Origin of the sequence: Cupriavidus numazuensis (assembly GCF_905397435.1) — a bacterium.
Lineage (GTDB): Bacteria > Pseudomonadota > Gammaproteobacteria > Burkholderiales > Burkholderiaceae > Cupriavidus > Cupriavidus numazuensis.
The window spans coordinates 1-161,508 of sequence record NZ_CAJPVI010000014.1; the positions used below are offsets into that span (position 1 = coordinate 1).

The window sequence follows — 161,508 nt, forward strand, 5'->3', positions numbered from 1 at the left end:
GTTGCAGCCAAAGCGCTTGCCGGTGGCGCGCACCACCGGCGTCTGCCCCATCGGGGCAAAGCTCTTGCCGCTCACATGGTCACTGCGCAAGCCCATCTCGTCGCCCCAATGAATCGTTGCCTTTTCTTGCTTCGCTTCCTTCATGAGCCTTGGGTAGTCCTCGTTCAGCCACCGGGCGATGGCCACATCGTTTCGTTCATAGGCACGGCGCACCGGTTTCTGGGCACTCATGCCCCAGGCCTTGAGATAGCGCCCGGCCGTCGTCGACGAAACCGTGACACCATATTCCCGCTCAATCAGGCTCGCGACGGACTCGCGCGTCCAGAGGTAGAACGGCATTGCCAGTTGGTCCGGCATCCGACTCACGATCAGCCCACGAATCCGCGCGGCCTGCTGTGCGTTCAGCCGACCGCCGCCAGGACGGCGGCCCCGTTTGCCAAGCTTCAACGCCCGCGCGCCGCCTTCTCTGGACAGCTTCATCCATTTGCTGACCGCTCGCAGGCTTACGCCATACGTCGAGGCCGCGCCGGTTTGTGTCATCCCGCCACGCACCGCCTCCACCACCAGCTTTCTCAGGTGGGCTTGCGTGGCTCCATCCAACTTTCGGGCATCAGTTTTTGTCTTCATGCCCATATAACGCAATACGCACTATTTGGTGCACACGTCAGTAACCAATTCCCGAATTGCCTCCCATGGAAAACCCTAGATTCGAACTCCGGATCTCAGAGGGGCATTTGCAGCACGCGTTGCGCACATGCTCGATGTTCGGCGAGTGGCCAGAGGAGTGCCTGACGGAGCTGTCGCAATCGGCGCGGATTCACGGCTATAGACGCGGCGCACAACTCGCAGCCCGCGAAGATCAGCGGCGGGACATTCTTCTGGTGGTGTCGGGATCGATCGAAGTCGCTGCAGCGAATGCCGCCGGAGACAAGTACATCCAGTCGGTCTTGCACCCTGGGCAACTCACGAGGCTGATGCAGGTGCTGGATGATGTGCAGCCGCGCTTCACCTATCATGCGCGCGAGAGTTCAGAGATCATACATATCCCGGGCGAGGCCTTGAACCGGATACTGGACGCCAGGCCCGAACTCTGGAAAGGCGTCGCTCAATTCGTGCTGCGGAGGTTCTACCTGAGCGTCGAACTGCTTCACAACCATGCGCTTGGATCCGTTCGACAGCGGATGGCAACCATGTTGGCGAATCTGGGGAATCGTTATGGTGAAGAGGTTCCCGGTTCTTCTATGACAGAGTTGCGTGTCTCGCAATCGGACCTGGCCGACATGCTCGGCGTTTCGCGGCAGACAATCGGCAAGGAACTGGCGCGGCTGAGGGACGAAGGAATACTTGGCTTTAGCGCCGGATATCGCCGAATCACATTGCACGACATTCCCAAGTTGTTAAGCGTTGCAGCAGACGGCTAACGTGCAATGCGGAAGCAAGCGTGCGGCTTTGCGAGGCAATCGCCCGATGCGCCAACCAACGCCGCATTTTGCTGAGTGGCCTGGTCCATCTGCGTCACGGCATCGCCCACCTGGGCCACTCCCGCACTCTGCTCTGGTGGCGGAGCCGATTTCGGCCATGATCGCCGTGACACGCTGAATGCCGCGGACCACTTCGCTCATCGTCTCACCGGCCTTGTTCACCAGCTGCGAACCTTGTTCCACGCGCTCGACGCTATCGGTGATCAGCTTCTTGATCTCCTTGGCTGCATCGCCGCTGCGTCCGGCCGGCAAGCCCACTTCGCCGGCCACCACGGCAAAGCCTCGGCCCTGTTCGCCGGCACGCGTCGCATTGGACCGACCACTCTCGTACCATCCTTGCCAGAAGCGTCGGGCATAGCCGGGACGGCGATATGTCCAAAGCGTCTTGAGGTCGCCCTTGAGCACGTTGACGGTCATCAGCGCTTGATTGGCAGCCAGGGTTTCATCAAGCCGGATCTCCACCACATGCCGCGTGGCAAGTGTCCGTATCGCTCATATTTCGGACACCATCGGGCACGAGTGACGATGTGTATAGTTTCAATCTCATTTGACACTGCCCTTCGGACAAGCGACTGGATTTTGTTTCGAGGCGTAGTCGTACTTCCGAGAAGCCCCTATGAAATGCCCCCCCTTCTTGGCCACCGATGCGGAACGCTTAGAGGCACTGTCAAGATACTCACTCGCGGGAGTTGGACCGTTGGCTAGTCTCGCCCCAGTGGTCAAGATTGCCAGCCGGATTCTTCGGATGCCCATATCGGCGGTCAATATGATCGGCAGTGATCATGTCTTCCTGGCTGCCAGCACCGGAATTGACGAAGCGCAGGTAAATCTTGGCCGTGACGTTTCATTCTGCGCGCACACCATCACGCAGCCGGGCGTCATGGTGGTGCGTGACACGGCTAACGACGAGCGTTTTTCCGACAATCCTTTAGTAACTGGACAAGCGGGCGTCCGCTTCTATGCAGGCGTGCCGCTCGTGTCGCCGGAGGGGCATGCAGTGGGTGCCTTCTGCGTGATGGATCGGCACCCTCATCCTGAGTTTTCCGCCGAGGATTGTGAGCAACTCCGTGAACTCGCAAGAATGGCTGCGGACCGATTGGAGCTTCGACGTATCGAAGTGGCGGCCCAAGGCAAGGTTGATCGACTCACTGAAGCGGTAGAGAGCGAACCGCAGAGTCGCGTGCCGAGTCAGGCTTCGCCGATCGGATCGCCATGGGTGCAAACATCGGATGCTACTGTCGGACGTACGTGCTGCCTTCGCCGCGAGGCGTTCTATCAGCGTGCCGAAGAGACGCTCTCCCGCGGCGGGCCAGCAGCCATTCTGATGCTCGACATCGATGGATTCAAGGACATCAATGCAACGCTTGGAACTGGCATAGGTGATGCCGTTCTCCACGAGGTGGCACGTCGGCTATGTGACATCACCACAGAGGCCGATACGATCGGTTGGATTAGCGGAGACCAGTTCGCCGTACTGATACCAGTAAGCGACAGCGAACATGATGCCAAGGCCTGTGCGGAGTTGCTGGTTACCAGGATCACCGAGAAGCTCTTCGTCGACGACAAAGAGATTCCGCTTTCCATAAGTTCCGGCGTTGCGATCGCCCCTACCCACGGGCAGGATGCACTGAAGCTCATTAGCAACGCAGACCTTGCCTTAACGCGCGCCAAGGCGACCTGCAGAGGACGAGCGTACGTTTTCTCCAACACGCTACTGAAGGAAGCGGTTTCTCGAAGACTTTACGCGCTAGAGTTGCATCGAGCCGTTACGGCGGGACAGTTCGAGCTCTTCTATCAGCCGCAGTTTTGCTTGCACGACGGTTCCCTCCGCGGTGCCGAGGCACTGATACGCTGGCGCCATCCTAAGTATGGCCTTCTGCTACCCGCCGCGTTCGTGAGCGCGTTGGACTCAGGATCATTGGCTCTAAGTGCAGGGGCGTGGATCTTGGATGAGGCTTGCGCGCAAGCCGCTCAGTGGAGAAGAAACGGCGCCGGGGATTTCCGGATCGGCGTCAACCTATTTACCGCACAGCTGCAGACGGGAGACCTTGTCACGCAAGTCATCTCAACGTTGAACCGGCACGGACTCCCACCGCAGGCGCTCGAGCTCGAGGTTACGGAGAATGTCGTGCTAGATGGGGAGGACCAGGTCTTGGAACTTCTTAAGCAACTGCGGCATGCGGGCGTTTCGCTCGCTCTCGACGATTTCGGGACCGGCTATGCGTCGCTGAGCACGCTCAGGCGGGTCCCAGTGAACCGCATTAAGATTGACCGCTCGTTTGTGCAACATATGGCGGAATCAGCTAAGGATGCGTCCGTTGTGCGAGCGCTCGTCGCAATGGCAGACAGCTTTGGACTGCAGACTACTGCTGAAGGTATCGAATCGGAGGCGCAACGGCACATGCTGCATCAACTTGGGTGTCAGGAGGCCCAAGGTCACTTGTTCGGGCGAGCAGTCCCGGCAATTCAGTTTGCCCAGGCATTCGGATTGCACTCAGAATTACTCCCTGCGGGCCACTCGATCTGAAGGCCGATGCACACGCGTCTGGAGGGAAGACACAAATCCTCTGCAGCGGTCCACGATACCAGCCGCGCGCGTCCAGACGGCTCGCCTGCAACTCGCCAACGGACAAGAGCAGTCAGTCGAATCTAGCGCCTCCACATCGCTGCGGTGGGCAATACAGTACCAACCGCAAACCGAACCAGGAACAGGTACGCATCGACCACGCTGAAAGCTTTGCCTTCGCGCTTGCACTTGCACGCGGTCGTCAATGGTGACGTCGAAGACTGCGCCGCCAAGAAGGCTAGCGCCCGTGCAGATATTCCTGAAGTCGCCAGAGTTCGACGGCGACGTCGTGCGGAAACCCCTGACGCCCGCCGCGCTTGTCAATCACCAGGTCGTCGAGATAAGTGCGAACCGAGCAGTGGCCCCACAGGGCGGCGAGCCGGTTGCCGATTCGCGGATAGCGACGACACAACTCCATTGGCCGCGCTTCGGCCGGAAGCGAGGCAAGCCAGCGCAATGCATCCGACGTCAGCCCCTGGGCTTCGCGAGGTTCGCGCCCACGAAGCCGAGTCCAGTCTCGCTGTGCGGGCGCTGTGCCATCACCGTCCAGCACCTGCTTAGCTTCCTCGACCGAAACAAGCTCAAACGGGAGAATGTCCATCCCGGTCACCAGTGTAAAGAATGCTGTTTGCAGATTCCAATGCGCAGCAAGCTTCTTCCCGTCCTTGCAGACAATCACAGCATGTGAGCCAGTTGTCGCTGTGCCGATGCGGCTCCAATTGCACTATTCGACTTTGCAATTCTCCAATATGGTCTTCAAGCGCTTCCTCTCTCTGCTGAATCACGTACCCCGTCAGATGAAAGATAAGTAACGGAATTGCCGTAGCCAGTAAGGTGAGTCCACCTTTGGCGATCCACTCGATGTCAAACGGGGAGAAACCATCGTTCCGCATCTGGTTGGCCAGCCACATCGCGGGAAGATACAAGCAGACCGCCACATAGACACAGGCCGGTCTAACCAGCCATTCTTTCCAGGCGTTGCGTGGGTCGGAGTCATTCATTGTGCGCAGCTCTTCGCAAAGAAGAAAGCGACCATGCTGCAAGGTCGCTTCCGCGCCAATTCCGTCAGCGCAAGTGTTGCAATACAGGATCGGGACGACCGAGGGAGCGGACGTCACCCGTGCGAGCCATGATCGAAAACCCGCGCTTTCATTCTGGATGGAAATCGTCGCAGGCATCTACCCCCGCTTAAGTCGGGAAATGCCGCGCACATGTGACCGGCTGATCTTGTCTCAATACAAGATACTTTAGACCCGGTACGATTCGGCGGCGGGGCCACGGAGGTTGTCCGCAAAGTGGAAGAGCCGGACGTGCCCGTCAATCCCGATTTAAGTCGGGATTGGTGCTTACGGAAACGTCAGTGAGAATCGACATTCCCGCGGCTATGAGGTCTCTTTGGCCAGACTGAGATGTCTTCCTTGCTTCCAATCTCAACCCAGAAGCGTCGAATCGCCGAACTGGCTGTGCGCACTTCTCACGCAGTCTTCCTTCCCTGGCTTCACTTTTTTCTGGCCGGTCGTCCGGCCTCTGGCGTGTCATGCGCGGTGCTTCAGTGCACACTGGTTGGCTGGATTCCTGCAACCATCTGGTCGTCGCGCGCTGCTCAACGTCACCGCATCGAGCAGCGGTTCCAGGCAGCGATGAATGCGAGGGCAATGAGGCATCGTACACGACCGCTCTCCCGTCCATAGAACAGCACTGGAGTACCAATCAATCCCTTCGCTTGTGGGGCTGGGATAGTGGGAAAGGGCCTAGTAGCGTGGACTCTGCCTGGCGAACTCCCATCGCCATGCTCTCGTCTCATGGAGGCTTGGGGCCGCTCATTGCGGCCCTCTTTTTTCTGCCGATTCGCGACCGAGGAAGCCGTTGCGCTCTACCAGCGCACGAGCATCGCTGTCCTGCACCGGCTTTGCGTCCTCGACGGAAACAACCTCAAATGGAAGCGGACCCATGCCAGACGCCGGCGAGCATTGGGACGATCCTCAAGCTCAAGGGCTTCGCCACGATCAAGCACTCAAGCGGGGCACTGCAGAGCGCAGTTTATCGAGCGCCTTCTCGAAATCAAACTCGTCGATCGCACGCTCCAGCGCGGCAGCCTGAACCCCAAGTGCGGCTCGCAAACCATCACGGTGCTTGGCGAAGTAGTCGCCGGCCTTGCTGTCATCATCGGCCAGATAGTCTCGCAATTGCCGCAAGGTTTCATCGGATGCCGCCTCCTGTCGCTGTGGAGCGGATCGCTGTGCATACGGTTGGCTCTCCGTTCCGCGCCAACGCGCAAGCGTAGTGTAGAGAATGTCCGATTCGATCGGCTTGGCAATATGGGCATCGATTCCTGCGGCCAGGCACCGTTTGCGCTCTTCCTCAGTAGCGTGCGCGGTCATCGCGACAATGGGAAGGCTTTCGGCACCCTGCAGTGCCCGGATGGCAGAGGTAGCGGCAACACCATCCATGTCCGGCATCCGAATATCCATGAGCACAAGATCATGGATTCCTTCGCTGCGCACCCTATCAATCGCAGCCTGGCCACTTTCCGCAACATCGACAACCGCACCGACGCGCTCCAGCAACTCCACTGCGACCTGCTGATCGGTCGTATTGTCTTCGACAAGCAACACGCGCAAGCCGTCTAGGCGAGGTTCCCTCTTCCGCGCAACCTGCTGGACGCTTGCCCCGCTGCTGCCTTTCAGTTCCTGCAGTGCATCCAGCAGGACAGAAGCATGAACCGGCTTTGAGAGATAGCCATCCAGCGGGATTTCCTCGGCTTCGCTGCGTATGTCGTCACGCCCAAACGCAATAGCCATGACTACGGCTGGAGAGCTGGCATCTGCCTTGATCGCGCGCGCCGTTTCGATACAGTCCATTCCAGGCATGAGCCAGTCGATCAATACCAACCGGTAGGGCTGCCCGTTCTGAGATGCGAGTTCCACCGCTGCCAGTGCCTCATGCCCGGACCCCGCTTCATGAGCCCGCAATCCCAAACGGGTGCAGAGGGTAACAAGCGTAGCGCGCGCCGCCGGATTGTCGTCCGCGACCAGCACTCGCCAGTCCCGCATCTCCCCTGGCAGGATGCGTTGCCCGGTATCACTGCCAACACCTAGGCGCACCGAGAAGCGGAACATACTCCCGACGCCAGCGGTACTTTCCGCAGAGATCGCACCACCCATCAGCTCGACAAGCTTCTTTGAGATCGACAGGCCCAGCCCCGTACCACCGTACTTGCGCGTGGTGGATCCGTCGGCCTGGGTAAACGGCTGAAACAGGCGCCCGCACTGCTCCGGTGTCATGCCGATGCCAGTGTCCCTCACCGAGAACTCGAGCGTAAGTTGCTCCCCGAGGCGCTCGACGCATGCCACATGTACCAGAATCAGGCCTTGCGTCGTGAACTTCACCGCGTTGCCAATGAGGTTCGTCAGGACCTGGCCCAGGCGCAACGGATCACCGACCAACGTCTCCGGCACGTCGTCGCGAACGTCGAAGACCAGCTCCAGTTCCTTGTCCGCGACGCGATGGCCAATCAGGGTAGTTACCCGATCGAAGACGCTGTCGAGCGAGAACTCCGCACGTTCGATGCTGAGCTTTCCGGCCTCGATCTTTGAGGAGTCAAGGATATCGTTGATGATGCCAAGCAGTGAAGTTCCGGCGTCATGAATTCTGCTGAGATAATCCGCCTGTTTGCGGTTCAACTCCGTCTTGAGGGCCAGTTGCGAAAAGCCGATGATCGCGTTCATGGGCGTTCGGATCTCATGGCTCATGTTGGCAAGGAACAGAGATTTTGCGCGCGTTGCCTCCTCTGCCGTTCGCTTGGCGTACTCGAGGGCACTCATCGTCTCCTCCCGCTCACGGTGCATGATGCTGATGTGGGTCACGTCGGATATGCTCACGCAAACAGACACCACCTCGCCACCATTCATCAAGGGCATGAAGGTACAGTCCTGCCTCATGAAATCGACCCCACCGGTGAGAGGCCGATCATGCTCGAATCTGAACAGATAGGGACGCTGTTGCCAGGAACTGAACGCAAAGGATCCCAACTGAAATACACTCTCGACTTTACGCGTCAGCCATCCCCGCGGCAGTTCCGGAAAGCTCTTGAAGATCGGACTGCCTATTACCTCCTCAGCCGACCGTCCGCTGTGGTCCTGCATAAAGCGGTTCCAGAGCTGCACGTTCATCCGCCTGTCGAGGACGAATACGCCAAAGCCGACACGGTCGATGACGAGGTCTGTCAGCGAATATCCATTAGGGCTCATAGTGCGGCTAGCATTGCATCCAGTGCAGTGCACATGTGGGAAACAGAACTTTCGGTAAGAAGCGTCACCAGGTGAACACGGAAGCTATGGCCTTCGAGCGCGAGATTGACCTCTAGCAGAAGCGCAATCTCCCAACTTTGCACGGAAGGTCGGAAGACATCATCCAGTGAGACAGCGGCACCTACGAGACTTGGTGCCGAGTAAACCGGCGTGTGACCCAGCTGATCAAGTATGCTGGATACGCAAGCACCGGTGAGAATATTGGCGATATCAAATACCAGCTCCTCTTTGGTTACGGGTTCTTCTTCCTCGCCGGAATGCGCTTCCTTGACCACGTGACACAGTTCTTCGATGCTGCCGCCGGGACAGATCACCAGGGCCTCGCCTTTAATGTCCGAGCGAAAGCCTTGCCTGACAATACTGGCACCGTCGTGGATACCCGTCATATCACGAAAGACTTGCGCAGTCTCACGCGCTGACACCGTTCGCATGCGCGGTACCGAAAGTTCGACAAACCTGTCCAGCAGCCGTGCCAGCCGAGTTGCCGCTTGCCCTATGGCGAGATTTGCAATCTCTTGCAATGCGTCTCGCTGATCCTCATTCAGAACTCGATCAGGCATACAACCCGTACTCCTTGAGAATGCTCATGATCACCTCCGATGTGACTGGCTTGGCAATGAATGCCGCAGCGCCGAGAGCCTTCACACGTTCCTGTGCCATCGGCTGTATATCCGCCGATACCACAATCACGAACGTGTTAAGGTCCTCGCGCTGAAGGATCTCAAGCACCTGAAAGCCAGTCATTTCCGGCATCGTCAAGTCCAGAAACATCACCGATGCCTTTCCCGCCCTGTACAGGGCGACGGCCTCGATGCCGTTCTCGGCATAAGCAATGTCAACGTTCCAATCCGGTGGCAACGCCTTAGTCAGAAGCTTGCGGGCGAGGAGTGAATCGTCGGCAATCACAATTGGCAGGGACATGGCCGCGGGTATCGAATTGTTTGAATCAATCATCATGTGACTCTCGTTACCGAACAGGGCTGACAGCGCGCTCGCCGGGCCGGACGGTCTAACTTCGCCGAGGCAGTTAAGGAGGGCCTTGCCACATATGCTCAGGCGGCCCTCAGGCTTACAGTCAAGCAGGTGGAAGTATCATCGCCCGACAACTCGATGCCGCCGCCCTGAACTTCAGCCATCAGCCTGGCGGAGTAGGTTCCCAGGCCAGTTCCACTCACTTTTCCATGGGTGATGTACTTCTCGAAGAATTGTTCGCGTATCGCGGCTGGCACACCGCCCCGATTCACAATTCTTACGATGCAGCGACCCGGCACGGTCTCTCCCGACATAACGATCGTGCTTGCTGCCGGGGCTGCTTCCGCAGCATTCTTAATCAAATTCCCAAATAGCGAGTAGCACAACAGATACTCGGCAGTGGCGATCAGCTCGACATCGGGCAGCACATACTTGTGTTGCGCGCCGGTAAACTGGGCACCAACTTCGGCCGCAATCCGAGCAAGGACATCGTTGAGCCGTACGGCCGTTAGTTTCGGCCTGTACTCGCCTCTTTCCATCCGGTACATGTCGAGAGAGAGATTGACCATCTTCAACGCGTCGCGCGCTGCGGATTCCATGAGTTGGAGGGATTCGCGCAGCTCCGGCGACCGTTCGTCAGCTAACAGCAACTGACTCGTCTGGAGGATCGCACCAATTGGGTTCTTCAAATCGTGCCGGGTGATTCGCTCGACATCCTCTCGGAGCCTGGCACTATCATGCACGACACAGTTTTGCTCCTTGAGGTCTGTCATTATCAAGGCCGAACGCAGATGGGCACGCAGACGGGCCTTAAGGACTGCTGGCTCTACCGGCTTGGTGACGTAGTCGACCGCACCCATCTCCAAGCCGCAGACAATATCGTCTGATTCATCCTTGGCCGAGAGGAAGATGACAGGAATGGACGCGGTGGCGGGATTAGCTTTGAGTCGGCGGCAGACCTCGAAGCCATCCATCTCCGGCATCATGATGTCGAGCAGAATGATGTCGGGTGCCGCGGCCACGGCGATCTCCAAAGCCTTCTTTCCGGAAAGCGCCACTTTGATGGTGTGGCCATCCTCTTCAAGAACGCCGACAATGACCTTGATATTCGACGGGACATCGTCAACCACCAGCACTGTCGCATCCGTAATGCGCGCATCGATTGACGTGTCGGGAGCAACAACCCGCGTGGGGGCGCGTGAGATGTCCGGCGATAGGGGCGGCCGTTCTGCAAGGCCGACCATCGCCTGGAATTTCTCGGCAAATGCGTGGAGCGTGAAAGGCTTGAGCAAGTATTCCGAAATACCTGCGCTGATCGCCGCCCGGATGTTCTCTCGGGTTGCCTCGGCGGTCAACAACATGAAAGGCAGACTTGCGAACCTCTGCTCGCAGCGCACCCATTCAAGCAACTCTAGGCCGGTCATGCCAGGCATGTTCCAATCGGAGATTACCGCCGAGATGGGCATCTCCTTCAGATGCCGCATCGCTTCGGCGCCGCTGCTGGCTAGGTGAACCTTGCCCACGCCCAGTTCTATCAGTATGTTTCTGATAGCCTTTTGCATTGGCTCGTAGTCATCGACGACGAGCACGGACAGAGATTTGTCGGAGCTGTTCACGGGGAAAATGGAAGGGCGGCGCATTGCCGCAGTCTCAGGACAGTCGTCCTGCGAACATCAACGTATCGAACGGTGCTCACCGCCCGGGCTGGGCGGCGACCTCGAAGCAATGAAGACGTGGCGCCTTGCTTGCCGCCGGTGGGCCGTCCGAGCACGCAGTCATGTAGCGCCAGCAACGCGATGACCTGAATGGTCGGTAGTACATAGCGCTGCGCAGTTTAGCGAGTCTTCCGCAGCAGCGAGTGAGTACCTTTACTCAAAGTCGGCATCGTATGCCGGCGCCGGGGGAGGCCAGGCGCGTCGGCATTTCCCGTACGGCGCTCGCTGTTGTTGAGGCCGGCGACACGAGGCACCTATCTGCGGGCCATGTCCGTCCTGGGCAGCTCCGGTGACCTCGCGCTGCCAGTGCAAGTCGTTGCGATGTCTGCCGCATCGCTGTTGAAGTCGCTCAGCCGGCGCAAGCATCAGATCAATCCCTTCGTTGGTAGGGCTGGATTGCTGTCTTTGCCAAATCTAGTGTTTGCACATCTGTCCAGCGGACGATCGGACTGACGCGGGACCACTGTCGGTCTGAATCAACTTAGCGGCGATGACGATCAAAGTTACCAAGAGTGGAGAGCAGCCTGGCGATTTTCCAGCGAGCGTACGCGCGACGCTGGATCTGCTGCCGCACCTGGCCTGGCTGATACAAGCCGACCTGCGACACGGGTACTCCAATCGCTCGTGGCACGCCTATACCGGAGCGGATGCAGAACAACTGCATAGGGAAGGCTGGCTGGGCTGGATCCACCCCGACGACCGCGCAGACGCTTTGGCGTGTTGGGCCAACGTAATGAACAAGAATGCTCCCTTTGAAGAGGAATGGCGCATTCGCCATCGGTCCGGCGCTTACCGGTGGTTCCGTGTGACGGCGCGCTCGCATGACGACGCACGGTCGACTCTTTGGCTGGTCTGCTGCTTCGACATCCACGATGCCATTCTGCGCGAGGCCACGCTATCGGAGAGACTGAGGATGCAGGACAGCATGCTGGACGCCAGCGTAGACTGCATCAAGATCGTGGATACCAGCGGGGCGCTGCGGCGGATCAACCGATCCGGTCGGGTTGCACTCGGCGTGCCCCACGATGACGCCGATCTCGGCATGAGATGGCTCGGCTTGCTCCCGCCCGAAGTGCAGGCGCGTGGCAAGCGAGCGCTGAACCAGGCCAGGAGAGGTAGAGCCGCAAGGTTCTCAGGTCTCAGCGTCATCCCCGGCTGCAAACCACAGCACTGGGACAACATTCTGACACCCACAAGAAGCGGGGACGGTAAGGTCACCGGCGTTTTGTGTGTGTCCCGTGAAGTGACCTTGCAGCGGGAGGCTGAGAAACGCCTGCGCATTGCCAGCGAAATTGATGCGCTGACCGGGCTGCTCAATCGGCGGTCCTTCAAGACTCGATTGAACCGGACTGTGAGCAAGGCAAGAAGGCTGGGCCGTTCCTTCGCGTTGATGCTGCTCGATGTAGACCACTTCAAGCAAGTCAATGACACGCTTGGTCACGCGGCTGGGGACTTTCTCCTGCGGAGATTGTCGATGCGATTAAGGGCTAGCGTTTCCGACACGGATTTCGTGGCCCGTCTCGGCGGTGATGAATTCGCCATTGTGATCGGCGGCGTCGATCTCGAACATGACTTGGTTCAAGCCATCGAAAAACTGATTCAAAAGGCAAAGAGCCCAATGACCTACTCGGGACGCGCGGTCAACTTTGGGGTCAGCGTGGGCTGCGCCATCTACCCGAGAGATGCGGCAGACAGCCACGAACTCATGAAATGTGCGGATCGGGCACTGAACAGTCTGAAGGCGAGCGGCCGTGGCGGATTACGAATCTATGATGGCGACATGATGGCCGCAGTTCAGCGCGCTGCCGACCAGCGCCACCAGGCTCGCAGGATCGTGGACGATGATCTGATCGAGCCGCGATACCAGCCAAGGGCAAGACTGCGGGACGGAGCCATTGTGGGGCTTGGAGCCATACTCAGTTGGCGCTGCCCGCAGAATGGTCCGCAGCAGCCCAACACCGTCGCCGAAGGCTTCAAGGAATATGAACTGGCTGCCGAGATAGGTGCGCTGATGCAGGCCAAGATACTTGCCGACATCGCAGAGTGGCGCAGGCAAGGGCTGAAGGTGGTACCGGTCTCCATCAAGGCCTCACCGGTTGAGTTCCTCTACGATAATTTCGCCGAAGGATTGCTTGAGCGAATCGAGCGCACGGGCGTGCCGCCATCGCTGCTTGGTATTGAGGTAACGGAAAGGGCGCTTGCCGACCGGGGCTCCGACTATGTCATCCGCGCGCTCCGAGTGCTCAAGGCCGCCGGCATCGGTGTGACGCTCGACGATTTCGGATCCGGCTATTCGGCGCTGACATGCCTCACGCACTATCCGGTCGATTCCTTGAAGATCGACCGCTCGATCGTCGCTCGAGTGAATGAGCCTGGAACGCTTGCTGTTGTCCAGGCGATCGGCAGGCTCGGTGCCGGCCTTGCCCTGGAGGTCGTCGCGGAAGGAATCAACACCGAGAGCCAGCGAACGATCCTCGAACAGGCGGGATGCGGCATCGGCATGGGTCAGCTCTTTGAAGGGACGATCACTGCGCACCAGTTCGCGTCATCGCTGCAGGCCACAGTCATGCCAGCGTCGTAATGGCTGCCCAAAGTAGATTGCAAGCCGCTCCTTAATGGTATACCCCCGCTTTATGCCAACTCCTCGCGCATGCGATCATGACAACCGATTTAAGCTGTTGACTTATTGACGGGCCATGGAGAAGTTGGGTGTACACGCCGGACGCTGGCGCGTACCCCCCTGCCCTCATGACAAGAAACTACGAAGCTGAAGCTCTTGAGCATTGCAGGCGCCGGTACGCAAGATGGCTGAAACTGTCTGGGCCGTTCGAGACGGGTACGTTTATGTGGCGCGAAGCGCGCTATGTCTATGTCTCGGGCCTGAGCCCGACCCGGGCACGCTTGCTTGTCGAAGTGTTCAGGATCGACCATACCGGCGAACTGCATGCCGTCCTGGCATACCAGTATCCACCGCCTATCCGCACGCTTTTTCCTGACGACTACGCCTTGCTGCATGGTGACACGCTGGCGGCCTGGGACAGCTAGCGGGCACTGTGTCCGGTGCGCTTCCGATCGTCTTACAGGCGTCGTCCACTACCCTGAACGCTTGGCAGCTGAGACGACGTTTCCCGCCATATTCGTTCAGCATCGCGCCGGATACCTTGCGTAGCCGCCGCCTGAGATTTTCTCCCGACGTCCTGCATACGGGAACGCGTACCATGTCCATCCCATCCGGTGTTTCCTCCACGCGTGCCTCCAGGCCATGGTTGCCCCTTGGCGCAGGCAAGTCACTGGCAGCCGATGGCCTCAAGACGATCATCATGACGGTGGTCGCCATTGCACTCCTGCTGCTGCTGAGCGCTCAGGTCCTGCGTTCCCTGCATGCGCAGGAACGGAGCCGTGCCGAGTCAGAGCGGCGATCCGTTCTGCATGCGCTCACACGGTTGACGGGCTTGCTCAAGGAAGACGGTGTCTCGCGGCTGCGCACAATCGTCGAGAATTCCTATCAGCAGGACCTGGCGCGCCAGCTTGCCAGGACCCCGCAAAGCCAGCAGTTGCGCGCACTGTACGACACGTGGATTACACCGATCTATCGAAGCCGCGGATTCGACGGTTACAGCCTGATCGCGCCCGATCGCACGATCATCGCGGCGACCAGCCCGTCCTATGTCGGCAAGCAGGTCTCGACCAGCGTGGTTCTCGCAGCCCTGGCGCTGGCGGACACCGAGGGTGTTGCCGCAACGCGCCCGAACCAGGCCGGGCTGCCGATTCTTTCGCGCGAACGCGAGTTGCCGCCAGGAACGCTGTTCCAGCAGATCTGCGGGCGCGTTGGCGAACCAGGAAAGACGATCGCTTTCCTGTGCCTTCGCACGGACCCGCGGGACCGTCTGTTCGAGATCCTGCGGCATGGCTGGACGGGACGCTCCGGCAAGGCCTATGCCATCGACGCAACCGGACGGGTCTTGTCGCCCGTGCCAGCAGACGCCCGGAGTGCTGCCGCCGGCAACCACGCTACGGCCGCGCCCACGGCGTTATGGGCCAGGGTCCCATCCCCCTCGCAACGTGCCCGTCCCCAGAGGCATGCCAGCAGTCATCCGCCCGGCTTCACGGAAATTGCGCAACAACTGATACGCGAGCAGAACGGAGAAACGAAGGTCATTGACGGCTATTCCGACTACCGCGGCCACACCGTGATCGGGGTCGGGCATTGGTTCGCGGATACCGGCATGGGGATCATTGTCGAACTGGATCAAGACGAAGCGTACCGCTCGTATCATCTTGCCCGGCAGGCAATCATTGCGCTGACGTGCCTTGCCATCCTGCTCATTCTGGCCATAACAGTGCTGCAATGGCGCAGCCGCAATGAAATGCGGCGCACCGAGAGGCTCTGGACGGCCTTCCGCAAGAACGTGCCAGCGGGACTCGCCTACAACAGCCCGGACGGTACAGTCGAAATGGCAAACCATGCGTACTGCAACGCGATTGGGGCATCGTTAAAGGGCTTCGTCGGAGAAGTGGCGTGGGAACAGATCACCGACCATCGCACGGCCGACCTCGTCCAGCGTTTGCATGAGGAAGTCATGGCGTCCGGGGACACACAGGTCGCCGTACATACCGTGCGCGGCCCGGAGCATGAGCAGATGACGTTCCGGATGTCGATGTTTCCGGTTTGCAGCCCCGGCGATCAAACGATCATCGGCGTCGGCGCTGTCGCGACCGATGTCACGGAACAGTACCGGACGCGCGAAGCACTGCAGAGCCTGGCTGCTACGCTCGAGCTCAATATGGAGCTGCAGCGGGCGCGCGAAGCTGCCGAATTGGCGGCGCGCGCGAAGGAGCAGTTTCTTGCCAATATGAGCCACGAGATCAGGACACCGCTGAATGGCATTGTCGGCATGACCCAGCTGGCACTTGACGAAGAGGACACCATCAAGCTGAACCATTATCTGGCGAGGATCGAAGTTTCTTGCAGGCACCTCCAGCGTATCGTCGACGATATCCTGGATTTTTCGAAGATCCAGGCAGACAAGTTTCCCATTGATTGTTCCGACTTCTCGCTGGAGCAGATCCTTGATCACATCCAGTGGATGTTCCGCAAGCAAGCCAGCGACAAGGGGCTGGATATGCGGCTTCAAGTGGATCCCCGACTGCCCGCGAAGCTCCTGGGCGACGCCAACCGGATCAAACAGATTCTGATCAATCTCGTCGGCAATGCCATCAAGTTCACGGATTCCGGTCGCATCGAACTCAACGTACAGGCACTTCGCCCGGCAACGGAAGGGATCTTGGTACAGTTTGAAGTACGGGATACGGGGATCGGGATTCCAGAAGCGGCCTTGGCAGAGTTGTTCAACCCGTTCTTTCAGGCCGATACCTCGGTGGCTAGGCGCTTCGGCGGAACGGGGCTCGGCCTGTCGATCAGCAAGCGGCTAGCCGAGCTGATGGGAGGCCAGATCTCGGTCAGTAGTTCGGTTGGAGTGGGCAGCGTGTTCTCGTTCCGCCTCGCGCTAGGCATGGCCGACAGCAATCCCGCGCACGGCGCTTGCCAACGGTCTGCGGCCACTGCCGTCGATCGGCGGCTGCGGGAAGGGCATCCGCATGCGCCGGATGGCTCACCACTGCAAGTCTTGCGCGGAAGGCATGTCTTGCTCGTGGAAGACAACCCCATCAACCAGGAAGTGGGGGAAGCGCTGCTCAGGCGGGTGGGGATGCACGTCACGCTCGCCACCGACGGACGGCAAGCGCTTGCACGCATGCATGAAGGCACGTTCGACGTTGTACTGATGGACATCCAGATGTCGACCCTGGATGGGTTGGAAACCACGGCGGTGATCCGTCGTGAACCGAGATACTCTTCGCTTCCCGTAATCGCCCTGACGGCCAGCGCCCGTGAAGAGGACAAGCAGCGTTGCCGCATGGCGGGAATGGACGGCTACATCTCCAAGCCCATCGATGCAGGAAGCCTTTACCACACCATCGCGCGCTGCCTAGAAACAACTGTGTCGACGCGTTCCCTGCCGACTGCCGGCGAGCGAGACTCGGATCTCGCGGCGGTAGAGCGCCTGCGCAACGTGCCAGGCCTTGAGGTCACAACCGCAGTCGAGCGCCTTTGCGGTCAACCCGGCATCTATGTAAGGCTCGTGCGACGCATGCTTGAGGAAAGAGCCGACGTTCCACACGTGATATGCGTGGCCATTGCCGAGCAACGATTCACCGATGCGGCAAGGCTGGCACACAGCATGATCGCCCTGCTCGCGTCTATCGGTGCCGGAACGCACGCCGAACGCCTTCGCGCCGTCGAGGGGCAGCTTCGCACGGGCGCGGCGGACAATACGCTGCTGGCCGAGTTCAAGCTTGCCTATACGAACCTCTTCGCCGCATTGGCTTCGGCGCTAGATGGGCAGGGCTTCGCATAACCGGCCTCGTCTTGCCCGCTGCTACCGTTGAGGTCGAACTGGTCGTTGGTAAGCGTGAAGCGGTCATGCACGTCCTCTGCCGCAGGCAGGCAAAAAAACGCGGCGCTCCACAGGAGACGCCGCGTCGAACAGATGCGAATGGTTGGGTCTCGCAGGCGAAATTCTGGTCCTTCGCCATGCCGCACTCAACCCCGACTTTTCTGGGGATTGACCAGCCGCGGTATGACTCGAAGCAACCGATAGAAATGCACGCCGATGTCAAGCAGCCTTCGAGTGACATGCCGGCGCGCACCCCGCAAACATCCCCGCCATTTACCCCCGAAGAGGTCGGGAGCATTTGGACGGAGACATCCGGCTCGCAAGCACTGTGTCCCCACCCGCAGCCAGGGCATTCAATGCACGCGACCAGCGTCCCCCCTCCAATGTAGGGCTCCATCTTCGCGCGCCTGCTCCGTCAGTGGCATTCGAGAGCATGAGCGCGCGCAACAAGCTCGGTGTCAGCGCTGCGGCAGCGTCAGGCTCGACCATGGCATTCGTACCGGTCGACAGAGATCGGTCGCCCCAGCACTGAATCACGGAGATAGTCATGAGAAACTTCACAGTAAGTGCCAGCCTTAGCGTGGTCCTTGTCTCGTTCGTGGCATTCATGAGCCTGAGTAATATCGTGTCCTGGAGGGGCCTTCGCGATACGGCAAGTTCCGTCGAGAGATTAAGTACGCTGACCGACGAGGTCCAGGCCATAAACGGGGCCTTTGCGGCAACTCAACGCGCGCGGGTGTCGATTGCCGGGGCACAAAGCGCTGCACGCTCGGGAGAGGGCGAAGTGGCGCGCGACCTATTGAAGACAGCCACCACGCGTCTGCTACAAGGTCAGCAACTGATCGAGAGATTCGCGGCAATGCCGAGGTCATCCGTCGGGGACCGCGAACTGGCAAAGAAGCTGGTCACTTCCTATTCCGCACTCAACGCCACCGTACGCGCGGCGCAGGAAGCAATGGATTCCGGCGATACAGCGACGTACGATCGAATCAGCGCTGTTGATAGTATCCAGGCCTCTCGCACGTTCAACGTGGCTCTGGACGAGTTCTCCAAGCATGCTGAAGCGCGCGGCAAGGAGGACGAAGCTGCGGCTCGTACGACCTTCCACGGGTTGCAGACCGTCATTGCCGTGGCGTCGGCACTCGCACTGCTCGTTGCTGTCGCCGCCCGCGTGGCGCTTTCCCGCATTGTGCAGCGACCACTGAAGGAAGTCGGAGAGCAACTCGCCCGCGTGGCAGCCGGTGATCTGACCGTTCGTGTCGAGCGACGTTCTCGCAACGAGATTTACGTTCTCTCTGCGGTTGCGACACGGATGCAAGACGGTCTCTCGAAAGTAGTGGCGTCCGTCCGCGCATCGAGCGAGGCAATGAGCGCAGCAACCCGCGAGATCGCGGCTGGCAATATGGACCTTTCTGCACGCACGGAACAGCAAGCCGCCTCGCTGGAGCAGACGGCCGCCAGCATGACACAGATGTCCGAAGCCGTGACCCAGAACGCAGAGAATACCCGGCATGCCAACTCCTTGGCGAAGGAAGCCAAGGCGACTACCGAAGCAGGCCGCAAAGAGGTCGAGGCCATGGTACGGACTATCGGCGAGGTCAGTGCCGCGTCAGACAGGATCACCGAGATCACCGGCCTGATCGACGGAATCGCGTTCCAAACCAACATTCTCGCGCTAAATGCGGCCGTCGAGGCCGCACGCGCTGGCGAACATGGGCGTGGTTTTGCCGTAGTGGCTGGCGAAGTCCGTTCGCTCGCTCAGCGTGCCTCTGCTTCCGCACGGGAAATCAAGCAGCTGATCGAGGAATCGACCGGCAAAGCGCGCCATGGGGCCGAGCAGGCTACCAGTGTAAATCTTACGATGGCACGCGTTAGCCACGTCATTGCGCAGGTCACCGACATCATTGGAGAGATTTCAGTCGCCTCGGAAGAGCAAAGCCGGAACCTGGATCAGGTCCATCAGGCCATCTGCCAGATTGACCAGGTGACACAGCAGAATGCTGCCCTCGTGGAGCAGTCTGCCGCCGCCGCGGGCTCACTGCAGGAGCGGGCTGAAAGCATGAACCGGGAGGTCATGTTCTTCACGCTAGCCGACTCCTCGGGGCGACTGCCCACCCACGACCAGATCCAGCCCCGGGCCTGACGTTGTCTGGGGCGCGTCCATCACGCCCCTCCAGATGAGCAATTTGTTCTGCAACGGCTACAGACGCTTGGATGCCCTTCGGCTAGGCCGTCCCCCTACCATGGGCATCGACGCCGACCGCTCCCGAGCGGTCCAACATTCCTTAGAGCATCGCAAATGCGGGCAATCAAATGGCTTTGTCGGTACAGGGCGCAGCTTCGGATGGTGGCATTCTGGCTTGCGCTTGCTTTGGCAATCCTGTCGCTCTACTTCATTCCGGCATGGATCGACGACTTCCAGTAGGTGGAGTCACCTCCGGTGTGCCTTCGCCGGAAGCGCCAAATGCAAGCCCTACGTTTGGAGGTGTGGCAATCAACAGCGAAGGCCCTTACCGTTGATCGGGCCGATGGGGCCTTCCTGCCATGGGCTCTTTCCCCACCCCCAGGCTTGGAACCCGCGCGCGTCTCTGACCCGTCCCGTTCTCGAAGCGCAACGCTTTCGCGGCGGATGCTTGATCCCTGTTGCTTCAGATCCCTCTGCCTCAGGATAGGGCTTCGACGATTCGCTTGGGGGAAGGGCTAGCCAACGCAAACTGTCGACGGCAAGACTGACAACAAAATCCTGGCCTTGAACCACTGGACTATCCGAACCCGCATCATGGGAAGCTTTGCCTTCATCCTCCTGCTCATGGGATCGATGGGGCTTGTGGCCTATACCCGCCTGTCGGCCATCGAACAGGAAACGAGCCTGATGCTCAAGGACGCCTTGCCCGGCCTTAGGTACAGCACCGGCATACGCAGCGCCTGGGGCGAAATCTATGTGCTGGCCTGGGAAACGGTCAAAGCCGGCAATGACAGCCAGCGCCGTGGCTACCAGCAACAGGTTGCCGACGTGCGGCAACGGCTCGACCGACTTGAGCAGCAGTATGAGGCAACCATTACGCGTGATGATGACCGGGTCATCTTCAATCAGTACAAGGCACTGCGCGCCCGGTACGATCAGTCCGCCGTATCGCTGGAACACCCCGCAAGCTGGAAAGGACGCGAGGCGGCTGAGGAACTGCTCCGAGGTGAGGCGCATCTGCTCTGGAGCGACGTGCGCAAGGGTGCCCTGACCGTGATGGACGACAATAGCACCGTCAACGAACAAGCCGCGCATAGCATCAATTCAGCGGTTTCCTCGGCTAAGATGGGCATCGGGCTGGCCTTGCTCGTAGCGGTCGCCATGGCGGCGATTTGCGGCTACCTGCTGTTGCGCGCGATTACCGTGCCGATGCGCTCCATCGTCGACTTGCTGGCCAGCATCCGCGGCGGCGACCTGCGCCTGCGCATGGCCCTGAGCCGCCGTGATGAATTCCATAAGGTTGAGCAAGGCTTCAACCAGATGACAGGCGAACTGGGATCGCTGGTCGGCCAGGCGCAGCGGTCTGCCGTTCATGTCACCACCTCGGTCAACGAGATTGCCGCGACCGCTCGCCAGCAGCAAGCGACCGCAGCGGAAACGGCTGCCACGACGACTCAGATCGGTGCCACATCGCGCGAGATCTCCGCCACCGCGCGCGACCTTGTGCGCACCATCAACGAAGTCTCCTCCGCTGCCGAACAGACGGCCGGGCTCGCGGGGTCCGGCCAGATCGGTCTATCGCGCATGGAATCGACCATGCAGCAGGTCATGGACGCATCGGGCTTGGTCAATGCGCGGCTTGCCACGCTCAATGAAAAGGCGGGAAATATTAACCAGGTTATCACCACCATCTCCAGGGTGGCCGACCAGACCAACCTGCTGTCGCTCAACGCAGCCATCGAAGCCGAGAAGGCCGGCGAGTACGGGCGCGGCTTCTCCGTGGTCGCAACCGAGATTCGCCGCCTGGCCGATCAGACGGCCGTCGCGACCTACGACATCGAACAGATGGTGCGAGAGATCCAGTCCGCCGTCGCCGCGGGCGTGATGGGCATGGACAAGTTCTCTGAAGAGGTGCGCCGCGGCATGTCCGACGTGAACCATGTCGGCGACCAGCTTTCGCAGATCATCGAGCAGGTACAGTCGCTGGCGCCACGCGTGTTGATGGTCAATGAAGGCATGCAGGCTCAGGCCGGCGGTGCTGAGCAGATCAACCAGGCGCTTATGCAGCTCTCCGACGCCGCTCAGCAGACGGTTGAGTCGCTGCGCCAATCGGGCCTTTCCATCGACGGGCTAATTCTGGTGGCAAACGAGCTGCGCAGTGGCGTATCTCGCTTTAAGGTCTAGTACCCATGAACATCGACATGCCGTCTAGCCAGGGCATAAGGCTTCCGACGATTATCCACCGCAGATCGTCGGATTCCCGGAGCCGCCCGGAACCCCGCGTGAACTGCCACCTGTCCGCAGACGATGTCCGCCACCGTGTAGCGATCGATACGGCGCATGACACGGTCAGCGAGGCCAGCAGGTGAAGGTCGGCATCGTCAATGATTCCGCCCTGGCCTTCGCCGCGCTGCGCCGCGCGATCGCACTGGATCCCGCGTTCGAGATTGCGTGGGTCGCCGGAGACGGGGAGCAAGCGGTACAACTGGCAGCGTCGCATACGCCCGACCTGATCCTCATGGACCTGCTGATGCCGGTCATGGACGGCGTCGAAGCTACGCGCCGCATCATGTCGGCAACGCCGTGCCCCATTGTCGTGGTCACGACGGATCTTGACCGCAACGCCACACAGGTGTTCCATGCCATGGGACATGGCGCGGTGGACGCCGTCGATACGCCCACGCTGACCGAGTCCGATGCAAGGTTGATTGCCGGCCCCCTGCTGCGCAAGATGCGCCGTATCGGACATCTTGCAGACGAACGCCCCTCCACGCACCTTGTTGCGCGGAGTTCGCCAGGCACCCCGGCGACACCGCACTTGGTGGCAATCGGCGCCTCGGCCGGCGGTCCGGCGGCACTGGCCCACCTGCTCGGTGCCCTGCCCGCCGACTTCGGTGCCGCCGTAGTGGCTGTCCAGCACGTCGACGAGGCGTTCGCGCCCGGCATGGCCAACTGGCTCAATGGCAAATGCGCACTACCCGTGCGCGTAGTCATTCCCGGCGAAGCGCCCCAGGCTGGCTCAGTGCTGATCGCTTGTACGAACGATCACCTGCGTCTGTCCGCGGCAAACCACCTTGCCTACACCGAGCAGCCCCGCGACTACCCGTATCGGCCCTCCATCGATGTCTTCTTCGAAAGCGTAGTCGAGCACTGGCGCGGAAGAGCCATCGGCGTGCTGCTGACAGGCATGGGCCGTGACGGCGCCAGGGGGCTGAAGGCTATGCGTGAACATGGTGCACTGACCATCGCACAGGATCAGGCCAGCAGCGCCGTATATGGCATGCCGAAGGCAGCGGCGACCATGGGCGCCGCTGGCGAGATCCTGCCACTCTCCGACATTGCACCGCGCCTCACGCAGGCCTGCTACGGCGCACGTCCTGCACTGGGATGAGGACCTACGGAAGAAACCTCGCGATCAAAGCAACGACGCCGTTTGCCGATGCTCGACCAAGACACTTGATGACTTGCCGCCCAGGAACCCAGCATGCGACAACCCGAGAACATCGTCACCCCAGATGCTGTCCCCGTAGTCAGCTATCCCGTCGTGGTCCTGCTTGTGGACGACCAGGCGATGGTGGGTGAAGCCGTCCGCCGTGCCATCAGCTCAGAACCAGGCGTCGACTTCCATTACTGTTCGATGCCCAATGAGGCGGTTACCATTGCGGAGCGCACGCGTCCCACGGTCATACTGCAAGACCTCCTGATGCCGGGCATAGATGGCCTGACATTGGTGCAACGCTACCGCAACCATCCGGCGACGCGTGACATCCCGATCGTCGTACTATCCACCAAGGAAGAAGCCGTCATGAAAAGGGCGGCATTCGCAGCCGGCGCCAACGACTACCTGGTGAAGCTTCCGGACCGCGTCGAGCTGATCGCACGCCTTCGCTATCACTCGCGTTCGTACCTTAGCCTGCTGCAACGCGACGAGGCCTTCCGCGCGCTGCGTCAAAGCCAGCAACAGCTTCTGGAGTCCAATTTCGAACTGCAGCGGCTTACCAACTCTGACGGACTTACCGGCCTGGCCAACCGCCGCCATTTCGACGAGTACCTGGACGCGGAGTGGAGGCGTGCCCGGCGCGAACGTAGTCAGCTCGCGCTGCTGATGATCGACGTGGACGCATTCAAGGCCTACAACGACACATACGGGCATGTGGCCGGCGATCAGGCCCTGCGGCGGCTAGCGGCCGTGCTGCAGGACAATTGCGCGCGTTCGGGTGATCTGCCCGCCCGCTTTGGCGGTGAAGAGTTCGCGATGATTCTTCCCTCCACGTCGTCAGAGGGTGCGCGTCTGATTGCGGAGAAAGTCAGGCGATCGGTCGAAGCGCTGGACATTGCTCACACCGGCGCTGCAATTGGCAACTGCCTGACTGTAAGCATCGGGGCAGCCGTACTCTGGCCCAAAGAAGGCCAACCGAGCGCCCGGTTGGTGGAGGTCGCGGATGCGGGACTGTACGAAGCCAAGCGATATGGAAGAAACCGGGTCGCGATGGGCTAAGGGGCCACGATGTCTGCAAGCCGTCCCAAGTCGGCAGAACACTAACTCACAATGACCGTGGTGCCAGAGACCGTCATCGTAGTCAGGTCCTTGAAGATACCGTTGCTGATCAGGCCATTGACTGCAACCTTGCTGCACTGGGCCAACGGCTGTTCGAGAACTTCGCACAGCCCGCGGAGATGGATAGTCTCACGCTGCGTTGGCCTTTCGGCCAACGCTCCGGATCAGCTGCGTCACTCGTCCCTGGTACTGGTCGAAATATTTGTTCGCCTGCTGCTGCGATTCGATCCGCTGCACGACCGTGCGCCCCTCGGCTTCGAGTTTCGCCCGCACCTCAGGCTTGGTTAGCGCCTCGCCGATGGCCTTGCGTAGCACAGCTACGCGCTCGGCCGGCGTGCCCTGCCTGACGAAGTAGCCACCGCTGATCATGTACTCGAAGTCCGGTACAACGTGACTCTGCGAGATCAGCGGAAGGTGCTTGAGCGGGGCGGGCAACGCCTTCGAAAAACTGCTCAGCAACTTTAGCCGGCCTTGCTGCTGCATGGCTTCAAAACTTGACTGGTAGGGCAGGATGGCAAAGTCCACCTCGCCGCCGGCCAGGCCCTGAAGCGCGGGCGCGGCGCCTTTGTAGGGCACGTGCAGGAAGGTAAGGCCGAGGCGCGCGCCCAGCGCATCGCCCATGAGGTGGTAGATCGAATCGATGCCGACCGTGGCGTAAGTCAGTGGCTTGGCCTTGTTCTGCTTCGCATAGTCAATGAACTTGTCGAGCGTGTCGGCGGGAATGCCATTGCGGATCATCATAGCTCTGCGTGAGGTGTGCCCAGAACGCTGCACCGACAGAGAGCGCCTTGTCGTTGAAGTCGTACATCGGGTTGTGGACCATACAACCTCCGTCCTCGCCAAGGTCATTGCCAAGACGCACGTACGCGCCGGGCCGCCGTTCGAGCATGTACGCGAAGTCCTCGCTACCCATCACCTGCGGCTGTTTCACAACGTTCTCCGCGCCGACGAGGCGAATTGCAGCTTCTCGCGCGCGTTCGGTCTGCGCGGCATGGTTGACGAGCACCGGATACATGCATTCGCGGAGTTGGAATGAGCCTCAGAGTTTCCGAGCTTCGATGCGGGCCAGTCGGAAGCGCAGGCGGAGTCTGGTCTTTGATTGCGCCGCTATTGAATTGGCAGCTCAGTTGCGAAGTCGAGACCTTTCAGACGCTGGCGAAGATGTTCTACATGACGAACAACCCGCACTCGGTTCGATCAATGGTGCACAGTGTCCCGACCGCATCTACTTGCGAACGGAGTGGGCACGTCCGTGCTGCGCGAGGGCCAGCGGTCACGTCGTCTCTGCGATTGCGCGTGCGGCCATTGAGCAGCTCGCAGCATTGTGGGCGCACACCAAGCTCGTTCGACGCGCAAATGGCGAATGACCTTTACCGCCGTTAAGCGTCGTTTGCTGCTGTCGCCACCTGAGGCATTTTCCCAAGGCAACGTAACGTGAAGATATTCTTCAACGCGGAATCGCCGATTTGATCCGACCGAAAACGAACTGTCCCAAGTACCAGGACAAGTCCGGAGTATTGAAGATAACGTCTTCCGTGACGGCTGCGGGCTCCAGCTTCATGCGCCTGAGCACGAGCTTGCCCTCTTTCGACGTAAGCCATGAGCGGACATGTTCCTTGCGAGACTTGTCGTCAGCGGCCTGATAGTGCTCGCGACCTTGTCGAGACTCTTCATTCATGCGAACGCGAGTCTCTTCATCTCGCGAAGCAACACTACGTTCGACCGTAGACTTCGCTGCTACCTTTTCAGCCTCCTTTTCGGCTTCATCGGTGAGCAGCTTTGTCTGGACTTGAACCATGGTTCGTTCGGCTTCGGACATGCGCCAGTTGTCACGCAAGGCTTTCATCAAATAGCCGGACGGGCTCTTCTTCACCTGTCCGCGATTGAGTTTGAACCGCGTGTACTCGATCGCTTGCAGAATGCGATCGTCATTCCAAGTCTCTCGATTCTCGGAAATCTCGGTGAATTGACGCGTGGATAGGTTGAACTCATCCTTCAATATCTTGTAAATCTGGCTCGCGTCCGAAAGGCTTGCCATCACTGCATCTGCGGTGTCCTTACGGCCAAGCAGGAATCGGATGCGGTCGACCTTCTTCGACGAGGTCGATTCGGTCCGGGTTTCGTAGGACAGTTCAATGTCAGATATCTCATTGATTTCTCGAACCGCCGGCTCAAGCCAGTCGCGCTTGAAATACTTGAAGATGCTTGCGTTCGCGCCCATTTTTCCGGGCCAAGTTCGCATCTCGTCCAGTTTGATCCAGTCGGTACGCCCTGTCGGCACGCTAGGCAACACCTTGTCATAGATGGCGCGCGCCAGGCTTCGAGTGAATGCCGTCGAAATCCGCAGGCTTAGCCAGTGGGACTTGCGCGGGTCTCGAATGTGTGGGATCAGGCTGTGATGGACGTCGAACCGGATGCGGCCCCGGTGCATCGCGACCATACCAATCAATTGGACTTGCACCCAAATGTCGTCTTCGGCCGGATCACGGTCCGACGGTGTATTCGTGACGCGAATCTTCGCGTTCTGCGCCTCATCTGCGATGGTGCGCAAGTGCTTCAGGTTGCGGCTGTCATACCGCATCAACCATTTGAAGTAATTCAGTTCAACGTCGTACTGATCAATAACCTCGGGTTCCTGAGCAACGATGAAGTAGGCAGCATCGAGGAACCGGCGCGCCGCCAGGCCCATGTTCACGATTTCCGTGAAGAAATTGTTGCGCTGGTAGCCGATTTCGCGGTTCGCCTCGTTGATCGAGGTACCGAGGTCAAACATGTCTTCGAACAGGGCAAGCGCCATTTGCCGAGGCGTGGTCCTCGCTTTGGTCTCCACCGGGGTCTCGGCCGCCATACTGTTCTTCCCGTCTCTATTGGCTGGCGTGACTCTAGCACGTGATGGTGAGGTGCTCAACACAATGAACCTCACCATGGAAGACACGTTTCATGGGTCGGAGCGCGCGCGCACAACCAACCTCACCTTTCGCACAACCGACCTCACCATTGCGGCAGCGTTTGACCGCTGCCGTGCTGTCAGACCTAGGCTCGATAGGGATATCCACAGGTCCAGCACAACAGACCTCACCTTTGTGGAGTTGGCACAAGGACTCGCACCTTGCGGAACAATGACTATCACCTTGCCTGCACAACAAACCACACAGTGCCTACACAACCCACCTCACCTTTGGCACATTGAACCTCACCTTCGTGGTACCAAGCCATTGATCAAAAAGGGTTTTGGATTTTCCTGTTTGTTTGTCGGTTGGTTTACCTCAAAAAAAAACAAGCAAACAGGGGCCGGGGACTAGCCTGACTCCCAGTACACATGGCCTGCAAGAAAATGATCGCTTCGCGACGGCGTGGTCGCAGTCCAGTGGGCAGGCCCCAGGTCGGTGGATGACTGGAAAGGATATTGTTCGTCGTTTGAGGCACCTTGCCACTTAGTCTCGCCTTGTGTCCGACCCGGTGGCCGCGATGGCTGAGGGTTTCTGTGCCACAAAGCATGGTGAGGTTAATTGTGCATAACGCTGGAGGGGCTGCGATTCACTGCATGGTGAGGTTGATTGTGCTGACTTCCGTGAGAGTTGCACAATGAACCTCACCTTCTGCGGTGAAGTAGACGGGGGGACTTCCAGGGGTCCCAAAAATGGGTACGCGTTGAGCAGTAATGGTTGTTATCTGCCCACTGGAATCTCTGGCTTTTGATGGAATGCTTCGAGCAAGGTGAGGTCGATTGTGCGCGGTCACAGAAGTGCCCTCCTTTGCTCGCGCGACTGACCGCCTTCTGCCCGCTACGGGACTTTGATGGTGAGGTCATTTGTGCAGATTTACTATTCTGTGCCTGCGCCAGGAAGCTACATTCCGGTGGTGTCAGAGGTTTCGTGCGGTGTTAGGCAGTCAAATGTTGCCTAAAATTTAATCAAAGGTGTGGCATTTTCGGAAAGTTGACTTCAAAAACAGTAGTTTATGAAGCATTGCTCAAGCGTTTCCTGTATTCTGAGCTTTCCAGAATTTTGCGGAAAAACCTCAGAATGGTGAGAACAAGTCAACTTCCGGCAGTCGATCGAACTGTCCCACTTGAGCAGATATCCCAGTTCGCGGAGAAGGTCACGATTTTTACGGACGAGCTTCGCGAGACCATCCTTGCTCCGCGGCCGCGAAAGACGGCTCCCGTATTCAAGACCGGCGAAATCGCGGAGATGTGCAGCATCTCGCATTCTCAAGTGCAATACCTCGCGACCAAAGGCGACGGGGAGTTGCCTGCGGGTACTGCAGCCGGAACAGGTCGCACCCGAACCTTTACGCTTGAGGAGGCGCGCATCTGGGTGCAGAAGGTTTCGGACATCTATCAGACCCCGATCGTCACGGGCACGCGGGAGCCGGAAGGGAAAATCATCATCACGGCCCAACTGAAGGGTGGCTCTGCCAAGACTACGACAACGATGTGTTTGGCTCAAGGTCTGACGCTGCGGGGCCGAAAGGTTCTGGTAGTGGACTTGGACCCTCAGGCTTCGCTCTCGGAGTTGTGCGGCCTGTACGCGGAGAAGGATGTCTCGCCGGACGACACCGTTCTGCCATATATCTACGATCAGCAGATCGAGGGCGGGCTGCTGGCCCAGGCGCAGTCGACATATTGGGATGGCCTCGATCTTATTCCGGCACACACCGAGCTAATCGGGGCTGAATTTCATTTGCCGGCCATGCAGAAGGTCAAGCCGGGCTTTCGGTTCTGGACCGTTCTGAGGGAGGGGCTGGAGCCGTTGCGGAAGCACTACGACTACATTCTGATGGACACGTCGCCATCGCTCTCTTACCTGAACTTGAATGCCTTGCTGGCGGCCGACGCGATGGTCATGCCGATGGTGCCGGAAAATCTGGATTTCATCAGCTCGCTGTCGTTCTGGCGCCTGTTCTCGGACGTCTCCAAAAGCTTTATCAAGTACGAAGCAGACAAGAAGTACGACTTCGTTTCGCTGCTGCTATCGAAGGTGGACTATGGACGCACATCTTCCGCGCCGATTGTTCGGGCATGGGCGCAAAGCGCTTATGAGAGCTGGCTGCATTCGATCGAAGTCCCGGCCAGTTCCGTGATGAGCACTGGGGCCCTGGCATTCTCGACAGTATTCGATGTGAGCAGTACCCATAGTGCGGCGAAGTCGCTACAGCGGGTACGCCAGCCGATCGTGGACTATTGCCGATGGCTGGATGAAATCTACGCAGAAAAATGGAGGAGCGCGCAATGAGCAATATGCGAGAACAGCTGTTGGCGAAGACGGCTGGCATACGGAAGACGTCGGCCATTCAGAAGGACGAGATCAAGCGCAACGATCGGACCCAGACTGCACCTGGGTTGGCTGGTGCTCTGGCTGTGGCCCAGATGCGCGTGCAGGAACTTGAAGCAGCGGGTGTCGCGTCGCAGCTCGCTGTCGCGGATATTGTGCCGAACCCTTGGCAACCGCGGCGTGTCTTCAATGATTCCAAGCTTTCGGACCTAGCCGAGTCCATCCGTGAAGTCGGGCTCATGCAGCCTATCGTAGTGCGCCGTTCGGAATCGGGGTACCAGATCGTGGCAGGTGAGCGCCGGTGGCGCGCGCACAAGATGCTGGGTGCCGATACGATCAAGGCGGTGGTCGCCGAGCCCTCCGACGCCGATATGGCGGTACTAGCCTTGGTGGAGAACGTCAGTCGGGATGATCTCTCGGACTACGAGGTTGCGCTTTCCATTCGTCAGACGGAGAAGGAGTTTCCGTCGCGTGCACGGCTGGCTGAAGCCCTCGGGCTGTCTCGCAGTGGTCTTTACCGATTCCTTAGCTTTGGGCAGCTCCCGGAATATGTGATCCGGGACTTGGACTTGCAACCGACTCTGCTTGGTGGGACGGCGGCCGAAGCCATTGTGGCGACTATCCGGAAGTACGGTGAGGCCGGGGATGCAGCAGCGCAGGAGATCTGGCCGCTCGTTGCATCGGGCAGCATGGAGCAAGGCAAGGCAGCGGGCGCGATCAAGGCATTGGCCACCCGTCGAGCGGAAGCTGCCAGTTCAGCAAGCGAGCGGAGCATTGATAAGTTCTTTTCCGGTAAAGAGCATGCGGGTTCCATTACCAAGGATGTCAATGGATTCACTGTGAAGATCAAGGCGGGCGTACTAAGCGAAGCTCTCGAGACTCAGATTCGCCAACTGATCAGCGAGACGTTTCATCACCAGCCGAAGTAAGCTGTCTTTACGTTCAAGAAGAGGCCCGTCATCTAGACGGGCTTTTTTGTTTGGCTAGGATGGGGGCCAACTAGCTGCGATGCTATGGTGGCTCATTCAATCACCGCATCCAGCGGCACTGTCCCGAGTTGGGACGCTGGTTACTCAAGGTCGCAAGGGAGCCGCGGTAGAGGTCTTTCGGATCGGAAACAGGATCGCTAACAGCTCCGTGTGCCACAGATGCATTAGAGCTGTCCCAAGTTGGGACACTCTGCGAAGTTGTCCCCTTCGACGCGCGGCGGCGCTAAGCGTCGCGGGCTGACAGTGCAACCCTCGGCCTGAAACTACAGGCTGTCGCAAGATGGGCGTGGACCAATTCGGGATGCGAGGTCTTGCAGCATCGCCACCAGGTGACGAAGAGGATCGGGCTGTGGCGACCTCCCGTTTGGCGCGTAGCGGAGTGTGGCGGGCCCTGCCAACTGTGCCCCACGGGACACCTCAATTCACGCCTCTCGCGGGCTATCGTGCAAAAGGAGCTCGCAGGCGCAGGCATCCTGACGTGGAATCAAACGTCACCGTCGATTAGGAAGGCGCGACGAGCTCAACTCGGTAGATCGAGCAGGCCCGCTGAATGGTGTTGAGCTGCGCGGGGGACGCGCGCGGAGCGCTTTGCACCGGTGTCGGAGTGTCGCACTGACGGAGATCGAGACGCCCTGTCCCAACTCGGGACAGGGGAGTCATGGAGGCAGCGAATCCTTTGGCTCGTGGCGGGCTTCCGTCTTCGTAGGGTCGCGTGGCTAATAGCTATGGCTCCCCCCGGGACCGAAACCGACTTCATCCGGCACCCCCAGCAGTTTTTCCGTTTGCCAGGCCCAGGACTGTCCCGACTTGGGACACGTCAGCCGGAGCCATTCGAACAGGCCGTCTGGTCGTGAACGCGAGGCTGTCCCAAGTCGGGATGCTCATTGGCATGCAGACGTGGAAGGCCGTGCCTCCGCCGAACTGACTCAGCATGGGTGGCGGTCATGCGATGTTATGACTCTTTGCCCGCACGTGGGCCAGTCTCTCCGAGGCGACGAACTCGACGGCCCCCCTCGGGGGCGTCGCCGCAGACCATCGAGACGAGCCGCATTTGACTGTCCCAACTTGGGAAGGCTGACCTACCGATTCCGTACTCACTCGGCTGGAACGACCGACATTGCTGGGCGAGCACGGGGATAGAAGGGGTGCGCCAGTAACTGAGTGTCCCAAGTCGGAACACTCTGCTGTGGGTTTTGCTTGTTCAAATCTTGCGGACAGGCAAGCCTCCGCGGAGGTCCAGCGGAGCTGGCGTGAAACAGCCGCGATCAAGGGCTGTAGTCGTCATTCTTCCGCAGTCCCACGACGATCGGCAAAAGGCCGCGCTTATGCTTGCGCGTCCATGGGCCTAAGGCTCAGGGCCCGGCTCATGGACGCAATGCAGTTGCCATCTGAACAGGAGCCCAGTCAGGCATCAGGCCCAAGAGCCGTGCTCGGCCGGACAAACTAAGTGCGTCGCCCTGTACCGTGGCAGAGTGCCCCGAGTTGGGACACTCCAGCGCGGATCCGCGTCGAATCGACGCGCCTCTGGACTCACGGCCAAAGCGACCGTTCTGACTAGGAACGGCGGGCCCTATCGGCCATGGTCTGGCGCGCCGGTGCCGAACTCGAACTGTTCGAACAGCTAACTCGCCCCCACTGCCCCGCTTGCAAAGGCTGAGGTCTTCCGGTATCGAGCCATCCGGCGGATGGCCCATCCCCGGTTGGCGGCCACACGACGGCATGAAGAGCGGATCACCAAACTTCTAATCCTGGTCGAGAAGGCGCCCGCCGTGAAGGCAGTCGGCGCAAGCGTGCCCCCGTGCGAGATGGGGCAATGCAATCGAGCAATTGCCATTGGCTTGGCTTGGCAAAAGGATCGAAACAGGTCATGTCGATGACCTGTCGCGTAGGAAGCGCCCCACGCACTCTTGTGATGTCTTTGCTCAGCTCAACGCCGCCAGTAGTCCGAAGGCGTTCGGGTCCCAACCTTGGGGCCTGCGTTAGCGGCCGCCGACTGGCGCTTTAACCGTGCTACTGCCACAGTCCCGTGTCCTCATGTGTCCCAGGTCGGAACGCTTCGGCGATAGGCGTCTGCCACCGGAACCACCCGTACCGCTGCCATCTCCGTTCGTATTCGATAAGTCCCCCGACTAAAGCCGGGACACCCCAGAGTCCCGGGGCCACGTGGGACACGCTGGTGCGGCTCTATGCGTCGGCAACTTCCCTGCCGATGGCGGCTTGCGACGCGACTAACGGGATTGCGATGAGTGTTGAGTGTCCCAAGTCGGGACACCTTGGGCCCGGTCAGCTACCCATGGCACCGCACCTTTCTCCCCCGGCGTAGAAACCGGACTTGGACCAAGACGCAGACGACTGTCCCAAGTTGGGACAGCCGCCCCCCAAGCTAGGGGAGAGCCCCGCTCCAGAGTGATGGTGTCGGTCGTACGACCCATCGGCACATTGCTCACAAAAGGGAGTCAGCTGCGTGGCCGCGGCGCGCGAAAATGCCAGGCCGGACTGGCAGCTTGCTAGGTGGCGTAGAGCTTTGAGACGGCGGTCAGCCCACGCGCGCGTTCCGCGCGGACATACAGAGAGGTCGTCTGCAACGAAGCGTGTCCCAATAGCCGTTGGAGAACGTCTGTTGGCATCTCGTTGGCCACTGCGTGCGTAGCAAAGGTATGCCGCAGCGCGTGGGGCGAGGCCTGGCGCAGCCGCTCCCGCTCGAACGCTCCCAATGGGAGCGTGGTGTCGTCGGCGATACGCAGCAGCGCCGTCGTCAACAGCTGATACAGCCCATCGGGTGAAAATCCGGTGCCAGTCAGGACGGGCGTCCCGTGCTCGCGACGGACGTGCTTGGCTTGGGCAGCGCGGGTGGACGGCACCACCACTGGTGAGAGCAATGCCAGCACTTGATCCGCCTCCTCGAAATCGTGGCCACGGTCCGCCCAATGCGCACGCAACGCCGCGATGACGCGCGGGGGCAGGAACACGGTGCGCCATTTACTGCGCTTGCCAAGTAGGGCCAATTCCCACAGGCCCGCGGGGATGCCAGCCTGCTCCGGGACCGGCCTCAGGTGACAACGCATTGCGCGGGCCGCCTCCTCGCGACGCGCGCCACTGCACCCCAATAGCAGGACAGCGGCGCGTGCTAGCCGGTACTGTGCCCCTTGCGCGTCGGCGTCATTCGCGGCCAGCGGCACGCCCGACGGCCTCGAATCAACCTTGGCACAGAGCTGATCAAGGAGACCGTCTGGCTGCAGGAGATGCTCCCATAGCGGACCCGGCAACGCCTTCTCGATCGCGACCGGCAGTTCTCGGCGCACCGTGAGCGGATCCTGAACGAGCAACCACGGATTGCCGCCCAGATAACGCACGCCTACCAGCCAGGCAAAAAAACCTCGCAGCACCAACACCGCATAGCGCTGCGATTCCGGCTTGAGCGCCCCGACAAAGGGCCGCCAGCGAGCCGACGTGCGTGGCGTTTTCGCGCCAATCCAGGACGGATCGGGCTGCGCGAGGAAATCCTTGTAGCGCTCACAATCGCTGGCGTCCACGCTAGACAATGCGGTGCGGCGCACGGTGACACACCAGAGCAGGAAGCGCTCGAGTTCCTTCTGGTAGGCCCGGGCGGTCTTGTCCCGATCCCGAAAACGGGACAGATACGCGCGGATGGCGTCCAGGTCATGGCGTGCGGCAATGAGACAAAATCCGGGTGCACGATTGCGGCCGTCATGGCCGTCCAGGGACGACACGACTCGCGCGATCTGCTCAAGCGGCACCAACCTGCATGCGAGTTCTGCGCCCAAATCCACCGACGCCGTTTGCGGCGTCTCGTCGGGGAGTGTGAGGGGGCCTAACGTTGTCGAATGGGCTTGCAGCCAGCGCTCGAGGGCGCGCGCCTTGCCGGCACCGAGCCGCGGCACGGGCAGATACCAACGCCGGCCGCGCAGCGCGATATAGCCCTGCAGTTGCGCTAGCGTCTGGATGCCCTCCTGGCGTAGCGGCCGGAACACGACGGGCCGCAGCCAGGCCGAGACCGGATCCTCTGGCTGCGGCTGGGAAACATCCTTGTCTGCAGCCCGCACCAGATAGTCGATGGCACTCTTGGGCCAACGATTGAAGCGGCGCGCATCTGCCAGGCTCGCCGACAGATAGGGATTGCTCAGGCACACACGTTCGACCAGATGGTCACGCATGGCATCAAGTCGGGCTTCCAGTTGAGTCGGGGTCTCGATCCCGATGGCCTCCAGCGCGTCTTCATCGTACACACGCGCAAGAATGTCCGATGTCGGAATGCGGTTGAGCCGGAAACGCAGCGCGGTGAAGTCGGCCCGGGTATAGCGTGGGATCGTGGCAGCGACGTGATTGTGTTGGGCCATAAGAATTCGTTGGGGACGGGCGTCAGTTTCTTACCTGATAACATTAATTCTGACCCTGTGTCGGGATGGCGTGCCTAGTCCAAGAGGCAAACCATGAAGACCCTACCGCACTGGCAACGGGGCACTTTTCTGGCTAAACTTGCCTGCATCGCGGCGCTGAGATCACGCACGTGCGCGACCCAGCGGTCTCTTCTTCAGCCGTTAGCGCCGTTCCCGGCACCTTCCTTAACGGTCTCCCACCCTAAGTGCAGTCAGCGAAACCCCGTATAGTACGCAAAAATTCAAACCTGATAATAGCAGTTATCAGGTAAGTGATCGACGGACGCCTTGGCGCCCTATGTGGATGTCGGGAAGGCGCGAGTGCAGCCGCGGCGGACGTGTCGTTCTCGGCCGAGTTCGCTCACGCGAGTCTTTGCCCCGCGCCTTGACGCATCCATGAAACGCAGGCGGCGTCGGCGGTGGCCACTTGACGCGGTCTGGCCGGCCGCCGGACAAGGCAAGTGCCCGCCTTCCAGCGTGTCGCGGACGCTGCTGCGCGCTGCCAACGCCTAAAGCTGAAGCGGGGTGCCCGCAGCACCATGGATGCGGGGGCGCCGTTGAATCCGCGCCCGCTGCCTCTAAGACATCTATATTTTTTGTAGATACACGAGCGGAGGGGAAGATGGAATTCGCCAAGGTGCTCCGACATGGAGGTTTGCAGGCCGTGGGGCTGCCCGAAGACCATCGCTTTGACAGTGCCGAAGCGCGCATTCGTCGACACGGCGCCGCGGTGATTCTCGAACCCGTGTCGCAGGACTGGGCTTGGCTGGTGCCATTGGTGAGGCCAGTCGACGCCGATTTCGAGTCGGCCGCAGTCGCCCGGCCTGAGGCTCAATAGCGCGACTGACGGGGCAAGGGGACAAGATGCGCTGCACCCATTGCCAGGCGGAGAACCCCGCGGGCACCCGGTTTTGCGAGACCTGTGGGCAACGGCTCGCGCAGCGCTGCGCGCACTGCGGTTATGCGTCAAGCCCCGACGCGACGTTCTGCGGGGCCTGCGGCGTACGGCTGGCGAGCCCGTCTGGCACCTCGCCGCCGCCCGTTGCGCCCTCGGTGCCAGCCCCCATTCTCTACACGCCCCCGCACTTGGCCGAGCGCATCCGTGCCGAGCGGGCCGCCATGGAAGCCAAGGGCGTCGACGCCGGCGGCGAGCGCAAAACCATCACCGCGTTGTTTGCGGACATGGCCGGCTCAACGGCATTGATTCAGGACCTGGATCCGGAGGAGGCGCGCAGCCTGATCGACCCCGTGGTCGCGCTGATGATGGAAGCCGTGCACCACTACGAAGGCTACGTGGCCAAGTCCCTCGGCGACGGCATCCTGGCGCTGTTCGGCGCGCCGATCGCCCACGAGGACCATGCGCTGCGCGCGCTGTTCGCAGCCCTGCGGATGCAGCAGGCCATGCGCGCGCATAGCGACAAGGTGCGCCTGGAACAGGGCATTCCGCTGCAGATCCGCGTCGGCGTGCATACCGGCGAAGTGGTGGTGCGTTCGATCCGCAAGGACGACTTGCGAACCGACTATGATCCGGTCGGCCACACCATCCACATCGCCGCGCGCATGGAAGGCGTCGCGACGCCGTCCTCCATCCTCGTCAGCGAATCGACCCACCGGCTGGCCGAGGGGTACTTCGCGTTCAAGGCCTTGGGCCGGACTCAGATCAAGGGGCTGCGCGAACCGCTCGCGGTGTACGAGGTGCTCGGCCTGGGTGCGCTGCGCACGCGCCTGCAGGTTGGGGCGCACCGGGGCCTGGCCCGATTTGTCGGGCGCGAGGCCGAACTCGAGCGCCTCGGTGAGGCATTGGCCCTGGCCAACGCCGGGCGGGGGCAGATCGTCGGCGTGGTGGGCGAAGCGGGCGTGGGTAAATCGCGCCTTTTCCACGAGTTCAAGGCCCGCGCGCCGTCCGGTTGCATGGTGCTGGAAACCTTCTCGGTGTCGCATGGCAAGGCGTTCCCGTACTTGCCACTGATCGACTTGCTGCGGAATTATTTCCAGATCACGGCGCAGGACGACGAACGCCGCTATCGCGAGAAGGCGACCGGCCGGCTGCTGATCCTGGATCGCACCCTCGAGGGGCATCTGCCTTACCTGCTCTACCTGCTCGGCTTCCTTGAGCCCGGTTCGGCGCTGCCCACGATGGATCCGGCCATCCGTCGGGCACGCACATTTGAGGCGATCACTCGGCTGCTGGTGCGCGAGAGCCAGAATCAGACCCTGATGGTGCTGTTCGAAGACCTGCAATGGCTTGACAGTGAAACTGAAGCGTTCCTCAATGTCCTGATCGAAGCGGTGTCGAGCGCCCGCATCCTGCTGCTCGTCAACTATCGGCCCGAGTACCGGCATGACTGGGGCCGCCTGTCCTGCTATACCCAACTGCGGTTGGAACCGCTGGGGCAGGCTGAAGCCGAAGGCCTGCTCTCGGCCCTGCTAGGCGACGATGCTTCCCTGGTGCCGCTCAAGCAATTGATCCTGTCCAAGACCGAAGGGAACCCATTTTTCATGGAGGAAGTGGTCCAGACCCTGGCCGAGGAAAACGCCTTGCTCGGCCAGCCGGGCAGCTACCGGATCGAGAAGCCGCCGCTCGCGCTGCATATGCCCACGACCGTGCAGGGGGTGCTCGCGGCCCGCATCGACCGCTTGCCGGTGCCACAGAAGGAACTGTTGCAGACTCTGGCGGTGATCGGCACGGACTTCCCGGCGAGCCTGGTCCGCCATGTCACAGGGCAGCCTGACGACACGCTGCAGCCGCTGCTGGCGGACCTCCAGGCCGGCGACTTCATCTATGAGCGGCCTGCCTTCCCCGAGGTAGAGTACGCGTTCAAACATGCCCTGACGCAGGAGGTGGCCGGCAACTCGCTGCTCTCCGGGCAGCGTAGCCGCTTGCACGAGCGCACGGCGCGGGCCATCGAAACCCTGTTCCCGGACCGGCTCAATGAGTACTGCAGCGAGCTCGCGCACCACTACAGCCAAAGCGGCAATGTCCCGAAGGCCGTCGAATACCTGCAGCTGGCGGGCAAGCAGGCCATGCAGCGCTCCGCGCAACTGGAAGCGATCGGCCATTTGCGCGCGGCCCTTGAACTGGTGAGGACGCTGCCAGAGACCCCCGAGCGCCAGCGCGAGGAACTCGCGCTGCTACTGAGCCTGGGTCCGGCGTGGATGGCTGCGCGAGGCTATGGGGCGCCGGAGGTCGAGGCGACCTACACGCGGGCCCTCGCCTTGAGCGAACAAGGTGGGAACACGCCGCAATTCTATTCGGCACAACTCGGGCTGTGGTCCTTTTACCTGCTGCGTGCCCAGCTCAATACGGCCCAAGCGTTGGGCGAGCGGTTGCTCGGCCTCGCGCAGGAGGCACAAGACCCGGAACAGCTTGCCGAGGCACATCGCGTGCTGGGGGCGACCGTGTTCCGTCTGGGCCAGATCGGCCAGGCCCGTACGCATATGGAGCAGGCACTGGCCTTGCACCGCCCAGACCGCCCGTCGTATGGGCATTTCTTGCGCTATGCGCGAAACCCGGCGGTCCACATGCGCAGCACGCTGAGCTGGATCCTTTGGTACCTCGGCTGGCCGGACCAGGCCCGGGTCCGCTGCGAGGAGGCGCTGGCGCTGGCCAGGCAGGCTTCGGATCCCTTTGCCCTGGCGCTAAGCCTGATCTTCGCGGCCGAACTGCATCAGCGGCTCGGTGAGCGGGACGCGACACTGGAGTATGCCAATGCCGCGCTCTCCCTGTCGCGCGAGCAAGGGTTCCCGCACTACCTCGCGTGGGCCACGATCCTGCGCGGCTGGGCGCTCGCCCGGCAGGGAAGCGCCCAAGCGGGCATCGCCCTGATCCACCAGGGGCTGCGCGACCACCAGGCCACCGGGGCCGCGCTTGGGCGGCCGTCCCTCCTCGGACTGCTCGCCGATGCCTATCTCGCAGCCGGGCAGCCGGAATCCGGGCTGCGCGTGCTGGACGACGCGCTGGCGCTGGTGCACGACACCGGCGAGTGCTTCGATGCTGCGACGCTGTATCGCCTGCAGGGCGAGTTGAGGTTGGCGTGGCCAGGGGAGCCAGCCCATTCGTCCCCCATGGAGCAAGCTGCGCAGGCTTGCTTCGAGAAAGCCATTGACCTCCCCCGTGAGCAAGCGGCCCTTTCGCTTGCCTTGCAAAGCGCCCTCTGCCTCGCCCGGCTTTGGCACCGCCAAGGCCAGGACGGCGCGGCCAGGGACATGCTGGGCGAGATCGCGGGCGCGATTTCGGAAGGGGCTGACACTGCAGACTTGCGTCACGCCAAAGCGCTGCTGGACGACCTGGCGTAGCGGATGGGCCCATGCGAAATGGCCGCATCGTGTGCGCGCCGCCGCCAGGCCTCCCACGGCGTGATGGACTGAGATGGGTCAGCAATTGTGATGCACAGCCGGGTCCAGTTGCTTGGGTCCACAGCGGTACTTGCGCGCAAGCTTTTGTTGAGATGCGCGACGATCGCATCGATGTCGTCTTTCCCTTTGTGCCGGGCCCGTGCTTCTCGGATATCGAAGAACACAGTTTCCCACCGCCATCGGGGGTGTTCTGCAAGCGCACGTCGAGGGTGTAGACGAAGGATGGGTAACGAAGGTGCAGTCCTTACTTGTTCCAAAGTACGAAAAGATCTCCGCCACCGAGTTGAGGGTAGCGGCGCCCATTCCTATGATCAGAACGCAATGCAGGAGCGTGTGGAAGCAGGGTGGCGAACCCAATATCATACAAAAATCAATCGTTGATAAATCACTGAAATACGGATAGGATTGAGTCGTTCCTTCTGACGCAGCAACCGTAGCGCTCTGGGGTCACTCGGCCTTGGATGCCATTGAGCGCACATTGCATTCCCTCGGCGCAGCGAAGTCGTGAAACTGACCTTTGAGGGGAGGCAGCTCGCCGATCGGCCGGAGACGGTCGCATTTGCGCTGCGTATGGAACTGCTCGCCTAACAGCAGTGAACCAGGAGCAAGGAAGGCTGTGCGTCCGGCGAGCGGGACGGTGGGTAAGCAGGAAGCGAAGGATGGACACAACGGCGAAGGGACTGCGGGACATTGAACAGGACCGGATGCGCATGACCGTGTTCGCCTGGGCGCTGGCGCTTGCCACCGGGCTGGATTATTTCGACAACGCGATGTTCGGCTTCTTCACGCGGCACATCGCGGGCGGCATCAATGCGTCGCCCGATGAACTGGTGTGGGCATCGACGGCCTATGCACTGACGTCTGTGCTCGGCATCCTTCAACAGCAGTGGTGGGTCGAGCGCGTCGGATACCGCCGCTACCTGGGCGCCAGCCTTCTGCTGTTTGCCGTCGGCTCGGTGGGGGCCGCACTCTCCGAATCATCGATGGAACTGGCGATGGCAAGAGGCATGCAAGGCTTCTTCATCGGCCCGGTGATGAGCGCTTGCCGTATCCAGCTGCAGGCTGGCTTCACGCCGCAGGAACGTCCGGCAGCCACGCGGGCGTTCCTGCTCATGATTCTGCTGGCGAGCGCGCTGGCGCCACTGTCTGGTGGCTACCTGATTGCGCAATTCGGCTGGCGTGCGTTGTTCGCCGGCACGGCGGTCGCTGGCCTTGCACTGGCGGTGTTTGCCTGGCTTGCGGTGCCGCAATCCGGCCAGATGCCTGACGCCGACCGTGGTGACGTGCATTTTTGGCCCTACGTTTTGTTCGCTGCCGGCCTGGGAGCGTTGATGATCGTGATGCAGCAGGTGCGCTTCGAATTATTCAGTGCATCACCTGCACTCATGTTTCTGACCCTTGGCGGCCTGCTCGCGCTGGCGTGGTTCGTGTGGCACCAATGGCACCACCCACGGCCGCTGGTGCGCCTGCATGCGCTGCGCGAGAAGACCTTCCAGATGGGGATCGCGTTATACGTGCTCTTCTACTACCTGAGCCATTCGCTTGGCTACCTCGTTTCTCGCTTCCTGGAGGGCGGGCTAGGGTATCCGGTCGAGAATGCGGGACAGCTGGTGGGCTTTACGGCGTTGGCGTCGATGATCGGTGCACTTGCGTATTTCCGGTATGCATCGCTCGTCCAGCGAAAGAAGTGGCTGATCGTTCCGGGCTTCCTGCTTGCCGCGCTGGCCGGCAGCTGGATGCGGCACATGCCATTCGGTGTCAGCAGCTCCTGGCTGGTGCCGCCACTGGTGTTGCGCGGTCTGTTGCTGTTGTTCGTGGCGCTGCCGGTGGCGAACATCACGTTCCGGACTTTTGCAGTCGAGGAATTCAGCCATGGCTATCGCTTCAAGAACATTGTCAAGCAACTGACGTACTCCTTTGCGACGGCGACCATGATTATCCTGGACCAGCACCGATACGCCGTGCACGAGGCTCGCCTTGCCGAGTTCGTGACCCCGTCGAACCCCGCCTACCAGGCTACGCTCGAACGGATGATGCATGCCTTTGAGAGCGTCGGGCAGACAAGCAATGAGGCTGCCAGCTTGGCGCTGCATGAAATCAGTCGGATGGTCGCGCAGCAGTCGAGCTTCCTTAGCACGCTGGACGGCTTTCAGTTTGTCACCTGGATCGCTGTTTGCGGCGCGATGCTTGCAATGTGGCAACGACGTATTGAATAAGGTCCATCAGACTTCGCATGGCCAAAGTTGCTGCAATTAGTGATGAGCGCGTTGTGTTGGGGGATAATCCGGTACGCCGCTTGGGATGGATGTGATGCGCTTTGACCTGGTAGACCTGAAACTATTCACACATATCGCTGAAGCCCAGAGCCTGACCGGCGGTGCCCAACGGTCACACCTGTCGCTGGCCGCTGCCAGTACCCGGATCAAGAACCTGGAGGAGCACGTCGGCGTCAAGCTGCTGAGCCGAAGTAGCCAGGGGGTGAAGGTGACGGGAGCGGGGGAGACGCTGCTGGCTCACGCCCGCCGGGTTATCCGCCAGCTGGAGCAGTTGAGCGGTGATCTGCAAGAATACGCGTCGGGCGTAAGGGGCCATGTGCGCGTCTTCGCCAACACGACGGCGATGAGCGAGTTCCTGCCTGCGGTACTGCGCACTTATCTCGTCAACCATCCTGACGTGACCATCGACATGCAGGAACGACTGAGCCCGGACATCGTGCGCGCGGTGCAGGAGGGCATGGTAGACATCGGGATCATTGCCGGGAATGTGCGTACCGAAGGGCTGGAAGTCATGCCATACCGGAGCGACCGCCTCGTGCTGGCCACCGCGCTGAGCCATCCTCTTGCCGAGCGAAGAAGCATCGATTTCATCGATACGCTGGACTATGAGTTCATCGGCCTGCCGGAGGCGAGCGCGCTCCACACCTTCCTCAACCGCGCCGCTACGGACTTGCAACGGGAGCTGCGTTGGCGTGTCCAGGTCAGCAACTTCGAGACGGCCTGCCGCATGATCGAGGCCAATGTCGGCGTTGGCGTGCTGCCGGAAAGTACCGCGGCACGCCATGCGGGCACGATGGCGCTGCGGATCGTCCAGCTCAACGACGAATGGGCCGAGCGCAAGCTGCAGATATGCGTCGCCGACCCCGAGGCCTTGCCGCTGTTTGCGCGCAAGCTGGTCGATCTTTTGGTCGAGGACGGGCTCGGTCGCCAGGACTGATTCAGCCCCCGGCCGTTCCTGCTATGTCTTGTCCGCGACCATCTGCTTGAGCTGGTGCTTGAGCAGCTTGCCGCTGGCTGTGGTGGGGATCGTGCTCACGCGCAGGATCTTCTCCGGGCGCTTGTAGGGTGACAGCCGGTCGACCAGGTATTCCTGCAACGCGGCCGCATCGAACTTTTCGCCGTCCTTGATTTCGACGAAGGCGATCACCTCCTCGTTGCCGTCCGCGGCAGGCTGTCCGACCACGGCCGAGAGACGCACCGACGGATGGGTATTGATCACGGATTCGACCTCGATCGGGTAGACGTTGAAACCCGAGCGGATGATGAGGTCCTTGGTGCGGCCCACGATGAACAGTGCCCCATCGGGCCCGAGCCGGCCGATGTCGCCGGTATTGAGCCAGCCGTCGGGGCGCAGGGCTTCGGCGGTCAGCTCCGGCGCACGGTAGTAGCCGCGCATGACACCCGGCCCTCTGACCCACAGCTCGCCCGGTTCGCCTTCCGGCACCGGTTTGCTGTCGGGTCCCACTACCTGCAGTTCGGCGCCTTCGACGATCTCACCCGCCGAGCAGTCGCTGCGCGGGCGTTCCATGCGGGTCACGAACAGGGAGCCCGTATATTCAGTCATGCCGTAGCCATGGTGCAGCGGTTGGCCGAACATCGCCTCGACCTCCTGTTTGAGCGTCGGGTCGAGCGGGCCGCCGCCCGTATAGAGATAGCGCAGCCGAGGCGACGGTGCCAGCGGCGTGCCGCTGGCCCGCACGTGCGAGAGGATGCGGCTGAACATGGTCGGCACGCCCTGCAGCAGGGTAATCGTCCCCTGGCGGATCGCTGCGGCGATGTCGGCGGCGTTGAAGCGGGCGCTCAGGTACAGGGTGGCCCCGGCCTGCAAGGTCGACAACAACAGCGTGCCCAGGCCGAACACATGCGACATCGGCATGACCGCGTAGGCGCAGTCCTCGGCGTGCATGCGGCGGGATTCCACGGTGACACGTGCGAAATGCAGTAAGCCGCGGTGCGTGACCATCACGCCCTTGGGATGCCCTGTGGTGCCCGACGTATAGATCAACGCGGCTACCTCGTGTGCCAGCGCTTCGGGCTCGCGCTCGCTGGTCTCGTCGATGGCGCTCGCCATGAGCGGACCCAGGCCGGCCGGAGCGACCTCTCGGGCTCGGTAGCGAATGCCGTGCCGCAGCGCATCTGGCGAGGCGGCATGGGTGAACAGCATCAGCCGCGGGTGGCAGTGACCCCGAATCTCCTCGATCTCGCGTGCCGACAGGCGGGCGTTGACCACCACCGGCCAGGCGCCCAGTTCCGACAATGCGAAGACGAGCGTGATCACCGCCAGGCAGTTTTCCGCGGCGATCAGCACGCGGTCGCCGGGCCCGACGCCCTGTGCCTGCAGGTAGCCCTCTGCGGCCTCGATGCGCTCCCACAGCTGTGCAAAAGTGACCGTGCGGCCATCCTCGAAGACGGCAATGTGCCCAGGGGTCTGGGCGGCCCAGTGGCGTGGGATGTCGCTAATCCGTTGTGTCGTATCTCGGTCCGGGGCCATCTCGTCGGGATTCCTGGTACTGGGTAAAAAGGCCGTCAGAAGCCGTTCTGCAGGGCGAACGATGCCAGTGTATGTGGGCCGCCAGTGCGCTGCAATCGCGAATCGGCAAAGGTGGATTTCCTTGTTTCCGAATGCGCTTGGGCCACCCTGGTGCCGCGATCAGGCCAGTTGCCGCTCCGGCCAATGTGGCACGAATGTCGCGGTGCGCGGGGTGGCAATGGCCGCGCGCCCCGTGCCGAGCCGGCCGACTGCGTGCAGCGACAGGCCGAACCAGTCGTAGAAGGCCGCTTCCAGGTCGTTGCGTGGCGACCAGCCGGTGCGCCGTCTCAGCTCTGCGGATCCGGCAGCGTCGGCAAGGACCTCGAACAGTGCCCGCATCAAGCGCTGGGTGCGGCATAGCTCGGTCAGCGCGGCGCCTTCCGAGAACAGTGTCCGTCGCACCTGCGCCGGCGAGCCGCGCAGCAAGTCAGCGATGAACGCCGCGCTCCAGGCATGCTGCGGCTGTACGAACACACGACGCGAGATGCGGTGGTGAAGCGACATGCCAGCCGTACTGCCGGATTGCAGCTGGAGTTCCAGGCTGCAGCACGCCGGCTGGATCGCACCGCCATCCAGGCACATGTCGATGGCCTCAAACGGTGCAATCACCAGGGGGTGCCCGGGAACGACCACGCGCTCGAAGCCGCGCCGCCGCACCAGTGTCCGGCCCTGCGTTGCCGTGATGACCAGCGGGAACGCCGGCAACAGGCGGGACAGGTGGACGGGTGAGGCAGCCTGTAGTTGGACGCGCATATTGGGAGCACCCGTGTGGCGGCAATCGGCTTACACCACGCCCTTGGCGCGCAACGCTTCCAGTTGCTGCGGTTCGAGCTTCAGGTAGTCGCGCAGCACCTCGTCGGTGTGCTGCCCGAGTGCCGGCGGGGCGTAGCGCAGCGTGGGCGGCGTGTCGGACAGGCGCAGCGGGCTGGCCGCGGTGACCACCTGGTTCACGCTCTGCCCGGCGGGCGGCGTCGCACCCGGATAGCGTTCCTGTTCGATGCGCAGTCCGCGCGACTGCACGTGGGCGTCGGCATATGCCTCGGCGATATTGTTGATCGGGCCGCAAGGCACTGAGTTGGCTTCGAGCAGCGTCACCCATTCGGCCGTCGTGCGGGTGCGCGCCAGCTCCGTCAGCATTGCGATCAGCGCCTTGCGGTTGTTGACGCGGCCGGTATTGGTCGCATAGCGCTCGTCACGCGCCCAGTCCACGCCGGCGGCTTCGCAGAAGCGGGCGAACTGCCCGTCGTTGCCGATGGCCAGCAGCATGTTGCCATCGGCGGTGGGGAAGTCCTGGTAGGGCACCACGCTCGGGTGGATATTGCCCTGGCGCCGCGGCACATCGTTGGCGTTGAGGAAGCCCGCGCCCTGGTTGGCCAGTACTGCCATGGCGACGTCCAGCAACGCAATGTCGATATGCTGGCCGCGGCCGGTGAAGTGGCGCGCCTCGAGCGCTCCGAGAATCGCGGTAGTCGCGTACATACCAGTGAACAGGTCGATCACCGCGACACCCACCTTCATCGGGCCGCCGCCGGGCTCGGCGTCGGCATGACCGGTGATGCTCATCAGGCCGCTCATGGCCTGGATCAGCAGATCGTAGCCGGGGCGCGCCGCATAAGGGCCGGTATGGCCGAAGCCAGTCACCGAGCAGTAGATCAGGCGCGGGTTGATCGCGGCGAGGCACTCATAGTCCAGCCCGTAGCGCTTGAGCCCGCCGGTCTTGAAGTTCTCCACCACCACGTCGCTGTGCCGCGCCAGCTCGCGAATCAATTCCTGGCCCTCGGGCGTGGACATGTCCACGGTGACCGAGCGCTTGTTGCGGTTGGCCGCGGTGAAATAGCTGGCCTGCCGCGTGGGCTTGCCATCCTCGCCAGTCAGGAACGGAGGGCCCCAGTGCCGCGTGTCGTCGCCTTCGCCGGGCTTCTCGATCTTGATCACGTCGGCGCCCATATCCGCCAGGTTCTGGGTGGACCAGGGACCGGCGAGCACGCGTGAAAGGTCGAGCACACGCAAGTGGCTCAGCGCGCCGGTGCGGGGCGAGGGGGATGGCAATTCTGGAAAGGCTGTGGAGGCGGAAACTGTCATGGTGGCGCTTGGGAGTAACTTCGGACTGCCGCGCCTTGCGGACGGGCAGCGGTACGGCAATGGTACCGGGCGCGGAACTCAGGCGCCTCGCGCCTCGCGGATCATGTTGCGCGCAATGATGACCTGCTGGATCTGCGTGGTGCCCTCGTACAGCCGGAACAGGCGCACATCGCGATAGAAACGTTCGATCCCGTACTCGGAGATATAGCCCGCGCCGCCGAGGATCTGCACGGCGCGATCGCACACCCGGCCTACCATTTCCGTGGCGAACATCTTGCAGCAGGACGCCTCGGTCGACACGTTCTTGCCCTCGTCGCGGCGGCGCGCGGCATCGATCACCATGCATTCGGCCGCATAGAGCTCGGCCTGGCTGTCGGCCAGCATGGCCTGGATCAGCTGGAACTCGGCGATCGGCTGGCCGAACTGCTCGCGTTCCAGCGCGTAGTTCAGCGCGTCGCGCAGTACGCGCTTGGCCACACCCACGCTCACGGCCGAGATATGCAGACGGCCCTTGTCCAGCACCTTCATCGCGGTCTTGAAACCCTGGCCTTCCTTCAGGCCGATCAGATTGGCCGCCGGTACGCGTACGTTCTCGAAGATCACGTCGCAGGTATGCGCGCCTTTCTGGCCCATCTTCACGTCGCGCTTGCCGAAGCTGATGCCCGGCGTTGTGGCATCGACGATAAAGGCCGACACGCCGGCCGATCCCTTGATGTCGGGGTTCGTGCGCGCCATCAGCGTGAACATGCCGGCCTGCGGCGCATTGGTGATGAAGCGCTTGGTGCCGTTGACCACGTAATGGTCACCGTCCTTGATCGCCGTGGTGCGCAGCGAGCCGGCATCGGAACCGGCATCCGGCTCGGTCAGTGCGAACGATGCAAGGATCTCGCCCGTAGCCAGCCGCGGCAGCCAGGCGGCCTGCTGTTCCGGCGTGCCGTCCATCAGGATGCCCTGCGAGCCGATGCCCACGGTGGTGCCCAGCAGCGAGCGGAATGCCGGCGAGGTCTGGCACAGCTCCATGACCACGCGCGCTTCCTCTTCCATGGTCAGCTCCAGCCCGCCAAAGCGCTCGGGGATGGTCATGCCGAACAGGCCCATCTCGCGCATGTCCTGCACGATGTCCTGCGGGATTTCATCGGTCTCGGCGACCAGGGCCTCGGCGGGCACGAGGCGCTCGCGCACAAAGCGGCGCACGCTGTCGAGCAGGGCTTCCAGGGTTTCGTTGTCGCGGATCATGTCAGGTCTACCTGCGTTAAGTGTTGGTGCAGATGCGCCCGCCTTGCTCCCTTTCCCGTAAGCGGGAGAAGGGAGCAAAGCTGGCTGCCAGCCAATCAGTGGCGTTCAAATACCGCAGCAATGCCCTGACCACCGCCGATACACATGGTTTCCAGGCCATAGCGGCCGCCGCGGCGCTGCAGTTCATGCAGCAGCGTTGCCAGGATGCGCCCGCCGGTGGCGCCGATCGGGTGGCCCAGCGAGATGCCCGAGCCGTTCACGTTGAGCTTCTGCTCGATGGCGTCCTGGTCGTTCCATTCCCAGCCCTTGAGCACAGCCAGGACCTGGCACGCGAAGGCTTCGTTCAGTTCCACCAGGTCCATCTGGTCCAGCGTCAGGTTCAGGCGTGCCAGCAGCTTCTTGACTGCGGGAACCGGGCCGATGCCCATGTGCGAGGGCTCGCAGCCGGCCGCGGCCCAGCCCACCAGCGTGGCCATCGGGGTCAGGCCCAGTTCGGCCAGCTTGTCTTCGGCGACGATCAGGCAGGCGGACGACGCGTCGTTCTGCTGGCTGGCGTTACCGGCGGTCACCGTGCCGTTGGGCATCAGCGCGCGCAGCTTGCTCAGGCTTTCCGTCGTCGTGCCGGGGCGGAAGCCCTCGTCGCGCGCGAAGGTCACGGGGTCGCCCTTGCGTTGCGGCACCTGCACCGGCACGATCTCCGCGTCGAAGCGGCCGGCTTCCCACGCGGCCGCTGCGCGCTCATGGCTGCGCGCGGCGAAGGCATCGGCCTGCTCGCGGGTGATGCCGTAGTCGCGTGCCAGGTTCTCGGCGGTTTCGATCATCCCGGAGATCTTGCCGAAGCGATCGACCGGCTGCGAACGCTCGCGGCCGCGGTCGAGGCGGTCGTAAAACTTTACGTTGCCCGAACGCGAGCCCCAGCGCATGTCGGTGGTGTAGTACTCGATGTTGCTCATGCTCTCGACACCGCCCGCGATCACCACGTCGGCCGCACCGCTTTGCACCATCATCGATGCGGTGACGATGGCCTGCAGGCCGCCGCCGCAACGGCGGTCCAGCTGCATGCCCGGGACTTCGACGGGCAGGCCGGCCTGCAACGCGGCCCAGCGGCCCACGCACGGCACTTCGCTGTTGGCGTAGGACTGCGCAAACACCACGTCATCGATGCGTGCGGGATCGATGCCACTACGCTCGACGACGGCACGCACGGTCGTGGCGGCCAGCTCCTCGACGGAAACCGGGCGCAGGCTGCCCCCGAAGGTGCCGACGGCGGTACGGAGGGGAGTGACGATAGCGGCTCGACGCATGAAAGTCTCCTTGGGAATTCTGTTAGGTACGCGAAAAAGGCGGTGGGTCAGGCAGTACCTGCCTGTGCAACGAAAACGGCGCCGCATTGGTGCAGCAGCGTGTGGGCCTGGCGCTCCAGGTCCTCGCGGTGTTCGGGGGCGGCAATGTCCAGCATGCGGCGTACGCGCTGCGACAGGGTCTTGCCGCGCAGATCGGCGACGCCGTGCTCGGTCACGATCAGGCCTGCGTCGGAACGCGCCGTGCTGACCGGGCCGGACAGCTGCGCCACGATGCGGCTTGCGCCCTTGGCTGTGGCCGGCAGGGCAACAATGGGCAGGCCGCCGCGGCTGCGCGCGGCCCCGCGCAGGAAGTCCGGGGCACCGCCAACGGCGCCCACGTAGACGCCCGCGGCGACTTCGGCATTGACCTGGCCGGTCAGGTCGACCTCGATGGCCGAATTGATCGCGGCCAGCTTGTCGATGCTGGCGAGCACTTCGGGATGATGGGTATAGCTGGTCTCGCGCAACTGCAGCTGCGGATTGCGGTGCGCCCAGCGCCGCAGCCGTTCGCTGCCCATCAGGACGCCGGCGATGCCGATGCCGGTATCAATGGTCTTGCGCGCGTTGGTCAGCACGCCGGCTTCGGCCAGCGCGGCAATGCCGTCGCCGATCGCGCCACTGTGCAGGCCCAGGTCGCGGCGGTCGCCCAGCGCCGCCACGATGGCCTCGGGCAGATTGCCGATACCCATCTGCAGCGTGGCACCGTCCTCGACCCAGCCGGCGATGTGGCGGGCAATGGCCTGCTCGGCCGGACCGGGCGCGCTGCGCTCCAGGCTGATCGGCGCATGCGCGGCATCCACCAGCAGGTCGATATCGTCCGCGGTCAGGTGGCGGCTGCCGTAGGTCCATGGCACCTCCGGATTGACTTCCGCGATGATGACGCGGGCGCAGTCGAGCGCGGCGGGGATGTATTCATGCACCAGGCCCAGGCTGTAGCGGCCTGCCTCGTCGGGGGGCGATACCTGCACCAGCACGACGTCCGCGCGCAGCGTGCGCTCGCGAATCAGCCCGGGCAGGTGCGAGTAGTGGCTTGGCACGATGTCCAGGACACCGGCCTTGGCCAACTGCCGGTGGGGACCACTGGCGGCATAGCCGAAGAAATCGATCACGTCGGCCTGGGCCGGCTGGAGCGTCTCGGATTGGCCGATCCCGACAAAGACGCCGAGCCGGCCGCCCTGCGCGATGGCGTGGCGGTGCTCAACCAGCGCGCGCGTCAGCGTCAGCGGTTCGGCCGTGGCCTGCCCCCACCAGATGTGATCTCCGGGGCGGATCAGGGCGCTCAGGTCCGTGGCAATGCGTGCCGTGTCCAACGTCGTTGCGTTCATGGCGTGCGCTCTGGCTCAAGCGATTTCGGCCCAGCCATGGCTGAGCACGACCTTGTCGCGCTCCAGTACCTTGGCGCGCAGCTGGTAGTGGTTTGGGTTCTCCGTTGTGCGCCAGATTTCCGTCACCAGGGTCTCGCCGGGGAACACCGGGGCGGTGAAGCGGATATCGAGCGCGCGCAGGCGGGACGGATCGTGCTCCGCGCACTGGCGCACCAGCGCATGCGCCACCAGCCCGTAGCTGGCCAGGCCGTGCAGGATGGGGCGCTCGAAGCCAGCTGCCTTTGCTACGGCCGGATCCGCGTGCAGCGGGTTGAAGTCGCCCATCAGGCGGTACAGCAGCGCAGCCTCGGGGCGGATGGCCTGGGTGTCGGTGAAGTGCGGCGCCTGGTCTTCCGGCGTGGGGCGTAGCGCGGGCAGCGGCGTATCACTGGGCTGACCGCCATCGAGCTCGCTATAGCCGCCGTCGCCGCGCAGGAAGCTCACTTGCTGCACGGTCGCGAGCAATTCGCCTTCGGCGGTTTCCAGCCGGCGTTCCGTGACCATGATGGCGCCTTTGCCTGCGCCCTTGTCAGTCAGGTGGGTGATGCGGTTGTGGCCGACGATGTCGGCGCTGGCGGGCAATGGGCGGTGAAGGCGCATGCGCTGCTCGCCGTGCAGCAGCTTGACCCAGTCGATGCCCGTATCGGCTTCGCGCGCCCAGAAACCCGGATAACCCAGCACGACCGCTTGTGACGGCAGCGTGCGCAGGCCGCCAGCAGCCCCCTCGTACACAAAGGGCAGCGCAGCCGCGTCCAGCGGGTCGTTGCCGAGCCCCAGGGCGAGCGCATACAGCATCGTGTCGCGCTCGGTATAGCGCTGGCGGACAGGGGCGAATGGACGCTGCTTGAGGTGTTGGTAGCTGACTGCCATGTGCTTGTTCCTATGTCATCGTCAGGAAATTGCGCAAAGCATGTCGTCAAAGCCGGATTTTCGCTATTTGACAATGCCAATGGTCGTCTTCGGCGTTTGCGAAAACCGGGCCTTCGCCGAAGTGGAAGGCGCGCTTTCACAAAGGCTGATTGTCTGGCTCGCCGAAGGCAGCGACCATTGCGGCCATGACAAGGGTGGACGTCCGCATGGAGAGAGCAAATGTCGGCAGGCCCGCCCTGTGTCCCTTGCACCGCAATTCCATTCTCCGGAATCGCGATTGCTGCTCGTGCCAGCAAACGCTGACGACAATGAACACCAGAGACGTGCCATGATCGAACAGACCCAATCGAACAACTTCCAGGAAATTCGCGATGCCGTCCGCGCACTATGCGCGGAGTTTCCGGACGAATACTTCCGCAAGGTGGATGAGCAGCGCGCCTATCCGGAGGCCTTCGTCAATGCACTGACCGAGGCAGGATGGCTGGCAGCCCTGATCCCGCAGGAGTACGGCGGTTCCGGCCTGGGGCTGACGGAAGCGTCGGTGATCATGGAAGAGATCAACCGCTGCGGCGGCAATTCCGGTGCCTGCCACGGTCAGATGTACAACATGGGAACGCTGCTGAGGCATGGTTCCAAGGCGCAGAAAGAAAAGTACCTGCCGAAGATTGCTTCGGGGGAATGGCGCCTGCAATCCATGGGGGTGACCGAGCCGACCACGGGCACCGATACCACCAAGATCAAGACCTCGGCAGTCAAGAAGGACGGGCGCTACGTCGTCAACGGTCAGAAGGTCTGGATCAGCCGCGTGCAGCACAGCGACTTCATGATCCTGCTGGCGCGTACCACGCCGCTGGCAGAGGTGACGAAGAAGAGCGAAGGGATGTCCATCTTCATGGTCGATCTGCACGAGGCGCAGAAGAAAGGCCTGACCGTGCGTCCCATTGCCAACATGGTCAACCACGAGACCAATGAACTCTTCTTCGAAGACCTGGAGATCCCAGAGGAAAACCTGATCGGTGAAGAAGGCAAGGGCTTCAAGTACATCCTGGACGGCCTGAACGCCGAGCGCACGCTGATCGCAGCGGAGTGCATTGGCGATGGCTACTGGTTCATGGATCGCGTGACCAAGTACGTCAAGGAGCGGCAGGTTTTCGGTCGCCCCATCGGTCAGAACCAGGGTGTCCAGTTCCCGATCGCCGAGTCCTTTATGGAGATCGAGGCGGCAAACCTGATGCGCTGGAAGGCTTGCGAACTGTACGACGCGCACGAGCCGATGGGAGCCCAGGCCAACATGGCCAAGTACCTGGCAGCCAAGGCAAGCTGGGAGGCCGGCAACGCGTGCCTGCAGTATCACGGCGGCTTCGGCTTTGCCTGCGAATACGATGTGGAGCGCAAGTTCCGCGAGACCCGTCTCTATCAAGTGGCACCGATCTCGACGAACCTGATCTATTCCTTCGTCGCGGAGCACATCCTCGGCTTGCCGCGGTCGTTCTGACCGGTACTGCGGCCGCGCCTGGTTGAAGGGGCAGAGGCGCGGAAAGCCTCTGCCGATGCGGCCACGCCATTCATTGTCTGTCGCGACGGGTCCTGCCGACGCGGTTCATCGAAAAAAGGAAGGAAAATGGATCTGCGGATCAAAGACCGAGTTGCCATTGTTACCGGGTCTGCACGCGGGCTCGGCGCGGCAACGGCTCGCCGTCTGGCGGAAGAGGGTGCGCGCGTGGTTGTGACGGACGTGCTCAGGGACCGCGCCGAAGAGACTGCCGCGGCGATGCGTGCCGATGGCCTGCAAGCTCACTGCGTGATCGCTGATATCACCAAAGGCGAAGAAGTGCGCCAACTGGTGGAAGAAACGGTCTCACATTTTGGCGGGGTGCATATCCTCGTCAACAATGCCGGATTTCCGCGAGACAAGTATCTCGTGAAAATGAGCGAGGAAGACTGGGACCTCGTCATGGAAGTCATGCTGAAGGGCGCCTTCCTGGCGACCAGGGCCGTGATGCCGCATTTCATTGAACAGGGTTGGGGCCGCGTGATCAACATCAGCTCGCGTGCGCACTTCGGAAATCCTACGCAGGCAAACTATTCCGCTGCCAAAGCAGGACTGATCGGCATGGCAAAGGCGCTGGCGATCGAGGAAGGGCGCTATGGCGTCACGGTGAACTGCGTGGCACCGGGTTTCATCGAGACCGAGATGGTGCAGGCGTTGCCGACGTACGAAACGATCAAGGAGCGTGCCGTGCAGATGCAGCCCGTCAAACGCGTCGGCCGGCCGGCGGATATTGCCGACGCGGTGGCCTTTCTGGCTTCCGAGTGCGCCGGCTTCATTTCCGGTGAAGTGCTGCATGTGAGCGGGGGCCGTTTTGGCTAAGTAGGCGTAAGGCCTGACACGAATGCTGAACAGGAGTGCATGGTGGCGTACGGAAGACGAAGCGGAACATGCGAGGACCGCGAGCCGTTTGATGATTCGGGGAGTATCTGTGCCGCACAGGCGCGGCATGATGGAGGCAATCAGGTTCAACTGACTCCAAAGCGTTCACATTGGGCGTGGGCCAATGCAATAGGACACCATGACTGGATGGATTCGCATACCCCTTTTGCCTACCACGATCAGTGATTCGTTTGCATTGTCGGCCAGCGGCGGTCCGCCGGATTCCGCGGTCTGATCGCCGGCTGACAATCGCCGCTCTTTCGGCAGCAATGCTGCCGCCTCGCTGTTTGCCTTCCACTACCTGAGACCCGAATTGGCCATGTGCGGCGAGAAGGGTTCCTCAAGCTAATCCTTTGCGCCATTGACCATGCCCAGCCTCAAGAGGCGTGGCCGATTGCATTCTTCGCGCCCATGAACTACACACCCATCAAATCCCTGCTGATTGCCAACCGATCCGAGATCGCGATTCGCGTGATGCGGGCTGCCGCCGAGATGAACATCCGGACGGTCGCCATCTATTCGAAGGAAGACCGGCTCGCGCTCCATCGCTTCAAGGCGGATGAAAGCTACCTGGTCGGCGAGGGCAAGAAGCCGCTGGCGGCCTACCTCGATATCGACGACATCCTGCGCATCGCACGGCAGGCCAAGGTCGATGCCATCCACCCGGGCTATGGCTTTCTCTCGGAGAACCCGGATTTCGCGCAGGCCGTGATGGATGCCGGCATCCGCTGGATCGGCCCGTCGCCGGATGTGATGCGCAAGCTCGGCAACAAGGTCGCGGCGCGCAATGCCGCGATCGAGGCGGGCGTGCCGGTGATGCCGGCCACCGACCCGCTGCCGCAAGATCTGGACGCGTGCAAGCGCCTGGCAGCCGGCATCGGCTATCCGCTGATGCTCAAGGCGAGCTGGGGCGGTGGCGGACGCGGCATGCGTATGCTGGAGAATGAACAGGACCTTGAAACGTTGCTGCCGGCCGCAAGGCGCGAGGCGCTGGCCGCGTTTGGCAACGATGAGGTCTATGTCGAGAAACTGGTACGCAATGCGCGCCACGTGGAAGTGCAGGCGCTCGGCGATACGCATGGCAACCTCGTGCACCTGTACGAGCGCGACTGTACCGTGCAGCGGCGCAACCAGAAGGTGGTGGAGCGCGCGCCCGCGCCCTACCTCGACGACGCCGGCCGCGCGGCGCTGTGTGACGCGGCGATGCGCCTGATGCGCGCGGTCGGCTACACGCACGCCGGCACGATCGAATTCCTGATGGATGCCGACTCCGGCCAGTTCTACTTCATCGAAGTCAATCCGCGCATCCAGGTCGAGCACACGGTCACCGAGATGGTCACCGGCGTCGATATCGTCAAGGCGCAGATCCGCATCACCGAGGGCGGCCATATCGGCATGACCGAGAACACGAGCGACGCCGACGGCAAGATCGTGGTGCGTGCCGCGGGCGTGCCAGAACAGGCAGGGATCTCGCTGAACGGGCATGCGCTGCAATGCCGGATCACGACCGAGGATCCCGAGAACGGCTTCCTGCCCGACTATGGCCGGCTGTCCGCCTACCGCAGCGCGGCAGGCTTCGGCGTGCGCCTTGATGCCGGCACTGCCTATGGCGGCGCGGTAATCACGCCGTACTACGATTCGCTGCTGGTCAAGGTCACGACCTGGGCACCAACCGCGCCCGAGTCGATCCGGCGCATGGACCGCGCGCTGCGCGAGTTCCGCATCCGCGGCGTGGCGTCCAACCTGCAGTTCCTCGAAAACGTCATCAACCATCCGTCGTTCAAGGCCGGCGACGTCACCACGCGCTTTATCGACAAGACGCCAGAACTGCTCGCCTTCACCAAGCGGCAGGATCGCGCGACCAAGCTGCTGCACTATCTCGGCGATGTCTGCGTCAATGGCCATCCCGAAATGACCGGCCGCTCGCTGCCATCGTTGCCGCTGCCCGCGCCGGTCCTCCCGGCGGTGGACGCAACGAGCCCGCTGCCGACCGGCACGCGCGATCTGCTGCGCGAGCTTGGTGCGGAAAAGTTCTCGCAATGGATGCTCGAGCAGAAGCGGGTGCTGCTAACCGACACGACGATGCGCGATGCGCACCAGTCCCTGTTCGCCACGCGCATGCGCACCGCCGACATGCTGCCGATCGCGCCGTTCTACGCGCGCGAACTGCCGCAGCTGTTCTCGATGGAGTGCTGGGGTGGTGCGACGTTCGATGTGGCCCTGCGCTTCCTCAAGGAAGACCCGTGGCAGCGTCTTGAGCAATTGCGCGAGCGGGTGCCGAACATCCTGTTCCAGATGCTGCTGCGCGGCTCGAATGCGGTCGGCTACACCAACTACGCGGACAACGTGGTGAAGTTCTTCGTGCGCCAGGCCGCCAGCGCCGGCGTGGACGTGTTCCGTGTGTTCGATTCCCTGAACTGGGTGCGCAATATGCGCGTGGCCATCGATGCCGTGGGCGAAAGCGGCGCGCTGTGCGAAGGCGCGATCTGCTACACCGGCGACATCTTCGACGGCTCCCGTCCCAAGTACGACCTGAGGTACTACGTCGGCATCGCGCGCGAGCTGAAGCAGGCCGGCGTGCATGTGCTGGGCATCAAGGACATGGCCGGCATCTGCCGCCCGCAGGCGGCGGCTGCGCTGGTCAAGGCGCTCAAGGAAGAGACCGGGTTGCCCGTGCATTTCCATACGCACGACACCAGCGGCATCTCGGCCGCGTCCGCGCTGGCCGCCATCGAGGCGGGCTGCGATGCGGTGGATGGTGCGCTCGATGCCATGAGCGGACTCACGTCGCAACCGAACCTGTCGAGCATCGCCGCGGCGCTGGCCGGCAGCGAGCGCGACCCCGGACTGAGCCTGGAGCGGCTGCACGAGGCGTCGATGTACTGGGAAGGCGTGCGTCGCTACTACGCGCCGTTCGAGTCGGAAATCCGCGCCGGTACGGCCGATGTCTATCGCCACGAAATGCCTGGTGGCCAGTACACCCACCTGCGCGAGCAGGCGCGTTCGCTTGGCATCGAGCATCGCTGGACCGAGGTGTCGCGCGCTTACGCCGATGTCAACAAGATGTTCGGCGATATCGTGAAGGTGACGCCGACTTCCAAGGTGGTCGGCGACATGGCGCTGATGATGGTCGCCAATGACATGAGCGCGGCCGATGTTTGCGATCCGGCGAAGGACATTGCGTTTCCTGAATCGGTGGTCTCGCTGTTCAAGGGCGAACTGGGCTTCCCGCCGGACGGATTCCCGGAAGCCCTGTCGCGCAAGGTGCTGCGCGGCGAGCCGCCTGCGCCTTACCGCCCGGGCGACCAGATTCCGGCGGTCGATCTGGAGGCAGTGCGCGTTGCCGCCGAAGCGGCCTGCGAGCAGCCGCTCGACGACCGCCAGCTTGCTTCGTACCTGATGTATCCGAAGCAAGCGGCTGATTACCACGCACATGTGCGCACCTACAGCGATACCTCGGTGGTGCCAACGCCTGCCTATCTGTATGGCCTGCAACCCCAGGAAGAGGTGGGCATCGATATCGCGCCGGGCAAGACGCTGCTGGTATCGCTGCAGGGCATGCATGCCGACGCCGAAGAGGGCAACATCAAGGTCCAGTTCGAACTGAACGGGCAGTCGCGCACGGCGGTGATCGAGCAGCGCAGCACCGTGCAGGCCGGCACGTCACGCCACAGCCGTCCGGTTGCCGATCCCGAGAATCCGCTGCATATCGCCGCGCCGATGCCGGGCTCGATCGTGACCGTGGCGGTCCAGCCGGGACAACGCGTGACCGCGGGCACAACGCTGCTGGCGCTGGAGGCGATGAAGATGGAAACCCATATTGCCGCCGAGCGTGACTGCGAGATTGCGGCCGTGCATGTGAAACAGGGTGACCGTGTCGCCGCCAAGGAATTGCTGATCGAACTGAAACCTGCGGATTGATAGCGCTTCGGCGTCCTATTCCTTGAAGGCCGCAGGAAGGCGCAAGTCAGCCTGCCGATCCGGCGCATCTGCGCCGGATCGGGCTTCTTACGCGGCCTCGCTTCCCTGTTGTACCCGGAGTGTGGTCAATCCGCGGTAGAGGGGGTTGCCATTCCAGTCCGGTTCGGCATCGACGAGCGAAAGCGTGGGCCATTGGCGCAGAAGCGCGCGGAAGACGATTTCCGCTTCCATCAGCGTCAGCGCGGCGCCGATGCAGACATGCGGGCCATGCCCAAACGAAAGGTGCGAACCATCACGCCGTGTGACATCCAGCCGATCGGGATTGGGATAGCGCGCCGGATCGCGATTGGCCGCGCCGATCAGGCCAATGACCAGGTCTCCGCGCCGCAGCTGTCGCCCATGGAGGAGCATGTCTGTGGCAACCCGACGGCCGGTGTATTGGACCGGGCTCTCGTAGCGCAGCAACTCGCGCAGGGCATTGGGTAGCAGTTCCGGTTCCTGCCGCAGGCGCTGCCACTGTTCGGGATGGCTCAGCAACGCATGCAGCCCGTTGCCGAGCAGATTGCGCGTCGTTTCGTGACCGGCGAACAGCAGCATGGCGCATTGCGCCAGGAGTTCAGCCCCGCCCTCGATCCTGCCTTCCGCTTCCGCATACAGCAGGTGCCCGATCAAATCCCTCTGCTCCGGCTGCGACTCGCCCGCGTCCTGTGCCTTGCGGCGTGCCAGCATCGCTTCAAAGGCAGCGGCCATTTTGAGCAGGCTGACCTGGGCGCGCCGTTTCAGCGACGCGTCGGGGTCCGGTGCGCCGATGAAGGCGGCCAGGTCTTCGGACCAGGCCAGGAAGTCGGATTGGTTCTCGCCGTCCATACCGAGCAGCCGGGCAATCACCATCGCTGGCAGTGGCCTGGCGATCAATTCCATGAAGTCGAAGGTCCCGGTGCCTGCCTGCTGCGCCATCAGCCCGGCGACCATCTGTTCGATGGTGCCGGCAAAGGCGCGCAGGGCAGCGGGGCGGAACCCGGCATTGAGTATCTGTCGCAACCTCGAATGATCGGGCGCATCCACAAACAGCATGGCCCGGCTGAACAGGCGCTGGAAAGGACAAAGCGCCTGTCGCTCGTCATCGCTGCCGCGCATCACCCAGCCGCCAGTCCGTCGGGCGGAATACCTCGGGTCGCGCAGCACGGCTTCCACATCTTCATGGCTGGAAAGCAGCCAGGCACCACCGAAGAACTCTTCGCTCCAATGGATAGGGCCACGCGTACGTAGCGTGTGGTAGGCAGGATAGGGGTCGCGCAGGAACGCAGTGTCGACCAGTCGGTCGCAGGATATCAACGCCCTGTCCGTCACTTCCCCGCCGCGAGGCTGGCGTGGTGATCCGGGGGGGAGCGCTCGATGGTAGGCGGTGGTGCTGCCGGCAATGCTGGACATGAGGGCTGTTGTGTTGGCTGGCGGATGATGCCTGGTATCCGCCTGGCAGCCGCCGGGCATGTCTGCGTCCTTCTACCGTCTCGAACGGTGAAAGCACCAGGACCAGGATTCGGAGACCAGATGGTACTCAGGTCCGGATTCGCACCGCAACTTTGCTCGCGGAGGCAAGTTGCGGGCTGGTAGCGGAGGAAAGCCGGGAGAAGCCGACAAGTTGTCGATCAATGAAGTGAATGCGACTTATGGGAGGCTTCACGACCACGCGTCAGTGGAACTCGACAGGGCCGAAGGGATGGCCCCGGGGGAATGCGCGTAGGTGCGGGAACCGTCCCGTCGATGCACGCTAGCCGTGGCGCGGGCGCTTGGCGCGAAGATGAGGCGCGCCAAGGAGGAAGCTCTGCATGCCGACGCAACTGACGATCTGCATGACCTGCAGCACTTGCGAGGGTGTGGCGCCATGGCGCAGGGCGTTGCGGGTGTGGATGCGAACGCCGGCTTCGAACAAGTGGGTGGTTGAAACGTCGATTGCCACGTACAGCAATTCTTTGACGAACGGAGGCAGAGGGCCGGATTTCCAGGGTGTCGACGAGAATGCGGTGTAGCCCTCGAAGAAGGCAGGAGAGCTCCTGACCATGGACTGTAGCTCGTCGCTCCAGTAGCCGCGCTTCTCGGTGAATTGCGCCTTGACCCTGTCGAACTTCTCATCGAGCGGGAACGCCGTGTCGAGCGATTCGCCGGCGGAGGCCAGCTCCTCCAGCAGGATGGGCACACCCACCATATATCCGTGAATGCCCAGAACCGAAGCGATCTGCAGGACTTCCCGAAGCTCCTCGCGGGTCGCGCCGTGATTCAGTGCGCCCTGAATGTGATAGCCGACGGCTTCTGAATTCAGATGCGTCACGCTCGCGCTCGCCGCGATCAGGATGAAGTCGCAGATCTTTGGCTCGAGATGCCCTGAACCCAGCGCGACGCCGGCCATCTGAAGATAGTCGCCGAAGAACGCGGGATCTTCCTCCATCGCAAGCGCCATCGCCTCGTTCCAGTAGCCGTGGAGTTCTTCGAATCTTGCCTTGAGGGCTGCCGTGTCCGCCACGATGCCTCCTTATGAATGTGTGTGCTGCGGTGATGAGCCTTGTGCAGGACGCGGGATGCGGCGCCACGATGCCACCTGGATTCCGGCATCGGATCTGTCAGGTCGGAGTCGCGCTGCCCCGGACTGCTCCGTCTGGATCCTAGGGACCTGGAACGCGGCAGGCAATATGGCGGCCGGCATGTTCCGTACTCTGGAATCTTTGCCAGGTTGCAACGGTTGCGAGAGATCGCACCGCTCCAGGCCGCTGAATTCGTCTCCACGCTGAAGGGCGAGTCACTGCCGCCTTTCTATTTCAAAGTACGGAAAGCCGGCCAGGGTAGCGATTGCTGAATGCCCGTTCCCACCGTCCAATAGCGTGCAGGCCTTCGCCGTCGACGATGACATGGCGAGGGGGCGGCAGCCTGGCACCAGGAGGCTGTCCGTACGACCATCGGAGTATCACGAGCATGCCCCTCGATTCCCAGATTGCCGACGTATTGCGTGCGCTCGAAGGCGTGCCGCCAATGGAGACCATGCCACTGGACCCCTTGCGCGCCAGCATGGTCTATCCGCCGCCGGACAAGCGTACGCCCGTCGGTGAGGTCACAGAACTGACCATCCCTTGCGCCACGCACACAATCGCCGCCCGGCTGTATCGGCCCGTCGCAGCGCACGGGGGCGGGTTGACTGTCTTCTTCCATGGCGGGGGCTTTGTCATCGGCAGTCTCGAAACCCATGACCATGTGTGTCGCGACTTGTGCGTACACAGCGGCGCGGCGGTGTTGTCGGTCGACTATCGGCTGGCGCCGGAACACAAGTTCCCTGCCGCCACCGACGACTGCCTGCAGGCAGTCCGATGGGCGGCCGAGCATGCCCACGATCTCGGGTTGGATAGCAACCGGCTGGTTCTGGCCGGAGATAGCGCAGGCGGCACACTGGCGGCCGTCACCTCGCTACGGCTGAGCAATGAGGGCGGACCGTCCGTTCGCGGCCAGGTATTGATCTATCCCGTCACGGATTACCACACGCCCCCGACGGTCTCCTACATCGAGAACCAGTCAGGCTATTCGCTGACGCGTGCAGCCATGATCCGGTTCTGGGCCGACTACCTGGAGAGCGAACAGGACGCGGCGCACCCCTACGCATCTCCGCTGCGCGCGGCCGATCTGAAAGGGTTGCCACCGGCGCTGGTACTCAGTGCGGAATATGACCCGTTGCGTGACGAAGGAGAGGCCTATGCCCATCGCCTGCTCGACGCGGGTGTGCCGGTCACCCTGTGGCGCCATCAAGGCCTGATTCATGGCTTTATCCGCATGGCAGCCCTTTCGGAACGGGCACACGCAGCCCTTGCGCAGACGGGCGCGTGGATCAGGCAGGTAATGGGCTGAGGGCCGCTGGGGTCTCTCATTGAATGGCATGACGAAATGCAAAGCAGCAGAATTTCCCTGAGCGCATTGGTCGAACGATGGCTTGGACTCTCCGCCTCGACGCCGAAGCGCATCACGCGCATACGCCAATCGGAAGCCCACAAGGGCTGTGTGCAAGTCAGGGTCATCCGGGACGCCGATGAACTTTCGCTGTTCTGCTTTCGCCATGCGGACGGCTCATGGCGGGTGTTCCCGCCGCACCAGGCCGTCTAGCGCAAGCCGGTAAGGCGTACCGCCGCACCAGTTCCTATCCGACCGGAGTATTCAAAATGACCTATCCCCCACATGTCGGCTTTCTCGGCCTCGGCCAGATGGGTGGCGCCATCGCCGAGCGCCTGCTTGGGCAGCCGTTTCAGCTGCACGTGTACGATCCCGCGCCGGGCGCCATGGACAGGTTTGTCGCCGCTGGCGCGGTCGCGCACGATTCGGCGCGTTCTGTCGGCGATATCGCTCCGGTCGTCTTCGCCTGCTTGCCGAACCGTGAGGTGTCGCACGCCGCGGCGCTGGGCGCGAACGGTGTCGTTCACGGAGAGGCGATCGAACTCTATGCCGACATGTCGACGATCGGGCGCGAAGCCATCGAAGCGCTTGCCGACGGCCTGCACGCGCATGACATCAGGACACTTGACGCACCCGTGACGGGCGGCCCGCCTGTGGCACGCGCCGGGCGGCTGACGATGATCGTGTCCGGTGCGCCGCAAGTCGTCGAGCGGGCGCGCCCGCTGCTTGCGCTGATGGGGCGCGAGATCCATGTGCTGGGTGACCGGCCAGGCATGGCGCAGGTCATGAAGGTCGTGAACAACATCATCATGGGGGCCAACCTCGTCGTCGCGGCCGAGGCCCTGAGCTTCGGCGCGCGGGCGGGACTGGATGCCGACGCCATGCTCGGCGTCCTGCGTGGCGGTACCGGCCAGAGCTTTGCGGCATGCGAGATCCTGCAGCGCGGCATTGCCGGCACCTTCGATTATGGCGCCGCATTGACGATACTGGACAAGGATATGACGCTCGGCCTGGCGGAAGCCCGTTCGCTCGAAGCCGTGATGCCCGCCATTGCGTCGGCGCAGGAATCCTGGCATGCCGCTTACGAAGCCGGATTCGGCAGGGAGGACTTCACAGCGATCCTGAAGTATGTCGAGCAGCGGAACCGGACCCTGGTACGTGCGCGGGCAGGCTGCGCCGATGCCACGCCATGCGAGCAGACTGAAGTCTGATTTCCAAAGGCTACAACGGAGGGGGAGGCCACCATGTCCCAATCCTCGCAGGTCGTCATGACGCTGGAACGCGGGCTTCAGGTATTGCGCGCGTTCCGTGCCGAGCGCGCACCGCTGAGCAACGGCGAATTGGCACGCCGCACGGGGTTGTCCAGGGCCACCGTGTCGCGCCTTACTACCACGCTGCTTCGGCTGGGCTTCATCCGCCGGGTCGCGCAAGGTACGCAGTTTGAACTGGCGCCGGGTGCTCTGGGCATCGGTCATGCCTATCTTGAGACCAATCCCGTCACGCGGCTGGTGCATCCCTACATGCAGCAGGTTGCCGACCGGCTCGACGTTTCCATGGCGCTTGCCGTTCCCAACGACCTCGACATGCTCTACATCGCCTGTCGCACCAGCGCGCGTATCTCGACGCTGCGCCTCGGCGTCGGTTCGCTGCTGCCCATGGGCTCGACTGCGATCGGCCGTGCATACCTATGGGGCCTTCCCCCTGGCCCGCAGGCGCAGTATCTCGCCGCGCTCATGGAGGCGGCGGGGCCGAAGGCGGCTGAGGCCAAGGCCAGCATTGAGGCCGCATTCGAGGACCTGAAGCGGAGCGGAACATGTCTGTCGATGGGGGAGTACCAGCGGAACGCATGGGGTGTGGCGCTGCCCATCCGCGTCGGCCGTGAGGCGACCCTCATGGCGTTGAATTTCGGCGCGGTCGGCCTGAACGTTGACCCGGACAGCATCCGACAAAACCTCGCACCGGCACTGAAAAATGCGGCGACGGAACTGACGGCGCTTCTTCAGGATGTCGATGTCGAGCCGCTGCCGAGCCGCTTTGGGCGAGAGGCGTGACCGCACGCCATCAGATAGCCAGGGGTTTGTGAAACCGGGCAGGCTCTTCCCTCATCCTGCCCGGTCCCTCGCCGATTCGGCAAGAACGCCGTTCCCACACGCCAGAAAGCTGACGTCCTAAGTTCGCGCCGAAGCTAGCGCGGGAGCGCGAGACCGAGGCGCAGCCGCCGGTCCAGCGCCAGCCTGTCCATCCCCTTGCTCCACCGCCTTCGCGGGCGGCAATCACAGCCGCCGCTTGTGATGCCATGCGCGCATTTCATCCGGGCGAGTGGCGTTCAGACAATAGCGTTCACTGTACGGAATGGCCGTCCGGCAACCATTGAAGGGCCTTGCACCGGGACCGTTTAATGGATCTCAGAACGACACCAGACCGGAGACGCCCAACATGACCGTCGATGCCGAGACCCAGGCTTTCATGGCGAAGCTTAGCGCTGCCGCTACCAAGCCCCGCCACCTGATGACGCCGGCGGAAGCCCGCGAGGCGTTCGGGCGGCTGCGCGGCATCCTCGCGCCGGGACCGGAACTGCGCGAGGTGCGCGACCTTGCAATTCCCGTCGAAGGCGGCGCCTTGCCTGTGCGGCTCTACGTGCCGGAAGGGCAACCGCCCGCGCTGCTGGTCTACTTTCACGGCGGCGGCTGGGTGGTCGGCGGCATCGAGGAATTCGATCCGCTGTGCCGCGAACTCGCCTCCGGCGCCGGCATCGCCGTGGCGCTGGTCGAGTATCGCAAGGCGCCCGAACATCCGTTCCCGGGCCCGGTCGAGGACGCCTGGCAGGCTGCGTGCTGGCTGTCGGCCATGCGCAGGGAATTGCTCGGGGCGGAGTTGCCGCTGCTGGTTGGCGGCGACAGCGCCGGGGCCAACCTCGCCATTGCCACCACGCTGCGCGCCCGCGAAAAAGCGGGACCTGCCCTTGCCGGCCAATTGCTGGTGTACCCAGTCACGGATTGCCGTTTCGATCGTGCCTCTTACGTCGATCCCGCCAACCAGCTTCTCACTAACCGCGAGACGATGCAGTGGTACTGGACGCAGTACGCGCATGACGAAGGTTCGCGCGCATCCATGCTGGCATCGCCTTGCCGCGCGCCCGACCTGTCCGGGTTGCCCGAAGCCATCGTGCTGACGGCAGAGCACGACGTGCTCCGCGACGAAGGCGAGGAGTACGCGGGCCGGCTGCGCGACGCCGGCGTGGCCGTCCATCACTGGCGCGCGCCGTCTCAGATGCATGGCTTCCTGATGATGCTCGGCATCCTGCCGGGCAGCAGGGAAGGCTTGCGTTTCGTTTGCGAGCGCCTGCGCGCCGTCGCCGCTGCCGCCTCAGCGGCAGCCTGATTTCCCACCCATTTCGCACTTTTCAAGGAGACAGCCTCATGGGCCAAGACTCGACTATTCTCGACGCCGTGATCGTCGGATCCGGTTTCGCCGGGCTATATGCCATCAAGCGCCTGAGAGACGCAGGCTTTTCCATCCAGGCGTTCGAGGCCGGTGATGGCATCGGCGGCACCTGGTACTGGAACCGTTATCCCGGTGCCCGGGTGGACCTCGAGTGCTGGGACTACTCGTACTCGTTCTCGCCCGAACTGCAGGACGAATGGGACTGGCCGGAGCGCTACCCGACCTCATCGGAACTGATGCGCTACCTGAACCACGTGGCCGACCGCTTCCATCTGCGTGAGTCGATCCAGTTCAATACGAAGGTGACCTCGGCCGTGTTCGACGAGCAGGCCAATCTCTGGAACGTCACGACGTCCTACGGCAAGACGGTGAAGGCGCGCTTCTTCGTGCCCGCAACCGGTGTCCTGTCGGTGCCGAAGCCGCCCGAGATCCCGGGCATCGAGACGTTTGGCGGCCAGACCTACCACACCGGCCGCTGGCCGCACCACGAAGTCGATTTCACCAACAAGCGCGTCGGCGTGATCGGTACAGGCTCGTCCGGTATCCAGGTGATCCAGGCGCTGGCCGGCAAGTGCAAGCACCTCACGGTATTCCAGCGTACCGCGGTCTTCGTGGTGCCGGCCAAGAACCACCCCCTGACTCCGGCGATGCGCGCACGGGTGCGCGCCACTTACGGCGAGCGCCGCGCCATCAGCCGACTCACGCGCTTTGGCATCGCGGTGCCGATGTCATCGGAATCGGCGGTCGAGGCCACTGTCGAGGAACGCCAGAAGAAGTACGAAAACGCCTGGGAGAACAGCCAGCTTCTCGGTTTCCGCATGTGCTACGGCGACATTCTCGCCGACGAGGCCGCCAACGAAACGGTGGCGGAGTTCATCCGCGGCAAGATCCGCGAGATCGTCAAGAAGCCGGATGTTGCGGAGAAGCTGCTGCCGCGCGGTTTCCCGTTCGGCACCAAGCGTCCGTGCCTGGGCGACACCTACTACAGCGTCTACAACCGCGACGATGTCGAGCTGGTTGACCTGCGTGCCACGCCGATCGAGCGCATCGTGCCTGAAGGCGTGGTGACCAGCGACGGGCTGCACGAGTTGGACGTGCTGATCTGCGCAACGGGCTACGACGCGCTGACCGGTGCGCTGACGCAGATCGACGTGCGCGGCCTGGGCGGACGCAAGCTGACCGACAAGTGGTCGGAGGGTGCCAAGACCTATCTCGGCCTGATGACTGCCGGCTTTCCGAACCTGTTCACCGTGACCGGTCCGGGCAGTCCTGGTCCGTTGGCCAATATGTCGATGAGCATTGAGCAGCATGTGGACTGGATTACGCACTGTATGGAACATCTGCGCGATCACAACATCGACCGCATCGAGGCAGGCCAACACGCCGAAGAGGCATGGATGCAGCACGTGCAGGAGATCGTCAGCCGCACGCTGTACCTGAAGGCGAATTCCTGGTACCTGGGCGCCAACGTACCGGGCAAGCCGCAGGTATTCCTGCCATACCTTGGTGGCCATGGAACCTACCGCAAGAAGTGTGACGATGTGGCTGCGGCCGGCTACGAGGGCTTTGTCCTGCGTCATCGGGCGGAGAGCGAGGCTGCCAATGAACCTGTCAACGCAGGCCACGGTGAAGCGGCGCGGTCCGCGGCTGCCGGCATGCTGGGAGGTGGGGCATGAACGGGGCCGCAAGCATGAACGATCGGAAGGGACGACTGGCGGGCAAGGTCGCCTATATCACGGGCGCCGGTGCCGGCATCGGACGCGCGGCGGCCGAACTGTTCGCGAGCGAAGGCGCGACCGTGATTGTCGCGGAGTTCAACGCGGCAGCCGGACGCGCGGTCGTGGAAGCCATCGTGGGCGCCGGCGGCAGCGCGCACTTTGTGCAGACCGATGTGACGAGCGAGGAAAGCGTGCGCGAGTCCATCGCGGCGGCGGTAGAACTAGGCGGCCGCATCGACGTGCTCTACAACAATGCAGGCGGCTCCAGCGGTGCCGACGCGCAGGTGACCGACTGCCCGGCCGACGAATTCTGGCGCGCCGTCAAGGTCGACCTGTTCGGCACGTGGGTGACCTGCAAATATGGCATCGCCGCGATGATGAAGACCGGCGGCGGCTCGGTGATCAACAGCAGTTCCGTTTTCGCGCTGGTGGGTACGCGCAGCAAGGATGCCTATACGGCCGCGAAGGGCGGGGTGTCCGCCATCACGCGGTCCATGGCCGTCGAGTACGCACCGCACGGCATTCGCGTCAACGCCATTGCGCCGGCGGTAACCGTGACCGAGCGGGTGCAGGGCCTGATCGCCTCGCAGCCCGAGGTGATCCGTAACACCAGCGAACGCCAGTTGCTTGGTCTGGTCAAGCCGGCCGAGGTCGCGCGCGCGGCGCTGTATTTCGCATCGGATGACTCCGTGACCACGACGGGACAGATTCTGCCTATCGACGGCGGATTCTCGATTTCCTGACCCGGAAACGGTCGCCAAAACCTACATATCCGGAGGAGACACATGAGAACCATAATGACCGCGGCCCTGTGCGGCCTGTTTGCCACGGCAGTTGCAGCCCAGACCCCCGTGGCCGGCCAGCCCATCCGCATCGCCGGCGCACTCGATCTCAGCGGTGCGGCAGCCGACGTGGGCAAGGACGCGCTCGCCGGCGCCCAGTACGCCGTCGATGAACTCAACAGCAAAGGTGGCGTGCAGGGACGCAAGCTCGAACTCGTGTTTCGTGACAGCGCTAGCAATCCGCAAAAGGGCGTCAGCCAGGCCACGGCGCTGCTGCAGGAAGGCGCCGCAATGCTCCTGTCGCCGCAGTCGTCCGCCGGTGCGCTGGCAGTCAGCAAGGTGGTCGCCGCGAAGATGAAGGTGCCGACCTGCGTGGGTACGTCGATCGCCGACGACATCACGATGAAGGACTTCAACCCCTACGTCTATTCGGTCACCCCGACTTCCTACATGGAAGGCCGTGCACAGGCGGCGCGGTTTGCCAAGCTGCCGTACAAGCGCTATGCGCTGCTGAGCGCCGACTACGCCGGGGGGCGGGCGGGGGTGAACCGGTTCAAGGAGTTCCTGAAGGAACTGAACCCGCAAGTGGAATTCGTGGTCGAGGAGTACCCGAAGTTCGGCGCCACCGATTACACCGCTTCGATCAACAAGATCCTCGCGGCCAAGCCGGATTACGTCTTCTCGATCCTGTTCGGCTCGGATCTGCTCACATTCTCGCGTCAGGCAGGCTCGCTGGGCTTTTTCAAGCAGATCAACAACCGCTTTATCTCGCTCTATGACTTCAACACGCTGAAGGCAATGGGGGGTAGCGCCCCGATCGGAACCGAAGGATGGCAACGCGCCCCGGCCAATCAGTTTCGCAAGGGCGATCCCGAGGCCAAGGCGTTCGTCGATGGTTACAAGGCGAAGACCGGCAGCTACCCGTCGGACTGGACCGTGATGACATACGATTGCGTCACGACGTGGGCGCAGGCCGCGAACCTTGCAAAGTCCACCGATGCGGCGTCGGTGATGCGGGCCATTGAAAGCGGTGAGTTCAACTCGCCGCGTGGCAAGTACCGCTTCGCGAAGTACGACCACCAGGCCGACGTGCCCGTGTACTTCGGCAAAGTGGCGCAGGACAAGGACCTTGGCCAGCCCGTGCTGGCGATCGAAGACACCATCGCCGGCTCGGTGTCGCGGCCGAGCGAGGCCGCGGTGCAAAAGACCCGGCGCACCGAGTGAGTCAGACATGGATCTTGGACTGAAGGGGCGGAAGGTCCTGGTGACCGGCGCCTCCCAGGGTATCGGCGAGGGTCTTGCACGGGCCTTTGCCGAGGAGGGCTGCGATCTGCTGCTGGTGGCGCGCTCGGGCGCGCGCCTGGAAGGCCTGGCCGGTGCCCTGAGGGAACAGCATGGTGTGGCGGTCGATGTGTTCGCCATCGACATGACGGCGCCGGGCGCTATCTCCGAGGTGGCCGCGTTCGGTGCTGATGCCGATGTGCTGGTCAACAACGCCGGCAGCATTCCGGGCGGCAATCTCTGGCAGGTGGACGAGAGCGCGTGGCGCAACGGCTGGGAGCTGAAGGTATTCGGCTACATCCACCTGACGCGGTTGATGTACACGGCGATGAAAGCGCGCGGCGCAGGTGTGATCCTCAACAACATCGGCAACGGCGGCGAGAACTTCGATTTCGACTATATCGCCGGTACCACCGGCAACGCGGCGCTGATGGCCTTCACGCGCGCACTCGGGGGCCGCAGCCTCGACGATGGCATCCGCGTGCTGGGCATCAATCCCGGGCCGGTCGACACGGAGCGCATTCGCAAGGTGCTGAGTGCCCGCGCCGGGGAGACGGGCGATGGCGTCCAGGCCGCGCTGGATCGCATGCCGCTGCGGCGTCCGGCGACGGTCGCCGAGGTCGCTGACCTGTTCGTCTATCTCGCATCCGACCGGTCGCGCTATACCAGCGGGACGATCATCACGGTAGACGGCGGACTTACCTCGCGGCGGACGATCGCATAGGTCCGCCTGGCGAGCAGGGTGGCAAGGGCTGCGGGCTAATCCCCATGTCCCTTGCCAACGCGCATGTCAAAATGGATGGCAAGTCGGCCCGCTGACGGGCACCTGCCGCGACGGTTGCGAGCAGAGAAGAAAACGGAGACTGCCATGCTGCACCCCTTTTCCGTGAGGCCCAAGGGTCACCGCTATCAGTTTCAGGCCAGCAAGACGGGCCCGCGTCCGCCGCGCGAGGACCGCGTGGAAAGCGACGTGATGGTGACGCCGCTCGCACGCGGCCTGGCCGTGCTTGCGGCCTTCAGCAGCAAGCGGGATTGGCTCGGCAATAAGGAGATTGCACTGGAAGCCGGCATTCCCGGTCCGACCGTGTCGCGCCTGCTCCACTCGCTGGTCGAACTCGGCTATGTGCACTATGACGCGGGACGCCGCAAGTACCGGCTGGCGGCACCGGCCCTGACACTTGGATACGCCGCGGTGGCCGAGGGCGAAATACAGGTCGCGGCCCGCACCGACATGCAGAAGTTCGCTGATGCCACCGATTCCTACTTCATGCTCGGCACGCGCGACCGCCTCGACGTGGTCGTGATCGATACCCGCGTGGGCCGCGATGCGAAACTCGCGATCGATATGAGCCCCGGCACGCGCCTGAGCCTCGCCGGTTCGGTAGCGGGCGCTGCGCTGCTGTCGGCGTTGCCCGAACTGGAACGCTGCTACCTGGAGGGCGTGCTGGCGCACAAGGGCGGGGCAGAGTGGCCATCGCAGCGTCGGCGCATGGCCGAGAAGATTTCGCAGATCCGCGACACGGGCTTCGCCACTTCGCTTGGGGAGTGGGTGCCGGAGATATCGTCGGTATCGGTCCCGCTGTGCCTGCCGGAACATCCTCCCTGGGTGCTGTCCTGCATCGGGCTGACTACCCAGTTGACGAGGCCGCGCGTGGAGCGCGAGATCGGTCCGCGCCTGGTGGCGATGGCGCAATCGCTGCGCGAGCGACTGCTGGCCGACTGAAAGCATCGGAACAACAAGAGACTGGCAAGAGGCGGAACACAAGATGGCGGGGCACGGCGGCAGCTGTGTCCCGCCATCTCGTTAACGACCACCGTAGTTCACCGCGCGTGCGGTCGAGCAGGTCGACGCCGCCCGCCGCCGGGCATCCCCGCATGTCTGCCACGCTTGCGCCGATCCGGCTGGAATGCGGATGGCGAGACCGCCGACACAATGCCTGTTCCAAAGTACGGAAGGTCCGCGCCCCACGCATTGTCGGCGCGATGGCCCCGCTCCTACCCTGCCTTCACAACATCCACGCCCGCGCGGGCAAGTGGAGACGAACGTGCGGCAATCAGGCCCGACGCAAGCGTTGGGCAAGGAGGAGACGGATGGACTGGCAACTTGTGGGTGCCCAGGTGCTGGCGGGGATCGCCAACGGCGGGCTGTATTTTCTTGTCGCGTCAGGGCTCACGCTGTTGTGGGGCGCCCTGGGCGTGATCAACCTTGCGCACGGCTCGTACTTCATGCTTGCGGCGTTCGGCACTGCCGCATGCATCCAGCAGTGGGGTGCCGAAGCCGGCTTCCTGGCCGCGTGTGTTGCCATTCCGGCGTTGACGGCCGCAGCAGGCGCCGGGCTGGAGATATCGCTTTTTCGGCGCGTCTACCATTCGGGCATGTGGGGCCAGTTGCTGCTGTCTTTCGGACTGCTGCTGGCGCTGAACAACATCACCCGCCTGGTGTTCGGCACGCAGCCCATGTCCATGGCGCCGCCGCGCCAGCTCGCCGGCTTCGTCGAGCTGGGCGCCTTCAGAATGGCCAGCTACCAGATCGCCGTGCTGGCGGTGACGGCGGCAGTGGCCTGCTACCTGCGGCTGCTGCTTGGCCGCAGCCGCACCGGCCGGCTTATCCGTGCCGCGGTGGACGATCCGCAAATGCTGGAAGCGGTAGGCGTGGACGTGCGGCGCCTGCGCACCACCGTGATGGCCATTGCCGCGCTGCTCGCCGGGATTGCCGGCGCCATTGCCGTGCCGCGCGGAGCGATCAACACCGGAATCGATGTGCAGATCGTGCTGATCGGCTTCGCCGTGGTGGTGGTGGGCGGCCTCGGCTCGGTCTGGGGCGGCCTGGCTGCCGCCATGCTGATCGGCGTGGCCGAGACGGTTTCCACGCTGTTCGTTGACCAGGGCGGCGAGGTCGTTATCTTCGCCGTCATGGTGCTCGTACTGCTGTTCAAGCCCACGGGCTTCCGCACTATCGCGGGGAGGGAGTAGCCATGCAGGATTTCGATTGGAAAAGGGTTCGGGCGTTGCTGGCCGTCGGCGCGGTGTTCTGCGCGCTCCCGTTCGCCATGCCCGCAGCGATGCTGCCCGAACTGACGCGCATCGTGGTGCTGGCCGGGGCGGCGATGACGCTCAACGTGCTGGTGGGCGCGACAGGCCTGATTTCGATGGGCCAGGGGTTGTTCTATGGGCTGGGCGCTTACGCGGTGGCCATCGGCACGATCAAGCTCGGCATGCCCTACTGGCAGTCCGCCCTGATCGCGCTGGTTATTGCCGTGCCGCTGTCGGTACTGGTCGGCTACATCTCGTTGCGGGCGAAGCACCTGTTCTTCGGGCTGCTCACGCTTGCCATCGGCCAGGTCGCCTTCGTGATCGTGGCGCGCAGCTACAGCCTCACCGGCGGAGACGACGGGCTCGTCGGCGTCACCATCCCGGTATGGCTGGAGTCCGGCCTCGCGCGCCATGTCTTCGCGGTTGCCGTGTTGGTGGTGGCCGGCCTGTTCCTGCTGCGAATGCTGGCGTCGCCGTTCGGCGCCATGCTGGGCGCTGTGCGCGACAACGCCGACCGGGTTGCCTCGCTCGGGGGGAATCCCCGGTTGTTCGAAATCGCGGCCATGGTGATCGCCGGCACGCTCGGCACGGTCTTCGGCATCCTGTCGGCGACCACCGAAGGCAATGTCGATCCGGGGATGTTCTCGTGGAGCATGAGCGCGATGCTGCTGATGATGGTGGCGCTGGGCGGACGATCGCTGTTCCTCGGCCCCATCCTTGGCACCGTGGTGCTCGAACTGTCGCGCTCGCTCATCCAGATCTACTCGCCGGATGCGGATCTCATGGTCGGGGTGCTGGTCATCGCCTGCGCCGTGCTGTTTCCCGAAGGGCTCGCGCCGCCCGTCGCCGCGCGTCTGAGCCGGCTGGCGCGCCGTCGCGGCGGCTCAGCCGTACCCGGCTCAGCCGTACCCCTTACCACCCGTGACACGAGCGAGGGCCACCAATGAACGCCATCCGACAACCCGTCGTGAGTACTTCCAACGTCGCGAAGTCCTTCGGCGGCTTCACCGCAGTCGGTGGCGTCTCGCTCGACATCTACGACTCCGAGGCCGTTGCCATCATTGGTCCGAATGGCGCCGGCAAGAGCACGTTCTTCGACCTGCTGACGGGCCGCAAGATTCCCGACAGCGGCGAAGTGCGGCTGTTTGGCGAGCCGGTGACCGACTTGCCTCCGTGGCAGCGCGTCAGGCGCGGTCTCGGTCGCTCATTCCAGATCAGCAGCGTGTTCCGCAATGCGACGGTGCTGGAGAACGTGCAGATCGGGCTGATGCTGGCCCGCGGGCGCGCGTGGAACATGTTCGGCCGCGCGTCGGCCATGCTGAGGCAGGAGGCTGGCGCGGCGCTGGAGCAGGTCGGCCTGCAGGCCAAGCGTGACATGCTGGCTGGCGACCTGTCATACGGCGACCAGCGCACGCTGGAACTCGCCGTGGCGCTGTCGACGAAACCGCGCGTGCTGCTGTTGGACGAACCCACGGCGGGCATGGGCCGCGAGGAGTCCCGTAAATGCCTGGAGCTGATCCGCGCGATCGCTGCCAGCGAGCGCATCCCCATCGTGTTCGTCGAGCACGACATGGACGTGGTCTTCTCGTTCGCGACACGCGTGGTCGTGCTGGCGGCGGGCAAGGTGCTGATCGACGCAGAGCCGCAGGCCGTGCGCTCGGATTCCCGTGTGAAGGAGGCCTATTTTGGCGAAGACATCTGACGAAGTGCTGGCGGTCATGGCAATGGACGCGGGCTACGGCCACGTCAAGGTAATCCGCGATGCGAACCTGTCCGTGCGCGCCGGCGAAGTGGTGGGACTGGTGGGCCGCAATGGCGCCGGCAAGACCACTTTTATCAATGCGGTCTCGGGCCTGGTGAAGGCGAGCGCCGGCGCCGTTGTGGTGAACGGCCACGACGTGGCGGGTATGGCTGCCCACAAGCGCGTGGCGGCTGGGCTCGCCATCGTGCCGAGCGGCGGCCGCCTGTTCCGGTCGCTGACTGTCGAGGAAAACCTGTCCATTGGCGTCAAGGGCGCTACCGCATCGCAACTGGAATCGGTCTACGCGCTGTTCCCCGAGATGCGCGCGTTCCGGGCGCGCTACGCCGGCAAGCTGTCGGGCGGCGAGCGGCAGATGGTAGCGATCAGCCGGGCGCTGCTGCTGCAACCGCGCCTGCTGCTGCTCGATGAACCGAGCGAAGGCCTCGCGCCCATCGTGGTGCTGCGACTGGCGGAGGTAATCAAATCACTCTGCTTGCGCGGCATCGGCATCCTGCTGGCAGAACAGAACGTGAAGTTCACGGACCTCGTATGCGACCGCTGGTACGGCATCGAGAAAGGCGACATCGCGCCCGTGGATGCCGCGCTGGGCCAGGGCGGCGGACGGGTGGTGCGGGTGGCGGCGGCACACTGAACGATGATCGTGCATCCGAAGCGCTTCGCCCGGACATGCCGCGCAGCATCCCTTTACGGGAGACTTTGATGATGCAATCCATGCCAGTCCCCGAGAGGCCGCAGCCGGGCGCGGACCTGAATTGCCCGCCGGCCAGCCGCGATGGCAATGCGAGCCGTGCGATGGTCGTCCCGCTGGCTCGCGGCCTGGCGGTGCTCGCTGCGTTCGACAGCCAGTGCACGTGGCTGCGCAACCACGACGTTGCGCGCAGGACGGGACTGGCGCCGGCCACCGTATCGCGGCTGGTCCATTCGTTGGTGATCCTCGGCTATCTGCGGCAGGACACGGAGCGCCGCCGTTACCGGCTGACCGCGGCGACGCTGTCGCTGGGCTACGCGGCAATTGCCGATGCGGCTGTACAGTCAGCCGCGCACGGCCACATGCAAAGACTGGCCGATACCTATGACGCCTGCGTCGTGCTCGGTACGCGTGACCGCCTCGACGTGGTCATTCTGGAAACGCGCGCCGCTCGCCAGATTCCGTTCGATTTGCGACTGGCAGCGGGCATGCGCCAGCGCATCGCCTGCTCGGCGATGGGCTGGGCGCTGCTTGCGACGTTGCCGGAACGGGAGCGGACCTACCTGCAGGGCAGCATGGAGAGCAAGGCCGACCGGCACTGGCCCGCGCTGCGACGCGGCATGGCCGAGGGCATCTCGCAGGTCAGCGGGCCTGGTTACTGCGTGGGGCGGTGCGAGTGGAATCCCGGGTTGGTGTCCGTGGCCGTGCCGGTCCGCGCGGTCGGCCGTCCGGCCCTGGCATTGGCCTGCATCGGGCCGGCGACGCAACTGGGCCGGGCCCGTATCGAGCGGGAAGTCGGACCCAGGCTTGTCAATGTCGCGCTCGCGCTGCAGGAGCGGCTGTAGGGTGCGCGTGAGCCCGCAGCCGGACGTGAAACCGTCTACGAAACGCCGGCTTCCTTGCGGACGACGTACACCGTATCGCTCGCGCCGCGCGTGCCAAGCGTCCACGCGTCATTCAGGCTGCCGGGGTCGACGAGCTGCGATTGAATGGCGTCGAACACAGTGCGGCGTCGCGCGATGCGCCATTCGCCGCCCCGCTGTTCGAAGCGGTCCACGTATCGGCCAAGGATTTCCATGCGGATGTTCTGCTGGCTGTCGGCATGTGTGGCGTCGAGCATCGCACGGTGGCCACCCGCGCCGGGCCCGAGTTCCAGCTTCGCGATGAAGTAGGTCTCCACCGCGGCCACGCCAGTCATCCCGAATTCGATCAGGCAGTTGGCGAGCACGTGCGTTGACTGCACGAAGTCTGGCACGTCGTGCCGTTCCCGCAACCACGCAATGAAGTCATCGCGCTTCCCCTTGAAGTCGGCGTGGTCGTCATGGGCATCCTCGAAGAAGGCCGATCGGACAAGGTGCCAGTCGCGCCGGTCCACGCCACGCGCGTAGCGCAGCAGGATGTCACGGATTGCCTCCTTGTCGGCCAGGCGTTGCAGCGTGTCGGTCATGTTGCCCCTCCGGTTCCGTTGGTGTGAGGGCATGTTCTCCCGGCTGCATTCGTATCGGCAACGCCAGCGCTATCGCCATTCCGTGCGTTGGAACAGATCACAGTCAAGCAGCCGTGTGCCGAGGTACGGAACGATGCACGGCGCCGCTTCCGCGATACACCGCCGCAAGTTAAGCTCGGATGGAACGACTCAAGGAGCCGCCCTGTGTTACGGGACACCAGCGCAAGCCAGTCAGTGCTTCAGCATGGCGCCAGCCCTGCGCCATTGCGGCGAGGGCGCGCCGAGCACGCCGAAGGTGGCGCGATGGTCATGCCGCTGGCGCGCGGCCTGAGGGTGCTGACGGCATTCCGGCCAGGTTGCACCTGGATGGGTACGAGGGAACTGGCGGACGATACGGGTCTGCCCCGGCCCACCGTCACCCGGCTGCTCCAGTCGCTGGTGGCGCTTGGGTACGTGCATCACGACCCGGCTCGCCGCAAATACGGGCTCGCCGCTGCGGCCCTGTCTCTTGGCTACGCGGCGGTTGCCGATGCCGCCATCCACGACATTGCCGGCGCGGAAATGGCGAAGCTGGCCGACGCGACCGATACGTGCGTTCTGCTGGGCACGCGCAATCGTCTGGACATGATTGTGCTGGAAACGCGTGTCAGTACCCAGGCCGTGCTCGATATCAAATTTCCCCCCGGTGCGCGTATGTCGATGGCTACGTCATTGATGGGATGGGCGCTCCTCGCCGGGCTGCCACCGGCGGAGCGCATCTACCTCGAACGACACATGGAGCGCGAGGCCGGGCCAAAGTGGTCAGTGGTGCGTCGCCAGATGACGGAGAAGGTCGCGCAAGTGCATGAACTGGGGTTCTGCATGTTGCATGGTGAATGGAAGCCCGCGCTAGCCTGCGTTGCCGCGCCGATGAGGGTTTGCGGTCGGCCACCGATGGTGCTTGCCTGTGTCGGCCGTACCGCGCGCATGGCGCGCGCCCGTGTCGAGCTGACATTGGGGCCACAGCTTGTCACCGCCGCGAAGATGCTGGCTGACCGGCTCGCACGGGCGGCGTGAGTTCGCTGTCCGCCATCAATCGGCCAAATGTCGCAGCGGATGGTCTCCGGCAGACCACGGACTCGCAAACAGGCGTGCGACATCGGCTGTACGGACGTCCTCGCTGTCTGCAATCCGCCATGCGGGGCGGTTGTCCTTGTCGATCAGGCGCGCGCGTACGCCCTCGACTGCGTCGCCATCCGCGAAGCTGTTGAGCGCCAGTACGAAGTCGCGCCGCAGGCTGTCTGCCATCGACGATGGGGGCCGCACGAGGACTTCCAGTGCTACCGCCATGGACAGAGGCGAGCGCTGCCGCATCACGGCGAGCGTTGCCGCAGCCCATTCGCGGGCGCCGGGGCGCATCTCCGATGCCAGTGAGGCCATGATGCGCGCAACGCTGTCATGCCGGAAATGGTGGTCGATCCATGGCTGCGTATCGGCCACGGGAGTCGGCAGGCAGTGCGGCCGTGCCGCCTCGCGAATACATGCGACGACAGCGTTGCCATCGCGCAAGGTCTCGCGCTCCAGCCTGGCGAGCAAGGACGGCCGATCGGCATCGTCCATGTAGATGTCCGCCAGTCCGGCGTGGAGCGCGTCTCCCGGCCCGATGGTCGTCCCGGTCACGGCGAGGTAGCGCCCGAGTGCGCCCGGAGTGCGGGACAGGAACCACGCGGCGCCCACGTCGGGGAAAAATCCGATGCGTGTCTCGGGCATCGCCATCTGGGTGGTGCCGGTCACTACGCGCAGGCCGCCGGTGCGACGCGCACCCTGCGCGAGGCCCATGCCGCCGCCCATGACCACGCCTGCCATCAGTGCGATACAGGGCTTGGGATACGTGAAGATCGCGTGATCGAGGGAGTACTCTTCCTTGAAATAGCGGTGGCACCCCCGTACGTCACCGCGTCGGGACAGCTCATGCAGATAACGAACGTCCGCACCGGCGCAAAACGCGGCCGCAGACGGCGATACCACCACGGCATGCACGTCGGCCCGTTCTCGCCACGCGTCGATCGCCTTTTGCATGGCCTGGATCATCGGCAGCGACAGCGCGTTAAGCGCCTGCGGCCGATCCAGCACGATGAAGCCGATGCCGTTCCTGACGTGTGTCCGGACTGGCGCTGCGGCGTCGGGTAGCGTGGGTGCCGGGGAGTATGCGAGGGATGTCATGGTCGATCACGCGTCGAGAACGCCGAGCATGTCCGCGTAGAAGGGCTGATGCGCACTCATGCCGCCGTCTACGACGAGCAGGTGCCCGGTGACGAAGCGTGACGCATCACTGGCGAGAAACGCTACGGCCTCGGCGATATCGTCGGCGCGGCCAGGCCAGGGCAGTAGTTGATGGCGGGCCAGGGTCTCGCGCAGGGAAGGCGGCAGGCCACGGCCCGCAGGTCGATCGCCGTCGAACTGGATCAGGCCCGGCAGCACGGCATTGACGCGGATACCGCGGCGGCCATACTGGGTGGCGACGGCACGGGTAAGCTGGTTGATCGCTGCCTTCGAAGCGCCATAGGCCGTCGACGTCAGTTCGCCAGCGATGCCAGACAGCGACGACGTATTGATGATGCTTCCGCCGCCACTGGCCAGCATCGGCCCGATGGCGTGCTTGCAGGCCAGCATCTGGCCGCGCACGTTGATCTGCAGGGTTTGGTCCCAGAGCTCGGCAGTGAGGGAAAGCACGTCCCTGTCGCTGGCGACGAGATGGGTGGCGGCCGCATTGTTGTGCAGCACGTCGAGGCGGCCGAAGCGGTCGACGGCGAGGGCAATGGCCGCCGCAACCTGCGCTTCGTCGCGGACATCGCAGGCGGCCGGCAGGGCTTGTCCTCCAGCATCGGCGATCTGCGTGGCCACGTAGGTCACGCGTTCGAAGTCGATATCTGCGAGAACCACGCTGGCGCCGCGTTCGGCCAGGCGTCGCGCACACGCGGCACCGATACCCGTAGCGCAGCCGATGACCACCGCGACGCGTTCTTTCAGGCTGGAACTCAGGTTGGACGGCTTGTTCATGGCGGTTTCCCCGTTGCGGTTCATCGGTTTCGTGACAAGGCCTGCGACTGCTCGCGCGGCCAATTGGACGGCCGGCACGCCGGGAGCGCGCGGCCGACGATACCCTCGGGGCGAATCGCCATCAGCAAGATTGCCACCGCACCGAACAGCACCAGCCGCCACGTACTGGCGAAGCGCAGCAATTCAGGAAGCAGTGTCCAGATCACGGCACCAAGAACCGGTCCGCGCCAAGAGCGCGTGCCGCCGATGACAACCATCAGCAGCAGCGACAGGCTCACCTCGAAGCTGCCGTCGCGCGGCGTGACGATGGTCGTGCTGCCGGCATAGAGCGCACCGGCGACGCCAACGATGCCGGCGCCGAGCGCGAACGTCGCGCGACGCAGTTGCCTCACGTCGACGCCCAGCACCAGTGCCACCTCCTGGTCGAGCCGTGTAACGGCCGCGAGCTGGTAGTTCAGCGAGTGGTCCCAGCGCCAGACCACGAGGGTCGTCACGGCCAGCACGCCGAGCGCCAGGGGTAGCGAGGTGAACATGGCAATGCCGCCGAGGCCGAAGTGGCCGTTGAACACGTCCATGTGGCCAATCAGTTCTACCAGCGCGCCTCCGAAGCCGAACGTCGCCACGGCGAAGTAGAGATCGCGCAGGCGCAGCGTGACCAGGGCCAGCAGATACCCCGGGACCGCTGCGGCGATGAAGCCGGCGGCGAGGTAGAAGATGGCCGGGAGATCGGCGTTGAGTGTTGCTACACCGGCGCAGTAGCCGCCCAGCGCCAGGAGCGCGCCATGCCCGATGGAGAGCTGTCCGCTGGACAGCGTGACATAGTAGCCGAGCGCGGCGACGCAGTTGATGGCGATCAGCGTGAGCAGATGAATCCAGTCGATGGTGAGGAACATGTCAGCCGGCCCTGCGGTAGGTACGTCGGAAGATCCCCTCGGGCATCGCCAGGAGGACCACGAAGAAAAGCGAGAATTGCACCAGCAGCGTGAAGTCGGCGCCGAGATAGGTCGTGGTCAGCGTCTCGGCGATGCCGAGCACGAACGAGACGAGTACGGCCCCTTCGACCCGGCTGGCGCCGCCGATCACGGCGGCAGTCAGTGCGGTCAGGCTGAAGCTGGCCCCCAGGTTCGGTGTCAGGTTGCCGTACTTCAGGCCTAGCAGCACTGCCGCCATGCCGGCCAGCACGCAACCGGCGGCGAACGTCGCCGCCCGTACCCGTCGCACGTTCACGCCCATCGCCGCCGCCGTTTCGCTGTCTTCGGCCACGGCGCGCACCAATGCTCCGGTACGGGTCCGCTCCGTCATGAACTTCAGGGCGCCGAAGCCCAGCGCCAGCGCCAGCACCGAGGCCAGTGCGATGCGGGTGACATCAACGCCGGCCACGCGGAACAGGGCCACCGTGGCGGCGTCGTTCGGAATCGGCTGGGCATCGGGACCGGCAAGGATCTGAATGCCGTTCGAGAGGATCAGCCCGACTCCCACTGAGGTGATCAGGGTGGCGCGGTGGCCGCCGTGCAGCGCGGGCCGGATCGCGAGCCGCTCGGTGACGAGGCCGATGGCCAGCGACGTGACGATGACAAACGCCGAGCAAAGCACCAGGTCCGGCGAAACATGCCGGTAGAACCAGACGAAGCCGGCATAGGCCGACGCGATGAAGATTTCGCCCTGCGCCACGCTCAGGACGTCGAGCACCGAGAAGATCAGCACGATTCCGAGCGCCACCAGCGCGTAGGTCGAGCCGATGGTGAGGCCGTTGATCAACTGCGCGACAAGGAGTTCCAAGGCAATTCTCCGGTTGGTCAGGCATGCGCCGCGCCGAGATAGGCATCGGCAATGGCGGGCGCATGCCTCAGTTCGCTGGCGGTGCCGCTGGCGACGACCTTGCCGGTCTGCAGTACGTAGGCGCGATCCGCAATCTCCAGCGCCATCGCCGCGTTCTGTTCGACCAGCAGGATCGTCACGCCGAGCTCGCGCAGATCCGCGATCACGCGGAAGACTGCATCGATCATCAGCGGTGCGAGGCCCAGGGAGGGCTCATCCATCAGCAGCACCTTCGGCCCGGTCATCAACGCGCGACCGAGGGCGACCATCTGCTGCTCGCCACCGCTCAGGAGGGCGCCGGAATCGTTCAGGCGCGCCCGCAGAGCCGGAAACCGCTGCAGCACATGCTCGAGCCGGTCCGCCTCCGACGCTTGCGTGCCGCCCAGGCGGCTGCCCATCAGCAGGTTTTCGCGCACACTGAGGCGCCCGTACACCTTGCGGCCCTCGGGCACCACGCCAACGCCTGCACGAGCGACAAGATGCGGCGCCATGCCATCGAGCCGGCTTCCGTCCAGATGGACTTCGCCGGCCGCCAGGCCGACCAGGCCCGTGACGGCACGCATGATGGTGGTCTTGCCCGCGCCGTTGGCGCCGAGAATGGTGACGGTCTCGCCGCGCCGCACGTCGATGGAGGCACCGTCGAGGGCCGTCACGGCGCCATAGCGCACGGTGACACCTGACAGGCGCAGGTAGGGCGTAGTGAGGCTCATCGGCTTGCCACTCCTTTCGGGCGGACCTGATCTTGTCGCGCACCGCTCTGTTGTCCGTGATGGCCCGGGTCGGCCCGCTTGCCGAGGTAGGCCTCGATGACCGCGGGATCGTTGCGGACTTCCGCCGTCGTGCCGCAGGCAATCCGCGCGCCTCGATGGATCACGGTGATGCGCTGGACCATGCGCATGACCAGTTCCATGTTGTGCTCGATCAACACGACTGCCACCCCGAGTTGCCGGTTCGCCGCCACCAGAAGACTCGCCAGTTCGGACACCTCTGCCGGATTCATGCCGGCGGCGGGCTCGTCGAGCAGCACCAGCTTGGGGGAAGCCGCGAGCGCGCGCGCAATCTCCGTGCGGCGCTGGATCGAGAAGGGCGCCTGCTTCGGCAGCCGGGAACGAGCCGCAGCCGGAACCTTCATCAGGTCAAGGGCCTTATCGGCCGCGTCAAGCGCGGTCTGGCGCGACGCGCCGAGATCGAGCCACATTCGGGTCAATGCCCCGAAGCCGCGCTGGTGCCGGAACATGGCGCCGGTCGCCGCGTTCTCGCGCAGCGTCAGTTCGTCGTTCAGGCGCAGCCGCTGGAACGTCCGCCCAATCCCTGCGTCCGCAATGCGATGGGGCGGCAAACGGGTGATGTCCGTGCCGTCGAGCATCACGCTGCCGGACTCGGCATCGATCATGCGGGTAATGACATTGACCAGCGTGCTCTTGCCCGAGCCATTGGGGCCGAGCAGCCCCACCAGTTCGCCGGCGTTGACCTCGAAATCCACGCCACTGAGTGCCCTCACGCCGCCGAAACTGCGGTGGACCTGTTCCACGCGCAGCATCGGCGGCGCGGGCGCGTGACGCATTTCTGTGTACGCATGCATGGCTGGGCTCACTTGAGTGCGATATCGGCGACCTTCTTCAACTCCCCGCCATCCGACACCTGTACCAGTGGTACGGAGTCGCGGATGGCATCCCCGCTGTTGTGGTAGGTGATCACCCCGGTCACGCCGCGATAGGCGTTCGTGTTGCCGAGCCCGTCGCGCACGGCCTGGCGGCTGACGGTGCTCTTCGTCTGCAAGGCGCTTGCGATCAGCTTGACGGCGTCATAGCCGTACGAGGCAATTGCACTGGGTTCGGCACCGTGTACCTTCCTGAAGGCCGAGACGAACTCCGCCGTACCGTTGCCGGAACCGTTGATGTAGCTGCTGTAGGAGTAGGTGCCCTTGCTCGCACCCTGTGAGACGGTATAGACCGACGAGGAGACGATACTGGCATCGCCGACGATCTGTGCCGTCAGCCCCGCCTGCCGGATGGCCCGGACCAGCGGGCCATCGGTGGCGGACAGTGCGCCGATCACGATCAGGTCGGACGACTTCCGGATCTGCGTCACGATGGCCGAGTAATCCTGCGTCGATGACGGAAACTGTACGCGCTGGACGGTCAGGCCGCCCGCTTCGGCGGCCTTCTGCCAGAGGTTGCCGGCGTCCGCAAAGGCGGCGTTGTCGCTGTAGTTCAGGATGGTCACCGACCTCGCACCGGTCAGCTTGACTACCGCGTGGAGCAGCGGCCCCAGTACGCTGGGCTGCGACTGGTTGAGGCGGAATGTCCAGTCGTTGAACCTTAGGTTTGGCACGCCAGGCACGGTGCCGGCAGATGCGGGCGCATAGGCCACCAGCTTGTGACTGGCGGCAAGGTTTGTCACCGCGCCGACTTCTGCCGCGTTGATCGGTCCGAGGACAGCGACGACGTCCGGATTGCGCGCATAGCTGCTGAATAGCTGGACGGCCTGTGCGGGAGCGCCGGTAGTGTCCTGCACGTCGAGCTTCAGCTTGCGGCCGAGCACGCCGCCAGCCGCATTGATTTCATCGACGGCGACCTGCGCGCCATTGCGGATGTCGACACCGATGCCACCCGCCGGTCCGGTCAGGGAAAGGGGGCTGCCAATGACGATGTCCGCAGCGATGGCATTCGCCGGGAAAGGGCCCGCTGCCACCGCGGCTGCAAACGCCACGGTCGACATGGTGCGCCGGACCGGACGGTCTGTCTGGATAATCCTGAACATGCGTGTCTCCGTTTATATTGCGCGGACGCCTCTGTCGGGTGGGCGCCGTGTCGCGGGTCCGTCGGCGCGCGCTAGCGCGCGTGGTTCAATCTCAATCCCCGCCTGGCCCAGGGAACGGCCACGACCTTGCCCAGGGATGACAGCACGACGTAGGCCGTGCGCATGTCCGGGCCGCCGAACGCGAGATTGGTCGTGAACGGATCCGGCATGGCGACATGCTCGACCTGCTTTCCATCGGGCGAGATTGCCGTGATGCCGCCGTTGAACAGTGTCGCCACGCAGATCCAGCCCTCGGCGTCGACCTTGAGTGAATCGAGCCACTGCCAGCCTCCCAGGCCGCACAGCAGATGCCCGCGGCTGCCGAGCACGGCGTCGGGCGAGCGGGCGATTTCGTCGGGCGCGGCGAGGTCGAAGCGCCACGCCCGGGCCGTCGGCGTCTCCGCGACATACACATGGTTGCCGTCAGGCGATAAGCCGACGCCGTTCGGGCCAAGCAGCGGCGTTACCATGCGTTTGATGCCGGAGCCATCGGTCTTCGCGTAGTACAGGGCGCCGTGGTCGCGGTCATCCCGGCGTACCTTCCCGTGGTCGGTGAACCAGATGCCGCCGTGCGCGTCGATGACCAGGTCGTTCGGCGCAATCAGCGGCTTCCCGTCACAGTGGGTGTACAAGGTTTCGAACTTGCCGGTTTCCACATCGAGCCGCTGGATACTGCCGCTGGGCGCGACGTCCGGCGCGAAGTGTGGCGCAAGCCGCCCGTTGCGCTCATGGAAGTCGCCGATGCCGCCGTTGCAGACATAGCAGTAGCCGTCCGGTCCGAAGGCGAGTCCGCTAGGCGCGCCACCGGTACGCGCCAGCAGGGACATCCGCCCGTCGCGGCCAATGCGGCGGATGGTGCCACCAGCCACTTCGCAGATCAGCAGGTCGCCGTTCTCTAATGCGAGCGGGCCCTCGGGGAACTGCAGTCCGCTTGCAATCTCTCTCATTTCCATGTGTCTTCTCCAGATTCCGGTTCGCACTCAGCGCTCAGCGCCTGACCACGTAGCCGGCCCGTTCGCGGTCCCAGGTCGCCGTGGTGGGGCCGCGCGACTTGAGCGCAAGCAACTGGACCTTCTGCGTGCTGGTCTTCGGCAATGCATCCACCAGATCGATGAAGCGCGGCATGGCGTAGTACGCGAGGCGGCCCTGGCAGAAGTCCATGATTTCCTCCGGTATCAGCCTCTCGTCGTCGACAGCCACCACAGTGACCATGACTTCCTCCTCGCCGAGTTCGGAGGGCACGCCGAATACAGCGCTCTCCTTGACCTTGGGGTGCTGGTCGATCACGCTGGCGACCTCCCATGCGGAGATGTTCTCGCCGCGCCGGCGGATCGCTTCCTTGATGCGGCCGTAGAAATACAGGTAGCCATCGGCGTCGAACTTGCCGAGATCGCCGGTGTGAAACCAGCCGCCGCGATAGGCGTGGGCAGTCACCTCGGGAAGGTTGTGGTAGTGCGTCAGTTGGCCCTCGGGGTGGCGAAACACGATTTCGCCCATCTCGCCCGGGGGCACCTCGCGGTCGTGCGCGTCGACGATGCGGAACTCGACACCGGCCGCGGGCAGGCCGGCCGAGCCGGGCCTTCCCTCCAGGTTGACTGTCATGCCGATCGCGTCAGACATGCCGTAGAACTCGACGATGCGCACTCGGAATCGTGACTCGAACGCTTCCCAGTTCGACGGGGGACAGCCAACTGACAGCACGGTACGCACCGGGTTGTCGCCGTCTGCCGGGGAGGGCGGCTGCTTCAGCAGGATCGGGAACATCGAGCTGAACAGGTGCGTCGCCACCGCGCCGTGGCGCCGGCATTCGTCCCAGAACTGGCTCGCGCTGAAGGCCTCGCCCAGCGCAAAGACCGCATCGAGACGGATCGAGCCAACCGCCCCGACGAACAGGCCGCTGCCATGAAACAGCGGCATGCAGGTATAGAGCGTTTCGCCGGGACGCACGCCGAGCGCCTCGCGCAACGGCGCCAGGTGGGTTTCGTAGGCGGTCGACGCCACGCCTTTCGGCGTGCCGGTGGTGCCCGAGGTGTAGAGAATGTCGACGGCGTTGCTGGGGTGAGCCACATGCACGTCGGGTTCGGCGTCGTGCGCGTCCATCAAGGCGGCGAAGCCGATCTCGTTCGCGGCAGGGGTGCCATAGGCAATAAAGGTCGTCAGCGCAGGACACACCGGCCGCAGCGCATTGACCGTGTCGCGCAGGTCTTCGTCGTAGGCGATCATCCGGATGCCTGAGTCGTTGACCATGTGCTCCAGCGCGCCGCCGCGCTGCCACCGGTTCAGCGGCACGAAGCCGGCACCGATGAACAGGCTGCCGAAGTAGGTCCACAGGAACTCGGGCCGGTTGCGGGCCATGATCGCCACCCGGTCGCCGGGCCGGATTCCCGCGCGCAGCAGGCCGTTTGCCGCACGCTGGATCAGCGAAAGCACTTCGCGCCAGGTGTACTGCTGGTCCCTGAACTTGAGCCATACCGCGTCAGGGTGCGCCTGCACCCGTTTGCGGATGAGTTGCTCGATCTCGCACTGCACACGCATCTGTATCTCCTCCAGAAGCGGCCATCGGCCGTGCCCGATAGCCGCCGATATCTCGAACGCAGTCTCCCTGTGCCCGGCTTCAGGTCATCAGGTCATCGACAGGGTGAACTTCTGGGTGGCGGCGCGGGCGGAGGCGTCGGTCCTGATGTTGACCACGGCCGTAATGCCCTGATCGACCTTCGCCTGTGCGCGCTGCAACGCCGGCGCGATGTCCTCGACGCGTTCGACGTACTCGCCATGACAACCCAGCGATTGCGCGAGGAGGTCGAAGCGGGTGTAGCCCAGTTCACGCCCCGGCTTGCCCTGCGGCACGTCGGCCGACCATCCGCCATTGAGACTGATGACCACCAGCACGGGGATGCCGAGACGCACGGCGGTGTCCAGCTCCATGCCGTTCATGCCGAACGCGCCATCCCCGTGGACGATGATCACTTGCTTGTCCGGCCTGGCGACTTTCGCTCCAAGGCCGAACGGCAAGCCGACACCCATCGTGCCGAAAGGTCCGGAGTTGAGGCGATGCCCCGGCAGAAAGGTCGGCATCACCTGGCGGCCGTAGTTGAGGATTTCCTGGCCATCGACAACCAGGATGGCATCGCGCCGCGCCATGGCGTTGATCTCGCGCAGCAGGCGGATCGGATGGATTGGTTCGCTCGTGTAGCGTTCTTCGGCGTTGGTCGCCTTGCGCTCGGTGTCGAGCTTTGCCAGTCGGTCGCGCCAGCCCGCATACTGGCTTGCAGCGAGCCGTCCCGCGGTCGCGGACAGCAATTGCTGAAGCACCGAACGGCAATCTCCCACGATGCCGATATCGATCCGACGCGTGGAGGTCGCGATCTCATCGGCATCGATGTCGATGCGGGCGAATACCGCGTCCGGCGAAAAGCGCGGCGCCATGCCGTGGCCGATGATGTAGTTCATGCGAGTGCCGACCACGATCACCAGATCGGCTTCGGCAAAGGCTTGCGAGCGCGCACCGGCGTAGGCATAGGCATGGTCGTCGGGGATCACGCCGCGGCCTTGCGGGGTGGGGAAGAACGGAATGCCCGCGCGCTCGACCAGGGTCTGCAGTTCACCCCATGCCTTGGACCAGATCACCCCACTGCCCGACACAATGATGGGTCGCTTGCTCGACTGCAGGCGCTCGGCCAATTCCGCGATCCTGTCCGGATCACCCGCCGGCCGCGCATCGAGCAGCGGCCGGCCGGCGAAGCTCCAGTCGACCTTGTCTTCATCGATGGTCTCGAACAACAAGTCGGCGGGAAAATCGAGATAGACGGGCCCCGGCTTGCCGCTCATGGCCTTCTGGAATGCCGTGTTGATTTTTTCGGGTATGCGGTCGAGATGTTCGATCCGTTCCGCCCACTTGGTGATGGGCCTCATGATGGCGACCTGGTCGATCTCCTGGAAGGCTTGCCGCCCGACGAGATTGGCCGGACTGGATCCGCCGATCGCCACCACGGGAGCGCAATCCACCAGCGCATGGGCGATGCCCGTCGACAGGTTGATGACGCCCGGGCCGCTGGCGGCCATGCAGACCCCCGGCTTTTGCAACAGGCGCGCATAGGCGTTGGCCATCATCGCCGCAGCCTGCTCGTGACGCACGTCAATGGCGCGGATACCTTCACGCATGCAGGAATTCTCGGCCTTCAGCATGGGGCCGCCCATCAAATAGAAAAGATGCTCGGTCCCTTCCGCGCGCAGTGCCTTCGCAAGGATTTCCGATCCGGTGAGTGCAGCCATGTTGTCTCCTCTGATATGGGTCTGGGGTCGAGCGATGCCGGGGTGAGCTTTTCCCGAGTCGCTGGGTTCCGGATGAGGTTACGAACGCCGGATTGATGAGGCAAAGTTTGCACAGAGGGATTTCCGTACTTTGGACATCGTGCGCATTGCGGCGGCGACCAGGCAATGGATGCCGTTGCGCCATCAGGAAGGAGGGCAAGGCGGCTCGCCGGATTTCCCGCACGTTGGAATGTCTGGCCGGATGGTTCGATGTACGGAAGAACAGGATCGCAATGCTTGAGCCTGCGTAACGGGCCGCTATCCAATCAGGAATTCGATGCCGGCAAAGGAGCAGCGTATGAGGCAAGGGAGTGGCAGGGTCGTATTCAGTCGGATGCGGGAAGTCATCTACGGACGCCCGGCGGCATCAGCCGTCGCGGAACTGGCGGAGCAAGCCGCCGCCCGGCGCGTGCTGGTCATTGCGAGCGGCACGTTGAGCCGGCATACCGATGCAGTCGCGCAGATGTGTGCCGCGCTCGGGTCGCGCTTCGCCGCGTTGTTCGACCGCGTGCCGCCCCATTCGCCTCGGCAGGCAGTGATCGACGCCGCCGCACTGGCCAGGGAAGTCCGAGCCGACCTGATCGTGACGATAGGTGGTGGATCGGTGACCGACGCCGGCAAGGCCGTGCCGCTATGTCTTGCCAACGACATCCGGGATGCGGCGGCGCTGGATACTTTGCTGCCCATGCGGTCTGCGGACGGCAATGTCGTGCTGCCCGCCTGCGCACCGCCAGGGATTGCGCAGATCGCCGTACCGACGACGCTGTCGGCGGGAGAGTTCTCCGCGATCTCCGGACTGACCGACGAGAGGCGCAGCACCAAGGACCTGTTCCGGCATCCGGATCTGGTGCCAGCTGCCGTCGTGCTGGACCCGGCAATCACCCTGCATACCCCCGAGGCGTTGTTCCTGTCTACGGGTGTGCGGGCGATCGACCACTGCGTCGAGGGGCTATGTTCGGATGCCGCTCATCCTTACTCCGACGCTCAGGCGCTGCGCGGGCTGGCGCTGCTCGCGAGCGGCCTGCGACGCGTCAGGTCCGATCCCTCCGACCTGGACGCGCGCCTGGACTGCCTGGTCGGCGCGTGGCTTTCCATGGCGCCCGTCACCACGGGCGTACCGATGGGCGCCAGCCACGGAATCGGCTATGTGCTCGGTGCGGCGTTCGGTGTTTCGCATGGCGTGACCTCGTGCATCCTGCTGCCGGCGGTGATGCGCTGGAACCGGACAGCGATCCACGAGCGCCAGGCGCTGGTGGCGGCGACCCTGGGAGACAAGAATGAAGCGGCAGATGTGGTGCTGGCCCGCCTGATCGCCGACCTCGGCTTGGGGCACCGGCTGGCCGACGTTGGGATCGGACGCGAGCAGTTTGGGCGGATCGCGGAGCTGTCGATGGCGACGGCGTGGGTGCCACAGAATCCGCGGCGCATTCGCGGTCCGGCGGATGTGATGGAGATTCTGGCGCTGGCGGCGTGATCGAAACGATGTCGGGTGCCGTGCGACCATCCTGGAAGTGCGGAGTGACCGGGAGCGCAGGGTGCCGCGACGGTCCTCCGTTCCCGGGGTGCCAGAAGGTCAGCCCTTGGGCGCCAGCGATTTCGTCCAGAACCTGGATGCTTCATCCACTTCGCGGCCCGCTTCCTCCAGCGTTGTCGGCGCCGGCTCCAGCGACATCTGCCGGATTTTGTCGAGCACCGCCGGATCGCCGAGCGTCTTGCGCAAGGCTGCATTGAAGGCCTGCGCCATCGCGGGCGGCAGCCCCTTGGGCGCGAAAAAGCCGAGGAAGGTGTGGAATTCCAGGCCCCCTACGCCAAGTTCGCCGAAGGTGGGAACCTCGGGCAGCAATGGAGAACGGGCGTTACCAGAGATGGCGATCACCTTTGCCTTGCCCGAGCGATACACAGCCATCGCCTCGGGCAATCCGGTGAGGCCGACAGGCACCTGGCCGCCCATGACTGCCTGGATGACGGGGCCCGAGCCACTATAGGGGACTGGTACCGTCTGCACGCCGGCATGTTTCCCGATGGCTTGTCCGATCACATCCGTCGCGCCACCTGCCAAAGGTACCCCGTAGGTTCGCGCCAGCGGGTCCCGCTTGAGCGCAGTGACGTACTCGCGGAAATCCTTGTATGGGGCGGAGGCCGGCACGCTCAATGCCCAATACGTACGGACGGCTTGGCCAAGCGGTACAAAGTCCTTCTCTACGTTGTAGCGCACGCCGGGTGTGGTCAACGGAACAATGATCAGCGAGTGATCGACCGCGAATAGGATGGTGAAGCCGTCGGCTGGCGAACTTTTGACCTGCTGCGTGCCGATCTGGCCACTGGCACCTGGCTTGTTTTCCACGACGACCGTCTGGCCGAGTTCCCTGGACAGCCCTGGCGCCAGCAATCTGGCGACGATGTCGGTGCCGCCGCCTGCCGCCTGTGGCACCACGACCCGAATTGGCTGCCTGAATGACTGCGCTGCGCCAGGTCCGGGCAGCATGGTGCAAATGCCGGCCGCGGCAAGCAGCCATGCGCTGAATCGATTCATCTATGTCTCCTCTCGTTATGTGTGTTTCCTGTACTTGCTTCAGCACCTCGGTCCCGGCTGGTGAAGGGCAGGCAAGTGCTGCAGGACCAGTTCTCGCGAAGCGCCGCAGGCATGGCAGCTGTCGATCTGACGCACAGCGGGTACGTGCTGGCTTGATCCCGAGCGTAGGCCCTGGCGTTTTGCGCAACAACTGGCGATTTCCGAAGTGCCGGTTCGCGTGTTTCGAACCTGGCAGACGGGACGCTCCTGCCGCCACCGTGGCCGAGGTTTCCACAGTACGGAATATTCCGACCGACAACTACGGTTGGCGAGCGCGGCTCGGTAATAGTGACAACGAGTGACAGCGCCATTGCACAGTCACGCGGGCGGCACTCATAGAAAGAGAGGAGACTATTCCATGCGTCAGATCGATTTGCGCGCGTTCACTGATGACGCGCGGCTCGGGCGATTCCACGCCGTGCTGCTGTTCTGGTGTGCATTCGTCACCATCGTGGATGGCTATGACCTGGCCCTTACCGGTGTTGCGTTACCGTCCATCATGAAGGACATGGGCGTGTCGCCCACCAGTGCTGGCTTTATGGTCAGCTCGGCCTTCTTCGGCATGATGTTCGGCGCAATCTCCCTCGGCACTCTCGCTGACCGCATCGGACGTCGCAAGGCCTTCGCACTTTGCATTCTGCTCTTTAGCGGTTTTACCGCCGCGGCCGGACTCGCCAGCGATCCGCTGACGTTCAGCGCGATGCGATTCCTGGCCGGTGTGGGGATCGGCGGTGTGACGCCGGTTGTGGCCGCGCATGTTACCGAGTTCTCGCCGCGACGGCTCCGCACTACGCTTGTCACCCTGATGTTCACCGGATTCTCGATCGGCGGCATGGTCGCGGCATTGACCGGAAAGGGCTTGCTGGAGCGCCATGGCTGGCAGTCTGTCTACTTCGCCGCTTGCCTGCCACTGCTTTCGATTCCGTTCATTCTGCGCTGGCTGCCGGAATCGATGCCGTTCCTGCTCCGTCGCGGGGATACTGGCGCCATCAGGGATATGGTCATGCGGATTCAACCCGGTCTTGATCTAAGGCCGGATGACAAGTTTGTCGTGGGGACGGCGGAAACCGGATCCGGAGCGCACCTGAGCAAGCTGTTCAGCGAAGGGCGCAGCTATAGCACCCTGATGTTCTGGGTCTCGTCGTTCATGTGCCTGTTCATGGTCTATGGCCTCAGCTCCTGGCTGACCAAGCTGATGGCATCGGCAGGCCATAGCCTTGGCTCAGCCCTGACCTTCGTACTGGTGCTCAATCTTGGCGCACTGATCGGCGCAATCCTTGGCGGCTGGCTGGCGGACCGCTGGCATATCAAGCATGTGCTCATGGGCATGTATCTGGTTGCCGGCGCTTCGATCGTGCTGCTGGGTTACCTGCCATCGAGCGCACTGGCCTACGTGCTCGTTGCCATTGCCGGAGGCTCCACCATTGGCACCCAGATCGTGGGCTATGCCTACGCGGGCCAGTTCTACCCGATGAGCGTCCGCTCTACCGGGATAGGATGGGCGTCCGGCGTGGGTCGGGGCGGCGCCATCCTGGCTCCGATCGTCATCGGTACGCTGGTGAGCATGGCATTGCCGTTGGAACACAACTTCATCGCCATGGCGATACCCGCGGTGATTGCAACCATTGCCGTTGCGACGATCAATCACCGACGTGCCGCCTCTGTGCTTCACGCATAGAACTGGCGGGTTTGATCCGGACCAGGTGATATGACTTTGCTCTCGTCAAAGCCGACCGACGCTTCGCGCGTTGGCGCATGGGCGCCGCTGGGCAACCGACGCTTCTCGGTACTGTGGGGCGTGTGGGTCGCGGCCAATCTATCCATGTGGATGTGCGATGTCGCTGCCGCCTGGCTGATGACCACCCTGACGGACAGCAAGACGCTCGTTGCCCTGGTGCAAACGGCCACGGCATTGCCAGCATTCCTGCTGGCCCTTCCGGGCGGGGCGCTGGCAGATCAGATCGATCGACGCAGATGGTTCCTCTTTACGCTGATCTGGACAGGTTGCACGGCTGCTGGGCTGGCAACGGCAACGATTGCGGGCGCGCTGAACACGTCGGTACTTCTTGCACTGGCATTTGCCGGCGGCGTTGGCGCGGCATTGCGCTGGCCTGCCTTCTCGGCCCTGCTGCCGGAGGTCGTCGCGCGCGGGCAACTGTCGCAGGCAATGGCCCTGCATGGCCTGGCGGTGCACGGCGGGCGCGTAGGCGGGCCGCTGGTCGCGGGCGCGCTGTTGGCCCTCTGGGGCGGGAGTTCGGTATTCGTCGTCGGGGCAGTCGTATCGCTCGTATCGGCGATGGTGATCTTGAGGTGGGACTATGCACCGCTGTCGCGCAAGCGGCGCACGATGAGCATGGCGCAGTCCATCCGGTCCGGCGCGCGCTATGCCTGGCGCAGCCAGCGCCTGCGGGCTTCCAACGTGCGGATCTGCGCGCTCTTCACCGCGATCTCCGCGATGATGGCATTGCTGCCGCTGCTTGCCCGGACGTACGGTCAGACCGGGCCGCAGACCTATACAGCGCTGCTTGCATGCGTGGGCGCCGGTGCCATGGCGGGAGTGATCCTGCTGCCGCGACTGCGGGCGCGCTTTGGCTCTCAGGCGATCGTCACCTGGGGGTCGCTGTTTCTTGGCATCGTCATAGCGGGTATTGCGCTTGCGCCGCACGCGGGCTGGGCAGCTCCCGTCCTTTTTGCCAGCGGAACAGTGTGGCTGGCAATCGGCAACACGCTGAACGTCACGGCCCAGCTGGCATTGCCTGACCGCTTGCGAGCGAGGGGGATGGCGGTGTTCTTCATGGCCGCCATGGGCGGCGGGGCAGGCGGGGCGGCCGTGTTCGGCGCACTGGCCGATCACGTTGGTGTCCGCGGCGCGTTGCTGGCCGTGGCAATCATGACGATCGGATTGTGGTGCGCGATGCGTCGGCGATGGCCTGTCGTCCTTGCCGAAGCGGAAGCGGAAGCGGGAGGCGGCCGGGCTTGAGACGCTGCTGGCGAACGTCGAGGCGGAATCCGGATCGCGCGGCATCGGGCACCAGCTTGCAGGGATGACGCCAGCGCCGGCACGCCGTCGCCGCATCGCGCCCGCGAGCCAACTACAGTATCAAAGTGCCTGGACGGGGTTCTTCGCAGCACCTGGGATCGCGGTGTCCTCGCCCCGTGCGCGCCACTTGGCGAGATCGTGGCTGCGCGAGGCGACCGCGCCTTCCCATAGCTGGTAGGCATCCTCACCCAGCATCAGGCGCACAGGTGCACTATCGCTTTCCACCATATCGATGATGACCTGCACACCTTTGACCGGATCGCCCATCTGCCGACCGTTCTGCGTGGCGTAGTACTCGTCCATGCCGGCATCCAGCGGTGCGTAGTCGGCGATCTTGCGTTCGGCCTTCATGGCCGCGCTGCTTGCAAAGGCGGTGCGGAATGCGCCCGGCTCGATCAGCGTCACGCGAATGCCGAAGGGCTTGACCTCATGGTGCAGCGCCTCGGTAAAGCCCTCGAGGGCGAACTTTGACGCGTTGTACAGCCCGCTCCCGGGAAACGCCACCAGGCCGGCGATGCTTGTCAGATTGAGGATGTGGCCGGACTTCTGCGCGCGCAGCTTCGGCAGCACCTCGCGCGACAGCTCCGCAGCCGCGAAGAAATTCAGTTCCATCTGCGCACGAATCTGCGCGGAGGAGAATTCCTCCAGGGCACCATAGGAGCCGGCACCAGCGATGTTGGCCAGCACATCGATGTGGCCGAACTTGTCGTACCCGGCCTTCAGCGCGGCGGCGCGCGAGGCGGCGTCGGTCACATCCAGCTTCAGCGCGAGAGCACGCTCGCCGTGGCCGCTCGCGATTTCCCGCAGCGATTCCAGGCGACGCGCGGTAAGAACGGCACTGTCGCCCTTGGCCAGAACGGCTTCGGCGAGTGCCTTGCCAAAGCCGGACGATGCGCCGGTGATGAACCAGATCTTGCTCATGCAAAAATTCCCCGTTTGACTCGTATTACAACTGGATTTCCACGACTTCTGCATCGTCGAAGGCGGTGTCCTCACCCCGTTCGCGCCAGCTGTTCAGATCTTCCTGGCGCTTGGCGATGGTGGCGTCCCAGATCGAGTACGCATCGCGGCCAAGCATCAGACGTACCGGCGGCGCAGCGCTGGCCACGACTTCCAGCATGCGTCGGGCGGCCTTGTCCGGGTCTCCCATCTGCTTGCCGGCCGAGGTGTCCAGATAGGTCTCGAAAGGCTCGACCATTGGCCGGTAGGCTTCGATGCTCTGCACCGGACGCATGTTGACGTCGCCGGCGAACTCTGTGCGGAACGCGCCGGGCTCGACCAGCGTAACGTGGATGCCCAGCGGCCTGGCCTCGATGGCCAGCGATTCGGTCCAGCCTTCAATGGCGAACTTGGCCGCGCAGTAGGGGCCAGCCGCATTCATCGCCACCAGCCCGGCGATGCTGCTCACTGTAAGGATGTTGCCCGACCCCTGCTTGCGCATCTGCGGCAGCACGGCACGGGTCATTTCGGCGGCAGCGAAGAAGTTGAGCTCCATCTGCTCGCGAAGTTGTTCCAGGCTGAACTCCTCGCAGGCGCCGGCGACGCCGCGCCCGGCCACGTTGGCCAGCACGTCGATGCGCCCGAAGCGCGCCAGCGTATCGGCCACGGCCTTGTCGCGCGCGGCAGCGGCGGTCACGTCCACGGCCAGCGGCAGCACGCGGTCTTCATGGCCGCGGGCGATGGCTTGCAGGCGATCCAGGCGCCGGGCAGTGACAACGGCAATATCGCCATTGGCGATAACGGCCTCGGCCAGTGATTTGCCGAAGCCGGACGATGCGCCGGTGATCAACCAGACTTTCTGGTCTTTCTTGTGGGCGTTGCTCACGATCTTGACTCCTTCGTTGTTGCACGTAATCAGGCGGCGTCGATACTGGGCAAGACCTGGTGCCGCCGCATACGGTTGTTGAGAGGTTCAGCCGCCGATGGGCCTGGTGTCGACGCCATCGAACGCGGTGTTTGTGCCCCGTTCACGCCACGCATCGATGTCTTCGATGCGTTTGGCGATGGTCTGATCCCACAAGGCGTAGGCGTCTGCGCCGAGCATCAGGCGCGTCGGTGCGGCATCGCTGTTGACCGCGGCGACGATGACAGCGGCCGCCTTGGCAGGATCGCCCATCTCCTGGCCGGCCGAGCCTTCCAGGAAGTCCTCGACCGGTCCGACGACAGGGCGGTAGCTTTCGATACGCCCGGCAGGACGCAGGTTGACGTCGCCGGCGAAGCCGGTTCGGAACGATCCCGGCTCCACGATGGTGACGCGGATGCCCAGGGGCGCTGCCTCCATGGCCAGCGTTTCGCTCCAGCATTCCAAGGCGAACTTGCTCGCACAGTAAGGCCCGGCGCCGGGAATTGCGGCCAGGCCGCCGACGCTGGTCACAGTGACGATGTGTCCGGCTCCCTGCTGACGCATTTGCGGCAGCACGGCGCGGGTCATTTCCGCCGTGGCGAAGAAGTTCAGCTCGAACTGCGAGCGCAACTCGGCCTCGGAGAACTCTTCCACCGCTCCCATCGAGCCGCGCCCGGCCACATTGGCCAGCACGTCGATGCGGCCGAATCGCGCCAGCGTATCGGCCACGGCCTTGCTGCGCGCGGCGGCATCGGTCATGTCCACGGCGAGCGGCAGCACACGGTCTTCATGGCCGCGGGCGATGGCCATCAGGTGCTCCAGGCGGCGCGCGGCAATGACCACATGATCGCCGTGGGCGATGACCGCCTTGGCCAGTGCTTTGCCGAAGCCCGACGAGGCGCCGGTGATCAGCCATACTTTCTTCTCGTTGCTCATATCGAACCCTTCCTTTGCCGATGCGAGCAACGATATCCGTTGATCCGCGAACGAACCATGCCTTAAAGTACGTTTTTCCTTTTCAATCGTACGGATTCAAGGATGGACCCCCTGTCGGACGTACTCTCGCTGCTCCGGCCTCGAAGCCAGTACTACGCGGGCTTCGACGCCGCCGGAGACTGGTCTTTTGACTTCCCTGCGCACGAGGGAATCAAGTTCACAGCTGTGATGCGGGGCACCTGCTGGGGTGTCACCGATGAGCTGGAGCAACCGGTTCGTTTTGACGAGGGGGACTGCTTTCTCCTGAACAGCGGGCGCCGCTTAGTGCTTTCGTCCGATCCGACGCTGCCTGCGCAGAGTGGCGAACACATCCTGGGGGCCGTCGGCCGTGACGGGATCGCCACGCACAACGGCGGTGGAGACGTGTTTCTGATCAGCGGCCGTTTCTCCTTTGCGGATCGCCATGCCGCCGTTCTGTTTGATGCACTTCCGCCTGTGATGAACATTCCCAAGGCGTCGAGCCAGGCCGAAGTCTTGCGATGGTCTCTCGATCAATGGGCTTCCGAACTGCGCCATCCACGACCTGGGGGCGTGCTGATGTCGACCCACCTTGCGCACTTGATGCTGGTGCAGGTCCTGAGACTCTTTCTGGAAACGTCGAGTGACTTACCGAAGGGATGGTTTCTGGCGCTGACCGACCGGCAGATCAGCCCCGCGATCGCTTCCATGCATGCCGAGCCTGCCCGTCACTGGACGCTGGAAGAACTGGCGCGTATTGCAGGAATCTCGCGCACCGTTTTTGCACAACGATTCAAGGCGCTGGTAGGCAGTACGGCCATGGACTATCTCGCGCGCTGGCGCATGCTGTTGGCAGCGGATCGTCTGCGCTCCGGCAGCGAGAACATTGCCTCGATCGCCTTCTCGTTGGGGTACGAGTCGGAAAGCGCTTTCAGTACAGCCTTCAAGCGAATCATGTCTTGCTCGCCGACGCAGTATCGGCGTTTGCCATCGGGCGGTCCCGTCGATGATTCGGGTCGCGATGATCCGGGCTGTTGACGCTTCGGCGTTTCAGCTCCGAGCGGCGGCCAGACGCTTCAGAAAGGGGGGGAACGGAACTGCAAATCCAATTGCCGGCTGCGCATGAGCGAACCGGCGGCGCGGCTCCTGTATAGCGGCTTCACAGCCCGCAATGCCTGCCCGGCGATGATTCCATTTGCATGCGCTGATGCCTCTGATTCCCTGCGGACTCGTCTCGGAAAGGCCTTCTTGATTCAGTGTACGGAAAGACCTTCGCCGAGGCGTTGAGCGTATCGGCGCCCATTCCTATGATCGCAACGCAATGTTGGAGCGTGTGTATTCATCCCGGCGGCTAGGAGACAACCGATGCCGATCCAAAAAAACGAACGCGGGGAGTGGAACCATGAAACGACGTACGTTCGCGGCGGGCGCCGCGGCGCTTTTGCTGTCGCCTATGGCGCGCGCAACCTCGTCCCCGGACGCGGCCGTCCGGCTGATCGTCATGAACGCGCCGGGGACCGGCACCGACACGCTGGCGCGCCAGCTTGCCACCAGTATGGGAAGACAGTGGCAGGTTCCAGTCCTCGTCGAGAACAAGGTCGGCGCAGGCGGAACCATCGGCACCGATTTCGTGGCCAAGTCTCCACCAGATGGCAAGACGGTACTGATTACGAACGCCTCGCACTACGCCTTCCCCTGGCTGTACGACAAGCTGCCTTACGACGCCTTCACGGATTTCTCGGCAGTTGCGTGCGTCGCCACTTCCACGCTGCTCCTGATGGTCCGGGCAGATTCCCCATTCAGATCCGTGCACGACATCATTGCCGAGGCGAAGAAGCGGCCAGGAAAGCTGTCTTTCTCGTCTGGCGGCTCCGGGACACCCTCCCACCTTGCCGGCGCATTGCTATGTTCGATGGCGGGGATCGACATTGCCCACACCCCATACAAGATGGCCTCGCAGAGCCTGGTCGATCTGGCGAGCGGCCAGCTTGACATGGGCATCCTCGGCATCTCGCCATCGCTGCCGCTCCTGAAGGCAGGGAAGCTGCGCGTGGTGGCGATAACCAGCGCGAAGCGCACGGCATTGCTGCCAGCAGTGCCGACCATCGCGGAAGCGGGACTGCGCGGCTATGACGTGGCGTCACCCATCTTTGCCCTGGTGCGCGCAGGCACGCCAGCCCAGACAGTAAGCACGCTGGCCAGCGGGGTCATGCGGGCTGCCGCAAGCGCTGAATTCAAGGCGCTTTGCGCGGGGCAAGGACTGGACGCCGAGATCGAAGGAACTGCTGCGCTGGAGGCCGCGATGCCGAGGGAGTTCGCCAAATGGAAGCACCTGGTCGCAGTGGCCGGCGCGAAAGCCGACTGACAAGGAGAATCACATGACAACAGCCTATGACGTAGTCATTCGTGGCGGCAAAGTGGTTGACGGATCCGGCGAACCGGCCCGCATTGCAGATGTGGCGGTACTGGACGGCAAGATCGAGCGTATTGGGGAAGTGAAAGGAAAGGGGCGCGAAGAGATCGATGCTGCGGGCCAGATTGTCACGCCCGGATTCATCGATATCCACACGCATTACGATGGCCAGGTGACCTGGGAGAACCGCCTGATTCCGTCGTCCAACCACGGCGTGACCACGGTGGTGATGGGCAACTGCGGTGTAGGTTTTGCGCCATGCAAGGCCGAGGACCGCGAGACGCTGGTGCGCGTCATGGAGGGTGTGGAGGATATTCCCGAGATCGTCATGAGCGCTGGTATCCCATGGAACTGGGAGACCTTTCCGGAATACCTGGATGCGCTGCAGGCGGGACAGTACGACATCGATTTCGCAGCCCAGGTTCCGCATTCCGCGGTTCGCGTCTATGTGATGGGTGAGCGGGGAGAGCGGCGAGAGGTGGCCACCGCGGATGAGCTGCACCAGATGACGTCCATCGTGCGCGATGCCGTGCGGGCTGGGGCGGTCGGCGTCAGCAGCTCGCAGCATCTGGGCCATCGCACAGTCGAGGGCGAACTGGCTCCAAGCATCGGCGCTGCCCATGACGAAGTCCTGGCCCTGGCCCGCGGCTTGCGTGAAGCCGGCGGTGGAGTGTTCCAGATCATCACGGACGGCTTCTACGGCGGCTCGGATGCGGCAACCCAGATGCAGTTGCTGCGCGGCATTGCGGATACTTCAGGGCGGCCGGTCAGCTACTCGCTGGTGCAGAAGGCCCCCTACATCGACCTGCACGAGAGCCTGCTGGAACTGACCCGGCAGGCGCAGTCCGAAGGCTACCCCATCAAGGCACAAGTGTTTCCTCGCCCGGTCGGTCTGCTGTTTGGCCTGAGCCTTTCACTCCATCCGTTCCGGTTCCACCCCAGCTACCTGGAAGTTCACGACCGGCCCTTGCCCGAGCGGGTAGCCGCCCTGCGCGATCCGAGGCGGCGCGCGGCCATCCTGTCCGAGCAGCCTGTCCATACCAATCCGATCTATATCCTGCTGGTTTCCCAGTACGAAAACGCTTTCCTGTTGGGAGATCCGCCGAACTACGAGCCGCGTCCCGAAGCCTTCCTGGCAACCCAGGCCAGACAGCGCGGTATCACGCTCGCCGAGAGGGCATACGACCTGCTGATCGAGAACGGCGGCCACAACGTACTGCTCAATCCGGCGTCAAACTTTGCCGAAGGGAACCTGAAAGCCGTGCACAGGATGCTGGTCGATGACCACACCCTGGTGGCACTCGGAGATGGCGGGGCTCACTACGGGATGATCTGCGATTCGAGCTATCCCACCACGATGCTGTCGTACTGGACCCGCGATCGGAAAGAAGACCGCGTGCCGCTCGAATGGGCAGTCCATCGCCTGTCGCGCAACAACGCGCTGGCGCTGGGGATGACCGACCGCGGCCTGCTTGCCGAGGGGCTCAAGGCCGATATCAACGTCATCGACTACGACCGCCTGAGGCTGCACCCGCCAAAGCCCGTGTTCAATCTGCCGGGTGGCGCGCGGCGGCTGGAGCAGACCGCGGACGGCTACACCGCAACACTGGTCAGCGGACAGGTGACTTACCGCAACGGAGTGCCTACCGGCGCCCTGCCCGGCAGGCTGGTTCGGGGCAGGCCTACTGCCTGAGCAAAAGGGCGATTCTTATCGAAAGAAGGTCGCGATCATCACAGGCGCCGGCAAGGTGCGAGGGCAGTGTCGGCATCGGCCGGCATCCGTCAGTTGCGCCCCATACGGCGTCCCGTACATCGAAAGGGATGGCTCCAACCTGCTCCGGCGCGGGTGTCGCCTACGGTTTCCGGTACCGCAGCGCCTCCACCAGCAGCGAGAATGCCGACGAGGCATGGCGTCGGTCGGCGTAATACAGATGGTAGCCCTCGAATGTCTTGCGCCAGTCGCCCATGACCTCGACGAGATGTCCCGATGCGATTTGTGTGCTGACGTATGGCTGAGGCAGGAAGGCCAGCCCGAGACCGGCCACCGCGGCGTCGCGTATCGGCGCGATGCTGTTGAACACCATTGGCCCGCTGACCTTGACACGGTGCTCCTTGCCAGCCTTCAGGAACGTCCAGGGGAACTCCCCGTAAGTGGGCAGCCTCAGGTTGAGGCAGGCGTGCGCGAGCAGCTCGGGCGGCCGCTTCGGTGCTGCGCGCCTGGCGAAATAGGATGGCGCACCGACCACGGCCATGGGAACGTCCGGGCCGATGCGCACCGCGATCATGTCTTTTTCCACCAGGCGGCCGCGCCGTACGCCGGCGTCAAAGCGGCCGCTGACGATGTCCGTCAGGCCATAGTCCGTGGTGATCTCGACCCGGATATCGGGATAGTCCGGCAGGAAACGCGCGATGGCCGGTTGCAGCACACTCTGTACCGCATATTCGTCGGCCGTCAGCCGGATGGTTCCCGCGGGCTTCCCGGCCAGTTCGCCCATCTCCGCGAGGCCGGCATCGATCTCGCCCATCGCGGGACCGATCCGGTTCAGCAACCGTTCACCGGCTTCGGTCAGCGAAACACTGCGTGTCGTGCGCGAGAAGAGCCGCAGGCCCAGGCGCGCCTCCAGCCCGCGGATGGTCTGGCTGAGCGCCGACTGTGACACACCCAGCCGGGCCGCTGCCCGGGTGAAGCTGGAGACCTCGGCGACCATCAGGAAGGCGGACAGGTCCTTGAGGTTGCTGCTGTTCATTAAGAAGCCCTCCTTATAGCGGTAAGCGGATTCTGCTGGATTATCACTGGGCATTCCACCCTCTACCATGCTTCGCATGCCCTCATCTCATGCCTCTGGAGCGATGCCATGCCGAAAGCAGTGAAATTCAGCAACAAGTACTGGGCCGTCGCGGCCGACCTGTACCACCCCGCCGGTTTCGACGCAAAGAAGCAATACCCTGCGATCCTGTGCGCCCACCCGATCAGTAGTTGCAAGGAGCAGACCGCTGCGATCTACGCCGAACAGCTGGCCGCCCTGGGTTACGTTGTGCTGGCGTTCGACGCCTCGCATCAGGGCGCGAGTGGCGGCGAGCCGCGCTACCTCGAAGACCCGGCCACCCGCGTCGAGGATTTCCGCTGCGCGGTGGACTACCTGGTGACGCTGGACTATGTGGATGAAGCGCGCATCGGCGTGCTGGGGATCTGCGGCGGCGGTGGCTACGCCGTCAGTGCCGCGATGACCGAGCGCCGGATCAAGGCGGTGGGCACGGTGGTGGCGGCCAACTACGGCCGCATCATGCGCGAAGGCGACTTGTCCCCGGATGCGGCGCTGAAGACGCTGGAAGCGATTGGCAAGCAGCGCACCGCCGAGGCCCGCGGCGCCGAGCCGGCGATCGTCAACTATATCCCCGCCTCGGTGGCGGAAAGGGAGAAGGCCGGAATCACCGATATCGATATCGTGGAGGCCGTCGAGTACTACACCACGCCGCGCGGACAACAGCCCGGCTCTCCCAACCAGCTGCGCTTCTCCGGGCTGCAGGCGGCATTGGGTTTCGATGCCTTCCACCTGGCCGAACACCTGCTGACCCAGCCGCTGCAGATTGTGGTCGGCAACAAGCCCGGCGCGTTCGGCTCGCTCCGTGACGGCTACGAGCTGTTCCATCGCGCACGTTCCGAGCGGAAGAACCTGTTCGTGGTGGAAGGGGCCAGCCACTATGACCTGTACGACAAGCCGGGTTACGTTGAACAAGCCATGGCAAAGCTCGGACCGTTCTACAAGGAAAACCTTTGATGCGCCAGCTAGATGCGGCGGGAGCTTCTGGCCGGTTGCATTGAGGTGCACCGGTGCGCGCCCCCTGGCATCAGCTGGCCCAGTCGCAAGGAGAAAGCGAACATGCGTGATGGGATCGGTCGGCTTCGCATAACGGAAATTCAAAGATGAGCAAATTCACCATCAACGGCAAGACGACCGTGGTTGACGTCGATGCCGATACCCCGCTTCTGTGGGTGCTGCGCGACACGCTGAAGATGACTGGCACCAAGTTCGGCTGCGGGATGGCGCTGTGCGGGGCATGCACGGTTCACCTCGACAACCAGCCGATCCGCGCCTGCGTGACGCCGGTGTCGGCGGTGGAAGGCAAGGCGATCACCACCATCGAAGGTGCCGACGCCTCGCACGTGGGCAAGGCGGTGCAGGCAGCGTGGCAGAAACTGGACGTGGTGCAGTGCGGCTACTGCCAGTCCGGGCAGATCATGAGCGCGGTGGCGCTGCTGGAAAGCAACAAGGCACCGTCCGATGCCGAGATCGACGACGCCATGCAGGGCAACGTGTGCCGCTGTGCGACGTATGTGCGGATCCGGGCGGCCATCCACGAGGCGGCTAGAACCTTGGCCTGAACGCGGACCTGAAAGAACTGATCATGGATACGATTCGCATTGAGAACGAAGGCCGACGCCGCTTCCTGGCAGGCTTTGCCGGACTGTCGCTGGCGCTGTACCTGCCGCGGTCCGATGCCGCGGCAACCGCGACCCAAGCCGGCGGCCAGGGTGCGGGCACTACCGGCGCCACCACCGCAGAATTTGCGCCCGGCGCTTTCCTGCGGGTGGGGCAGGACGGCATGGTGACGGTGATCTCCAAGCATCTGGAAATGGGGCAGGGCGCCTACACCGGCCTGGCCACGCTGGTTGCCGAAGAACTTGGCGTGGCGTTGTCGAGCGTCCGCGTCGAAAGCGCCCCGGCCGATGCCAGCCGATACAAGAACGTGTTCTGGGGCGTGCAGGGAACGGGCGGCAGCAGCAGCATCGCGAACTCCTGGGACCAGCTGCGCCAGGCCGGCGCCGTGGCCCGCACCATGTTCGTGAACGCCGCAGCGCAGCGCTGGAGCGTCGCGCCTGCGGAGGTGACCATCTCCGAGGGCGTGGTCAGCCACCAGCCTTCCGGCCGCAAGGCGACGCTCGGCGCGCTTGCCGAGGCGGCCGGCCGCCAGGATGTGCCGAAGGACGCCAGACCCAAGGATGCCAGGGACTACGTACTGATCGGCCACAACTACGGCCGGCGTACCGACAGCATCGACAAGACCACGGGCAAGGCGGTCTTCACCCAGGACATTCATCTTCCCGGGATGCTGACGGCGATGGTCGCGCATCCGCCGCGCTTCGGTGCCAGGGTCAAGTCGTTTGACGCCACCAAGGCCAGGGCGGTCAAGGGCGTGGTCGAGGTGGTGCAGATCCCGTCTGGAGTTGCCGTGGTAGCCAGGGACACCTGGAGCGCCAAGAGGGGGCGTGAAGCGCTGACGGTGGAATGGGACGAGGGAGCCGCCTACAAGCAAGGCACCGCGCAACTGTCGGCAGCGTACCGCGAGATGGCCAAATCCGCCGGCGCCGTGGCGCTGCGCGAGGGCGACGCGGCGCATGCCATCGCTGGCGCGGCCAAGACGCTGGATGTGTCCTACGATTTCCCGTACCTGGCGCATGCAGCGATGGAGCCGCTGAACTGCGTGATCCAGTTCACACGCGAAGGTTGCGAGGCGTGGTTCGGCGCGCAGATGCAGACCCAGGACCAGATCTATCTGGCGAGGATCTTCGGCATCCCGGTGGACCGCGTGCGGATTCATACGCTGTACGCCGGGGGCAGCTTCGGGCGCCGTGCCGCCAAGCATTCGGACTATGTCGTGGAAGCGGCCCACATTGTCAAGGCGATCGGCAAGCCGGTCCCGGTCAAGCTGGTCTGGACGCGCGAGGATGACATGCGCGCCGGCTACTATCGGCCGATGTTCCATCATCGGCTGCGTGCAGGGCTGGATGCACAGGGAAAGCTGGTGGGATGGCATCACCGCCTCGTCGGCCAGTCGTTGCTGGCCGATGCAAATCCGCCGCTAAGCGGCGGCGTCAAGAACGGGATCGACCGGACCTCGCTGGAAGGGGCCACCAATCTGCCCTATGGCATTCCCAACCTCACGGTTGACCTGCACACGCCTGGCGATGTCGGCGTGCCGGTGCAGTGGTTGCGCTCGGTCGGCTCCACGCACACTGCCTACTCGACCGAGTGCTTTATCGACGAACTTGCGGCGATGGCGGGCAAGGATCCGGTGATATGGCGGCTGGCCATGCTCGGCAAGCATCCGCGGCACGCCGGCGTGCTCAGGCTTGCCGCCGACAAGGCTGGTTGGGGGCAACCCCTGGCGCCGGCGAAAGCCGGAGAGCGCCGCGGCCGCGGAGTAGCCGTGCACGAGTCGTTCAACACCTTCGTCGCGCAGGTGGCGGAAGTCACCGTGAAGCCGGATGGCGGCTATCGGGTGGACCGCGTCGTTTGCGCGGTGGATTGTGGCATCGTCGTCAATCCCGACGTGGTGCGCGCGCAGATCGAAGGCGGGATCGGCTATGCACTCTCATTGGCCATGCACGGCGCCATCACCCTGACCGAAGGGCGCGTGGACCAGTCGAACTTTCATGACTACCAGCCGTTGCGCATCCACGAGATGCCGAAAGTCGAGGTCCACATCGTTCCCTCCACGCAAAACCCGACGGGAATCGGGGAGCCTGGTGTACCGCCGCTTGCCCCGGCAGTGGCCAATGCACTCGCTGCCGCCACCGGTAAGCGGATCAGGAAGCTGCCGCTTGACGCTCAAGCGCTGAAGGCGTGATGCCAAAGCCAGACCCGCAACAATGCTCAAGCCATGGACGAAAAAATGAACCAGCACAACGCTGATATGGAGAAGGATCGTGCCGCAATGCTGCGGCGGATGGGCCTCATGCTGCTGCTGGCTGTGGTCGGCACCGCAGCCCAGGCCAACGAGGCGTTGGCGACGAAATCGGCCTGCATGGGCTGCCACCAGGCCGACAAGAAAGTGGTCGGGCCGTCGTGGAAGGACGTAGCGGCAAAGTACGCTGACGGCAGCAAGACGGCCGAGCAGCTTGCCAGCTCGATCAGGCAGGGGAGTTCGGGAAAGTGGGGAGCGATGCCGATGCCGGCGCAGCCTGCCTTGTCCGACGCCGATGCACTGATCCTGTCGAAATGGATCCTGGGTCAGCGCTAGCAGCCGGCTGATTCGCGCTCAGGGCGGCTTGCCATGAATACTGGTGGTAGTGGGGGCGGGGGAGACGACGGCCAGGTCTTCCACGCCAGTCAGGAGCAGAGGTAACGTTTCAAGGCCGTCCTGCTGTCAATGTCTGGCTGAGTTCTTGGACGCGCTGCTTGAGTCGACAAGGTGGCGGACCAGTTGATCCATCTCCTTGATAATGTCCGCGAGCACTTGCGTGATCACGGAGAACTCCCGACCGTACTCTCCCGCCCGTGCCGCGGAGACGCGCGCATTCATGGCGACGATGTTCGCCTGCATTGAAATACTGCTGAGGCGATCAACGAGATCGGTCTGGCGTTTGCGCACGGCCATCTCGCAATCCTGCATTTCCTTTTGGTAGGCCTCTGTGACGGCCTGCAGCAGATCCAGTATCGGCGTGGCCTGTGTCACGAGCGCATCGAGGGATGAGGCACGCGCGGTGGTGTCGGCCGGCGGCGCGTCGATTGCGGTTCGGGCCTGGGCGATGAATTCGCGGATCCGTGCATCGGCACGCGCATTGCCAAAGTACAGTTGTTGCAAGGCTACGGAGAACGCGCCCGGCAATCGCTCGTTGCCAGTCACGAGATCCGAATGGGCGGATTCAAGCGTTGACAGGCACTTGCGAGCAGTTTCGCGGGCAGTCGGATCTCCTCGGGAGGCGAGCAACATCTGGAGCATGATCCGCTGCGACAACATGCGCTGCCGGCCGGAAAGGTTGATCAACGCGCCAATGGTTTCAGCGGACACTTTGGCCTGGGGTGGCTGAGTCGAGGAGACATTCATGTATGGGCCTTGCGGGTGGCGTCGAGACAGACGCGCACCTGAGTTGACCCGGCAATCAAAAAAAAGCGCTCCGAAGCAAGAGGCCAGCAAACCGTGCTTCTGGTTCGCTGTCACCTTGTTTCGGAGCGCCATTGCCCCAGCCGCCCCTTGTCGAAGCGCGTCATCGCGACTTGTCTGTTTGTTTAAAGGCCGCCATTGGCCTATATTCCGTCATGCAATATGTGTGCCATATTTCAGGCATGCCGCGACGCGCCACAGTGCAGGGCGCACTGACAGGGCGGGAAAAAGCCGCCGCACCAATTTCATGCCAAATGCATCATCGCGATGCCAGGCGGTGCGAATTCAAGGGCCAGGCAGACAGAGTCTCTGATGGTGTGAGAGCTAGCGCCCGCCCGTACTCTGTACTTCATCCAGTAGCGCACGCGCCGCCAGCTTGCCAAGGTTGTTGCCTGCGAAGGGACTGTCACCCGTGAGGAGCTTCCGGTCGCGGAACGTGCTTCCATCAATCTTGGTGTTGACGATCTCGACTCCCATGGCAGCAAGCTTTTCGCCAAAGAACCAACGCAATGGGCCAGGCATATAGCCAATATCTGGCGTTTGCTTGTCCATGGCATCTGGAAATGCGCAGATGCGGTAGCCGCGGAAAAGATCTCCACCGTTGGGTTCGTCGACGCTGGCGGATAGCAAGGCGGCAGGCCCGTGACATAGCGTAATGATGTACCTGTCGTTTTGCATGGCCCACTGCAGGGTTGCCTTCATGTCCGCGCTGAACGGTAGCCCCATCAGGGCGCCATGTCCGCCAGGTACGAAGACGGCAATGTAGTTGGCATCCTTGTCCAGGGAGCTGACCACGTCGGCAAGCTTGAGGGGCTGCTGGAATTTTTGCTCGTACTTCGCGTAGAGGGCCTTTATCTCGGCGTCCTCAGAAGGGAACGCCCACCATTCAAACTTGCACGGATTGCCCGACAAGGTAGCAATGTCGAACTCGAATCCCGCGCGGTCAAGGTGATACATGGGCAGGAGCGTTTCGACGGGATGATTGCCAGTAGAAAAGAAGGTACCGTTTCCCGTCAGGAGATAGCGCTCGTCTGCAGCGACGAGAAGTACTTTCCACCGACCGCCCTGATAGGCGTCGGGATAGTCGGCGTCTGCAAGGTTAGATTTGGGCGACGTAAATTGCGAGAGTGAATAGGGGGACGGAAAGAATGCCTTGCGCTCGGCTGGGTCAGGCGTCGGCTGTTTGCTGTCTGTCTGGGACGTCATGATGGGCTTCCTTCTAAAGTATGAGCTTGAGGGCTTGGTTTTCACCGGCCCTTTACATCAGATGAGGGAACCCCTCATCACCAGCATGGGCTATGCATTCCGGCGCCTTGCTGTATCCACTGTCATTTGCCCGCTCGTATCAGCGTCTTTGTGCTCTTGCGGGTCACCCACGTCGTGACCGGAACTACACATGTCACGCTATGGCCTGCGATCCCGTTCGCGAGTCGTATGCAATGATCCCTGCATCGTTTCGGTGTTTGCAAGGAGCCTCCCTGAATGGGGGGTAGTCCAGTCGAGGTCTTCGGGAAGGCACGCGCAACGCCGAAGTCGGCGTTCCGCTTGGCCCACGAGGTTTCGGCACAGAAGCAAAGCCCGGCAACAGAAGATATGGCATCGTCGGGCAAGCCCCCCGCCTTCCCCCCCTTTGACGCTATCCCATGCCCTTGTGGCTTGACCTCCGTTTCGGCGATCATCAGCATGGCCCGCAGGAAGATGATTGATGCCATGATGGATGTCATCACCGTCGCGTCGCATGGCTATCGGACCGCTACGCTTGAGACCGCCGCCGAGATGGCGCGCCGGATTCAGGCGGACGAATGGAATGTGATCGTTTAGTGAGTTCTGCCCACCGTCAGGAAGAGTCCCGGATGACCCAATCATCGCCGGTCGTTGCCGCACAGTTGTCCCACTGGCGGCCAGCCTTGATCCTGACAAAGCTGGCGCCGCCGCGAACGCGCCACTATATCGAGCGTAAGCGCGCCATCCGGCACTTGCGTCCCGGCTTGGAGCGCAAGCTGACCGTGCTGGTAGCCCCCGCCGGCTTCGGCAAGACTTCGCTGTTGAGTGAATGGAAGGCGGTCATGGCGCAGGAAGGCTGTGCCGTTGGCTGGCTGAGCATTGACCGCGACGACGATGATCTCTTCCAGTTTGGCGCCTACCTGCTCGCAGCGGCGAGGGATGCATGCAGACAGGCCGGCGAGCCAGTTCCGAGCCGCCTGGAGCCAGACCCGCTGGCGCCGGCGGACGCGATGTTTGCCGAACTTCTCAATGCGGTGCTGGCGCTGCCGCGCAAGATGGTGCTCGTGCTCGATGATTTCGACCGGCTGACCTCGCCGGCCATTCACGAGGCAGTGTTCCGGCTACTGCGCTATGCGCCGGAGAACCTGCATTTGCTTGTCGCGGGTCGCAGCGAGCCAGCCTTTCCGCTGAGCTACTTCGAGGCCCGCGGCCAATTGCTGAAGCTGGATGCGGAAGCCCTGCGCTTTGACAGTGCGGAGACGCAGGCGTTTTTCTCTGCCGTTTCCGGCCATGATATGAGCCCTGCGCAGACCGAGGCGCTGCTGCAAGCGACGGAAGGCTGGGCGGCTGGTTTGCAACTGGCGTCGTTTGCGTTGAGTGCGAACGACCAGGCGGGCGTTGTCGCCGAGCACTTGCCTTTTGCCCGGCGCAGTGTCGAAGCGTATTTGAACGAGAACGTGTTCGTTCACGTCCCCGAGCCGCTGCAGGGTTTTCTCCTCCAGACCTCGGTGCTGGACCGGATGTCGGAGTCCTTGTGCGATGCGGTGACAGGCTCCAGCTCGGCGCATGCCAGCTTCGAGTGGCTGATGGCACGGAATATGTTCGTCAGACCCCTCGACGCCGACAGCCGGTGGTACCGATATCACGCCCTGTTTGCCGATTATTTGAGGAAGCGCCTGGTTCAGGAGCGTCCGCACGAAGTTGTCGGGCTGCATCGCCGCGCAAGTGAATGGTTTGCAGCGCAGTCGCTGTGGGCGGAGGCAGTCAGGCACGCTCTGGCAGCCGGCGATGTCGATCGCGCCGCCGGCTGGGTTGAGCAATGCGCGATGAATCTGGTGGAGGCCAGCGATGTGCGGACAGTCCTGAGCTGGGTCGCGAAGCTGCCCGCCGAGGCTGTGCGTGGCCGTCTTCGCTTACGCCTGGCGCATGCCTGGGCCCTTGCACTGACGATGCAATCCGTCGCGGCCAAGTGCGAACTGCAGGCGGTCGAGGATGACATCCGGCTCGGCAAGCTGCCCGTCACAGAGGTGGTCCGCGTCGAGTTGCAAGCGGTCAAGGCGTTGATCGCGGGCCTGTCCGACGAGAGTCAGCGTTCGCTGGATATGGGAAGGAAGGTCCTGGAACTCGGCCCCGCAGAAGGATCATGGGCGGAAGGAATCGGCCTGACGACGCTTATTTTCGGGCTTAGCTATGCGTCCGGGTTCGGGGAGATCGAGCGGCTACGGCGCACGCTGACATTCGGTACCGGGACCAACGCACCGATCTATGCAACGGTGTACCGGCAGAGCATGGTCGGGCTCAGCCTGTTCGTGGAAGGGCGGCTGGGTGAAGCTGTTCAGACCCTTGAGGACGTGCTGCGCGAATCCAGCGAGCGCGCTGGCCCCCAGTCTGCCGCGTCGGTACTGCCGGTCGGATACCTGGCCGTCATCCACTATGAATGGAATGACCTGGACCGGGTCGCCGAACTGCTGGAAGGGCGGCTTGAGATGGCGCTGCAATCCTGTTCGCTGGGCCCGCTGGTCGGCTTCTGCATGACGCTGGCGCGGCTGCGACTGCTGGCGGGAAAGCAGGACGAAGCCTATCGGGTCGTGGAAGAGGCGGAAGCTGTTGCCAGGAGCCGCCAATGGCTGCGCATGCAGGTCGCGTGCAAGGCCGAGGCGATTCGGATCAGCATCCAGTCCGGCGACCTGGGCCGCGCCACGCGCATCGGCCAGGAGTTGGAAGCGCTGGTCGGTCAGCGGCCTGCGAATCTGCAGGGTAGCTACCTGGAGACCTGGCAGCGCTTCCAGGTGGCGCATTGCCGTCTGCTGGTGGCCCGTGGCCGGGCAGCCGAAGCCGTCCCCGTCTTGCAGGGCGTTCATGCGGAACTGCGCGCCGCAGGCATGCAGTACCTGAGCGCCCAGATCGCGGTTGCGCTTGCTGTTGCCCTGCATAGTGCCGGGCATCGCATGAAGGCTATGCAGGCCATGCTGGCGGCAGTCGCATACGGCCAGAAGAACGAATTGCGGCGCGTTTTTCTTGATGCCGGGCCGGTGGCCCGGGACATCCTTGATGGACTGCGCCAGCAGCAAGCGCTGCTGGGTGAGGTCGAGCCTTGGTACGTGGACGAGCTATGCCGCGGATTCGATGCGCTGGCCGGGACAACGGATGCGCGCACAGCCTCGGGGAAATGCAAGGAGGAGGCGCGGGTTGAAGACCCGATCGAGCCCATGGCTGCCAGCCGGCTGAGTGCCCGAGAGGTGGAAATCCTGGACTACGTGGCCCGAGGACTGTCCAACAAGGAAATTGCCAGGGCCATTCGCGTGGCCCCGGAAACTGTGAAGTGGCACCTGAAGAATATCTTTGAGAAGCTGAAGGTGAATTCCCGTATCCAGGCTGTCCGCAGCGGTCTGGGTCGTGACCTGCCGAGGATTACGGAGCAGAGCGTGCGGAACTAGCTGTGGGAGCGAAGTCCGAAACGCCCTTGCAGCGCGGTGCCGTTATTGGCCCAGAGTGAGCACGATCTTGCCGATATGGGTGCCGGAGTCCATCAGTTCATGGGCCGCCCGTGCCTGCTCCAGCGCAAAGGTCTGGTAGATGAGCGGCTTGACTGCGCCAGATGCCATCAGCGGCCAGACATGTGTCTCGAGTTCGCGGATGATCTCGGCCTTTTCTTCAGGCGTGCGCGAGCGCAGGGTCGAGCCGAGATGAGTGAGGCGCTTGGTCAGCATCGGGAACAAGTCGACTTCCTTCGCGACGCCCTTGATCACACCGATCTGCACGATGCGCCCGTTAATGGCCGCGGCAGCGTAGTTGCGGGGGACATAGTCGCCCGCAATGATATCGACCACGACATCGACGCCCTTACCTTCGGTGACGCGCATGACGGCGTCGACGAAATCCTCTTCCAGGTAGTTGACTGCGTAATCGGCGCCAAGTGCGAGGCTGGCGTCGCGTTGCGCGTCCGAAGCCACGGTCGTAATAATCTTGGCAGCGCCAAACGCCTTGCTGAGCATCGTGGCTGTGGTGCCAATACCGGACGCGCCACCATGGATCAGGATGGTATCGCCCCGAGTGAATTTGCCGCGCTGGAACAGGTTGAGCCAGACGGTCATGAAGGTTTCCGGCATCGCGGCGGCTTCCACCAACTGCAGACCCTCGGGAAGGTGCAAGGTATTGTGCTCGCTGGCGACACTGTACTCGGCGTACCCGCCCCCCGGAATCAGGGCGCAGACGAGGTCGCCGACCTTGAATCCAGTGACGCCCTGGCCGAGAGCCACAACCTCGCCCGCGACTTCGAGACCCGGAATGTCGGAGGCGCCCGGAGGCGGATCGTACAGTCCCTTGCGCTGGAACACGTCGGGGCCGTTGACGCCTGCAGCATGGTGGCGAATCAGCAATTCGCCCGGGCCGGGCGCAGGCACTGGGCGCCGCGCGGGCACCAGCACTTCCGGGCCGCCGGCATGCGTGATTTCGATGGCCGTCATCGTATCGGGGATCTTGTTCAGAGGCGAGTGCATGGCTTTTCCTGGTTAGCTCGTGAAACTGGCGACGACGCTGTCATGGGTTTGCCGTCGCGGTTGAGTACGTTAGTGGCTGGGTGCCGCCGCGGCTCCATGGCCGGTCTGCGCCTGGACCAGCCGCGCCTCAAAGGCGTGGCGTTCCACCTGGGCTCTCGAACTGTTATCGAAACGAGAGCACAGGTATGTGACCAGGAACGCGAATGGGACGGTGAACAGCGCAGGGTGGTCGTAGGGGAAAATCGCTGCGGGATGGCCGAGCACGTTCTTCCACACGGCAGGGGAGAGGATCACAAGCGCCACCGACGACACCAGTCCCGAGGCCACGCCCCAAACCGCACCGCGGCTGGTCAAGCCACGCCAGTACATCGAGAGCACCAGCACCGGGAAATTTGCTGACGCCGCTACATTGAACGCAAGCGCAACGAGAAAGGCGAGGTTCTGCCCCTTGAAGGCGATGCCGAGCAATACCGCGACCACGCCGATGACCAATGTGGCCCGCTTGGTCACGGCGATTTCCGCCGCCTCGGTGGCGTTGCCGCGACGCAGTACATTGGCGTAGATGTCGTGCGAGATTGCCGAAGCGCCAGCCAGTGTCAGCCCAGAGACGACGGCCAGAATCGTGGCGAAGGCGACGGCTGCCAGGAACCCCAGGAAGAGGTCGCCACCGGTCGCTCTGGCGAGATGCATGGCGACCATGTTGCCGCCGCCGAGCAGCTTCCCGCCGACCTGCCCGGCCTCGAAGAAGCGGGCCTCCGTGCCGACAATCACGATGGCGGCGAGGCCGATGGCGAACATGGCGAGGAACATATAGCCAATACAGGTGCTGGCAACCAGTACGCTCTTGCGTGCCTCGGATGCGTTCGGCACCGTAAAGAAGCGCATGAGGATATGAGGGAGTCCAGACAGGCCGAGCACCGTGGCTAAACTTAGCGACAACGCCGAAACCGGATCGGCGAATAGCGTGCCTGGCGCAAGCAGGGCAGGCCCACTGCGGTGCGCCGAGACCGCCTTGGCGACCAGCGTTTCAATGCTGAAGCCAAAGTGGGCCAGGGACAGAAACATCAGCATTGAGCCGCCGAACATCAGTAGCACTGCCTTGATGATCTGGACCCACGTCGTGGCGAGCATTCCGCCAACGGTCACGTAGACCATCATCAGTGCACCGACCCCGATCACGGCATAGACGTAGTCGATGCCGAACAGCAACTGCACCAGTTCGCCGGCGCCCACCATCTGCACGATCAGGTAAAGCAGCACAACCACCAGGCTGCTGGCCGCAGCAACGCAGCGCGTGCTGACCGGATCAAGCCGGTCCGAAATAATGTCCACGAACGTAAACTTGCCGAGATTGCGCAGCCGTTCGGCCATCAGGAAGAGCATGACCGGCCAGCCGATAAAGAACCCGACGATATACAACAGCCCGTCAAAGCCGCGCGCATAGACCAGGCTGACAACGCCGAGCAGCGTGGCGGCCGACATGTAGTCGCCCGCCACGGCCAGGCCGTTCTGCACGCCAGTGATACCACCGCCGGCGGTAAAGAAATCGCTGGCCGTCCGCGTACGCGAGGAAGCCCAATACGTGATGCCCAACGTCAGCGCGACGAAGAGCAGGAACATCGAGATGGCCTGGATATTCATTGTCCGGCCTCCGTCAGGATCTGCCGCACGATGGTCTCAAGCTTTCCGTTGGCCTGGCGCACATAGAAGTACGTGCAGCTCCAACCGAGAACAATGACTCCGACGGCGAGAACGATGCCAATGTTGATGAGTGTGTTCGGTAGAAGAGGCTGGGCAAGGCTCTGAGGATGCGTTGCGACGACGAGCATCAGCGCAAGATAGGGAACGAGAACCGCGACAAGCAGGCCCAGAGACAGGCGTGTGCGTCGGCGGATAAGTTCGCGAAATCTGGGATGGTGCTTGATGCGCTCAGTACTGGTGGAACCAATCATGGTTTTGTCTCCTGAAGCGGTTTTTCTAGGGTATTAATGCGCTTTATGCACGACTCACGCCGGCACGGATCTCCTGTTCACAGAGGGTTGCCGGCATGCGGTGCGACCGCCTGGTACCTTTCTCGAAGCAGTCGTTTGTTGATCTTGCCCACGCTCGTCTTCTCGATGGCATCGACAAATAGCACTTGCTCGGGGACCGCGTATTTCGAGATCGCGCCGCGCCGGACGAAGTCGCGCAGATGCTCCTGGATATCAGTGGCTTCGGCAGATAGTCCCGCTCGGAGCACGATGAGCGCCATGGGGCGTTCGCCCCACCTCGCATCCTTGATGCCGATGACGGCTACTTCGTTGACGGCGGCGTGTCGCGAGATCAGGTCTTCGAGTTCCAGCGACGACACCCATTCGCCGCCGCTCTTGATGACATCCTTGATGCGGTCCGTGACCTGCAGATAGCCATCGCTGTCGATCGAGCCGATGTCGTTCGTATGGAGATAGCCACCGGCCCAAAGGTGTTCGGACTCCGCGGAATTGCCAAGATAGCCTTGCGTGAGCCACGGCGCGCGGACCACGATTTCGCCGCTGGCCTTGCCGTCGTGAGCGATGTCGCGCATATCGTCGTCGACGATGCGCAGATCGACGAGAGGAATGGGCAATCCGGTCTTGGTACGCACGTCGAGCTCGGTCGTAGCGTCGCCGAGTAGTGTCGTCTTGACCTGCGCCAGCGTGAGAATGGGGCAGGTTTCGGACATGCCGTAGCCAGTGAATACATCGATTCCGCGATTGACGGCGGCCTGGGCCAGGCCACGCGGCAGAGCAGAGCCGCCAACGATGATCTTGAGTCCGCTCAGATCGACACCGGCCGAGTCCGGGTGCGACAGGAGCATGTGCAGCAGGGTGGGGACGCCGTGGGAGAACGTGACGCGCTCGCTTTGCACCAGCCGAAGGAGCTGGTCCGCGGCATATCGCCCTGGATAGACTTGTTTCATGCCCAGTGCCGTGGCTACATAGGGCATCCCCCACGCATGCACATGGAACATCGGCGTGAGCGGCATGTAGACATCGTCGCGATGCACGCGACCTTGCCGGGGCGCACCGGTCAGGGCTGCCATGGTCGCCAGCGTATGAAGCACGATCTGCCGATGGCTGAAGTACACACCTTTCGGCAAGCCGGTGGTGCCGGTCGTATAGAACGTAGTTGCCCGTGCGTTTTCGTCGAAGTCGGGAAAGGGGTAGTCGGGCGGTGACGCAGCCAGCAGCGCTTCGTATTCCGCAGCAAAGCATTCGGGCAACGGTGAACTCTCGAGCGAAAGCGTATCCTCGCCGATCAGGATCAGACGCTCGACGGTTTCCAGCTGGTCGCGGATGGCCTCGACCAAGGGCAGGAAGTCGGCATGGACCATCAGCAGCCTGGCGCCTGCATGGTTCAGCGTGTAGACGATCTGCTCTGGCGAGAGCCGCACGTTGACCGTCATCAGCACCGCTCCCATCATCGGAATGCCGAAATAGGCTTCAAGGTAGCGATGGCTGTCCCAATCCATGACCGCAACCGTGTCACCCGCTTCGACGCCGAGTGAATGCAGGCCGCTGGCCAGTTGGCCGACGCGGTGCCGCATGGTCCAGTACGAGTGCTTCACCTGCTCGCGATAGACGATCTCCTGCTCCGGGTTGACCGCCAAGGGGGCATGCAGCAACTGCTTGATGAGCAGCGGGTAGGCGTACGCGGAAGGTGTACGGGGAATAGGGGTAGGGCGTGACACGAAGGGTCTCCTCAATCGTTGTGGCTGCAGAGGCTGCAGCACGCGCTGAACTTTTGGTGCGGGCGGAATGCCGCCGGATGTCTAGGAGCGTAGGCGCCGTGTTGCTGCACGCCAGCCCCCCAATCGGGGAGCAGCGCGGCCTTTATAAGGGGGGCTCTCCTATCGGGGGGGCTCCCCATTAAGGTGGCTGGCTGGTTGAACGCTGCGGCTTAGTCTCTGGCAGTCATTCAGGAGCGGCCGATATCTCCATGCCTTGGAAGAGCACCGCTCCGCCCACTGCTTCGAAGGAGACTGCAAATATGGCTTCCACACCTCGCCCGTTCCCTGTCTTTCCTGACCTGGAAGGTAAAGTGGCGCTTGTCACCGGCGCATTCGGCGGCCTTGGCCGCCACTTCGCGCTGACACTGGCAAACGCGGGATGCCGGGTGGTGCTTGCTGGCAGGCGCATGGCCGAAGGTGAGCGCTTGATCGATGAAGTTCTGGCGACGGGCGGAAACGGCTGCCTCGTGCGGCTCGACGTGTGTGATCCCGATTCCGTATCCGGCGCATTTTTCCAGGCCGAGCAGGCGTTGGGCACCGTGGACATCGTCGTCAACAGCGCTGGCATTGCAACTACTGGGCCCGCGCTTGAAACGAGCGAGCAGGATTGGGCACGGGTCATCGAGACCAACCTGACCGGTGCCTGGCGGGTGGCGCAGTACGCCGCCCAGCAGATGCGCGAGGCCGGACGGCAAGGCAGCATCATCAACATCGCTTCCATTCTGGGTTTGCGGGTGGCGCAGCAGGTTCCCGCATACACGGCCGCAAAGGCCGGGTTGATCCACCTGACGCAGTCGCTGGCACTTGAATGGGCACGCCATGGCATCCGGGTCAACGCGCTGGCGCCGGGTTACTTCGCTACTGACATCAATCGTGCCTACTTCGAGACGGAAGGCGGACAGGCGATGGTCCGGCGGATCCCACAGCGGCGCCTGGGACAGTCTTCCCAGCTTGACGGCGCCTTGCTGCTTCTGGCATCGGAGGCATCCGACTACATCACCGGCGCTGTATTGCCCGTCGACGGCGGGCATCTCGTCAGCACGCTGTGATGCGTCACGCGATTCCCCACATCAGCCAATGGACAAGCCAATGAACGATACGATTCACTGCAATTGGGATGCGCTGGCCCGGCTGCTCCACGCGCGCGGGCTGATTGACCAGGCGTCGCTGACTGCCACCCGGCTTACCGGTGGTCAGTCCAACCCGACTTTCCTGGTCTCTTCCGGTACACACCGTTACGTGCTGCGGATGAAGCCGGCCGGGCAGATCCAGGCCAAGGCGCATGCCATCGACCGCGAGTTTCGCGTCATGCGCGCGCTCCAGGGTAGTGAAGTTCCCGTCCCCGCCGTGTACCTGTACAGCGAAGACCTGTCCGTGGTCGGCAGCCCGTTCTACCTGATGGAGTACCTGGATGGCAGGGTGATGGTGGACCAGTCGCTGCCAGGCATGCAGCCCGCCGAGCGCGGCGCCATCTACGCGGAGATGAATCGCGTGATGGCGGCGCTGCATCGCATTGATGTCCAGGCGGCAGGGCTTGCCGACTACAGTCCTGACGGCAACTACCTTGTGCGCCAGATTGCCGGATGGACGCGCCAGAGCCGCGCCACGGGTGCGCTCGAGAGTTCAGCCATGCAAGCACTGACGAGCTGGCTCCCAAGGAACATTCCCGCGGTCGAGGAGACCCGTCTCGTCCATGGCGACTTCCGCCTGGACAATCTGGTCTTCCACCCGAGCGAGCCCAGGGTCATCGGGGTGCTGGACTGGGAGCTGTCGGCGCTGGGACATCCGCTCGTCGACTTTGCCTATCATTGCCTGAGCTGGCACATCCCTTCATCGCTGTGGCGCGGCATCGCCGATCTCGACTTCGCAAGCCTCGGCATCCCGAGTGAACAGACGTATTTGCAGTGGTATGCCGAATCCAACGGCACTGCGGGCATCGAACACTGGGACTTCTACATCGCCTACAACTTGTTCAGGCTGGCCGCCATCTTGTTCGGTATCGCGGAGAGGGCACGACAAGGCAACGCTGCCGCGGCGGACGCCGTGGAGACTGGCCGCAAAGCAGGACCCATAGCAGACTTGGGATGGCATTATGCGATGCGCTATGAAGCCACCCGGAATCGCAATGCGTATGCGCTGTCCTGTACGTTGCAATAACGTCGCGAGGTCTGAAGCCATTCCTGCGGCCAGACGTTGAGCCGGCGCGCTCAGACTTCACTGCAAGAGATTGCAGTCATCACCATTCATCATTTGCGGCGATTGATCGCCGAGCCTATCGTCCATCCACAACAAAGCGCAGCTCACGGCGGCCAGGCCATCGTGGGACTGATCAACCCTCATGGACGGAGGCTGCAAATGGAGACAACTGCACTAGCCGGGATTCGGAGCAATCCCTCTTTTACTTCGCTGGTAAAGCGGCGAAGCCGGTTTGTCGCACTGCTGACCGCGGGAACACTCGTTCCGTACTACACCTTCATTTTCATTGCGGGATTCAATCCGCAATGGCTTGCGGGGAAAGTTTTCAACGGCAGCATGGTGAATGTCGGCTGGCTCGCAGGCGTGGTGCTGATCGTTGGTGTCTGGTTGCTGACTGGGTTGTACGTTCTGCGAGCCAATCGCGAGTTCGATGACCTGACCGCGCAAATTCTGGCCGGAGTAAAGAAATGAGTCGCTCCCGCCATTTGTTCATGCTGTCCGGCCTGCTCGGGGCGTCAATGTCAGCGCTGGCTGCGCCGGGCACCATGTCTGGCATCGAGAAGCAGCCGCTCAACATCACGGCAATCATCATGTTTCTCGTGTTCGTGGTGGCGACCTTGGGGATTACCTATTGGGCGGCATCCAAGACCAAATCGATGCAGGATTTCTACACCGCCGGCGGTGGCATCACTGGCTTCCAGAATGGCTGGGCGCTGGCGGGAGACTACATGTCCGCCGCGGCCTTGCTTGGCGTTACCAGCATGTTCTTTTTCAATGGCTACGACGGCATGATCTACGCGATCAGCTTCTTCGTTGCCTGGCCGTTGCTGCTCTTCGTTTTTGCCGAGCGGATACGAAACCTGGGGCGCGTCACCATCGCTGACATTGCGTCCTATCGTCTGGATCAGAGCAGGATTCGCACCCTGATGGCTTTCGGCTCGCTCACCGTGGTTTGTTTCTACCTGGTGGTGCAAATGGTCGGCGCTGGTCAGTTGATCCAGCTCTTGTTCGGGTTGCCTTACAACTACGCGGTCGTTGTCGTTGGCCTGTTGATGGCGATCTACGTCACCTTCGGGGGCATGGTGGCAACAACATGGGTGCAGATCATCAAGGCCGTCTTGATGCTGCTCGGCGGCACGCTGCTTGCGGTTCTTGCCCTCAGCAAGTTCGGCTTCTCCCTGGATACCTTGTTCGCGAAGGCAGTCGCTACGCACAAGAGCGGAGCGGGTGTCCTGTTGCCAAGCAAGCTGGTGGCCGACCCCATTGCGATGATCTCGCTGTCCGTCGGATTGGTATTCGGCACCGCCGGGCTGCCCCATATCCTGATGCGCTTCTTCACTGTGCCCGACGCCAAGCAGGCGCGAAAGTCCGTGTTCGTGGCGACCGGCATCATCGGGTTCTTCTTTCTGATTGTCGCGGTGCTGGGCATGACTGCCATTGTGATCGTTGGCCAGAATCCAGCGTTCTATGAGGCAGGTCAGCTAGGCGGAAAGCTGATCGGGGGTGGCAACATGCCCGTTATGCACCTGGCCAGGGCGGTGGGGGGCGACCTGCTTCTAGGCTTTCTGTCAGCCGTGGCTTTTGCGACGATCCTGGCGGTGGTCGCTGGTCTGACGCTTGCGGGGACTTCGGCGATCTCGCATGACCTCTACGTCATGGTCCTGAAGAAGAACCATGCCGATCCGGCGAGCGAGAGGCGGGTATCGCGCATCGCATCCGTTTGGATCGGTGTGGCGGCGGTGAGCCTTGGCATCCTGTTCAAGGAGCAGAACATCGCCTTCCTGGTTGCGCTCACTTTTGGTGTCGCGGCCTCGGTGAATTTCCCGATCCTGATGCTTTCGATGTACTGGAAGGGGCTGACCACGCGTGGTGCGCTGATCGGCGGCGTCGCGGGGCTATTGAGTTCGGTTTCCCTGGTCATCCTCTCGCCCGCAGTCTGGGTCAAGGTGCTCGGCAATGCCAAACCGATCTTTCCCTACGACTATCCAGCCATCATCTCCATGAACACTGCGTTCCTGTTCACTTGGCTGGGGTCCATCACGGACCGAAGCTATCGCGCCCAGCGCGAGCGCGATGAGTTCGATGCCCAGTTCATCCGAGCGCAAACAGGGCTGGGCGCGTCCGGCGCGGTCAGCCATTAGCGGATCACGGGCGGCACCATCCTCGATGACTGTCCTTTGGGACAGTGGCAGGAGAGCGGTCGCCCAGAATGTATAACCCCATGCACGGAGGCAAGCATGCAACTACGAGACAACGGACTAGGTTTCTCCCTCATCACGATTGCGCTGCATTGGCTGGTAGCGGCGCTGCTGTTTTCAATGATCGGATTGAGCATTGCAATGTCCCTGGAGGTAAGCGAGGTTCAGAGAATGGACCTGGAACGCCTGCAGAATTTGCTTGGGACTGTACTGTTCCTGGTTTCACTCTATCGATTCTGGGCGAGGATCTCCTCCTATCATCCGCTGCCGGTGGGCACGCCCAACCCCATCGAGGTCATCGTGAGCCGGTCAGTGGCAGTGGCCCTTGCACTGGCAATGGTGCTGCTGCCGATCGCAGTGTGGCTGTCGAGGTCGGCTGCCGGGCAGGTCATTGCATTACCCGGAGGCTTTGCGATACCGGCGCTCATGGATCCGAACGCCCAGGTACAGCGGGTGGTGGATGTTCTCTTCAATATCGGGGCGACGGCCTTTCTTGCCGGACTGGCACTGCACATGTTCGGCGCGTGCAAGAACCACTTCGTCCTGAAGAACAATGCCCTCAAGCGCATGCTTGGCAAACACGTGGAGCTTTGAAACCATGAGTGACGTCAAATCAGATTTCGCTGGCAACCAGGTTACGCGACTGTGTGGTGTCCGGTATCCCATCTTCCTTGCCGGCATGGCAGCGATTTCCGGCCCGAAGCTCGTGGTGGCAGTGGCAAACGCGGGTGGCATGGGCACGGTCGGCGGATTGCGTCTACCCCCGCTGACTTTGCGCAGATGGATCCAGGAAACCAGGGAACTCACCGATCAGCCATTCGGTGTCAACCTTGTCCCGTCTTTTGGTGGCCCGGATGTCTTCGAGGCACAGTTCCAGGTCATCCTGCAGGAGCGGCCCAGGATGCTGTCGCTCTTCTATGCCGAGGACTACGCCGACATGATTCCGCGTGCCAAGGAAGCCGGCCTCGTCGTGATGGTACAGGTCGGTTCCGTGGAGCTTGCCCGGCTGGCAATTCGTCGCGGCGCGGATATCGTCGTTGCCCAAGGCAGTGAGAGTGGTGGTCACCTTAACCGGGGCACCATTGGGCTCATGTCGCTGTTACCGGCGATGTGCGAGGCGGCCCAAGGTCGTCCCGTGCTGGCGGCCGGGGGCATTGTCACTCGCGACGATGTTCGTGTCGCCATGGCACTGGGAGCCTCAGGCGTGCTGGTGGGAACCGCGTTTGTGGCTTGTGATGAGTCGAACGCGCATCCGCTCTACAAGCAGAAGATTGTCGACGCCACGGTGGACGATACAGAGTATCGGACCGGATACTCGTTTGGCTGGAAATACGGCACCCCGCACCGGGTGATTCCCAATCGCGACAAGTGGAATCTCTTGCGATTTATCGGCGGCGGCGCCCGAGCTATCGACAAGCCGCGGATGGCGCAGAAGCTCTCGCTCTATGCTGGCCAAGGGGTTGGAAAGATTCGCAGCGTGGTGCCTGCTGCCGAGCGAGTCGCAGAATTGCGTCGCGGTTTGCCTGCGGCATTCGTCGGTACTTCAGGGACGTTGGCCAACAACGCTGACCCTGCCACGGCTGGGCAACTGCGTCTGGCGGCGGCAAGTGAGGCAGCCTGACCACGGTGCATCTGTGTCCCGGTCCGGCGGTGAAGTCGCCTTCCTGCGCGTGCTGCTGGTCTGCGGGGTTTGCCTGTGGGTCGCCGGTGCATGGCACTCCGAGGCCGCTTCATTTCCTCTGATGATCACAGCGCTGACCGCGCACGCACGTCATCGGGATGATGCCATGCGTTCCGCAAGTCAACTGTGTTCTCATCTGATCAGCGCCGCAGGTGCCACCTTTGTCACGCTGCTGGCCGTTTGCGGTTTGGCTTGCGGAGAAAGCGCGGCGGCCGCGGTGCTGCCGGTCGGTTGCGTGCTGCTACTTGGGCTTCAGTTCACGCGTCTTCGACATCCACCGGCCATGGCGAGCGGTGGTGCCGTGCTGTGCGGCCTCGAACCGATTGCCGTGGTCTGCTGCGTGGCCATCACGGGATCCATACTCTTGGCAGAAGTGTCCGTACTTCGCTTCAGGCGCGGCGGTTAGGGCACGTCGCAACGGACATGCCATGATGGCCTGGGCGACTGACCGTTGCGTCGCTTCGGTGCGCTCCCACAAACGCGAGCAGGTCTATTCGCCTGACCTTGGGTGGAGGCGAGACGCGGCGCCGATGCTAGTGCACGCCGGGCGTTGCGTCGGCGGGCGGGGTGCCAGAGGAGTCTGCGTTCGATGTCCGGCCAATCTGGCAGAGGCGATCCCGGGCAAGACCGACAAATGCGGACATCGCCGGCGTAGCCAGGGCATCATTCCGGCGAATGAAGACGGTCTTGACGTTTGCAAATTCGGGCGGCAGTTGGTGATAGCAAAGCTCTTGCCGGGAGCCGTGGCTTTCCGCAACGGATCGCGGCAGCAGGGTAACACCCATGCCGGCAGCCACGCACGACAGGATGCCATCGAGCGTTCCCATCTCCAGTATCTGATTGGGGACCAGGCCGGCCTGATAGAACCAGTGTTCGAGCGTGGAGCGATAGAAGCAGCCAGTGCGGAAGACGAGCACCGTCTGTTGTGGCATGGCCTGGATAAGCGTACCAAGCGAGCCGAATTCCCGGCTGCTGACGAGCACGAGTTCTTCTTGAAACACTTCTTCCTGTGCGAGTGCCGGGTTCTGATGAAAGCCCCCGACAAAGGCGCCGTCGAGTCGGAGGGTCTCGACGGCCTTGATCAGTTCAACGGTCGTGCCCGTCAACAGCGACAGTTGGACTTGTGGAAATTGTTGCCGGTATTTCGCGAGCACTTGCGGCAACCGGATCGCGGCCGTCGTTTCCATCGAGCCAAGGCGAAGGTGCCCGGTGGGAGTCACAGTGTCCAGCAGGGCATTGCGGCTCTCTTCCGTGAGTTGAAGAATTCGCCGCGCATAGCCGAAAAAGGTCTGGCCCGCCGACGTGAGGACCACCCCACTTTTCTGCCGGACAAAGAGTTGCTGGCTCAACTCAGCTTCGAGCTCTTTGATCCGCATGGTGACATTGGATTGGACGGTATGCACTTTCTCGGCTGCACCGGTGAAACTGCCCTGTTCGGCCACCGCACAGAAGATTCTCATGTGACGCAATTCCATATGCCCACTCCAGCCATCTGATTCAGTGATGCTAATTATCTTCATCCATCACTGTACTGAATCGATGGCATCCGGCACAGTGGCGTATACACCTATCAGACGCAGATGTGTGCCATGACCGTGACTTCGACCATTGACCACCTGTTTGCCCGGTCCTCCACGCGAATTCGCCGTCGTCACACAAATTGCGGAAGTCGATCACCAAGGCCTTTGCCGCCGGTCGGGCTCCCGCAAGCTGCGTCACCATTCAGAACGAATGCATGATCCCGGTATACACGCCCTGTTGGGTGGCGCCCGCCATTGGCTTGGTGTCCGGGGTGACTTCCACGGAGAAGGCCGCGTTGCCGCGGTTCACCACGGTGCCGAGGGTGGCGTAGAGCAGGGTGCGCTTGGACAGGTTGTAGTTGGCGCCGAGCGCGAGCAGCGTGGCATTGCCGCCGTCGCGGTTCAGGCTCGCGTGGTAGCCGCCGGCCAGCAGTGTCAGCGCCGGCGTGGCCGACCATGCCGCGCCGAGCCAGGCCATCTGGTGCCGCGTCGCGGCGGTCGGGTTGCTCGCATCGGCCACCGTGGCGGAACCCGAACGGATCAGGCTGTAGCCCGCGAACATCTTGACGCTGCCTGCCTGGTAGGCGCCACCGACGGCATATTCGCGCGATGTGGCATACAGGTTGGTGAAGTCGCCGTTGGCGTCGCGGATTTCCTCGTACACGCCCTTGACCACGAGCGGTCCGCTTTCGTAGCTGATGCTGCCGCTGAGCTGGCGCTTGCCGCTCGGGCGGCCCGGCACCTCACCCAGTCCGGCCTGCGCGCGGAACGACAGGCCGCCCCACGACGGCGAGTTGTAGGTGATCGCGTTGTCGCGCGGCCCCCAGTTGCGGCCATAGGCGAGCGTGCCGACGCTGGTGAACTGCATCGCGAACGGGTCTACCGCCCATAGCTCGCCATCGGTGAGCGCCATGGCGCGGCCGAGCCAGACCGTGCCATAGCTGCGGCTGGCCAGCCCGACGACGGCATAACGGTTGAAGAAGCTGTCGCCGATGGTACGGCCGTCGTCGCTGGTGAACATGCTTTCCAGGTTGGCGACGGCGCTCAGGCCCTGGCCGAGGTCTTCGTTCACGCGGATCCCCCACCAGCTCGCGCCCCAGTCGCTGCCGTAGCGGACCAGACCGGCGCTGCCGCCGCTGGGGGTGGCAACCTTGTTCACATAGCCGATGCCGCCGATCACCCGGCCATACAGCGTGGTGCTGCTCTGCGCGGCGGCGCTGCCGGCACATAGCAGGCATGCCGCGGCGGCGGCTGCGGAGAAGCTGCGTACGGTCTTGCACGCAACCCGGGTTGAATACATGTCTCGCTCCCTGCAATCAGTGGTGTCGCAGCGTCCGGCAGGCAAAAGGCTGCCTCACGCGCGCGCCCGGGGGCGCAGCGCGGCATGGCCGGCGCCGCTTGTTCGGAGGAAAGGCATGAGCAGGCCCGGCCCCGCCAGCGAACTGGCGCGGATCGGGTGCTGCATGCCGTGTGGGTAATCAGGCCGGGGTGACCGGCCGGGATGACTGGCGGGGGACTAGCCGCCGGTGCGGGCGCGCTCCAGCACGAAGTCGTAACCGAGCTCAAGGCACGGGCCGCTGATGCCGTACTCGCCCACGCGCGCGCCGGCGGCAACAGGCTCGAACTTGCGGACCAGCGACTGCTTGACCGCGAACACCACATCGGAGTCGAGGTACGGGTCCTCGGCATCGAAGATGTGGGTGATCAGCGGCTTGCAGCCGGCGGCGGTGACCTTGGCGTGCAGATGGGCGGGACGCCACGGGTGGCGGTCGGTCGCGTTCAGCAGCTCGCCGACCGGTCCGTCCGTCGGGATCGGGTAGCGCACCGGCCGCACCGTGCGCACCAGGAACTCGCCGTTGTCATTGGCGCGGTACCAGCCGCGCAGGTTGTTGACGGGCTGTTCCGCGTCCTGGATGTCGTACATGCCGTTCGAGTTGGTCTGCCAGACCTCGATCTGCGCGCCGGCGACCGGTGCGCCAGACACGTCGACCACGCGGCCGCGCACGAACAGCGGCACGTCGTCGCACGGCAGCTGCTGGATCGATTCACCCCATTCGCGCGCCGGCGTGTCGGGCACGTAGAACGGGCCGACCACGGTGGACTCGGTGGCGGCCGGCGCGACGCCCGCGCTGACCATATTGACCAGCATCGACACGCCGAGGTTGTCGGACAGCAGGATCATCTCCTGCCGCTTGTCGTCGCAGATCTGGCCGACCGCGGTCAAGAACTGGATGCCATGCATCCATTCGTCTTCCGTGAGCCGTACGTCGCGCACGAACGCGTGCAGGTGCCGCACCAGTGATTGCAGGATCTCGCGCAGGCGCGGGTCCGGCGTGTTCTGGTAGCGCTGCAGCACGACCTCGGTCAGTTCCGCTTCTGTCATGTTTCGCATATCGGTCTCCGGTTCAGTGCGCGGCCTGGTACGGCGCGGGAATGAAGCGTCCGCCCGGCGCCACGCCGGCCAGCGCGAGCACGCGGTCGCGCGAGCGTTCGAGATCGCCGATCAGCCGTGCGACATCGACGTTGACGAGCTTGCCGTGGCGCTTGACCGCCTTGCCCGCGACCCACACGGAGTCGACCAGGCCCGGGTGGCCGGCCAGCACCACCGCGCCGACGGGGTTGTTCAGCGGCGCCATTTCGAGGTTGTCGGCGCGCAGCATGCAGATATCGGCATCCTTGCCCGGCGTGAGCGAGCCGATGCGGTCTTCCATGCCCAGCGCGCGCGCGCCGTTGATGGTGGCGAAGGCCAGCACGTCGCTGGTGTCGATCGGCAGGCGCTGCACGGTGGTGCCGGCAAGGTCGGCGTCGTGATGCGCCCATGCGCGTTCGAGCAGCAGCACCGTACGCATGACCTGGAACAGATGGCCGCTGTTGGAGGTCACGATATCCACGCCGAGCGTCGGAGCCAGGCCTTCCTTCAGCAGGCGGCCGGTCGCGGGCCAGCCGTGGCCCATCTGCAGTTCGATGTCGGGGGTCATCGATGCCCAGGCGCCGTGCTCGGCCATGATGCGGAACTCGTCATCGGCGAGCGAGTTGCAGTGCACGCAGACCACGCCTTCGAGCAGGCCCTGTTCGGCCAGCCATGCAACAGGACGGTTCTTGCCCCAGGCGCCGTCGCCGACATGCACCGAGATCAGCGCCTGGATATCGCGCGCCAGTGCCCAGTCGTCGAGCGTGACGGCTTCGGTGGCGTACTGCGGGCCGCGCAGCGCCATGCCCATCTGCACGAGGCTGTCGGCATCCGAAAAGTATTCCTGCTTGACGCGGTACGCATCGCGCGAGGTCGGCAGGTTGCTGACCGGCAGCCATTCGGCATTGGAGTTGCCGTAGCACATCACGAAGCGGCCGCCCGAGTCGCGCAAGCCGTTGACGGCGCCGTCCGTATGCGCGGGCGTGTTCATGTTGTGCGACCAGTCCAGCACCGTCGTGATACCGGCATTGAGCGCTTCGCACGCACCGGCCAGGTTGGAGGTGTACATGTCGTCCGCGCAGAAATGCTCGCCCAGCTGGCCGCGCACGCCGGCGAAGTACTGGTCGAGCGTCCAGTCGGCGGCGATATTGCGCAGCGTGGTCTGCCAGACATGGCGATGCGTATCGACCATGCCGGGCATGACGATGGTGCCGGTGCCGTCGATGATCTCGGCGCCGCCGGCTTCCAGGCCGGTGCCCACGGCTGCGATCTTGCTACCTTCGATCAGTACGTCGCCGTGGTCGATGTTGCCAAGCTTCGGATCGACGGTGATGACGCTGGCATTGCGGATCAGGGTGCGTTTCATGGGAGTCTCCTGTGGTTTTCTTGGGTTTGGGTTATCAGCGAATCAATTATTCCGAACGTTCGAATGTTTACGAATGCGGGCTTACCCTTGTGAAAGCGTTGTGATTCAGGCCAGCAGGTGATGGGCGATTTTTTCGGCCACCATGATGGTCGGCAGGTGCGTGTTCGCGCTCGGCACGGACGGCATGACCGAGGCGTCGGCGACGTACAGGCCTTGCATGCCGTGCACTTGTCCGGCGGGATCGACTACCGCGAGCGGGTCTTGCGCAGCGCCCATGCGACACGTGCCGCTGACATGGCCGGTGCCGCTGATGCTGCCGCGCGCGTAGTCGATCAGCGTGTCTTCGCTGCGCAGCACGTCGGCAGCGGGTTGCATCTTCGACAGATGCGCGATGGTCCGCCGGCCGAGTGCGGGGAGGGCATCGACCAGCCGAGCCGCCACCGCGGCGCGCCACGCATTGGCGCGCGTCGGTTCGTTGAAGCGCATGAGCCGGCTGAGGTTGCCGGCATCGCCCAACACATAAGGCGTGCCGCACACCGCGCCGAGGTCCGGAAACAGCGATGCGGTAAACCGGAACGCGTCCGTCATGCGCACAAGATCGCGTGGATCGGACAGCAGGTTGAACGCGACGACGGCCGCCGCCTGTGGGTCTTTCGGGCAGAGCGTCACGGTGCCGCGCGACCAGGGCTTGTTCAGCACCGGCGCGAGCGATGCCATGCGGTGGCCCAGCGCGTGCCACGACAGCCAGCTACGGACATACATGCCCATGTCGCCGGGCGTGCCGCCTTCGGTTGCTGAACTCCAGCGCAGCGTGGTGGCGCAGGCAGGGCGAATGGCGGGCTTTTCGCGGCCGCCGGGCTGCAGGAACGACACGACGTACAGGATGGCGTGGTTCTGCAGGTTGCGGCCTACGCCCTGGCGGTCCAGTACGGGCGCAACGCCTGCTTGCGCGAGATCCTGTCCCGGACCGATGCCGGAGCGCAGCAGCAGTGCCGGACTGCGCAGCGCCCCCGCGGCCAGCAGGACGTGGCGCGCGCGGATTTCGCGCGTCGTGCCTTGTGCGTCCGTCGCAGCCACGCCGACGCAGCGCAGGACGCCGTCGCGCCGCTCGGCCAGCAGGCGCGTGACCGTGATGCCGGTCTGCACGGACAGGTTGTGCCGCGCGCGGACGGCGGCATCGAGATAGCAGATGCCCGCCGAACCGCGCTTGTCCGCATAGCGGCTGATCGGCAGCGTGCCGTGGCCATCGCCGAAATCGGCGTTCATGTCCGCGATATGGTCCAGACGCCGCGCATGCGCGACCGCATGCAGCCGCGTGGCAAGCGGCGACCAGTGCTGCAGCGGCTCGCGGCGGATCGGCACCGGGCCGTCGCTGCCATGCAGCGGGCCGGGGAAGTCCTGGTCCGCTTCGAGCTTGCGGAAGAACGGCAGCACGTCGCCCCAGCCCCAGCCCGTGGCACCTTGTTGCGCCCAGTCGTCGTAGTCCTCCGGACGGCCGCGCAGCGCGAACATGCCCATGATCTGCGAGGTGCCGCCGAGCACGCGTCCTTGCGGAAAGAACGACGGAGCGGAATCGGCGGCGCTGCCCCAGTGCACGCGCGTGTCGGGCCAGGTGTAGGCCGGGTTGAACGTCGACAGCGGGAAGATGCTGCGGATGTCCTCGGGCTCCTCGCCGGGCCGCACGTCGCTGCCCGCTTCGAGCAGTAGCACGCGGTTGGCGGGCCGCGCCGACAGACGGTTGGCCAGCACGGAGCCAGCCGCGCCGGCGCCGATGATCAGGTAGTCCCAGTCGCTCATGGTGTCATCGTCTCCGGGCTTTGCACGGGCCCGATACCGGCCGTGGCTTCGGCGGTCAGCACGCTGGCGATGTAGTCAAGCGCGCCACGGCCCTGTGCGATGGATGCGGTGTTGAGCTGGCTGGCCAGTGCCGCAAGCGGTAGTGGCACATTCTTGTCGCTGCCGGCAGCCAGGATCAGTCGCAGGTCCTTGGCCATCTGCTCGCACGAGAACAGCGGACGGAAATCGCGTTCGCGCAAGGAGGCAGTCTTCACCTTGAGCAGCGGAGAGGCGACTGCGCTCGTGTCCATGACGTCGAGCATGTCCTGCCACGCAATGCCGCCCTTGCTGCCGAGCGCCAGGGCCTCGCCCATCATCGCAGCCGTGGCGGCCACCATCAGGTTCAGCACCAGCTTCATGCTGCGGGCCTGTTCGCCGGCGCCGAGATAGTGGATGCGTTCGCCCCACAGTGCGAGCAGCGGACGCGCGGCAGCATAGGCGTCCGCGGGGCCCGAGACCATGGTGGTCAGCGCGCGCGCCTGCGCCTGCACCGGCGTGCCCGAGACCGGCGCGCGCAGGTACTGCACGCCGGCTGCCTGCGCTGCGCTGGCGACGGTTGCGGAGGCCTGCAAGGACACGGTGCTGGTATCGACATAGATCAACCCTGCGGGCGCCGCGTCGAGAATGATGCCGGCGGTGGCAAGCAGCGCGGCATCATCCGGCAGCGACGAGAACACTGCCTGCGCGCCGTTAGCCACGTCGGCGGCATGCGCCACCGGCGTCGCGCCGAGTTGGCGCGCGCGTTCGCGCGCCTCGGCCTGCGGTTCGAAGACGCTGACAGCGTGGCCCGCGGCGAGCACGCTCGCGAGCATTGGCAGGCCCATTTTTCCTGCTCCGATCCATCCGAGCTTCATGGCGCGCTCCGGTTGTCGAGATGCGGTTTGCGGCCGTGGAACGCATCGTCGAGCAGGTTGCGAATGCCAACCACGTCGAACGGGCGCGGATTGGGGTAGGGGCGCGCGGTGACCTGCAGCGCGGCATGATCGAGGTTGTCGGCGGACATGCCCAGTGTTTCGAGCGACGCTGGCAGATGCAGCCGTTCCAGCAACGCGAACACTTCAGCCGGCGCATTGCGTGCTTCGCCGGTGCCACCGAGCGCAGTGGAAAGGCTTGCCAGCGCAGCCGGCGCATGGTGCGCGTTATAGGCCAGCGCATGCGGCAGCACGGCGGCGTGCATCTCGGCGTGCGGCAGCCCGAAGCCGCCGAGCACGTGGCAGATCTTGTGGTGTATGCCCATGCCGACGTTGCCGAGCACTGTGCCGCACAGCCATGCGCCGTACAGGCAATCGGCGCGCAGCGCCAGGTCGCGCGGCGCGTCGGCCAGTTGGGGCAGTGCACGGGCGAGCGCACCGATCCCCTCTAGCGCCATCAGGCGGATCAACGGGTTGATATCTGCCGCATAGAGGCCTTCCGCCGCGTGCGCCAGCGCATTCATGCCACTGGCCACGCTCACGCCGATCGGCAGTTCCAGCGTCAGCGCCGGATCGTAGATCACCGTGCGTGGCATGACGCGTGAATCCTTGCCGGTGGTCTTGGCGCCGTCCTGCGTGGTGCCATACAGCGGCGTGACTTCGCTCCCGGCATAGGTGGTGGCAATGGCCAGGAAAGGCAGTGCCGTTTCCAGCGCGAGCATCTTGCCGAGCCCCGTGGTGGAACCGCCGCCGATGCTGACGATGCCGTCCGCGCCGATCTCGCGGACCACGGCAAGCGCGGCATTGACCACGGCGACCGGCACATGCATCTGCGCGCCGTCATGGATGCCTGCGGCCAGTTGGCCGAGCGCGGCTGCCGCCTGCTCGGCCAGCGCGCGCTGGTCTGGCGTGCATAGCACCAGCACACGGCGGCAGCCGAGGCGCTGCATCTCTTCGCCTGCCTGTTGCAGGGCGCCCGTGCCGAACACGACGCGAGTCGCGGGTTGTTGATAGACAAAGCCCGCCGATGCGCCGCCGCTCATTGCGCCGCTCCCGCGGCGCGGTCATCCACGCGCTTGTAGAACGCATGGATGCGCACGGTTTCCCAGATGCCTAGCGCCCAGAATGGGTCGTTGCGATTGAAGGCTTCCACCTCGGCGCGTGTGTCGGCCTCGACCAGGAAGAAGCTGCCGATCATGTCAACGCCCGCATCGTCCATCAGCGGTCCGGAGACCAGTGTGCGGATCGGGTGCGTGCTCAGGTATTGGCGGTGCTTGTCCACGTTCTCGGTGCGCTTGGCGAGCATGCCGGGCTTGTCGACGGCGTAGAGGATCCAGTGCATGGCGGTCTGGCCTTTCGAGTGGGTTCAGATAGGGTTGACGGAAGCGGTGGGGCCGTTCGGACTGCCGAAGGTCCAGTCCCAGCGGCGGATTTCCACGCTTTCAAACACGCCGGCGTGGGCATAGGGATCGGCCTGGGCGAAAGCCAGCACGTCCTCGTAGCAACTGGCGGCAACCACCAGCAGCGAGCCGTTCATGGTGGTGCTGTCGCGTTCGAGCGAGGCGCCGCTGGCCACCACCGCCACGCGTTCGTGGCTGCCGCGCAGCCAGTCGCGGTGGCGCGCGCGCGTCGCGACGCGCAGCGGCAGGGCATCAGGCTTGTCGGTGCCGATGACCATGAAGTACATCGGCACCGGGTTGTCGGCGGAGGTCATGCGGCGTCCTCCTGCTGGTACGGGATGGCGTGGTCGACGAGGTCCCAGATAAAGCGCCCGCTGGGACGCAACTGTTCTTCGAGCAGATGCGCAACAAGTCCGGCCGTGCGAGACAGCAGCGCAAAACCGCGCATGGCGCCGACCGGCACGCCGATATCGCCGAGGATGGCGGCCACGGCGCCGGTGGCGTTGATGGTCAGGTGACGGCCGCGCGCCGCATCGAGCGCCGCCGAGAAAGCGCGCAGCGCGGCGACGTGCCGGCCTGCCACGCCGCGCGATTCGGCGAGTGCCAGTAGGGCGACAGCGCGCGGATCATCGGGTTTGTGCAGATGGTGGCCGAAGCCCGGGCACGCCTTGCGTTCCGCGGCGATCTGCTGCGCGAGCGCCTGTGCGGCGACATCGGAGTCCTCGGCTGCAACGATCTGGGTCAGCAACCGGGCGCAGTCTTCCATCGTGCCGATAAACGCGCTGCCGACGCCGAGCAATCCGGCCGCGACACCGGCCTGCAGGCTTTCCGGCGAGCTCATGTAGATCAGCCGCGCCGATACGGCGCTCGGCGTCATGCCGTGTTCCATCAGCACGATCAGGATCGCCTCGACCAGCGCGAGCTGGTTGTCGTCGGGCTCGCGCCCCAGGATGTGCCGCACCGCGGTGCGCGTGAAGGTGTCCTTGCCGATCAGGTCGTCGACGAGGTTCTTGTCGCGGTACCAGATCGCATCGGTGCTGTGGTGGCACAGCGCGGTAGTGGGGGCGTTGCGTTGGCTCATGACTGGCTCTCGGTGTGGGGATGGGCGTGGGTGTCGGCGTCGGCGTCGGCGCTCTCGCGGATGCGGCGCGCGACCTCGTCCTTCTGCGTCTTGCCGACGGGGCTTTTCGGCAGCGCGTCGAAGAGGTGCACGGCCTTGGGCGCCTTCACGGAGCCGATTTCCTGCTTGACGAAGCGGATCAGTTCCTCGGCCGAGACCGTCGCGCCGGGACGTAGCTGCACGGCAGCGTGCACGGCCTCCCCCCACTTGTCATCGGCAATGCCGACCACCGCGCTTTCGTAGACGGCCGCGTGCCGGCCAATGGCTTCTTCGACGTCGGACGGGTACACATTGAAGCCGCCGGTGATGATGACTTCGCGAGCGCGCGACTTGATGAACAGGTAGCCGCGCTCGTCGAGCGTGCCGATGTCGCCCGTGTGCAGCCAGCCGTCGACGATGGTCGCGCCGGTCTGCTCGGGCATGCGCCAGTAGCCACACATCAGCAGGTCGCCGCGCGCGACGATCTCGCCTTCCTCGCCGGGGCCGAGCAATCGCCCGTCCTTGCCCATGATGGCCACGCGCATGGCCATGCTCGGACGCCCCACGGACGCGAGGTTGCGCGGATCGGCCAGTTCGTCGGGCCGCATGCAGGCGAGCACCGTCGGCGCCTCGGTCTGGCCGTAGGTGGTCGCCATCACATTCCCGAAGACACGTTGTGCTTCGCGGATGCGTGCGGGCGGCATCGGCGCGGCACCGTAGATCAGCAGGCGCAGCGTCGATACGTCGCGCGGCGTGCGCTGCTGCTCGTCGCACAGTGCGTAGATGGCCGTGGGCGGCATGAACATCGCCGTCACACCGTCCTGGGCGATCGCGTCAAGCACGGTCGGGGCGCCGGTGTCGGCCGGGAACACCAGGCAGCCGCCCGCGCCGAGCACGGCGAGCACGTAGGTCGACGCGCCGTGCGTGAGCGGGGCGCTGACGAGGAAGCGGTCTTCGGTGCCGAAGCCGAACTCGTGCCACTGCGTCAGCACGGTGGTGTTCCAGGCGCGCATCGGCTGCATCACGCCCTTGGGCTGGCCCGTGGTGCCACCGGTGAACTTGATGGCCTGCAGCGCGTCGAGCGGCAGTTCCGGCGCCGCCGGCGGCGTGCCGGCATGCGCGGCGGCGACCTGGTCCAGCGCTTCCACGTCGACCCCATGGCCCGGGACGTTGCCAAGGCGCTCGCGCATGGCGGCATCGAGCACCGTGATGGAAGGCTCGGTGAACGCGATGATCCGTTGCAGTTCGGGCGTGCCGTTGCGCGGGTTCAGCGGCACCCAGACCTTGCCGGCTGCCAGCGTGGCCAGCAGGGCGACGAGGTGCTCGACGCTGTTGGCCGCGCCGATGGCGACACGCGATTGCGGTTGGGCGTCCAGTGCCGCAAAGGCTGCGGCCACCCCGTTCACGCGGCCGGCCAGTTGGGCATAGGTCAGTTGCGCGTCGGGCAGACGCACGGCAATCCGCTCCGGATACCGGGCCGCGGCCCGCCAGAAGAAGTCGATGGGATACATGGGATTTCCTGGGTGTCTCTCTGCAGTTCTCGTTATCGTATGAACGTGCAAACGTTCGAATGTTGTGGAGTATAGCGGCGCTTTGTATGATGTCAACATTCGAATGATTTGGACCCGCCCATGGAATCGCCCATGTCGCAACGCCTGCAGGCGCCGCAGCCGCAATACCTGACTGTCGCCAATGAACTGATGGAGGAGATCCTGTCCGGCCGCCTGGCTGTCGGCGACCAGTTGCCGCCCGAGCCGGAGCTGGTCAAGCGCTACAAGCTGAGCCGCTACGGCGTGCGGCTGGCGGTGAAGGCACTGATCGACCTGGGACTGGTGTCGCGCCAGCAGGGCATCGGCACGCGCGTGCTCAGCAACCAGACGCGCGCGCGCTACAGCCAGTCGATTGCCGGGCTTGACGACATCGCGCGCTACGCGCAGGAAACGCATTTCCGCATCCTGTCGAAAGGGCACCTGTCGTCCGCGGCGGAGGGCCGCGTGGCATTGCCTGAGGTCGGGGACGGGAAGTGGCTGCATATTGCCGGCTTGCGGACTACGCAGGAAAAAGGGGCGGCAATCTCGCTCGCGGACATCTACGTCAATCCGCGCTATGCCAAGTTGCCGAGGCTCGGTACGACGCTGAACGTGCCCGTGCACGCGCTGATCGAGCGGCAGTCGGGCGTACGCGTGACGCGCGTGGACCAGGACATCCAGGGCGCACTGATCGCGGAAGACGAGGCCGGGCTGCTCGGCGTCAGCGCTGGCGAGGCCGCGCTGCGCATCGTGCGGACGTACTACGTCGGTGAAGAGGTCATCGAGGTCACGCTCAGCGTGCACCCCGCGGGCCGCTACAGCTACAAGCAGACCTTCGCGCTGGAAGGCAGCTGAGCGCGCCGCCGCGCAGCAGCAGCGCGCTTGCGCATCAGCGCGCCGAGTCGAGCGCTTCGCCGTTCTTCTGGACGTCCTGCGCCTTCATGTAGCTTTCGATCAGCAGTTGATAGGCCGGGAAGATTTTCGTGTAGATCTCCGCCCACTGCTGGGCGTCGTCACGGTTCCAAGTGCGCTGCAACTCGGACGCGACCGCTGCCGTATCCATCGGCACGACACCGGCTTGCACCACGCGCGCCAGCGTGATTTCCTGCGCCATCTTGGAGTACGTGCCGGAAGCATCGACCACGGCAAACACCTTGTAGCCGTCGGCCACCGCGCTGATCGACGGGAAGGCCATGCACACGCTGGTGATGGTGCCGGCGATGATCAGCGTCTTCTTGCCAGTGGCTTCCACCGCGGCGACGAACTCGGGGTTGTCCCAGGCGTTGATCTCGCCCTTGCGTGCGACGTACTTCGCGTGCGGCGCGTTCTCGTGGATTTCCGGGATCAGCGGGCCGTTCGGGCCCTGCGGCACTGAGGCTGTCGTGATGACCGGCAGCTTGCTCAGCGTGGCCATCTTCGCGAGCGCGGCGGCGCGCTGGCGCAGTTCCGGCATCGGCATGTCGCCCACGGTCTGGAACAGGCCGCTTTGGTGGTCGATCAGCAGCATGGCCGTGTCAGAAGGGTCGATAACTGGGCGCTTCCCGTTGAAGTTGGCGGGACTGCTCATGGTGTTGCTCCTTGGAACGGATGGTGCCTGAGCACCGGCAGTAGAACCTGCCGCCGAGTGGCGGCAGACGAAGAATCAACAGAAGTGCGTTCGCTGAGGTCAGGCACTCGCCGGCCGGGCCAGCTCGCCAAAGTGACCGCTCTGAAGGTCGCTGAGTGCCTGGGCGATTTCCTGCTCGCTGTTCATCACGAACGGGCCATAGCCGGCGATTGGCTCGTCGATCGGCTCACCGGCGAGCAGCAGCGCCACCGCATCGGTGCTAGCCTCGATGCTGATCCCATCGCCCGAGCGCTCAAGCAGCACCATCTGAGCCTCGCCTGCCACGGTGCGCGCATTGACCTTGACGGTGCCGCGAAGCACGATCAGCGCAGCATTCCATCCTTCCGGCACCGGCAGTTCGCTCAGGCTTCCCTGGTTGAGACGCAGGTCCCATACGTTCATCGGCGTAAAGGTACGGGCCGGTCCGACTTGGTCTTCAAACTGGCCTGCGATCACGCGCACCGTGCCCGCGCCGTCTGGCAGCATCACAGCGGAAATGTCCCGGTCATTGATGGCCTGATAACCAGGCGGGGTCATCTTGTCCTTCGCAGGCAGGTTGACCCATAGCTGCACCATCTCCAGCGCGCCGCCGGATTCGGAGAAGGCCTCCGAGTGGAACTCCTCGTGCAGGATACCGGCGCCAGCCGTCATCCACTGCACATCGCCCGGGCCTATTGTCCCTCCCTGGCCTGTGGAATCGCGGTGCGCGACCTCGCCCTTGTAGACGATGGTGACCGTCTCGAAGCCTCGGTGAGGGTGCACGCCGACGCCACGCGGCTGGCTGGTCGCGCTGAAGTCCGCCGGACCGGCATAGTCGAGAAGCAGAAAGGGGCTGAGTTGCTTGCCGTGGCTCTGATAGGAAAACATCGAACGCACCGGAAAGCCGTCACCAACCCAATGGGGACGTGGAGCGCTGTAGATGCCAAGGACTCTTTTCATTTGCCTCTCCTTATGACCGGCCGCGCCGTATCGATGGGAAAAGCATAGAGGCGGGTGAGAGGGGGGCGGTAGATAGCGGAATCGGCTATCAGAGTCCTATTGCTGCAACGATGGGTTGGTTATTCGCTGTTGCGGCAGCTGACGAATGGTGCCGGGGGGAGCACAAATCTACCGCTATCTCGCCGGGCTGCCCGGCGTTCTCGACGGGGTGTTGGCGGCTAATCCTCGACCATCTGGCCGAAACGGTCGGCCAGATGGTCAATCAGCAATCTGACGGCTGGCAACAGGCCGCGCCGCGACGCGAAGACGACATGCAGAATCTCGCGCCGTGGCGCCCAGCCCGGCAACACCCGCACCAGCGAGCCTTCGGCCAACTGGTCGCGCACCATCATGACCGGCAACTGGCAGACCCCGACGCCCGCAACCGCCGCGTTGCGCACGGCGATCATGTCACCGGTGACATAGCGCGGGACGTGGTGGATGGTGGCTTGCTCCCCATCGGGGCCAAACAGCTTCCAGGCGTGGTCGCCCTGCGGGGTGCCGATTGCCAGGCTCGGCCAGTCATGCAGCGCGACGGGAAACTGCGGCATGCCGAAGGCTTGTACCAGTGAAGGGCTGGCAATCAGACACTGGCTGCGCTCGGCCAGTGGGCGGATGACGAGGTCGCTGTCTTCAAGCGGGGGCGGCCGAACGCGGATGGCTACGTCGATGGCCTCTGCCACCGGATCGACCCGGCGATTGGTGGCCTCCAGATGGACTGTCACCAGCGGATGCCTTGCCATGAACTCGCCGAGCATGATCCCAACGTGCGCCTGAAGTAACGCGACCGGACAGGTCACACGCACTGTGCCGCGCGGCTCGGCGCGCGTCACTTCAATCGCTTCCTGCGCGGCCTCGGCCTGCAACAGCATGGCCTTGCAGTGTTCGTAGTAGATGCGGCCGATCTCGGTAACGGCGAAGCGACGCGTCGAGCGCTGGATGAGGCGCACCCCTAGCCGCTCTTCCAGTATCGCCATGCGGCGGCTAAGCCGTGACTTTGGCATGCCGAGTGCTCGACCGGCCGGGGCGAAACCGCCGTGGTCGACGGCCTGGACGTAAAAGTAGAGGTCATTGAGGTCTTGCAAGTAGGGTCCCCATCGTCCATAGAGCAGGACTCTGATACGTCTGATACGTCTGATACGTCTGCTAGGCAGACATGGCGTCTAGAGCCACCTTCGTTTCTGTCGCATTCGCACGAATGACGATTTCCAACGGCGTGGCCGAATTTAGCGGCCAGCGCCAACATCCTTGTTCCCCGGCTCGCCAGCGTAATACACGATATGCCGTTGCAATAGAGACAACATCGTCTCTGCTGCCGGCGTCGGCGGTAAGCCTCGCCTCCGCACAAGCACGATGTCTACGGAAGGCAGCTTTTCGTCGATCGGTATCTCCGTGAGCACGCCCTTCATCAGCGCGGCCTCGACCCACTGCCGGGGCTGTACCGCAAGCATGTCGGTGGACGCCAGCAGTGACCATGTCGCCGTGCCGTAGTCGCACTGCACTATCCGCGGCGGAACGTCGAGCCCGTGCGACTGGAAGAACTGATCGTGGTCGGTCGCCATCATCCCCGTGGCGCTCGAGACCAGCCATTGCGCGCCGATGAGATCGCGCAGCCGGCGGGCCTTGCGCAGCGGATGATCTTTGCGGCAGACGATGGTGCGCCTGTTGTGCATCAGTAGTTCGACGCTGTAGTCGTCGCCGAGCGGCACGGAAGGGCGCGGTCCGACGGCAAAGTCCAGGGCGCCGGCGCGGAGTTCCGGAAGCATCGTGCCAGGCTGAGCAGGGATGATGCGAATCGCCGCATCGGGGAACTTCGCGCTGAACGCCTTGATCGTGTCGGGAAGGACGGAAAGCGCCACTGCCGCCGAGACGGCCATGCTGACGCTGCCGCCCGTCCCGCTGGATATCTGCCGCACTTCACCCTGGCCCCGCTTCAGCTCATTGAGTGCTGCCTGGGCGCGATGGAGGAATGCCTTTCCTGCCGGCGTCAGCGTCGCGCCGCGCGCGTTTCGCTCGAACAGCGTCGCGCCCAGTTCCGTTTCGAGCTGCTGGATGCTCTTTGACAGCGACGGTTGCGCAAGCTCCAGCTTGCGCGCGGCCGCCCGCAGGCTGCCCGTCTGGGCGACGGCGACGAAGTCGCGGAGGTTGTGAAGCTTCATCGGAGTCGGGCCTTCCTGGATTCAGTGATAGCCATCGGCTATCTCCGCCGCAATTTTGCCATCTTTCGGGAGGGCAGTGGCGGCGCTACCTTTCGTTCCGTGGCGCGACGACATGCCGCGAAACGACAAACAAATCACCCGAGACAGCCCCCATCATGCGCCTTGCTTCCTTCCTTGTCGGCAACCGGCCGGCCTACGGCGTCGTCACCGATGACGGCATCATTGACCTCTCCGCGCGCGTTGGCGATCGCTATCCTGACCTGAAAGCGCTGCTGGGTGCGTCGGCAGAAGCGGTACGCGCCGCGGTCGCCTCGGCAGGCCGTCCTGACCTCCGTGCCGACGACGTCGTATTCCTGCCTACGATTCCCAACCCGGGCAAGATCCTGTGCGTCGGTCTCAACTATCACGCCCACCTGGCTGAAACCGGCAAGGCCGAAACCGCCCATCCCCCCATTTTCCTGCGCGTCGCCGATTCGCAGCAGGGGCATGGCCAACCGCTGCTGGTGCCGCCCGAGTCGCACAAGTTCGACTTCGAAGGCGAAGTCGCCGTGATCATCGGCAAACCTGGCCGCCGCATTGCGGAGGCGAACGCCTGGGACCACGTCGCCGGCTATGCCTGCTACAACGACGGCTCCGTGCGCGACTGGCAGGTCCATACGCCGCAGTGGGCGCCGGGCAAGAACTTCTACCGCACGGGCGGATTCGGCCCGTGGATGGTCACCGCCGACGAGATTCCGCCCGGCACCGTGATGACGTTGACGACGCGCCTGAACGGCGAGGAAGTCCAGCGCACGACGACAGACCTGCTGATCTTCGGCATCCCGCATCTGGTCGCCTATCTCTCCACGGTCATGCCGCTGGAGACCGGCGACGTGATTGTCTCGGGCACGCCGGGCGGCGTGGGCGCCAAGCGCAATCCGCCGCTGTGGATGAAGGCGGGAGACGTGGTCGAGGTCCAAGTCGACCGCATCGGCGTGCTGCGCAATCCCGTGGCCCACGACCCGGCCGCGCAATGAGAGGCGGCCCGGCATCAATCCACGGACACCCCGCCATGATCCAGCTCGAAGACATCGCCCACGTGGCGTACTACGCCGAAGACCTTGCGACGATGTCGGCCTTCCTTGCCGACTTCGGATTCGTGCCGCTGTCGCAGAACGGCGACGCGTTGTACATGAAAGGCAGTGGCGCACAGCCGTACGCGCATGTCACGCTGGCCGCCGGCAATGACAAGTCCGGCATGGCCTACGTTGCCTTTGAAGTCGCATCGGCCGACGAACTGCGCCGGGCGGCTGCGATTCCGGGCGCGAGCACGATCGAGGAAGTCGACGGGCCTTGCGCGGGCCAGCGTGTGCGGCTCCGCGATCCCGACGGCTTCGCGATCCACCTTGTCCACTGGACGCAGGGCGCAGCGGCGGCCACGGTCAGCGCCCAACCGCCTGCCTGCACGGCAATGACCAACACGCCAGCCGCGAAATCACGGCTTGGCGCAACCTTGCGCCCGCCGCGTGGCCCCGCTCCGGTCTTCCGGCTCGGGCACGTGCTGCTCCATGTGCGCGACATCGCCGCCACCGACGCCTGGTACACGCGGCATCTCGGGCTGCGGCTCTCCGACGGCTTGACCGAGCCTGGCGGCGACCGCATGGTGGCCGGCTTCTATCGGTTGTCCAAGGCAGACCAGTACGTCGATCACCACGCCATCGGCTTCGTCGAGGCACCCGCCACGCTGGCTGGAACGGCACATCACGCCTCGTTCGAGGTGGAGTCGTTCGACGCGATCAGCGCGGGGCACCACTGGCTGGGCAGGCGGGGCTGGAAACCACGTTGGGGCGTCGGCCGCCACGTGCTGGGCAGCCAGGTGTTCGACTACTGGCACGACCCCGCCGGCAATGTCGTCGAGCACTACGCCGACGGCGACGTCTTCAACGAGAGCACGCCTGCCGGCTTCCATCCGAACAGCATCGACATGCTGGCGAGCTGGGCGCCGCCGTATCCAGGGACTGCGGGCACCGCGGGCGCTCAGGGCAAGGCCGACTGAGACGGTCGAAGCAAGTCAACGGCGCCGTATGGCGGCGCCAGTCAACAGGATGGAAATCATGCAGATGAAGGATGAGCGCGTCGCCGCATGCGACGTCGATGTCCTGATCGTCGGTGCCGGGCCCGTGGGCCTGGCCGCTGCGATCGAACTCGGCCAGCGCGGTGCGACGGTGCGGATCGTCGAAGCCAATGCGCGCGTGGGCAATGCCCCCCGCGCAAAAACCACCAACGTCCGCACCTGCGAACACCTGCGGCGCTGGGGCCTGATCGACGCGTTGCGGGCCAAGGCACCCTTTGGCGTCGACTATCCCTCGACCGTCTGCTTCGCGACCCGGCTTGCCGGCCGGCCGATTACGGCCTTCGAGAACGCATTCTATTGCCGGCCCGGACAGAACCCGCTCTATGCGGAGCACGCGCAGTGGATTCCGCAATACAAGCTGGAGGAGGTGCTGCAGGACCACGTGCTCGCGCAGCCCGGTGTCAGGCTGTCGTTTGACACGCGGCTGGAAGCGTTCACGCACGACATCGACGGCGTGACTGCCGTGCTCGAGGGTGATAGCGGTGCAGAGTCCGTTCGCGCCCGCTATCTGATCGGCGCCGACGGGGCCCGCAGCACCGTTCGGCGCCTGCTGGGGATCCGCATGGAAGGCTCGGGCGGACTGTCCCGGAACCGGATGATCGTCTTCCGCCAGCCCGGCCTGGAGACCATGCACGGACTGCCCAGGGCAGTGATGTACTGGCTCGTCAATGCCGACTCGCCCGCGGTAATGGGCCCGCTCGATACCGGGGACCGCTGGTACATCGGCGGGCCGGTATCGGCGCTGACCGAGGATCCCGTGCGGTTCATCCGCGGCGCCACCGGGCTGGACATCTCCCCGGAGATCCTCTCGGTCGACGACTGGGAAGCACACCAGTTGCTGGCGGAACGCTACCGCGAGGGGCGCGTGTTCCTTGCTGGCGATGCCTGCCACCTCCATCCGCCCTATGGCGGCTACGGCATGAATCTCGGCATCGGCGATGCCGTGGATCTCGGCTGGAAGCTCGCCGCGACACTGCAGGGCTGGGGCGGCGATGGCCTGCTGGACAGCTACGAGCGCGAACGGCGCCCGGTGCACCGCCGCGTGGTCGATGAAGCCGTGCTGAACCACGCCACCCGTACCAACAACCTGTGTGTGCCGGACATCGAGGCCGACGGCCCGGCCGGGGATGCCGCGCGCGAGGCCGTGGCCGCGCAGGTCTGCACCGCCAAGGCGCGGGAGTTCGACTCGCTGGGTGTGGTGCTTGGATATCGCTACGCCGAGTCGCCGCTGATCGAAGATGGCACCGGGGACGGCGCGGACTGCCATCCAGGCGACTTCGTGCCGTCCGCTGCCCCTGGTTGCCGCGCCCCGCATGCGTGGCTGGCAGAAGGCACGGGCAGCGGCGCATCACTCTACGACATGTTCGGCGGCGGCTTCACGCTGCTGGTGCTGGACGACAGCGCGGACACCGCCGCTGCGCTGGAAGCGGCCGCTGCCCGGCATGGATGCCCGTTCACGATCGTGCGGCTCGACAACCCACATGTCCGAGCGCTCTATGGCGCCCGCTACGCACTGATCCGCCCCGACCAGCACGTTGCGTGGCGTGCGGATGCGCCGCCGCCCGATCCCGAAGCGCTGCTCCGGCGGGTCACCGGGCACGGCTGACTGCAGCGGCGGCAATACCGATTTCAAGTACGCGAGCGCCGCCGCAAGCCTGCACAGTCAGGCCGCCACGCCCTCGCACAACAACGGATGTCCTCGCCGGCATCCCGACAACAAGGAGGAGACATTGCAACCCAAGCAGCCCCCACAAGACATTCGCAGCCGTTCCGGCCAGGCAGCGCTGGCGCTGTGCCTGGCAGCCGCCGGCGCGGCGCATGCCGAGAACAGCGTCACCATCTATGGCATCCTCGACAACGGCATAGAGTTCATCAACAACCAGCCCAATGGCTCGCACAGCGTTACCCGCATGACCAGCGGCGGACAGGCGGGCTCCCGCTGGGGCTTCCGCGGCAACGAGGATCTCGGCGGCGGCAATTCCGCGTTCTTTGTGCTGGAATCGGGCCTCAGCATGGACAGCGGCTCGCTGCAGCAGGGTGGCCGGCTGTTCGGACGCCTGGCCTACGCGGGCATCGAGACGCCTTACGGGCAGGTCTCTCTCGGCCGCCATCGCAATGCCATCTTCGACGTGGCGATTCCATTCGACCCAATGGTCTACGACCTGTACTCGGTCTTCGGGCAGGATCCGCAGATGGGCGGCCGTGTTGACAACGCCGTGCGGTACACCAAGGAAGCTGGCCCGCTGACGGTGTCCGCGCAATACAGCTTCGGCTATGACTCGACGATCGCCAACGGCAGCGAAGTCCCCGGCAACCTGAAGGTCGGCCAGGAGTGGGGCGGCTCGATCCAGTATGGCAAGGGGCCGTTCGGTGCGATGATCGCCTACGATGAGCGTCACGGGGCCGCGGTCGCCACGCAGGACAATACCGACCGCCGCACGGTCGTGGCGGCCACCTATGCGTGGGAGCGCGCCAAGGCCTTCGTTGGCGTGCGCAACCTGCGCTCGCGCGTGGGCGGCACCACCGCAATCGCGGATATCTATTGGACGGGTCTTACCTGGAAGTTCACGCCGGCCTTCAGCCTGACCGGTGCGGTCTACCAGAACGACCAGAAGGGCAGCGACAAGGACGCGACCACTTTCGCGCTGTCGGCCTTGTACAACTTTTCCAAGCGGACCCTCGCATACGCCAACATCGGCTATGCGAAGAATCGCCACGGCTCCACGGTCGGCCTCGCAGCGCCCAATAGCGTGACGCCAGGCGAAAGCCAGACCGGCGTCGTGGCCGGCATCCTGCATCGATTCTGAGGAGACAACATGATCCGACACATTCGTTCCCTGACGGCTGTGGTGCTCGCAGCCGTGGCGATGTCAGCCGGTGCCGCAGGATGGCCCGCTCATCCGGTCCGCATGGTCGTGCCCAGCGCGGCCGGCAGCCCGCCCGACGTGATGGCCCGGCTGATTGCTCAGCGTCTCGGAACGCGCTGGAACGGCCAGGTGATCGTCGACAACAAGCCCGGCGCAGGCGGCATCATCGGCATGAACGCCGTCAGGCAGGCGCCGGCGGATGGCTACAGCTTTATCCTGACCCATGCGGCAACCATCGCCGTGACGCCATTGGTCAATGCCAGCGCCCGCTACGATATGGATGCCGAATTCGCGCCGGTGGCAATGGTGGCCATGGGCCCGCTGGTCATCGTTGCCGACAAGCGGCATGGGGCAGACTCCCTGCCGTCGTTCATCGCGCAGGCAAAGCAGGCGGGCGGCACGGTCAACGTCGGCGTCAACGGGCAGTATTCGCTGCCCCACCTGGCGGCCGAGTCCTTCCGCCGCAGTACCGGACTGGACCTGAATATCGTCTCCTTCAGCAGTAGCGGCACGGCACTGACGGCGGTGATGAATGGCGACGTCCAACTGCTGTTCGACGGCATCCCGGGTGTGGAGGGCATGCTGAAGGGCGGACGCATCAAGGCGCTCGCGGTCACGTCGAAGACTCGCGTGCCGCTGGCCCCGGGCGTGCCGGCGTTGGCGGAGACGCTGCCGGGCCAGGACGTGAACGGCTGGTTCGTACTGCTGGCGCGCAAAGGAACGCCGGCGGACATCATCGAACGCATCAACCGTGACCTCAATGCCGTCGTGGCCGACAAGACGGTGATCGAGCAGATGGCCAGTGTCGGCGTACAGCCCCGTCCGATGTCGGTCGCCGAAGTTGGCCAGTTCATCCATGCCGAACGTACGCGCTGGTCCAATGTGCTCGCGGGCATGAATATCCGGAAGCAGCCATGAGGCTCAGGATTTCCGATATCCGGCAGGAGACGGCGTCGATCCGTGCGTTTGAACTGGTCGACCCGTACGGGACCAACCTGCCGCCGTTCACCCCAGGGGCGCACGTGGATGTCCTGACCCCGGCCGGCCTGACCCGTCAGTATTCGCTCTGCAATGGCCCGAACGAGTGTCACCGCTACGTGATCGGCGTGCTCGACGCCCCGGATTCCCGTGGCGGATCGCGCTCCTTGCACGCGCACGCGAAAGTGGGCGACGAACTGGAGGTGTCGGTGCCCCGCAACCATTTCCCGCTGGATGCGTCGGCCACGTCGAGCCTGCTGCTTGCGGGCGGGATCGGCATCACGCCGATGCTGGGAATGGCAGAACACCTGGCGCGTGGAGGTGCGTCGTTCGCGCTGCACTACTGCGTGCGAACCGAAAATGCCGCGGCGTTCCGTGAACGGCTGATGCAAGCCGATCTGGCCGGGTCGGTATCGATCCACGCCGATGACGGGCCTGCGGCACAGCGGCTGTCGCTGGACGCGCTGCTGTCATCGCCCGATGGCGGGACGCACCTGTATGTTTGCGGCCCCGCGGGACTGATCGACGCGGCTTTTGCCGCGGCGCGCCGGAACGGGTGGCCGGAGTCGCGGCTGCATCGCGAATATTTCGGCGCGATACCCGACGTGCGCACGGGCAATGCGGCCTTCGATATCGAGCTGGGCCGGTCCGGCGTGCGGATTCGCGTCGAATCCGACCAGTCGGCCCTGGATGCGATGACTGCCGCCGGTATCGACGTGCCGCATTCCTGCGAGCAAGGCGTATGCGGTACCTGCCTGACGCGGGTGATCTCCGGTATTCCGGATCACCGCGACGCGTTCCTTGGCGACGGCGAGCGCGCGGACAACGACTGCTTCCTGCCGTGCTGCTCACGCTCGCTTTCGCCGCTCCTCGTACTCGACCTATAGGACGACCTGCCGCACCAGGTTCGCTTTGCTCGTATTGCTCGTATTGCTCGTATTGAATTGGGAGACAGTTATGTTTGTGATGAATGCCTGGTACATGGGCGCATGGGCTGATGAGGTCAAGGTCGGCGAGATGCTGCAACGCAAGCTGCTCGACCGGCCGGTCGTGTTCTACCGGCTGCGCGACGGCACGGTCGCTGCCCTGGAAGACCGGTGCTGCCACCGGGCACTGCCCCTGTCGCACGGCTGCGTGGTAGACGATCAGGTCCAGTGCGGCTACCACGGCCTGACCTTCGACCGCCATGGCAGCTGCGTGAAGGTACCCGGCCAGACCCGCATTCCGTCGGCGGCGAGGGTCGCCAGCTACCCCGTCGTCGAGCAGGACCATATCGTCTGGATCTGGCTCGGCGATCCGGCCCAGGCCGAACCGGCCGCGGTGCCGCGCCACGCGATCCACGACGATCCGGCCTGGAGCTGGGTCAAGGACCGCTACCTGGTGAAGGCGAACTATCAACTGATCACCGACAACCTGATGGACCTGACGCATGTCGGCTACGTCCATACCCGCACCATTGGCGGTACGCCGCAGGCGCATTCCGACGCGGAGACGAAGACGACGCGGCTGGATAACGGCGTGCGCGTCTCGCGCTGGATGATGGATTCCGTGCCGCCGCCCTCTTACCTCGCCGCTCATGCGTTTGGGACGCCCACGGTCGACCGATGGATGGAGATCGATTTCATCCCGCCGGCCGTGGTCCGGATCCATACCGGCGCCGTGGATACGGGAACGGGGGCGCGTGAAGGCAACCGCAGTGGCGGCATCGCGTTCATGGGGCTGAACCTGCAGACGCCGGAGACGGCCACGACTACCCACTACTTCTGGTCCGGGGCGCGCACCTGTGGCCCGGAACGGCACGAAGAGACGAAGGCGTCGCTGATGCGCAGCCTCCCGATCACGTTTGGTGAGGACAAGGTCGTCGTCGAGGCGCAGCAGCTGTCGATGGACGCCAGTCCGGATGGCCCTCTGGTGATGATCGCCTCCGATGCTGGCCTCGTGCATGCCCGGCGGATCGTCGCCGACATGCTGGCGCGCGAGGCTGCCCCACCCACGCAGGGCAGTGCGCCCCGGCAGAGTTTCCAAGCGCAAACCTGACAGGAGCCGGACCTTGACCACACCACGACTTAGCTGGGTCGAATCCGCCAATACCGGCCTGACCGACTTCCCATTGCAGAATCTTCCCTACGGCGTGTTTTCCACGGCTGAGCGAAGTGCACGTGCTGGCGTCGCGATCGGTGACCGGATTGTCGATCTCCAGGAACTTGCCGCGGCCGGTCTGCTGCCCGAGGCAATGCAAGAGGTATTCGCGGCAAGCACACTGAATCCATTCATCTCGCTGGGCCAGCCCGCCTGGCGCGATGTGCGCCAGCGACTGACTGAATGGCTCGCGATGGACGCCGGCGCGCACGCCGCAGCGGCGCTGCGCGAACGCGCGCTGGTGCCCATGGCACAAGCACGGCTTCACCTCCCGCTGGAGGTGACTGGTTACACAGACTTCTACTCGTCGCGCCACCATGCCGAGAACTGCGGCAGGCTGTTCCGCAGCCCCGAGAACGCGCTGCCGCCCAACTGGCTTGAACTGCCCATTGGCTACAACGGCCGCGCCAGCACGATCGTGGCCAGCGGCACGCCAGTGCGCCGACCCAGCGGCCAGCGGCGCCAGCCAGGCGAGCCGCGGCCGGTGTTCGGCCCCTCAGTCAAGCTCGATTTCGAACTTGAAATGGCCTTCGTCGTCGGCAAGCCGAGCGCGATGAGCGAGCCGATCCCGATCGCACAAGCCCCTGACCACCTGTTCGGCATGGTGCTGCTCAACGACTGGAGCGCGCGCGACTTCCAGCAGTGGGAATCGGCGCCGCTCGGACCGTTCAACAGCAAGTCGTTCTGCACGTCGATCTCGCCATGGATCGTGACCATGGATGCGCTGGCTCCCTTCCGTTGCGCCCATCCGACGCAGCAGCCAGTCCCGCTGGACTATCTTCGTCAGGACGGGGACGGCGCCTATGCGATCGAACTGGAGGCGTCGATCCGGCCCAAAGGCGGAAAGGCCCGGTTTCCGGTTACCCGCACCAATTTCCGCACGATGTATTGGACCATGGCGCAGCAACTTGCCCACCACACCGTATCCGGATGCAATGTGCGCGTTGGCGACCTGATGGCCTCGGGTACGCTCAGCGGCGCGACGCCCGGTTCGCTTGGCTGCCTGCTCGAGATCACGAAGAACGGCAAGGAAGCCTTGACCCTGCCGGACGGCAGCACGCGGTACTTCCTGCTCGATGGCGACGAGGTATCGATCGGAGGGTGGTGTCAGGGGAATGGCTACCGTGTCGGATTCGGTGAAGTGAGTGGGGAGGTCCGGGAGGGGAATGACTCTGCGGAATAGTTCCGTGACAGACCGGGCTGGTGTTCGAGGCACTGGCGAATGCGGTTCAGGGAACTGGAGATTGAGCCGGTACGGAGCGAGGCACTGCTTTCTTCAGGATCAGATGCAGCGCCCCGCGTGACAGCTCTTTGTCTCGGTACTCTCTGCCCTCGCGTCCGATCGCCGGCTATCCTTACATCCCGCAATCAAGTCTTTTGCGAAGCAAGCAGATCATTCACGAGGCCGGTGTGCAGGTCACCTGCCAGCCAGGGACCGTATGCCAACATGCGTTGCAAGAGCGGCAAGTTGGTTTTGACGCCAACGATTTCAGTCGCCGACAGTGCCTCTTGCGCCAACGCGATCGCTGCCAGCCGGTCCGGGCCGTGGACGATGATCTTGGCGATCATCGGGTCATAGTACGGACTGCACCGAGCAATCGCGCTCGAAGAGGTGGCGAGCGTTGCCGTGCCGGTCAGCCAGGATCTGAAATTCGATATGCCGCGGCCGTTCGAAGAGCTGCTCGAGATACACGTCTCCGTTGCCGAAGCTGCGTTGGGCCAGAGCCCGTGCGCGCGCCACCGCCTCGACCAGCGAGGTAGCGTCCTGCGCCGCGACCATGCCAATGCCACCGCCGCCGCCAGCAGGCTTCACCAGCACCGGGTAGCCCACAGCCGCGCCAGCCGCTTCAATGTCGCGGGGATCTTCGCCGACGACATCAGACGACCGGCACATTGGCATGCCATGTTCGGCCATCAGCGTACGTGCCCGCGTCTTATGGCCCATGGCATCGATCCAGTGCGGACTCGGGCCGATGAACGTCAGGCCGGCACCCTCCACGCTGCGCGCGAAGCCTGCATTCTCGGACAGGAAGCCGTATCCGGGATGGACGGCTTCGGCGCGGGAGCGGCGCATGACGTCGAACAGGGCCCCTTCGTTCAGATAGCTTTGCACCGCCGGCCCCGGGCCAATGCAGTACGCCTCATCCGCCTGCCGCACGTACGGCAGATCGCGATCGGCTTCGGAGTAGACCACGACCGAGCGCAGCCCCATCCGCTGCAGGGTGCGTAGCACGCGGGCAGCGACGGCCCCCCGGTCGGCAATCAGTACGGTTCGCATGGTTCGTCTCCTTAGTAACTGGTGGGCCAGGTGCGCATGAGGTGCTGCCCGACACCGCCCGTCAGCCGCAGCCGGTGTATTTCAAGCAGGCGCGTCAGCGTCTGACGCGTATCGACCGGGTTGATGACCATGTGAGCCGCGTAAGCCGCGCCCATGTCCCACGCAGACGTGTCGCGCTCCATGTCCCGCAGGAGAGCGGCATAACGTTCGGGGTCGTCGTCCTGTTTCACGCCATGCACGATGGTGACGCCGGAGCGCGGGTCCATGAAATTGACTTCGGCGGATACCCAGGCAATCAGCTCGTCCGCATTGCCGGCCTGCTTCCGCGAAGGTCGGGACGGGGCAAAAACGCAACTAACCGCCAAGAGCTAAACATCCACAACCTCTACGGCCCGCACGGGAGGGGCGCGTCCAGCCGGCGCCATCCTGTCGCGCCTCAATGACCAAACGTAGCGCCGCTGCGCGATAGGTCCCCTTCCGGACACGTCGTTGTCGCGAGCGCTCGATCCTTGGTTGTCGCTCCGGCACAAGAACCACTTTGGTCGTGCCCGCGACTTCCGCCGCACGCAGGCCGCCATGAGCGAGTACCGTGCACATCCAAGCTCTGTGCGCCGCATGCAGCCGCGGGCTTGCATAGAGCCAAGAGATTGCGCCGCCCGGAATCGCCCACGGGGACTGAGACGGTCGCAATTGCATCCGCACTTCAAGTCTCGAGACATAGGGATTACACCAACGTACCTTTCATCCGTGCCAAATACATCACAACATGATGTTTTTTGTAAGCTTCCAGCAAGCCGCATGAAAGCCGGATGGAAGACATCGTTTGTAGATTCCATGGACCCGCCTGCGCGGGCATCGAAGGAGACAAACGATGTTCAAGCTCTGTATGCAGCGTCCAATGCAGGACTGCCGGAGGTCTGACCAATGAGCCAGACCCATCGCTTCAAGAAGGACTACTACGGCGGCGCGTTGATGGCGCTGACCGGGCTGGCAGCGGTGCGCTCTGGCAATCGCATCGTGTCATCCAGGTCGTCATGTGCTGGGCCGACGAAATCGGCACACGTTCGGCATTCCTGGCAGGCGTTATGGCGAAGCTCAGGAGGGCGTCTTGGAGTTCTCCACGGTGACAACCGAACTGCGGCTGACCCCGTTTCATCTCGGCGAACACGAAGACTTTGTCTACGTGGATGACTTCATCGCGTGGTGGCGCCACGAGATACGCATGGAGCTGCGCATGCTACGGCAGCGGCCTGGCAGGAGCCAGCTAGGCTGCCGCGCGGGCGGGCGTTCCGAAGAGGATGCCGATGATGGCCTGGACCGCACGCCATGGCCTGGTCATCAGTGCCTGCACTTGTTGGCTGCGACCCTGACCAGACAGACACCACGTGCAGAAGTGCTCGCAGTTGTTGGTAAGGAGGTGGTAGTCGTTTTCACCGAGCCGTGACCTCGCTCGCCGGACAATCTCCACGCCGATATATTGCGCCGCCGTGCTCGTTTCGACGCTGAGGCCATACCCATTGGCGAAGTCCGACAAGGTAGTCTTTTCGACCGGGCCGCAGCGCAGGAGTCCCTTGAATCCGACATAGTGTATGACCTCGCCATTGCCGGCATAGATGCCGTGGTGAATGTAGCCTTGGCGGCGCGTCACGAGATGCGCGCCAGGGGCAAACGCTTCCGCGAGTGCTGTCAGACTTGCCGCGGATTCGATGTATTGCGCGTCGTGGTTCATCGCACGCCCCTTTCTTATGTTCCTGGTGCGCCCGGCAGGCCACTGGTGTGGGGGCAACGTGACCGAAAACCCGAGCCAGCGACTGTGCCTGCGTGGATGCCTGGAGTATGGGCGGCGCGGCGCTTACCCGATATCAGCCTCGGACGAGAGTGCTGTACGGCTGGAGCGCTTCTTCTTGTACGGCGCGGATAACGCCGGTGTCGGACGATAGTGACGGCCTGTCAGGGAAATCTGACAGCAGCGAAAGAGAAGTACCACATCGACGGTCTAGCGGCACCGCGGATGGTCATGCTGTTCAATGCGGGACGTAATGCGTGAACTTGCCAGTCCTTTTCAACTAGCGACGAGTTCAGTGCGCCGCGAAATCCACAGTTGCGCCCGCAGATTGGCACATCCCCTGCCGCCACAACTATCACCGACTTCAGTCGTCATCTTCCCAAGGCCCGTATGACGTGAGGAAACGCGTTGGCGTCAGGCCAATGCGAATCAGGGTGCGACACAGACGCGCGGCTTTGTTGACAGGCATCAACCCAACTCACCTGGTGCGCGCTACGTTTGAACAAACCGTGATCGAACCAAACTCGCCCCTGTATTGGGCTAGGTTTTTCGCGGACAACCGTGATTTCGTCTTTGAGGTTAGCCACGGCAAAGATGGCCGATATCAATGGCCCACACGCCTGAGGGCAACTGGCATGCGATCGAGCACCAGGGTTGGCGGAGGGTCTGGCAGCCCCACAGGACTGGGGAGGCGATCCGGGCATAGGCAATTAGTGGAGCGCGGACGTCATCGTCATGGGTGCGGGGCCGCGGGGCATTCGAGGCGCTAATTGCGCTCCGTCTCAGAGCCGGTCACTACATGGACGGTTCGCCCAGTGCTGCTGGCGAAGGATCGATCTGATGGTGAACCACCTGTACAGTCGGCTCCCATTGTGACCTGCAATCGGGGCCGTTATCGAGATTCAGAGGAGGGCAGGCATATGCAGATCTCGAAAGGACTTGGCATTGCGATATTGTCGCTGTTGGCCGTGCTGGTGGCAGCGGGTTGCGCGACGCGGACGGAACCTGCGGAAGACCGCGTGCAGATCATGGAGCAGCGGGGCATTCCCTACGCCTGTGCCAGAGACGACGAAGCCGGAAGGCGGGCCATGGAAGATGTCGCCGCGCGCTTTAATGTCCGACTCAGCATGATCGATGCAGGCAGCGCCAGGCCGCTAAGCGGGGCGACTGTGGTCGTGACAAGCGCCGATGGCAAGGCCGTGCTGCGCATTGTTGCCGGTGGTCCACTCCTATACATGCGGCTTAAGCAAGGTGCGTACAGACTCACGGTCGGATACCAGGGTCGTGACCAGATGCGAGACATCGTCGTGGCAGACCACCCTCTGGACGTGACGTTCCGATTCCAAGTGAATACGCTCGAAGATGACTGGCTGCTTTGCACGAGCACGAACTGCCCGTGCCGCTAACCGAGCTGCCGCGTGGCGCGTTAGCACCTCCTGCATTGCGCCACGAATTGGGCCTCGGCTTGCACCGCGCGGACGTGACGGTCTGACGCTGATGACAGGTGCGGTGTGCAGTCTTTGCCGATAAGGTCGTTGCGCGCCAACGCGGCATATTCTGCATCGCATCCTCCATCCGAAAACAATTGCCAAACCTGATGCACCGCATTGAATCGACCGGCGCGCAGCCGCAAGACACATCCGCTTGTCGACGCTGTTCAAATTGTCCTGGCACCTGATGGGTCGTCCTACAGCGATGCTGCTGCTCGATGCATGGCGAATCGAAAGTTGTTCCGCAACGACATATGCGTGCATGTCGTGCTCTGCCTGCCCGACGTGCAAGGCAATGTGAAGGTCGCTTTAACGCGGCGCGTTCAGGAGTTGCGGGCGCGGCTCAAAGCGGCAATTTGATTTGATTGAGCGCAAATACTCTGGGATCTCATGACTCCCGTGGGACGTCGACTTCTATAGTCTCAGACACGTGCCGGGGACCGGATCCGGCGGCCAGGAGAGGCCGCTGCGGTGTACCAGGCATGCCCCGTCAAACTTTGCCGGAGACAGGAGATGCTAAGTCCTCACGAGATCGCAGCCCTGATGGTTCTCAGTGGCGCAAAGAGTCACCGCGAACTGGATCCCGCTGACATTGGCGCTCTTGTCGAGCGCCAGTTGGTCCGTCTCGAAGCTGCTACACCAGACCGCAGGCAAATCCGTGTAACCGGGAAAGGACAGCAACTGCTAGAGGCGATCAGCGGCCGCTGACGGAGCGGGTTCCGTGCGGCCGGGTGTGCGTGGCGCCTTTGTCCGCAGAGGTGTCCTCGGCCAGAAACGTCCTGGCAGCATTTGCCTGCCCCGACGAACACAGCGTTTCCATAGCCTGCCGCCCACGTTCCAGCCCCGCGCTCGATCTCTCCCAAGGCGGTCATGTACGGAGTCATACTGCGCGCTCACCTGCGCATGATGGCAAGCTCGGATGCATGTCATCTCCGACCTTGAACACACTGAACAGCGTGATACGTGGTGTGCATCATTCCTCACCGGCACCTTCGAAAGGTCTGATGTATGTCAAGAGACCGCGCATCTCGCTATCTAGAGTTCAACTACTTGGGCGATCACGCGCTTGTGGAGATGAACATGAATTTAAAAACACTACTCTTTAGCGCAGTCGCCTCTGCTTCTCGGAGCGCGTGTCGCTTAGGTGGTGGCAATGACGGAGCCGGTGGGTCTTCATCAATCGCCCCAAACGCTGATCCACGAGGGCTATGGCGAAGTCAGACGAGCGATGGTAGCCAAGTGATTACGCTTGTCTTGGAAACCGGTCAGTGCTTTTCCGTCAATTTGTCTTGCACACGTGCCAGTGGCATATATGAGGGAATCCTCGCCGCTAAGGTTGCCCTCATCGCTGCCATCGGCGCGGCGAGCGTTCTCCTGGCTGGATGCGAGACGACGAACTCGATCCCCTATAAGGCCTCCGCCGCCAACGTCATCGCCATCCAGCAGAGCCTGCAGTCGAAGAAGGTCAGCGTTGGCGACATCGGAATGGCGCCGGGCGTTGACGAGAGCCCTCTGTGCCGCATGCTTGGGCCGGTAAAGGTGGCGCCGGGCAAGACGCCGTCTCAATACATCAAGGACGCCTTTCAGGAAGAACTCCTGATGGCGCAAGCCTATGACATAAAGGGCCCCCCAATCGAGGGCCGCATCGAGGAACTTAGCTTCAGTTCAGTGTCCCCTGCGTACTGGCAGATCGCGCTGGCCGTGATGTCGCCCGTGGATAAGGGCTACAAGGTCTCGGTCAAGTACTTGTTCGACACGAGCTTTTCTGCCATGGGAGCCTGCAAGAACGTTGCGGACGCATTCGGCCCGGCTGTGCAGGAGCTGCTCAAGCAGGTCGTGGCGAATCCGCAATTCCCCGCGCTTTCCGGCAAGTAACCCGCCTGGCAGTATCCTTGCGAAGTGGCCATACGCATTTTTGCGCGAGCGACTCTGATGGCCTGGAGGCTTGTCGCGAGACGGTGGCCGTGGCGTACCGACCTTTGTCGGATATCGCCAGATTGGTCTCTAATGCGTCGGACAGTGCCCGGATGCGCGCTTGAAGCGCGAGCCGCAGCAGGCTCGGTCGAAGACCGCCCAGGCACGTCGGCGTCGGGCGAGAAGCCCGAATACGACGCCGCACTCAAGCATTTTCAGGCGAAGGACTTCAGGATTTCCGGAGTGTGGGGTCAGCGATGACCCCCGGTCCTACCGCTGGAATCCGTTCAGGGGCCTGCCGTCCCCACTACCGGTACACCAGCACAGGGATCGCGCAATGCGTCAGCACCTTCTGCGTTTCGCTGCCCACCAGCAGTCCCTCAAGGCCGCGACGTCCATGCGATGCCATGAAAATCACATCGCATCCGTGCCGGTTGGCGGCCTCGATAATCGCCTTGTACGGCGTCGTCGTGATCGCCGTATCAGTACTGCAGGCAACGCCAGCCGCCTGCGCAGACGTCACGACCAGGTCGAGCCTCGCCCTTGCCTCGATCGTTGCATGCTCCTCGAATGCCTTGCGAGTCTGATGGCCCGAGTCGGACGATGTGAGGAAGGGGTACTCGTTCATGCAAGTGAACGCCGTGATCTTTGCGCCCATTACCTTGGCAAACTCGATCGCAGCGGCAGCGGCCTTCCCAGAAAGGTCAGAACCGTCGGTGGGTACCAGTACGTGCTTGAACATGGCTTAGCCCCTATGTTGTCGGAACAGCATTTCCCGTCAATTCTAGGATTTTTTCGTGCTCTTGGAGCGCCACAGACAAATCAGCCTGATTTGGCGCATGCATGGCGCTGAGTGGAGCGACCCAGACGTACTGGTGCTGCTGCATGTGCTGCGGGATGCTCATGGCGTCATGCAGGCGCATCGCCATCTGATAGTGCAGCGTCTGCTAGAAGGGCAGCAATCGCAGTGACGATTTCCCAAGCCGCGCGAGTATCGGCGAACAAGCCGGCATGCAGAACTCTGCCGGCGCGCCGGGATGTCTACACCGGCTCGAGTGCAGGAGCGCCGATACCGTTCATATATCAATCCGCTTCATTTTTATATTGGACAGCGCGTTGTCCCTTCAATAGCCTTTATGCCCAATTGGCGGGCACGTTTCCCGACGCCGGAGTCGAAGCAGCCGATCCGGCCGAGCGCCGCCGCAAGGCGGTGCAACTGCACGGCGGCATGGGCATGACGGATGAACTGGAGGTCGGCGACTACTTCAAGGCGCTGACGCAGGTCGACGTGCTGCTGGGTGACACGGACCTGTACCTGGAGCGCTACGGCGACGCCATGGCAGCCTGATAGGAGAGAGCATGAGTATCAACGGAAAGGCATACATCGTCGGGGCCTACGAGCACCCGACCCGCAAGGCAACCGACAAGTCCGTGGCGCAGCTCCACGCCGAGTGCGCCAAGGGCGCACTGGAAGACGCCGGCCTCACGCTGGCCGACGTCGACGGCTACTTTTGCGCCGGCGACGCCCCGGGCCTCGGTATGGTCAACATGGTCGACTACCTCGGCCTCAACGTCCGCCATGTCGACTCGACCGACACCGGCGGCTCGGCCTACCTTGCGCACGTCTCGCACGCGGCGCAGGCCATTGCCGCAGGCAAGTGCAACGTGGCGCTGATCACGCTGGCCGGGCGTCCGCGCTCCGAAGGCTCCAGCGGCACGCAGGCCCGCAACTGGGGCGCGAACCTGCCGGATGCACCGTTCGAAGCGCCCTTCAGCCCGGTCACTGTCAACCTGTACGCCATGGTCGCGATGCGCCATATGTACGAATACGGCACGACGGCCGAGCAACTGGCATGGATCAAGGTGGCCGCCTCGCACCATGCACAGCACAACTCGCACGCCATGCTGCGCGACGTGGTCACCGTGGAGGACGTGCTGAACTCGCCGATGATCTCCGATCCGCTGCACAAGCTCGACTGCTGCGTGGTCTCCGACGGCGGTGGCGCGCTGATCATCGCCCGCCCGGAAATCGCCGCGAAGCTCAACCGCCCCAAGGTGAAGATCCTCGGCGCGGGCGAGTACGTGAAGGGCCAGCTTGGTGGCTACATTGACCTGTCCTGGTCCGGCGCGAAGTTCTCCGGCGCGACGGCGTTCGCCGAAGCCGGCGTGACGCCGGCCGACATCAAGTACGCGTCGATCTATGACAGCTTCACCATCACCGTGCTGATGCAACTGGAAGACCTCGGCTTCTGCAAGAAGGGCGAAGGCGGCAAGTTCGTGATGGACGGCAACCTGATCTCGGGCGTTGGCAAGCTCCCCGTCAATACTGACGGCGGAGGCTTGTGCAACAACCACCCGGCGAACCGCGGCGGCATCACGAAGGTGATCGAAGCGGTGCGACAGTTGCGCGGCGAAGCCCACCCGGCGGTGCAGGTGAAGAACTGCGACGTCGCCCTCGCACAGGGCACGGGCGGCTACCTGGGCTCGCGCCACGGTTCCGCGACCCTGATCCTTGAACGCGAATAAGAAGGGAGACACACGATGACGACTCCTTATGTCCCGACCGCATACAAGGCGCCGGACGAGCAACCCGACAACCTGGCCTTTTGGCAGGCCGCCCGCGAGGGCAAGCTGCTGGTCAAGCACTGCAAGTCGTGCGGCAAGGCCCACTGGTATCCGCGCACGCTGTGCCCGTTTTGCATGGGCGAGACCGAGTGGAAGCCGTCGACCGGCCGCGGCAAGGTCTACTCCTACAGCATCACGCGCAAGGCGGGGCCGACGCCGTTCTGCATCGCCTACGTGACGCTTGACGAGGGCGTGACCATGATGACCCAGATCGTCGACACTGATCTCGACGCGGTGAAGATCGGCATGCCGGTGCAGGTGCGCTTCGCACCGACCACCGAAGACGGCGCGCCGGTGCCGGTGTTCGCACCGGTCTGAGGGGCACGCGCGACGCGGCAGCTTTCGCCCTTGCGGGCGAGAGCGGAAAAGCCCCGTGATCGCGGTGGTGGACGGCGTGGCGTTCGGCGCCGGCCTGTCGCTCGCGTTGTGTGCGGACTTCATCATCGCGTCGCCGCGCGCCAGCGACAGCGGGTACCACCAGGAAGCAGTGCAACGCATCGATGCCTTCTTCGAGGCCTTTCGCAGTGAAGTGCGAAACCTGCCTGCACTGCTGCGCGAAGTCTGGTTGTCTCGCCATTTCAGGCGATGATTCTCTACTCTGCGGCAAGCTGTTCGCGCATGCGACGGGCTTCGTCGCGCAGGAACTGCTGGTAATCGTCCAGATCCCCGTCGAATGGCTCGACGCCGCCCTTGGTAACCAGCCAGAACTCGTCACATACGGCGCGCAGCAGGGCCCGGTCGTGACTGACCAGCATCACTGTGCCTTCGAATTCGTTGAGCGCCATGCCTAGCGCTTCGCGTGTGGCCAGGTCGAGGTGGTTGGTAGGCTCGTCGAGCAGCAGCAGGTTGGGGCGCTGCCACACGATCATGCACAACACGAGCCGCGCCTTTTCGCCGCCGCTCATCGTGCTGACCGCCTGATGGACCATGTCGCCACTGAAGTTGAAGGTGCCAAGGAAGGTGCGAAGGGATTGTTCGGTGCCACTCTGGCCCGGGGCTCGCATGTGCGCCGGCGTGTCCTTGGCAAGGCGGATCATGTGCTCCATCGGCGTGTCCAGCGGGCGCAGCACGTCGAGTTCCTGCTGTGCGAAGTAGCCAATGTTCAAGCCTTTGCCTTCGCTGATTTCGCCGGCAATTGGCGCCAGCGCGTGCGCCACCGTCTTCACCAGCGTGGACTTGCCCTGGCCGTTGGCACCGAGAATGCCGATGCGCTGCCCGGCCAGCACGGAACGGTTGATGCCCCGCACGATGACCGTGGGCGGCGTGCCCGGCAGTGCGCCGGTCGGCGCCGGGTAGCCGAAGCTCGCGTCCAGCATCGACAACAGCGGGTTCGGAACGTTGAGCGGCTCCTTGAACTCGAAGTTGAACTCTGCGTCGGCAAGCACCGGTGCGATCTTCTCCATGCGTTCGAGCGCCTTGACCCGGCTCTGCGCCTGTTTCGCCTTCGAGGCCTTGGCCTTGAAACGGTCGATGAATTTCTGCAGGTGGGCGATCTTGTCCGCCTGCCTGGCCATCGCGGCCTGCTGCAAGAGGAGTTGCTCCGCGCGCATGTCTTCGAACTTGCTGTAGTTGCCGCCATAGCGCACGAGCTTGGCGTTGTCGACGTGCACCGTCACCTGCGTTACCCCGTCGAGGAATTCGCGGTCGTGGCTGATCACTACCAGGGTTCCTGGATAGCGCTTGAGCCAGGCTTCCAGCCAGACCAGCGCGTCGAGGTCGAGGTGATTGGTCGGTTCGTCGAGCAGCAACAGGTCGGACGGGCACATGAGCGCGCGCGCCAGTTGCAGTCGCATGCGCCAGCCGCCGGAGAAACTGTTGACCGGCTGGCTAAGCTGCGCAGTACTGAAGCCAAGGCCCAGGATCAGCGCCTGGGCACGTGCGGGGGCATCGTGTGCGCCGGCGTCGTGCAGGGCCATGTAGGCATGCGCCATGCGCATGCCGTCGTCGCTGGCCTCGGCGGCGGCGACTTCTGCCTGCGCGGCCAACAGCACGGTGTCACCCTCGACGACGAAGTCGGTCGCGCTCTGCTCGGTCTCCGGCATCTCCTGCGCGACCTGGCCCATTTTCCATGCGGCGGGAATCGAGAACTCGCCGCTGTCTTCGTGCAGCGTGCCGTTGAGAAGGCCGAAGAAGGACGACTTGCCGGCGCCATTACGGCCGACAAGACCGATCTTTTCGCCGGGGTTGAAAGTGACGGACGCGCGGTCGAGTACGACATTGACGCCACGACGCAGCGTGACATTACGGACGGAAATCATAGAGGGCTACTTCGGGGAGGATTGGCATGATAGCCGAACGGACGTGCAGGGCTGTCGCTTTTCTGGCTGCACGCGTGTGGGCTCTGGGGTGCCCATCGGTCACAAATGAAGGCAGCCCCCGGCGCAACTGGCGTTCCGGCTGCGGGGCTAGCGAACATAGTGGTGAATGACGGCTCCTTAACGTGCGCCGAGCATGCTTTCACCTCTACGGGCACTACGCGAATGCGAAGGATTGGGGGGGAGCATTGATCGAAGAGCCAAAAGATTGAACGATCAATGCCTGACTGCCCTTTCCACCACGCCATGGTTGGCCGATTTCAGGGCGAACCGATGAAGGCACGCGCCTGTGAGGAAGTAGCCGTGCAACTCGTAAGCGAACCGGTTGAGCTTGCCAATGACGACCTTGTTGCCGCGGCTCAGCGCGTTGTAGCCCAGGACTGCCGGAATGGCCACGGCCAGCCCGAAAGCCGTCATGATCAGCGCCTCGCCAACCGGACCCGCCACCTTGTCGACGGTCGGTATGCCCGAGGTACCGATGCCGATGAGCGCGTGGTAGATCCCCCAAACCGTACCGAACAGACCAACGAACGGTGCGGTGGAACCGACAGAGGCCAGGATTGCAAGGCCTGATTGCATGCGGGCCACGATCTCTTCGATCGAAATCTTCATCGTGCGCGTCAGCCAGTCCGAGAGATCCATCCGGGAATGCAACGGCTGCTGGCTTGCCGGTCGATACTGCATGGCCCCGCGCCCAGCCAGAGCCAACGCGCGGAACGGGTTGCCGTCATTGACACCAAGCGTGGCCAGGGCGTAGTCGAAGTTGTCGGAACGCCAGAAGCGGGTTTCCGCCCCAAGCGCCATCCTCCTGAGGCGAAACAGATCCACCAGCTTGCTGAGAATGACGATCCACGACAGCACAGACATGACGAGCAGGACGACCGCCGCTGACCGGATGACGAAGTCGCCTTGCGACCATAGGTGTGAGAGTCCAACGTCGTGCATGATGGCTCCTGGCCGCAGTGTCAGGGGATACCTACCGTTGGGATCGGTCCGCAGAATCTTCCGGCGGTCTGGAAACGAACCGTGGTTCAGCGTTGCCTTGCCGTGGGAAATTCACCACCTCTGGATAGCGTCCGAGCAGCACAGGGAGGGCGAAACAGCAAGGGTGACGCAGGCCGTGGCTTGCATCCCGGCGCGTGGATTTCGGGCAGACATCGCTGCGCCTAAGTCTAGTGGATAGCGACGTCACTTGCAGATGATTATCATGCTCATTTACGCCATCGGCATGGCATGGGCGTGTGGCACGGACCTGGTCACCTCGCCCCGCGCTGCGTAGTCATCGACCCCGTGTGATCAATTCGCCATGTGTCGGCACGGCGCTTCCGGACACAAGACTGTCGGTTTAACCGCACATCCTGTGGGCCCGCGCAATCCCCGGACTTTGTCCGTTGCTTAAGCGCAGCCGTTACCAATTTGTTTTCCGCCTTACTCCGAATGTCTCGTCATTTCGTGGCATCATTACGAATGATTCGCATTTGCATTGTTATCCAGCTGCCACGGAGACTCAGTAACATGTCCAGCGCCCCCGCCTTGTCGCTTGTCGCAACCTTTGTCGACAATCGGGCCCAACTCCGTCGGCTTGCCCAAAGCATCGTACGCAACGCTGAAACGGCAGACGATATTCTTCAGGACGCATGGTTGCGGTTGGCGGATGGCGAGCGCATTCGTGACGTGCAGCGGCCCGTCAGCTATTGCTGCCAGGTCGTACGCAATCTGGCTCTCGACCACTGCCGGCGCCAGGCGCTCGAGGCGACCTACCGGACCTACGACATCGAGGTCGAATCGCTCGAGGTGCCGGCAGCCGCCACCCCGCACAAGACATTGCGCGATCTCGGCGTGCTCCAGGCCATCGAGTGCGCGCTTTCCAAATTGCCTGAGCGCACGCGCAGGGTGCATGAGCTGTATCGCATCCAGGGTCTGACGCAACGTCAGATCGCCGAACATATGGACTGCGCACTAGGCCTTGTCAACGGGCTGCTCGCCGATGCGGCGCGAGCGATCGAGTCGTGCCGTCACCTGATGCACGACGATTGATGACGCTGGTAGGCATTGCCGGACACTCCTGTAATACGTTGTAGTACGTGGCGTCAGGCAAACCATGAAATTGCATCGAGTTTCATATTGTCTTATGTCAGAATTAAGCGTCGTTTCAATCGAAGGAAATTGCACGCATGACAGTAGACCGACACGACGCGGTCTGGGACGCCGCCTGGAACTGGGTACAACGCGAGCACGATCACGAGCATTTTGACGATGCGTCGCGTGCGGCGCTGACAAGCTGGCTCGTTGAGAACGCCGCGCATCGCGAGGCCTATGAAAAGGCCGCCCGTCTGTGGATGCTTGCCGGATTGGTTCCCCCCGCCAGCGATCTCGACGACGCGCCTTCCCCTGGGTCGTCGCCAGACTTGCACTAACGCTTCGCCAAACAAGCCGCCTCTGTATGAGGCTTTTTTTTGGTTCTTCGCCGAATTGCGTGACCGCTTAGAAACAAAAAGGGCCAACCGCCCACCGCTGTTATCTTGGAGTTGCGACACAACAAGAATCAGGAAGGTGGAGGTTGGCCCCA

131 protein-coding genes and 6 pseudogenes are annotated in these 161,508 nt (G+C 63.5%); 70 read left to right on the forward strand and 67 right to left on the reverse strand.

The window, feature by feature from the left end; genetic code table 11:
* Nucleotides 1-627: IS630 family transposase (locus KHO41_RS12895; protein WP_211953672.1), on the reverse strand; the 627-nt coding region annotated here is incomplete at its 3' end.
* Nucleotides 628-692: 65 nt separating this feature from the next.
* Here KHO41_RS12895 and KHO41_RS12900 point away from each other — a divergent pair.
* A complete protein-coding gene (locus KHO41_RS12900) occupies nt 693-1,421 on the forward strand; it encodes a Crp/Fnr family transcriptional regulator (protein ID WP_211953673.1) in 729 nt (242 codons plus the stop codon).
* 44 nt (nt 1,422-1,465) lie between these two features.
* Here the strand turns inward: KHO41_RS12900 and KHO41_RS12905 are convergent.
* Nucleotides 1,466-1,790: pseudogene (locus KHO41_RS12905) on the reverse strand (methyl-accepting chemotaxis protein); the annotation flags it as partial.
* A gap of 457 nt (nt 1,791-2,247) precedes the next feature.
* Between KHO41_RS12905 and KHO41_RS12910 the strand changes: the two are divergent.
* Nucleotides 2,248-4,008: a sensor domain-containing phosphodiesterase gene (locus tag KHO41_RS12910; protein ID WP_244873818.1), complete on the forward strand. Its 1,761-nt coding sequence runs from the start codon at nt 2,248-2,250 to the stop codon at nt 4,006-4,008.
* A 277-nt stretch (nt 4,009-4,285) separates the two neighbouring features.
* Here the strand turns inward: KHO41_RS12910 and KHO41_RS12915 are convergent, their stop codons facing one another.
* The 7 genes from KHO41_RS12915 to KHO41_RS12940 form a co-directional block, all read right to left on the reverse strand.
* A complete protein-coding gene (locus KHO41_RS12915; RefSeq protein WP_211953675.1) occupies nt 4,286-4,648 on the reverse strand; it encodes a hypothetical protein in 363 nt (120 codons plus the stop codon).
* Nucleotides 4,629-5,225, reverse strand: a complete 597-nt coding sequence (locus tag KHO41_RS12920) for a hypothetical protein (RefSeq protein WP_211953676.1) — start codon at nt 5,223-5,225, stop codon at nt 4,629-4,631. Before KHO41_RS12920 ends, KHO41_RS12915 begins: the two co-directional genes overlap by 20 nt.
* Before the next feature lie 642 nt (nt 5,226-5,867).
* Entirely contained in the window at nt 5,868-5,999 is a 132-nt protein-coding gene (locus KHO41_RS41675; RefSeq protein WP_280519697.1) for a hypothetical protein, read from the reverse strand.
* A gap of 54 nt (nt 6,000-6,053) precedes the next feature.
* Entirely contained in the window at nt 6,054-8,297 is a 2,244-nt protein-coding gene (locus KHO41_RS12925) for a response regulator (RefSeq protein ID WP_211953677.1), read from the reverse strand.
* Nucleotides 8,294-8,917: a chemotaxis protein CheC gene (locus KHO41_RS12930; protein ID WP_211953678.1), complete on the reverse strand. Its 624-nt coding sequence runs from the start codon at nt 8,915-8,917 to the stop codon at nt 8,294-8,296. The genes KHO41_RS12925 and KHO41_RS12930 overlap by 4 nt, the downstream gene beginning before the upstream one ends.
* The gene (locus KHO41_RS12935) at nt 8,910-9,278 is read right to left on the reverse strand and encodes a response regulator (RefSeq protein ID WP_211953792.1); all 369 of its coding nucleotides are present in this window, start codon (nt 9,276-9,278) and stop codon (nt 8,910-8,912) included. Before KHO41_RS12935 ends, KHO41_RS12930 begins: the two co-directional genes overlap by 8 nt.
* A gap of 131 nt (nt 9,279-9,409) precedes the next feature.
* Entirely contained in the window at nt 9,410-10,969 is a 1,560-nt protein-coding gene (locus KHO41_RS12940) for a response regulator (protein ID WP_211953679.1), read from the reverse strand.
* Between the two features lie 565 nt (nt 10,970-11,534).
* Between KHO41_RS12940 and KHO41_RS12945 the strand changes: the two genes are divergently transcribed.
* From KHO41_RS12945 to KHO41_RS12975, 7 genes are all read left to right on the forward strand, one after another.
* The gene (locus KHO41_RS12945) at nt 11,535-13,625 is read left to right on the forward strand and encodes a putative bifunctional diguanylate cyclase/phosphodiesterase (RefSeq protein ID WP_211953680.1); all 2,091 of its coding nucleotides are present in this window, start codon (nt 11,535-11,537) and stop codon (nt 13,623-13,625) included.
* Between the two features lie 263 nt (nt 13,626-13,888).
* Nucleotides 13,889-14,089 (forward strand): hypothetical protein, encoded by a 201-nt coding sequence (locus tag KHO41_RS12950; protein WP_211953681.1) that lies wholly within the window; start codon nt 13,889-13,891, stop codon nt 14,087-14,089.
* A gap of 173 nt (nt 14,090-14,262) precedes the next feature.
* Nucleotides 14,263-17,460: a hybrid sensor histidine kinase/response regulator gene (locus KHO41_RS12955; protein ID WP_211953682.1), complete on the forward strand. Its 3,198-nt coding sequence runs from the start codon at nt 14,263-14,265 to the stop codon at nt 17,458-17,460.
* Nucleotides 17,461-18,046: 586 nt separating this feature from the next.
* Complete coding sequence (locus KHO41_RS12960; protein ID WP_211953683.1) at nt 18,047-19,642, forward strand: methyl-accepting chemotaxis protein; 1,596 nt, start codon at nt 18,047-18,049, stop codon at nt 19,640-19,642.
* 606 nt (nt 19,643-20,248) lie between these two features.
* Nucleotides 20,249-21,868, forward strand: coding sequence for a methyl-accepting chemotaxis protein (locus KHO41_RS12965; protein WP_211953684.1), 1,620 nt, complete (start codon nt 20,249-20,251; stop codon nt 21,866-21,868).
* Nucleotides 21,869-22,049: 181 nt separating this feature from the next.
* Nucleotides 22,050-23,075, forward strand: coding sequence for a chemotaxis response regulator protein-glutamate methylesterase (gene cheB / locus KHO41_RS12970; RefSeq protein WP_211953685.1), 1,026 nt, complete (start codon nt 22,050-22,052; stop codon nt 23,073-23,075).
* Nucleotides 23,076-23,168: 93 nt separating this feature from the next.
* Complete coding sequence (locus KHO41_RS12975; RefSeq protein WP_211953686.1) at nt 23,169-24,182, forward strand: diguanylate cyclase domain-containing protein; 1,014 nt, start codon at nt 23,169-23,171, stop codon at nt 24,180-24,182.
* Nucleotides 24,183-24,371: 189 nt separating this feature from the next.
* On the opposite strand, the pseudogene KHO41_RS12980 reads toward KHO41_RS12975, so the two are convergent.
* The 3 genes and pseudogenes from KHO41_RS12980 to KHO41_RS12990 form a co-directional block, all read right to left on the reverse strand.
* A pseudogene (locus tag KHO41_RS12980) lies at nt 24,372-24,983 on the reverse strand (tripartite tricarboxylate transporter substrate-binding protein); the annotation flags it as partial.
* Nucleotides 24,934-25,263: pseudogene (locus tag KHO41_RS12985) on the reverse strand (M20/M25/M40 family metallo-hydrolase); the annotation flags it as partial. The pseudogenes KHO41_RS12980 and KHO41_RS12985, both read right to left, overlap by 50 nt.
* Before the next feature lie 426 nt (nt 25,264-25,689).
* Nucleotides 25,690-27,090, reverse strand: a complete 1,401-nt coding sequence (locus KHO41_RS12990; RefSeq protein WP_211953687.1) for a replication initiation protein — start codon at nt 27,088-27,090, stop codon at nt 25,690-25,692.
* A 1,177-nt stretch (nt 27,091-28,267) separates the two neighbouring features.
* On the opposite strand from KHO41_RS12990, the gene KHO41_RS12995 reads away from it, so the two are divergent.
* Nucleotides 28,268-29,479, forward strand: a complete 1,212-nt coding sequence (locus KHO41_RS12995; RefSeq protein WP_211953793.1) for a ParA family protein — start codon at nt 28,268-28,270, stop codon at nt 29,477-29,479.
* Nucleotides 29,476-30,447 carry a ParB/RepB/Spo0J family partition protein gene (locus KHO41_RS13000; RefSeq protein WP_211953688.1) on the forward strand — a complete coding sequence of 324 codons (972 nt, stop codon included), beginning with the start codon at nt 29,476-29,478 and terminating at the stop codon, nt 30,445-30,447. Before KHO41_RS12995 ends, KHO41_RS13000 begins: the two co-directional genes overlap by 4 nt.
* 2,567 nt (nt 30,448-33,014) lie before the next feature.
* Here the strand turns inward: KHO41_RS13000 and KHO41_RS13005 are convergent.
* Nucleotides 33,015-34,865: a phage integrase family protein gene (locus tag KHO41_RS13005; protein ID WP_211953689.1), complete on the reverse strand. Its 1,851-nt coding sequence runs from the start codon at nt 34,863-34,865 to the stop codon at nt 33,015-33,017.
* Between the two features lie 661 nt (nt 34,866-35,526).
* Between KHO41_RS13005 and KHO41_RS13010 the strand changes: the two genes are divergently transcribed.
* The 4 genes from KHO41_RS13010 (at nt 35,527) to KHO41_RS13025 (ending at nt 42,473) form a co-directional block, all read left to right on the forward strand.
* Complete coding sequence (locus KHO41_RS13010; protein WP_211953691.1) at nt 35,527-35,742, forward strand: antitoxin; 216 nt, start codon at nt 35,527-35,529, stop codon at nt 35,740-35,742.
* A gap of 26 nt (nt 35,743-35,768) precedes the next feature.
* Nucleotides 35,769-39,200 carry an adenylate/guanylate cyclase domain-containing protein gene (locus KHO41_RS13015; RefSeq protein WP_211953692.1) on the forward strand — a complete coding sequence of 1,144 codons (3,432 nt, stop codon included), beginning with the start codon at nt 35,769-35,771 and terminating at the stop codon, nt 39,198-39,200.
* A 719-nt stretch (nt 39,201-39,919) separates the two neighbouring features.
* Nucleotides 39,920-41,476 (forward strand): MFS transporter, encoded by a 1,557-nt coding sequence (locus KHO41_RS13020; protein WP_211953693.1) that lies wholly within the window; start codon nt 39,920-39,922, stop codon nt 41,474-41,476.
* A gap of 94 nt (nt 41,477-41,570) precedes the next feature.
* Nucleotides 41,571-42,473, forward strand: a complete 903-nt coding sequence (locus KHO41_RS13025; RefSeq protein ID WP_211953694.1) for a LysR family transcriptional regulator — start codon at nt 41,571-41,573, stop codon at nt 42,471-42,473.
* A gap of 21 nt (nt 42,474-42,494) precedes the next feature.
* Here the strand turns inward: KHO41_RS13025 and KHO41_RS13030 are convergent, their stop codons facing one another.
* The 7 genes from KHO41_RS13030 to KHO41_RS13060 form a co-directional block, all read right to left on the reverse strand.
* Nucleotides 42,495-44,027, reverse strand: coding sequence for a class I adenylate-forming enzyme family protein (locus tag KHO41_RS13030; RefSeq protein ID WP_211953695.1), 1,533 nt, complete (start codon nt 44,025-44,027; stop codon nt 42,495-42,497).
* Between the two features lie 159 nt (nt 44,028-44,186).
* Nucleotides 44,187-44,819 (reverse strand): AraC family transcriptional regulator, encoded by a 633-nt coding sequence (locus KHO41_RS13035; RefSeq protein ID WP_211953696.1) that lies wholly within the window; start codon nt 44,817-44,819, stop codon nt 44,187-44,189.
* Between the two features lie 30 nt (nt 44,820-44,849).
* A complete protein-coding gene (locus tag KHO41_RS13040) occupies nt 44,850-46,148 on the reverse strand; it encodes a CaiB/BaiF CoA transferase family protein (protein ID WP_211953697.1) in 1,299 nt (432 codons plus the stop codon).
* A 78-nt stretch (nt 46,149-46,226) separates the two neighbouring features.
* The gene (locus tag KHO41_RS13045) at nt 46,227-47,384 is read right to left on the reverse strand and encodes an acyl-CoA dehydrogenase family protein (RefSeq protein ID WP_211953698.1); all 1,158 of its coding nucleotides are present in this window, start codon (nt 47,382-47,384) and stop codon (nt 46,227-46,229) included.
* A 95-nt stretch (nt 47,385-47,479) separates the two neighbouring features.
* A complete protein-coding gene (locus tag KHO41_RS13050) occupies nt 47,480-48,688 on the reverse strand; it encodes an acetyl-CoA C-acetyltransferase (protein ID WP_211953699.1) in 1,209 nt (402 codons plus the stop codon).
* A gap of 47 nt (nt 48,689-48,735) precedes the next feature.
* Nucleotides 48,736-50,052 (reverse strand): acetyl-CoA hydrolase/transferase family protein, encoded by a 1,317-nt coding sequence (locus KHO41_RS13055; protein ID WP_211953700.1) that lies wholly within the window; start codon nt 50,050-50,052, stop codon nt 48,736-48,738.
* Nucleotides 50,053-50,067: 15 nt separating this feature from the next.
* Nucleotides 50,068-50,961, reverse strand: coding sequence for a MaoC/PaaZ C-terminal domain-containing protein (locus KHO41_RS13060; RefSeq protein ID WP_211953701.1), 894 nt, complete (start codon nt 50,959-50,961; stop codon nt 50,068-50,070).
* Nucleotides 50,962-51,289: 328 nt separating this feature from the next.
* Between KHO41_RS13060 and KHO41_RS13065 the strand changes: the two genes are divergently transcribed.
* The 3 genes from KHO41_RS13065 to KHO41_RS13075 all read left to right on the forward strand — a co-directional run bounded on the left by KHO41_RS13065 (nt 51,290) and on the right by KHO41_RS13075 (nt 57,313).
* Entirely contained in the window at nt 51,290-52,456 is a 1,167-nt protein-coding gene (locus KHO41_RS13065; RefSeq protein WP_211953702.1) for an acyl-CoA dehydrogenase family protein, read from the forward strand.
* Nucleotides 52,457-52,582: 126 nt separating this feature from the next.
* Complete coding sequence (fabG, locus tag KHO41_RS13070; protein WP_211953703.1) at nt 52,583-53,332, forward strand: 3-oxoacyl-ACP reductase FabG; 750 nt, start codon at nt 52,583-52,585, stop codon at nt 53,330-53,332.
* Nucleotides 53,333-53,803: 471 nt separating this feature from the next.
* The gene (locus KHO41_RS13075) at nt 53,804-57,313 is read left to right on the forward strand and encodes a pyruvate carboxylase (protein WP_211953704.1); all 3,510 of its coding nucleotides are present in this window, start codon (nt 53,804-53,806) and stop codon (nt 57,311-57,313) included.
* Between the two features lie 87 nt (nt 57,314-57,400).
* Here KHO41_RS13075 and KHO41_RS13080 read toward each other — a convergent pair whose 3' ends face one another.
* Both KHO41_RS13080 and KHO41_RS13085 read right to left on the reverse strand, forming a co-directional pair.
* Entirely contained in the window at nt 57,401-58,744 is a 1,344-nt protein-coding gene (locus KHO41_RS13080) for a cytochrome P450 (protein ID WP_211953705.1), read from the reverse strand.
* 340 nt (nt 58,745-59,084) lie between these two features.
* Nucleotides 59,085-59,834 (reverse strand): carboxymuconolactone decarboxylase family protein, encoded by a 750-nt coding sequence (locus KHO41_RS13085; RefSeq protein WP_211953706.1) that lies wholly within the window; start codon nt 59,832-59,834, stop codon nt 59,085-59,087.
* A gap of 446 nt (nt 59,835-60,280) precedes the next feature.
* Here KHO41_RS13085 and KHO41_RS13090 point away from each other — a divergent pair, with 446 nt between their 5' ends.
* From KHO41_RS13090 to KHO41_RS13155, 14 genes are all read left to right on the forward strand, one after another.
* Nucleotides 60,281-61,201: an alpha/beta hydrolase gene (locus tag KHO41_RS13090; RefSeq protein ID WP_211953707.1), complete on the forward strand. Its 921-nt coding sequence runs from the start codon at nt 60,281-60,283 to the stop codon at nt 61,199-61,201.
* A gap of 308 nt (nt 61,202-61,509) precedes the next feature.
* Entirely contained in the window at nt 61,510-62,451 is a 942-nt protein-coding gene (locus tag KHO41_RS13095) for an NAD(P)-dependent oxidoreductase (RefSeq protein ID WP_211953708.1), read from the forward strand.
* Nucleotides 62,452-62,484: 33 nt separating this feature from the next.
* Nucleotides 62,485-63,291 (forward strand): IclR family transcriptional regulator, encoded by an 807-nt coding sequence (locus tag KHO41_RS13100; protein ID WP_211953709.1) that lies wholly within the window; start codon nt 62,485-62,487, stop codon nt 63,289-63,291.
* Nucleotides 63,292-63,676: 385 nt separating this feature from the next.
* Nucleotides 63,677-64,621 (forward strand): alpha/beta hydrolase, encoded by a 945-nt coding sequence (locus KHO41_RS13105; protein ID WP_211953710.1) that lies wholly within the window; start codon nt 63,677-63,679, stop codon nt 64,619-64,621.
* Nucleotides 64,622-64,659: 38 nt separating this feature from the next.
* Nucleotides 64,660-66,360: a flavin-containing monooxygenase gene (locus KHO41_RS13110; RefSeq protein WP_211953711.1), complete on the forward strand. Its 1,701-nt coding sequence runs from the start codon at nt 64,660-64,662 to the stop codon at nt 66,358-66,360.
* A gap of 14 nt (nt 66,361-66,374) precedes the next feature.
* The gene (locus KHO41_RS13115) at nt 66,375-67,145 is read left to right on the forward strand and encodes an SDR family NAD(P)-dependent oxidoreductase (RefSeq protein ID WP_211953712.1); all 771 of its coding nucleotides are present in this window, start codon (nt 66,375-66,377) and stop codon (nt 67,143-67,145) included.
* Nucleotides 67,146-67,187: 42 nt separating this feature from the next.
* Complete coding sequence (locus KHO41_RS13120) at nt 67,188-68,408, forward strand: ABC transporter substrate-binding protein (protein WP_211953713.1); 1,221 nt, start codon at nt 67,188-67,190, stop codon at nt 68,406-68,408.
* Nucleotides 68,409-68,415: 7 nt separating this feature from the next.
* On the forward strand, nt 68,416-69,189 hold the full coding sequence (locus tag KHO41_RS13125; RefSeq protein WP_211953714.1) for an SDR family oxidoreductase: 774 nt from the start codon (nt 68,416-68,418) through the stop codon (nt 69,187-69,189).
* 144 nt (nt 69,190-69,333) lie between these two features.
* Nucleotides 69,334-70,188, forward strand: coding sequence for an IclR family transcriptional regulator (locus KHO41_RS13130; protein WP_211953715.1), 855 nt, complete (start codon nt 69,334-69,336; stop codon nt 70,186-70,188).
* A 368-nt stretch (nt 70,189-70,556) separates the two neighbouring features.
* On the forward strand, nt 70,557-71,438 hold the full coding sequence (locus KHO41_RS13135; RefSeq protein WP_211953716.1) for a branched-chain amino acid ABC transporter permease: 882 nt from the start codon (nt 70,557-70,559) through the stop codon (nt 71,436-71,438).
* A 2-nt stretch (nt 71,439-71,440) separates the two neighbouring features.
* Nucleotides 71,441-72,445, forward strand: a complete 1,005-nt coding sequence (locus KHO41_RS13140) for a branched-chain amino acid ABC transporter permease (protein ID WP_211953717.1) — start codon at nt 71,441-71,443, stop codon at nt 72,443-72,445.
* 20 nt (nt 72,446-72,465) lie between these two features.
* Complete coding sequence (locus KHO41_RS13145) at nt 72,466-73,200, forward strand: ABC transporter ATP-binding protein (protein ID WP_211953718.1); 735 nt, start codon at nt 72,466-72,468, stop codon at nt 73,198-73,200.
* Complete coding sequence (locus KHO41_RS13150) at nt 73,184-73,891, forward strand: ATP-binding cassette domain-containing protein (RefSeq protein WP_211953719.1); 708 nt, start codon at nt 73,184-73,186, stop codon at nt 73,889-73,891. Before KHO41_RS13145 ends, KHO41_RS13150 begins: the two co-directional genes overlap by 17 nt.
* 68 nt (nt 73,892-73,959) lie before the next feature.
* Nucleotides 73,960-74,793 (forward strand): IclR family transcriptional regulator, encoded by an 834-nt coding sequence (locus KHO41_RS13155; protein WP_211953720.1) that lies wholly within the window; start codon nt 73,960-73,962, stop codon nt 74,791-74,793.
* Nucleotides 74,794-74,828: 35 nt separating this feature from the next.
* Here the strand turns inward: KHO41_RS13155 and KHO41_RS13160 are convergent, their stop codons facing one another.
* Nucleotides 74,829-75,395 (reverse strand): nuclear transport factor 2 family protein, encoded by a 567-nt coding sequence (locus tag KHO41_RS13160; protein ID WP_211953721.1) that lies wholly within the window; start codon nt 75,393-75,395, stop codon nt 74,829-74,831.
* A 204-nt stretch (nt 75,396-75,599) separates the two neighbouring features.
* Between KHO41_RS13160 and KHO41_RS13165 the strand changes: the two genes are divergently transcribed.
* Entirely contained in the window at nt 75,600-76,451 is an 852-nt protein-coding gene (locus KHO41_RS13165; protein ID WP_211953722.1) for an IclR family transcriptional regulator, read from the forward strand.
* Between the two features lie 15 nt (nt 76,452-76,466).
* Here the strand turns inward: KHO41_RS13165 and KHO41_RS13170 are convergent, their stop codons facing one another.
* The 10 genes from KHO41_RS13170 to KHO41_RS13215 form a co-directional block, all read right to left on the reverse strand.
* A complete protein-coding gene (locus KHO41_RS13170; RefSeq protein WP_211953723.1) occupies nt 76,467-77,597 on the reverse strand; it encodes an enoyl-CoA hydratase/isomerase family protein in 1,131 nt (376 codons plus the stop codon).
* Nucleotides 77,598-77,603: 6 nt separating this feature from the next.
* A complete protein-coding gene (locus KHO41_RS13175; protein ID WP_211953724.1) occupies nt 77,604-78,434 on the reverse strand; it encodes an SDR family NAD(P)-dependent oxidoreductase in 831 nt (276 codons plus the stop codon).
* 20 nt (nt 78,435-78,454) lie between these two features.
* A complete protein-coding gene (locus KHO41_RS13180) occupies nt 78,455-79,327 on the reverse strand; it encodes a branched-chain amino acid ABC transporter permease (RefSeq protein WP_211953725.1) in 873 nt (290 codons plus the stop codon).
* Between the two features lies 1 nt (nt 79,328).
* Nucleotides 79,329-80,213 carry a branched-chain amino acid ABC transporter permease gene (locus KHO41_RS13185; RefSeq protein WP_211953726.1) on the reverse strand — a complete coding sequence of 295 codons (885 nt, stop codon included), beginning with the start codon at nt 80,211-80,213 and terminating at the stop codon, nt 79,329-79,331.
* A gap of 17 nt (nt 80,214-80,230) precedes the next feature.
* A complete protein-coding gene (locus tag KHO41_RS13190) occupies nt 80,231-80,962 on the reverse strand; it encodes an ABC transporter ATP-binding protein (protein ID WP_211953727.1) in 732 nt (243 codons plus the stop codon).
* Entirely contained in the window at nt 80,959-81,834 is an 876-nt protein-coding gene (locus KHO41_RS13195; RefSeq protein WP_211953728.1) for an ABC transporter ATP-binding protein, read from the reverse strand. Before KHO41_RS13195 ends, KHO41_RS13190 begins: the two co-directional genes overlap by 4 nt.
* 8 nt (nt 81,835-81,842) lie before the next feature.
* Complete coding sequence (locus KHO41_RS13200; RefSeq protein ID WP_211953729.1) at nt 81,843-83,015, reverse strand: ABC transporter substrate-binding protein; 1,173 nt, start codon at nt 83,013-83,015, stop codon at nt 81,843-81,845.
* A 71-nt stretch (nt 83,016-83,086) separates the two neighbouring features.
* A complete protein-coding gene (locus tag KHO41_RS13205) occupies nt 83,087-84,007 on the reverse strand; it encodes an SMP-30/gluconolactonase/LRE family protein (RefSeq protein ID WP_244873820.1) in 921 nt (306 codons plus the stop codon).
* A 34-nt stretch (nt 84,008-84,041) separates the two neighbouring features.
* Entirely contained in the window at nt 84,042-85,589 is a 1,548-nt protein-coding gene (locus tag KHO41_RS13210; protein WP_211953730.1) for an AMP-binding protein, read from the reverse strand.
* Nucleotides 85,590-85,676: 87 nt separating this feature from the next.
* Entirely contained in the window at nt 85,677-87,326 is a 1,650-nt protein-coding gene (locus KHO41_RS13215) for a thiamine pyrophosphate-binding protein (protein ID WP_211953731.1), read from the reverse strand.
* Nucleotides 87,327-87,663: 337 nt separating this feature from the next.
* Between KHO41_RS13215 and KHO41_RS13220 the strand changes: the two genes are divergently transcribed.
* Nucleotides 87,664-88,839: an iron-containing alcohol dehydrogenase gene (locus tag KHO41_RS13220; protein WP_211953732.1), complete on the forward strand. Its 1,176-nt coding sequence runs from the start codon at nt 87,664-87,666 to the stop codon at nt 88,837-88,839.
* Between the two features lie 99 nt (nt 88,840-88,938).
* Here the strand turns inward: KHO41_RS13220 and KHO41_RS13225 are convergent, their stop codons facing one another.
* On the reverse strand, nt 88,939-89,898 hold the full coding sequence (locus KHO41_RS13225) for a Bug family tripartite tricarboxylate transporter substrate binding protein (protein ID WP_211953733.1): 960 nt from the start codon (nt 89,896-89,898) through the stop codon (nt 88,939-88,941).
* 397 nt (nt 89,899-90,295) lie between these two features.
* On the opposite strand from KHO41_RS13225, the gene KHO41_RS13230 reads away from it, so the two are divergent.
* Nucleotides 90,296-91,615 (forward strand): MFS transporter, encoded by a 1,320-nt coding sequence (locus KHO41_RS13230; RefSeq protein ID WP_211953734.1) that lies wholly within the window; start codon nt 90,296-90,298, stop codon nt 91,613-91,615.
* A 30-nt stretch (nt 91,616-91,645) separates the two neighbouring features.
* A complete protein-coding gene (locus KHO41_RS13235; protein ID WP_211953735.1) occupies nt 91,646-92,917 on the forward strand; it encodes an MFS transporter in 1,272 nt (423 codons plus the stop codon).
* 120 nt (nt 92,918-93,037) lie between these two features.
* Here the strand turns inward: KHO41_RS13235 and KHO41_RS13240 are convergent, their stop codons facing one another.
* From KHO41_RS13240 to KHO41_RS13250, 3 genes are all read right to left on the reverse strand, one after another.
* A complete protein-coding gene (locus KHO41_RS13240; protein WP_211953736.1) occupies nt 93,038-93,898 on the reverse strand; it encodes an oxidoreductase in 861 nt (286 codons plus the stop codon).
* Nucleotides 93,899-93,923: 25 nt separating this feature from the next.
* On the reverse strand, nt 93,924-94,802 hold the full coding sequence (locus KHO41_RS13245; RefSeq protein WP_211953737.1) for an oxidoreductase: 879 nt from the start codon (nt 94,800-94,802) through the stop codon (nt 93,924-93,926).
* An 87-nt stretch (nt 94,803-94,889) separates the two neighbouring features.
* Nucleotides 94,890-95,756 (reverse strand): oxidoreductase, encoded by an 867-nt coding sequence (locus tag KHO41_RS13250; RefSeq protein WP_211953738.1) that lies wholly within the window; start codon nt 95,754-95,756, stop codon nt 94,890-94,892.
* 102 nt (nt 95,757-95,858) lie between these two features.
* Here KHO41_RS13250 and KHO41_RS13255 point away from each other — a divergent pair, with 102 nt between their 5' ends.
* The 3 genes from KHO41_RS13255 (at nt 95,859) to KHO41_RS13265 (ending at nt 99,880) form a co-directional block, all read left to right on the forward strand.
* A complete protein-coding gene (locus tag KHO41_RS13255; RefSeq protein WP_211953739.1) occupies nt 95,859-96,812 on the forward strand; it encodes an AraC family transcriptional regulator in 954 nt (317 codons plus the stop codon).
* A gap of 364 nt (nt 96,813-97,176) precedes the next feature.
* Complete coding sequence (locus KHO41_RS13260) at nt 97,177-98,139, forward strand: tripartite tricarboxylate transporter substrate-binding protein (protein WP_211953740.1); 963 nt, start codon at nt 97,177-97,179, stop codon at nt 98,137-98,139.
* Between the two features lie 13 nt (nt 98,140-98,152).
* A complete protein-coding gene (locus KHO41_RS13265; RefSeq protein ID WP_211953741.1) occupies nt 98,153-99,880 on the forward strand; it encodes an N-acyl-D-amino-acid deacylase family protein in 1,728 nt (575 codons plus the stop codon).
* Between the two features lie 160 nt (nt 99,881-100,040).
* Here KHO41_RS13265 and KHO41_RS13270 read toward each other — a convergent pair whose 3' ends face one another.
* Nucleotides 100,041-100,934, reverse strand: coding sequence for a LysR family transcriptional regulator (locus KHO41_RS13270; protein ID WP_211953742.1), 894 nt, complete (start codon nt 100,932-100,934; stop codon nt 100,041-100,043).
* Between the two features lie 108 nt (nt 100,935-101,042).
* Here KHO41_RS13270 and KHO41_RS13275 point away from each other — a divergent pair, with 108 nt between their 5' ends.
* From KHO41_RS13275 to KHO41_RS13290, 4 genes are all read left to right on the forward strand, one after another.
* Nucleotides 101,043-101,966 (forward strand): alpha/beta hydrolase, encoded by a 924-nt coding sequence (locus KHO41_RS13275; RefSeq protein ID WP_211953743.1) that lies wholly within the window; start codon nt 101,043-101,045, stop codon nt 101,964-101,966.
* 146 nt (nt 101,967-102,112) lie between these two features.
* Nucleotides 102,113-102,571, forward strand: coding sequence for a (2Fe-2S)-binding protein (locus tag KHO41_RS13280; protein ID WP_211953744.1), 459 nt, complete (start codon nt 102,113-102,115; stop codon nt 102,569-102,571).
* Nucleotides 102,572-102,594: 23 nt separating this feature from the next.
* Nucleotides 102,595-104,817 (forward strand): xanthine dehydrogenase family protein molybdopterin-binding subunit, encoded by a 2,223-nt coding sequence (locus KHO41_RS13285; protein WP_211953745.1) that lies wholly within the window; start codon nt 102,595-102,597, stop codon nt 104,815-104,817.
* Nucleotides 104,818-104,862: 45 nt separating this feature from the next.
* Nucleotides 104,863-105,210 (forward strand): c-type cytochrome, encoded by a 348-nt coding sequence (locus tag KHO41_RS13290; RefSeq protein ID WP_244873821.1) that lies wholly within the window; start codon nt 104,863-104,865, stop codon nt 105,208-105,210.
* A 126-nt stretch (nt 105,211-105,336) separates the two neighbouring features.
* Here KHO41_RS13290 and KHO41_RS13295 read toward each other — a convergent pair whose 3' ends face one another.
* Both KHO41_RS13295 and hchA read right to left on the reverse strand, forming a co-directional pair.
* Nucleotides 105,337-106,017 (reverse strand): methyl-accepting chemotaxis protein, encoded by a 681-nt coding sequence (locus KHO41_RS13295; RefSeq protein WP_211953746.1) that lies wholly within the window; start codon nt 106,015-106,017, stop codon nt 105,337-105,339.
* A 381-nt stretch (nt 106,018-106,398) separates the two neighbouring features.
* Entirely contained in the window at nt 106,399-107,280 is an 882-nt protein-coding gene (gene hchA / locus KHO41_RS13300) for a glyoxalase III HchA (RefSeq protein ID WP_211953747.1), read from the reverse strand.
* A 477-nt stretch (nt 107,281-107,757) separates the two neighbouring features.
* Here hchA and KHO41_RS13305 point away from each other — a divergent pair, with 477 nt between their 5' ends.
* A complete protein-coding gene (locus KHO41_RS13305; RefSeq protein WP_211953748.1) occupies nt 107,758-107,895 on the forward strand; it encodes a hypothetical protein in 138 nt (45 codons plus the stop codon).
* Nucleotides 107,877-110,735, forward strand: coding sequence for a LuxR C-terminal-related transcriptional regulator (locus KHO41_RS13310; protein WP_211953749.1), 2,859 nt, complete (start codon nt 107,877-107,879; stop codon nt 110,733-110,735). The genes KHO41_RS13305 and KHO41_RS13310 overlap by 19 nt, the downstream gene beginning before the upstream one ends.
* 42 nt (nt 110,736-110,777) lie before the next feature.
* Here the strand turns inward: KHO41_RS13310 and KHO41_RS13315 are convergent, their stop codons facing one another.
* The 4 genes from KHO41_RS13315 to KHO41_RS13330 all read right to left on the reverse strand — a co-directional run bounded on the left by KHO41_RS13315 (nt 110,778) and on the right by KHO41_RS13330 (nt 115,506).
* A complete protein-coding gene (locus KHO41_RS13315) occupies nt 110,778-111,797 on the reverse strand; it encodes an NAD(P)H-quinone oxidoreductase (protein WP_244873822.1) in 1,020 nt (339 codons plus the stop codon).
* A gap of 69 nt (nt 111,798-111,866) precedes the next feature.
* Complete coding sequence (actP, locus tag KHO41_RS13320) at nt 111,867-113,438, reverse strand: cation/acetate symporter ActP (RefSeq protein WP_211953750.1); 1,572 nt, start codon at nt 113,436-113,438, stop codon at nt 111,867-111,869.
* Nucleotides 113,435-113,749: a DUF485 domain-containing protein gene (locus tag KHO41_RS13325; protein WP_211953751.1), complete on the reverse strand. Its 315-nt coding sequence runs from the start codon at nt 113,747-113,749 to the stop codon at nt 113,435-113,437. The genes actP and KHO41_RS13325 overlap by 4 nt, the downstream gene beginning before the upstream one ends.
* A gap of 77 nt (nt 113,750-113,826) precedes the next feature.
* On the reverse strand, nt 113,827-115,506 hold the full coding sequence (locus KHO41_RS13330) for a fatty acid--CoA ligase (RefSeq protein ID WP_211953752.1): 1,680 nt from the start codon (nt 115,504-115,506) through the stop codon (nt 113,827-113,829).
* Between the two features lie 299 nt (nt 115,507-115,805).
* Between KHO41_RS13330 and KHO41_RS13335 the strand changes: the two genes are divergently transcribed.
* From KHO41_RS13335 to KHO41_RS13365, 7 genes are all read left to right on the forward strand, one after another.
* Nucleotides 115,806-116,594 carry an SDR family NAD(P)-dependent oxidoreductase gene (locus tag KHO41_RS13335; protein ID WP_211953753.1) on the forward strand — a complete coding sequence of 263 codons (789 nt, stop codon included), beginning with the start codon at nt 115,806-115,808 and terminating at the stop codon, nt 116,592-116,594.
* Nucleotides 116,595-116,634: 40 nt separating this feature from the next.
* Entirely contained in the window at nt 116,635-117,702 is a 1,068-nt protein-coding gene (locus tag KHO41_RS13340; protein ID WP_211953754.1) for a phosphotransferase family protein, read from the forward strand.
* 36 nt (nt 117,703-117,738) lie between these two features.
* The gene (locus tag KHO41_RS13345) at nt 117,739-118,212 is read left to right on the forward strand and encodes a DUF485 domain-containing protein (protein ID WP_244873823.1); all 474 of its coding nucleotides are present in this window, start codon (nt 117,739-117,741) and stop codon (nt 118,210-118,212) included.
* A gap of 47 nt (nt 118,213-118,259) precedes the next feature.
* Entirely contained in the window at nt 118,260-119,882 is a 1,623-nt protein-coding gene (locus KHO41_RS13350; protein WP_244873829.1) for a cation acetate symporter, read from the forward strand.
* Nucleotides 119,883-119,978: 96 nt separating this feature from the next.
* On the forward strand, nt 119,979-120,533 hold the full coding sequence (locus KHO41_RS13355) for a cytochrome b (protein WP_211953756.1): 555 nt from the start codon (nt 119,979-119,981) through the stop codon (nt 120,531-120,533).
* A 4-nt stretch (nt 120,534-120,537) separates the two neighbouring features.
* Entirely contained in the window at nt 120,538-121,560 is a 1,023-nt protein-coding gene (locus KHO41_RS13360) for an NAD(P)H-dependent flavin oxidoreductase (protein ID WP_211953757.1), read from the forward strand.
* 121 nt (nt 121,561-121,681) lie between these two features.
* Nucleotides 121,682-122,026: a hypothetical protein gene (locus tag KHO41_RS13365; protein WP_211953758.1), complete on the forward strand. Its 345-nt coding sequence runs from the start codon at nt 121,682-121,684 to the stop codon at nt 122,024-122,026.
* Between the two features lie 127 nt (nt 122,027-122,153).
* Here the strand turns inward: KHO41_RS13365 and KHO41_RS13370 are convergent, their stop codons facing one another.
* From KHO41_RS13370 to KHO41_RS13420, 11 genes are all read right to left on the reverse strand, one after another.
* On the reverse strand, nt 122,154-123,095 hold the full coding sequence (locus KHO41_RS13370; RefSeq protein ID WP_211953759.1) for a LysR family transcriptional regulator: 942 nt from the start codon (nt 123,093-123,095) through the stop codon (nt 122,154-122,156).
* 247 nt (nt 123,096-123,342) lie between these two features.
* Nucleotides 123,343-124,440, reverse strand: coding sequence for a porin (locus KHO41_RS13375; RefSeq protein ID WP_211953760.1), 1,098 nt, complete (start codon nt 124,438-124,440; stop codon nt 123,343-123,345).
* Between the two features lie 216 nt (nt 124,441-124,656).
* On the reverse strand, nt 124,657-125,532 hold the full coding sequence (locus KHO41_RS13380; RefSeq protein WP_211953761.1) for an intradiol ring-cleavage dioxygenase: 876 nt from the start codon (nt 125,530-125,532) through the stop codon (nt 124,657-124,659).
* A gap of 13 nt (nt 125,533-125,545) precedes the next feature.
* Nucleotides 125,546-126,916 carry an amidohydrolase family protein gene (locus KHO41_RS13385; protein WP_211953762.1) on the reverse strand — a complete coding sequence of 457 codons (1,371 nt, stop codon included), beginning with the start codon at nt 126,914-126,916 and terminating at the stop codon, nt 125,546-125,548.
* Between the two features lie 105 nt (nt 126,917-127,021).
* Nucleotides 127,022-128,713, reverse strand: a complete 1,692-nt coding sequence (locus KHO41_RS13390) for a GMC family oxidoreductase (protein ID WP_211953763.1) — start codon at nt 128,711-128,713, stop codon at nt 127,022-127,024.
* Nucleotides 128,710-129,606: an NAD(P)-dependent oxidoreductase gene (locus KHO41_RS13395; RefSeq protein ID WP_211953764.1), complete on the reverse strand. Its 897-nt coding sequence runs from the start codon at nt 129,604-129,606 to the stop codon at nt 128,710-128,712. Before KHO41_RS13395 ends, KHO41_RS13390 begins: the two co-directional genes overlap by 4 nt.
* Nucleotides 129,603-130,706, reverse strand: coding sequence for a maleylacetate reductase (locus tag KHO41_RS13400; protein ID WP_211953765.1), 1,104 nt, complete (start codon nt 130,704-130,706; stop codon nt 129,603-129,605). Before KHO41_RS13400 ends, KHO41_RS13395 begins: the two co-directional genes overlap by 4 nt.
* A complete protein-coding gene (locus KHO41_RS13405) occupies nt 130,703-131,005 on the reverse strand; it encodes a YciI family protein (RefSeq protein ID WP_211953766.1) in 303 nt (100 codons plus the stop codon). The genes KHO41_RS13400 and KHO41_RS13405 overlap by 4 nt, the downstream gene beginning before the upstream one ends.
* 24 nt (nt 131,006-131,029) lie before the next feature.
* The gene (locus KHO41_RS13410; protein ID WP_211953767.1) at nt 131,030-131,377 is read right to left on the reverse strand and encodes a YciI family protein; all 348 of its coding nucleotides are present in this window, start codon (nt 131,375-131,377) and stop codon (nt 131,030-131,032) included.
* The gene (locus KHO41_RS13415; protein WP_211953768.1) at nt 131,374-132,144 is read right to left on the reverse strand and encodes a citryl-CoA lyase; all 771 of its coding nucleotides are present in this window, start codon (nt 132,142-132,144) and stop codon (nt 131,374-131,376) included. The genes KHO41_RS13410 and KHO41_RS13415 overlap by 4 nt, the downstream gene beginning before the upstream one ends.
* Nucleotides 132,141-133,673, reverse strand: coding sequence for a class I adenylate-forming enzyme family protein (locus tag KHO41_RS13420; RefSeq protein WP_211953769.1), 1,533 nt, complete (start codon nt 133,671-133,673; stop codon nt 132,141-132,143). Before KHO41_RS13420 ends, KHO41_RS13415 begins: the two co-directional genes overlap by 4 nt.
* 132 nt (nt 133,674-133,805) lie before the next feature.
* On the opposite strand from KHO41_RS13420, the gene KHO41_RS13425 reads away from it, so the two are divergent.
* Nucleotides 133,806-134,546, forward strand: coding sequence for a GntR family transcriptional regulator (locus KHO41_RS13425; protein WP_244873824.1), 741 nt, complete (start codon nt 133,806-133,808; stop codon nt 134,544-134,546).
* A gap of 34 nt (nt 134,547-134,580) precedes the next feature.
* On the opposite strand, the gene KHO41_RS13430 is transcribed toward KHO41_RS13425, so the two are convergent.
* The 4 genes from KHO41_RS13430 to KHO41_RS13445 all read right to left on the reverse strand — a co-directional run bounded on the left by KHO41_RS13430 (nt 134,581) and on the right by KHO41_RS13445 (nt 138,434).
* Complete coding sequence (locus KHO41_RS13430) at nt 134,581-135,258, reverse strand: hydrolase (RefSeq protein WP_211953771.1); 678 nt, start codon at nt 135,256-135,258, stop codon at nt 134,581-134,583.
* A gap of 99 nt (nt 135,259-135,357) precedes the next feature.
* Complete coding sequence (locus tag KHO41_RS13435; RefSeq protein WP_211953772.1) at nt 135,358-136,236, reverse strand: pirin family protein; 879 nt, start codon at nt 136,234-136,236, stop codon at nt 135,358-135,360.
* A 218-nt stretch (nt 136,237-136,454) separates the two neighbouring features.
* Complete coding sequence (locus tag KHO41_RS13440; RefSeq protein ID WP_211953773.1) at nt 136,455-137,360, reverse strand: LysR family transcriptional regulator; 906 nt, start codon at nt 137,358-137,360, stop codon at nt 136,455-136,457.
* Nucleotides 137,361-137,501: 141 nt separating this feature from the next.
* Entirely contained in the window at nt 137,502-138,434 is a 933-nt protein-coding gene (locus tag KHO41_RS13445; protein WP_211953774.1) for a LysR substrate-binding domain-containing protein, read from the reverse strand.
* A 155-nt stretch (nt 138,435-138,589) separates the two neighbouring features.
* Between KHO41_RS13445 and KHO41_RS13450 the strand changes: the two genes are divergently transcribed.
* The 8 genes from KHO41_RS13450 (at nt 138,590) to fahA (ending at nt 147,714) form a co-directional block, all read left to right on the forward strand.
* A complete protein-coding gene (locus KHO41_RS13450; RefSeq protein ID WP_211953775.1) occupies nt 138,590-139,450 on the forward strand; it encodes a fumarylacetoacetate hydrolase family protein in 861 nt (286 codons plus the stop codon).
* A 35-nt stretch (nt 139,451-139,485) separates the two neighbouring features.
* Entirely contained in the window at nt 139,486-140,469 is a 984-nt protein-coding gene (locus KHO41_RS13455) for a VOC family protein (RefSeq protein ID WP_211953776.1), read from the forward strand.
* Between the two features lie 58 nt (nt 140,470-140,527).
* Nucleotides 140,528-142,153: an FAD-dependent monooxygenase gene (locus KHO41_RS13460; RefSeq protein ID WP_244873825.1), complete on the forward strand. Its 1,626-nt coding sequence runs from the start codon at nt 140,528-140,530 to the stop codon at nt 142,151-142,153.
* A 124-nt stretch (nt 142,154-142,277) separates the two neighbouring features.
* On the forward strand, nt 142,278-143,354 hold the full coding sequence (locus KHO41_RS13465; RefSeq protein ID WP_211953777.1) for a porin: 1,077 nt from the start codon (nt 142,278-142,280) through the stop codon (nt 143,352-143,354).
* A gap of 9 nt (nt 143,355-143,363) precedes the next feature.
* Nucleotides 143,364-144,332 (forward strand): Bug family tripartite tricarboxylate transporter substrate binding protein, encoded by a 969-nt coding sequence (locus KHO41_RS13470; RefSeq protein WP_211953778.1) that lies wholly within the window; start codon nt 143,364-143,366, stop codon nt 144,330-144,332.
* Nucleotides 144,329-145,279 carry a PDR/VanB family oxidoreductase gene (locus KHO41_RS13475; RefSeq protein ID WP_211953779.1) on the forward strand — a complete coding sequence of 317 codons (951 nt, stop codon included), beginning with the start codon at nt 144,329-144,331 and terminating at the stop codon, nt 145,277-145,279. The genes KHO41_RS13470 and KHO41_RS13475 overlap by 4 nt, the downstream gene beginning before the upstream one ends.
* Nucleotides 145,280-145,349: 70 nt before the next feature.
* Nucleotides 145,350-146,429 (forward strand): aromatic ring-hydroxylating dioxygenase subunit alpha, encoded by a 1,080-nt coding sequence (locus tag KHO41_RS13480; RefSeq protein ID WP_211953780.1) that lies wholly within the window; start codon nt 145,350-145,352, stop codon nt 146,427-146,429.
* A 13-nt stretch (nt 146,430-146,442) separates the two neighbouring features.
* Nucleotides 146,443-147,714 (forward strand): fumarylacetoacetase, encoded by a 1,272-nt coding sequence (gene fahA / locus KHO41_RS13485; protein ID WP_211953781.1) that lies wholly within the window; start codon nt 146,443-146,445, stop codon nt 147,712-147,714.
* A gap of 185 nt (nt 147,715-147,899) precedes the next feature.
* Here fahA and KHO41_RS41890 read toward each other — a convergent pair whose 3' ends face one another.
* The 4 genes from KHO41_RS41890 to KHO41_RS13500 all read right to left on the reverse strand — a co-directional run bounded on the left by KHO41_RS41890 (nt 147,900) and on the right by KHO41_RS13500 (nt 150,538).
* Entirely contained in the window at nt 147,900-148,100 is a 201-nt protein-coding gene (locus KHO41_RS41890) for a hypothetical protein (RefSeq protein ID WP_376989731.1), read from the reverse strand.
* A 4-nt stretch (nt 148,101-148,104) separates the two neighbouring features.
* Nucleotides 148,105-148,809: a biotin carboxylase N-terminal domain-containing protein gene (locus KHO41_RS13490; protein WP_376989730.1), complete on the reverse strand. Its 705-nt coding sequence runs from the start codon at nt 148,807-148,809 to the stop codon at nt 148,105-148,107.
* 11 nt (nt 148,810-148,820) lie between these two features.
* Nucleotides 148,821-149,075: a hypothetical protein gene (locus tag KHO41_RS13495; RefSeq protein ID WP_244873826.1), complete on the reverse strand. Its 255-nt coding sequence runs from the start codon at nt 149,073-149,075 to the stop codon at nt 148,821-148,823.
* Nucleotides 149,076-150,073: 998 nt separating this feature from the next.
* Nucleotides 150,074-150,538 (reverse strand): lecithin retinol acyltransferase family protein, encoded by a 465-nt coding sequence (locus KHO41_RS13500; protein ID WP_211953782.1) that lies wholly within the window; start codon nt 150,536-150,538, stop codon nt 150,074-150,076.
* Nucleotides 150,539-151,515: 977 nt separating this feature from the next.
* Between KHO41_RS13500 and KHO41_RS13505 the strand changes: the two genes are divergently transcribed.
* The 3 genes and pseudogenes from KHO41_RS13505 to KHO41_RS41215 all read left to right on the forward strand — a co-directional run.
* The gene (locus KHO41_RS13505; protein WP_211953783.1) at nt 151,516-152,001 is read left to right on the forward strand and encodes a carboxypeptidase regulatory-like domain-containing protein; all 486 of its coding nucleotides are present in this window, start codon (nt 151,516-151,518) and stop codon (nt 151,999-152,001) included.
* Between the two features lie 1,323 nt (nt 152,002-153,324).
* On the forward strand, nt 153,325-153,960 hold the full coding sequence (locus KHO41_RS13510) for a hypothetical protein (RefSeq protein ID WP_244873827.1): 636 nt from the start codon (nt 153,325-153,327) through the stop codon (nt 153,958-153,960).
* A gap of 151 nt (nt 153,961-154,111) precedes the next feature.
* Nucleotides 154,112-154,242, forward strand: a pseudogene (locus tag KHO41_RS41215) (tol-pal system protein YbgF); the annotation flags it as partial.
* A gap of 64 nt (nt 154,243-154,306) precedes the next feature.
* Here KHO41_RS41215 and KHO41_RS13515 read toward each other — a convergent pair.
* Together KHO41_RS13515 and KHO41_RS13520 are read right to left on the reverse strand one after the other, a co-directional pair.
* A complete protein-coding gene (locus KHO41_RS13515; RefSeq protein WP_211953784.1) occupies nt 154,307-154,741 on the reverse strand; it encodes a universal stress protein in 435 nt (144 codons plus the stop codon).
* A 10-nt stretch (nt 154,742-154,751) separates the two neighbouring features.
* On the reverse strand, nt 154,752-154,928 hold the full coding sequence (locus KHO41_RS13520) for a hypothetical protein (protein WP_211953785.1): 177 nt from the start codon (nt 154,926-154,928) through the stop codon (nt 154,752-154,754).
* A gap of 242 nt (nt 154,929-155,170) precedes the next feature.
* Here KHO41_RS13520 and KHO41_RS13525 point away from each other — a divergent pair.
* From KHO41_RS13525 to KHO41_RS13540, 4 genes and pseudogenes are all read left to right on the forward strand, one after another.
* Nucleotides 155,171-155,347 (forward strand): annotated as a pseudogene (locus KHO41_RS13525) (acyl-CoA dehydrogenase family protein); the annotation flags it as partial.
* Between the two features lie 11 nt (nt 155,348-155,358).
* Nucleotides 155,359-156,525: a thiolase domain-containing protein gene (locus tag KHO41_RS13530; RefSeq protein WP_211953786.1), complete on the forward strand. Its 1,167-nt coding sequence runs from the start codon at nt 155,359-155,361 to the stop codon at nt 156,523-156,525.
* Nucleotides 156,526-156,540: 15 nt separating this feature from the next.
* Nucleotides 156,541-156,942 (forward strand): Zn-ribbon domain-containing OB-fold protein, encoded by a 402-nt coding sequence (locus tag KHO41_RS13535; protein ID WP_211953787.1) that lies wholly within the window; start codon nt 156,541-156,543, stop codon nt 156,940-156,942.
* A 46-nt stretch (nt 156,943-156,988) separates the two neighbouring features.
* Nucleotides 156,989-157,087 (forward strand): annotated as a pseudogene (locus KHO41_RS13540) (enoyl-CoA hydratase-related protein); the annotation flags it as partial.
* Between the two features lie 130 nt (nt 157,088-157,217).
* Here the strand turns inward: KHO41_RS13540 and KHO41_RS13545 are convergent.
* Nucleotides 157,218-158,882, reverse strand: a complete 1,665-nt coding sequence (locus KHO41_RS13545) for an ABC-F family ATP-binding cassette domain-containing protein (protein ID WP_211953788.1) — start codon at nt 158,880-158,882, stop codon at nt 157,218-157,220.
* Nucleotides 158,883-159,155: 273 nt separating this feature from the next.
* The gene (locus tag KHO41_RS13550; protein WP_211953789.1) at nt 159,156-159,884 is read right to left on the reverse strand and encodes a MotA/TolQ/ExbB proton channel family protein; all 729 of its coding nucleotides are present in this window, start codon (nt 159,882-159,884) and stop codon (nt 159,156-159,158) included.
* Between the two features lie 570 nt (nt 159,885-160,454).
* Here KHO41_RS13550 and KHO41_RS13555 point away from each other — a divergent pair.
* Nucleotides 160,455-160,976: a sigma-70 family RNA polymerase sigma factor gene (locus KHO41_RS13555; RefSeq protein ID WP_211953790.1), complete on the forward strand. Its 522-nt coding sequence runs from the start codon at nt 160,455-160,457 to the stop codon at nt 160,974-160,976.
* Nucleotides 160,977-161,113: 137 nt separating this feature from the next.
* Complete coding sequence (locus tag KHO41_RS13560) at nt 161,114-161,356, forward strand: DUF4880 domain-containing protein (protein WP_211953791.1); 243 nt, start codon at nt 161,114-161,116, stop codon at nt 161,354-161,356.
* The last annotated feature ends 152 nt before the right edge of the window (nt 161,357-161,508 follow it).

Coding starts and splice junctions, on each gene's coding strand:
- KHO41_RS13555 (WP_211953790.1), top strand. CDS start 160,455: ATGTCCAGCGCCCCCGCCTTGTCGCTTGTCGCAACCTTTGTCGACAAT.
- KHO41_RS13210 (WP_211953730.1), bottom strand. CDS start 85,589: ATGCGTGTGCAGTGCGAGATCGAGCAACTCATCCGCAAACGGGTGCAG.
- KHO41_RS13190 (WP_211953727.1), bottom strand. CDS start 80,962: ATGAGCCTCACTACGCCCTACCTGCGCCTGTCAGGTGTCACCGTGCGC.
- KHO41_RS12940 (WP_211953679.1), bottom strand. CDS start 10,969: ATGCGCCGCCCTTCCATTTTCCCCGTGAACAGCTCCGACAAATCTCTG.
- KHO41_RS13180 (WP_211953725.1), bottom strand. CDS start 79,327: ATGTTCCTCACCATCGACTGGATTCATCTGCTCACGCTGATCGCCATC.
- KHO41_RS13140 (WP_211953717.1), top strand. CDS start 71,441: ATGCAGGATTTCGATTGGAAAAGGGTTCGGGCGTTGCTGGCCGTCGGC.
- KHO41_RS13530 (WP_211953786.1), top strand. CDS start 155,359: ATGAGTATCAACGGAAAGGCATACATCGTCGGGGCCTACGAGCACCCG.
- KHO41_RS13435 (WP_211953772.1), bottom strand. CDS start 136,236: ATGAAAAGAGTCCTTGGCATCTACAGCGCTCCACGTCCCCATTGGGTT.
- KHO41_RS13025 (WP_211953694.1), top strand. CDS start 41,571: ATGCGCTTTGACCTGGTAGACCTGAAACTATTCACACATATCGCTGAA.
- KHO41_RS13095 (WP_211953708.1), top strand. CDS start 61,510: ATGACCTATCCCCCACATGTCGGCTTTCTCGGCCTCGGCCAGATGGGT.
- KHO41_RS13325 (WP_211953751.1), bottom strand. CDS start 113,749: ATGATTGGTTCCACCAGTACTGAGCGCATCAAGCACCATCCCAGATTT.
- KHO41_RS13535 (WP_211953787.1), top strand. CDS start 156,541: ATGACGACTCCTTATGTCCCGACCGCATACAAGGCGCCGGACGAGCAA.
- KHO41_RS12935 (WP_211953792.1), bottom strand. CDS start 9,278: ATGTCCCTGCCAATTGTGATTGCCGACGATTCACTCCTCGCCCGCAAG.
- KHO41_RS13055 (WP_211953700.1), bottom strand. CDS start 50,052: ATGAACGCAACGACGTTGGACACGGCACGCATTGCCACGGACCTGAGC.
- KHO41_RS13195 (WP_211953728.1), bottom strand. CDS start 81,834: ATGCATGCGTACACAGAAATGCGTCACGCGCCCGCGCCGCCGATGCTG.
- KHO41_RS13480 (WP_211953780.1), top strand. CDS start 145,350: ATGTTTGTGATGAATGCCTGGTACATGGGCGCATGGGCTGATGAGGTC.
- KHO41_RS13450 (WP_211953775.1), top strand. CDS start 138,590: ATGCGCCTTGCTTCCTTCCTTGTCGGCAACCGGCCGGCCTACGGCGTC.
- KHO41_RS12950 (WP_211953681.1), top strand. CDS start 13,889: ATGTGGCGCGAAGCGCGCTATGTCTATGTCTCGGGCCTGAGCCCGACC.
- KHO41_RS13365 (WP_211953758.1), top strand. CDS start 121,682: ATGATCACAGCGCTGACCGCGCACGCACGTCATCGGGATGATGCCATG.
- KHO41_RS12975 (WP_211953686.1), top strand. CDS start 23,169: ATGCGACAACCCGAGAACATCGTCACCCCAGATGCTGTCCCCGTAGTC.
- KHO41_RS13015 (WP_211953692.1), top strand. CDS start 35,769: ATGCGCTGCACCCATTGCCAGGCGGAGAACCCCGCGGGCACCCGGTTT.
- actP (WP_211953750.1), bottom strand. CDS start 113,438: ATGAATATCCAGGCCATCTCGATGTTCCTGCTCTTCGTCGCGCTGACG.
- KHO41_RS12990 (WP_211953687.1), bottom strand. CDS start 27,090: ATGGCGGCCGAGACCCCGGTGGAGACCAAAGCGAGGACCACGCCTCGG.
- KHO41_RS13455 (WP_211953776.1), top strand. CDS start 139,486: ATGATCCAGCTCGAAGACATCGCCCACGTGGCGTACTACGCCGAAGAC.
- KHO41_RS13445 (WP_211953774.1), bottom strand. CDS start 138,434: ATGAAGCTTCACAACCTCCGCGACTTCGTCGCCGTCGCCCAGACGGGC.
- KHO41_RS13030 (WP_211953695.1), bottom strand. CDS start 44,027: ATGGCCCCGGACCGAGATACGACACAACGGATTAGCGACATCCCACGC.
- KHO41_RS13240 (WP_211953736.1), bottom strand. CDS start 93,898: ATGAGCAAGATCTGGTTCATCACCGGCGCATCGTCCGGCTTTGGCAAG.
- KHO41_RS13050 (WP_211953699.1), bottom strand. CDS start 48,688: ATGCGTCGAGCCGCTATCGTCACTCCCCTCCGTACCGCCGTCGGCACC.
- KHO41_RS13390 (WP_211953763.1), bottom strand. CDS start 128,713: ATGAGCGACTGGGACTACCTGATCATCGGCGCCGGCGCGGCTGGCTCC.
- KHO41_RS13125 (WP_211953714.1), top strand. CDS start 68,416: ATGGATCTTGGACTGAAGGGGCGGAAGGTCCTGGTGACCGGCGCCTCC.
- KHO41_RS13400 (WP_211953765.1), bottom strand. CDS start 130,706: ATGAGCGGCGGCGCATCGGCGGGCTTTGTCTATCAACAACCCGCGACT.
- KHO41_RS12900 (WP_211953673.1), top strand. CDS start 693: ATGGAAAACCCTAGATTCGAACTCCGGATCTCAGAGGGGCATTTGCAG.
- KHO41_RS13120 (WP_211953713.1), top strand. CDS start 67,188: ATGAGAACCATAATGACCGCGGCCCTGTGCGGCCTGTTTGCCACGGCA.
- KHO41_RS13100 (WP_211953709.1), top strand. CDS start 62,485: ATGTCCCAATCCTCGCAGGTCGTCATGACGCTGGAACGCGGGCTTCAG.
- KHO41_RS13105 (WP_211953710.1), top strand. CDS start 63,677: ATGACCGTCGATGCCGAGACCCAGGCTTTCATGGCGAAGCTTAGCGCT.
- KHO41_RS13205 (WP_244873820.1), bottom strand. CDS start 84,007: ATGGAAATGAGAGAGATTGCAAGCGGACTGCAGTTCCCCGAGGGCCCG.
- KHO41_RS13360 (WP_211953757.1), top strand. CDS start 120,538: ATGAGTGACGTCAAATCAGATTTCGCTGGCAACCAGGTTACGCGACTG.
- KHO41_RS13090 (WP_211953707.1), top strand. CDS start 60,281: ATGCCCCTCGATTCCCAGATTGCCGACGTATTGCGTGCGCTCGAAGGC.
- KHO41_RS12960 (WP_211953683.1), top strand. CDS start 18,047: ATGAGAAACTTCACAGTAAGTGCCAGCCTTAGCGTGGTCCTTGTCTCG.
- KHO41_RS13355 (WP_211953756.1), top strand. CDS start 119,979: ATGCAACTACGAGACAACGGACTAGGTTTCTCCCTCATCACGATTGCG.
- KHO41_RS13065 (WP_211953702.1), top strand. CDS start 51,290: ATGATCGAACAGACCCAATCGAACAACTTCCAGGAAATTCGCGATGCC.
- KHO41_RS13545 (WP_211953788.1), bottom strand. CDS start 158,882: ATGATTTCCGTCCGTAATGTCACGCTGCGTCGTGGCGTCAATGTCGTA.
- KHO41_RS13550 (WP_211953789.1), bottom strand. CDS start 159,884: ATGCACGACGTTGGACTCTCACACCTATGGTCGCAAGGCGACTTCGTC.
- KHO41_RS13170 (WP_211953723.1), bottom strand. CDS start 77,597: ATGACATCCCTCGCATACTCCCCGGCACCCACGCTACCCGACGCCGCA.
- KHO41_RS12910 (WP_244873818.1), top strand. CDS start 2,248: ATGATCGGCAGTGATCATGTCTTCCTGGCTGCCAGCACCGGAATTGAC.
- KHO41_RS13260 (WP_211953740.1), top strand. CDS start 97,177: ATGAAACGACGTACGTTCGCGGCGGGCGCCGCGGCGCTTTTGCTGTCG.
- KHO41_RS13375 (WP_211953760.1), bottom strand. CDS start 124,440: ATGTATTCAACCCGGGTTGCGTGCAAGACCGTACGCAGCTTCTCCGCA.
- KHO41_RS13115 (WP_211953712.1), top strand. CDS start 66,375: ATGAACGATCGGAAGGGACGACTGGCGGGCAAGGTCGCCTATATCACG.
- KHO41_RS12925 (WP_211953677.1), bottom strand. CDS start 8,297: ATGAGCCCTAATGGATATTCGCTGACAGACCTCGTCATCGACCGTGTC.
- KHO41_RS13520 (WP_211953785.1), bottom strand. CDS start 154,928: ATGGCGATGCGCCTGCATGACGCCATGAGCATCCCGCAGCACATGCAG.
- KHO41_RS12955 (WP_211953682.1), top strand. CDS start 14,263: ATGTCCATCCCATCCGGTGTTTCCTCCACGCGTGCCTCCAGGCCATGG.
- KHO41_RS13235 (WP_211953735.1), top strand. CDS start 91,646: ATGACTTTGCTCTCGTCAAAGCCGACCGACGCTTCGCGCGTTGGCGCA.
- KHO41_RS13270 (WP_211953742.1), bottom strand. CDS start 100,934: ATGAACAGCAGCAACCTCAAGGACCTGTCCGCCTTCCTGATGGTCGCC.
- KHO41_RS13290 (WP_244873821.1), top strand. CDS start 104,863: ATGAACCAGCACAACGCTGATATGGAGAAGGATCGTGCCGCAATGCTG.
- KHO41_RS13310 (WP_211953749.1), top strand. CDS start 107,877: ATGGAATGTGATCGTTTAGTGAGTTCTGCCCACCGTCAGGAAGAGTCC.
- KHO41_RS12930 (WP_211953678.1), bottom strand. CDS start 8,917: ATGCCTGATCGAGTTCTGAATGAGGATCAGCGAGACGCATTGCAAGAG.
- KHO41_RS13220 (WP_211953732.1), top strand. CDS start 87,664: ATGAGGCAAGGGAGTGGCAGGGTCGTATTCAGTCGGATGCGGGAAGTC.
- KHO41_RS13230 (WP_211953734.1), top strand. CDS start 90,296: ATGCGTCAGATCGATTTGCGCGCGTTCACTGATGACGCGCGGCTCGGG.
- KHO41_RS12920 (WP_211953676.1), bottom strand. CDS start 5,225: ATGCCTGCGACGATTTCCATCCAGAATGAAAGCGCGGGTTTTCGATCA.
- KHO41_RS12945 (WP_211953680.1), top strand. CDS start 11,535: ATGACGATCAAAGTTACCAAGAGTGGAGAGCAGCCTGGCGATTTTCCA.
- KHO41_RS13200 (WP_211953729.1), bottom strand. CDS start 83,015: ATGTTCAGGATTATCCAGACAGACCGTCCGGTCCGGCGCACCATGTCG.
- KHO41_RS13280 (WP_211953744.1), top strand. CDS start 102,113: ATGAGCAAATTCACCATCAACGGCAAGACGACCGTGGTTGACGTCGAT.
- KHO41_RS13160 (WP_211953721.1), bottom strand. CDS start 75,395: ATGACCGACACGCTGCAACGCCTGGCCGACAAGGAGGCAATCCGTGAC.
- KHO41_RS13005 (WP_211953689.1), bottom strand. CDS start 34,865: ATGGCCCAACACAATCACGTCGCTGCCACGATCCCACGCTATACCCGG.
- KHO41_RS13370 (WP_211953759.1), bottom strand. CDS start 123,095: ATGGAATTGCGTCACATGAGAATCTTCTGTGCGGTGGCCGAACAGGGC.
- KHO41_RS13155 (WP_211953720.1), top strand. CDS start 73,960: ATGATGCAATCCATGCCAGTCCCCGAGAGGCCGCAGCCGGGCGCGGAC.
- KHO41_RS13305 (WP_211953748.1), top strand. CDS start 107,758: ATGGCCCGCAGGAAGATGATTGATGCCATGATGGATGTCATCACCGTC.
- KHO41_RS13040 (WP_211953697.1), bottom strand. CDS start 46,148: ATGACAGTTTCCGCCTCCACAGCCTTTCCAGAATTGCCATCCCCCTCG.
- KHO41_RS13175 (WP_211953724.1), bottom strand. CDS start 78,434: ATGAACAAGCCGTCCAACCTGAGTTCCAGCCTGAAAGAACGCGTCGCG.
- KHO41_RS13020 (WP_211953693.1), top strand. CDS start 39,920: ATGGACACAACGGCGAAGGGACTGCGGGACATTGAACAGGACCGGATG.
- KHO41_RS13415 (WP_211953768.1), bottom strand. CDS start 132,144: ATGAGCCAACGCAACGCCCCCACTACCGCGCTGTGCCACCACAGCACC.
- KHO41_RS13405 (WP_211953766.1), bottom strand. CDS start 131,005: ATGCACTGGATCCTCTACGCCGTCGACAAGCCCGGCATGCTCGCCAAG.
- KHO41_RS13505 (WP_211953783.1), top strand. CDS start 151,516: ATGCAGATCTCGAAAGGACTTGGCATTGCGATATTGTCGCTGTTGGCC.
- KHO41_RS13295 (WP_211953746.1), bottom strand. CDS start 106,017: ATGAATGTCTCCTCGACTCAGCCACCCCAGGCCAAAGTGTCCGCTGAA.
- KHO41_RS13265 (WP_211953741.1), top strand. CDS start 98,153: ATGACAACAGCCTATGACGTAGTCATTCGTGGCGGCAAAGTGGTTGAC.
- KHO41_RS13080 (WP_211953705.1), bottom strand. CDS start 58,744: ATGTCCAGCATTGCCGGCAGCACCACCGCCTACCATCGAGCGCTCCCC.
- KHO41_RS13255 (WP_211953739.1), top strand. CDS start 95,859: ATGGACCCCCTGTCGGACGTACTCTCGCTGCTCCGGCCTCGAAGCCAG.
- KHO41_RS12995 (WP_211953793.1), top strand. CDS start 28,268: ATGGTGAGAACAAGTCAACTTCCGGCAGTCGATCGAACTGTCCCACTT.
- KHO41_RS13475 (WP_211953779.1), top strand. CDS start 144,329: ATGAGGCTCAGGATTTCCGATATCCGGCAGGAGACGGCGTCGATCCGT.
- KHO41_RS41675 (WP_280519697.1), bottom strand. CDS start 5,999: ATGGGTCCGCTTCCATTTGAGGTTGTTTCCGTCGAGGACGCAAAGCCG.
- KHO41_RS13075 (WP_211953704.1), top strand. CDS start 53,804: ATGAACTACACACCCATCAAATCCCTGCTGATTGCCAACCGATCCGAG.
- KHO41_RS13035 (WP_211953696.1), bottom strand. CDS start 44,819: ATGCGCGTCCAACTACAGGCTGCCTCACCCGTCCACCTGTCCCGCCTG.
- KHO41_RS13110 (WP_211953711.1), top strand. CDS start 64,660: ATGGGCCAAGACTCGACTATTCTCGACGCCGTGATCGTCGGATCCGGT.
- KHO41_RS13285 (WP_211953745.1), top strand. CDS start 102,595: ATGGATACGATTCGCATTGAGAACGAAGGCCGACGCCGCTTCCTGGCA.
- KHO41_RS13350 (WP_244873829.1), top strand. CDS start 118,260: ATGTCAGCGCTGGCTGCGCCGGGCACCATGTCTGGCATCGAGAAGCAG.
- KHO41_RS13385 (WP_211953762.1), bottom strand. CDS start 126,916: ATGAAACGCACCCTGATCCGCAATGCCAGCGTCATCACCGTCGATCCG.
- hchA (WP_211953747.1), bottom strand. CDS start 107,280: ATGACGTCCCAGACAGACAGCAAACAGCCGACGCCTGACCCAGCCGAG.
- KHO41_RS13500 (WP_211953782.1), bottom strand. CDS start 150,538: ATGAACCACGACGCGCAATACATCGAATCCGCGGCAAGTCTGACAGCA.
- KHO41_RS13335 (WP_211953753.1), top strand. CDS start 115,806: ATGGCTTCCACACCTCGCCCGTTCCCTGTCTTTCCTGACCTGGAAGGT.
- KHO41_RS13250 (WP_211953738.1), bottom strand. CDS start 95,756: ATGAGCAACGAGAAGAAAGTATGGCTGATCACCGGCGCCTCGTCGGGC.
- KHO41_RS13425 (WP_244873824.1), top strand. CDS start 133,806: ATGTCGCAACGCCTGCAGGCGCCGCAGCCGCAATACCTGACTGTCGCC.
- KHO41_RS13395 (WP_211953764.1), bottom strand. CDS start 129,606: ATGAAGCTCGGATGGATCGGAGCAGGAAAAATGGGCCTGCCAATGCTC.
- KHO41_RS13490 (WP_376989730.1), bottom strand. CDS start 148,809: ATGCGAACCGTACTGATTGCCGACCGGGGGGCCGTCGCTGCCCGCGTG.
- KHO41_RS13420 (WP_211953769.1), bottom strand. CDS start 133,673: ATGTATCCCATCGACTTCTTCTGGCGGGCCGCGGCCCGGTATCCGGAG.
- KHO41_RS13045 (WP_211953698.1), bottom strand. CDS start 47,384: ATGATCCGCGACAACGAAACCCTGGAAGCCCTGCTCGACAGCGTGCGC.
- KHO41_RS41890 (WP_376989731.1), bottom strand. CDS start 148,100: ATGATCGCCAAGATCATCGTCCACGGCCCGGACCGGCTGGCAGCGATC.
- KHO41_RS13560 (WP_211953791.1), top strand. CDS start 161,114: ATGACAGTAGACCGACACGACGCGGTCTGGGACGCCGCCTGGAACTGG.
- KHO41_RS12915 (WP_211953675.1), bottom strand. CDS start 4,648: ATGGACATTCTCCCGTTTGAGCTTGTTTCGGTCGAGGAAGCTAAGCAG.
- KHO41_RS13470 (WP_211953778.1), top strand. CDS start 143,364: ATGATCCGACACATTCGTTCCCTGACGGCTGTGGTGCTCGCAGCCGTG.
- KHO41_RS13380 (WP_211953761.1), bottom strand. CDS start 125,532: ATGCGAAACATGACAGAAGCGGAACTGACCGAGGTCGTGCTGCAGCGC.
- KHO41_RS13225 (WP_211953733.1), bottom strand. CDS start 89,898: ATGAATCGATTCAGCGCATGGCTGCTTGCCGCGGCCGGCATTTGCACC.
- KHO41_RS13275 (WP_211953743.1), top strand. CDS start 101,043: ATGCCGAAAGCAGTGAAATTCAGCAACAAGTACTGGGCCGTCGCGGCC.
- KHO41_RS13495 (WP_244873826.1), bottom strand. CDS start 149,075: ATGGACCCGCGCTCCGGCGTCACCATCGTGCATGGCGTGAAACAGGAC.
- KHO41_RS13515 (WP_211953784.1), bottom strand. CDS start 154,741: ATGTTCAAGCACGTACTGGTACCCACCGACGGTTCTGACCTTTCTGGG.
- KHO41_RS13315 (WP_244873822.1), bottom strand. CDS start 111,797: ATGCACTCGCCTCTGAACAAGATCCCCGATACGATGACGGCCATCGAA.
- KHO41_RS13060 (WP_211953701.1), bottom strand. CDS start 50,961: ATGGCAGTCAGCTACCAACACCTCAAGCAGCGTCCATTCGCCCCTGTC.
- KHO41_RS13135 (WP_211953716.1), top strand. CDS start 70,557: ATGGACTGGCAACTTGTGGGTGCCCAGGTGCTGGCGGGGATCGCCAAC.
- KHO41_RS13010 (WP_211953691.1), top strand. CDS start 35,527: ATGGAATTCGCCAAGGTGCTCCGACATGGAGGTTTGCAGGCCGTGGGG.
- KHO41_RS13410 (WP_211953767.1), bottom strand. CDS start 131,377: ATGACCTCCGCCGACAACCCGGTGCCGATGTACTTCATGGTCATCGGC.
- KHO41_RS13460 (WP_244873825.1), top strand. CDS start 140,528: ATGCAGATGAAGGATGAGCGCGTCGCCGCATGCGACGTCGATGTCCTG.
- fabG (WP_211953703.1), top strand. CDS start 52,583: ATGGATCTGCGGATCAAAGACCGAGTTGCCATTGTTACCGGGTCTGCA.
- KHO41_RS13215 (WP_211953731.1), bottom strand. CDS start 87,326: ATGGCTGCACTCACCGGATCGGAAATCCTTGCGAAGGCACTGCGCGCG.
- KHO41_RS13430 (WP_211953771.1), bottom strand. CDS start 135,258: ATGAGCAGTCCCGCCAACTTCAACGGGAAGCGCCCAGTTATCGACCCT.
- KHO41_RS13000 (WP_211953688.1), top strand. CDS start 29,476: ATGAGCAATATGCGAGAACAGCTGTTGGCGAAGACGGCTGGCATACGG.
- KHO41_RS13130 (WP_211953715.1), top strand. CDS start 69,334: ATGCTGCACCCCTTTTCCGTGAGGCCCAAGGGTCACCGCTATCAGTTT.
- KHO41_RS13340 (WP_211953754.1), top strand. CDS start 116,635: ATGAACGATACGATTCACTGCAATTGGGATGCGCTGGCCCGGCTGCTC.